Origin of the sequence: Mycobacterium sp., from assembly GCF_965230835.1 — a bacterium.
In the GTDB taxonomy this organism is placed as follows: domain Bacteria; phylum Actinomycetota; class Actinomycetes; order Mycobacteriales; family Mycobacteriaceae; genus Mycobacterium.
Genome location: NZ_CBDDLW010000002.1, coordinates 1,383,896 through 1,614,581 on the forward strand (window position 1 = coordinate 1,383,896; position 230,686 = coordinate 1,614,581).

191 protein-coding genes, 3 tRNA genes and 14 pseudogenes (2 of these 208 cut by a window edge) are annotated in these 230,686 nt (G+C 61.8%); 72 read left to right on the top strand and 136 right to left on the bottom strand.

Features of this window, described 5'->3' with window-relative positions:
- From tsaB to glmS, 8 genes are all read right to left on the bottom strand, one after another.
- Positions 1–314: the start of a tRNA (adenosine(37)-N6)-threonylcarbamoyltransferase complex dimerization subunit type 1 TsaB gene (gene tsaB / locus ACO07W_RS06870; protein ID WP_421841874.1), read on the bottom strand. 316 nt of this gene lie to the left of the window's left edge; 314 of the gene's 630 nt are visible here — the first part of the coding sequence; the start codon lies at positions 312–314; its stop codon lies beyond the left edge, outside the window.
- Entirely contained in the window at positions 311–766 is a 456-nt protein-coding gene (tsaE, locus tag ACO07W_RS06875) for a tRNA (adenosine(37)-N6)-threonylcarbamoyltransferase complex ATPase subunit type 1 TsaE (RefSeq protein WP_421845847.1), read from the bottom strand. The genes tsaB and tsaE overlap by 4 nt, the downstream gene beginning before the upstream one ends.
- Before the next feature lie 67 nt (positions 767–833).
- Complete coding sequence (locus tag ACO07W_RS06880; protein ID WP_421845848.1) at positions 834–1,886, bottom strand: alpha/beta fold hydrolase; 1,053 nt, start codon at positions 1,884–1,886, stop codon at positions 834–836.
- 49 nt (positions 1,887–1,935) lie between these two features.
- Positions 1,936–3,105, bottom strand: a complete 1,170-nt coding sequence (gene alr, locus ACO07W_RS06885) for an alanine racemase (protein WP_421841876.1) — start codon at positions 3,103–3,105, stop codon at positions 1,936–1,938.
- Between the two features lie 76 nt (positions 3,106–3,181).
- Positions 3,182–4,564, bottom strand: coding sequence for a glutamate decarboxylase (locus ACO07W_RS06890; RefSeq protein WP_421841878.1), 1,383 nt, complete (start codon positions 4,562–4,564; stop codon positions 3,182–3,184).
- A gap of 28 nt (positions 4,565–4,592) precedes the next feature.
- Positions 4,593–6,023 carry an NAD(P)H-hydrate dehydratase gene (locus ACO07W_RS06895; RefSeq protein WP_421841880.1) on the bottom strand — a complete coding sequence of 477 codons (1,431 nt, stop codon included), beginning with the start codon at positions 6,021–6,023 and terminating at the stop codon, positions 4,593–4,595.
- Between the two features lie 31 nt (positions 6,024–6,054).
- A complete protein-coding gene (locus ACO07W_RS06900; RefSeq protein WP_421845849.1) occupies positions 6,055–6,780 on the bottom strand; it encodes a rhomboid-like protein in 726 nt (241 codons plus the stop codon).
- Positions 6,781–6,827: 47 nt separating this feature from the next.
- Positions 6,828–8,699 carry a glutamine--fructose-6-phosphate transaminase (isomerizing) gene (gene glmS / locus ACO07W_RS06905; RefSeq protein WP_421841882.1) on the bottom strand — a complete coding sequence of 624 codons (1,872 nt, stop codon included), beginning with the start codon at positions 8,697–8,699 and terminating at the stop codon, positions 6,828–6,830.
- A gap of 168 nt (positions 8,700–8,867) precedes the next feature.
- On the opposite strand from glmS, the gene ACO07W_RS06910 reads away from it, so the two are divergent.
- A complete protein-coding gene (locus ACO07W_RS06910; RefSeq protein WP_421841884.1) occupies positions 8,868–9,719 on the top strand; it encodes a dienelactone hydrolase family protein in 852 nt (283 codons plus the stop codon).
- A gap of 147 nt (positions 9,720–9,866) precedes the next feature.
- Here ACO07W_RS06910 and ACO07W_RS06915 read toward each other — a convergent pair whose 3' ends face one another.
- From ACO07W_RS06915 to eccCa, 9 genes are all read right to left on the bottom strand, one after another.
- Positions 9,867–11,219, bottom strand: a complete 1,353-nt coding sequence (locus ACO07W_RS06915) for a hypothetical protein (protein WP_421841886.1) — start codon at positions 11,217–11,219, stop codon at positions 9,867–9,869.
- A 2-nt stretch (positions 11,220–11,221) separates the two neighbouring features.
- The gene (locus ACO07W_RS06920; protein ID WP_421841888.1) at positions 11,222–11,533 is read right to left on the bottom strand and encodes a type VII secretion target; all 312 of its coding nucleotides are present in this window, start codon (positions 11,531–11,533) and stop codon (positions 11,222–11,224) included.
- Between the two features lie 95 nt (positions 11,534–11,628).
- Positions 11,629–12,966 (bottom strand): phosphoglucosamine mutase, encoded by a 1,338-nt coding sequence (glmM, locus tag ACO07W_RS06925; RefSeq protein ID WP_421841890.1) that lies wholly within the window; start codon positions 12,964–12,966, stop codon positions 11,629–11,631.
- Between the two features lie 139 nt (positions 12,967–13,105).
- Entirely contained in the window at positions 13,106–13,588 is a 483-nt protein-coding gene (rpsI, locus tag ACO07W_RS06930) for a 30S ribosomal protein S9 (RefSeq protein WP_421841892.1), read from the bottom strand.
- Entirely contained in the window at positions 13,585–14,028 is a 444-nt protein-coding gene (rplM, locus tag ACO07W_RS06935; protein WP_421841894.1) for a 50S ribosomal protein L13, read from the bottom strand. Before rplM ends, rpsI begins: the two co-directional genes overlap by 4 nt.
- A 277-nt stretch (positions 14,029–14,305) precedes the next feature.
- Positions 14,306–14,602: a WXG100 family type VII secretion target gene (locus ACO07W_RS06940; protein WP_421841896.1), complete on the bottom strand. Its 297-nt coding sequence runs from the start codon at positions 14,600–14,602 to the stop codon at positions 14,306–14,308.
- Between the two features lie 15 nt (positions 14,603–14,617).
- Positions 14,618–14,944 carry a WXG100 family type VII secretion target gene (locus ACO07W_RS06945; protein ID WP_421841898.1) on the bottom strand — a complete coding sequence of 109 codons (327 nt, stop codon included), beginning with the start codon at positions 14,942–14,944 and terminating at the stop codon, positions 14,618–14,620.
- A gap of 88 nt (positions 14,945–15,032) precedes the next feature.
- Complete coding sequence (locus ACO07W_RS06950) at positions 15,033–16,280, bottom strand: type VII secretion-associated protein (protein WP_421841900.1); 1,248 nt, start codon at positions 16,278–16,280, stop codon at positions 15,033–15,035.
- 7 nt (positions 16,281–16,287) lie between these two features.
- Entirely contained in the window at positions 16,288–20,028 is a 3,741-nt protein-coding gene (gene eccCa, locus ACO07W_RS06955; RefSeq protein WP_421841902.1) for a type VII secretion protein EccCa, read from the bottom strand.
- Positions 20,029–20,223: 195 nt separating this feature from the next.
- Here eccCa and eccD point away from each other — a divergent pair.
- Together eccD and mycP are read left to right on the top strand one after the other, a co-directional pair.
- A pseudogene (eccD, locus tag ACO07W_RS06960) lies at positions 20,224–21,518 on the top strand (type VII secretion integral membrane protein EccD).
- Entirely contained in the window at positions 21,515–22,921 is a 1,407-nt protein-coding gene (mycP, locus tag ACO07W_RS06965; protein WP_421845850.1) for a type VII secretion-associated serine protease mycosin, read from the top strand. Before eccD ends, mycP begins: the two are co-directional and overlap by 4 nt.
- On the opposite strand, the gene eccB is transcribed toward mycP, so the two are convergent.
- Positions 22,871–24,304, bottom strand: a complete 1,434-nt coding sequence (gene eccB / locus ACO07W_RS06970) for a type VII secretion protein EccB (protein ID WP_421841904.1) — start codon at positions 24,302–24,304, stop codon at positions 22,871–22,873. The two genes, mycP and eccB, sit on opposite strands and share 51 nt — an antisense overlap.
- A gap of 287 nt (positions 24,305–24,591) precedes the next feature.
- On the opposite strand from eccB, the pseudogene ACO07W_RS06975 reads away from it, so the two are divergent.
- The 5 genes and pseudogenes from ACO07W_RS06975 to ACO07W_RS06995 all read left to right on the top strand — a co-directional run bounded on the left by ACO07W_RS06975 (position 24,592) and on the right by ACO07W_RS06995 (position 32,130).
- Positions 24,592–25,280: pseudogene (locus ACO07W_RS06975) on the top strand (cutinase family protein).
- 248 nt (positions 25,281–25,528) lie between these two features.
- Entirely contained in the window at positions 25,529–27,181 is a 1,653-nt protein-coding gene (locus ACO07W_RS06980; protein WP_421841906.1) for a purine-cytosine permease family protein, read from the top strand.
- A gap of 955 nt (positions 27,182–28,136) precedes the next feature.
- Positions 28,137–29,222, top strand: a complete 1,086-nt coding sequence (locus ACO07W_RS06985; RefSeq protein ID WP_421845851.1) for a PPE family protein — start codon at positions 28,137–28,139, stop codon at positions 29,220–29,222.
- Between the two features lie 194 nt (positions 29,223–29,416).
- A complete protein-coding gene (locus ACO07W_RS06990) occupies positions 29,417–30,571 on the top strand; it encodes a PPE family protein (RefSeq protein ID WP_421845852.1) in 1,155 nt (384 codons plus the stop codon).
- 92 nt (positions 30,572–30,663) lie between these two features.
- Positions 30,664–32,130 carry an amino acid permease gene (locus tag ACO07W_RS06995; protein WP_421841908.1) on the top strand — a complete coding sequence of 489 codons (1,467 nt, stop codon included), beginning with the start codon at positions 30,664–30,666 and terminating at the stop codon, positions 32,128–32,130.
- An 86-nt stretch (positions 32,131–32,216) separates the two neighbouring features.
- Here the strand turns inward: ACO07W_RS06995 and truA are convergent, their stop codons facing one another.
- The 9 genes from truA to ACO07W_RS07040 all read right to left on the bottom strand — a co-directional run bounded on the left by truA (position 32,217) and on the right by ACO07W_RS07040 (position 37,138).
- Positions 32,217–33,107, bottom strand: coding sequence for a tRNA pseudouridine(38-40) synthase TruA (gene truA / locus ACO07W_RS07000; RefSeq protein ID WP_421845853.1), 891 nt, complete (start codon positions 33,105–33,107; stop codon positions 32,217–32,219).
- Positions 33,061–33,552: a 50S ribosomal protein L17 gene (rplQ, locus tag ACO07W_RS07005; protein WP_421841910.1), complete on the bottom strand. Its 492-nt coding sequence runs from the start codon at positions 33,550–33,552 to the stop codon at positions 33,061–33,063. Before rplQ ends, truA begins: the two co-directional genes overlap by 47 nt.
- A gap of 92 nt (positions 33,553–33,644) precedes the next feature.
- Entirely contained in the window at positions 33,645–34,688 is a 1,044-nt protein-coding gene (locus ACO07W_RS07010; RefSeq protein WP_421841912.1) for a DNA-directed RNA polymerase subunit alpha, read from the bottom strand.
- A gap of 103 nt (positions 34,689–34,791) precedes the next feature.
- Positions 34,792–35,397 carry a 30S ribosomal protein S4 gene (rpsD, locus tag ACO07W_RS07015; RefSeq protein WP_421841914.1) on the bottom strand — a complete coding sequence of 202 codons (606 nt, stop codon included), beginning with the start codon at positions 35,395–35,397 and terminating at the stop codon, positions 34,792–34,794.
- A 25-nt stretch (positions 35,398–35,422) separates the two neighbouring features.
- On the bottom strand, positions 35,423–35,839 hold the full coding sequence (rpsK, locus tag ACO07W_RS07020) for a 30S ribosomal protein S11 (RefSeq protein WP_421841916.1): 417 nt from the start codon (positions 35,837–35,839) through the stop codon (positions 35,423–35,425).
- Between the two features lie 3 nt (positions 35,840–35,842).
- Positions 35,843–36,217 (bottom strand): 30S ribosomal protein S13, encoded by a 375-nt coding sequence (rpsM, locus tag ACO07W_RS07025; protein ID WP_421841918.1) that lies wholly within the window; start codon positions 36,215–36,217, stop codon positions 35,843–35,845.
- Between the two features lie 167 nt (positions 36,218–36,384).
- Complete coding sequence (rpmJ, locus tag ACO07W_RS07030) at positions 36,385–36,498, bottom strand: 50S ribosomal protein L36 (protein ID WP_003879483.1); 114 nt, start codon at positions 36,496–36,498, stop codon at positions 36,385–36,387.
- 32 nt (positions 36,499–36,530) lie between these two features.
- Entirely contained in the window at positions 36,531–36,752 is a 222-nt protein-coding gene (gene infA, locus ACO07W_RS07035) for a translation initiation factor IF-1 (RefSeq protein WP_003418601.1), read from the bottom strand.
- A gap of 167 nt (positions 36,753–36,919) precedes the next feature.
- Positions 36,920–37,138 carry a hypothetical protein gene (locus ACO07W_RS07040; RefSeq protein ID WP_421841925.1) on the bottom strand — a complete coding sequence of 73 codons (219 nt, stop codon included), beginning with the start codon at positions 37,136–37,138 and terminating at the stop codon, positions 36,920–36,922.
- Positions 37,139–37,283: 145 nt separating this feature from the next.
- On the opposite strand from ACO07W_RS07040, the pseudogene ACO07W_RS07045 reads away from it, so the two are divergent.
- Positions 37,284–37,730 (top strand): annotated as a pseudogene (locus tag ACO07W_RS07045) (LLM class flavin-dependent oxidoreductase); the annotation flags it as partial.
- Between the two features lie 57 nt (positions 37,731–37,787).
- Here ACO07W_RS07045 and ACO07W_RS07050 read toward each other — a convergent pair.
- Positions 37,788–39,062 (bottom strand): annotated as a pseudogene (locus ACO07W_RS07050) (IS256 family transposase).
- Positions 39,063–39,182: 120 nt separating this feature from the next.
- On the opposite strand from ACO07W_RS07050, the pseudogene ACO07W_RS07055 reads away from it, so the two are divergent.
- The 3 genes and pseudogenes from ACO07W_RS07055 to rfbC all read left to right on the top strand — a co-directional run.
- A pseudogene (locus tag ACO07W_RS07055) lies at positions 39,183–39,602 on the top strand (LLM class F420-dependent oxidoreductase); the annotation flags it as partial.
- 10 nt (positions 39,603–39,612) lie between these two features.
- Entirely contained in the window at positions 39,613–40,608 is a 996-nt protein-coding gene (rfbB, locus tag ACO07W_RS07060) for a dTDP-glucose 4,6-dehydratase (protein ID WP_421841927.1), read from the top strand.
- 1 nt (position 40,609) lies between these two features.
- Entirely contained in the window at positions 40,610–41,218 is a 609-nt protein-coding gene (gene rfbC, locus ACO07W_RS07065) for a dTDP-4-dehydrorhamnose 3,5-epimerase (protein WP_421841929.1), read from the top strand.
- A gap of 90 nt (positions 41,219–41,308) precedes the next feature.
- Here rfbC and ACO07W_RS07070 read toward each other — a convergent pair whose 3' ends face one another.
- Genes ACO07W_RS07070 through ACO07W_RS07080 form a run of 3 tightly spaced genes read right to left on the bottom strand, consistent with a single transcriptional unit; the run spans position 41,309 to position 44,252 of the window.
- A complete protein-coding gene (locus ACO07W_RS07070; RefSeq protein ID WP_421841931.1) occupies positions 41,309–43,174 on the bottom strand; it encodes a putative bifunctional diguanylate cyclase/phosphodiesterase in 1,866 nt (621 codons plus the stop codon).
- A gap of 8 nt (positions 43,175–43,182) precedes the next feature.
- Positions 43,183–43,500, bottom strand: coding sequence for a hypothetical protein (locus ACO07W_RS07075; protein ID WP_421841933.1), 318 nt, complete (start codon positions 43,498–43,500; stop codon positions 43,183–43,185).
- On the bottom strand, positions 43,497–44,252 hold the full coding sequence (locus ACO07W_RS07080; RefSeq protein WP_421841935.1) for a hypothetical protein: 756 nt from the start codon (positions 44,250–44,252) through the stop codon (positions 43,497–43,499). The genes ACO07W_RS07075 and ACO07W_RS07080 overlap by 4 nt, the downstream gene beginning before the upstream one ends.
- A gap of 870 nt (positions 44,253–45,122) precedes the next feature.
- Between ACO07W_RS07080 and ACO07W_RS07085 the strand changes: the two are divergent.
- Positions 45,123–45,605 (top strand): annotated as a pseudogene (locus tag ACO07W_RS07085) (GAP family protein); the annotation flags it as partial.
- Positions 45,606–45,659: 54 nt separating this feature from the next.
- Here the strand turns inward: ACO07W_RS07085 and ACO07W_RS07090 are convergent.
- Both ACO07W_RS07090 and ACO07W_RS07095 read right to left on the bottom strand, forming a co-directional pair.
- Entirely contained in the window at positions 45,660–46,934 is a 1,275-nt protein-coding gene (locus tag ACO07W_RS07090) for an IS256 family transposase (RefSeq protein WP_421840071.1), read from the bottom strand.
- Between the two features lie 388 nt (positions 46,935–47,322).
- Positions 47,323–48,249 carry a LysR family transcriptional regulator gene (locus ACO07W_RS07095; protein ID WP_421841937.1) on the bottom strand — a complete coding sequence of 309 codons (927 nt, stop codon included), beginning with the start codon at positions 48,247–48,249 and terminating at the stop codon, positions 47,323–47,325.
- Between the two features lie 90 nt (positions 48,250–48,339).
- Between ACO07W_RS07095 and ACO07W_RS07100 the strand changes: the two genes are divergently transcribed.
- The 3 genes from ACO07W_RS07100 (at position 48,340) to ACO07W_RS07110 (ending at position 50,878) form a co-directional block, all read left to right on the top strand.
- The gene (locus ACO07W_RS07100) at positions 48,340–48,996 is read left to right on the top strand and encodes an EamA family transporter (protein ID WP_421841939.1); all 657 of its coding nucleotides are present in this window, start codon (positions 48,340–48,342) and stop codon (positions 48,994–48,996) included.
- 324 nt (positions 48,997–49,320) lie between these two features.
- Positions 49,321–50,547: an IS110 family transposase gene (locus ACO07W_RS07105; protein WP_421845748.1), complete on the top strand. Its 1,227-nt coding sequence runs from the start codon at positions 49,321–49,323 to the stop codon at positions 50,545–50,547.
- A 16-nt stretch (positions 50,548–50,563) separates the two neighbouring features.
- Positions 50,564–50,878: an EamA family transporter gene (locus ACO07W_RS07110; protein ID WP_421841941.1), complete on the top strand. Its 315-nt coding sequence runs from the start codon at positions 50,564–50,566 to the stop codon at positions 50,876–50,878.
- Between the two features lie 128 nt (positions 50,879–51,006).
- On the opposite strand, the gene ACO07W_RS07115 is transcribed toward ACO07W_RS07110, so the two are convergent.
- The 3 genes from ACO07W_RS07115 to ACO07W_RS07125 all read right to left on the bottom strand — a co-directional run bounded on the left by ACO07W_RS07115 (position 51,007) and on the right by ACO07W_RS07125 (position 55,637).
- Positions 51,007–51,981, bottom strand: coding sequence for a LysR family transcriptional regulator (locus ACO07W_RS07115; protein ID WP_421841943.1), 975 nt, complete (start codon positions 51,979–51,981; stop codon positions 51,007–51,009).
- A gap of 129 nt (positions 51,982–52,110) precedes the next feature.
- Complete coding sequence (locus ACO07W_RS07120) at positions 52,111–54,408, bottom strand: penicillin acylase family protein (protein ID WP_421841945.1); 2,298 nt, start codon at positions 54,406–54,408, stop codon at positions 52,111–52,113.
- A gap of 84 nt (positions 54,409–54,492) precedes the next feature.
- Positions 54,493–55,637, bottom strand: a protein-coding gene (locus tag ACO07W_RS07125; RefSeq protein WP_421840069.1) for an IS3 family transposase whose coding sequence is annotated in 2 segments (ribosomal slippage) — positions 54,493–55,370 and positions 55,370–55,637 — 1,146 coding nt in all. Because the reading frame shifts where the segments join, the coding sequence is not laid out codon by codon here.
- Positions 55,638–56,584: 947 nt separating this feature from the next.
- Between ACO07W_RS07125 and ACO07W_RS07130 the strand changes: the two genes are divergently transcribed.
- The 3 genes and pseudogenes from ACO07W_RS07130 (at position 56,585) to ACO07W_RS07140 (ending at position 58,880) form a co-directional block, all read left to right on the top strand.
- A complete protein-coding gene (locus ACO07W_RS07130) occupies positions 56,585–56,887 on the top strand; it encodes a PPE domain-containing protein (protein ID WP_421841947.1) in 303 nt (100 codons plus the stop codon).
- Positions 56,888–57,607: 720 nt separating this feature from the next.
- Positions 57,608–57,775 (top strand): annotated as a pseudogene (locus ACO07W_RS07135) (IS701 family transposase); the annotation flags it as partial.
- A 571-nt stretch (positions 57,776–58,346) separates the two neighbouring features.
- A complete protein-coding gene (locus ACO07W_RS07140) occupies positions 58,347–58,880 on the top strand; it encodes a class I SAM-dependent methyltransferase (RefSeq protein ID WP_421841949.1) in 534 nt (177 codons plus the stop codon).
- Positions 58,881–59,281: 401 nt separating this feature from the next.
- Here the strand turns inward: ACO07W_RS07140 and ACO07W_RS07145 are convergent, their stop codons facing one another.
- Positions 59,282–59,746, bottom strand: a complete 465-nt coding sequence (locus ACO07W_RS07145) for a cupin domain-containing protein (RefSeq protein WP_421841951.1) — start codon at positions 59,744–59,746, stop codon at positions 59,282–59,284.
- 307 nt (positions 59,747–60,053) lie between these two features.
- Between ACO07W_RS07145 and ACO07W_RS07150 the strand changes: the two genes are divergently transcribed.
- The 7 genes and pseudogenes from ACO07W_RS07150 to ACO07W_RS07180 all read left to right on the top strand — a co-directional run bounded on the left by ACO07W_RS07150 (position 60,054) and on the right by ACO07W_RS07180 (position 66,353).
- On the top strand, positions 60,054–60,854 hold the full coding sequence (locus ACO07W_RS07150) for an SDR family NAD(P)-dependent oxidoreductase (RefSeq protein WP_421841953.1): 801 nt from the start codon (positions 60,054–60,056) through the stop codon (positions 60,852–60,854).
- A gap of 23 nt (positions 60,855–60,877) precedes the next feature.
- Positions 60,878–61,924, top strand: coding sequence for an LLM class flavin-dependent oxidoreductase (locus ACO07W_RS07155; RefSeq protein WP_421841955.1), 1,047 nt, complete (start codon positions 60,878–60,880; stop codon positions 61,922–61,924).
- Between the two features lie 118 nt (positions 61,925–62,042).
- Positions 62,043–62,714, top strand: coding sequence for a methyltransferase family protein (locus tag ACO07W_RS07160; protein WP_421841957.1), 672 nt, complete (start codon positions 62,043–62,045; stop codon positions 62,712–62,714).
- A gap of 181 nt (positions 62,715–62,895) precedes the next feature.
- A pseudogene (locus tag ACO07W_RS07165) lies at positions 62,896–63,537 on the top strand (transposase); the annotation flags it as partial.
- A gap of 59 nt (positions 63,538–63,596) precedes the next feature.
- Positions 63,597–64,832: an IS21 family transposase gene (istA, locus tag ACO07W_RS07170; protein ID WP_421839994.1), complete on the top strand. Its 1,236-nt coding sequence runs from the start codon at positions 63,597–63,599 to the stop codon at positions 64,830–64,832.
- Positions 64,832–65,623 (top strand): IS21-like element helper ATPase IstB, encoded by a 792-nt coding sequence (gene istB / locus ACO07W_RS07175; RefSeq protein ID WP_421839995.1) that lies wholly within the window; start codon positions 64,832–64,834, stop codon positions 65,621–65,623. Before istA ends, istB begins: the two co-directional genes overlap by 1 nt.
- A gap of 22 nt (positions 65,624–65,645) precedes the next feature.
- On the top strand, positions 65,646–66,353 hold the full coding sequence (locus tag ACO07W_RS07180) for a transposase (protein ID WP_421841959.1): 708 nt from the start codon (positions 65,646–65,648) through the stop codon (positions 66,351–66,353).
- 74 nt (positions 66,354–66,427) lie between these two features.
- On the opposite strand, the gene ACO07W_RS07185 is transcribed toward ACO07W_RS07180, so the two are convergent.
- From ACO07W_RS07185 to ACO07W_RS07210, 6 genes are all read right to left on the bottom strand, one after another.
- Positions 66,428–74,641 (bottom strand): amino acid adenylation domain-containing protein, encoded by an 8,214-nt coding sequence (locus ACO07W_RS07185; protein WP_421841961.1) that lies wholly within the window; start codon positions 74,639–74,641, stop codon positions 66,428–66,430.
- On the bottom strand, positions 74,638–88,134 hold the full coding sequence (locus ACO07W_RS07190; RefSeq protein ID WP_421841963.1) for an amino acid adenylation domain-containing protein: 13,497 nt from the start codon (positions 88,132–88,134) through the stop codon (positions 74,638–74,640). Before ACO07W_RS07190 ends, ACO07W_RS07185 begins: the two co-directional genes overlap by 4 nt.
- Before the next feature lie 16 nt (positions 88,135–88,150).
- A complete protein-coding gene (locus ACO07W_RS07195; RefSeq protein ID WP_421841965.1) occupies positions 88,151–88,372 on the bottom strand; it encodes an MbtH family protein in 222 nt (73 codons plus the stop codon).
- A gap of 491 nt (positions 88,373–88,863) precedes the next feature.
- Entirely contained in the window at positions 88,864–90,141 is a 1,278-nt protein-coding gene (locus tag ACO07W_RS07200; RefSeq protein WP_421841967.1) for a glycosyltransferase, read from the bottom strand.
- Between the two features lie 296 nt (positions 90,142–90,437).
- Complete coding sequence (locus tag ACO07W_RS07205; protein ID WP_421841969.1) at positions 90,438–91,718, bottom strand: glycosyltransferase; 1,281 nt, start codon at positions 91,716–91,718, stop codon at positions 90,438–90,440.
- A gap of 174 nt (positions 91,719–91,892) precedes the next feature.
- Positions 91,893–93,037, bottom strand: a protein-coding gene (locus ACO07W_RS07210) for an IS3 family transposase (RefSeq protein WP_421840069.1) whose coding sequence is annotated in 2 segments (ribosomal slippage) — positions 91,893–92,770 and positions 92,770–93,037 — 1,146 coding nt in all. Because the reading frame shifts where the segments join, the coding sequence is not laid out codon by codon here.
- 91 nt (positions 93,038–93,128) lie between these two features.
- Here ACO07W_RS07210 and ACO07W_RS07215 point away from each other — a divergent pair.
- Entirely contained in the window at positions 93,129–93,932 is an 804-nt protein-coding gene (locus tag ACO07W_RS07215) for a TylF/MycF/NovP-related O-methyltransferase (protein WP_421841971.1), read from the top strand.
- A 57-nt stretch (positions 93,933–93,989) separates the two neighbouring features.
- Here ACO07W_RS07215 and ACO07W_RS07220 read toward each other — a convergent pair whose 3' ends face one another.
- Positions 93,990–94,898, bottom strand: coding sequence for a class I SAM-dependent methyltransferase (locus tag ACO07W_RS07220; protein ID WP_421845854.1), 909 nt, complete (start codon positions 94,896–94,898; stop codon positions 93,990–93,992).
- A gap of 507 nt (positions 94,899–95,405) precedes the next feature.
- Here ACO07W_RS07220 and ACO07W_RS07225 point away from each other — a divergent pair.
- Positions 95,406–96,206 carry a GAP family protein gene (locus ACO07W_RS07225; protein ID WP_421841973.1) on the top strand — a complete coding sequence of 267 codons (801 nt, stop codon included), beginning with the start codon at positions 95,406–95,408 and terminating at the stop codon, positions 96,204–96,206.
- Positions 96,207–96,323: 117 nt separating this feature from the next.
- Here the strand turns inward: ACO07W_RS07225 and ACO07W_RS07230 are convergent, their stop codons facing one another.
- From ACO07W_RS07230 to ACO07W_RS07255, 6 genes are all read right to left on the bottom strand, one after another.
- Positions 96,324–96,857: a hypothetical protein gene (locus tag ACO07W_RS07230; protein WP_421841975.1), complete on the bottom strand. Its 534-nt coding sequence runs from the start codon at positions 96,855–96,857 to the stop codon at positions 96,324–96,326.
- A gap of 629 nt (positions 96,858–97,486) precedes the next feature.
- Positions 97,487–98,470, bottom strand: a complete 984-nt coding sequence (locus ACO07W_RS07235) for an NAD-dependent epimerase/dehydratase family protein (protein WP_421841977.1) — start codon at positions 98,468–98,470, stop codon at positions 97,487–97,489.
- Between the two features lie 37 nt (positions 98,471–98,507).
- Entirely contained in the window at positions 98,508–99,692 is a 1,185-nt protein-coding gene (locus ACO07W_RS07240; protein WP_421841979.1) for a nucleotide sugar dehydrogenase, read from the bottom strand.
- Between the two features lie 145 nt (positions 99,693–99,837).
- Positions 99,838–100,644, bottom strand: coding sequence for an SDR family NAD(P)-dependent oxidoreductase (locus tag ACO07W_RS07245; RefSeq protein ID WP_421839996.1), 807 nt, complete (start codon positions 100,642–100,644; stop codon positions 99,838–99,840).
- Between the two features lie 49 nt (positions 100,645–100,693).
- Positions 100,694–102,031 carry an IS256 family transposase gene (locus tag ACO07W_RS07250; RefSeq protein WP_421840121.1) on the bottom strand — a complete coding sequence of 446 codons (1,338 nt, stop codon included), beginning with the start codon at positions 102,029–102,031 and terminating at the stop codon, positions 100,694–100,696.
- A 60-nt stretch (positions 102,032–102,091) separates the two neighbouring features.
- Complete coding sequence (locus ACO07W_RS07255) at positions 102,092–102,322, bottom strand: 3-hydroxyacyl-CoA dehydrogenase NAD-binding domain-containing protein (protein ID WP_421841981.1); 231 nt, start codon at positions 102,320–102,322, stop codon at positions 102,092–102,094.
- Between the two features lie 421 nt (positions 102,323–102,743).
- Between ACO07W_RS07255 and ACO07W_RS07260 the strand changes: the two genes are divergently transcribed.
- From ACO07W_RS07260 to ACO07W_RS07280, 5 genes are all read left to right on the top strand, one after another.
- Entirely contained in the window at positions 102,744–104,018 is a 1,275-nt protein-coding gene (locus ACO07W_RS07260; protein WP_421840071.1) for an IS256 family transposase, read from the top strand.
- Positions 104,019–104,173: 155 nt separating this feature from the next.
- Positions 104,174–105,577: a hypothetical protein gene (locus ACO07W_RS07265; RefSeq protein WP_421841983.1), complete on the top strand. Its 1,404-nt coding sequence runs from the start codon at positions 104,174–104,176 to the stop codon at positions 105,575–105,577.
- Positions 105,578–105,866: 289 nt separating this feature from the next.
- Positions 105,867–106,334 carry an MmpS family protein gene (locus ACO07W_RS07270; protein WP_421841985.1) on the top strand — a complete coding sequence of 156 codons (468 nt, stop codon included), beginning with the start codon at positions 105,867–105,869 and terminating at the stop codon, positions 106,332–106,334.
- Between the two features lie 11 nt (positions 106,335–106,345).
- The gene (locus ACO07W_RS07275; protein ID WP_421845855.1) at positions 106,346–109,216 is read left to right on the top strand and encodes an RND family transporter; all 2,871 of its coding nucleotides are present in this window, start codon (positions 106,346–106,348) and stop codon (positions 109,214–109,216) included.
- A 165-nt stretch (positions 109,217–109,381) separates the two neighbouring features.
- Entirely contained in the window at positions 109,382–112,291 is a 2,910-nt protein-coding gene (locus tag ACO07W_RS07280; protein WP_421841987.1) for an RND family transporter, read from the top strand.
- 82 nt (positions 112,292–112,373) lie between these two features.
- On the opposite strand, the gene ACO07W_RS07285 is transcribed toward ACO07W_RS07280, so the two are convergent.
- Together ACO07W_RS07285 and ACO07W_RS07290 are read right to left on the bottom strand one after the other, a co-directional pair.
- Entirely contained in the window at positions 112,374–113,201 is an 828-nt protein-coding gene (locus ACO07W_RS07285) for a phthiotriol/phenolphthiotriol dimycocerosates methyltransferase (protein WP_421841989.1), read from the bottom strand.
- Positions 113,202–113,257: 56 nt separating this feature from the next.
- The gene (locus ACO07W_RS07290; RefSeq protein WP_421841991.1) at positions 113,258–114,685 is read right to left on the bottom strand and encodes a cytochrome P450; all 1,428 of its coding nucleotides are present in this window, start codon (positions 114,683–114,685) and stop codon (positions 113,258–113,260) included.
- A gap of 466 nt (positions 114,686–115,151) precedes the next feature.
- Here ACO07W_RS07290 and ACO07W_RS07295 point away from each other — a divergent pair, with 466 nt between their 5' ends.
- The 4 genes from ACO07W_RS07295 (at position 115,152) to ACO07W_RS07310 (ending at position 119,668) form a co-directional block, all read left to right on the top strand.
- Complete coding sequence (locus ACO07W_RS07295; protein WP_421841993.1) at positions 115,152–116,684, top strand: CoA-acylating methylmalonate-semialdehyde dehydrogenase; 1,533 nt, start codon at positions 115,152–115,154, stop codon at positions 116,682–116,684.
- Between the two features lie 13 nt (positions 116,685–116,697).
- Positions 116,698–117,882, top strand: a complete 1,185-nt coding sequence (locus ACO07W_RS07300) for an acyl-CoA dehydrogenase family protein (protein ID WP_421841995.1) — start codon at positions 116,698–116,700, stop codon at positions 117,880–117,882.
- Between the two features lie 15 nt (positions 117,883–117,897).
- On the top strand, positions 117,898–118,794 hold the full coding sequence (gene mmsB, locus ACO07W_RS07305) for a 3-hydroxyisobutyrate dehydrogenase (RefSeq protein WP_421841997.1): 897 nt from the start codon (positions 117,898–117,900) through the stop codon (positions 118,792–118,794).
- Between the two features lie 148 nt (positions 118,795–118,942).
- Positions 118,943–119,668 (top strand): protein-S-isoprenylcysteine O-methyltransferase, encoded by a 726-nt coding sequence (locus ACO07W_RS07310; RefSeq protein WP_421841999.1) that lies wholly within the window; start codon positions 118,943–118,945, stop codon positions 119,666–119,668.
- 157 nt (positions 119,669–119,825) lie between these two features.
- On the opposite strand, the gene ACO07W_RS07315 is transcribed toward ACO07W_RS07310, so the two are convergent.
- From ACO07W_RS07315 to secY, 5 genes are all read right to left on the bottom strand, one after another.
- On the bottom strand, positions 119,826–120,599 hold the full coding sequence (locus ACO07W_RS07315; protein WP_421842001.1) for an anti-sigma factor family protein: 774 nt from the start codon (positions 120,597–120,599) through the stop codon (positions 119,826–119,828).
- A 69-nt stretch (positions 120,600–120,668) separates the two neighbouring features.
- Positions 120,669–121,202: a sigma-70 family RNA polymerase sigma factor gene (locus ACO07W_RS07320; protein ID WP_421842003.1), complete on the bottom strand. Its 534-nt coding sequence runs from the start codon at positions 121,200–121,202 to the stop codon at positions 120,669–120,671.
- A gap of 64 nt (positions 121,203–121,266) precedes the next feature.
- Positions 121,267–122,067 carry a type I methionyl aminopeptidase gene (gene map, locus ACO07W_RS07325; RefSeq protein ID WP_421842005.1) on the bottom strand — a complete coding sequence of 267 codons (801 nt, stop codon included), beginning with the start codon at positions 122,065–122,067 and terminating at the stop codon, positions 121,267–121,269.
- Between the two features lie 2 nt (positions 122,068–122,069).
- Positions 122,070–122,615 (bottom strand): adenylate kinase, encoded by a 546-nt coding sequence (locus ACO07W_RS07330; RefSeq protein ID WP_421842007.1) that lies wholly within the window; start codon positions 122,613–122,615, stop codon positions 122,070–122,072.
- Positions 122,612–123,937, bottom strand: a complete 1,326-nt coding sequence (gene secY / locus ACO07W_RS07335) for a preprotein translocase subunit SecY (RefSeq protein ID WP_421842009.1) — start codon at positions 123,935–123,937, stop codon at positions 122,612–122,614. Before secY ends, ACO07W_RS07330 begins: the two co-directional genes overlap by 4 nt.
- 285 nt (positions 123,938–124,222) lie before the next feature.
- Between secY and ACO07W_RS07340 the strand changes: the two genes are divergently transcribed.
- Together ACO07W_RS07340 and ACO07W_RS07345 are read left to right on the top strand one after the other, a co-directional pair.
- The gene (locus tag ACO07W_RS07340; protein WP_421842011.1) at positions 124,223–125,227 is read left to right on the top strand and encodes a class I SAM-dependent methyltransferase; all 1,005 of its coding nucleotides are present in this window, start codon (positions 124,223–124,225) and stop codon (positions 125,225–125,227) included.
- A gap of 66 nt (positions 125,228–125,293) precedes the next feature.
- Positions 125,294–126,208 (top strand): class I SAM-dependent methyltransferase, encoded by a 915-nt coding sequence (locus ACO07W_RS07345; protein WP_421842013.1) that lies wholly within the window; start codon positions 125,294–125,296, stop codon positions 126,206–126,208.
- 31 nt (positions 126,209–126,239) lie between these two features.
- Here ACO07W_RS07345 and ACO07W_RS07350 read toward each other — a convergent pair whose 3' ends face one another.
- The 3 genes from ACO07W_RS07350 to ACO07W_RS07360 all read right to left on the bottom strand — a co-directional run bounded on the left by ACO07W_RS07350 (position 126,240) and on the right by ACO07W_RS07360 (position 129,278).
- Entirely contained in the window at positions 126,240–126,905 is a 666-nt protein-coding gene (locus tag ACO07W_RS07350; RefSeq protein ID WP_421842015.1) for a GNAT family N-acetyltransferase, read from the bottom strand.
- Positions 126,906–127,197: 292 nt separating this feature from the next.
- Positions 127,198–128,034, bottom strand: coding sequence for a phosphoenolpyruvate hydrolase family protein (locus ACO07W_RS07355; protein ID WP_421842017.1), 837 nt, complete (start codon positions 128,032–128,034; stop codon positions 127,198–127,200).
- Between the two features lie 2 nt (positions 128,035–128,036).
- Positions 128,037–129,278, bottom strand: a complete 1,242-nt coding sequence (locus tag ACO07W_RS07360; RefSeq protein ID WP_421842019.1) for a Tm-1-like ATP-binding domain-containing protein — start codon at positions 129,276–129,278, stop codon at positions 128,037–128,039.
- A gap of 244 nt (positions 129,279–129,522) precedes the next feature.
- Between ACO07W_RS07360 and ACO07W_RS07365 the strand changes: the two genes are divergently transcribed.
- On the top strand, positions 129,523–130,362 hold the full coding sequence (locus ACO07W_RS07365) for an enoyl-CoA hydratase/isomerase family protein (protein ID WP_421842021.1): 840 nt from the start codon (positions 129,523–129,525) through the stop codon (positions 130,360–130,362).
- A gap of 56 nt (positions 130,363–130,418) precedes the next feature.
- Here the strand turns inward: ACO07W_RS07365 and ACO07W_RS07370 are convergent, their stop codons facing one another.
- From ACO07W_RS07370 to ACO07W_RS07380, 3 genes are all read right to left on the bottom strand, one after another.
- Positions 130,419–131,363, bottom strand: a complete 945-nt coding sequence (locus ACO07W_RS07370; protein WP_421842023.1) for an antibiotic biosynthesis monooxygenase — start codon at positions 131,361–131,363, stop codon at positions 130,419–130,421.
- Positions 131,364–131,411: 48 nt separating this feature from the next.
- Positions 131,412–131,807: a RidA family protein gene (locus ACO07W_RS07375; RefSeq protein ID WP_421842025.1), complete on the bottom strand. Its 396-nt coding sequence runs from the start codon at positions 131,805–131,807 to the stop codon at positions 131,412–131,414.
- Between the two features lie 74 nt (positions 131,808–131,881).
- Entirely contained in the window at positions 131,882–132,067 is a 186-nt protein-coding gene (locus ACO07W_RS07380) for a hypothetical protein (RefSeq protein ID WP_421842027.1), read from the bottom strand.
- Between the two features lie 187 nt (positions 132,068–132,254).
- Here ACO07W_RS07380 and ACO07W_RS07385 point away from each other — a divergent pair, with 187 nt between their 5' ends.
- From ACO07W_RS07385 to ACO07W_RS07395, 3 genes are all read left to right on the top strand, one after another.
- Complete coding sequence (locus tag ACO07W_RS07385) at positions 132,255–133,865, top strand: PE family protein (RefSeq protein WP_421842029.1); 1,611 nt, start codon at positions 132,255–132,257, stop codon at positions 133,863–133,865.
- 251 nt (positions 133,866–134,116) lie between these two features.
- A complete protein-coding gene (locus tag ACO07W_RS07390; protein ID WP_421842031.1) occupies positions 134,117–135,088 on the top strand; it encodes a class I SAM-dependent methyltransferase in 972 nt (323 codons plus the stop codon).
- The gene (locus ACO07W_RS07395) at positions 135,085–135,999 is read left to right on the top strand and encodes a class I SAM-dependent methyltransferase (RefSeq protein ID WP_421842033.1); all 915 of its coding nucleotides are present in this window, start codon (positions 135,085–135,087) and stop codon (positions 135,997–135,999) included. Before ACO07W_RS07390 ends, ACO07W_RS07395 begins: the two co-directional genes overlap by 4 nt.
- Before the next feature lie 144 nt (positions 136,000–136,143).
- Here ACO07W_RS07395 and sppA read toward each other — a convergent pair whose 3' ends face one another.
- Positions 136,144–137,955: a signal peptide peptidase SppA gene (gene sppA, locus ACO07W_RS07400; RefSeq protein WP_421842035.1), complete on the bottom strand. Its 1,812-nt coding sequence runs from the start codon at positions 137,953–137,955 to the stop codon at positions 136,144–136,146.
- A 76-nt stretch (positions 137,956–138,031) separates the two neighbouring features.
- On the opposite strand from sppA, the gene ACO07W_RS07405 reads away from it, so the two are divergent.
- The gene (locus ACO07W_RS07405; protein WP_421842037.1) at positions 138,032–138,961 is read left to right on the top strand and encodes an LLM class flavin-dependent oxidoreductase; all 930 of its coding nucleotides are present in this window, start codon (positions 138,032–138,034) and stop codon (positions 138,959–138,961) included.
- 106 nt (positions 138,962–139,067) lie between these two features.
- On the opposite strand, the gene rplO is transcribed toward ACO07W_RS07405, so the two are convergent.
- The 23 genes from rplO to ACO07W_RS07520 all read right to left on the bottom strand — a co-directional run bounded on the left by rplO (position 139,068) and on the right by ACO07W_RS07520 (position 151,023).
- Positions 139,068–139,511: a 50S ribosomal protein L15 gene (rplO, locus tag ACO07W_RS07410; protein WP_421842039.1), complete on the bottom strand. Its 444-nt coding sequence runs from the start codon at positions 139,509–139,511 to the stop codon at positions 139,068–139,070.
- On the bottom strand, positions 139,508–139,738 hold the full coding sequence (rpmD, locus tag ACO07W_RS07415) for a 50S ribosomal protein L30 (RefSeq protein WP_421842041.1): 231 nt from the start codon (positions 139,736–139,738) through the stop codon (positions 139,508–139,510). Before rpmD ends, rplO begins: the two co-directional genes overlap by 4 nt.
- Positions 139,735–140,388, bottom strand: coding sequence for a 30S ribosomal protein S5 (gene rpsE, locus ACO07W_RS07420; RefSeq protein WP_421842043.1), 654 nt, complete (start codon positions 140,386–140,388; stop codon positions 139,735–139,737). The genes rpmD and rpsE overlap by 4 nt, the downstream gene beginning before the upstream one ends.
- 49 nt (positions 140,389–140,437) lie before the next feature.
- Positions 140,438–140,845: a 50S ribosomal protein L18 gene (gene rplR, locus ACO07W_RS07425; RefSeq protein ID WP_421842045.1), complete on the bottom strand. Its 408-nt coding sequence runs from the start codon at positions 140,843–140,845 to the stop codon at positions 140,438–140,440.
- 2 nt (positions 140,846–140,847) lie between these two features.
- A complete protein-coding gene (gene rplF, locus ACO07W_RS07430; protein ID WP_421842047.1) occupies positions 140,848–141,387 on the bottom strand; it encodes a 50S ribosomal protein L6 in 540 nt (179 codons plus the stop codon).
- Between the two features lie 31 nt (positions 141,388–141,418).
- Complete coding sequence (rpsH, locus tag ACO07W_RS07435; protein ID WP_421842049.1) at positions 141,419–141,817, bottom strand: 30S ribosomal protein S8; 399 nt, start codon at positions 141,815–141,817, stop codon at positions 141,419–141,421.
- 82 nt (positions 141,818–141,899) lie between these two features.
- Positions 141,900–142,085: a type Z 30S ribosomal protein S14 gene (locus tag ACO07W_RS07440; protein ID WP_421842051.1), complete on the bottom strand. Its 186-nt coding sequence runs from the start codon at positions 142,083–142,085 to the stop codon at positions 141,900–141,902.
- A gap of 4 nt (positions 142,086–142,089) precedes the next feature.
- Positions 142,090–142,671, bottom strand: coding sequence for a 50S ribosomal protein L5 (gene rplE / locus ACO07W_RS07445; protein ID WP_421842053.1), 582 nt, complete (start codon positions 142,669–142,671; stop codon positions 142,090–142,092).
- A gap of 4 nt (positions 142,672–142,675) precedes the next feature.
- Positions 142,676–142,993, bottom strand: coding sequence for a 50S ribosomal protein L24 (gene rplX, locus ACO07W_RS07450; protein WP_421842055.1), 318 nt, complete (start codon positions 142,991–142,993; stop codon positions 142,676–142,678).
- Positions 142,994–143,362, bottom strand: a complete 369-nt coding sequence (gene rplN, locus ACO07W_RS07455; protein WP_421842057.1) for a 50S ribosomal protein L14 — start codon at positions 143,360–143,362, stop codon at positions 142,994–142,996.
- A 365-nt stretch (positions 143,363–143,727) separates the two neighbouring features.
- Positions 143,728–144,636, bottom strand: a complete 909-nt coding sequence (locus ACO07W_RS07460) for a formylglycine-generating enzyme family protein (RefSeq protein WP_421842059.1) — start codon at positions 144,634–144,636, stop codon at positions 143,728–143,730.
- 266 nt (positions 144,637–144,902) lie between these two features.
- The gene (gene rpsQ, locus ACO07W_RS07465) at positions 144,903–145,304 is read right to left on the bottom strand and encodes a 30S ribosomal protein S17 (RefSeq protein ID WP_421842061.1); all 402 of its coding nucleotides are present in this window, start codon (positions 145,302–145,304) and stop codon (positions 144,903–144,905) included.
- Positions 145,301–145,543 (bottom strand): 50S ribosomal protein L29, encoded by a 243-nt coding sequence (rpmC, locus tag ACO07W_RS07470; protein WP_421842063.1) that lies wholly within the window; start codon positions 145,541–145,543, stop codon positions 145,301–145,303. Before rpmC ends, rpsQ begins: the two co-directional genes overlap by 4 nt.
- The gene (gene rplP / locus ACO07W_RS07475) at positions 145,543–145,959 is read right to left on the bottom strand and encodes a 50S ribosomal protein L16 (RefSeq protein ID WP_421842065.1); all 417 of its coding nucleotides are present in this window, start codon (positions 145,957–145,959) and stop codon (positions 145,543–145,545) included. Before rplP ends, rpmC begins: the two co-directional genes overlap by 1 nt.
- A 3-nt stretch (positions 145,960–145,962) precedes the next feature.
- Positions 145,963–146,796, bottom strand: coding sequence for a 30S ribosomal protein S3 (rpsC, locus tag ACO07W_RS07480; RefSeq protein ID WP_421842067.1), 834 nt, complete (start codon positions 146,794–146,796; stop codon positions 145,963–145,965).
- On the bottom strand, positions 146,796–147,359 hold the full coding sequence (gene rplV / locus ACO07W_RS07485) for a 50S ribosomal protein L22 (protein WP_421842069.1): 564 nt from the start codon (positions 147,357–147,359) through the stop codon (positions 146,796–146,798). The genes rpsC and rplV overlap by 1 nt, the downstream gene beginning before the upstream one ends.
- A gap of 28 nt (positions 147,360–147,387) precedes the next feature.
- Positions 147,388–147,669, bottom strand: a complete 282-nt coding sequence (gene rpsS, locus ACO07W_RS07490) for a 30S ribosomal protein S19 (protein WP_421842071.1) — start codon at positions 147,667–147,669, stop codon at positions 147,388–147,390.
- Positions 147,670–147,690: 21 nt separating this feature from the next.
- Positions 147,691–148,533 (bottom strand): 50S ribosomal protein L2, encoded by an 843-nt coding sequence (rplB, locus tag ACO07W_RS07495; protein WP_421842073.1) that lies wholly within the window; start codon positions 148,531–148,533, stop codon positions 147,691–147,693.
- A gap of 29 nt (positions 148,534–148,562) precedes the next feature.
- Entirely contained in the window at positions 148,563–148,865 is a 303-nt protein-coding gene (gene rplW, locus ACO07W_RS07500; RefSeq protein WP_421842075.1) for a 50S ribosomal protein L23, read from the bottom strand.
- Complete coding sequence (rplD, locus tag ACO07W_RS07505) at positions 148,865–149,575, bottom strand: 50S ribosomal protein L4 (protein ID WP_421842077.1); 711 nt, start codon at positions 149,573–149,575, stop codon at positions 148,865–148,867. Before rplD ends, rplW begins: the two co-directional genes overlap by 1 nt.
- Positions 149,575–150,228: a 50S ribosomal protein L3 gene (rplC, locus tag ACO07W_RS07510; protein ID WP_421842079.1), complete on the bottom strand. Its 654-nt coding sequence runs from the start codon at positions 150,226–150,228 to the stop codon at positions 149,575–149,577. The genes rplD and rplC overlap by 1 nt, the downstream gene beginning before the upstream one ends.
- A gap of 13 nt (positions 150,229–150,241) precedes the next feature.
- A complete protein-coding gene (rpsJ, locus tag ACO07W_RS07515; RefSeq protein ID WP_421842081.1) occupies positions 150,242–150,547 on the bottom strand; it encodes a 30S ribosomal protein S10 in 306 nt (101 codons plus the stop codon).
- Positions 150,548–150,846: 299 nt separating this feature from the next.
- Complete coding sequence (locus tag ACO07W_RS07520; protein WP_421842083.1) at positions 150,847–151,023, bottom strand: hypothetical protein; 177 nt, start codon at positions 151,021–151,023, stop codon at positions 150,847–150,849.
- A gap of 126 nt (positions 151,024–151,149) precedes the next feature.
- Here ACO07W_RS07520 and ACO07W_RS07525 point away from each other — a divergent pair, with 126 nt between their 5' ends.
- A complete protein-coding gene (locus tag ACO07W_RS07525; protein WP_421845856.1) occupies positions 151,150–152,400 on the top strand; it encodes an FAD-dependent oxidoreductase in 1,251 nt (416 codons plus the stop codon).
- Between the two features lie 101 nt (positions 152,401–152,501).
- On the opposite strand, the gene mftG is transcribed toward ACO07W_RS07525, so the two are convergent.
- From mftG to mftA, 7 genes are all read right to left on the bottom strand, one after another.
- Positions 152,502–153,941 carry a mycofactocin system GMC family oxidoreductase MftG gene (gene mftG, locus ACO07W_RS07530; protein ID WP_421842085.1) on the bottom strand — a complete coding sequence of 480 codons (1,440 nt, stop codon included), beginning with the start codon at positions 153,939–153,941 and terminating at the stop codon, positions 152,502–152,504.
- 8 nt (positions 153,942–153,949) lie between these two features.
- Positions 153,950–155,395, bottom strand: a complete 1,446-nt coding sequence (mftF, locus tag ACO07W_RS07535) for a mycofactocin biosynthesis glycosyltransferase MftF (RefSeq protein ID WP_421845857.1) — start codon at positions 155,393–155,395, stop codon at positions 153,950–153,952.
- Positions 155,396–155,409: 14 nt separating this feature from the next.
- On the bottom strand, positions 155,410–156,168 hold the full coding sequence (gene mftE / locus ACO07W_RS07540) for a mycofactocin biosynthesis peptidyl-dipeptidase MftE (RefSeq protein ID WP_421842087.1): 759 nt from the start codon (positions 156,166–156,168) through the stop codon (positions 155,410–155,412).
- A 229-nt stretch (positions 156,169–156,397) separates the two neighbouring features.
- Entirely contained in the window at positions 156,398–157,588 is a 1,191-nt protein-coding gene (mftD, locus tag ACO07W_RS07545; RefSeq protein ID WP_421842088.1) for a pre-mycofactocin synthase MftD, read from the bottom strand.
- A gap of 2 nt (positions 157,589–157,590) precedes the next feature.
- Positions 157,591–158,778, bottom strand: coding sequence for a mycofactocin radical SAM maturase (mftC, locus tag ACO07W_RS07550; RefSeq protein ID WP_421842090.1), 1,188 nt, complete (start codon positions 158,776–158,778; stop codon positions 157,591–157,593).
- The gene (gene mftB, locus ACO07W_RS07555; RefSeq protein ID WP_421842092.1) at positions 158,769–159,116 is read right to left on the bottom strand and encodes a mycofactocin biosynthesis chaperone MftB; all 348 of its coding nucleotides are present in this window, start codon (positions 159,114–159,116) and stop codon (positions 158,769–158,771) included. The genes mftC and mftB overlap by 10 nt, the downstream gene beginning before the upstream one ends.
- Complete coding sequence (gene mftA / locus ACO07W_RS07560; protein ID WP_421842094.1) at positions 159,101–159,190, bottom strand: mycofactocin precursor MftA; 90 nt, start codon at positions 159,188–159,190, stop codon at positions 159,101–159,103. Before mftA ends, mftB begins: the two co-directional genes overlap by 16 nt.
- Positions 159,191–159,290: 100 nt before the next feature.
- On the opposite strand from mftA, the gene mftR reads away from it, so the two are divergent.
- The 3 genes from mftR to ACO07W_RS07575 all read left to right on the top strand — a co-directional run bounded on the left by mftR (position 159,291) and on the right by ACO07W_RS07575 (position 161,633).
- On the top strand, positions 159,291–159,887 hold the full coding sequence (gene mftR / locus ACO07W_RS07565) for a mycofactocin system transcriptional regulator (RefSeq protein ID WP_421842096.1): 597 nt from the start codon (positions 159,291–159,293) through the stop codon (positions 159,885–159,887).
- Complete coding sequence (locus tag ACO07W_RS07570) at positions 159,884–160,933, top strand: DUF2332 domain-containing protein (protein WP_421842098.1); 1,050 nt, start codon at positions 159,884–159,886, stop codon at positions 160,931–160,933. Before mftR ends, ACO07W_RS07570 begins: the two co-directional genes overlap by 4 nt.
- A 226-nt stretch (positions 160,934–161,159) precedes the next feature.
- On the top strand, positions 161,160–161,633 hold the full coding sequence (locus ACO07W_RS07575) for a hypothetical protein (protein ID WP_421842100.1): 474 nt from the start codon (positions 161,160–161,162) through the stop codon (positions 161,631–161,633).
- A 151-nt stretch (positions 161,634–161,784) separates the two neighbouring features.
- Here ACO07W_RS07575 and ACO07W_RS07580 read toward each other — a convergent pair whose 3' ends face one another.
- From ACO07W_RS07580 to ACO07W_RS07590, 3 genes and pseudogenes are all read right to left on the bottom strand, one after another.
- On the bottom strand, positions 161,785–162,993 hold the full coding sequence (locus ACO07W_RS07580; RefSeq protein ID WP_421842102.1) for an NAD(P)/FAD-dependent oxidoreductase: 1,209 nt from the start codon (positions 162,991–162,993) through the stop codon (positions 161,785–161,787).
- Positions 162,994–163,006: 13 nt separating this feature from the next.
- On the bottom strand, positions 163,007–163,855 hold the full coding sequence (locus tag ACO07W_RS07585; RefSeq protein ID WP_421842104.1) for a mycofactocin-coupled SDR family oxidoreductase: 849 nt from the start codon (positions 163,853–163,855) through the stop codon (positions 163,007–163,009).
- Positions 163,856–163,934: 79 nt separating this feature from the next.
- Positions 163,935–164,372: pseudogene (locus ACO07W_RS07590) on the bottom strand (SHOCT domain-containing protein); the annotation flags it as partial.
- 20 nt (positions 164,373–164,392) lie between these two features.
- Here ACO07W_RS07590 and ACO07W_RS07595 point away from each other — a divergent pair.
- Complete coding sequence (locus ACO07W_RS07595; RefSeq protein WP_421842106.1) at positions 164,393–164,938, top strand: transposase; 546 nt, start codon at positions 164,393–164,395, stop codon at positions 164,936–164,938.
- On the opposite strand, the gene ACO07W_RS07600 is transcribed toward ACO07W_RS07595, so the two are convergent.
- A protein-coding gene (locus ACO07W_RS07600) for an IS3 family transposase (protein ID WP_421840069.1) occupies positions 164,855–165,999 on the bottom strand; the annotation gives its coding sequence in 2 pieces (ribosomal slippage) (positions 164,855–165,732 and positions 165,732–165,999; 1,146 coding nt in all). The genes ACO07W_RS07595 and ACO07W_RS07600 overlap by 84 nt on opposite strands.
- A gap of 76 nt (positions 166,000–166,075) precedes the next feature.
- On the opposite strand from ACO07W_RS07600, the pseudogene ACO07W_RS07605 reads away from it, so the two are divergent.
- Positions 166,076–167,056, top strand: a pseudogene (locus tag ACO07W_RS07605) (IS256 family transposase); the annotation flags it as partial.
- Between the two features lie 34 nt (positions 167,057–167,090).
- Here ACO07W_RS07605 and ACO07W_RS07610 read toward each other — a convergent pair.
- From ACO07W_RS07610 to ACO07W_RS07635, 6 genes and pseudogenes are all read right to left on the bottom strand, one after another.
- A pseudogene (locus ACO07W_RS07610) lies at positions 167,091–167,501 on the bottom strand (SHOCT domain-containing protein); the annotation flags it as partial.
- 132 nt (positions 167,502–167,633) lie between these two features.
- On the bottom strand, positions 167,634–168,824 hold the full coding sequence (gene tuf / locus ACO07W_RS07615) for an elongation factor Tu (RefSeq protein WP_421842108.1): 1,191 nt from the start codon (positions 168,822–168,824) through the stop codon (positions 167,634–167,636).
- Positions 168,825–169,005: 181 nt separating this feature from the next.
- Positions 169,006–171,111: an elongation factor G gene (gene fusA / locus ACO07W_RS07620; protein WP_421842110.1), complete on the bottom strand. Its 2,106-nt coding sequence runs from the start codon at positions 171,109–171,111 to the stop codon at positions 169,006–169,008.
- 82 nt (positions 171,112–171,193) lie between these two features.
- Positions 171,194–171,664 carry a 30S ribosomal protein S7 gene (gene rpsG, locus ACO07W_RS07625; RefSeq protein ID WP_421842112.1) on the bottom strand — a complete coding sequence of 157 codons (471 nt, stop codon included), beginning with the start codon at positions 171,662–171,664 and terminating at the stop codon, positions 171,194–171,196.
- Positions 171,664–172,038: a 30S ribosomal protein S12 gene (rpsL, locus tag ACO07W_RS07630; RefSeq protein WP_007167812.1), complete on the bottom strand. Its 375-nt coding sequence runs from the start codon at positions 172,036–172,038 to the stop codon at positions 171,664–171,666. Before rpsL ends, rpsG begins: the two co-directional genes overlap by 1 nt.
- A gap of 437 nt (positions 172,039–172,475) precedes the next feature.
- Entirely contained in the window at positions 172,476–173,123 is a 648-nt protein-coding gene (locus ACO07W_RS07635) for a TetR/AcrR family transcriptional regulator (RefSeq protein WP_421842116.1), read from the bottom strand.
- A gap of 273 nt (positions 173,124–173,396) precedes the next feature.
- Between ACO07W_RS07635 and ACO07W_RS07640 the strand changes: the two genes are divergently transcribed.
- Both ACO07W_RS07640 and ACO07W_RS07645 read left to right on the top strand, forming a co-directional pair.
- On the top strand, positions 173,397–173,774 hold the full coding sequence (locus tag ACO07W_RS07640; RefSeq protein ID WP_421842118.1) for a DUF3060 domain-containing protein: 378 nt from the start codon (positions 173,397–173,399) through the stop codon (positions 173,772–173,774).
- 32 nt (positions 173,775–173,806) lie between these two features.
- Complete coding sequence (locus tag ACO07W_RS07645; RefSeq protein ID WP_421842120.1) at positions 173,807–174,292, top strand: DUF3060 domain-containing protein; 486 nt, start codon at positions 173,807–173,809, stop codon at positions 174,290–174,292.
- 21 nt (positions 174,293–174,313) lie between these two features.
- Here ACO07W_RS07645 and ACO07W_RS07650 read toward each other — a convergent pair whose 3' ends face one another.
- The 7 genes from ACO07W_RS07650 to ACO07W_RS07680 all read right to left on the bottom strand — a co-directional run bounded on the left by ACO07W_RS07650 (position 174,314) and on the right by ACO07W_RS07680 (position 181,017).
- Positions 174,314–175,081 (bottom strand): crotonase/enoyl-CoA hydratase family protein, encoded by a 768-nt coding sequence (locus ACO07W_RS07650; protein ID WP_421842122.1) that lies wholly within the window; start codon positions 175,079–175,081, stop codon positions 174,314–174,316.
- Complete coding sequence (locus tag ACO07W_RS07655; RefSeq protein ID WP_421845858.1) at positions 175,078–175,809, bottom strand: PaaX family transcriptional regulator C-terminal domain-containing protein; 732 nt, start codon at positions 175,807–175,809, stop codon at positions 175,078–175,080. The genes ACO07W_RS07650 and ACO07W_RS07655 overlap by 4 nt, the downstream gene beginning before the upstream one ends.
- A 15-nt stretch (positions 175,810–175,824) precedes the next feature.
- A complete protein-coding gene (locus ACO07W_RS07660) occupies positions 175,825–176,763 on the bottom strand; it encodes a crotonase/enoyl-CoA hydratase family protein (RefSeq protein ID WP_421842124.1) in 939 nt (312 codons plus the stop codon).
- A 9-nt stretch (positions 176,764–176,772) separates the two neighbouring features.
- A complete protein-coding gene (locus ACO07W_RS07665; RefSeq protein WP_421842126.1) occupies positions 176,773–178,401 on the bottom strand; it encodes an acyl-CoA dehydrogenase family protein in 1,629 nt (542 codons plus the stop codon).
- Positions 178,402–178,461: 60 nt separating this feature from the next.
- Positions 178,462–179,301, bottom strand: a complete 840-nt coding sequence (locus ACO07W_RS07670; protein WP_421842128.1) for an alpha/beta hydrolase family esterase — start codon at positions 179,299–179,301, stop codon at positions 178,462–178,464.
- A gap of 47 nt (positions 179,302–179,348) precedes the next feature.
- Positions 179,349–180,107: a deoxyribonuclease IV gene (locus ACO07W_RS07675; RefSeq protein WP_421842130.1), complete on the bottom strand. Its 759-nt coding sequence runs from the start codon at positions 180,105–180,107 to the stop codon at positions 179,349–179,351.
- Positions 180,108–180,846: 739 nt separating this feature from the next.
- Positions 180,847–181,017, bottom strand: a complete 171-nt coding sequence (locus ACO07W_RS07680; protein ID WP_421842132.1) for a hypothetical protein — start codon at positions 181,015–181,017, stop codon at positions 180,847–180,849.
- 278 nt (positions 181,018–181,295) lie between these two features.
- Between ACO07W_RS07680 and ACO07W_RS07685 the strand changes: the two genes are divergently transcribed.
- Positions 181,296–181,706: a DUF4189 domain-containing protein gene (locus ACO07W_RS07685; RefSeq protein WP_421842134.1), complete on the top strand. Its 411-nt coding sequence runs from the start codon at positions 181,296–181,298 to the stop codon at positions 181,704–181,706.
- Positions 181,707–181,797: 91 nt separating this feature from the next.
- Here ACO07W_RS07685 and ACO07W_RS07690 read toward each other — a convergent pair whose 3' ends face one another.
- The 4 genes from ACO07W_RS07690 to ACO07W_RS07705 form a co-directional block, all read right to left on the bottom strand.
- Positions 181,798–185,748, bottom strand: coding sequence for a DNA-directed RNA polymerase subunit beta' (locus tag ACO07W_RS07690; RefSeq protein ID WP_421842136.1), 3,951 nt, complete (start codon positions 185,746–185,748; stop codon positions 181,798–181,800).
- A gap of 72 nt (positions 185,749–185,820) precedes the next feature.
- Positions 185,821–189,333, bottom strand: coding sequence for a DNA-directed RNA polymerase subunit beta (locus ACO07W_RS07695; RefSeq protein WP_421842138.1), 3,513 nt, complete (start codon positions 189,331–189,333; stop codon positions 185,821–185,823).
- Positions 189,334–189,822: 489 nt separating this feature from the next.
- On the bottom strand, positions 189,823–190,833 hold the full coding sequence (locus ACO07W_RS07700) for an ABC transporter ATP-binding protein (RefSeq protein WP_421842140.1): 1,011 nt from the start codon (positions 190,831–190,833) through the stop codon (positions 189,823–189,825).
- A gap of 166 nt (positions 190,834–190,999) precedes the next feature.
- On the bottom strand, positions 191,000–192,511 hold the full coding sequence (locus tag ACO07W_RS07705) for a carotenoid oxygenase family protein (RefSeq protein ID WP_421842142.1): 1,512 nt from the start codon (positions 192,509–192,511) through the stop codon (positions 191,000–191,002).
- A 69-nt stretch (positions 192,512–192,580) separates the two neighbouring features.
- Here ACO07W_RS07705 and ACO07W_RS07710 point away from each other — a divergent pair, with 69 nt between their 5' ends.
- Positions 192,581–193,282 (top strand): TetR/AcrR family transcriptional regulator, encoded by a 702-nt coding sequence (locus tag ACO07W_RS07710; protein ID WP_421845859.1) that lies wholly within the window; start codon positions 192,581–192,583, stop codon positions 193,280–193,282.
- 60 nt (positions 193,283–193,342) lie between these two features.
- Here the strand turns inward: ACO07W_RS07710 and rplL are convergent, their stop codons facing one another.
- The 3 genes from rplL to ACO07W_RS07725 form a co-directional block, all read right to left on the bottom strand.
- Positions 193,343–193,732, bottom strand: coding sequence for a 50S ribosomal protein L7/L12 (rplL, locus tag ACO07W_RS07715; protein WP_421842144.1), 390 nt, complete (start codon positions 193,730–193,732; stop codon positions 193,343–193,345).
- Between the two features lie 33 nt (positions 193,733–193,765).
- Complete coding sequence (gene rplJ / locus ACO07W_RS07720) at positions 193,766–194,362, bottom strand: 50S ribosomal protein L10 (RefSeq protein ID WP_421845860.1); 597 nt, start codon at positions 194,360–194,362, stop codon at positions 193,766–193,768.
- Positions 194,363–194,667: 305 nt separating this feature from the next.
- Complete coding sequence (locus ACO07W_RS07725; RefSeq protein ID WP_421842146.1) at positions 194,668–195,588, bottom strand: ROK family protein; 921 nt, start codon at positions 195,586–195,588, stop codon at positions 194,668–194,670.
- Between the two features lie 702 nt (positions 195,589–196,290).
- Between ACO07W_RS07725 and ACO07W_RS07730 the strand changes: the two genes are divergently transcribed.
- The 3 genes from ACO07W_RS07730 to ACO07W_RS07740 all read left to right on the top strand — a co-directional run bounded on the left by ACO07W_RS07730 (position 196,291) and on the right by ACO07W_RS07740 (position 199,528).
- Positions 196,291–197,637, top strand: coding sequence for an ABC1 kinase family protein (locus ACO07W_RS07730; protein WP_421842148.1), 1,347 nt, complete (start codon positions 196,291–196,293; stop codon positions 197,635–197,637).
- A 90-nt stretch (positions 197,638–197,727) separates the two neighbouring features.
- Positions 197,728–198,576, top strand: a complete 849-nt coding sequence (locus ACO07W_RS07735) for an alpha/beta fold hydrolase (RefSeq protein ID WP_421845862.1) — start codon at positions 197,728–197,730, stop codon at positions 198,574–198,576.
- Positions 198,577–198,667: 91 nt separating this feature from the next.
- Positions 198,668–199,528, top strand: a complete 861-nt coding sequence (locus ACO07W_RS07740) for a cyclopropane mycolic acid synthase family methyltransferase (RefSeq protein WP_421842150.1) — start codon at positions 198,668–198,670, stop codon at positions 199,526–199,528.
- 164 nt (positions 199,529–199,692) lie between these two features.
- Here ACO07W_RS07740 and ACO07W_RS07745 read toward each other — a convergent pair whose 3' ends face one another.
- Positions 199,693–200,919, bottom strand: coding sequence for an IS110 family transposase (locus tag ACO07W_RS07745; protein WP_421845748.1), 1,227 nt, complete (start codon positions 200,917–200,919; stop codon positions 199,693–199,695).
- A gap of 384 nt (positions 200,920–201,303) precedes the next feature.
- Here ACO07W_RS07745 and ACO07W_RS07750 point away from each other — a divergent pair, with 384 nt between their 5' ends.
- Positions 201,304–202,302 (top strand): Acg family FMN-binding oxidoreductase, encoded by a 999-nt coding sequence (locus ACO07W_RS07750; RefSeq protein WP_421842152.1) that lies wholly within the window; start codon positions 201,304–201,306, stop codon positions 202,300–202,302.
- A 25-nt stretch (positions 202,303–202,327) separates the two neighbouring features.
- Here the strand turns inward: ACO07W_RS07750 and ACO07W_RS07755 are convergent, their stop codons facing one another.
- Positions 202,328–203,554: an IS110 family transposase gene (locus tag ACO07W_RS07755; RefSeq protein ID WP_421845748.1), complete on the bottom strand. Its 1,227-nt coding sequence runs from the start codon at positions 203,552–203,554 to the stop codon at positions 202,328–202,330.
- Positions 203,555–203,935: 381 nt separating this feature from the next.
- Between ACO07W_RS07755 and mmaA2 the strand changes: the two genes are divergently transcribed.
- The 3 genes from mmaA2 to mmaA4 all read left to right on the top strand — a co-directional run bounded on the left by mmaA2 (position 203,936) and on the right by mmaA4 (position 206,861).
- Complete coding sequence (gene mmaA2, locus ACO07W_RS07760) at positions 203,936–204,802, top strand: cyclopropane mycolic acid synthase MmaA2 (RefSeq protein WP_421842154.1); 867 nt, start codon at positions 203,936–203,938, stop codon at positions 204,800–204,802.
- Between the two features lie 140 nt (positions 204,803–204,942).
- Positions 204,943–205,824, top strand: coding sequence for a cyclopropane mycolic acid synthase family methyltransferase (locus ACO07W_RS07765; RefSeq protein ID WP_421845863.1), 882 nt, complete (start codon positions 204,943–204,945; stop codon positions 205,822–205,824).
- A gap of 134 nt (positions 205,825–205,958) precedes the next feature.
- The gene (mmaA4, locus tag ACO07W_RS07770) at positions 205,959–206,861 is read left to right on the top strand and encodes a hydroxymycolate synthase MmaA4 (protein WP_421845864.1); all 903 of its coding nucleotides are present in this window, start codon (positions 205,959–205,961) and stop codon (positions 206,859–206,861) included.
- Positions 206,862–206,884: 23 nt separating this feature from the next.
- On the opposite strand, the gene rplA is transcribed toward mmaA4, so the two are convergent.
- The 12 genes from rplA to ACO07W_RS07830 all read right to left on the bottom strand — a co-directional run bounded on the left by rplA (position 206,885) and on the right by ACO07W_RS07830 (position 212,046).
- The gene (rplA, locus tag ACO07W_RS07775; protein ID WP_421842156.1) at positions 206,885–207,592 is read right to left on the bottom strand and encodes a 50S ribosomal protein L1; all 708 of its coding nucleotides are present in this window, start codon (positions 207,590–207,592) and stop codon (positions 206,885–206,887) included.
- 148 nt (positions 207,593–207,740) lie between these two features.
- Positions 207,741–208,169 (bottom strand): 50S ribosomal protein L11, encoded by a 429-nt coding sequence (gene rplK / locus ACO07W_RS07780; protein ID WP_421842158.1) that lies wholly within the window; start codon positions 208,167–208,169, stop codon positions 207,741–207,743.
- A 60-nt stretch (positions 208,170–208,229) separates the two neighbouring features.
- A complete protein-coding gene (gene nusG, locus ACO07W_RS07785; protein WP_421842160.1) occupies positions 208,230–208,961 on the bottom strand; it encodes a transcription termination/antitermination protein NusG in 732 nt (243 codons plus the stop codon).
- A 29-nt stretch (positions 208,962–208,990) separates the two neighbouring features.
- Entirely contained in the window at positions 208,991–209,467 is a 477-nt protein-coding gene (gene secE / locus ACO07W_RS07790; protein WP_421842162.1) for a preprotein translocase subunit SecE, read from the bottom strand.
- A gap of 94 nt (positions 209,468–209,561) precedes the next feature.
- Positions 209,562–209,634: transfer RNA gene (locus ACO07W_RS07795), tRNA-Trp, on the bottom strand.
- 213 nt (positions 209,635–209,847) lie between these two features.
- The gene (gene hadC / locus ACO07W_RS07800) at positions 209,848–210,348 is read right to left on the bottom strand and encodes a (3R)-hydroxyacyl-ACP dehydratase subunit HadC (protein WP_421842164.1); all 501 of its coding nucleotides are present in this window, start codon (positions 210,346–210,348) and stop codon (positions 209,848–209,850) included.
- A gap of 3 nt (positions 210,349–210,351) precedes the next feature.
- A complete protein-coding gene (gene hadB, locus ACO07W_RS07805; RefSeq protein ID WP_421842166.1) occupies positions 210,352–210,780 on the bottom strand; it encodes a (3R)-hydroxyacyl-ACP dehydratase subunit HadB in 429 nt (142 codons plus the stop codon).
- The gene (gene hadA, locus ACO07W_RS07810) at positions 210,767–211,246 is read right to left on the bottom strand and encodes a (3R)-hydroxyacyl-ACP dehydratase subunit HadA (protein ID WP_421842168.1); all 480 of its coding nucleotides are present in this window, start codon (positions 211,244–211,246) and stop codon (positions 210,767–210,769) included. The genes hadB and hadA overlap by 14 nt, the downstream gene beginning before the upstream one ends.
- A 49-nt stretch (positions 211,247–211,295) precedes the next feature.
- Complete coding sequence (gene rpmG, locus ACO07W_RS07815) at positions 211,296–211,463, bottom strand: 50S ribosomal protein L33 (protein ID WP_421842170.1); 168 nt, start codon at positions 211,461–211,463, stop codon at positions 211,296–211,298.
- A 38-nt stretch (positions 211,464–211,501) separates the two neighbouring features.
- A tRNA-Met gene (locus ACO07W_RS07820) sits at positions 211,502–211,575 on the bottom strand.
- 37 nt (positions 211,576–211,612) lie between these two features.
- Positions 211,613–211,685: transfer RNA gene (locus tag ACO07W_RS07825), tRNA-Thr, on the bottom strand.
- Positions 211,686–211,830: 145 nt separating this feature from the next.
- Positions 211,831–212,046, bottom strand: a complete 216-nt coding sequence (locus ACO07W_RS07830) for a type II toxin-antitoxin system VapB family antitoxin (protein ID WP_421842172.1) — start codon at positions 212,044–212,046, stop codon at positions 211,831–211,833.
- Between the two features lie 115 nt (positions 212,047–212,161).
- Here ACO07W_RS07830 and ACO07W_RS07835 point away from each other — a divergent pair, with 115 nt between their 5' ends.
- The 3 genes from ACO07W_RS07835 to ACO07W_RS07845 all read left to right on the top strand — a co-directional run bounded on the left by ACO07W_RS07835 (position 212,162) and on the right by ACO07W_RS07845 (position 214,677).
- Complete coding sequence (locus ACO07W_RS07835; RefSeq protein ID WP_421842174.1) at positions 212,162–212,878, top strand: MBL fold metallo-hydrolase; 717 nt, start codon at positions 212,162–212,164, stop codon at positions 212,876–212,878.
- 178 nt (positions 212,879–213,056) lie between these two features.
- The gene (locus tag ACO07W_RS07840; RefSeq protein WP_421842176.1) at positions 213,057–213,899 is read left to right on the top strand and encodes a hypothetical protein; all 843 of its coding nucleotides are present in this window, start codon (positions 213,057–213,059) and stop codon (positions 213,897–213,899) included.
- Positions 213,900–213,981: 82 nt separating this feature from the next.
- The gene (locus ACO07W_RS07845) at positions 213,982–214,677 is read left to right on the top strand and encodes a crotonase/enoyl-CoA hydratase family protein (RefSeq protein WP_421842178.1); all 696 of its coding nucleotides are present in this window, start codon (positions 213,982–213,984) and stop codon (positions 214,675–214,677) included.
- Positions 214,678–214,804: 127 nt separating this feature from the next.
- Here the strand turns inward: ACO07W_RS07845 and ACO07W_RS07850 are convergent.
- Both ACO07W_RS07850 and cynS read right to left on the bottom strand, forming a co-directional pair.
- Positions 214,805–215,844: pseudogene (locus ACO07W_RS07850) on the bottom strand (patatin-like phospholipase family protein).
- Between the two features lie 9 nt (positions 215,845–215,853).
- Complete coding sequence (cynS, locus tag ACO07W_RS07855) at positions 215,854–216,321, bottom strand: cyanase (RefSeq protein WP_421842180.1); 468 nt, start codon at positions 216,319–216,321, stop codon at positions 215,854–215,856.
- Between the two features lie 140 nt (positions 216,322–216,461).
- Between cynS and ACO07W_RS07860 the strand changes: the two genes are divergently transcribed.
- The 3 genes from ACO07W_RS07860 (at position 216,462) to ACO07W_RS07870 (ending at position 219,375) form a co-directional block, all read left to right on the top strand.
- Entirely contained in the window at positions 216,462–216,662 is a 201-nt protein-coding gene (locus ACO07W_RS07860) for a ferredoxin (RefSeq protein WP_421842182.1), read from the top strand.
- Positions 216,663–216,683: 21 nt separating this feature from the next.
- On the top strand, positions 216,684–218,063 hold the full coding sequence (locus tag ACO07W_RS07865; RefSeq protein WP_421842184.1) for an NAD(P)/FAD-dependent oxidoreductase: 1,380 nt from the start codon (positions 216,684–216,686) through the stop codon (positions 218,061–218,063).
- A 73-nt stretch (positions 218,064–218,136) separates the two neighbouring features.
- A complete protein-coding gene (locus tag ACO07W_RS07870; RefSeq protein ID WP_421842186.1) occupies positions 218,137–219,375 on the top strand; it encodes a cytochrome P450 in 1,239 nt (412 codons plus the stop codon).
- On the opposite strand, the gene ACO07W_RS07875 is transcribed toward ACO07W_RS07870, so the two are convergent.
- The gene (locus tag ACO07W_RS07875) at positions 219,372–219,962 is read right to left on the bottom strand and encodes a hypothetical protein (protein WP_421842188.1); all 591 of its coding nucleotides are present in this window, start codon (positions 219,960–219,962) and stop codon (positions 219,372–219,374) included. The genes ACO07W_RS07870 and ACO07W_RS07875 overlap by 4 nt on opposite strands.
- A 149-nt stretch (positions 219,963–220,111) precedes the next feature.
- Between ACO07W_RS07875 and ACO07W_RS07880 the strand changes: the two are divergent.
- The 5 genes and pseudogenes from ACO07W_RS07880 to recD all read left to right on the top strand — a co-directional run.
- Positions 220,112–220,345, top strand: a pseudogene (locus ACO07W_RS07880) (exodeoxyribonuclease V subunit gamma); the annotation flags it as partial.
- Positions 220,346–220,464: 119 nt separating this feature from the next.
- On the top strand, positions 220,465–221,739 hold the full coding sequence (locus ACO07W_RS07885) for an IS256 family transposase (protein WP_421840071.1): 1,275 nt from the start codon (positions 220,465–220,467) through the stop codon (positions 221,737–221,739).
- 58 nt (positions 221,740–221,797) lie between these two features.
- Positions 221,798–224,872, top strand: a pseudogene (gene recC, locus ACO07W_RS07890) (exodeoxyribonuclease V subunit gamma); the annotation flags it as partial.
- Positions 224,872–228,180 carry an exodeoxyribonuclease V subunit beta gene (recB, locus tag ACO07W_RS07895; protein WP_421842190.1) on the top strand — a complete coding sequence of 1,103 codons (3,309 nt, stop codon included), beginning with the start codon at positions 224,872–224,874 and terminating at the stop codon, positions 228,178–228,180. The pseudogene recC and the gene recB, both read left to right, overlap by 1 nt.
- Positions 228,181–228,200: 20 nt before the next feature.
- A complete protein-coding gene (gene recD, locus ACO07W_RS07900) occupies positions 228,201–229,934 on the top strand; it encodes an exodeoxyribonuclease V subunit alpha (protein WP_421842192.1) in 1,734 nt (577 codons plus the stop codon).
- A 14-nt stretch (positions 229,935–229,948) separates the two neighbouring features.
- Here the strand turns inward: recD and ACO07W_RS07905 are convergent, their stop codons facing one another.
- A protein-coding gene (locus ACO07W_RS07905; RefSeq protein ID WP_421842194.1) for an SDR family oxidoreductase crosses the window boundary here: on the bottom strand, positions 229,949–230,686 show its 3' portion. 105 nt of this gene lie beyond the right edge of the window; only the last 738 of its 843 coding nucleotides appear in the window; its start codon lies beyond the right edge, outside the window — the gene reads right to left on this strand; it ends in the stop codon at positions 229,949–229,951.

A 230,686-nucleotide genomic window follows, 5' to 3' on the forward strand; every position in this document is an offset into this window, starting at 1 on the left:
CCGATGGCGTCCAGGCTGCACACACCATGCACTCCGATGCCCAACGCATGCCCGTAGGCCGCGGCGGTAGCCATACCGGCCCGCAGACCGGTGAACGGACCAGGACCGCAGCCCACCACGACAGCGTCGAGGTCAGCCATCGCCAACGCAGCATCAGCCAGCGCGGCGAGCACGTTCGGAGTGATCCGTTCAGCGTGCGCGCGAGCGTCCACTGTGACCCGTTCGGCCAGCACGGCGCATTCGGATTCACGCAGTTGCACCACTCCTGCCGTCACGGCTGGGGTCGCGGTGTCAATAGTCAAAATCAGTGTCATGGGCTTGCCCCTGAATAGCCCCACTCCCAGGTCGCGATCCGCACATCGGAGTGGCTAAGTCGTTCAAGCCGGACAAGAAGATGCCGCGGTGAGAGACGCTCGGCGAGCCCCTCTCCCCACTCGACTACCACAACTGCGTCTTCGAGATCGGTATCGAGATCTAGGGAGTCGAGCTCTCCGAGTAGGTCGGCGCCACGGTGACCTAACAGCCGGTACACGTCGACGTGAATCATTGCTGGCATTCCCGGGTGCCGCGGCCGGTGGACACGTGCCAGCACGAAGGTCGGCGACGTGACCGGGCCGTCGACCTCCATAGCCGCGGCAATACCTTTGGCCAGGACCGTCTTTCCGGCACCGAGCGGACCCGAAAGCACCACTACGTCGCCCGCACGTAGCTGTCCGCCCAGCCGCGACCCCAATGCCATGGTGTCCTCGACGTGCGCCAGCGTCATCGTACCCCCACTCTGCGGCGAGGCCGGGGACCGCAGGTCGCCGCCTGTCCGATCCCGCGGGCTCTGCTCAGCCACGGCGCCGGAACCGTTCTCGAAACCGCCTGTACCACAACGTTATCCGGCCTGGAAGTGCCCCGTTGACGAGCCGTATCAGCCCATCGTTGATCGCGTCGGGCTTGTCCAGCAGCGCCAAGTGACCGGCCCCGGTGACAATGACCAGTTCAGACAGTGGCATCGATGCGGACATCTTCCGCGAGTACTCGTCCGGGGTCAGCAAGTCGTGATCACCACAGGCGATCAAAGTCGGGATCCGTAGCAGCGTCCACAGCCCCGCGGTTTCGTCGTGCACTTCCAGCGCCCGCAAGAAACCCATCAGAGTGGCGATTGGGGTGTCGTTCATCATCTGGCGGGAAAACGTGTCCAAGCTTCGGCTGACGTGCAGGTCGCTGTAGGACGCGGCCCGCAGAATCGGCCCAACCAGTGATCGCGAGACATTGCGTCCCCGGTGCACGAGCTTCGGCGCGGAACGGGCGGTGAACCGGACAGCTTCCAGCGCCGGATTCTTCAGCAGCTCACCCAGCGGTGAGCGCGACAATCCTTCCGCGGCTGACGAAATCAGCGCAGCACCAACGATTCGGCGACCGTACTGCTGCGGGAACTGTCGGGCATGCGACAACACCGTCATGCCACCCATCGAATGGCCAACCAACACAACCAACCCGCGCGGCACAGTCAACTGCAGAACAGTCTCCAAGTCCTGGCCGAGTTGGGTCAGCGTGTAAGACTCCGGGGTACCTTCGCCCGACTGGCCATGCCCACGCTGGTCGTAAAAAACCATCCGTACACGCCGACCCCAATGCTCGCCGAGCCGCATCCGCTGAAAATGAAAGACGCCCATGCGTAAACAAAACCCGTGCGCGAAGACGACGGTCAGCGGGGCATCGGCCGGGCCGGACTCGCGCACCGCCAACCGCACGCCGTCAGGTGTCGTCACCACCTGGCCGTGGTCGCTATCAAGACGCTCGAAATCCTCAGTGGCGTAAATATCATCGTCAACGATGTAGCGCTCGGCCATCGACCGTCGGGCCGAGGCTCCGACGATCGCGGCCACTGCCGTCAGTCCGGCGCTTCCCGCAAGCCAAGCACTGCCCCGCTGGCTCGTACGGGTTTTACTGGGAATCAACGGGGTCGGCCTCGCGGTAAGTCCTGGTGATACGCCCACGCGGGCTGGTCACCACTTCGTAGTGGATCGTGCCGACCAGATCAGCCCAGTCCTGTGCGGTGGGCTCACCATGAGCGCCCGGACCGAACAAAATCGCCTCGTCGCCTTCAGCCACATCGACGCGTCCCGGCCCGAGGTCGACGACGAACTGGTCCATACAGATCCGGCCCACACCAGGCCGCCGCCTGCCGTTGATCAGCACCTCCAGCCGCCCGCCTAGCGCCCGGAACACGCCGTCGGCGTAGCCGATCGGCATTAAAGCTACAGTGGTGTCGTGTGGCGCGGTCCACGTGTGCCCATATGACACTCCTTCCCCGGCGCGAATCGACTTCACTAGCGCAACAGCACATTTCACGGTCATCGCCGGAACCAAGCCCAGATCACCGAGCTTAGGGACGGGACTTAGCCCATACACCGCTATGCCAGGACGCACCAGGTCGAAGGTCAGGTCGGGACGAGCCATCGTCGCCGACGAGTTCGACAGGTGCGCCACCTCGAACCGCACCCCATGGTCCCGGGCCTGCCGCAGCATGTCGCTGAACCGTTGGGCCTGAACGTCATTGATCGAATGGTCCGGCGAATCGGGTGAGACCATATGCGACATCAGACCCCGCAGCCGGACAGCATCCTCGGCGACGGCCCGCCGCAGCGCGGTCAGCATCGCCGGGTACTGCGCCGGGGCGACACCGTTGCGGTTTAGCCCGGAATCAACTTTGACAGTCAGATTGGCGGTTTGGCCGGTGCGTCGCACCGCGTCCAGTAACTCGTCGAGCTGGCGCATCGAGGACACCGCGATCTGCACGTCACCGCACAGCGCAGGCCCGTAGTCAAAGCCGGGCGGATGCAACCAGGCCAACACCGGCGCGGTAATACCGTCGGCGCGCAATGCGAGTGCCTCGTCGACGCTTGCGACACCGAGTTCAGACGCACCCGCGGCCAATGCGGCCCTGGCCACCCGGCACGCGCCGTGGCCATAACCGTCGGCCTTGACGACAGCCATCACTTGTGCACTGCCCGCGTGCTCGCGCAGCACTCGAACGTTGTGCTCGATGGCACCCAGGTCCACCACGGCCTCGGCGAGGACACCTGGGGTCAAAGATAGCGATGTTACGGCCAACGAAGTCGTGCTCCCACTAAGCTGTGTTTCCGGTTCGTTGCCGCCATTCTCCCAGAGCCGGTTGGCCAGGCCCGCGTCAGTGCGCGAAGTGCTGGCCGTTGCTGCGCCCGCCCGGCTTGATTCTGTCCAGCGTGGCCAACGCGGTGCTGGCGTCGTCATGCAACGACCGAGCGAGATTTGCCGATAGGCCTTCACGCACGACAACGCGCAAAACAGAGACGTCGGTGGCATTGGCGGGCATGGTGTAGGCGGGCACCTGCCAACCGAAGGTCCGCAGCTCATGGGAGATATCGAACTCCGTGTAACCCGGGTCGCCGGTGAGTCTGAAGCTCACCACCGGGATGGCCGAACCGTCCGAGATCAGCTCGAACCGGCCTCGGGCGCGCAACTGCTCACCGAACCATCGCGCCGTCTGCGACAAGGTCTGCATAACCTTGGTGTAGCCGTCACGGCCCAGGCGCAGGAAGTTGTAATACTGACCGACAACCTGATTGCCGGGCCGGGAGAAGTTCAGCGTAAAGGTCGGCATGTCGCCACCGAGGTAGTTGACCCGGAAAACCAACTCCTCAGGCAGATGCTCGCGGCCACGCCACACGACAAACCCCACGCCCGGGTAGGTCAGACCGTACTTGTGGCCACTGACGTTGATCGATACGACACGAGGCAGCCGGAAGTCCCACATGAGGTTCGGGTGCAAAAACGGCACCACGAAGCCCCCGCTGGCGGCGTCGACATGCACTGGGACATCCACGCCGCCGCCGGCCGCCAGTTTGTCTAGCGCCGCGCAGATATCGGCGATGGGCTCGAGTTCACCGGTGTAAGTGGTGCCCAGTATTGCCACCACTCCAATGGTGTCCTCATCAACCGCGTCGATCACCTGCTCGGGGGTGATGACGTAGCGCCCCTTCTCCATCGGCAGGTAGCGGGGTTCGACGTCGAAGTAGCGGCAGAACTTCTCCCAGACCACCTGAACGTTGGATCCCATGACCAGATTGGGGGTGCGGCGCCGCCAGCTGTCACCGACTTTTTCGCGCCAGCGCCACTTCAAAGCCAAGCCGCCCAGCATGACCGCTTCGCTGGAGCCGATGGTGGACACGCCGGTGGCGCTGGTGGGGTCGTGGTCGCGTAGGCCGCCTGCGTGGAACAGGTCGGCCACCATGGAGACACAACGTGCCTCAATGGCCGCGGTGGCCGGGTACTCGTCTTTGTCGATCATGTTCTTGTCGAACGTCTCGGCCATCAACTTCTCGGCCTCCGGATCCATCCACGTAGTGACGAAGGTGGCCAGATTCAATCGTGAGCTGCCGTCGAGCATCAATTCGTCGTGAACGAAGCGGTAGGCGGCCTCCGGGTCCATCGACTCCTCAGGCAACCGCAGCGCGGGTACCGGGGAGGTGAACATCCGCCCGGTATAGGCGGGAGCGATCAAATGCGAGGGTACGGAAGGATGTTGGGACACAGCGAATCCTTTCATGTGACCGTTGCGGCTACAGCGCAGCCAGGGCCGCCCGGATATGCGGGACGATTCGTGAGGCCGACGTCGGCGCATCGCCAGGTCCTGGATCAGCAGCCGACAGCGCTGCGGCACGCGCGTGCGCGAATGCTCCGGCCGCGGCAGCTTCGGCGGCCGGCAAACCCGACGCCAACAACGCACCAACCATCCCGGCTAACACGTCACCGGAACCAGCCGTCGCCGCCCAGGACTGTCCGGCCGGATTCAGATAGACCGGGCCGCCAGGGTCGGCGACAACTGTGACGTGGCCCTTGAGCAGCACGGTGGCGCCGAAAGCATCGGCCAGCTTGCGGCAGGCCTCGACACGGTCGTGGCCAGGCGGCGCGCCCGCCAGCCGAGCGAACTCACCGGCGTGTGGGGTCAGCAGCGTCGGGGCGTTGCGGTTCACCACCAGCTCCGGGTGGGCCGCCAACATGGTCAGACCGTCGGCATCGACCAACACCGGCAGGTCGGTGTCCAACGCAAACCACAACATGGCGGCTCCGGTTTCGTCGGTGCCCAATCCGGGTCCGACCACCCATGCCTGCACCCGGCCGGCCGCTGCCGGGGTGAGTGCCGCAATGACCTCGGGCCAATGCGTCAGCACCTCGCTTTTCGCGCTACCCGCGTAACGGACCATGCCGGAGGTGGCCGCGACCGCGCCCCCGGTGCACAACACGGCCGCGCCGGGGTAAGTCGACGATCCTGCCAGCACCCCAGTCACGCCTTGGGTGTACTTGTCGTCACACGCACCGGGAACCGGCCAGCGCGCGGCTACATCGGCGGCTTCGAAACTCAGCAGATCAGTGTCGGGCAACTCAAGCCCAATATCGACCAAGGTGACGCGGCCGCAATCGGCCAAGGCGTGTACGGGCTTGAGCCCACCGAAAGTGACTGTTAGCTCGGCCTGCACGGCGGGACCGGCAATCGCCCCGGTCACCACGTCGATACCACTGGGAATGTCAACGGCGACTACCGGGATCTTGTGGCCAGCAGAGGTCTCTAGGGCGGCAAAAACTTCGGCAGCCGCCGGCCGCAGCGGCCCCGAGCCAGAGATGCCCACCACCCCGTCGATGACCAGATCGGTTGCTGCCGAGACATTCCGCACGACACGACCGCCGGCGTCGGTGAACGCTTTCAGCGCCTTACGGTGGGTGTGATCCGGGTTGAGCAATACCGCGTCGGCGGCCGCGCCGCGCCGCCGCAAGAATGCAGCTGCCCACAGCGCATCACCGCCATTATCGCCGGAACCGACAACCGCACACACCCGGCGGCCTACTACCCCACCAGTGCGGGAGTTGAGTTCGCGGATGATCGCGGTGGCCAACCCGAAAGCCGCGCGTTTCATCAGCGCACCGTCGGGGAGGCGGGCCAGCAGCGGCGCTTCGGCGTCGCGGATCGCTTCTACAGAGTAGTAATGGCGCATCAGGACCAGGTTTCCATGCTCACCGGGATCTTCACGTCGATGTTCTGGGGGCGCGGCGTCTTCGAAAGGCCGTCTTGAGTTTCGCGGGGTTCACTTGCGCGCCTTCAAGGTCTCGGGCCATCGGATAAAAAGCCAAGCCAAACAGGATAGACGTGAAGTGGCCGACCGCGCTGAAGTCCAGCTCAGTTTTGTCCATCGTGATCAGCGGGAAACCGAATATCACCAACAGCGCCGCAAGATAACCCCAACGCCATGGCTTAACGATGTGAAAGGTCAGCACCGCCATAACGCCGACCAGAAAGTAGCTGACCCCCATATCACGAGAGTGCACCAGCCGTTCGGACGCGTCGCGGTGCTGAATCGCAAAATAGAGCAGGCCTTCGCTGAAATACGTCGCACCGATGTGGGCGGTCAATCCCACAGTGAGCCAACGCAGGTGACCAAGCCAATGCTCAGCCGGCGCCAGGAACAGGGTGAACAACAGCAGGTACGGTTCCAAGTTCTTGCCGTCGATCCACAGCAGGCTGGAAAACAGAACTTCCAGCGGATCGGTTCCCAACTCGTAGATATTGGTGGAGCGGTGCAAGAGCACCGTGTGCAGCTTGTGTCCGGCGAGCTGGTTCTGGATAGCGGTGGTGATCGTCAGTACGACCAGCCAGGTGTAGGTGAGCGGCGCGCCACTGACGAAGTGCCACACCGTCAGCGCCAACGACCGAAGTCGCGCTAGCATCGTCGCTCTTGTCACGGCGTCCACCATCGCATGCCAGTTCTTCACCCACACAGCCTCAGCAGTAAGTCCGCAAACTATTCGACGGTGACAGACTTCGCCAGATTCCGCGGCTTGTCGACGTCGTAGCCGCGGGCTTGGGCCACTGAAGCAGCAAAAATCTGAAGCGGGATGGTTGACAGAAGTGGCTGTAAAAGCGTTGATACCGAGGGTATTTCGATGAGGTGATCGGCATAGGGCCGCACGGTATCGTCACCTTCCTCAGCGATTACGATGGTCACCGCGCCGCGGGTCTGGATTTCCCGGATATTCGACAACAGCTTCGCGTGCAGCGTCGCGGCCCCCTTGGGCGAGGGCATGATGACAATGACCGGCAGCTCGTCCTCGATCAACGCGATCGGGCCGTGCTTGAGCTCGCCAGCCGCGAAGCCCTCGGCATGCATGTAGGCCAGCTCCTTGAGTTTGAGGGCTCCTTCCAACGCCACCGGATAGCCGACATGACGCCCCAGGAACAACACGGTCGACGACTGGGCGAACCGGTGTGCCAAATCAGCGACCGGTTTGAGCGCCGCGATCACCTGGGCTACCAGATCTGGCATCGCTTCGAGCTGGCGGAATTCACGCTCGACCTCGTCGGGGTACTTGGTTCCGCGGGCTTGCGCCAGGGCCAGGCCGAGTAGATAGTTGGCGGCTATCTGCGCCAGGAAAGTTTTTGTTGATGCCACGCCGATCTCGGGGCCGGCGCGGGTGTAGAGCACCGCGTCGCTCTCGCGTGGAATCTGCGAACCGTTGGTGTTGCAGATCGCCAAAACCTTGGCTTTCTGTTCTTTTGCGTGCCGAACCGCTTCGAGGGTGTCGGCAGTTTCTCCGGACTGCGAGATGGCCACCACCAGGGTGCTGCGGTCCAGTACAGGGTCGCGGTAGCGAAATTCACTGGCCAGCTCCACTTCTACAGGCAGTCGCGTCCAGTGCTCAATCGCGTACTTTGCCAGCAGCCCGGAGTGGTAGGCAGTACCGCAGGCGACCACAAAAACCTTGTCAACCTCGCGCAACTCCTGGTCCGACATCCGCTGTTCGTCGAGCAGGATTCGGCCGTCCACAAAATGCCCGAGCAGTGTGTTGGTGACCGCGGTGGGCTGCTCAGCGATCTCTTTGAGCATGAAGTACTCGTACCCACCCTTTTCGGCGGCGGCCAGGTCCCAGTCGATGTAGAACTCCCGGAAGTCCTTCGCGGCATCAGCGTTGCCGTCGAAGTCGCTGATGCGGTAGCTGTTCGCGGTAATCACCACCGCCTGGTCCTGGCCGAGTTCGACTGCATGTCGGGTGTGCGGGATGAACGCGGCTACATCGGAGCCGACGAACATCTCCCCATCGCCGATCCCAAGCACCAACGGCGTCGAGCGGCGAGCCGCGACGATAGTGCCGGGCTCGCTGGCGTTGGCGAACACCAGGGTGAATTGGCCCTCCAACCGGCGCAGCACCGCCAGCACAGAGCCGACGAAATCACCGGCCGTGGCTCCGTGCTGATAGGCCTGCGCCACGAGGTGAACCGCAACCTCCGTGTCGGTGTCGCTGGCAAACTCCACACCAGCGTTCTCCAGCTCATGACGCAGCGTGGCAAAGTTCTCGATGATGCCGTTGTGGACGACTGCGATCTTGCCGGCAGCGTCACGGTGCGGGTGCGCGTTGCGGTCGGTGGGGCGACCATGGGTGGCCCAGCGAGTGTGACCGAGGCCGGTGCTGCCAGACAGCTCTGACTGCGTCATGTCGGCGACTGCGCCCTCAAGATTGACCAGCCGGCCGGCGCGGCGACGCACAGTGAGCTTTCCGCCGCCGTCGACGAGCGCGATACCCGACGAATCGTAGCCGCGGTACTCCATCCGGCGCAGCGCATCCATGACGACGTCATGGGCTGGGCGCTGGCCGACGTAGCCGACGATTCCGCACATAGCTGACCAGGATAATGCAGGTCGAACCGCCCCAGCACGGACCGACGGTATGCCGCACCGGCCCAGCTGCGCGAAAGTCCCATCCTGACTTCCCGGTCTCTGCACGCCGAGCACGCCGATCGCAGCGCCGCGTGGACGCGATGGACTCATCCCCGCTAACGTCGACGGGTGGCCCGCATCCGCAAGCTTGTCGCCGCCCTGCACCGCCGCGGCCCGCACCGCGTTCTCTGCGGCGACATGGCCTTTGCCGGCCTGCCGGGGGTCGTTTACACACCAGAGTCGGGCCTGAACCTGCCGGGCATCGTCTTTGGTCACGACTGGCTCACGAGCGCCGCCCGCTACAGCGGACTGCTGGAGCATCTGGCGTCATGGGGCATCGTGGCTGGTGCCCCCGACACGCAACGAGGACTGGCGCCGTCGGTGCTGAGCCTGGCCTTCGATCTCGGAATCGCCCTCGATATCGTGGCCGGTGTGCGCCTCGGACCAGGCAATATCAGCGTGCACCCCGCCAAGCTTGGCCTGGCTGGCCACGGTTTCGGCGGCTCGGCGGCGGTGTTCGCGGCCGCCGGCATGGCAGGCTCGACAGGTACACCGGTCGCGTCGGTGGCCGCGATCTTTCCGACGGTGACCACTCCCCCAACCGAGCAGCCGGCCGCAACACTGCGCGCTCCCGGCCTGATACTGAGCGCACCGGAAGATCCGAAAAGGTTGAATTCCAACGCCCTCGAACTATCGCGAGCATGGGAGTCGGCCACACTGCGCATTGTCAGCAAAGCCGAACCGGGTGGCCTCATTGAGGGCCGACGGCTAACCCAGATTGTTGGCCTGCCCGGCCCGCATCGCACGACGCAGCGCTCGGTGCGAGCGCTGTTGACTGGGTATCTGCTTTACATTCTCGGCGGCGACAAGACCTATCGCGCGTTCGCCGACCCGGACGCGCAGCTGCCCAAGACAGACCGGGTCGACCCCGACACTTCGCCGGTTCCCCCTGAAGAGAAGGTTGTCGCACTACTGAAGTAACTGTCGTCGCGGCGACTCGCGCCGTGGTGGCTGTAGTCACTGTGCGTCGGTATCGCCGGAACCTTATTTGTCTGGCCGAAGCAACGAAACGGCTAGTGCCACGCTGAATGACCTAACACGTTTCAGAGGTGCGGCTTCGCTGATCGGTCACCGCCCCGCCTGCGGAAGCTCGTCGGCGGCGATCTCGCAGGGCGTCGATCCCGTCGACTGCGAATCAGACAACGGGTCGGGCCGTGGTTCGTTCACCGGGTCCGCTACAGCCGACGGCGCACCATCCGCGGCGGCCGGCGGCTTGCCAGCCGGCGATGGCCGCACAGCTGGCGACGCCCCAGTGCCGGGTGACTTCGCCACCTCCTCGGTCCGCTCACCGGGGTTCGGCTCTTCAACCACTTCTGTGTCTTCTCCCGTCGACGAATCGAGAGCGGCGTCTTCTGCAGCGGCTTCGTCCATAGCGGGTTCGTCCGCCGGTTCCTCGACCACCAGCGGATCGGCGAACGCAGCCGGATCGGCGAGCGGTTCGGCCGCTGAACCCAGCAGGTCGCTGATCGCCTCGACGATCCGGCTTGCCAGCCCGCCAAGACCTGCGATGTCGCCAAGACTGCTCAAACCGGCTGGAACCGCAGAACCATCGGCTGGCGCGGCCCCGAAACCAGACAGCGTCTGCGGCGCAGGTATTGCAGGAGTCACCGGGGTCATCATGGTCGTAGCCGGCACCTGATCAGGCGGGCCCTCCGGATAAGCAGGTGCGGGTGCGACCGCCACGCTGTGTTCACGCCGCACCGGCAACTGGACAGATTGGTCACCGGACCCGAGATCGCCCGGAATCTCGAACTGCGGTACCGGTGCGCTCGCCAAACGGTCGGTGACCATCTCGTAGGACGCTGCAATCCTGGCCTGTGTTGAACGGATCGCCGTCAGCCAGTCCACGCGAATATCGCTGTCCACGTATGGCTCTATCTGCTGACTAACCAGATCGTCAGCCGCGGCTCGATCTGCGACCCCAGCCGTGACTGCGGCCGCAGCGGCCAGCCACGCGGGCCGCTGCGGCAGTGCGCGATCGTCGATAGCTATCGTTGTCATGACTTTCGCGTCGACGAGGTGCCATAGGTTATCGCGTAGCGATTCGCAAAGCTGAGCGGTCGCGCGAACTTCGGTGGCCACCATGGTGGCGGCCTCACAATGACGCTGCAGCAACCGAACCGCGGCGTTTCCGCCCTGCCCCGTCCACGCCCCTGCCAACACCGCGATCTGGCGATGCTGGATCCGCAGCGCTTCGGTAATCGCGGTGCCAGCATCACGCAGGTGCGCACAGTCGCTGTTGAGCGCGTAAAGGTCCAATCCGTCTTCGCTGTCGTACCAGTCGCGGATCTGGGCAGGATGCGCGGTCAGGTCTGGATGTTCGTAGCCACCTGCCTGACAGGCCCGCACGAAGATTTGCGTCCGTTCAACCGCGGGGTGGCCTTCCGACAGGCGGTGCCCCACCTCTAGCCAATCGGCCACAGTTACGCGATCCGCGCCGCGGCGTCAAGGTCGGCCTCAGCGTAGCGGTTGGCTGCGGCACGCAATGCCAATGCGATCTCCACAGCAGCCCGTGACCATTGTGACAAGTCAGCCATCAGCCGATTCAGCCCCGCGTGCACCGCATCACCGTGGACAATGTGGGCGCGACCGGCACCAACTCCGCCAAAAGCTAGCCTGGCCAGGTGGTCCGATACGGCGCCGTCGATCAACGCCGCGGCAGCGCCCATCTGCCCGGCGACCGCACACACCGCCTCAGCATCGACATGGGTGCTTGTGTCCGTTTTCCATCCCATACGTGTTCCGACGTCCTGCACTGCGTCGGGGTTCCGGCGAATTCCGGCCGGCCCGCAAAGCGATTCGGCTTCACCGATCGCCTTAGGTCACCGGCTCAGCCCGCGGCGCTGACAGCATCCGCGACGCTAGCCGCGAGCCGCCGGGCGACTTCCTCGTCAGCTGCCTCCACCATTACCCGAATCATCGGCTCAGTTCCGGAGGGGCGCAGAAGGATTCGACCGGTGTCACCAAGTTCGGCCGCCGCTCGGTCAACCGCGCTCTGAACTGACGGCGCCGCCGCGGCAGCCGACTTGTCAGCAACCTCAACGTTTATCAGCACCTGCGGCAACGTCTGCATCGCAGACGCCAAGACCGCCAGTGACGCGCCGGTCTGGACCATACGGGTCATCAGACGCAGGCCCGTGACAATGCCGTCGCCGGTAGAGCCCAGCGCCGGCAACACGATGTGACCGGACTGCTCACCACCGAGGCTGTATTGACCGGCCCGTAGCTCTTCTAGGACGTAGCGGTCGCCTACACCGGTCGTTCGCACGTTGACCCCAGCCGACCTCATCGCCAGATGCAGCCCCAGGTTGCTCATCACGGTGGTCACCAGTGTTGAGGAGGCTAGTTCGTCAGCCGCATGCATCGCCAGCGCGAGTACCACCATGATTGCGTCGCCGTCGACGAGTTCACCGTTGGCGTCAACGGCCAGGCACCGGTCCGCGTCCCCGTCGTGCGCCAAACCCAAGTCGGCACCATTGGCGATGACTGCTTCCCGCAGCGACCCCAAATTCGTCGATCCGCAGCCCTCATTGATGTTTAGCCCGTCGGGAGCGGCGTTGATCGCGATTACCCGCGCACCAGCCGCGGCGTAAGCACGCGGTGCCACCGACGACGCCGCACCGTGAGCACAGTCGACGACGACTGTGAGGCCGTCGAGCCGAACGGTGGCTGCCTTGCCTACCTGGCCGAGGTAGCGTTCTGCCGCGTCGTCGGCCTCGACGATGCGGCCAACTCCGGCACCGAACGGACGCAAGCCGGGTCCAGCAGCGACCAGATCCTCGATCTGATCCTCTGTTGCGTCATCCAATTTGTGGCCGCCTGGACCGAAGATCTTTATGCCGTTGTCAGCCATCGGGTTGTGCGACGCCGAGATCACCACGCCGAAGTCGGCGTCGTAGGCGCTGGTGAGATACGCCACTGCGGGGGTCGGAAGCACTCCGACCCGCAACGCATCAACACCCTCACTGGTAAGGCCAGCAATGACAGCGGCCTCCAGCATCTCGCCACTAGCCCGCGGATCGCGACCAACAACGGCAACCCGCCGACCCGGTGCAGCTGAACTCGCCAGATACCGCGCCGCTGCGGCACCAAGCGCCAGTGCCAGCTCAGCGGTCAACTCGCGATTGGCGACCCCGCGAACACCATCGGTGCCGAATAGTCGACCCATGCGAACAAACCTCTCACAATCGGTGGTGCTACACCCAATGTGCACTTTCCTTTCTGGCTGCAACCGCGCAAATTCAATCGACGACACGCCGACGACTGCGTACAAAGATGCACGGTCGCAGCCAGAAAGTGATCGCGGATCAGCGCTTGCTGTACTGCGGTGCTTTACGCGCCTTCTTCAGCCCGTACTTCTTGCGTTCTGTGGAGCGCGGGTCGCGGGTAAGGAAGCCGGCCTTCTTCAAGGCCGGACGATCCTCCGACGATGCCAGAATTAGCGCCCGGGCGATGGCCAGGCGCAGCGCACCGGCCTGACCTGATGGGCCGCCCCCATTCAGGAGACCATAAATGTCGAAGCTTTCCGCCCGGTCGACAGTAACCAACGGAGCCTTGATGAGCTGCTGGTGCACCTTGTTCGGGAAGTAGTCCTCCAAGCTACGACCGTTGAGGTCGAACTTGCCGGTGCCAGGCACCAGCCGCACTCGCACCACTGCCTCCTTGCGGCGGCCCACAGTCTGGATAGGACGCTCAAACACGAACGATTCGCCGGCTGCGGTCGCCGGGCTCTCAGCTACCGATGGTTCGAGGGGTTGGCCGGAGGCTTGGGTGGTTTCGGTCTCCGTCATTGCTTCACCTGCTTGATCTCGAACGGAACCGGCTGCTGAGCACTGTGTGGATGCTCGGGACCGGCATAGACACGGAGCTTGCGCTGAACCTGGCGGCTGAGTTTGTTCTTGGGCAACATTCCGATGATCGCTTTCTCCACAACTCGGTCGGGATGCTTTTGCATCAGCTCACCGATCGTGCGTTTGCGCAAACCGCCCGGATAGCCGGAATGGCTGTACGACAGTTTGTTGCGTAGTTTGTCGCCGCTCATGGCAACCTTGTCTGCATTGATCACGATAACGAAATCACCGCCATCAACATTGGGAGCGAACGTCGGCTTGTGCTTGCCGCGCAGCAGCGTGGCCGCTGCAACGGCAAGGCGGCCAAGCACGACGTCCGTGGCGTCGATGACATACCACGACCTCGTGGTGTCACCCGCCTTGGGCGCGTATGTAGGCACGGCGCTTACCACACTTTCTCTGCAAGCCCGTCTCGCGGGCACTGGATCCCGGAGCGACCCGGGTGCCGGTCAGGCGTCGCCGGTGGGGTGGTCTCGGCGACCGACATTGACCCGAGAACCCCGCGTATCCGCACGCCAAACGGGCAGCTTACCGATCCGCATTGGCGCAGGTCAAAATGCCGCCTGTCTAGCAAACTCGTCGCATGCACTGTGTGGTCCCGACGGCTCTCCCCCGTCGGAACCACACAGAGTCTGTTGGACCGCCTGCTAGGCGCCGCTAGCTTGCCCAGATACCGGCCGCCCTCCGGTCGGCGTTGGCCACGTCGTCGCTGCCATCGCGGACCGCGTTTCCCAGTTGGACCAGAATCTCGTTCAACGCAGTCGCCGCCCGGTGCCATTTGAGTTGCTCAACTTGATACGCAGCCGCCGCTTCTCGAGTCCAAAGCTGCCGCAACGGCGCGATTTGCGACCTCAACTCCTCGATAGCGGCATTAAATCGCGCCGAAATGCTCTGAATCTCCTGGAGAACGGAGTATTCGATTGCGTCGAAGTTATACGACATCGCCTGGTCCATGACAGATTGCCTCGATCACAGATCTCCGCCCACGGCGGCGATTCGGTGTTCATGGTTGATGCCTGCATCCCGCAATGTCGCCTCGTTGTGGCGAATCGTTTCGGCGATCGTGTGCAGGACGTGGTAGAGCCTCAGCGACTCAGTGTTCCATCGGTCCACCACGTTCTTGAACCGAGCAGCCGCGAGCCCGCCCCACACCGACGTCGGCACGCTGCTGATGCGACCGATGAACGCCTGCAGCATCGCCCGGATCTCCTCATTGCGGTTGTCTGTGGTGGCTGCGATTGAACGCATCAGGTCAAAATCGGTGCTCAGCGTGTTGACGCAGTTCGGTGTAGTCACCCTGACTCCTCTCATCGTGACTCTGCTGATACCAAGTAAGACCGCGGCCGCGTTCGTTCGGTTCCATCAGTTTTTTCCAGCCGCTACGTCATCGCACTACATGGGCGGATCGAACAGCTCGCTCACACACGTCGCGAACAATGTCGTCGATGCCGGCTCTGCTTTGGCACCCGATGCTGATCTGGATTGCGCCGTCCAAAAGCACCGTCCACCGGACCTGGTGCCCGGGACGCACTTCCCGGTAAGTCACCGCCGGCCGGCCGGCGCTGATTCCGGCGGGGTCAAAGTCAACGAAAACGCCCGGTGGTTGAGCCGCGATAGCTCGCTTCAACCGGCCAGCGGCGCGAGCCAAGGTTTCGTCGGCAACCAACGCTTGGGTGAGATGCAACGCAACCTCAGGGTCTGACGGCGAGGTGAGCTGCACCCGGGCCGAACCAGGTCCAGCGACTACACGCTGGGTGGACCAGTTCGACGGAACCGTCATCGCGATGCGGCCTTCTACCAGAAAGGTCGTCGGCGCCGGATCAGTGAATCGCTGGTGGTGATTACCAACCACGAGAATGGTCAGCGCTGCCAGCGCCACACCTGCGACCCCCAACGACGCGACGGCGCGAGCTCGGGATCGAACAACAGCGGTGCTCGCGGACGAGGACTCGCCCGAATCGGCTAGGCCGGACACCGCTACCCGGGCCAACTGCGCCAACCGAGCGCCGTCGATTTCAACCACGGTCGGGCAGCTACCGCTCTTTCGCACGGAATCGCCGATGAGCGTCGCGAGCGCCGGCGCGTCGGCGACGCCACACGGCACGTCAATCAACACCACGGCCGCAGTGCCCGCCACCATCTTCCCCACGATCAGCGCAACCTCGTCGGCAACGGGACGGTATTCCGTCGCGCGGGGCACAGCGACGACGTCAAGACCAGCGACCACCACTAGCCGCTCGGTGATCTCGACTACCACCGTCAATGCTGCTGGGGTTTGCGGAGTCGCCTGCGCCAGCAGCCAACTTCGCGGGCGTGCCACGACATCATGCGGGTCGTCGGACAAAGCTCGCGCTGCAGCAGTAACCACACCGACGCGAGAAGCCGGCCACCATGACGGATGCACGACCACAAGCGTTTTCAGACCATCTGGGGTCCCACAAAGTACTGACCGCAGCGCGGACGACCAGAGCGAATCTATGGCCACCGGCCGCTCGGCCACCAACGCCGCCGAATCGTCTATGGCGCCCAGCGCACCCTCAGAAACCTCAGCGTCAGCGACCGCCTCTGCGCGAGAACACAATCGACGGATGACACCCGGGCCAGCCTCGATCAGCACGTTGTGCGCACTCATCCGAGACTCACGGCGGCGCGCTCCAGGCCACTTGGACGAGCTGCTCATCACCGGTGTGGGTAACCAGGCGGCCACGACCCGGCGGCAGCGGAATCGGGGCGCCAGGACCGAATATTGTGACTTCATCTGGGCTTCCGCTCATCGCTAGCTCCATGCAACCGAAGTCACGCAAACCGGCAAGGAGTGGCTCGAAAAATGCCCGTGCAGCACCCCCACTGCGTCGAGCCACAATGAGGTGTAGACCGAGGTCTATTGCGTACGGCAAGTATTCGAGCAAGAACGACAACCGCTCGCCGGCAGACGCGGCGACCAGATCATAGTCATCAACCACGACGTAGATATCCGGCCCTGACCACCAGGACCTCTCTTTCAGCTGCGCCTGGCCCAGACCCCCGGGAGGCATTCGTTCCGGCAGCATGTCGAGCAGACCCTGCAGCAATACCCCCAGGGCACTCGGCGAACTGGCATAACCGCCAAGATGGTCTGACTCGACCACACCGAGCAATGCACGCCGGAAGTCGACGATGAGCAGTTGCGCCTGCGCGGCAGTCTTGGTCCGGACAATCTCGCGACACAGAGTCCGTAAAACCGCTGTCTTCCCGCATTGGTGATCCCCCAGAACCAACAAATGCGGGTGGCGCTCGAAATCGATGGCTAGCAGCTGCAGTCGGCGCTCCTCAAGGCCGAGCAGAATGCGCGCAGGACGTTCGTCTCCGGCTTGGCCGACGACCACCTCGTAGTCCACTCGCGCAGGCAACAGCGGTATCGGCGGCGCCACTGGTTCGCCATCGCGGCGGCGCAGCTCAAGCCTATCCAGCCCGGGCAGCGCGATCACCATGTGCAATCCGTCCGGAGACAAGCCGCGGCCAGGTGTGTCACGGGGCACCTGCTGTGCTTGCCTTCGGTCGAGCTCGGAATCAGCGGGATCCCCCAACCGCAACTCGATCCGAGTGCCGATCTGGTCCCGCAGCGACGGCCTGACCTCCGCCCAACGCGACGCCGATATCACCACGTGTACGCCAAACGAAAGCCCTTGCACCGCAAGCCTAGTGATCGACTCCTGCAGCCCTTCCAGCTCGTCGAGCAACCTTGCCCAGCCGTCAACAACCAGAAAGACATCACCGAACGGGTCAGTGCCCGAGCCTGCTCGCTGCCCACGGTACTGGGCGATTGAGCCGACCTGGTTGTCACGGAAATGCGCCTCCCGGGATCGCATTACCGACTCAAGTTCGGCGACGATGCGAGATGCCAGGCGATGCTCGGTTCGACCGGCAACCGCACCCACATGTGGGTACGCGCGCATCGACGCCAACCCGCCGCCACCGAAGTCCAGACAATAAAACTGCACCTGACTCGGATGGTGGCTGGCAGCCAACGCGGTGATCAGCGTGCGCAACGCGGTCGACTTACCGGATTGCGGCGCACCCACAACCGCGACATTCCCTGCGCTCCTCGACAAGTCGAGCGCCAAAGGCGTGCGGATCTGCTCGAACGGCCTGTCGACAATGCCGATAGGCACGGTCAACTCGCTTTTCGCCGATCCCATATCACCAAGCAGCGCATCCAGGGCTGGTGCCGCTTCCAGCGGAGGCAACCAGACCTCGTGCGCCTTCGGCCCCTGACCGGTGATTCGGTCCAGAACCGCATGCAGGACGGTTGACCCCGGCGCGCGAACGGCATCAACGACCACGGGACGAGTTGGGAGCCCCGCGGCCCGCGCGGTGAACGGCTGCGCGGCGAGGGATGCGATGCCACACGCGGCTGGGGTACCAACGTGCCGTGACGATTCCGTGTGCAAGGGTCCCGAAACAAATGCAGTCTGAAAACGAACAAGCTCCCCTGATGCCGAGTGCAGGAAACCGGCACCGGGTGCATTCGGCAACTGATAAGCGTCGACTGTCCCCAGCACCGTGCGCGACTCGGCGGCCGACAGTGTCTTCAAACAGATGCGATAGGACAGGTGCGCTTCCAGCCCACGCAATCGAGCCTCGTCGAGTCGCTGGCTTGCCAGCAACAGGTGCATCCCCAGCGACCGGCCGAGCCGGCCGATTCCCAGAAAGACATCGGCGAAGTCCGGATGCTGGCTGAGCAGTTCGGAAAACTCATCGACGATGATGAACAACGTCGGCAAAGCCGTCAACGATGCGCCGCCCTGGCGCGCCTGCTCGTACGCCGCGACACTGACGAAGTTGCCCGCCGCGCGTAGCAGCTGTTGCCGGCGATACATCTCGCCGGTCAGCGTGTCGCGCATACGACTAACCAGCGATGCTTCCTCGGAAAGGTTGGTAACTACCGCGCTGATGTGTGGCGCATTGGCGTAATCGAGAAAAGTTGCGCCACCCTTGAAGTCAACCAACAGCAGATTGAGCACCTCCGGTGAATTCCGCGCCATCATGCCCAGCGAGACGGTGCGGAGCAGCTCAGATTTCCCCGACCCGGTAGCACCGACGCACAAGCCGTGCGGGCCGATTCCCCGCTCCGCCGGTTCCTTGATATCCAGCTCCACGGGCGTCCCATCGAGTGCGACACCGATAGGGACGCGGAGTCGATCGCCATGGTTTCGGTTGCGCCAAAGCATGGCGGGGTCAAAGCTGGCGACCTCGCCAATACCCACCAGATGGGCCCAGCACGAGCCACCGCCGTCCCGACCAGAAGCCGTGGCTGGGCTGACGGCTCGATACGCCGCCAACAGGCGCGCACATGCCATGGTGTCCGCAGGATCCATATTGTCTGGCCGCGTAATCGATTCGATCTGGTCTGCGCGCCTAAGCACTAACGGCTCGCCGGCACAGCCAGCGTGCAGCTCAATGGTGGTTACGCCCGGCGCCGCCGCACCCGGGCACCCAGCCGGTTCGCCGGTGTCCACAATCAGCACCACATGCGACGATTTGGCTCCGGTCAGCGCCGCCCGCGCCCGCGCCACCGTCGGATACACCATCCGGGCCGAGCCCAGGGCATCACTTTCGGTTCGGTGTTGATTGTGCGGCAGCCATTTCAGCCAATCCCAGTGTTCACGATTCTGCCCAGCGACGACTCCGGCGATCTGCACCTGTTCAGGGGCGTGCAGCACGGCCAGTTGGCAGATCATCGCGCGCACTAATCCGCGCGCCCTGGCCAAATCGCCGTCGATAGTCACCGTTGCGACGTCGCGTAGCGAAATCACGCGGGGTACATCCGCAATCGTCGAGTGCGCTCGAACGAAGCGAAACAGCGCACCAGTGGTGACCGGATCCGAACGCTGCAATGGTGGAATCTCCGGGACCACCAAGCGAGTCGCGAGTGGCGCACATCCCACACCGACACGTACGCGACAGAAGTCGGCGTCCGTGCGACGTCGCTCCCACATCCTCGGGCAGCCCACCAACGTCCACAAAGTATCGGGGTCAGGATGGGACCGAAGCAGAGATTCGCGTTGCTCGGCTGCGGTTCGCGCGACAGCGCTTCGCAGACCGCTCAAATAACCAAGGTAGGCAATACGGTCGTCGTTAATCTCGGCGCCCCGCCGGCCACGCCCGGTCATCGCCGTCATGACTAGCGAGAACAGCATCATCGCCGGGAAGGCGAAAAACATGGGGTTTCGCGCAACGGCGGACCCCGAGACGAGGCCGGCCGCCATAGCGCCCAACGTCAAGACGGACATGACAGCCGGCAGGAGGCGCACCAGCAGGCTGGTCGACTCGGATCGCGGCACTTCGGGCGGCGCGGCCACCTCGACCTCTGCGGTCTCGAAGGCCGACCCCTCAGTCATGCCCGACGAAGTTAGGCAGCGGCGCATATCGCCGCAACTCACCTGTGGACAACCGGAAACCAGGAGATCCAAGAGCGGCTAGCGTGCCGGCAAGCCGAGTTCGAGAGGCCACTAATGTCTGCATCAGATCCAGAACTGCGCCGCGTCGCTGTTCATGCTGGTACCAAGGCTGCCGAACTGACGCTACCTGCCGCGGTGCCTGTCGCCACTTTGGTCCCTTCGATTTTTGATGTGCTTGGTACACGGAGCACAGATCCGGCAGCATCCCGGTACCAGCTGTCGCGCTTGGGTGCACCTGCTCTGCAGAGCTCAACAACCCTGGCGCAAAACGGCATCCGAGACGGGGCGGTCCTGGTTTTGACTCAATCGGCTACAGTGCCACCCGCCCCGCTTTGCGACGACGTGGCCGAGACGGTGTCGGCAGCGCTCGATGCTGCGGGCAGGGGCCGGCACCGACCGGTGACCCGGTTGATCGGTTCGATCGCTGCGTGCGCAGTAACCGCAGTGGGCACGCTAGAACTTGTTCGAAACGCACTGAGCGACAATGCCTCTCAATATCAGGGAATAACTGCAGCTATCGCAGCAGCGGCGTTTCTGATCGCGCTGCTTTTCGCCGGGGTTGCGCATCGCGTATATGGAGACGCGCTCGCCGGACTCACATTGAGCCTTGTCTCGACCGGATTCGCCGCGGTTGCAGGAGCGCTCGCCGTGCCAGGCACTCCGGCGCCCCCAGTACGCTGCTCGCCGCGATGGCGACAGCCTTCGCGGCGGTGCTGGCAATGCGAATAGCGGATTGCGGCACGGTCACATTGACTGCGGTAGCGTGTGGCGCGGTATTCACCGCCGTTGCCGCACTGGCAAGTGCGCTCACCGGGGCACCATTGAGTGCTATCAGCTCAATAGCAGCGCTGGTGTCCTTGTGCTTGCTGGAAATAGCTCCGTCGATCTCGATCAGATTGGCAGGATTGGCGCCGACACTGCCGCCCTCGGACGAGAAGGACGACACGGAAACCCTACCGACAGTGGACTCGATCGCCGCCAAAGCAATCCGCGCTGACCAATGGTTGACTAGCTTGCTCGGCACCTTTTCGTGGTCGGCCGCAATCGGCGGCAGCGTGGCCGCCCTCGCTACCCACAACGCCATCACCTTGACTGCGATCACCGGCGCCCTGTTGCTGTTGCGGGTGCGCTTACATCGCGACAGGGATAGGGCATTGGTGATAGCCGCTAGTGGAGTCTTCACTACGACAATCACATTCGCAGTGGCAGTGGCTGGAAAGCTGACGCACGGGCCGTGGATCGCCGCGCTGACGGCGATCCTCGCGACCGTGGCGATGTCCCTGGGCTTCGTTGCGCCAACAGTCTCGTTTTCACCCATCGCACGCCGAAGCATCCAGGCGTTGGAGTGTCTGGCTTTGATCTGCCTGGCACCCCTGACATGCGGGATATGCGGTGTCTTCAATGCCGTAAGCGGCTTCGGCTCGAGATGAATGCGGCTACGTCACGCGTCACTCGCCTGTTGGCGACTGCGACGCTAACCGTGCTCTTTGGGTTCACGGCGCCGTTGGCGCAAGCAGTCTCGCCGCCGCAGATCGACGAAAGATGGCTGCCCGAGCCGTCATCTCCGGCGCCACCCCAACCCACAGTTCAACGCGAGATATGCGCGGCGACGTCAACACATTCCCTTTCGACCTCAGATACGGCCGGTCCAGCTGCCCAACTCGCCGATTTCGACTTGCCGCAGATCTGGCAACTCACTCGAGGCGGTGGACAACGAGTTGCAGTCATCGACACCGGAGTCTCAAGACATCGGCGGCTGCCCACGTTGCTGGCCGGCGGTGACTACGTCTCCACCGGGGACGGTACCCAGGATTGCGATGCGCACGGCACGCTTGTAGCAGGAATCATCGCTGCCTCGCCGGATGCAGGAGCAGACAATTTCAGCGGCGTGGCCCCAGATGTCACGCTGATCAGTATCCGCCAGTCCAGCGCCAAATTCGCACCGATCAGCGACCCATCAAGCACCGGCGTGGGAGACGTCAACACCATGGCGAAAGCCGTTCGAACGGCTGCCGATATGGGTGCGTCAGTGATCAACATCTCCACTGTTGCGTGCGTTGCCGCGACCACCGGAATCGATGATCGCGCGCTCGGCGCTGCACTGGCCTACGCGGTCGACGTCAAGAACGCCGTCGTCGTAGCAGCGGCCGGTAACACAGGTGGTGTTGCACAGTGTCCACCTCAGCGGTCTGACGCAACCCGGGAGACCGTCGCGGTTGTGGTCAGTCCGGCTTGGTATGACGACTACGTGTTGACCGTCGGTTCGGTAACCGCCGACGGGAAACCATCAGCGTTCACCCTGGCCGGGCCTTGGGTGGATGTCGCCGCGCCCGGCGAACGGGTGGCCTCACTCGGCTCGGACAACGATGCGATCGTGAGCGGCCTTGATGAAAGGCATGGTTCGGCACCACTAGCCGGCACGAGCTATGCCGCGCCGGTGGTAAGCGGACTGGCCGCTCTGATCAGAGCCCGCTTCCCGGCAATGACCGCACGCCAGGTGATGGACCGCATCAAATCGACGGCGCACCACCCACCCGCCGGCTGGGATCCGATCGTCGGCAACGGCATCATCGATGCCATGGCCGCAGTCAGCACTGGCTCAATTTCGCCGGAAACCAGCGCCAAACCCGGCCCCGTGCAAGAGAACACGCGCGCTTTGCACAGCACATCGCAGCAACCCGGCTCCCCAGATCATCGGCCGCGCAACATTGCCTTTGGTGGGACGGCAATCTGTGTGGTTGCACTGCTGGCGGCGTTGGTTACCAACGCGGGCAGAGGCCGATCACGAGGCCAATCTACGCATGCCGGCCACGACGGTGTCACGAGCGACTAGCGCCTTCGCCCTGCTCAGTTCCGGTCCGGCCGGCAACTTTGCCAGCACCGGCCATGGCGCCGGGATCACCGTTGCCGGCAGACCGAGGTCATGTGCCGCGTCGTCGTGAATACCGAACCGCACCCCGGTGTCGGTGACGAGATAACGCGGGTCTGACCTAGTACCAGCACCGGACAGCCGCCGCGCAACCACGTAGGCGCTTCGGCCCGGCGGAAGATAGACCGCGTCTAGCGCAGGGCCATGGCCGTCAGCTTGCGCCAAGGTCACAGACATCTGCCCAACGGGCACCGGTGGAGTTTCACCCACCAAGAACCCGGTGTCGACCGAACCTGTTTGGGCAAGAAACCAGGTCACGCACATTGTCGTGTCCGGCTTTTCCGGTATCCGGTCCCACAGTTTTGGCGCCCGTTCCGGGTAGGTGGACACCGGCAATGTGTCCACAATAGGTACCGAGCCGACTACATCGGGAGCCACCGAGACGACGCTAGCGGCGCCGTGCGAATCGCTGAACCTCAACAAATCCGCGACTACCTGTCCTATTCTCTGGACCCCTGCGCCGAGTACCACGTAGTACTCATCCCCTTGGGCACGCGCAACACGCAACACGCTGCCGACCGGATATCCGGGTAGTGCGGCCGGTCCCCTCCCGCCCATCCCGCGAATCGAGGGAGTCGTGATCGGCGGCGCCTCCGGAACGGCGTCGAGCAGCAACTGCGATACGACGCGCGGGACCCGCCCTTCAAGCCGCAAAGCGCGTGAGATCACAGGGTCAGCAAGATCTACCATGGCCCGTCTGCCGTTGTAGAGCAGGTAGGCGGGCGAGCCAGATGTGGGCGCGACCAGAAGCGTCTGCTCACCGGCCAGGTGGCGCACCGGCGACCCGGTAACAGGGCCGATAACAACGGTCGTTGCCGCTCCTGAGTCGGTATCGCAGACCGTCCATATCGATTCGTCTCCAGCCAACGTTGGGGCAAGCACCGCCGGCGCACCCGGAATACCCAGTAGAGGACCACGTTTGGTACGTCTGATTTCGGACTCGCGCACCGGCTGCGGATTCGCGTCAGTCACCGCGATCAACCGCGCCGAGGCCAGGTTCAGCACCGGATGCCAGATATCACCTACTCTCACATAGAGCGCTCCGGATTCCTGGCCTATCACGATCCGTGCATGGCCGAGCCCTGCTTGCGGCCGTAAGAAGCAGACGAATGCGTATGCCGCCACGGCAATGGTCGCCAGTACACACCCGGCAGCTAGCGACGCCTTATGCATGCGTAAGGCGTCGTTGGCCGTGCGGATGTCGGTGTGCAACAGTGCGCATTCGATGCGACGCAACAGAAGTCGATAGCCGCTGACGTGCCGCCAGGTTGTCGCTTGGCCTGGCACTGCCCCCCCCCCGATCGCCTATTCGCGCCTCGTTCGCGTCGACTCACACTAAACCGCCAGCCAACTCGTCTTTACCGCTCATCCACAGGCACTTATCCACATCGTCAGCGGTGTTGCCTTGGCCACCAACAGCTTCGGCGATCTGCTATCCGCCGAGTAGCGGGCGCGGGCGCGGCAGTCACTGTCGTCGGCATCGCCTAGGCGACACATTGCAGTGCGGCCGGTTTGTAGCTGGTCTGCGATGATTGCGCAACTGACACAACCCAATCGGCCAATAAAGTCTTGGCATGGGGCTGTTCCGGGTCACACCACGCCCGCAGGCGCATTCAAGCTGCCGGCGAGCAGCTGCCGGACGCCACGTCGAATTGTTGGCTACGGCCACCGGAATCGCGGCGGCTGCACTGGCGGTCGCCCCCGCTGTGGCGGCACCAGCATCGGCGTCATACCCAGACGTCGAGGTGATGTTCGCCAGAGGAACAAACGAGCCACCTGGTATCGGACGGGTGGGCGGAGCCTTTGTCAAAGGGCTACGCCAGCAAACTCACAAGAGCGTCGGCGCGTACGCGGTCAGCTACCCGGCCAACGACGACTTCTTAGCTGTTACCCAAGGCGCGAACAACGCCAGTGTCGAAGTTCAGCAGCTGGCAAAATGTGCCCCACGACCAAAATCGTGCTCGGAGGGTACTCCCAAGGGGCCGCGGTAATGGATATTGTCACCGCTGCACCGACGCCCGCTCCCAAGCCCTTACCCAGGAAAGCAGCCGGCCACGTCGCCGCCGTCGCCCTCTTCGGGAACCCGTCCGGCCGAGCCGGCGGACTCATGACCGCACTGAGCCCGAAGTTCAAATCCAAGATCATCAATGTCTGCAATAGCGGCGACCCAATCTGCTCGGCGGGAGGCCGCTGCAGCGCCCACATGGGCTACGTGCCCCACTTGACCAACCAGGCAGCGAGTTTCGTCGCGCGCAGAATCTAGACCCGCTGTACATCCCGGTAGGTCGGCATCCGATTTCCCAAAGCCCCCTTCGACTGGCACGCATACCCGTGCGAGGTTACGATCACGCCTGATCCAGCACACGACGACCGCTGGTCAGCGCAGTTCAAACGGTAAATCGCCAGAACGCGTAGACGTGCGCTGATGCCCGCGCTTTGCGAGAAGGCACGTGTGCAGACCTACCCAGGGGATTTCTGCGCCCCTAGCGATTACTTGCACTTGGAGGGCTCATGCAGGACATCGATGCGCACGTCGCGGACTCAGCCCAAGCCGACGCCGCCAAGTCCTCCTCTAGGGAGACGGTTGAAGACTGCACGCTGCGCTTCGCCCCTCGCAGTTACCGGAGGTGGTCCCCGGCGGTGGTGGGAATCTCCGCGCTCGGCGGTATCGCCTACCTGGCGGATTTCGCGATCGGCGCCAACGTCGGGATCACCTGGGGTACCGCAAATGCTCTGTGCGGAATCGGAATCTTCGCTGTGGTGGTCTTCACCACCGGATTGCCGCTGGCCTACTACGCCGCCCGATACAACATCGACCTGGACCTGATCACCCGCGGCAGCGGGTTCGGTTACTACGGATCGGTGGTCACCAACGTGATCTTCGCCACGTTCACATTCATCTTCTTTGCCCTGGAGGGCTCGATCATGGCGCAAGGGCTCAAGCTGGGCTTAAACGTCCCGCTATGGGCGGGTTACGCATGCTCGACGCTGATCATCTTCCCGCTAGTGATCTACGGGATGAAAGTCTTGTCTCAGCTGCAACTTTGGACCACCCCGCTCTGGCTGATCCTGATGGTGGCCCCGTTTGGTTACCTGGTGGTGAGCCATCCAGACTCGATCGGGCAGTTCCTGGCGTTTACCGGCAGGGATGGCCGCGGTGGAGTTAGCCTCGGCTCGGCCCTTTTGGCGGCCGGGGTGTGTTTGGCTCTGATTGCTCAGATCGCCGAGCAGATCGACTACGTACGCTTTATGCCGCCGCGAACCCCAGACAACTCGCTCAGATGGTGGACCTGGATGCTGCTAGCCGGTCCCGGCTGGGTTGTGTTTGGAGCTATCAAACAGATAATCGGCCTGTTCCTGGCGGTCTATCTGATCTCCAACGTCGCCGGCGCTGCGCCCATCGCCAATATGCCCGTGCATCAGTTCATGGAGATCTACCGAAACTTCATGCCCGCCTGGCTGGCGCTTCCGCTCGCCGTGATTTTAGTGGTATTGAGCCAGATTAAGATCAACGTGACGAATGCCTATTCCGGCTCTTTAGCGTGGACCAACTCATTCACGCGTGTCACCAAGCATTATCCGGGACGGGTCGTCTTCCTCGGAGTGAACCTGCTAATTGCGCTAATCCTGATGGAAGCCAACATGTTTGATTTCCTCAACACGATCCTTGGCTGCTACGCCAACTGCGGCATGGCGTGGGTCGTTGTGGTGGCGTCAGACATCGTCTTCAACAAATACCTCCTTGGTCTATCGCCGAAGACGCCCGAGTTTCGCCGTGGCATGTTGTATGCCGTGAACCCTGTTGGTTTCGGTTCTATGCTATTGGCAGCGGGGCTATCAATCATCACTTTCTTCGGCGGCCTAGGAACCACCCTTCGACCGTATTCGCCGCTGGTCGCGATTGTTATAGCTTTGGTGACGCCGCCAATCCTGGCAATCACCACGAAAGGTAAGTACTATTTGCGGCGCACACACGACGGAATCGATCTACCCATGCATGACGATCACGGCAATCCCTCAGCCGTGCAGTTGACGTGCCATGTTTGCCGCGACGACTTCGAGCGCCCCGACATGTTGGCCTGCAACGCCCACGACGCGCACGTCTGTTCACTGTGCCTGTCCACCGACAGACAAGCTGAACACGTGCTTGCTGCGCACCCCTAAGACCGGACCGGTCGCCGTCCACGAGCAGTGCGCCCGAAGCCGTGCACACCATCTCGACAGTGTTTGCTAGCCATCAACGAAAGCGGCCCAGCATCCGCTGGGGGTCCGCCGGACGGATACACAACGAATGCTGCATAACAGGGCAGCGTTAGCCGTGAAATCGCTGTGAATTTACCTCGGCAGCATCAGACCGCTAGCGCCCAAGCCCCTCTACATGTTCAACTCCAACAGAAGCGCCGCGGATAGTCCGTCGCTCTTAGCCGAAATTGAGAAGGTAAGGCAATGCGGATCTTCAATGCGTCTGTGCGACCACGAATGTCACTGGTCATCCCCGTCGCAGCCATTATCGTTTGATTGTTCAGCTGGTGAACAGGACCGTGATGCGATCGGCCACCAAAGTGCGGGTTAATTACGGACGACACGAGCGATTACGCCAGGATTTCACCGCTCGCCGTAATTGCATGCAAAAGTCCGATTGGCACAACGGTAGGGCCGCACTACTCGAACCGAGCGTTCATCGACATACGGGCCGATGTCAGCCGCAATCCGGGGACACAGGCTGGAAAGTATGACGCATATGTAAATGTTGATTACTATTGCAATAATCGACTATATCTACTAGCTACTGTCGCAGTAGGCTATTTTCCTGTTGGCCGGTCACGTTTCCTGCCGCCCCAACGACGGCGATGTGGCCGCAAGCAGCCCTTTCCGCTTTCAGGAAGATTTTGATGAATGTTGAATTCGCTATCCACCCAGGACGCGTGCGTGCGAGTACGACGTCACATGGAACGGGGCCGCTCAACGCCTACTTGGGGTCGCCGCCGCTGGCGCTTCCCCCGGCGATCGGACTCTTAGCATGGCCGCCCCCGCAGGCGATCTCCTTGACGCAACAGCAAGTGCCACCGTTGTTGCCAGCCAAATCGCTCCGCACCTACTGTTCCAGGCGTGGATGGCGTTGGACTTCGGTTCATTGCCGCCCGAGATCAACTCCAATCGTATGTACGCCGGTCCCGGATCGGGCCCCCTGATGGCCGCCGCCACGGCCTGGGATGAGCTGGCGGCAGAACTTAGTTTCGTAGCACGCACATACAGTTCGGTGATCGCAGAGCTGACTAGCTTGTGGATAGGCCCGACCGCAGCTTCGATGATCGCAGCGGTCACACCCTATGTCTCCTGGCTAGGCGCGACAGCCGTACAAGCCGAGCAAGCGGGTGCTCAAGCCAGAGCCGCTGGTGCCGCCTATGAAGCCGCGTTCGCGATGACGGTGCCCCCGCAACTCGTCGAGGCCAACCGCGAATTGCTGATGGCGCTCATCGCAACCAACTTTTTCGGGCAGAATACGCCGGCGATCGCGACGACCGAGGCCCAATACGCAGAGATGTGGGCCCAAGACGCTGCCGCCATGTACGGCTACGCCGCCGCTTCGGCCGCCGCTAGCCAGTTGACGCCGTTCGGACTGCCCCCGAACACCACTAATCAGGCCGGGGTGGCCAAACAAACCGAAGCGAACATGAGGTCGGAAACCTCAAAGCGCGTGCTCACCTCAATCGCATCGTGGCTTGAGGCGCACATACCCAGCTTTACCCCCGCCGAGCTAAACGCAATGGTCAACCTCTATTCGACGTTCATGTACGACTTCGCCGGGCTAACCATGAACGCCGGCCAGGTAGCGCAGGCGTTTTTGCACGTCCCGGCGCAAACCGGCGCCGAAGGGGTTGGAATCGCCGCGGCGGAATCGGGCCTAGCCCGCCTGGGTCTCGCGGGACTTCCGGTGTCGGCAAGTATTGGTCAAGCCAGCAAGATCGGAGCGCTATCAACGCCTCCGACTTGGGCCACGTTGACCAGTGCGCAAAGCGCCGAGATGACCGTACCCGAGATTGCCAACGCGCCGCGCGCCGTCTTCCACGCCGCCCCCGGGGGTGAAACATCGGCTCTGCTCCGGGGTGTGCCAACGAGCGGCGGGCCGCGGACCGCGAACTTCAGCCAGCGCCGGTATGGCTTACGCCTCAACGTGACCACCCGTCCGCCGGCGGGCGGATAATGACATGAACCTGAGCACAAGACGGGATCTAACGCCCGCGCCCACCACAGACCCCCGCATACCAACTCCGAGCACCCGCCTCCCAACGAGTCACCAACAGCCGCAAACGTTGTCAGCGATGGCGACCCTCGTGCCGGACGTCGGCTCGGGTACTGAGCGCCCAACCACTAGATAAGGGGTTTACAGCGATGACCATCGATTTCGGAGCGTTGCCACCGGAAGTCAATTCCCAGCGAATGTATTCCGGTCCAGGGGCGGCGCCGATGTTGGCCGCCGCATCAGCATGGAGCGGACTAGCCGCCGAATTGCGCTCAACTGCCACCGACTTCCACAACGTGCTCATCACACTGCACAACGAGGAGTGGATAGGCCCTGCATCAACATTGATGGCCGATGCAGTAGCACCTTATGAGGCGTGGCTCGTCAGCACCACCGCGCAAGCTGAACACGCGGCCAGCCAAGCGCGCTCGGCAGCCGCGGCCTACCAGGCCGCCTTCGCGCAAACCGTGCCCCCACCGCTCATCGCGACCAACCGGAGCCAGCTGGCCTCGCTGGTTCAGACCAACATTCTCGGCCAAAACACCGCGGCAATCGCGGCCAAAGAAGCCGAGTACGGCCAAATGTGGGCACAGGACGCCGCGGCAATGTACACATACGCCGGCTCCTCGGCGACCGCCTCGGCCTTGACGCCATTCACCTCACCACCACAGATTGCCAACCCAGCTGCTACGCAAATCCAAGCTGCAGCGACTACCCAGGCCGCTGCCAGCACGGCAGGCAAAGCACAAAGCATGCTTTCACGGGTGATCTCCGAGGTGCCCAAGGCGCTAAGTAGCCTTTCATCACCAGTGCGCGCCGCCCTCGCCGCCGGCGGATCGACCCCATCGCCGATAGAGAAATTCTTTGCGTGGTTTACCCCATTTACCGGCGCCCTGTACTCCACCGTCGGTTTGCCGTACTTCGGACTCGGCATGATGAACAGCGTGGTGACCTCCGCGGCGGCGCTGGGCCTGGCCGCCCCAACGGCAAGCGCGGCGGTCGCCGCGGACGGCGCCCTAGGCGACCTGGGAGCACTGCTGGGCGGCGGGCCGGTATCGGCTGGTCTGGCCAATGCGGCATCCGCTGGAGGGTTGTCCGTGCCGCCCGCATGGACGGCCGCCAACCCCGTGCCAAGTGCGGCGAACGCGCTCACACGGGTGAGCGACGTAGTCGAGCCTCCCGACGTTGGGGGACCTGGAAACCTTTTGGGTGGCATGCCCCTGGCCGGTACCGGCTCCGGCGCCTCAGGTGCTGGTCCCCGATACGGGTTCCGCCCCACTGTGATGGCCCGCCCGCCGTTTGCCGGTTAGCACAACCGGCGACCATCACGCCGGCTTGACGCGTTGTCAATCGAGGCGCGTTGCGACAGGTCACGCAGCCCCATCTGATAAGGACGCCACTCATGTCAAGCGATGTCGCTGCCGCCGCTTCTGATTCTGATTCTGCTGCTGGGCAAGAGGTCCCGCATCTACATCGGGGCCTTGCTAACCGCCACATTCAGTTGATCGCAATCGGAGGCGCGATCGGCACCGGCTTATTCATGGGATCAGGACGAACGATCTCGCTAGCCGGCCCAGCAATCCTGCTGGTCTACGCGATCATCGGCTTCTTCATGTTCTTCGTACTACGCGCCATGGGCGAACTACTCCTGTCAAACCTCAACTACAAATCCTTCGTCGACTTCACCTCCGACCTCCTCGGCCCCGCCGCAGGCTTCTTCATCGGATGGTCCTACTGGTTCGCATGGGTAGTCACCGGCATCGCCGACATCGTCGCCATCACCGGATACTCCAAATTCTGGTGGCCCCACATACCAACCTGGCTACCCGCCCTGGTCACCGTCACCTTGATCCTGGCGTTCAACCTCTTCAACGTCCGAAACTTCGGCGAAATCGAATTCTGGTTCGCCCTAATCAAAATCGCCGCAATCCTATGCCTCATCCTGGTCGGCGCCGGCCTGGTAGCCACCCACTTCGTCTCCCCCCACGGCAACCAAGCCACCATCGAAAACCTCTGGAACGACGGCGGATTCTTCGCAACCGGATTCACCGGCATGGTCAGCGGCTTCCAAATCGCCTTCTTCGCATTCGTCGGCGTCGAACTCGTCGGCACCGCCGCAGCCGAAACCAAAAACCCACGACGCACCCTGCCCCGCGCCATCGACGCCATCCCCCTACGCGTGGTCATCTTCTACATCGGCGCCCTACTAGCCATCCTCACCGTCGTACCCTGGCGCCAAATCTCCAGCGACAAATCCCCCTTCGTGGCCATGTTCTCCCTCGCCGGACTCACCGTGGCAGCATCAGTGGTCAACTTCGTCGTCGTCACCTCAGCAACCTCCTCAGCCAACTCCGGAGTCTTCTCCACCGGACGAATGCTCTTCGGCCTCGCCGACGAAGGCAGCGCACTAGCAACATTTCGCCGACTCAACCGCGGCGGCGTACCCGCACCAGCACTCCTGTTCACCGCCGCCCTACTCCTCACCTCCATCCCCCTGCTCTACACCGGCGGCTCCATCATCGGCGCCTTCACCCTCATCACCACCTTGTCCTCACTACTATTCATGTTCGTCTGGACCCTAATCATCATCAGCTACCTCACCTACCGCCGCCGACACCCACACCGCCACACCACATCCACCTACAAAATGCCCGGCGGCCCCACCATGTGCTGGACCGTGCTCACCTTCTTCGCCTTCGTCATCTGGACACTGACCACCAAACCCCAAACCGCCATCGCCCTAGCCTGCTTCCCCCTCTGGTTCCTGCTCCTCACCACCGGCTGGCTCATCGTCAAACGCCGACCAGGCCGCGCCGAGCAATACCGCCTCTTCCAAGCCGAAATGAACCAACCCACCACCGACGACTAAACCAACACACCAAACCAAGAGCCGGTATGAAGAATCAGCCCAATGCAATTCATCTACCAGGCAGCGAGTTGCGTCGCGGACCGAAGTTAGTCAGTACGCGACCGCAGGTCCCGGGTGATCAAAGTCCGCGACGCAAGCTGATCGTCCGGCGGATAGTCCACGCCAACGAGCGTCAGCCCATGAGCCGGAGCAGCCGCGAAGTCGCTGGATCGGCCTGTCGCATTGAGCAGCTCACGGCACCAAGCCGCGTTACGCCGGTGCTCGCCAACTGCCAGTAACGCCCCGACCAGGGAGCGCACCATTGACCAGCAAAACGCGTCTGCGGTGACGCGCACGGTGATTAGATAGCCATCTTGCGACCAGTCCAGTCGCTGCAAGTCGCGGATCGTGGTGGCACCGTCGCGATGACGACAGAAACCAGCGAAATCGTGCAATCCCAACAGCTCCCGGGACACCGCGGCCATCGCGTCCACATCCAGCGCCCGCGGCCACGCAGTGGTAAACCGCGTCTGCTGTGGCTCCGCGCCGTAGGGCGCCACCGACAACCGATAAGCGTAATGCCGCCGAAGCGCCGAGAATCGAGCATCGAAACCCGCAGGTGCGCGGCATATTTCGCGGACCCGGACATCGGCTGGCAAGAACCGGCCTAACCGACGCACTAGCGGCTGGAATTCTGGATCGCCGGGGCGAGGTGAGCGCGAGTAGGCATTCCGCAGGGCAACCTCAGGCACGTCGAGGTGGGCCACCTGCCCGGTGGCGTGGACTCCCGCGTCTGTGCGGCCCGCCGCCCAAAGCCGCACCCGCGTGCGAAAGATGGTCGTCAGGGCCTCGTCAAGGACCCCAGCGACGGTACGCTGACCCGCTTGCGCCGCCCAGCCTGCGAAATCGGTTCCGTCGTAGGCAATGTCGAGCCGCAGACGGACTTCCTCACTAATTCTCAGCGGCCTCGCCAGGTTCGGCGGCTGCGGGCTCCTCAGCCGGCTCAGGGGCAGCTCCCTCGGCCGACGTCGCCTCCGCCTGCGCGCCGGCTACCCGGCGTGCGCGATCAGCTTCGGAGGACGCGGTTTTCTCCCGCACCAGCTCGATCACGGCCATGGGAGCGTTGTCGCCCTTGCGTGCCTCAACCTTGATGATGCGGGTATAGCCGCCGTCCCGGTCGGCGAAGAACGGCCCGATCTCAGCAAACAGAGTGTGCACCACATCCTTGTCGCGGAGCTTCTTGAGCACCTCGCGCCGATTGTGCAGAGAGCCCTTCTTAGCGTGCGTAATCAGCTTCTCCGCGTACGGCCGCAGCGCCCGGGCCTTTGGCTCGGTAGTCTTGATCCGGCCATGCTCAAACAGGGACGTGGCCAGGTTGGCCAATATCGCCTTCTGGTGTGAAGACGACCCGCCGAGGCGCGGGCCCTTGGTGGGCTTGGGCATTGCTGACGCTCCTGTCTAGATTCTCCAAGCCGGCCAAAGGCCAGCTCCCCACTGTGTCCCCGGTCCGTCGGACGGCCCGCGTCGTCGTGGAACTAAAGCTGTTCGGTTTCGGCGTAATCCTGGTCGTCGTAGACTCCTTCAGTCGACCAAGTGCCTGTAGCGACGTCGTAGCCGGCGACTTCCGACGGGTCGAAGCTCGGCGGGCTGTCCTTGAGCGACAGACCCAGCTGATGCAGCTTGACCTTCACCTCGTCGATTGACTTCTGGCCGAAGTTCCGGATGTCGAGCAGGTCAGACTCAGTGCGCGATACGAGTTCGCCGACGGTGTGCACACCTTCACGCTTGAGGCAGTTGTAGGACCGCACAGTAAGATCCAAGTCGTCGATCGGCAGCGCGAACGACGCGATGTGGTCGGCCTCGGCGGGCGACGGCCCGATCTCGATCGCCTCGGCTTCGACGTTGAGTTCGCGTGCGAGCCCAAACAACTCGACCAACGTTTTGCCCGCCGACGCCAACGCATCGCGTGGGGTGATCGAGGTCTTGGTCTCTACGTCGAGGATCAGCTTGTCGAAGTCGGTGCGTTGCTCGACTCGAGTGGCGTCCACTTTGTAGGTCACCTTGAGCACCGGCGAGTAGATCGAGTCCACTGGGATACGGCCGATTTCAGCGCCGGATGCCCTGTTCTGCACAGCCGGGACATAGCCTCGACCGCGCTCGACGACGAGTTCAACTTCCAGCTTGCCCTTGTCGTTCAACGTCGCGATACGCATCTCAGGGTTGTGCACGGTCACGCCGGCCGGCGGCACGATGTCACCGGCTGTGACCTCGCCAGGACCTTGTTTGCGCAGGTACATCGTTACCGGCTCGTCCTCCTCCGAGGACACGACCAAATTCTTGAGGTTCAAGATGATGTCGGTGACGTCTTCCTTGACTCCGGGCACCGTGGTGAACTCATGTAGCACGCCGTCGATGCGAATGCTGGTGACGGCAGCACCCGGAATCGACGACAGCAGCGTACGACGCAGCGAATTGCCCAAGGTGTAACCGAATCCAGGCTCCAACGGTTCGATGACGAACTGGGATCGGTTGTCGGTGAGCGTGTCCTCGGACAGTGCCGGTCGCTGAGAGATCAGCATGGCGTTAATTTCTCCTTCTCAGCACCCACAATTTGATGCCGCTCAGGTTGTCCGTCGCCGCGGCCGCGGCTCCGGGTTGCCCGCACCTTTTGATGCGGAGCGTCTACTTCGAGTAGTACTCGACTATCAGCTGCTCGGTAAGCGGGACGTCGATCTGAGCCCGCTCGGGCAGCTGATGAACCAGGATGCGCTGACGTTCACCCACAACCTGCAGCCAGCTTGGGACCGGACGGTCACCCGCTGTTTCCCGCGCGATCTGGAACGGCACCGTGTTCACCGACTTGTCCTGCACATCAATGATGTCGTACTGGGACACCCGGTAGCTGGGGACGTTGACGTGCACACCGTTAACCATGAAGTGGCCATGGCTGACGAGCTGGCGCGACATACGGCGAGTGCGCGCCAGCCCGGCGCGGTAGACCACGTTATCGAGTCTGCTTTCCAGGATCTGCAGCAAGTTCTCACCGGTCTTACCGGAATGGCGAACGGCCTCTTCGTAGTAGCGCCGGAACTGCTTTTCCATCACGCCGTAGGTGAAACGGGCCTTCTGCTTCTCCTGCAGCTGCTGGCGGTACTCACTGTCCTTGATCCGCGCCCTTCCGTGCTGACCGGGCGGGTAGGGCCGCTTCTCGAATGACTGGTCGCCGCCGATGAGATCGGTGCCAAGCCGACGTGATTTACGAGTGACGGGTCCGGTGTAACGAGCCATTGGTGTCTTTCCTCCTAGACTCCGACTAAACCCTGCGACGCTTGGGTGGGCGGACGCCATTGTGCGGCTGGGGGGTGACGTCGGAGATCGCACCGACCTCTAAGCCGGCGGCCTGCAGGGATCGGATGGCGGTCTCACGTCCCGAACCCGGGCCCTTAACGAACACATCAACTTTGCGCACACCGTGCTCTTGTGCTTTGCGAGCGGCGTTCTCGGCGGCCAACTGCGCGGCGAACGGAGTCGATTTCCGAGACCCCTTAAACCCGACATGACCCGACGACGCCCAGGCGATCACGTTGCCCTGCGGGTCGGTAATCGTCACGATCGTGTTGTTGAATGTGCTCTTGATGTGGGCAGCGCCGTGCGGGACATTCTTCTTTTCCCGGCGGCGGGTCTTGTGCCCCTTCTTCGACGATCCAGTCGACGCTTTCTTCGGTGGCATCGTTTACCTGGCCTTCTTCTTGCCTGCGATGGTGCGCTTGGGACCTTTGCGAGTCCGCGCGTTGGTCTTGGTTCGCTGGCCGCGCACCGGCAGGCCGCGGCGGTGCCGCAAACCCTGGTAGCAACCAATCTCGATCTTGCGGCGAACATCGGCCTGGATCTCGCGACGCAGGTCACCCTCGACCTTCAGGTTGGCTTCGATGTAGTCCCGCAGTCGGGTCAGTTGGTCATCGGTGAGATCCTTGGTGCGCATGTCGCGATCAATACCGGTGGCCGCCAGAATCTCATTCGCGCGCGTCCGGCCGACGCCAAAGATGTAGGTCAGGGCGATCTCCATCCGCTTATCGCGCGGCAGATCGACGCCGACTAGTCGAGCCATCGTGGCTTCCCTCTTCTCTAGCGGAGGTCTGATCCCAGCCCGTTCCCGCGGATTTGCGGGGCCCGGCCTCCGTCCGGGCGTAGATGAGCAGCGAATCCGCTCATTGATGCTGGGAGGTCTGCATTCAGTTGTGTTGGCGACCAGTCAGGTCCTGGCCGTAGAACCGGCTAGCCCTGACGCTGCTTATGACGCGGGTCAGAGCAGATCACCATGACCCGCCCATGCCGACGGATCACCCTGCACTTGTCACAGATCGGCTTGACGCTCGGGTTCACCTTCACGGCAGTATCGGTCCTGTTCTCTGGGTGTTTCGTTACTTGTACCGGTACACGATTCGGCCCCGGGACAAGTCGTAGGGTGACAACTCCACCACTACGCGGTCCTCAGGCAGGATGCGGATGTAGTGCTGCCGCATCTTGCCGCTGATGTGGGCGAGCACCTTGTGGCCGTTCTCCAGCTCAATGCGAAACATGGCATTGGGCAGGGGCTCAACCACGCGACCCTCGACCTCTATGGCACCGTCTTTCTTGGCCATTACCTTCTGGCGATCCTTCTCTTCCTCGTCGGCGCACCCGATTTCGGCGCAACAGTGCCCGGACTACAAAACGTGAGCCGGTGGTGGAAATTCCGCGAAGCGCTCCGAGAAATTTCAAAACTGGGCACGCCAGGAGCCGGCGCGGGACGCCGCACCGGCGGTTCACACTACCCGCATCGCCGCACTCCACGCAAAACGCCACAGGCTCTGCCCACCAGAGAGGCGAAAATGCCGCCGGCAATATAGCGAGTCTGAGCAGCCATGACCGAGTCCCAGGCCAGCGCTGACGCCGCCAAGCCCACCCTGAACCAGACCAGATCCACGTGGTCGCCGCGTTGGGTCCCCGCGGGTTGATCCATTCGGGACAGCGCGGCGCCGGAGTGCATCCGATGAGCACCGTGCCACCGGCGCCAACCACGTCGCTGTCCAGACCCCCACTCGAAGTGAGACTCTGGTCCCGGCGCTGGCCGACCTGGCCGGACCGCTCGGGCTTAGCCGCCGCTAAGCACTACTTGGCATCTAAGGACGTCTATGACCGCCACAGAGTCACCCAAACCCAATCTGGGCCGATTCGGCGTATGGCTGGGGACCCGTTCCATCACCCCCGGATTGGCCGCCGAAATCGAGGCACTCGGCTACGGCGCCGTTTGGATCGGCGCATCACCGGACGCCGATCTGGCCTGGGTCGAGCCGGGCCTAGCGCAGACGACCTCGCTGCAGCTGGCCACCGGGATCGTGAATATCTGGTCAGCACCGGCCACGGCCATCGCAGAGTCGTTTCAGCGCATCGAAAGCACATATCCGGGAAGATTCTTGCTGGGTGTCGGGGTGGGTCACTCCGAGCACACTCAGGAGTACCGCAAGCCGTACGACGCGCTGGTCACCTACCTTGATGAGCTCGACGCGGCAGCGGTTCCAGCCAGCCGGCGCGTGCTGGCAGCGCTCGGCCCCAGAGTGTTGCGGTTATCGGCAGACCGCAGGGTGGCGTCTTAGGACTGGTGTAAAAACGCTGGGCGCATGTTCCTGGTGGTCATGTTACGCGGCGGTGGTGTCGGTCGTGGTTGTTGTGGTGGGGGGATGCAGTGGGCGGGGTGGCTCGAGCAGTTGGTGGCGTAGTTCTTGGAGGTGGCGGCTGGTCGCTGATGTTTGGGTGACTCCGCGCCAGCCGCGGCTGGCGCGGTCGAGGACGGCCCATACCAGCGACAGACAGCTGGTTTCGCCGGGTAGGCGGCCGATGACCTTGACCCGGCGACGGGATTCTCCGAAGGTGCGTTCGATGAGGTTGGAATGGCGGATGCGTGTCCAGTGTTGGCGGGGGAAGCGCAAATGCACGCTCAGCGAGGCGAAGTCGTTGGCCAGGCAAGCGACCGCGGCTGGGTAGAGCCCGCGGTATGTGGTGGTGAACTCCTCGGCGCGGCGGGTGGCTTCATCCACGGCCTGCTGGCCGGGTGGCTGGTCAATGTCATCGAAGATCGACCAGAACGCGGCTTTGATCTCGTCCTGGACCGCGACAGGTGTCTTGGCGATGACGTTACGGCAGCGATGGATCAGACACCGCTGACGCAGGCTTGCCGGAAACGTGGTCTCCCATGCGGCGATCAGGCCCGGCGCCCCGTCGGAGATGCCCAGTAGCGGCGGGCGTAGTCCCCGGTTCCTCAGGTCAGCCAAGAAGCCGGCCCACGCATCAGCCGACTCCGCTGCGGCTGGGGCCAGCCCAATAAACAGGGGCTTGCCGTCGGTGCAGATGCCCCAGGCGGCCAGCACCGGCTCGGCCGGGGCGTTGGGATGCATCCGAAAGTTCGAGGCATCCAAGAACAGGTAGTCCAACACCAGCTCATCAAGGCGTCGAGACGACCACGCAGCGAACTCGTCTTTGATGGCCGCACAAATCCGGCTCACCGTCGAGCGCGACAACGCCGCCTACGAGCCCAGCACCTCGGCCAACGCGGCCTCGATGTCGCGATCCGACAAACCGCGCACCCATCCCGAAATCACCAACGCCTCCAGAGCGTGGGTGCGCGTCACCCCGGCACCGAATAGCCGCGAACAGAACCGCTCGTCGGTGTCGCGTAGTTTCGGGCGGCATAATTCGACCGAGCCCATCGTGGTCTTCACCGTCGCCGGCGGTTGATACCCATTGCGGTACCCGCCCGGGCCGTCCTGAACCCGACGCTGGTGACGGGCTCGGCCCAACACTGCTTCTACCTCGGCCTCCACGGCGACCTGAAACACCAGACGCACCGATAACCGCCCGACCTCCTCCAAAATCTCGGTCAACGGCCGCTCGGTCGCGGCGAACAACTGATCCATCTCAACACGCACACGCTCAATCGGCGATACTCGCTTGGTCACGGGCGTAGCCCCTCCTTCATAGCTTTCGTCGGTTGCGACGGAACCTACGCCCGTGACCATTTACACCAGCGATGAGACGCGACCGACCGCAGCGCAGGTGCCCATCCGTATCTGACCACACCAGAACACACAGCCAAGGCACGCGAAACGATGGGCGACTCGGCGTTCCTAGCCCCCGAGCACAAAGTGGTGCTCACCACCGACCCCGTCGAAGCCCGCACGATCGGTCGCCAATATGCCGGGTTCTACCTAGGCCTGAGTAACTATGTAAACAACTGGCTCCGTCTGGGGTTCACCGAGGATGACGTAAGGAAGCCCGGCAGCGACCGACTGATCGACGCTCTGGTGGCCTACGGTAGCCCCGAAAGCATCGCGCAACGCCTAGGCGAACACGTCGAGGCCGGCGCCGACCATGTGGCCGTGCAGGTGCTGGGCGCTCAGCCTGAAGATGGACTACTTGCCGCACTAAGCACCCTGGCCCGGCCACTGCTCGGTTAGGGTTTGGACCATGCGGCTGCTAGTCACCGGTGGCGCGGGTTTCATCGGCGCGAATTTCGTGCACAGCACCGTGCGGGAGCGTCCTGAAGATCAGATCACCGTCCTCGATGCCATGACGTACGCGGGCAGGCGCGACTCACTTACCGATATCGAGAATGCAATCAGGCTGGTTCAGGGCGACATCATCGACTCCGAGCTGGTTTCGCGGCTGGTGGCCGAGTCCGATGCCGTCGTGCATTTCGCGGCGGAAACGCACGTCGATAACGCACTGGACAACCCGGAGCCCTTCTTACACAGCAATGTGATCGGGACTTACGCCATTTTGGAGGCGGTGCGATGCCACGGGGTGCGGCTACACCACATCTCGACCGACGAGGTGTACGGCGACCTGGAGCTCAATGACCCGCAACGGTTCACCGAATTCACGCCGTACAACCCGTCAAGTCCGTACGCAGCATCCAAAGCGGCCGGCGACATGTTGGTTCGGGCCTGGGTGCGCTCATACGGCGTGCGCGCAACGATCTCTAACTGCTCCAACAACTACGGGCCTTACCAACACGTCGAGAAGTTCATCCCGCGCCAGATCACCAACGTGCTGACTGGACGCCGGCCCAAGCTATATGGCAGCGGCGCCAACGTCCGCGACTGGATCCACGTCGACGACCACAACAGTGCGGTGTGGCGGATCCTGGAAAGAGGCCAGATCGGAAAGACTTACCTCATTAGCGCCGAGGGCGAGCGAGACAACCTGACCGTGTTGCAGACGGTGCTTCAGATGATGGGCCGTGACCCCAACGACTTCGACCACGTCACCGATCGCGTCGGCCATGACCTTAGGTACGCCATCGACCCGTCCTCGCTGTACAACGAATTGCACTGGACCCCAAAGCACACCGACTTTGATGACGGGCTGCGCGCCACCATAGACTGGTACCGCGACAACGAATCGTGGTGGCGTCCGCTCAAGGACGCCGCCGAGGCCCGTTACGAGGAACGCGGTCAGTGAGATGGAAGTACGCGAACTCGATATCCCGGGAGCCTTCGAGATCACCCCTGCCGTCCACCGCGATTCCCGCGGGTTCTTCTTCGAATGGCTTACCGACCACGGGTTCCAGGCGTTCGCCGGCCACCGCTTAAATGTGCGGCAAGCGAACTGCTCGGTGTCGTCGGCCGGCGTATTGCGAGGCCTGCACTTCGCCCAACTACCGCCGAGTCAAGCCAAGTATGTGACGTGCGTCTCCGGATCGCTGTTCGACGTTGTCGTCGACATCCGCTTGGGATCACCCACATTCGGCTGCTGGACTTCAGTCCTCCTCGACGAACGAAACCGCAAATCGGTATACATTTCCGAGGGACTTGCACACGGTTTCCTTGCTTTGCAAGATAATTCGACCGTCATGTATCTGTGCTCCGCGGAATACGATCCGCACCGCGAACACACTATCTGTGCCACTGATCCGGTCCTGGCGATCGACTGGCCGCTGGTCGACGGTGCCGCCGCCAGCTTATCCGAACGCGATGCTGCAGCGCCCAGTCTCGAAGAAGTGCGCGCCCGCGGCCTGCTGCCGACCTGGGAGGAAACACAGAGCTTTCGTCGCGGTTTGGCTGGAAACTAGCAAGGAACCGGGCAGCGCGCCCATCCGTTGCGGCAATCGGCGCTCAGTGCGCTCGAAAACCACACTCAGATCCTGGGATACCGCGCAGATTCATTGCACTGGCAATGGCGGCATACATGCCGGCAGCAGTTGTTTCGTCGAAAGCATACGTCGCATGGTTTCTCCTGCGACTGGCCGAGAAAACAAAAACCCTTGCGCGCGATAGCACCGGTTAGCCAGTAACGTCTTGGCGGCGGCCTCGGTATCGACGCCTTCGGCAACCACGTCGAGATGGAAACCTTGAGCAAGCAGCATAATGCTGCGCACAATAACGAGGTCGCTGGTGTTGGTCCCGAGTTCACGCACGAAGGCCTTGTCGATCTTAATCGTATCGATGGGGAGCGTCTGTAAGAGCGACATGGCACTGTAGCCCGTGCCAAAGTCATCGACGGCGATCCCAACACCGACGTCCTTAAGCCCAGCAAAGGTAGTCCGGACTGTATGTAGGTCTTGCACGACAACATTTTCGGTGATTTCCAAACAGATGGCCCTGGTGTCGAGACTGCGTTCGCTGATCGTGTCTGCCACGAAGTCAACGAAACCTCCAGTAACCAGGTGCGCCGGTGAGACATTGACACGAAGCAACGTGCCGTGACCCAAACCGGCTGTCTGCCACGCGGAGAATTCGCTGCAGGCCGTTCGGAGCACCCATCTGTCTAATTCACCTGCGAGATTGATGGATTCGGCTACGGGGATGAAGTACTCCGGTGGCAGCAGTCCACGAGTAGGGTGCTGCCAACGCACCAACGCCTCGACTCCAATAATGTCGCCGGTCCGCAAGTCAACTTCGGGAAGGTAGACCAAACGAAGCGCATCCGATTCGATGCCACGTCGAAGATGCAGTTCAATATCGTTGCGCAGTTCGCTCCGGAGGGACATGTCCGCAGCGAACACCTCTACGCTATCTCCACCGGCATGTTTGGCGGCCAGAACAGCTTCGTCGGCTTGGCGGAGGAGATCCGAGGGCGTGTCTAGTCCGGGCGTTCCCGTGGCGATACCAATGCTGACGGTGCGGGTTAGCACCTCGCCGTCGATGGCGACGTGTTCCTTGAACTGATCGCGCAAGCGCTCGGCGAGTAGTGCAGCAGCATGGGTGCTCATGGGCGACGCGGGTATGACAACGAATTCGTCGCCGCCGAGCCGGACGATCAAGCTCTCATCGGTGAAGGCTTCACGGATTCGGCGGGCAAACACAGAAATGAACTGATCACCAGCGGCGTGGCCCAGGTAGTCATTGACGGCTTTGAGGCGATCAAGGTCGAGAAACAGTGCCGCAACCGGACCTGGTTGTTCCGGGGCCAGTCTTTGGTCAAGGTGTTGTAGCAGCATTCGACGGTTCTGCAATCCGGTGAGATCGTCGTGGTCGGCCAGATAGCGAAGCTGAGCTTCGGCAGCAACGCGAGCTTGTACCTGGGCAAACAGGGTGGCGATGGTCGTCAGCGCGTTGAGTTCCGCCTTACTCCAGCCGCGGTCCCCGTATTTGACGAACCCCAGCACTCCGGTAGTGATCTCCGCGGCGACCAGCGGGACAGCGGCCATTGACGTTGCGGGAACCTGGCGGCTTTCCTTGATGCGGCGTTGATAGTCTTCGGTGCCCACCTCGGGGCGGAACACATGGGGCTCTTTTGCGTGTTCGCATAGCGCGAATACCGGATCGGCGTCGGCAAAGTAAATCAGCTCGAGCGGATCGGGAACCGGTACGTTGGCACGTGGTGGCCATTCGGCCACCAGCCTGGTCGCGCGAATGTCGTGATCGTTGTGGCGCAAGAAGCCGGTGTCTACGCCCAGCTGTTCCACGAGATAGGCCAGTACACGCTGACTGACCTCGCTCGACGTGGCGACGTCGGCAGTCATTAGTTGGCTAGCAGCCGTAGCAACCAACTGATCAAGTCGGTGCACTGTGGCGTCATTTTGCATCTCGGCAGCTAGCTCCGAGGTTCTGGCGTTGCACTAAGCCCGCGGCGTTGGCGCCGCTTGAGCGGTGGCGCACCGTGGAACAGCCTGAATATCAAGACTGCGCGCTCGCGCATGCCCGGCTGCACCGAGGCCCGTACGTCGCGTTGCAGGCGATGCAACTGTTCAGCAAAGTGTGTTGACCACTGGTTAAGCTCGCGGCGGCGATGTTGGGCCGACGTCCACACCGCCTGCATAGCTGACCCGCGCCGGAAAAAATCGGCGAGCGTGGCTCCGTCGTCACGAAGAACCAGCACGTCGCCGGTATCACTGTCGTGCGGGTTGGTCACTGCACCGCTCCTACGCTCGCTATGGTGACATCGTCGAACGCGTCTTTATGGTGCACCAGATTTTGCGTCTCGACCAGCATTCTTGACAATTGTTTCGGTTCAGCATGGTTTGCCAGGGTAGTTCGATCCCACCACATCATCTTGGTCTGATAGCGATCATCCGGGTAAGCCGCCGCCGGGATCCTCGCTGCCACTACTCCCCCTGAAGAACGCCAACGGTCCAGCACATGAGCTGCCGCGGTTGCCATAACGAATTGAACGTCCAACAGAGCCATGATTGGCAGTGCGATGCGCGCCAAGGCCGTGGTAATCGCGCCACTGTGATGAGTGCCGCTGTCAGCCCATGCGGTCTTCACCTCCACTACCCCGAATGGCAACCGGTCAGTAATCATCTCGCGGACCGCGCGCAATCCGTGACTACCTTCCCACTCGACCACAGCATGTGATTCATCCGCCGACTGCAGCGGCCCGATTACTCGAGCACCCCCCACGACATCACCGCTTGAATCCGTGGCGGCAAAAAATATCTGCGTATCACGACCGTCGCGGATATCATCGAGATCCAATACCGCTTCGACTCCGTGTTTCCGATACGTGCGAAGCGCACCGTCAAGATATTCATTCCACAACATCTGATCGAGTTCTGGCTGCGATGCCACAAGCCGGCACTGCGCATCGGGAAGCCACACGCTCAGGTTTTGACGAAGGCGCAACTTCTGCGGTGCGATGGAACTGAACTGATTCATCACCATGATTGCTCCAAATCTGTTGAGTGTTATGCGTCTACTTGACTTGATGAGTTGCTGACGTTGCGTTGAACGGCGCGACTAAGCGGGGCCTCCTAACTTGGTTCCTATGTAGTGATCCGGTGGTTGTCGGAGCCCTCTACCCGGCGATCCGCGGCGAAGAGAACTCAAACGATGGCGATACAGCGCGTACCTAGCCCCGGGCAAGTCATTCGCTAGCTGGGCATGGGCAAGCGACTGCCGAACCAGGGCCAGGACGTCGTACAGATATGCAAGCATCTGAAAGTTCCCGAGCAAACCCGGCGCATCTACCGACGGAGAGTCAACACGTTCGTCGAGGCAGTCAGAGCCCCCGCGGCGGGCCCGTCGGGCAAGCAGCCGACATCGCTACGCCCAGCCGGAGGTCGGACGAGCACGAGTCGCGACAGCGGCCACGGCTGCCTCAAGTCCCGAAGAAAACATCACCGATAGGTGCGGCGCGAAGCGCGTTGCCTGCCGCGCCCCGGGGACCTGGTGGTGAACCAAGAAAAACACCCGCCGACTGAGGCGCAGAAGACCTCACACGACCACCTGGGTGGTCAACCAGCGGTGCGGTCGAGTCGGCCGACGCGCTGCGAGCAAGTGCAGTCAGCTGTTGGCTGCGCCGGCGCTGGGTACACGCGGGGCATTCACCTATCACTCACTGCCGCCACGAGCTTGACCACATCTTTCACTCACCCCTCTTGGGAATGTCATAGTGTCGAGTAGGTGATAGAAACCTTGATCAACGCCACGCCGCGTCGAAGCGGCCCTTCGTTGGCGCTCGTTGCGGCCGCTGTGCATTGCTGCCCGATCGAAACTGTCGGGCGAACCGGCGACGTCCAGTAGACGCCACCTATGGGGGCTGTGGTGTTGGCACTTGCCGGGCTGGCATTTCTCGACTCCCTCAATGTTCTCAATGTGGGCGTGGTTTCGGCGGTCATTTGCGACGGTCAGTTAAGTCGGCGGTCACCGGTGCCTGGCTCGTTAAGCTTCATGGCCGGCGTCTTCACGGTTATGACCACCTTCGGCCTGCTGACCGTGCTCGGGCTCCACTTCTTGACCGATCTCGCCAACTTCAGAATCACACCGGCAACTCGGTATTGGCTCGAGCTGCTTGGCGGAGGCGTACTCGTAGGTGTGGCCCATTTCCCTTTGACCGCCCAATCCTCAGCACCTGGGTGGGCGATGGCAGCAACGCGGCAACGTCCATGGCTGCTCGGCTGCGTTGGACTGGCGGTCGGTCTCGGGCAAGCGACAACGGCGGTGCCGTACCTAACTGGCTTGGCACTGCTTTCTGCGCTGCATCCACGACCGGCGATATGGCCGTTGCTCGTCGTGGTGGCGTCTTAGGACTGGTGTAAAAACGCTGGGCGCATGTTCCTGGTGGTCATGTTACGCGGCGGTGGTGTCGGTCGTGGTTGTTGTGGTGGGGGGATGCAGTGGGCGGGGTGGCTCGAGCAGTTGGTGGCGTAGTTCTTGGAGGTGGCGGCTGGTCGCTGATGTTTGGGTGACTCCGCGCCAGCCGCGGCTGGCGCGGTCGAGGACGGCCCATACCAGCGACAGACAGCTGGTTTCGCCGGGTAGGCGGCCGATGACCTTGACCCGGCGACGGGATTCTCCGAAGGTGCGTTCGATGAGGTTGGAATGGCGGATGCGTGTCCAGTGTTGGCGGGGGAAGCGCAAATGCACGCTCAGCGAGGCGAAGTCGTTGGCCAGGCAAGCGACCGCGGCTGGGTAGAGCCCGCGGTATGTGGTGGTGAACTCCTCGGCGCGGCGGGTGGCTTCATCCACGGCCTGCTGGCCGGGTGGCTGGTCAATGTCATCGAAGATCGACCAGAACGCGGCTTTGATCTCGTCCTGGACCGCGACAGGTGTCTTGGCGATGACGTTACGGCAGCGATGGATCAGACACCGCTGACGCAGGCTTGCCGGAAACGTGGTCTCCCATGCGGCGATCAGGCCCGGCGCCCCGTCGGAGATGCCCAGTAGCGGCGGGCGTAGTCCCCGGTTCCTCAGGTCAGCCAAGAAGTCGGCCCACGCATCAGCCGACTCCGCTGCGGCTGGGGCCAGCCCAATAAACAGGGGCTTGCCGTCGGTGCAGATGCCCCAGGCGGCCAGCACCGGCTCGGCCGGGGCGTTGGGATGCATCCGAAAGTTCGAGGCATCCAAGAACAGGTAGTCCAACACCAGCTCATCAAGGCGTCGAGACGACCACGCAGCGAACTCGTCTTTGATGGCCGCACAAATCCGGCTCACCGTCGAGCGCGACAACGCCGCCTGCGAGCCCAGCACCTCGGCCAACGCGGCCTCGATGTCGCGATCCGACAAACCGCGCACCCATCCCGAAATCACCAACGCCTCCAGAGCGTGGGTGCGCGTCACCCCGGCACCGAATAGCCGCGAACAGAACCGCTCGTCGGTGTCGCGTAGTTTCGGGCGGCATAATTCGACCGAGCCCATCGTGGTCTTCACCGTCGCCGGCGGTTGATACCCATTGCGGTACCCGCCCGGGCCGTCCTGAACCCGACGCTGGTGACGGGCTCGGCCCAACACTGCTTCTACCTCGGCCTCCACGGCGACCTGAAACACCAGACGCACCGATAACCGCCCGACCTCCTCCAAAATCTCGGTCAACGGCCGCTCGGTCGCGGCGAACAACTGATCCATCTCAACACGCACACGCTCAATCGGCGATACTCGCTTGGTCACGGGCGTAGCCCCTCCTTCATAGCTTTCGTCGGTTGCGACGGAACCTACGCCCGTGACCATTTACACCAGCGATGAGACGCGACCCTCGTCGTCAGCTATTGCGCGATCACACTTTGGCTATTGCTGGTAATTCTTGGTTTGTCGACTCGGCGAACCGCTCGCGCCAGACGTCTCCAGCGCAGGATCGTCCGCGTTCTCGCACGATACGGTGCGATGACGGTGCGGATCATTTTCCTCGTTGTCGGAGTTGGACTAATCGCAGACGCGATAATCCACTACAACGCGCTGATCCCCGGCTCTTGGACGATTGCGTCTCAGTAGCGGTGTCGAGATCCGGTAGCAGTGGTCAGCACGGATTGTCGCGCTTCCCCACGCGTTGCGACTGTGCGTCGAAGCCCTCCGACAGCGCGGCGCGGAATGCCACCACCGCGGGGTGCGTAACGCGTGATGTGCGGGTCAGCGTAAACAACTGCCGGCTTGGCGAACCAGGCAGCGAAGCGAGCCGCACCCCGCGCATCCGATCCTCACCGAGCAGGGCAGGCAAGATAGAAACCGCCAGCCCTGCCTGCACCATCTGAAGATGCACCAGCAGATCGACCCCCTCGAATCGCACATCCGGCTCGAAACCAGCGCCGCGACACAAACTCCGAGCCCAACGACCGGGTGCAGTGGGCTCCGGGTCTAGCGCCCAAGACGCGTTTGCGAGGTCAGATAGGGTCGGTGCGCCGCTCCATGGACCGGTCGTCGGCATCACGAGAAACATCTCATCGCATCTCAGGTCAACGCGATCCAGACTTGGGTTCGGCAGCAGACGTCCACCGGGATACTCCTCGCCCAACACCACATCGAAGGTGCCGGCCAGCAGACCCGATGTCGCTTCCTCCGCTTCGCGCTGCGCGACTTCGATTCGCAGATCAGGGTAATTGCGCGCCAGCGCATCGAGCACTGCGGGCAGCAAGGACAGCAGCAGCGTCTGAAATGCGGCTACCCGCAGCCGACCAGCTACTCGCCCGCGGGTAGCCGCCAACAAGGCCTCCGCGCGCTCAAGGGTAGCGATCGCCGGCTTGGTGTGCTCGACCAGCGCCTCGCCCGCATCGGTCAGCCGCACACCGCGGCCGACCGGTTCGATCAGAGCCATCCCGCATTCACGTTCGAGCTGCGACAGCTGTTGTGAGACCGCCGATGGACTGTATGAAAGCGCCTTTGCTACGGCAGCCAAAGTGCCACGTCGTTGCAGCTCATGCAGGACAACCACCCGCTGCAAATTTAACAAGCACCAACCCCATATTCGTCAAATTTTCTTACTATTATAAATCAGAATCATTCGCTGGATTGCTTAATCAAGACCTGACACCCTCATTGCATGGCGCCGTCCCGCACACCGTTGGCCGTTCTCATGATCCTCGGATCGTGCACCTCACTGCAGATGGGCGCGGCTGTCGCGACGCCGCTGTTAGCGCACTTCGGCGTGGGGCTCACCACCAGCCTGCGGCTACTGTTTGCGGCGGCCATACTCATGGCCATCCACCGGCCCCGCGCGTTTACGTGGGACGCGAAACACTGGCGATCAACCGTGCTGTTCGCAGCGACATTCGCCGGAATGAACGGTTTCTTCTTCGCCGCGATTGCCCGCATCCCACTCGGCGTCGCTGTCACCATCGAGTTCGCCGGTCCGCTGCTGCTCGCTGCAACGCTGTCCCGCCGACGGCGCGATCTGTGCTGTGTCGCCGCAGCCGCGGCAGCCATTGTGGTTCTCAGTTGGGACGGCCCACAATCCGTAGACCTACTCGGAGTTGCCTTCGCGCTCATCGCAGGATGTTTCTGGGCATTTTATGTCTTGGTCGGCAAGCACATCACCGGCCAGCTCTCGGGTCAGGGCGCCCTTCCCGTCAGCATGTTGATCGGCGCCGTTGCGATACTCCCATTCGGACTACCCGCGTTGCCCGCACTAACCGGGCAACCAGCAAAGCTGCTCCCTAATCGTTTAGTAGGGATTGGTTACCGGTCCGGGTGTTGGTGACCGGGGCCTGTTTCTTGCGGGATCTGCCGTCAGGTGACGTCTGGTGTTCCCGTCGTTCGACGACTTGAGAAAGAGCGGCGCGTCTGGCGGCAGGTCTTGTCGGGTTGGTGGTGAGATTCCGTTGCCCGAGCCCGTCGCAGGGGTGACTTCCTGATGGTTGTTCTCGAGCCTTGAGCTCTTCGACAGAACGAAGTCCTGCGATGTGCTGGAGTCACGGACGGCTAGTGAGATGACGGACCTTGGAGTCCCGCGATTAGGGCGCCGCGTGAGTCCACCGGTAACGGCGCAACCATCCACCGACGAAAAAGTGAGGACGTCTTGGGCTTGTTTTGTGGAATCGACTGGGCTACTGAGCATCACGATGTTGCTGTGGTTGATGACGACGGGAGGGTGGTAGCCCGTGCACGGCTGGGCAATGATGCGGCCGGGTTCGCGCAGCTGTTGACGTTGCTGGCTGAGGCCGGTGACAGTGCCGCTGATCCGATACCAGTGGGGATGGAAACTGATCGTGGCCTGTGGGTGGCGGCGCTGCGAGAAACTGGCCGGGTGATTTATCCGATCAACCCGTTGGCGGCTTCGCGGTATCGGGCACGGTATGCGGTGTCGGGGGCCAAATCCGATGGTGCCGACGCGGTGCTGCTGGCCAATATTGTGCGCACCGACCCCGGCGCGCACCGCCCATTGCCCGCCGACACCGAGTTGGCCCAGGCGATCCGGGTGCTGGCCCGCGCTCAGCAAGACGCGGTATGGGCACGTCAACACATCGGCAACCAGATTCGCGATGTGCTCAAAGATTTCTACCCGGCGGCCATCACCGCGTTCGCCGACCTGCCCGAGGGCGGGCTGGCTCGTCGAGATGCGCGCACCATCTTGGCTGCTGCACCAACCCCCACCCAGGCGACCAAGCTGACCCCGGCCCGACTGCGCCGACTGCTGGCCAAGGCCGGCCGCCGCCGCCATCTCGACCGTGACATCGAACGGTTGCGGGAGGTGTTCACCGACACCTACCTGCACCAACCACCGGTCGTGGAGAACGCGATGGGTATCCAATTGGCAGGGCTGCTGGGTCAGTTCGAGGCTGCCTGCACCACTGCTGCTGATCTCGCCGAGGCGGCAACCGCCCATTTTGAGCAGCACCCGGACTCCACGATCATCACCAGCTTCCCCGGACTGGGGAACCTGGCCGGTGCCCGGGTACTCGCCGAGATCGGTGATGACCGCGCCCGCTTCACCGACGCCCGCGGACTGAAAGCATTCGCCGGAGCCGCGCCGATCACCCGCGCCAGCGGCAAGAAAACCCTCGTGTTGCACCGCCATATCAAGAACCGGCGCCTGGCCGCCGTGGGTCCCATCTGGGCTTTGGCATCGCTGCGCGCCTCGCCGGGCGCCCGTCGCCACTACGACACCCGCCGCGCCGCAGGAGACTGGAACCACCAAGCCCAACGACATCTGTTCAACAAATTCCTCGGCCAACTCCACCACTGCCTGCAAACCGGCCAGCACTACACCGAACATCTAGCCTTTCCACCTCCTCCCTCGCTCGTGGCTTGACTTTTAACTTCGTGAGATGTCTTTCTTGGGGGTCGCGGTGCTGTCGTCGATGCTTCCGTACTCGTTGGAATTCGCCGCGATGCGCCACCTTCACGCCCACACATTCGGCGTCCTCCTCAGCCTCGAACCCGTAGTCGCCGGTCTCGCGGGATGGATCCTGTTGGGCCAGGCGCTCAGCTGGCCGCGTGGGCTGGCCATGGTTGTTGTCGTCGTCGCATCGGTCATCTCCACGGTGACCCAGCCATCGCCCGCGTCTGCACCACTGCCAACTACGCAACATCCCGAACCACAGGGAAGCGACCAAACCGACAGTGTCCCCGCACTGGCATAGCCGAGATCGCCATCACAGCAATTCCCTACAACCCCAAGGCTTTCGTGATCGCAGGCTGATCGAGGAACACAAGCTCCCTACGTCCGACAAAGGAGTCGACCAGACGAGCCGGACAAGAGATCGCAGAGTCAACCTGGTAGCCCAGGCTTGCCCAGTACCGCGGAATGAAGGCCAACGACTCCAAACGGTTCGGCGAGCACGCGTGCGCCTGAGTCTTTGAGGAATGTGATGAAGCTTTTCGTCGCTGGGGGTACCTGTCGGTCTTTGATCCATACTGCTCCCACCTCGCGATGGGCGTCCGGGCTGCTGATGGGGATCTCGGCGATTCCGGGCTCGGGATGAAGGCTGCGGGGTAGCAGCCCAACTCCGAGGCCGGCGCGGATGAGGCCACGCAAGGTGGCGATCTCTTGTCCCTGGAATGCCAGAGTCGGCCGAAAACCTGCGTGGTCGCATAGGCGGTCGAACACGTGTCGTAGGCCGTGCGGTGCTGTGAACACGATGAATGACTCGCCGGCGGCCTCGCGTAGCGTGACGCTGTGGCGCCCGGCGAGCCGGTGTCTGATGTCGACAACCAAGTACAGGCGCTCGTCGCCGAGGGTGACCGATTCCAGTCGCGGGTCGGCTGGAACGGGTGCCACGATTGCCACATCAATGGCGCAGTTGTGCATGTGGTCGATGAGTTCATCTCTCGGACTTGCGTGGAGTTCGAACGTGATGTCGGGGTGTGCGGCCAAGAACGCGTCGATGAGCATGGGAACATCACGCGACCCCCGGCCGTGGGCAAAGCCGAGCGCCACGCGACCATGGTCGGGGTCGACGACGTCGCCGACTTCTTGGCGGGCAACGGCTAAGCTGCGCAACGCATTCTGGGCGGCGGGTAGAAACGCACGTCCAGCCGCGGTCCGCACCACCCTGCGGCCCGATCGCTGCACCAGCGGCGCGCCGATCGACGCGCCGATACGGCGCATGACCGAGGTCACGGTGGGCTGCGGAACTCCCAGCCGGTGGGCCGCCCGCGTGATGTGTTGTTCCTCCAAGACCGCCACCGCGATACGGAGTTGCGGCGCAAGCACCTCAAACCAATCAGAATCTGAATCGATCACATCAAAAATCCGCTGCAACAAGGCCGTTCGACGAAGATGTTGCCCATCAGCCAGCGCCGCTATTCCAGCCAGCACCTTTGATGGGACGTCGTCGACTGCCTAGACGCCGTTAGCTGACAATCGCTCCGACTAGACATTAGGAGGTGCGAGCTGAGTAACCGTCTCGGTCACTTCCCGGACCGCACCTTCGGTGTAAGAAAGAGGGAAATACCCGTCCACTAGCCACAGATCGTAGAGGTCGCGGTAGTGATTGCTACGTGGGTCCCCGACCTGGCCGGGGGTATTGATAGCCACCGTCTTGTCCCAGTCACCGACATCGACAACCATTCGAAATGATGCGCCCGCTGTTTGGGTACCAGATATCGGATCGAAGGCAGCGAAACCGACCGTCTCAGCGCTTCCAGATTTCGGCGACGGGCCAATTGTCATCCATGGAGCCGTCTCGGTCACGAACCCATAGACCGGGTGTACCAGCTCAGAGCGATGCAAATCACCCCAGGACCATGTGTTCACCGGCCCAAACTCATCCAAGAGCCGCTGCATCGTCGCCGTGAGTGTATCCCGCAGGAGACGATCCAGCTTCATGCGATCAGCGGCTGCCATGACCTCGATTAGCCGTAGGTCCGGACTAAGGTCCTCCACGAGGGTCTGGTCGAAAATTATCCAGCGGAGCGCTGCCAGGGTGTCGGACTCTGAAAGATATTTCGCCAGCGCGTCTTCGAACAAGGTACGCCTTAGCTCTACTCGAGCCCATTGGTCGAATAGCAGCGCTGGCGCCGAATCCGCGGTCATCCGCTTGTCCCAGGCGTTGAGCATCGCGATGGCTTCGTGATCCTCACCGCCGAATTCTGTGAGCATCGCGCATAACCGTCTTGCCGGTATGTTGAGGTAATCGTTCTGGAGATCGGCCATCGATCCAAGCGAAGCTCTCTCGGTATTTTCAAGCACCTCTGTCAACCGCTGCATTCGATAAGGCGGGCTCCACTCGTATCCCACCGGAACCGGTTCCCAGTCCGGGAACTCAGTCAGGTTCATCTCATTTGCCGAAGCCACGAATCCAATCGGTGGATTGACTTTCACTGGCAATTCAGCCGTCCGACGGAAGCCGTCCCACTCGTATCGGCCGTCGCCCGGCACAGGCATAAGTCCGTCCCAGTTTCTGCGAATCGGTATCAAGGCGCGCGGGGCCAAGCCGATATTGCCGTCCGCGTCTGCGAAGCCGTGGTTGGCGGAGGGACATCCCCAACGATCAAGGGCAGCTTCGAAGTCGGTCGCGTTTTTCGCCCGCAGGTATTGCAGGCTAGCCAGATACGGCGCCATTCCCGGCTCGAGCCATGCGGCTCGAACTGCGAATGCCGAACCCGTGGACGGATCATGGCGGATGACCGGTCCATGACGGGTGAAGAGCATCGTGACGGGAGCTGGGGTTCCGTCAACAGTTGGAACGTCTTCCTCGACCACAGTGAAACGCTCCCAGCTCTCGCCATATTTGTAGAACAAGCTGTCCTCGGGGTGCAGTTCGTAGACGTAAAGATCTTCCTGATCCGAGGGCCAGATGGTTAGGCCGAACGCGACATGCCCGTTGTGTCCCATGGTGACTCCGGGCAGAAAAGGCTCACTGGCGCCGATGACGTCGAACTCAGGGCAGGTTAGATGAACGAGGTACCGAAGCGACGGGCCGGTCGTGGCTCGGTGTGGGTCGCTTGCCAGTATGGGACGGCCTGTACTTGTCCGGTCACCGCTGAGAACCCAGTTGTTCGACCCTTCTGCCATCATCATTGGCGCGGGAAAGGCGGCGACAGGCCCCACAGCGAGACGGTAGGTGTCAAGTACCCAATGGTGAAGAACCGATAAGTCAAGCCCTTCAGGTACGACGGTCTGAATCGGCGGGTCGAGAGGACGACGGATGCCGTCGGCCTCGTGGCCAAAGTCTCGTACGGTCAGTGCGCGGGCAAGTTCTTTCTCTACGTTCGCATAGAGGCTGTGTGATCGGACCCGCATAAGATCGTGCGGTACCCAGTACGCAGGCTCATACTCAAGAGCCTCAAACTCCGGTCCAAGCAAATTGGGATTCGCACGGGTCAGGCTCACCCAGGAATTGATACCGGACACGAAGGCCTTCACCGCCTCGATACTTTCTTGCGGGTACTCGAGCCACTCCTCTCTAATCGAACCTCGATAAAGAAACAGTCTGGCCGCCCGGTCGCGCTCCACGTATCGAGGGCCGAGGACCGCGGACACGAGCCCGAGGTATCGGCGTCTCCACCAGTCGAGCTGGAACATGCGGTCGCGCGCGGCCACGAACCCTTGCGCCATGAACACATCACGCGCCGATGAAGCGCGAATGTGCGCCACTCCCCAGCGGTCGGTCGAGATAGTCACTTCGTCCAGAAGTCCAGTCAGTGAAAGCTCTTCCAGGTTAGGCATTCTCTGCATCGCTTTATTCATCCTGGCTGGTCCCCGATATCGGGTCCACCTGGAATTAGAGCCAGGTTGTTGTTGATCTGGATTTTAGTTGATGTCGCAGGCTATGGGGTGATGGGTGTGGCTGCATTGGGCAGCGTATTCGGCCGGAGTGCGATAACCCAGCGATGAGTGGCGGTGGCGGTGGTTGTGCTCGTGTTTGAAATCGCTGATCACCACCTTGGCTTCGAGCAGGTCAGTCCAGTAGTTGCGGTTCAGACACTCCTTTCGTAAGCGGCTGTTAAAGGATTCAATGTAGGGGTTTTTCCAGGGCTGACCTGGGGGGATATAGGTCAGCCCGACTTTTCCGTCGCAAAACTGCTGCAACGCTTGAGAAATCAGCTCCGGCCCGTTGTCCATGCGCAGCACCGTGGGCGGACCCCCGGCAGTGGTGAACACTCGCTCGAGCTCGTCGACCAGCGCCTCGGCGGTGATGGAGCGTGCGGTCATGTCCAGCAGCGACTCGCGAGTGTGCTCATCGAGCATCGAGGCGATCTTGACCGACCTGCCGTCGATAGTGGAGTCAAACTGAAAATCCAGCGCCCACACCACCTTGGGGGCATCGGCGATGATCGGCGGCACTGAGGGCACACCACCACGTTTGCGTGGGGAGCGGACGGCGACTTGCAGTCCCTCTTGGCGCCACAGCCGGTGGATCTTCTTCTTGTTGACCTGGTGATGCTCGTCGTAGCGCAACGCCGACCACGCACGGCGAAACCCGTGACAGGGGTGTTTGCGGGCGTAGGAACGCAGCCAGGCCCGCAGATCGGCATCCGGGTCCGCCGGGGTCTGGTCGATACGGACACGTCGGTAGGTTGAGCGGGCCAGCCCAACCGCTTGGCACGCCAACCGTTCTGAGATGCCCTTGACTTCTGTGAGCATGTCCACGGCGCGGCGTTTGGCGGCTGGGCTCAAAATTTTCCCTTGGCCACCTCACGTAGGGCGTCTTTGACGAGCTCGGCCTCGGCCAACAGCCGTTTGAGCCGCCCGTTTTGCTCGCGCAGTTCCTTGAGCTCGCGGGCCGCATCGAGATCCATTCCCCCGTAGGCTCGGCGCCAGTTGTACAGGGTGGCCGCCGATACCCCCAGCTCGGCAGCGATCTGCTCACCGGAGCTGCCGCCGGCGGCCAGCTCATCAGCTCGGCGCAGCTTGCGCACAATGTCTTCGGCGGCATACCTCTTACGACCAGCCATTTCCTTGTCCCTTCCAGCCCACGTTTAGGGCCACGAGACTCTAAAACAAGCTGGACTCATTCACGGGGAACACGCCAATCCTTTTCGACGCTTTGCGCCGGCATCAAAGTGAGATACTCGGCACCTGAAGCTGGTCACAGCGACAATTGGTTGTCGACTTACTGTCACTGAAAGACATTCGGAAGCCACCAGGGTCGAAGACACGGCCAGTCGGAAGGCTGATTCCCATCTCGCCCGGATCCGCATAGGACGTGCCCCTCGATGATATTCGCTGTCGACGGCTTCGAATTCCCCAGCTGCGGCAAGTCTCTCCTCTTCAGGCTGCCCAGGCTTAAATACACAGCACCGCACGACATTGATGGCCATCCCCGTCACTGTTCGCGATTAGAAGGCGGCTAGCCGCAAGAGCACTATTAGTCGAACCGCGAAAATGAGTCCGCCTAGGTTAAGAGCCAGGACGTTGCGTTGAGATCGAATTGAAACCCTCATATCACCGACTCCCGACTCGGCAGTCCACGATCTTCCCACACTCTCTAGGCTAAACGGCAGACATGACGAATTGCAGTCATGAAGTATCGAAAAATTGCCAGACCAGCGGCGTACCCAACGAGCTAAATGCCCTGAGCTTGATGAAGACTCGGGTTACTGGATTGCAACAAGTAGCAGGCCGGTCCGGACACCCCCGTGGAACGCGGCCTCGAACTGTGCGAGCAGGATGCCACCGAGGTAAACGCGAGGGCGACTGGTGTTGCACCAGTACCCCCGCGAAGGCGACTGTCTCGATGTTGTCGATCCTCAACGCCAACGCTGTAGGTTCAGGCCGCGCAGCGGCCGGCTCATCAGCGTGGCGTAACCTGGGCACAATACCCTCGGCGACGCACCTCGATACAATGTGAAGTCAGTTTTCAGGTACACCAGCCACCCCGCGAGGACAGTACATGGTTTACATGCCACCGGAAGTAATAGCTCAACAATTAACGTCCGGGTGGGGACCTGAACAAATGCAAGCCGCCGCTGTTTCTTTCGGAAATTTAGCGAAAGCCTACCAGGACTTGAGCAGTTGGATGGAAGCACATTCACAAAAAGTATTGTCAAGCTGGTCCAGTTCGACAAGTTTACCGTTGCAGGAAAAAATCAGCCAGTTTGTCGCTCAATTACAAAATTACGCAACAATACTAGCGGATTCCAGTGCCCGGGCAGATGCTCAGGCCCCCGCCCGACTCTGCTACGGCGCGAACTCCCGGTCTTGACCCCTCTGTCGCTGAACCCAACGTATCGCCAGTGGCGGCAGGAATGAGGGCACCCGCGTCCCTAGCCAGTGATAGATCCAAATCCGTAGGGAAGACCGGGAGCAATCCCGGTCACACCCGAAAGTCGGTGAAAAAACCGGAGTCTCCGGCGGAAGTGCAAAGAGCTCTTAACAGAACGGCACGAACGATCGCACGGATCATGGCACAAACGCCGGGAACACCGACCGCCCCCGGCAGTCCTGAATTCCGGCTATCATCGAGGAGTCCCTTAGACACTCAGAGCCTAGAGGGAACCCCGGTCCCGGTAAAATTCAGTTCGAAGCGTGCCGATGATGGTGGCTATCGAAAGACGCCGGATCAGGGCGGCAAGTCGGCGAAGTAATTCGATGCTGCGAGGTCGGGACAGAAATTCACTGCCCTCAAAACACAGCGAGCGGCGGCACCAGCATTGCTTCGAGGCCTTGCACGTCGCTGTTTTGCACCGTTGCGATTATCTAATACTGCAGCCGTAGATCGGGATTGCTGATGTTGGCGTGTCTGCGCTGGTAGAAGCGGTGGCCGCGGCATTGTTCGGAGTTTGTGAAAACATCTGAATCGGCCGCGGTCGCCGCGGTTAATAGCGTAGACCCTGATCGGTGGCAGACGGAGTTCTCGGCGGTTGTAGATCGCATCGCGCCGCGTTTTGCCCGTTACGAACCGCTGCGCCATTCCGGTGAGTTGATGGCTGGACTGGTCTCGGGCCTGGACAAAAAGAATTGCTGGACGATCGCCGAGCACCGCGGTGCATGCACACCTGATGGATTGCAGCATCTTCTTGCCCGAGCCAGCTGGGACGCCGATGATGTTCGCGACGATCTATGCGACTACGTCGTTGATGCCTTCGGGGATTCGACGGGTTGCTGCTGGTCACCCACCACACCGTCTCCACCTTGCTGGCCTGGTCACGATGGCGACGACGACACCAATATCGAGCACGTCTTTCCCACTACCGACGCCGCCAGTATCAATGATCTCGATCTACGGCTGCAGTACTAGTTAAGGGTGTTCAGCGCAGTCCGAGCCGCTGCGAGAGTGTAAGCTGCGGAGATACCTATCATGGCGCTGAAGGCGGGTGCCGAGACATCGTGAGCGGTGATTACGATCCATTTGCAGGCTCTGACAGGCACTTTTGCAATCTCAATCCAAGAACGTAGATGGAGAACGCTCCTGTGAAATGTTCTACTAGGATTGCTACATTTCGATGATACGATATACGGGATTTTGCCCGATCTGCGAAAGCCGGACTATTTTTCAAGCCGACGATGATTGGTTTAGAGACAGCCTATCATGTCAGACTTGCAGAAATGGATCGGTTCCTCGGGAGAGAGCACTCGCTCTTATTCTGGAAGAGATCGTCCCCAACTGGAAAAACTTGAGCATTCATGAATCTTCTCCTACCGAGAGAGGAGTATCGTTAAAATTGCGAGAGACTGGGAAAAACTATACTGCGTCTCACTATTTTCCAGGGGAAAAACTAGGTGCAATTCTTGGCATTTTCAGAAATGAAGATCTGCAAAACTTGACGTTCAACGACGAGACTCACGACGTTTTCATCTCTCTTGATGTGTTCGAGCATATTCCATATCCTGATCGAGCTCTGCGAGAAATATACCGGACACTGAAGTTCGGAGGCGTGATGCTCAGCACGTTTCCCGTCCGCAATTATCAGGTGGAGCCTGTGCGGCGCCGAGTGGATTACAGCCCAGACGGATCGGAGGTTCATCTTGTGGAACCCGAGATCCATGGAAATGGAATCAGCGGGGAAGGCTCGATTGTTACCGTCGACTACGGGTACGATCTTCATAAATTGTTTTCCCGTTGGGCGCCTTTTGACGTCCGCGTATATCGATTTGCGGATACACTTCATGGCATTCTTGGTGATTACACAGAAGTTGTTGTATGCCGAAAGGAAAAATTGGAAGAGGATGATCCTCGTTTATCGAAAATGATTTGATTATTATTTACGGTATCACATTAGCACCACGGCTAGACTAAAGCACACGTCACGGCGTTTTTGAGGCGTCTTTGACGTCGCCATAGAGATAGCGCGTGCAACACCACCCACGTTATGGGATCAGCTCAGCGGACTCAGCGTTAGTTTTGCGATCGTAGCCCAGCGATGTTGAGCATCGTGAGTGCTGCTGATCGCGCTGACCCAACTCTGGCAAAGGTGAATCTACAGCTGGGTACAGAACACCCGGTTCAAAGACCACGTTGTTGATCCGCGTTCAGCCGACTCCACAGTTCATAAGGTGATGCGCGTACCGGCATGGCACTGTGCACTCGGACGGGCGTGGCACCCAAACAATGAACGGTGTTCACCGTCTTCGCGTTCGTGTTTGGTATCGCCAATCACTATGTCCGATTTGAGTAGTCGGGCGAGGACTCCGCAAGCGTGAAGTCGGCGAAGTCAAACCCAGGCGATACGATGCAACTCACCAGGCAGGGCTGCTCATCGCGCGGACGTGCCCGCTGCCAGTGGCCAGGTGGCACCACAATCTGTGGTTGCTCGCCGGCAACGATGTCGTTTCCGAGTAATTGGGGCTGTGCGCTGTCTTGGTCGCGACCAATCTCCAAGATGAGTGGGCCGCCGCGGTGGTAGAACCACACTTCGGCGCTGCGTACGGTATGCCAAGCCGATTGTTCGCCAGGCATCAACAGGAAAAGTATCGCTGTGCACGCACTGCGCGGTCCACCGTATTCGAGCGGCAGCGCCGACTGGCCTATGGTCAGTTCGCTGCGCCAAGTCTCGCGGAACCAGCCACCTTCTGGATGCGGCGCTAGATCCAGTCGCCTGGCCCAGTCTGGGAACTCACTCATCTGTTGCCTCCGTGATCGATGCCGAGATCAGCTTAGTTGCGCCAGCCACCAGTCAGGGCGCCAGGCTTTTGTTGGTCCGATTCAGTCAACTTCACAAGCTGCGGAGTGTCGCGGGCGTCCGTCGACGGCGACGCTAGGCGCTGGCCTGCTGCACAACCACCGCGCTTGTCGCGTAGACAGGACAACTAGAACGGAATGCAGATCGCGGCGTGCCCGAGCGTCGTCAGGGCCCCCCAACGTACTGTCAGCCCCGCCGACCGGCGCCATCGGCAGGCTTGAGAACGCCGCTGCCACCACGGAGGAAATGATGTCCAAACTCACTACGGCAGTTGTGACGGGTGGCGGGCGCGGGATAGGCCGAGAAATCGCCAGACAGCTTGCCGCGGCCGGGCACCAGGTACTGATCACCGATATCGACGCGGATGCCGCAACTCATGCTGCAGCCGACATAGGCGGCGGGGCGTGGGGCGCTCAGCAGGATGTTCGGGATACGGCCGGCCATAGTGAGATCGCCGAGCTGGCGTCTTCCAAAGGGCGGCTGGCTGTTTGGGTGAATAATGCTGGGATCCTGGTGGCCGGCGACAGCTGGACCCACACCGATCAAGAACTCGCCAACATCCTGAACATCAACGTCGCGGGCGTGATATCCGGCTCGCACGCGGCGATACGAACGATGGGCAATGCTGGCGGCGCGATCCTCAACATCGCGTCACTCTCAGCGCTGGCACCGGTGCCGGGACTCGCCCTCTACGCAGCGACGAAGGCGGCCGTGTTGTCATACACGACGTCGCTGCAAGGCGACCTCAACCACGCCCGACTGCCGATCCGGGTTCGAGCGCTATGTCCGGACGTGGTGGGCACTGAGATGGTCGCCTCACATGCGACCGACCCGAATGCGGCACTGCTGTTCTCTGGACCCGAACTGTTGTCCGCCGAGAATGTCGCCCGGGCTGGGCTGCAGCTCCTAGGGAGCCGCCAGATCTTCCGGGTCGTGCCTCGATGGCGTGGCCTGATAGCCCGCACCGGCGACATGGCCCCTTCGCTGGGACTGAAAACGTTGGAACTACTGCGCAAAACCGGCGAACGCCGCCAACGAAAAATAGGTTGACGGGCGAGGAGAGGAATCTGGACATGGACTTGAACCTGTTTATCAACCCTGAACACCCAGCGGGCGACGACCTCGGCGCCCGGCTTGCCGAGCACGTCGAGCAGGTGTCGATCGCGCGCGCCGCGGGCTACGACGGGGTGGCGATAGGAACCCACCTTTCTTACAGTTCGTCGGCGTGGCTGCCGCCGTTTCAGACGCTGGTCCACTTGGCGCCAGCCGCGTCAGGCATGTCGCTGTCGACCTGCATGGTCGTATTGCCCTACTACCATCCGCTGCAGATCGCGATCGACGCCGCATTCGCCGACATCGTGTCCGGCGGCCGTTTCACGCTTGGAGTGTCTGCGGGCTGGGCCAGAGACGAGTTCGACATCCTCGGGTTGGACCTTCGTGAACGCGTCGGGAGATTTACGGAATCGGTCGAACTGATTACGCAGCTGTGGTCACAGGACCGCGTCACCGCCGCAGGCCGCTTCTTTCACGTCGACGATGCCAGTCTGGCATTGCGGCCGTTGCAACGGCCCAGGCCACCGTTGTGGCTGGGTGGCAGCGTAATTCAGTCTGTACAACGCGCTGCCGAGCTGGCTGACACCGCGCTTGGCGATACCTGGGTAGCGTCTTCACACCTCAGTGAGTCGGTAATCGTCGATCAAGCACGCGCCTTCGGCGATCGCCTAGACACGCTGGGCAAGCCAAGGCCCAAGGATTTCCCGCTGTTGCGAAACATCGTCGTCGCTGAAGACCGCGCGACCGCCGTGCGCGAGGCCGGGCCGTATTTGGCCGCCAGCTACCGGGTTTTCGGCCAATGGGGGCTCTTTAGCGACGTCGTCGGCGATCCGAAAGCGACCGGCGAGCTACCCGACCTGCTGGCAGGTCGGGTCATCATGGGGTCCCCAGAAGAGTGCGCCGAAAGTCTGGTTCGCCTGGCCCAGGCCACCGGGTTTACCCGGCTCATCGCCAGGGTGCAGTGGATGGGAATGGAACAACGCATCGTAACGCGGACTATCGAATTGCTGGCGAACGAAGTCATGCCGCTGGTTGGCAACGAACTCGGGCGCTCGTCAACAACGTGAGGAGCCCCGAAACGCGTAAGGCACTACGTGTATACCGCCTGGTGAAACTCACACGGCTTTCCAACCCCGCGATTTGCACTGCAAGCGTACGGTATCGGACGGACGGCAAGGAGGGTCCGTGAAAATCACTACGAAGACACTGATATTCACGCTTGTTGAGTTCTTCGTCTTCGGTTCGATCCTGTTTTTGTCAGCTGGCACCCTCAACTACTGGCAGGCATGGGTTTTTCTGGTCGTGGCCCTTTCCACATGGATCCCCGGCATCTACTTGCTGCTTACGAATCCCGTTGCGCTTCAGCGACGAATGCGTGGAGGACCGACAGCAGAGGCTCGAATGGTGCAAAAAATCATCATGGGCGGTGTCTGGTTGTCGGCAGCCGCAATGGTCGTGGTCAGCGCGCTTGACCACCGCTTTGGCTGGTCGCCGGTTTCGATGCCGATCTGCTTGGTCGGTGATTTTCTGGTCGTCGTTGGACTGGGTGTGGCGATGCTGGTGGTCACTCAGAACAGCTATGCAGCCGCAACCGTCCAGGTCGAGGTTGGCCAGCAGGTCGCCTCCACCGGCTTGTACGGGCTGGTGCGGCACCCCATGTACGCGGGCAACCTGATCTTGATGATCGGCGTACCTTTGGCGCTCGGTTCCTACTGGGGACTCGTTTTCGTCGTACCGGTCTTGATCGTCCTCATCTTGCGCATCCGCGACGAAGAAAACCTCCTCGGGGCCGAGCTGGACGGCTACCTCGATTACACGCGGAAGGTTCGCTATCGCCTGGTGCCGCTTCTCTGGTAACACCAGAAGTCAAGACGGCAAGGGAACCGTTGCTGGAACCTCGGCCCAGGCGATGGGTCGCGTCTCATCGCTGGTGTAAATGGTCACGGGCGTAGGTTCCGTCGCAACCGACGAAAGCTATGAAGGAGGGGCTACGCCCGTGACCAAGCGAGTATCGCCGATTGAGCGTGTGCGTGTTGAGATGGATCAGTTGTTCGCCGCGACCGAGCGGCCGTTGACCGAGATTTTGGAGGAGGTCGGGCGGTTATCGGTGCGTCTGGTGTTTCAGGTCGCCGTGGAGGCCGAGGTAGAAGCAGTGTTGGGCCGAGCCCGTCACCAGCGTCGGGTTCAGGACGGCCCGGGCGGGTACCGCAATGGGTATCAACCGCCGGCGACGGTGAAGACCACGATGGGCTCGGTCGAATTATGCCGCCCGAAACTACGCGACACCGACGAGCGGTTCTGTTCGCGGCTATTCGGTGCCGGGGTGACGCGCACCCACGCTCTGGAGGCGTTGGTGATTTCGGGATGGGTGCGCGGTTTGTCGGATCGCGACATCGAGGCCGCGTTGGCCGAGGTGCTGGGCTCGCAGGCGGCGTTGTCGCGCTCGACGGTGAGCCGGATTTGTGCGGCCATCAAAGACGAGTTCGCTGCGTGGTCGTCTCGACGCCTTGATGAGCTGGTGTTGGACTACCTGTTCTTGGATGCCTCGAACTTTCGGATGCATCCCAACGCCCCGGCCGAGCCGGTGCTGGCCGCCTGGGGCATCTGCACCGACGGCAAGCCCCTGTTTATTGGGCTGGCCCCAGCCTGTCGGCGGCAACTGAATACTGACCAGTGGGCGGCAATTGAAAATTGACCAGCTTCCTAGAGTGCCTTGGCTATGTGTCAAGGAGGAGGCAGGTGTTGAACGTGGAGGATTGGGCTGAGATTCGCCGGTTGCGCCGGTCGGAGCAGTTGCCGATTGCCGAGATTGCGCGGGTGATGGGTATTTCGCGGAATACGGTGAAGTCGGCGTTGGCTTCTGATGGGCCGCCGAAGTATCGGCGTGCGGTGAGGGGTTCTGTTGCTGATGAGGCCGAGCCGCGGATTCGGGAGTTGTTGGCGGCCTATCCGCGGATGCCGGCGACGGTGATTGCTGAGCGGATCGGTTGGTCGTATTCGATCCGCACACTGAGTGGGCGGGTGCGTGAGTTACGGCCACTGTATTTGGCGCCGGATCCGGTGTCACGGACGACGTATGTGGCCGGTGAGGTCGGGCAGTGTGACTTCTGGTTTCCCGATGTTGTGGTGCCGGTGGGGTATGGCCAGGTTCGTAGGGCGGCGACGTTACCGGTGTTGACCATGGTGTGTGGGTATTCACGGTGGGCTTCGGCGCTGTTGATTCCGACACGCGCTGCCGAAGACTTGTATGCCGGTTGGTGGCAGCATCTTTCGACGTTGGGTGCGGTTCCACGGGTGTTGGTGTGGGATGGTGAGGGCGCGGTCGGGCGGTGGCGGGCACGCCGACCAGAGTTGACCCCGGCATGTCAGGCTTTCCGCGGGACCTTGGCCACCACGGTAGGGATCTGTAAACCCGCTGATCCTGAGGCCAAGGGTCTGGTTGAACGGTTCCATGACTATTTGGAGCGGGCGTTTTTGCCGGGGCGGGTGTTTGGCTCCCCAGCCGATTTCAACATCCAGTTGCAGGCCTGGCTGGTGGGGGCCAACCACCGCCAGCATCGGGTGCTGGGATGCCGGCCAGCAGATCGCATCGCCGCCGATACCGCAGCGATGCTGGCATTGCCGCCGGTTGGGCCCAGCATCGGATGGCGACGCTCAACGCGGTTGCCTCGCGATCATTACGTGCGCCTCGACAGCAACGATTACTCGGTGCATCCGGCCGCGATCGGCCGCCGTATCGAGATCATCGCAGATCTAAACCGGGTGCGGGTCTGGTGTGACGGCACGCTGGTCGCCGACCACGACCGGATCTGGGCCAAACATCAAACGATCAGCGATCCCGAACATGTCCAGGCCGCGAAACTGCTGCGGCGCAAACGGCTCGAGGTTGTTGGTCCACCGCATCACGTGGAGGTCGAACAACGCCGTCTCGCTGATTACGACGCCTTGTTGGGCCTTGACGGGCCGGTGGCGTGATGGCTGCCAAGACCGCGACCAGCAGCCGTGATGTCACCGCCGAGCTGGCGTATCTGACCCGGGTGTTGAAAGCCCCGACGCTGCGTGAGGCCATCGAACGTCTCGCTGAGCGCGCCCGAACCGAAGCGTGGAGCTATGAAGAATTCCTCGCGGCGTGTCTGCAGCGTGAGGTGTCGGCTCGGGAATCTCACGGCGGCGAAGGGCGCATCCGCGCTGCCCGCTTCCCATCACGTAAATCGTTGGAAGAGTTCGACTTCGATCATGCCCGCGGTCTCAAACGCGACATCATCGCCCATCTGGGCACCCTGGACTTCGTCACCGCTAAAGACAACGTGGTGTTCCTCGGCCCACCAGGGACCGGCAAGACCCACCTGGCGATCGGGATTGCGATGCGCGCTTGTCAAGCAGGTCACCGCGTTGCGTTCGCGACCGCTTCGCAATGGGTTGATCGTCTTGCTCGCGCCCATCACAACAGCACCCTGCAAGCCGAATTGGCGCGGCTGGCCCGCTACCCCCTGCTGGTTGTCGATGAAGTCGGCTACATCCCGTTTGAACCCGAAGCCGCCAATCTGTTCTTCCAACTCGTGTCGTCGCGTTACGAACGGGCCAGTCTCATCGTCACCTCGAATAAGCCCTTCGGGCGGTGGGGCGAAGTGTTCGGCGACGACGTAGTCGCCGCCGCCATGATCGACCGACTCGTCCATCACGCCGAAGTCATCGCCCTCAAAGGAGACAGCTACCGCATCAAAGACCGAGACCTCGGCCACACCACCACAGCCGAGGACCAATGAAACCAAGCTGGTCAATTTTCGATTGCCGAAACCTGATCAGTTTTCACTTGCCGTTGACACAGCCGCAGCGGAGTCGGCTGATGCGTGGGCCGACTTCTTGGCTGACCTGAGGAACCGGGGACTACGCCCGCCGCTACTGGGCATCTCCGACGGGGCGCCGGGCCTGATCGCCGCATGGGAGACCACGTTTCCGGCAAGCCTGCGTCAGCGGTGTCTGATCCATCGCTGCCGTAACGTCATCGCCAAGACACCTGTCGCGGTCCAGGACGAGATCAAAGCCGCGTTCTGGTCGATCTTCGATGACATTGACCAGCCACCCGGCCAGCAGGCCGTGGATGAAGCCACCCGCCGCGCCGAGGAGTTCACCACCACATACCGCGGGCTCTACCCAGCCGCGGTCGCTTGCCTGGCCAACGACTTCGCCTCGCTGAGCGTGCATTTGCGCTTCCCCCGCCAACACTGGACACGCATCCGCCATTCCAACCTCATCGAACGCACCTTCGGAGAATCCCGTCGCCGGGTCAAGGTCATCGGCCGCCTACCCGGCGAAACCAGCTGTCTGTCGCTGGTATGGGCCGTCCTCGACCGCGCCAGCCGCGGCTGGCGCGGAGTCACCCAAACATCAGCGACCAGCCGCCACCTCCAAGAACTACGCCACCAACTGCTCGAGCCACCCCGCCCACTGCATCCCCCCACCACAACAACCACGACCGACACCACCGCCGCGTAACATGACCACCAGGAACATGCGCCCAGCGTTTTTACACCAGTCCTAAGACGCCACCAGGCGATGTTGGGTCGAGCTTACATATCGCTGGCCGGGGGAACGACACGTGCCTGCTTCGCTGAGCTGGCATGTCTTCCTAAGCGATGGCTCAAACTTCTAACGGACGGCGCATCGAATAAGGCAGACACCTCAAGATGGGTATCAAGAGCTGTGTTGATCGCGCCGATCACCCGCATCGCGGAAAGCGAATCTCCACCCAGGTCGAAGAACGACTCGTCCACCCCGACCCGCTCCACACCTAGCACCCGCGCGTAGATGTCTGTCAGAATTTCCTCCGCGGGGGTGATCCTGGCGCGATGGCCACCACCGGTGTCGTAGCGTTCCGGGGCCAGCACTGCCTTGGTCGCGGTCCTGATCACAACCTCATCCGGTCTGGTCAGCGCAGCCTCATCGAGCACATTCGTCGACGACAGCCGCCGGCCCGGATGGGAAGCCATCGTCGCTAGGATTCGCTCGAACCGCATTATTAGTGTTTGGATGCGTTCGGCGTCGAATACATCGGTGTCGAACTGGATGCGAAGGCCCAGTTCCCGCCCCGGCCCGCCCTGCACAGTCAGCGGGTAGTGGTAGTAGTCGCGGCTGCTGAACTCGGTGATGGCCAACTCGTGGTCACCCGACAACCCCGCAGGATCGACCGGATAATTTTCGAAAACGAAAACAGTGTCGAATAGGTATCTTTGGCCGGTAAGACGGTGGATCTCGCTTAGCCCCAGATGCTGATGCTCCAGAGTGTCGTTGTGAGCGCGTTGGAGCTGATCAAGCAGGCCGGCGATAGTGGTCGCCGGCGTGATAGTGGCTCGGACCGGCACCGTATTAATCAACAGACCCACCATCGATTCCACACCGGCCACCTCAGCTGGCCGACCCGAAACCGCCACACCGAAAGCCACATCATGCTGACCGGTCAACCACATCAACAACTGCGCCCACCCAGCCTGCAACACAACATTGACCGTGGTACGGCAACGACGAGCCAACTCACCGATCCCCGACGTGACAGCCGCAGACAACTGAAGCGACTCGACAGCTCGTCGACCCTGCCCCACCCAACCCGGTGGACCAACCAGGGTCGGGATATCAAAACCAGCCAGCAGCTGACCCCAGGCCGCACGAGCAGCATCACGATCCCGATCAGCCAACCACGTCACAAACCTGCGATACGGCACAGCCGCTGGCAGCCGCTGCCCGTGATACGCAGCGAATATTTCCCCCAGCAGGATCGGCAACGACCAACCATCAAGAACAATATGATGATTCGTCAACACAAACCGGTGCAGATCCTGCGTGATACGAATCAACGCCACCCGAAAAGCCGACTGGTCGGCCACCTCACACACCGCCGCACGTTCAGCCACACACACCCGCGCAACCTGCTCATCAACATCAGCAACGCCATCCAGATCCACATACCGCCACGGCGCCACCGGGTCAGCAGCGATGACCTGAACCGGCTCATCGAACCGTCCACAAAACCGGGCCACCAAGTTGGGATGACGAACAACCACCGCATGCACCGCATCATGGAGCCGACGCTGATCAAGCGGACCGCGCAGCGTGATATCCAGCTGCACCGCATACACGTCGTCACCGCAACCCCGCGCAATGCTGGCGTGGAACAACAGGCCCTGCTGCAAAGGAGTCAACGGCAAAATATCGGCAATCGGATACCGATCGCTTAACTCGTCGATCTGTCCTTGGGTAAGCCGAGCAGGAACAATATCCGAGGGCGTCAATCCGCCCCCACCAGCACGCACATGCGCGCACATCCCAGCCAACGCATCGAACCACAACCGACCCAACCGAGCCACCGACCCGCGATCCAACACCGACGGCGCCCACGTCCACGCCGCATGCAGCTGCAGACCAGCCTCACCATCAACCGTGACAGCATTGAGCTCCACCGCATGACTCAACGGCATCGGTATCGCCGCCGCGACACCAGCCAACGACAAACCATCCGGACTCAAACGCCACACATCACCAGAGGCATAAGCCGCCGCAGAACCCAACCGCCCCAAATAGTTAAACCCGATAACCGGGTCAATCCCAGCCAACTCAACATCAGGATTGAGATAACGCAACAGACCATAGGTCAGCCCATCAGGCACAGCCCGAAGCTGCTCCTTGACATCCTTAACAACCGAGCCCAACCCCGCCACCCCGGCCACCACCTGCGCCCACGACAACCCCCCAACAGGCCCGCCAACGCTCAACGCCACCGGATACTTGGTGGTAAACCACCCCACCGTGCGCGACAAATCCACATCAGCGCCCAACTCCTCCTGGCGCCCATGACCTTCAACATCGATACCGACAAGCCCACCAGGATTACCCAAAAACTGCGCCCACGCCAACGCGAACGCGATCAACAAAATGTCGTGCACCCCAGCATGAAACGCCGCCGGCACCTCACCAAGCAGCATCCGAGTCGTCTCAGCATCCAGCGACACCGACAACTGCCCGGAACGAGCAAACGTATCCACAGCCGGCCGCACCGCCGGCAACGCCGGCGGTGTTGCCAACACACGCCGCCACACATCAGCCTGGCCAACAACGTCTGGATGACACGCATACTCAGCCAACAACTCCGCCCACCGGGCAAACGACGTCCCCACCACCGGCAAAACAACAGGCTGCCCAGCACAACGCTGGGCCCACGCGATATTGATGTCCTCCAACACAATCCGCCACGACACCCCATCAACAGCCAGGTGATGAATCATCACCACCAGCTGACCCGTCGAGGCCACCCACAAAGCGCTCAACATCATCCCAGCGGCCGGATTCAACCACGACCGCGCCTCCACCAACGCCTGCTCAGAAAACACCTCGACCGACCGCACACAACGATGCGCCTCAACCGAACCCGCCTCCGGCACCCGCAGCGACCACCGCCCCACACCACCGTCGTCAACACACAACCGCAACATCGCATGCCGATCCAGCAAGGCCTGCAACACAACCACCACATCGGCTTCAGTCACACCCACCGGAGCCTGCACCACCACCGCCTGATTGAACTGATCAACCGGGCCCTGCACACCCTGCAACCAACACATAATCGGAGTCGCCAACACCGACCCCACACCCTCATCAACCGGACCACCCGAATCACCGGCGGTCCCAACTACCCGAGCCAACCGCGCCACCGTCTGCTCAACGAAAACATCACGCGGCCGACACAACACACCAGCCGCACGAGCCCACGCAACCACGGCTATGGCCAGAATGCTGTCTCCGCCTAGCTCGAAGAACGAGTCATCAACACCGACCCGCTCCAGCCCGAGGACTTGGGCGTAAATGTCGGCCAGGATCTGCTCGGACGGAGTCACCGGGGCGCGGAAATGATCCCCATCGCGATACTCCGGAACCGGCAAAGCACGCGTATCAAGCTTGCCGTTAGCCGTCAACGGCAACACATCAACCACCATCACCGCAGCCGGCACCATATACCCCGGCAACCGCTCACCCAACGCCGCACGCACAGCAACCGAATCAACACTGCCCGTCACCAACTCAGTGACATAACCAACCAAACGCTTATCGCCAGGACGATCCTCACGAGCAACCACCACCGCCTGCTCAACCCCACCCACCCCAGCCAGAGCCGCACGCACCTCACCCAACTCAATCCGATACCCACGAATCTTGACCTGCTCATCAACACGCCCCCGATAATCCAACTGCCCATCAGCACGCCAACACACCAAATCCCCCGTGCGATACATCCGTTGGCCCAACACCCCCACACCAACAAACGGACACGCCACAAACCGCGACCCCGTCAACCCCGCCCGACCCACATACCCCACACCCACCCCACGACCAGCCACATACAACTCCCCCACCACCCCAACCGGCACCGGCCGCAACCACCCATCAAGCACAAAAAAACCAAGATGACCCAACGGCACCCCAATAGGACTAGCGACGCTGGCAACATCACCAACGACAATCTCCCGCAACGACGCATGCACCGTCGTCTCAGTGATGCCATACATATTGATCAAACGCGGCAAACCCGGATGGTTACCCAGCCACGCCCCAAGACGCTGCGGCTCCAACGCTTCACCGCCGAACACCACCAACTCAAGCTTGAGCTGACGCCCCAACTCAGGCTGCAGCTCATCAGCGCTTTGCAACGCATAAAACGCCGACGGCGTCTGGCTTAAAACATTGACCTGCTCAGCAACCAACAAGGCATGGAAATCCTGCGGCGAACGCACCACCTGCTCAGACACCACCACCAACCGCGCCCCGCTCAGCAGCGCCCCCCAGACCTCCCACACCGAAAAATCGAAAGCCAACGAATGACACTGCGTCCAAACCTGCCCCGACGACAGTTCCAGACCAGCACCCACAGCCTCCAACAACCAAGCCACATTGTGGTGGGTGACCGCAACGCCTTTGGGCACACCGGTAGTGCCCGAGGTGTAGATGATGTAAGCCACCTCATCAGCGGCCGGAGCAGCCAAACCCGTGCCCGGGTAACTATCAATACCGGGGTCACCGATATCGACAACGCCCAGATCAAACCCATCCAACCGATCAGCCAACCCCGCCATGGTGATCGCAACAATCGGCGCAGCATCAGCGAGCATGAACTCAATCCGCGCATCAGGCACCACCGGGTCGATCGGCACATAAGCCGCCCCCGTCTTAAGCACCGCCAACATCGCCACAACCGCCTCCGCGGAGCGCTCCAACAACAACGCCACCCGCTCACCAGCACCCACACCCCGACCAACCAACAAATGCGCCAACCGGTTAGCCGCCTCATCAAGCTCGCGATACGTCACCGACGCACCCTCAAAACTCACCGCCACCGCCTCCGGCGCACGCCCCACCTGCGCAGCAAACAACACCGGAACCGACACCGCCGACGTCACCGGCCGAGCCAACACCGCCCGATTACCGATCTCATCAAGACGGACACGCTCAACCTCATCAAGCACATCAATCGACGACACACGCCGGCCCGGATCGACCGTCATCGCCACCAACACCCGCTGCAGCCGAGCGATCAATGTTTGGATGCTGGCCGAGTCGAACACATCGGTACGAAACTCCACCGTTCCGCCGATGCCAGCGGGCCCACCATCCTCGGTAAAACGTTGCGACAGCGAAAACGTCAGATCCATCCGGGCGGTGTGGGTATCCACCGGCAACTGACTAACCTGCAAATCACCCAACACCAACCCAGCCCCAGCAGCACCGGTGTCATGGCCAGGAAGGTTCTGCCACGCCAACGCCACCTGCACCAGCGGATGATGCGCCAGACTCCGAGTCGGGTTAAGCCGCTCCACAAGCACCTCAAAAGGCACATCCTGATGCTCATAGGCAGCCAAGCTGCGCCGCCGCACCTGAGCCAACAACTCCCCAACAGTGGGATCACCACCCAGATCGACCCGCAGCACCAAGGTGTTAACGAAAAACCCAACCAACTCATCAAGAGCAGGGTCACCACGCCCAGCAATCGGGAACCCCACCGCCACATCAGAACTCGCACTCAGCTTGCCCAACAGCACCGCAAGACCCGCCTGGATCACCATGAAACTGGTCGCGTTGCACTCCCGAGCAACATCACCCACCGCCTGCTGCAACGCAGCAGGCCAATCCAGTTCCACCGTGGCACCACACTGATCAGCCACCGGTGGATACGGCCGATCGGTAGGAAGCACCAACCGTTCAGGCATCCCCGCCAACGCATCCTGCCAATACCCCAACTGCGCAGCTATCGGACCATCGACGTCGTCAAGATCACCGAACTGAGCACGCTGCCACAACGTGTAATCGACATACTGCACCGGCAATTCAGCCCAACCCGGAGCCCGCCCCACACACCGGCTGGCATACGCCACACCCAAATCACGCACCAACGGAGTAACCGACCAACCATCAGCAGCAATATGATGAGCCACACCCACAAACACATGCTCATCCTCACCAACCCGGAAAAGCCGCGCCCGCAAAGGAATCTCAGCCGCAAGATCAAACGCGTAATGCGCCGCACTTTCGATCTCTTCGTCTAAGCGACCCGCCGACCAGCCCGTGGCATCAACCACATCCCAACCGAAATCAGCCCGCTCCACCGGCACCACCAACTGCCGAGGTATCCCCTCAACCGCCGGCAACAACGTGCGTAGGCTCTCATGACGACCCACCACATCAGCCAGCGCAGCCCTCAACGCCTCAGCATCCAGACGCCCACACAACCGCAACGCCACCGCCATGTTGTAAACCGGCGAAGGCCCCTGCAACTGATCCAAAAACCACAACCGGTTTTGAGCAAACGACAACGGAACCACCGCCGGACGCTCACCAACCACCAACGGCACACGCACACCAGACTCAGCCCCAATACACACCGCCAACTGAGCAACCGTGGGCGCCTCAAACACAGCACGCACCGAAAGACCAGCATCCAAACCACTATTGACCGCCGCGACCAAACGCATCGCCAACAGCGAATCCCCACCCAAATCGAAGAACGAGTCATCAACACCGACCCGCTCCACACCGAGGACATAGGCATAAATACCGGCCAGGATCTCCTCAACCGCATCCGCCGGAGCACGATAACGATCCCCATCGCGATACTCCGGAACCGGCAAAGCACGCGTATCAAGCTTGCCGTTAGCCGTCAACGGCAACACATCAACCACCATCACCGCAGCCGGCACCATATACCCCGGCAACCGCTCACCCAACGCCGCACGCACAGCAACCGAATCAACACTGCCCGTCACCAACTCAGTGACATAACCAACCAAACGCTTATCGCCAGGACGATCCTCACGAGCAACCACCACCGCCTGCTCAACCCCACCCACCCCAGCCAGAGCCGCACGCACCTCACCCAACTCAATCCGATACCCACGAATCTTGACCTGCTCATCAACACGCCCCCGATAATCCAACTGCCCATCAGCACGCCAACACACCAAATCCCCCGTGCGATACATCCGTTGGCCCAACACCCCCACACCAACAAACGGACACGCCACAAACCGCGACCCCGTCAACCCCGCCCGACCCACATACCCCACACCCACCCCACGACCAGCCACATACAACTCCCCCACCACCCCAACCGGCACCGGCCGCAACCACCCATCAAGCACAAAAAAACCAAGATGACCCAACGGCACCCCAATAGGACTAGCGACGCTGGCAACATCACCAACGACAATCTCCCGCAACGACGCATGCACCGTCGTCTCAGTGATGCCATACATATTGATCAAACGCGGCAAACCCGGATGGTTACCCAGCCACGCCCCAAGACGCTGCGGCTCCAACGCTTCACCGCCGAACACCACCAACTCAAGCTTGAGCTGACGCCCCAACTCAGGCTGCAGCTCATCAGCGCTTTGCAACGCATAAAACGCCGACGGCGTCTGGCTTAAAACATTGACCTGCTCAGCAACCAACAAGGCATGGAAATCCTGCGGCGAACGCACCACCTGCTCAGACACCACCACCAACCGCGCCCCGCTCAGCAGCGCCCCCCAGACCTCCCACACCGAAAAATCGAAAGCCAACGAATGACACTGCGTCCAAACCTGCCCCGACGACAGTTCCAGACCAGCACCCACAGCCTCCAACAACCAAGCCACATTGTGATGCGGAACCGCCACGCCTTTGGGCACACCGGTAGTGCCCGAGGTGTAGATGATGTAAGCCACCTCATCAGCGGCCGGAGCAGCCAAACCCGTGCCCGGGTAACTATCAATACCGGGGTCACCGATATCGACAACGCCCAGATCAAACCCATCCAACCGATCAGCCAACCCCGCCATGGTGATCGCAACAATCGGCGCAGCATCAGCGAGCATGAACTCAATCCGCGCATCAGGCACCACCGGGTCGATCGGCACATAAGCCGCCCCCGTCTTAAGCACCGCCAACATCGCCACAACCGCCTCCGCGGAGCGCTCCAACAACAACGCCACCCGCTCACCAGCACCCACACCCCGACCAACCAACAAATGCGCCAACCGGTTAGCCGCCTCATCAAGCTCGCGATACGTCACCGACGCACCCTCAAAACTCACCGCCACCGCCTCCGGCGCACGCCCCACCTGCGCAGCAAACAACACCGGAACCGACACCGCCGACGTCACCGGCCGAGCCAACACCGCCCGATTACCCCACTGGTCCAACTGCGCGTGCTCAACCTCATCAAGCACATCCAACGACAACAATCGCCGGGTCGGATCAACACTCATGACTGCTTCACCGAGTCGCCAACCATTGACGCCAGCACTCGCTTGAACCGCTCAATCAGTCTTGCGATACTTTCGGCGTCGAATACATCGGTGTCGAACTCGACACGAAGACCCAATTCATGGCCGGGCAAGGCCTGCAGGGTCAACGGATAATGGTTGTATTCGTGCCCGCTGGACTCGGTGATGGCCAAGCCGTTGGTGCTCAACAAACCGCTCGTGTCCACTGGATAGTTTTGATAAACGAAGAGAGTGTCGAACAGTTGATCGTGGCCGGTAAGACGGTGGATCTCGCTTAACGCCAGATGCTGATGCTCCAGAGTGTCGTTGTGAGCGCGTTGGAGCTGATCAAGCAGGCCGGCGATAGTGGTCGCCGGCGTGATAGTGGCTCGGACCGGCACCGTATTAATCAACAGACCCACCATCGATTCCACACCGGCCACCTCAGCTGGCCGACCCGAAACCGCCACACCGAAAGCCACATCATGCTGACCGGTCAACCACATCAACAACTGCGCCCACCCAGCCTGCAACACAACATTGACCGTGGTACGGCAACGACGAGCCAACTCACCGATCCCCGACGTGACAGCCGCAGACAACTGAAGCGACTCCATGCCCCGCCTCCCGGGACCCGACCGCCCACCAGAAGCCACCAAAGTGGGCGTGTCAAAACCAGCCAGCAGCTGACCCCAGGCCGCACGAGCAGCATCACGATCCCGATCAGCCAACCACGTCACAAACCTGCGATACGACCCAACAGCTGGCAGCCGCTGCCCGTGATACGCAGCGAATATTTCCCCCAGCAGGATCGGCAACGACCAACCATCAAGAACAATATGATGATTCGTCAACACAAACCGGTGCAGATCCTGCGTGATACGAATCAACGCCACCCGAAAAGCCGACTGGTCGGCCACCTCACACACCGCCGCACGTTCAGCCACACACACCCGCGCAACCTGCTCATCAACATCAGCAACGCCATCCAGATCCACATACCGCCACGGCGCCACCGGGTCAGCAGCGATGACCTGAACCGGCTCATCGAACCGTCCACAAAACCGGGCCACCAAGTTGGGATGACGAACAACCACCGCATGCACCGCATCATGGAGCCGACGCTGATCAAGCGGACCCGCGACGCCAATATCGAGCTGCATCGCATACACGTCATCACCGGTGCCGCCGGTGGTATTGGCGTGGAACAACAGGCCCTGCTGCAAAGGAGTCAACGGCAAAATATCGGCAATCGGATACCGATCGCTTAACTCGTCGATCTGTCCTTGGGTAAGCCGAGCAGGAACAATATCCGAGGGCGTCAATCCGCCCCCACCAGCACGCACATGCGCGCACATCCCAGCCAACGCATCGAACCACAACCGACCCAACCGAGCCACCGACCCGCGATCCAACACCGACGGCGCCCACGTCCACGCCGCATGCAGCTGCAGACCAGCCTCACCATCAACCGTGACAGCATTGAGCTCCACCGCATGACTCAACGGCATCGGTATCGCCGCCGCGACACCAGCCAACGACAAACCATCCGGACTCAAACGCCACACATCACCAGAGGCATAAGCCGCCGCAGAACCCAACCGCCCCAAATAGTTAAACCCGATAACCGGGTCAATCCCAGCCAACTCAACATCAGGATTGAGATAACGCAACAGACCATAGGTCAGCCCATCAGGCACAGCCCGAAGCTGCTCCTTGACATCCTTAACAACCGAGCCCAACCCCGCCACCCCGGCCACCACCTGCGCCCACGACAACCCCCCAACAGGCCCGCCAACGCTCAACGCCACCGGATACTTGGTGGTAAACCACCCCACCGTGCGCGACAAATCCACATCAGCGCCCAACTCCTCCTGGCGCCCATGACCTTCAACATCGATACCGACAAGCCCACCAGGATTACCCAAAAACTGCGCCCACGCCAACGCGAACGCGATCAACAAAATGTCGTGCACCCCAGCATGAAACGCCGCCGGCACCTCACCAAGCAGCATCCGAGTCGTCTCAGCATCCAGCAACGTCGTCAGCCGCCCCGCGGTAACATAGGTATCCTGTTCGGGACACACTGCCGACAACACCGGCGGGGTCGCCAACACACGCCGCCACACATCAGCCTGGCCAACAACGTCTGGATGACACGCATACTCAGCCAACAACTCCGCCCACCGGGCAAACGACGTCCCCACCACCGGCAAAACAACAGGCTGCCCAGCACAACGCTGGGCCCACGCGATATTGATGTCCTCCAACACAATCCGCCACGACACCCCATCAACAGCCAGGTGATGAATCATCACCACCAGCTGACCCGTCGAGGCCACCCACAAAGCGCTCAACATCATCCCAGCGGCCGGATTCAACCACGACCGCGCCTCCACCAACGCCTGCTCAGAAAACACCTCGACCGACCGCACACAACGATGCGCCTCAACCGAACCCGCCTCCGGCACCCGCAGCGACCACCGCCCCACACCACCGTCGTCAACACACAACCGCAACATCGCATGCCGATCCAGCAAGGCCTGCAACACAACCACCACATCGGCTTCAGTCACACCCACCGGAGCCTGCACCACCACCGCCTGATTGAACTGATCAACCGGGCCCTGCACACCCTGCAACCAACACATAATCGGAGTCGCCAACACCGACCCCACACCCTCATCAACCGGACCACCCGAATCACCGGCGGTCCCAACTACCCGAGCCAACCGCGCCACCGTCTGCTCAACGAAAACATCACGCGGCCGACACAACACACCAGCCGCACGAGCCCGCGCCACCACCTGCATCGACAAAATGCTGTCCCCACCCAAATCGAAAAACGAGTCATCAACACCGACCCGCTCCACACCGAGGACATAGGCATAAATACCGGCCAGGATCTCCTCAACCGCATCCGCCGGAGCACGATAACGATCCCCATCGCGATACTCCGGAACCGGCAAAGCACGCGTATCAAGCTTGCCGTTAGCCGTCAACGGCAACACATCAACCACCATCACCGCAGCCGGCACCATATACCCCGGCAACCGCTCACCCAACGCCGCACGCACAGCAACCGAATCAACACTGCCCGTCACCAACTCAGTGACATAACCAACCAAACGCTTATCGCCAGGACGATCCTCACGAGCAACCACCACCGCCTGCTCAACCCCACCCACCCCAGCCAGAGCCGCACGCACCTCACCCAACTCAATCCGATACCCACGAATCTTGACCTGCTCATCAACACGCCCCCGATAATCCAACTGCCCATCAGCACGCCAACACACCAAATCCCCCGTGCGATACATCCGTTGGCCCAACACCCCCACACCAACAAACGGACACGCCACAAACCGCGACCCCGTCAACCCCGCCCGACCCACATACCCCACACCCACCCCACGACCAGCCACATACAACTCCCCCACCACCCCAACCGGCACCGGCCGCAACCACCCATCAAGCACAAACAACGCCGCCCCCGCCACCGGCGCACCAATCGGCACCGCACCCGACCCCGCCGTTAAAGGCGCACTGATTGCCACACACATCGTGGTCTCGGTGGGGCCATACGCGTTGACCATCACCCGCCCCGGCGCCCACCGATCCACCACCTCACCCGGACACGCCTCACCTACCACCACCAACGCCACCGACTCCAAACCCTCCGACGAAAAAACCCTTACCGCCGAAGGAGTCTGGGTAAGCACATTGACCTGCTCATCTATCAGCAGAGCACGGAAATCGTCTGGCGAGCCGGCTACTTCCTCCGGCACCACCACCAACCGCCCACCGCGCAAAAGGGCACCGAACGTCTCCCACACCGAGACGTCGAAGGCTAACGAATGACAGTGCGGCCACACACCCGGGCGCGGGAGCCCAGCATCTAGCGACTGCAGCAGCTGGGTGACGTTGTGGTGGGTGACCGCCACGCCTTTGGGCACACCGGTAGTGCCCGAGGTGTAGATGATGTAAGCCACCTCATCAGCGGCCGGAGCAGCCAAACCCGTGCCCGGGTAACTATCAATACCGGGGTCACCGATATCGACAACGCCCAGATCAAACCCATCCAACCGATCAGCCAACCCCGCCATGGTGATCGCAACAATCGGCGCAGCATCAGCGAGCATGAACTCAATCCGCGCATCAGGCACCACCGGGTCGATCGGCACATAAGCCGCCCCCGTCTTAAGCACCGCCAACATCGCCACAACCGCCTCCGCGGAGCGCTCCAACAACAACGCCACCCGCTCACCAGCACCCACACCCCGACCAACCAACAAATGCGCCAACCGGTTAGCCGCCTCATCAAGCTCGCGATACGTCACCGACGCACCCTCAAAACTCACCGCCACCGCCTCCGGCGCACGCCCCACCTGCGCAGCAAACAACACCGGAACCGACACCGCCGACGTCACCGGCCGAGCCAACACCGCCCGATTACCGATCTCATCAAGACGGACACGCTCAACCTCATCAAGCACATCAATCGACGACACACGCCGGCCCGGATCGACCGTCATCGCCACCAACACCCGCTGCAGCCGAGCGATCAATGTTTGGATGCTGGCCGAGTCGAACACATCGGTACGAAACTCCACCGTTCCGCCGATGCCAGCGGGCCCACCATCCTCGGTAAAACGTTGCGACAGCGAAAACGTCAGATCCATCCGGGCGGTGTGGGTATCCACCGGCAACTGACTAACCTGCAAATCACCCAACACCAACCCAGCCCCAGCAGCACCGGTGTCATGGCCAGGAAGGTTCTGCCACGCCAACGCCACCTGCACCAGCGGATGATGCGCCAGACTCCGAGTCGGGTTAAGCCGCTCCACAAGCACCTCAAAAGGCACATCCTGATGCTCATAGGCAGCCAAGCTGCGCCGCCGCACCTGAGCCAACAACTCCCCAACAGTGGGATCACCACCCAGATCGACCCGCAGCACCAAGGTGTTAACGAAAAACCCAACCAACTCATCAAGAGCAGGGTCACCACGCCCAGCAATCGGGAACCCCACCGCCACATCAGAACTCGCACTCAGCTTGCCCAACAGCACCGCAAGACCCGCCTGGATCACCATGAAACTGGTCGCGTTGCACTCCCGAGCAACATCACCCACCGCCTGCTGCAACGCAGCAGGCCAATCCAGTTCCACCGTGGCACCACACTGATCAGCCACCGGCGGATACGGCCGATCGGTAGGAAGCACCAACCGTTCAGGCATCCCCGCCAACGCATCCTGCCAATACCCCAACTGCGCAGCTATCGGACCATCGACGTCGTCAAGATCACCGAACTGAGCACGCTGCCACAACGTGTAATCGACATACTGCACCGGCAATTCAGCCCAACCCGGAGCCCGCCCCACACACCGGCTGGCATACGCCACACCCAAATCACGCACCAACGGAGTAACCGACCAACCATCAGCAGCAATATGATGAGCCACACCCACAAACACATGCTCATCCTCACCAACCCGGAAAAGCCGCGCCCGCAAAGGAATCTCAGCCGCAAGATCAAACGCGTAATGCGCCGCACTTTCGATCTCTTCGTCTAAGCGACCCGCCGACCAGCCCGTGGCATCAACCACATCCCAACCGAAATCAGCCCGCTCCACCGGCACCACCAACTGCCGAGGTATCCCCTCAACCGCCGGCAACAACGTGCGTAGGCTCTCATGACGACCCACCACATCAGCCAGCGCAGCCCTCAACGCCTCAGCATCCAGACGCCCACACAACCGCAACGCCACCGCCATGTTGTAAACCGGCGAAGGCCCCTGCAACTGATCCAAAAACCACAACCGGTTTTGAGCAAACGACAACGGAACCACCGCCGGACGCTCACCAACCACCAACGGCACACGCACACCAGACTCAGCCCCAATACACACCGCCAACTGAGCAACCGTGGGCGCCTCAAACACAGCACGCACCGAAAGACCAGCATCCAAACCACTATTGACCGCCGCGACCAAACGCATCGCCAACAGCGAATCCCCACCCAAATCGAAGAACGAGTCATCAACACCGACCCGCTCCACACCGAGGACATAGGCATAAATACCGGCCAGGATCTCCTCAACCGCATCCGCCGGAGCACGATAACGATCCCCATCGCGATACTCCGGAACCGGCAAAGCACGCGTATCAAGCTTGCCGTTAGCCGTCAACGGCAACACATCAACCACCATCACCGCAGCCGGCACCATATACCCCGGCAACCGCTCACCCAACGCCGCACGCACAGCAACCGAATCAACACTGCCCGTCACCAACTCAGTGACATAACCAACCAAACGCTTATCGCCAGGACGATCCTCACGAGCAACCACCACCGCCTGCTCAACCCCACCCACCCCAGCCAGAGCCGCACGCACCTCACCCAACTCAATCCGATACCCACGAATCTTGACCTGCTCATCAACACGCCCCCGATAATCCAACTGCCCATCAGCACGCCAACACACCAAATCCCCCGTGCGATACATCCGTTGGCCCAACACCCCCACACCAACAAACGGACACGCCACAAACCGCGACCCCGTCAACCCCGCCCGACCCACATACCCCACACCCACCCCACGACCAGCCACATACAACTCCCCCACCACCCCAACCGGCACCGGCCGCAACCACCCATCAAGCACAAACAACGCCGCCCCCGGCACCGGCGCACCAATCGGCACCGCACCCGACCCCGCCGTTAAAGGCGCACTCACCGACGCAAACACCGTCGTCTCGGTGGGACCGTAAGCGTTGATCATCACCCGCCCCGGCGCCCACCGATCCACCAGCTCGACCGGACACGCCTCACCGGCCACCACCAGCGCCGCCGACTCCAAACCTTGCCGAGACAGAGCGCTCAACGCCGACGGGGTCTGGCCCAATACGCTGACCTGCTCAGCAACCAACAAGGCATGGAAATCCTGCGGCGAACGCACCACCTGCTCCGGCACCACCACCAACCGCCCGCCATGCAGCAGAGCCCCCCACATCTCCCACACCGAGACATCGAAGCTGTAGGAGTGCCATTGCGAGCCCACCCGCCGAGGTCTCGTTAGCGGTCCGGCTCGCAGGGACTCCACCAGTTGAGTGACGTTGTGGTGGGTGACCGCAACGCCTTTGGGCACACCGGTAGTGCCCGAGGTGTAGATGATGTAAGCCACCTCATCAGCGGCCGGAGCAGCCAAACCCGTGCCCGGGTAACTATCAATACCGGGGTCACCGATATCGACAACGCCCAGATCAAACCCATCCAACCGATCAGCCAACCCCGCCATGGTGATCGCAACAATCGGCGCAGCATCAGCGAGCATGAACTCAATCCGCGCATCAGGCACCACCGGGTCGATCGGCACATAAGCCGCCCCCGTCTTAAGCACCGCCAACATCGCCACAACCGCCTCCGCGGAGCGCTCCAACAACAACGCCACCCGCTCACCAGCACCCACACCCCGACCAACCAACAAATGCGCCAACCGGTTAGCCGCCTCATCAAGCTCGCGATACGTCACCGACGCACCCTCAAAACTCACCGCCACCGCCTCCGGCGCACGCCCCACCTGCGCAGCAAACAACACCGGAACCGACACCGCCGACGTCACCGGCCGAGCCAACACCGCCCGATTACCCCACTGGTCCAACTGCGCGTGCTCAACCTCATCAAGCACATCCAACGACAACAGTGACCGGCCCGGATCAGCCGTCATCACCACCAACACCCGTCGCAACCACTCGATCAATGTTTGGATGCGTTCGGCGTCGAATACATCGGTGTCGAACTCGACACGAAGACCCAATTCATGGCCGGGCAAGGCCTGCAGGGTCAACGGATAATGGTTGTATTCGCGGCTGCTGAACTCAGTGATGGCCAACTCGTGGTCACCCGACAACCCCGCAGGATCGACCGGATAATTTTCGAACACAAACAAGGTGTCGAACAAATGATCCTGGCCGGTAAGACGGTGGATCTCGCTTAGCCCCAGATGCTGATGCTCCAGAGTGTCGTTGTGAGCGCGTTGGAGCTGATCAAGCAGGCCGGCGATAGTGGTCGCCGGCGTGATAGTGGCTCGGACCGGCACCGTATTAATCAACAGACCCACCATCGATTCCACACCGGCCACCTCAGCTGGCCGACCCGAAACCGCCACACCGAAAGCCACATCATGCTGACCGGTCAACCACATCAACAACTGCGCCCACCCAGCCTGCAACACAACATTGACCGTGGTACGGCAACGACGAGCCAACTCACCGATCCCCGACGTGACAGCCGCAGACAACTGAAGCGACTCGACAGCTCGTCGACCCTGCCCCACCCAACCCGGTGGACCAACCAGGGTCGGGATATCAAAACCAGCCAGCAGCTGACCCCAGGCCGCACGAGCAGCATCACGATCCCGATCAGCCAACCACGTCACAAACCTGCGATACGACCCAACAGCTGGCAGCCGCTGCCCGTGATACGCAGCGAATATTTCCCCCAGCAGGATCGGCAACGACCAACCATCAAGAACAATATGATGATTCGTCAACACAAACCGGTGCAGATCCTGCGTGATACGAATCAACGCCACCCGAAAAGCCGACTGGTCGGCCACCTCACACACCGCCGCACGTTCAGCCACACACACCCGCGCAACCTGCTCATCAACATCAGCAACGCCATCCAGATCCACATACCGCCACGGCGCCACCGGGTCAGCAGCGATGACCTGAACCGGCTCATCGAACCGTCCACAAAACCGGGCCACCAAGTTGGGATGACGAACAACCACCGCATGCACCGCATCATGGAGCCGACGCTGATCAAGCGGACCCGCGACGCCAATATCGAGCTGCATCGCATACACGTCATCACCGGTGCCGCCGGTGGTATTGGCGTGGAACAACAGGCCCTGCTGCAAAGGAGTCAACGGCAAAATATCGGCAATCGGATACCGATCGCTTAACTCGTCGATCTGTCCTTGGGTAAGCCGAGCAGGAACAATATCCGAGGGCGTCAATCCGCCCCCACCAGCACGCACATGCGCGCACATCCCAGCCAACGCATCGAACCACAACCGACCCAACCGAGCCACCGACCCGCGATCCAACACCGACGGCGCCCACGTCCACGCCGCATGCAGCTGCAGACCAGCCTCACCATCAACCGTGACAGCATTGAGCTCCACCGCATGACTCAACGGCATCGGTATCGCCGCCGCGACACCAGCCAACGACAAACCATCCGGACTCAAACGCCACACATCACCAGAGGCATAAGCCGCCGCAGAACCCAACCGCCCCAAATAGTTAAACCCGATAACCGGGTCAATCCCAGCCAACTCAACATCAGGATTGAGATAACGCAACAGACCATAGGTCAGCCCATCAGGCACAGCCCGAAGCTGCTCCTTGACATCCTTAACAACCGAGCCCAACCCCGCCACCCCGGCCACCACCTGCGCCCACGACAACCCCCCAACAGGCCCGCCAACGCTCAACGCCACCGGATACTTGGTGGTAAACCACCCCACCGTGCGCGACAAATCCACATCAGCGCCCAACTCCTCCTGGCGCCCATGACCTTCAACATCGATACCGACAAGCCCACCAGGATTACCCAAAAACTGCGCCCACGCCAACGCGAACGCGATCAACAAAATGTCGTGCACCCCAGCATGAAACGCCGCCGGCACCTCACCAAGCAGCATCCGAGTCGTCTCAGCATCCAGCAACGTCGTCAGCCGCCCCGCGGTAACATAGGTATCCTGTTCGGGACACACTGCCGACAACACCGGCGGGGTCGCCAACACACGCCGCCACACATCAGCCTGACCCACCACCGCTGCAGCCTGAGCTTGTTCACCGAGCACCGATGCCCACCGGGCAAACGACGTCCCCACCACCGGCAAAACAACAGGCTGCCCAGCACAACGCTGGGCCCACGCGATATTGATGTCCTCCAACACAATCCGCCACGACACCCCATCAACAGCCAGGTGATGAATCATCACCACCAGCTGACCCGTCGAGGCCACCCACAAAGCGCTCAACATCATCCCAGCGGCCGGATTCAACCACGACCGCGCCTCCACCAACGCCTGCTCAGAAAACACCTCGACCGACCGCACACAACGATGCGCCTCAACCGAACCCGCCTCCGGCACCCGCAGCGACCACCGCCCCACACCACCGTCGTCAACACACAACCGCAACATCGCATGCCGATCCAGCAAGGCCTGCAACACAACCACCACATCGGCTTCAGTCACACCCACCGGAGCCTGCACCACCACCGCCTGATTGAACTGATCAACCGGGCCCTGCACACCCTGCAACCAACACATAATCGGAGTCGCCAACACCGACCCCACACCCTCATCAACCGGACCACCCGAATCACCGGCGGTCCCAACTACCCGAGCCAACCGCGCCACCGTCTGCTCAACGAAAACATCACGCGGCCGACACAACACACCAGCCGCACGAGCCCGCGCCACCACCTGCATCGACAAAATGCTGTCCCCACCCAAATCGAAAAACGAGTCATCAACACCGACCCGCTCCACACCGAGGACATAGGCATAAATACCGGCCAGGATCTCCTCAACCGCATCCGCCGGAGCACGATAACGATCCCCATCGCGATACTCCGGAACCGGCAAAGCACGCGTATCAAGCTTGCCGTTAGCCGTCAACGGCAACACATCAACCACCATCACCGCAGCCGGCACCATATACCCCGGCAACCGCTCACCCAACGCCGCACGCACAGCAACCGAATCAACACTGCCCGTCACCAACTCAGTGACATAACCAACCAAACGCTTATCGCCAGGACGATCCTCACGAGCAACCACCACCGCCTGCTCAACCCCACCCACCCCAGCCAGAGCCGCACGCACCTCACCCAACTCAATCCGATACCCACGAATCTTGACCTGCTCATCAACACGCCCCCGATAATCCAACTGCCCATCAGCACGCCAACACACCAAATCCCCCGTGCGATACATCCGTTGGCCCAACACCCCCACACCAACAAACGGACACGCCACAAACCGCGACCCCGTCAACCCCGCCCGACCCACATACCCCACACCCACCCCACGACCAGCCACATACAACTCCCCCACCACCCCAACCGGCACCGGCCGCAACCACCCATCAAGCACAAACAACGCCGCCCCCGCCACCGGCGCACCAATCGGCACCGCACCCGACCCCGCCGTTAAAGGCGCAGTCAAGGCCACATCCACGGTGGTCTCGGTGGGGCCATACGCGTTGACCATCACCCGCCCCGGCGCCCACCGATCCACCAGTTCGACCGGACACGCCTCACCGCCCAGCACCAACGCCACCGACTCCAAACCCTCCGACGACAACATCCCCACCGCGGACGGGGTCTGAATCAAAACGCTGACTTGCTCGCGAACCAGCAGCGCGTGGAAATCGTCTGGCGAGCCGGCTACTTCCTCCGGCACCACCACCAACCGTCCATCACCCAACAACGCCCCCCAGATCTCGTGCACTGAGCCGTCGAAGGCATACGAATGCCATTGCGACCACACCTGTCCCGGCCCCAACTGCAGCTTTGCCTCCAGCGATGCCAATAACTGGGTGACGTTATGGTGGGTGACCGCAACGCCTTTGGGCACACCGGTAGTGCCCGAGGTGTAGATGATGTAAGCCACCTCATCAGCGGCCGGAGCAGCCAAACCCGTGCCCGGGTAACTATCAATACCGGGGTCACCGATATCGACAACGCCCAGATCAAACCCATCCAACCGATCAGCCAACCCCGCCATGGTGATCGCAACAATCGGCGCAGCATCAGCGAGCATGAACTCAATCCGCGCATCAGGCACCACCGGGTCGATCGGCACATAAGCCGCCCCCGTCTTAAGCACCGCCAACATCGCCACAACCGCCTCCGCGGAGCGCTCCATCAACAACGCCACCCGCTCACCAGCACCCACACCCCGACCAACCAACAAATGCGCCAACCGGTTAGCCGCCTCATCAAGCTCGCGATACGTCACCGACGCACCCTCAAAACTCACCGCCACCGCCTCCGGCGCACGCCCCACCTGCGCAGCAAACAACACCGGAACCGACACCGCCGACGTCACCGGCCGAGCCAACACCGCCCGATTACCGATCTCATCAAGACGGACACGCTCAACCTCATCAAGCACATCAATCGACCACAGTGACCGGCCCGGATCGGCCGTCATCGCCACCAAAACCCGCTCTAACCGCTTGACTAAATCACGAACATCGCCATCAAAAAATAACCGCCTCGGACCGGCAGTATTGAGAAAGATCTTCTCATCGGCTCTAATAAACCAAAGCTCCAGTTGGTCCTCGAAGCCAGAATGGGTCACGGCCCCTGACCCCGAAGCACCAGCAAGATCCGCTAAACGTGTCGTGGGGATATAATTTATAACTACTCGATTCGGGGCCTGCATGACGCCGTCGAGGCGTGATTTGTTCTCAATTGTGCGCACTGGGAACCGCTGATGCTGCAGCGCTTCTCGTATTCGCGTGTCCACATGTTCACAAAAAGCGGAGACCTCGGAGTCCGGCGAGACTTTCAACACCAGCGGTACCACCCCGGAGAGCATTCCGGGCACCGTCTGCGCCTCCGGACGGACGCGTCTGCTTACCGGGAAATCGAGCACCACTTCCGACCCCGCGGCCTGACAACCGCGCACCAGGAGCGCACACGCCGCGGTAAGCACCGACGCACGGCGCACACCCAGTGCATCAGCCAACTGACGGATCTCGGCAACAACGCAGGGGTCCAATTCGACTGGCACGGAATACTCATCCTGACCGCGCAAGCCCTCGGCATCCGGAAGTCGATGCCACAATTCGCTTTCCGACCCGCGGTTTTTCGCCCAATACTCCTGGTCATCGAGATAGTCGGCAGACGCTTCGTATTCCGACTCGCAATCAATCAGATCACTCAGTGACCCAAAAAAAGCAGGCGGAATGTCCGCTCCCGATGCAATTGCAGAATATATGGCCGCGATCCGATGACAAATAAGCGCAAGACCAATTCCGTCCATCACAATGTGATGGCAACACACGAAGAAGTATAATTCATCGACCCGTGTCTGAAACAATGCAAATTTGAACAACGGGCCCGTCAGCGGCATCAACGTGCGTTGAATTGATGCCGCGAGCCCATAAGCGTCCCGTTCAGGCTCCCGCGAACCCATGAGGTTATAGCGAGCAACCTCGATGTTGGGGTAATCAATCGCTTTTTGGAAAATCTGTCCATTCACTTGAAAGAATGCAGCTCGCAGCGGCTCGGCCTCGCGAACTACTTGACGGATCGCCCGTTCGAGAAGATCTGGATCTACCGCGCCATCGATTCGGGCGAGCAAGCCAATCTGCCACTTCGCCCCGAAGCGACCCGTTTCTTCCCCAATCCATATATCCAGCTGTCCGCGCGTCAGCGGAAGCGCCCGATCGTCAAGTTCCATCGAACTCTCCCACTGTTTACTTATTGCCTTCTGTCAGCCTCTCGCGCAGACTCTTTGGCCGTATATCGGGCCAGTTTTGTTCGATATAGTCCAGACATGCGGCGCGCCCGGCTTCGCCGTAAACCACCCGCCAGCCGGCTGGAACATCGGCGAAGGCCGGCCACAAGCTGTGTTGCTCCTCGTCGTTGACGAGGACAAAAAAGCTGCCGCTTTCGTCGTCAAAGGGATTGATACTCACCAGTCCTCCAGACCATCTCGTCGACATGAGTGGAAGCCCCGCCGAGAAACCACATTGGTGGCCAACGACGTCGGTGCGCGATTCCGACCAACTTCCTGGGTGTGACCCATCACGGTGCTCAGTAGGTGATGCAATTCGCGGGGGCCACGGGGTTTCGATGCTGGCGACATCCAGTGCTGCGCGCTACACCGATAGATGCGCCGGTGCGACGTTCCGCAACCGCACAAGCACCGCCCGATCGAGGACGATGTCGCATTTGGCGCTCGTTGGCGGCGCAAACAAGCACCGTATCGATGCCGCCGCTAATCCAGCGGCACTTCGACAGCCTTATCGGAGCATTCATAGCCGGGGATGTTACCCGAGCGGGTGTGACGGCAGTCTCTCTCATGGCCGTCCGACCGATTTAGTCACTACAACGGCGCAGATCGCTCTGTCAGCTCCTGCCATACGCGCGCACCGGAGCCCGTCGAGAAGCCTATTGACGGGATCGACTATCGAGGACCAACGCGGGCGAAATCCTCTACAAGATCAGCTGCGGACGCAACACTTTCGGCGGGTTTAGTCATCCGGGCGCCGATCTCGCGTGCCCGGGCGACACATCGCGGGGCGAGGACAGTGCGAAGGTCCGCGACCAGCGATTCCGCCGTGGTGCTCGACAAGCGCCGGGCGGTACCTACCTGCAGTCGCTTCACCCGGGCTCCCCAAAGCATGTGTTCGAGGTCCGTTGAAAGAATCAACGTGGGCACTCCGGCGCGCAGACCCGCAGCCGTGGTACCCACGCCACCGTGATGCACAACCGCGCGGCAGGCCGGAAAGATGGCCGCGAAGTTGACTGCGCCCACTACCTTGACATGCTCGAAATGCGGGACCCGGCTGAAGTCACTCCAGCCGGCGCATACCAACGCCCGCTCGCCCAATTGCGCGCAAGCCGCGCTGATCATGGCAAGCGTGTCGGCCGGAGAACCGACCGGTATGCTGCCAAACCCAAAGAAGATCGGTGGCGTGCCCGCGGAAATCCACGAAGCAACCTCGCTATCGGGAGCTGCCGGCAACGCCATCGTTAGCGCACCGACAAAGGGCCTTAGCGGGCCATTGGGCCCATTCCATTTCGCCCATTCGGCTGCCAGCCCGGGAAAACACACCGCATCGTAGGCCTGGATTTCCAGAGATCCACGTTCGGCGATCCGTCGCGGCGATGGCTTTGTGGCCTTCGACAGGCCCAGCTCACGGCGCTGCGTATCTTCGAGCTTCTTCGCCGCGCGCCAAGCCACCCACTCATACGCCGTCATTACCGAGCGGCCTAATGGCGCCGGCAGCATCGAAACAAGCTGGCCGTTAGCACGCATCGGCGATATGTGCAGCGTCGCCAACGGAATGTCGTAGTACTCTGCCACGTTGGCGGCGGGCTGTTCAAAATTCACGCTGGTGACGAGCAGATCGGCCCCGTTCGCTAGCGACCTCAGCGTCGTGTTGATCTCCTCCCAGCGCTGGATGACGGGCGACGCGACCTCACGCCGCAACCTGGCCAGCTCCTGGATGTGCCAGAAGTTGCGGAAAAGTAGCGTCCAGAAGTTGGTGTGAGCGTCCACAATGGGCCCGACTTCTGGCCCGTAAGGGACCGCCGCGGGCCCAGCCGCCTCGGCGAAGCCAATAAGGTCGGGCGGAACAGCCATGTGCACGTCGTGCCCGCGACGCAAAAGCTCACGGCCGACAGCGACAGACGGCTCGACATCGCCACGACTTCCATAGCATGCCAGCACAAATTTCATCGCTGATCTTGGCCTTTCACTTCCCTTGCGTGTGCTACGACATGAAAGCGGCAGCCTCACGTCCTTTGCATAGCCGGTGGCAGGGGATGCACTCGATGGCCGAGCACATCGGTAAGAGAACTCCGATTTGCCCAGCAGAGCCTACCGCCTCGAATGCCCGTTTGGCTGCGGGCCGCAGCGTTGCAAAAATGCCGAAAGGCTGCGACCAGCGGTCCGGCGGACATCCCATTAACCGCCACCGATGGAATCCTCCGGACGTGGCTGACGCCGACCATCTCGACAACCGCCGAAGCATGTCACTCAACACGCCCGCGGCGGGCGAAATCTTCCAGGAGATCGGCGGCGGTCGCCACGCTGGCGCCGGGTTCGGTCATGTGGACGGCAATCTCGCGGGCCCGGGCCACGTACTGCGGGCCCAGGACTGTGCGAAGGTCCGCTATCAGCGATTCCCGGGTAGTGCTCGACAAACGGCGATAGGTTCCCACTTCGAGTCGTTTGACCCGGGCTCCCCAGAGCGTCTGATCACCCAACGTCGAAAGGATCAATTGGGGGACTCCGGCGCGCATGCCCGCAGCTGTGGTGCCGGCGCCCCCGTGGTGCACGATCGCGCGGCAGGCGGGGAAGGCGGCCGCGTAATTCAGCGTGCCCACCACCTTGACGCGCTCCACATGGGGGACGCCGCTGAAGTCTGTCGCGGCGGAGCAAACCAACGCACGCTCGCCTAATTGCGCACACGCCGCGCCGATCATGGCGATCGTGTCGGCGGGAGATAGCACTAAAGTGCTGCCAAAACCGAAGAAGATCGGTGGTGTTCCCGCGGCGATCCACGAGGCGACCTCCTCATCAGCATCCGACGCCAACTCCATCGTCAGGGCGCCGACAAAGGGCCTTAAAGGGCCATCGGGCCCATTCCATTTCACCCATTCGGCTGCCAGCCCGGGAAAGCACACCGCGTCGTAGGCCTGGATTTCCAGAGATCCTCGTTCGGCGATCTGCCGTGAGGCAGGGGCCGATGCCTTCGGCAGGCCCAGTTCACGGCGCTGCGCGTCCTCGAGCTTCTTTGTCATGGGCCAACCCAGCCACTCGGACGCTGTCATCGCGAAGCGACCCAACGACGCTGGCAGGATCGGAACGAGCTTGCCGTTAGCCCGCATGGGGAAGGTATGGAGCGTGGCCAAAGGAATGTCGTAATGCTCTGCAACGTTGGCAGCGACCTGCTCGGCGATCACGATGGTGAGTAGCAGATCGGCCTCATTTGCCAATGACGTGAGGGTCGTGCTGGCCTCTTCCCAACACTGAGTGAACAGCTCCCAATCCGCGCGCCGCAATCTGATTAGATCGCGGATCTTCCAGAACTTGCGGAATAGGTGAGTCAACAAGTCGCGGTGCAGGTCCTGCCACGCCCGCGCATTCGGTCCGTAAGCGACGGTGGCAAGCCCAACCGAGTCGGCAAAGTCAACGAGGTCGGGCGCGACTGCCATACACACGTCGTGTCCTCTGCGCAGCAGTTCACGCCCGATCGCCGCGCAAGGCTCGACATCACCGCGAGTTCCATAACTCGCCAGCACAAATTTCATCGCGCGTTTTAGCCTTCCACTTTCTCGTGCATGTCCTGCGGAATGAAAGCGAGAGCGTCGCGTCACTGGAAGTCTAGGCTCAGCGCTAGGAACACCGGAATACAAGATGGGAGTGGCTGGTCCCCGATATCGGGTCCACCTGGAATTAGAGCCAGGTTGTTGTTGATCTGGATTTTAGTTGATGTCGCAGGCTATGGGGTGATGGGTGTGGCTGCATTGGGCAGCGTATTCGGCCGGAGTGCGATAACCCAGCGATGAGTGGCGGTGGCGGTGGTTGTGCTCGTGTTTGAAATCGCTGATCACCACCTTGGCTTCGAGCAGGTCAGTCCAGTAGTTGCGGTTCAGACACTCCTTTCGTAAGCGGCTGTTAAAGGATTCAATGTAGGGGTTTTTCCAGGGCTGACCTGGGGGGATATAGGTCAGCCCGACTTTTCCGTCGCAAAACTGCTGCAACGCTTGAGAAATCAGCTCCGGCCCGTTGTCCATGCGCAGCACCGTGGGCGGACCCCCGGCAGTGGTGAACACTCGCTCGAGCTCGTCGACCAGCGCCTCGGCGGTGATGGAGCGTGCGGTCATGTCCAGCAGCGACTCGCGAGTGTGCTCATCGAGCATCGAGGCGATCTTGACCGACCTGCCGTCGATAGTGGAGTCAAACTGAAAATCCAGCGCCCACACCACCTTGGGGGCATCGGCGATGATCGGCGGCACTGAGGGCACACCACCACGTTTGCGTGGGGAGCGGACGGCGACTTGCAGTCCCTCTTGGCGCCACAGCCGGTGGATCTTCTTCTTGTTGACCTGGTGATGCTCGTCGTAGCGCAACGCCGACCACGCACGGCGAAACCCGTGACAGGGGTGTTTGCGGGCGTAGGAACGCAGCCAGGCCCGCAGATCGGCATCCGGGTCCGCCGGGGTCTGGTCGATACGGACACGTCGGTAGGTTGAGCGGGCCAGCCCAACCGCTTGGCACGCCAACCGTTCTGAGATGCCCTTGACTTCTGTGAGCATGTCCACGGCGCGGCGTTTGGCGGCTGGGCTCAAAATTTTCCCTTGGCCACCTCACGTAGGGCGTCTTTGACGAGCTCGGCCTCGGCCAACAGCCGTTTGAGCCGCCCGTTTTGCTCGCGCAGTTCCTTGAGCTCGCGGGCCGCATCGAGATCCATTCCCCCGTAGGCTCGGCGCCAGTTGTACAGGGTGGCCGCCGATACCCCCAGCTCGGCAGCGATCTGCTCACCGGAGCTGCCGCCGGCGGCCAGCTCATCAGCTCGGCGCAGCTTGCGCACAATGTCTTCGGCGGCATACCTCTTACGACCAGCCATTTCCTTGTCCCTTCCAGCCCACGTTTAGGGCCACGAGACTCTAAAACAAGCTGGACTCATTCACGGGGAACACGCCAGGAGTAGTTGGACCGTGACCGATGGCGATGCCCCGTCTGTGTACCTCGAACAGGTCCGGCGCGACCTCACCCGATACGGGATGGACGAGCGGACGCCCGCGCAATGGCCACTGCGGCGACGCCTACTCCTCAAAGCCTTCAACACCCTTCACCCGATGCTGATGCGCACAAGCCCGTTCGGTCAACGCAAGCGCGACCTCGGTCTCGTCTGGCCCCCAAATGCCGAGACGATGATCGGAATGCAGAGACTCACCAGTTTGCAGCGTTGCGTCGAAACCGTGCTAACCGACGATATCCCCGGCGATCTGATCGAGTGCGGAGTGTGGCGAGGGGGGGCTTGCATCCTGATGCGCGCGGTCCTGGCCGCCTATGCGGACGAGACCAGATGCGTGTGGCTGGCTGATTCGTTCGAAGGCCTGCCGCGCCCGGACACCGCGAACTACACAGCAGACAAATGGATGAGAGGAGATCTCCTTTCGGGCATACTCGCGGTGTCCGAAACGGAGGTCCGGGCAAATTTCCAGCGGTACGGGCTGCTCGATGATCAGGTCCGCTTTCTTCCCGGCTGGTTCAAAGATACGCTCCACGATGCGCCGATCGATCGCATCGCCTTATTAAGACTTGACGGCGACCTATACGAATCCACCATCCAAGCACTCGACGCGCTCTACCCGCGGCTGTCTCCCGGAGGGTTCTGCATCATTGATGACTACCAAATTCTCGCGTGCCGTAAAGCCGTAACGGACTACCGCGCGAAACACGAAGTAACTGCCGAGATCGTCGACATAGATGGGTCTGCTGTGTTGTGGCGTAAGTAGCGAAGACCACCAGGGCGCCGCCGGGAGGGCGCAGCGGCAGAAGAGTCCCGCTCCCCCTCACTTGACCCGCAAGACAAAACCGGCCTGGTCACCACGGCCCTGCCGATTGAGTTTTTTCGCGCGTTTTTCCCACTCCCAGATTTGCTTGAGTCCAAACATCCGTAAAATTTTGGGATCAGTTACTGCAACATCGCGCCGATAGGCTTCGCTACCCATAAACTGACCTAACGTCGAATCGTCGAATGTTTCCTCCACTCGAAAACCGGCGCGTTCAGCTGCAAGCGCCATTCCCTGCCGTGAAGGTACTACGATATGCCGAGGCGCATCGATTTGTACCCAATCCGCGCCATACGTCGCCCACGCTTCGGATGAAGTCGTCGGCAGACGCACTAAGCAAATTCCTCCCGAAGCGAGTTTCTCGTGCGTCAGCTTAAGCGCCGAGACAAACTCGGGAAGATGTTCGAGCGAATGATTGAACATAATGAAATCGAATTCGCCAGTTACTTCACTTAAGCCTTGCTTCATGAGCGGCACACCACCAGGCGTCTCGCCGTTGGCCGCGATGAACGGGTCCGCGCCAGACAAGTTGTTGAATCCAACTTTGGCCAACCGGTCAAGCAGCGCACCGTCGCCACAGCCCACGTCCAGAATTCGCGCGCCGCGCTCCACCCCGAGACCAGCAAGCATTCTGACGACATCGCCGCCGAGGAGAACCCGGATGACGCCGTCTGGCACGGGCAACTTCATGAAAGTACCGACCAGCCGACCTCCACTGCGCAACTTAGCGCGATCCTGCTGCGAAATCAGCCACCGAAGAACGCTCGGCTGAGCCGTAGCGTTGTATGAGTAATAATTGTGAGGGTAGTGTCGCATAAGGTCTTCACCCTCGAGCGCGTTAACAATCTGCAGAGTCTCGCATGCGGAACAGCTATAATATTCAAACTGTTCCTGAGTTCCGAACATCATCTCGCGAACTACAGTAGTTTGATGGGGACCAGTCGATTCGCATAGCCGGCATTCTTTGACAACCTCGTTCACTTGACCCTCCTCGACCAGGAACTCTACGTCACAGGAAAGCACATCAGGTCCTCGGTCGCCAGCCGATGACTATGCGACCTGGCGGGACGGCGCCGAATTCGATTAGCCGTCGAGCCGGCAGAACGGCTGTAGGCGCCAAGTAACGATAGCAGTGACGCTCGAGTTCCTTTGTTTGTTGCGTAGTTTCAATTCCAGCGGCACGCTAACGCGTAGGAACGTGCTTAACGGCGCCATCGAAATGCCCCATCCTCAGGCAGGTACGAGGTTCACTCGGACGAATGCCATCGAAAAGCATGCTGAAGCCGTATGGAAGGTCCCGCCGGTTGCACGGCTCAGCCCCAACACCGGCAATCAAAATCGGCGCCAACTAAGCGCAGAAAAGCCCAAAGAAGATTCACAGGCCAGCAGATAGCGCCACAGTGTAGTGTTCCGGCCGTGTGGACCTCAGTCCTGGGGCTGGCGCTTCTGTTAGCGCTCGACCCGGTACGCCTTGGCATCACCCTTCTCATGACCTCCCGGCCACGTCCTGTGCCAAACCTGGCCTCCTACTGGGTCGGCAGCCTGACAGCGTGTGTTCTCACCCTGTTGATTCCGCTAATGGTGCTGCACTGGACGCCGATATTTTCCTCAATTGAACATTGGACCGCGCCAGCTGCCAACTCCACCGTCCGGCACGTCCTCATCGGCATGGGCGTGCTCACGTTAGCGATCGCCGCACTAATGGCACTGCACTCGCTGGCCCGCCGGCACCAGCGCGCCTACCTGCCGACAGCGCCCGGCAACACATCAACCCTGGAGCCACACTCCCATACACCGCCCGCAATCTCGCGGCTGTTGAGGCGCGCGCAGGATGCGGCGACAGATGGTAGCTCCAGAGTCCGGCGACTACTCGGCCGTGGCCACAATGCCTGGGAGAATGGGTCCCTGTGGGTCGCTTGGGTAATCGGTTTTACATTTGCCGGGGCGCCCCCCTTGCCGGTGCTATTCATACTCGCAACCGTCGTGGGCTCTGGAGCCGCGATCGGCACGCAGTTCAGCGCCGTCGTCGCGTTCGTCGTCGCAATGCTCGCGGTTGTCGAGGTTATCCTCGCTAGCTACTTGGTCACGCCGACGAAGACCCAGGCGGTGCTACAACTGCTGCACGACTGGGCATTGGCTCACCGCCGACAGATCCTGGTGGCCATCTTGGCGGTAGTCGGGGTGTCGCTACTGGCCAGCGGCATGGCCAGCGGCTGAGCTGGCTCCTTTTGCGCAGCCGCTCCAAACCAAAATTCGGCATGACGGTCATCTTGCGACACCGGTTACTTGGGTTCCGCGGCTAACCGTGCAAGCCGAAATCAGTGGATAGGCTCCTTAACCGCCAACTTTCTCGGGCCCCTCCGGCTCCGCGGTAGGACGCTGGGAACGGCGCAGACGAACAAGAAAAGGCCAGCGAGAAGGCCAGGAAAGCGCCGTCGACGGCGCAGCCGCGGGGTCGGCAGGGGACTCAGCATGAGCGCCACCGCGTGGGGCCTCTAGGGCGAGGATCATCTTCGACTGAATCGCAATGATCCGCTCGCGCTCGGCGGCCCGGGCCTCGGCGATCTCAGCGCGGCGACGCCAGTCTTCCACCTGGGCGGCGGCGGTCTCCAGCTCAACGGTGACCTCATCCGCATCAGGCTCCTCCGCGGCAAGACCACGCCAGCCTCCCGCCGGGGCGGCGGCGGTCCCCAGCTCAAGGCCGATCTCCTTAGCGTGGGACTCGCATTCGGTGACACGGCGCCAGTCGTGCACCACAGTGGCCTCAAGGGTAACCTTGGCCTGCTCACCGTGGGACTCGCATTCGGTGACGCGGCGCCAGTCGTGCATCTGTGCGGCCAGGCTGCCGTCATCGGTTACAACGCCCATGCTGCCAAGGTGTCTGCCCAGACTCTGCCCCTCAACACGGGTATCCACAGATGGCGGCCGACCGGCCTCGAACCCGATTTCACGCATCGTCTCTACGGAAATGCGCCATTGGCCGCTAGCGTCCCGCTTGCGTAGTTCCAGGCTCCGTTTGCCGTGAGTTCGCCGGCGCGGCGTTGAATCGTGCGCTTGCTGACGCCATCGAGTTTCATCGCCTGATTCGTAGTCTGGGTTGTACATGACCATGGTCTCCGATAATGGGAGCGGGAGCATGAAAATCCCTGCTGCGACACGCAACCGAGCCCATCCAACGCTTCGATTGCTGTGGCTCTTTTCTCGAGATTCGGGATTGATCGGTTCGCGCCTCGCAACCGACTAAGTGATAATGCCAATCCCTAGTGTGACCGCAGGCCGACACCCTAACGTCGGCATATCGGTTCGAGGTTACGTGTGACCGCCATGATGTTGAACCGAAAGCACTTGGCCGTGCGACCGCAAAGAGTCGATCGATCTGCGATGGCAGCGAATCAATACCTGTCGCGCGCCATGCCCCGGCCGGCCGCCGCTGTGTTGTCGCACCACCTGGCCTAAGACCTGTCAGCCGTCTCTCGATCTATTGGAGATACCACGAGCTATTGGAGATACCACGAGTTGGCCCGCATCCAATCGACGGTGCGGCCGATCCCTTCTTCGATATCAACACGGAGGCGCCATCCCAACTCCCGCTGGGCCTTGGTCGTGTCGGGGATACGACGAGGAATGTCCTCGTAGTGAGCACCATAGTGCGCAGCGGCATCAACAAATTCGGCGCTAGTCACCGAATCGACATTTGCAATCTTGATCGCCAAGCCAACGACATCCCGAATAGTCGTCTCGGTCATGCTCCCAATGTTGTAGGCCTCACCGATTGCCACGTTGCTGTCGGCAGCGAGCAACGTGCCGGCGATGGCGTCGTCGACGTAGGTAAAACACCGTGTCTGCTCTCCCGTGTCGTAGAGCAACGGTGGGTGACCGTTGAGGATCCGATGAATGCTCTGCGAGATCACGAAAATCGGATTCTGCCGCGGTCCGTAGACGTTGAAATAGCGCACGACCGTTACCGGTAGTGCGTAGGTCGTGTACATCGCAAAAGCGAGGTGCTCGGCCATGGCTTTGCTGGTGCTGTAGCTCCAGCGCGAAACCCGCGTCGAACCGAGGACTCGATCGTCGTCCTCAGCGAACGGTGGACTCGGGTTCTTCCCAAACACCTCAGAGGTGCTGGCCAACACCATGTGCGCCCCGTACCGATGGCAAAGGTCGAGGACGTTGCGAGTACCAGCCACGTTGACATCGACAACTCTGAGCGGATTTTCGACGTAGTTCTTGACACCAACCACCGCGGCCAGGTGGAAGACCGTGTCGACACTAGACGTCACCGCTTTTTCCAGAGCCGACAAATCGGTGATATCGCCCGGCACGAACCGGAAGTTGGTGTGCCCGTCGAAGTCGATACCGCGGTCGCGAGTGTCCCCCTTTGCGACGTCGAAAACCGTGACCGAGTCTCCCCTGCCCAGTAACGCCGAGACCAGGTGCGACCCGATGAAACCGTAGCCGCCTGTCACTACGACGTTGGACATCTTTGCTCTTTCATGCCACGTGTCGGCTTACGTTCACCTATCGGCCGATGCCCTTGTATACGAGGCCAGCGGCGCGCACTGCTGCCGGGTCGAAGCTGTTGCGCCCATCCAGGAAAACGCATCTGGTCGACACCAGGTCCGCGAGCCGGACCAGCGGGATCTGATGAAACTGCCGGTGGCCCGTTAGAAGCACCAACGCATCGGCGCCCTCGACCGCCGTCTCGATGTCTGCGGTCAGGGGCATCTTCGTGACTGTGAGAGCCTCAGCGTCGGTCACCCATGGGTCATGGATCGAAAGCTCGCAGCCGGTCTCCTCAAGCAAAGCAACGACATGTTTGGTGGGCGTCAGCCGACAATCGCCGGTGTTGTTTTTGAACGCTATGCCCAGCACCGCAATCTTGCTTTTCTTGATTTGTTTTCCTTGTTCGGCGAGGAGCTGCTCAAGTAGCTCGTAGGTGTGAGCAGGCATCGCGTCATTGACGGTTCTCGACGTACGAGGGATTGCCAGGTCTAGCCCTAGGGACTTTCCCAGGTGGTCGACGAACCACGGATCCTTCGTCAGGCAGTAGCCGCCGACCCCCATGCTCGGCATCAAAATATTCACATCGTGGCTGCCTTTGGGCATCGTGTTCGCCGCTCCGATGACTTGAAGAACGTCCATCCCGAGCCGGTCGCATAGCTTGGCCAGCTCGTTCGCCAGCGCGACATTGAGATCGATCCAGAGGTTGTCGGCAAGCTTGACCATCTCGGCGGTGCGCGGGTCGTTGACGACAATGGAATGCACTCCCAAGGCATGCCGCCACAGCGCGGAGCAGGCCCGGGCGCTGCGCTCATCGATAGCACCGACCACGATGGGGATCGACGTCAGCTCGTGGATGGCTTGGCCTTCGGCCAGTCGCTCGGGGCAGAACGCCAACCCGAAATCGACCCCTGCCCGCAGTCCAGACGCCTCTTCAAGGATCGGCCTAAAGACACGTTCGGTGGTGTCGGGTGGCACTGTGCTCTTGAGGATCACGAGGTGGCCGGCATGCAAATGCTCTCCTACCGAACGCGCTGCCGCCGTAATGTCGTCGACGATGGGCTCGAAGTCTGGGCCAAGCGGCGTGCCAACGTTCACAATGACGAAATCATTTTCCGAAAGAATGCCGAAGTCGGTCGTGGCACAAAGCCGCCCGACTCGTACGCTGTTGGAAACAAGTTCGTTGAGCCCTGGCTCCGGCACGGTGGCTGCGTCCAGATGCCGGTGTAAAAGGCAGGGCCAGTTTCGCTCCGCTGTTAGCATACGGGCGTCTGGTTCGGCGGCAGGTCGATTCGCGGGTTGGGGGTTGTACGGGCCGGTCGTGGTTCGTGCGCCGGCGATGTTTGGGCTATGAGGGCGCTGGTGGTTGTTTCTGCGTGGTCGAGGTGGCGACCGCAGGCGATTCGGGACGCTGACCAGTGGCGCGACGCGATGCCGCGGTGATGAGGGTGCGCTGCCAGTCGGGTGGGACCGCAGCGAAGATTCCGCGGTCGATAGTGGCCAGCGCCTGTGCAGCGACCTCGGCGGGGTCGATGCCGTCGGTGGACATGCCTGTCGAGACCAGGGCGGGGCAGATCATGCTCACGCCGATCGGCGTGTCGGCCAGTGCCAGCGCGGTGTGTTCGGCCACGGCCACGACGGCGTGCTTGGAGGGTCCGTAAGCGCCGCCGCTGGGAAAGGTCAGCACCCCAGCCAATGAGCCGGTGATCAGGATGTGCGCGGGCTGGTTCGCGGCCAGCAGTCTGGGTACGAACGCACGCAAGCCGTTGACAACGCCACCGACGTTGACCGCGAACACCCTGTTCCAGTCAGGAGCGGCCACTTCCCACGGAGCACCAAAGCTCCTACCGGTGATTCCGGCGTTCAGGCACACGACCCGGGCGTCGCCGGCGGCTTCAGCGAGCGATTCGACCGCATCCGGCATGGCAACGTCAGTGGGAACCGCTTGTGCCCCCAGTGACTGCGAAACTTCGCTCAATGTGACGGTGTCGATGTCGGCGAGCACGAGGTTGGCTCCACGGTCGGCCAGTGCATGCGCCAACGCGCGCCCGATGCCACTAGCTGCGCCGGTCACCACCGCTGTCATCCCATTCAGATCCACATTGTGCAGGCTATCGACCACGGCCACGCCGCCGTGGCAAACGGTTTCCCTCACCTCCCCTTACTGGGACCGGGTGGGCGTCGTCACGCGTGCGTGCGCCTCGCTACGCCGTGGCGGAGACGGGATCTGCCTGGCCGGTAGGTGCTTGACTTTGAGGCGGTCGCAGTTGGCGGGGTGAGTCGAGCAGGGATCGGCGTAGGTCTTGCAGCAGTCGGGTGCCGACCGGTGTCATGGTGAGGCCGCGCCAACCGGCCGAGGCGCGGTCGAGCACGGCCCACACCAGGCTGATGGCGCTGGTCTCGCCGGGGAATCGGCCAATGACCTTGGTCCGTCGCTTAGTTTCTCCAAAGGAGCGCTCAATGAAATTTGAGTGCCGAACGCGGCCATGGTGTTCAACCGGAAACCGCAGATAGGCGGTCAGCCCTGCTTTGTCGGTGAGCAGGATCCGCATAGCCGCCGGGTAGAGGTCGGAGTATTTAGCGGCGAACGCCTCGATCCGCTTGTCGACGATCTCAACCAGCTGCGGTCCCGGCTCGATACCCAGGCCGGTGGTATCAAAAATCGCCCAGTATCCGTCACGGACCTCGACTTGCATCCCGGTGGGGATCTTCGCAAGCACGTTGCGAAGGCGATGAATAAGACATCTCTGGCGCAACGCTTTTGGGTAGATTTGTTCGATGGCTGCGATCAGTCCCTTGGCGCCGTCAGAGACGATCAGCAGCGGAGTGGCAAGACCGCGTTCGCGCAGGTCGGTCAGGAAGTCGGACCACGCGTCGGTGGACTCTCCGGTCCCGGGTGACAATCCGACGAACACGGGTTTGCCCTCGGTGGTGACGCCCCAGGCGGCGAGCACAGGCTCGGCCGGCGACCCGGGATGCATCCGAAAGAAACTGGCGTCCAAAAACAGGTAGTCCAGAGCGATCTCACCGAGTGGGCGACGAGCCCACGCCTGGTATTCGGCCCGGATCGCCTTACAGACTTCCGAAACCGCGGACTTGGAGATCGCCGCCTGATCGCCGAGCGCTTCAGCGAGGGTGGCCTTGACATCCCGGACGGACAGGCCGCGGATGAACGAGGCGATCACCAGCGTTTCCAGGGCGTTGGTTTTCGTCACATGCTTACCGAACAGCCGAGAGGCGAACGCTTGCATGGTGCCACGCAGTTTCGGCCGCTCCAAGGTGACCGCACCTGTGGTGGTCTTGATGGTCACCGGCCGATATCCGTTGCGCGAACCGCCGTTAGCGTCGGCACAGGCGGCGGTACGTTGGTAGCGTTCACGACCGAGGAACTCGGTGACCTCAGCCTCCAGGGCCGCCTGCATCAGTAGCTGGGCGCCGAGGCGGGCGATTTCTTCAAGGATTTCAGGCAGTTCCCGATCCTCGGCGAACAGGGCGTCGATTTTGGTGCGGATACGGTCGGTCGCTGATACGCGGACAGGCACGGGCGTGACTCCTTCTTCGCAGACTTGCAGGTCGTGAAGCGGAACCTACGCGCGTGCTCCCTATTTACACCGGATCCCGGACACGACCGGCACGGTTGTCTTACCCAGGTTGATCTCGTCGACAACGTCTCGTCTGACGTCAATCCCCGTGACCGGCCAACCTCGGTCAGCCAACACCGCACCAATTACCGTGCCGATGTAGCCGAAGCCCACGACCGCGATCCCCGACTGCTTGCCGCGCACCAAGAGATCAATCTCAGCGTCACTACGTCCGAACACGCCTAAAGGCATCGCGGATCCTAGCCTTTCGCTTCCCGCACGCGTTCTGCGAAATGAAAGCAGGGCCTCGCGTTTCCGGCTCAGCCGCCTGTCAATATAACCCATTAGCTGTACTGTCGCCTACCTGCGCCATCGAACCTGAATCCAGGTATTTCGGACAAATCCGATCAAGCTACGCGCACAGCGAATCACCCTGGTCAGGTATCAAGCCCAAGGCAACAACTCCAACGCAGTGTTGGTCGGCTAGCCGCGCACTGGCTGGACGAGTTTTACTCTCATGTGATGAATCGATTCGCATTCCCCAAACGGTCGCGTCTCATCGCTGGTGTAAATGGTCACGGGCGTAGGTTCCGTCGCAACCGACGAAAGCTATGAAGGAGGGGCTACGCCCGTGACCAAGCGAGTATCGCCGATTGAGCGTGTGCGTGTTGAGATGGATCAGTTGTTCGCCGCGACCGAGCGGCCGTTGACCGAGATTTTGGAGGAGGTCGGGCGGTTATCGGTGCGTCTGGTGTTTCAGGTCGCCGTGGAGGCCGAGGTAGAAGCAGTGTTGGGCCGAGCCCGTCACCAGCGTCGGGTTCAGGACGGCCCGGGCGGGTACCGCAATGGGTATCAACCGCCGGCGACGGTGAAGACCACGATGGGCTCGGTCGAATTATGCCGCCCGAAACTACGCGACACCGACGAGCGGTTCTGTTCGCGGCTATTCGGTGCCGGGGTGACGCGCACCCACGCTCTGGAGGCGTTGGTGATTTCGGGATGGGTGCGCGGTTTGTCGGATCGCGACATCGAGGCCGCGTTGGCCGAGGTGCTGGGCTCGCAGGCGGCGTTGTCGCGCTCGACGGTGAGCCGGATTTGTGCGGCCATCAAAGACGAGTTCGCTGCGTGGTCGTCTCGACGCCTTGATGAGCTGGTGTTGGACTACCTGTTCTTGGATGCCTCGAACTTTCGGATGCATCCCAACGCCCCGGCCGAGCCGGTGCTGGCCGCCTGGGGCATCTGCACCGACGGCAAGCCCCTGTTTATTGGGCTGGCCCCAGCCGCAGCGGAGTCGGCTGATGCGTGGGCCGACTTCTTGGCTGACCTGAGGAACCGGGGACTACGCCCGCCGCTACTGGGCATCTCCGACGGGGCGCCGGGCCTGATCGCCGCATGGGAGACCACGTTTCCGGCAAGCCTGCGTCAGCGGTGTCTGATCCATCGCTGCCGTAACGTCATCGCCAAGACACCTGTCGCGGTCCAGGACGAGATCAAAGCCGCGTTCTGGTCGATCTTCGATGACATTGACCAGCCACCCGGCCAGCAGGCCGTGGATGAAGCCACCCGCCGCGCCGAGGAGTTCACCACCACATACCGCGGGCTCTACCCAGCCGCGGTCGCTTGCCTGGCCAACGACTTCGCCTCGCTGAGCGTGCATTTGCGCTTCCCCCGCCAACACTGGACACGCATCCGCCATTCCAACCTCATCGAACGCACCTTCGGAGAATCCCGTCGCCGGGTCAAGGTCATCGGCCGCCTACCCGGCGAAACCAGCTGTCTGTCGCTGGTATGGGCCGTCCTCGACCGCGCCAGCCGCGGCTGGCGCGGAGTCACCCAAACATCAGCGACCAGCCGCCACCTCCAAGAACTACGCCACCAACTGCTCGAGCCACCCCGCCCACTGCATCCCCCCACCACAACAACCACGACCGACACCACCGCCGCGTAACATGACCACCAGGAACATGCGCCCAGCGTTTTTACACCAGTCCTAAGACGCCACCCCCCAAACCTCCCGCCACCCCGCACAGCCTGGCTCTTTGCGACCAGAAGATCACGACGCAGAGCGACACGGGCGCATCTTTGGCCATCGGAGGCTGATCAATGCCAGTCCGGATACGTCGCGCACGTGCGTCCTTTCTCGGCCGCACATCCACCGGTGACGCGCGGCTGGATAATCGACTCGCGTTAGTAGACGAGGGCTTATTCGCAGGGCATCGGGCCGCTGGCCTGAATTTGGTCATCCAGTGCGTGTGGATTTATGAGCACGCAGTCGACTTCGATGGACTAAAGCGTTTTCACCAGCAGCTCAGCCATGGGTTCCTAGGACGGCGCATCGAGCGATCACCACTTCCGTTCTCCCGTCCTCGATGGGTTCTGGATCGGGAGCGGCTAGAAATCGAAATCGCAGACGCTCGTCCACGCACCCAGCTCAGCGACTGGGCCGATGAACGCTCACAACTGTCTATTGATCCGGAATGGGGGCCGGGTTGGCATATTGGTGTCCTTCCGCTGACTGATGGTACGACCGCGGTAAGCCTGGTGCTTTCCCACTATCTGCTGGACGGTCTCGGGCTTGCCTTGGCGGTAGTAGATGCGGCACTGGGCAACACGCGTAATCTCGGCTACCCACCGCCACGCTCCCGCACTCGGACACGCGCGGTAGCCCAAGACGCCCGCCTTACAGCAAAAGATATTCCCGAGGTTTTCCGGGCGATTGGCACGGCGACGAAATTGGCCCGCCGCGCTCGGGCCGATGCCGGCCGAGCAGCGGCGCCGAGACGCGTCACCCTCGGTGCAACTGACGGCGATGACGCTGTCGTTGTGCCGGCCGTCTGGGTCCAGATCGATCGCGGTGATTGGGACGCGCGCGCACAGGCGCTCGGCGCAACGACCAACACGTTGGTCGCGGGTCTGGCCGCAAAACTCGGAGAGCGCACCGGGCGGCGACGGACCAGTGACGGCGCGGTCACCCTGCAACTCCCCATCAACGATCGCACTGAAGGTGATACGCGCGCGAACGCGATGTCGATTGCAAGCGTCAGCCTCGATCCGACCCGGGTCATGCTGGATTTGCGCGACGTGCGCACCACCGTCAAGCAGACGCTGCAGGCTTTGCGGGAGACGCCAGATGAATCCCTGCGGCTGCGCTCACTGATCCCGTTCACGCCGAAGCGAGCGCTGAAACGGATGGTCGATGCGGGGCTCACCGACCCCGATCTACCGCTGCTTTGCTCCAATCTCGGCGACTTCAACCCGTTGGTGCGCCGACTCGATGGCACTGACGGCGAGCTAGTCATGACGCGGGTAACGGGACAACACGTGACGCGACAATGGCTCGAGCAAACGGGCGGCCAGATGACGATACAGTCGTGGCGCACCGGCGGGCCAACAATTTACATCACCGTCAACTCCTATCGGCCGGGCGCTGACAACACGAAACGCGCATTGCGCGAACTGGTTGCGAGTGTGTTGGCTGAATTCAATCTGAACGGCAAGATCGACTAATGAAACGCGCCTGCCAATCCAGTCTTAGGACCTGGTCGGGCGACGATTAGTGCTGGCATTCGGGGTAGTTTTGCCCAGTAGGATTCGGGAGGAAACTATCCCAAATTAGGGACAGGAACCGACGTGAACATCACTCAGATGGTTTACTCATCAAGATCGGTCGCGCGCCCTCACGGCGCCGGTCGCTCGAGATGGCAGCCGCACTTCTCTTCCGCGACGCCATCGAGTTCGATGCGTCACCGTCTGGCGTGTCGCGGCCGATGTGTAGTTGCATGCTCATGCGGATGACATGCGCAGCGTGAAAGCAGGGCGAGAGAGTTTGCGACTTTTCAGAGTTTTGAGGCGGTTGTGGATCCCGTTGGTCATACTCGTGGTCATCGCGAGCGGAGGATTCACAGTGGCACGGCTCCACCGTGTATTCGGCTCCGAGAAACGCGTCTCATACGCCGACACCAGAATCGACGACAACGCACCTTTCGATCCCAAGCATCTGACCTATGAGGTCTTCGGACCGCCCGGAACCGTGGCACAGATCAGCTATTTTGACGGCAATGGGGACCCGCAGCACGTCAATGGGGCGAAATTGCCATGGTCGCTGGAGTTCCCGGTCACGCGCTTGACGACCGCTGGAAGTCTGGTTGCGCAGGGCAATAACGACAGCATTGGCTGCCGAATCTCATTGGACGGCGTGGTCAAAGCCGAAAAGACAACACATCAAGTCGAGGCCTTCACCTTCTGCCTGCTGAAGTCCTCATGATCGACAAAAACATGGGCACCAACGGCACCAAGCCACCATTCGCAGCGCGGACGATCCATCGGTTTTCGGGGCTCATCATCTTGGCATGGTTGGCGATCGCCGTCGTCGTAGCTATCAGCGTTCCCCCGCTGGAACAGGTCGAGAAAGAGCATTCGGTAACGCTGAGTCCCGACGATGCGCCGTCATTCAAGGCGATGAAGCGCATGAATGCGGCCTTCAAGGAGACTAGCTCCGATAGCGTCGCCATGATCGTCTTCGAAGGCCAACAGCCTCTCGGCGACGGTGCTCACAGGTTTTACAATCATCTGATTCGTCAGTTGAAAGACGATTCGCAGCATGTGCGGCACATCCAGGATTTCTGGGGTGACCCGCTCACCGCGGGCGCCGCCCAGAGCCCCGACGGCAAAGCCACGTATGTGCAATTGAACCTCGCCGGCAGGCCGGCTTCGACCGAGGCGAATAAATCGGTCGAAGCCGTCCGGGACATCGTATCGAGAACGCCCGCACCACCAGGTGTCAAAGCCTATGTCACCGGCCCCGCCGCAATCGTTTCGGATATGAGCGGCAGCGGGAACAAGACGGTCATGCGAATGATGTTGGTGAGTCTCGCGGTGATCTTCGGCATGCTCCTGCTTGTCTACCGTTCGGTGGCCACCGTAATCATTTTGCTGCTCTTGGTCGGTATCGAGTTGCAGATCGCCCGGGGACTTGTCGCGTTCCTCGGCGATCACGAGGTGATCGGCCTGACCACCTACGCAATTAATCTTTTGGTCGCCATTGGGATCGCGGCCGGAACGGACTACGGGATATTCTTCGTCGGACGGTATCAAGAGGCACGGCAAGCCGGCGAGGACCAAGAGAAAGCCTTCTTTAGCACATATCACGGAGTAGCCAAGGTCGTCTTAGCTTCCGGCACAACCATCGCCGGTGCACTCTTCTGCCTTAGCTTTGCCCGACTACCAATCTTCCAACCAGTAGGAATCCCCTGCGCCGTAGGCATATTCGTTGCGGTCGCCGTCGCGCTGACGCTGGTTCCCGCGGTACTTGCCACCGGAAGCCGTTTCGGCTTATTCGAACCCAAGCGCAAGGTCAAATCCTACGGATGGCGGCGCATAGGAACGGCAATTGTTCGCTGGCCCGCGCCGATCCTCATCGCAACATTGGCAATCGCCCTTATCGGTTTGTTGACACTGCCCGGATACAAACCTAGCTACAACGATATAAAGTATCTACCGAAAGGATTTCCCGCCGAGCAAGGTTACAAAGCTGCGCTGCGGCATTTTCCCGAGTCGCGAATGATGACGCCAGAAATACTCATGATAGAAACGGATCACGATTTACGAAATCCGGCAGATTTTCTGGTATTGAATAAGTTAGCGAAGGGCGTTCTAGCGGTACCCGGTATTTCTAGAGTGCAGGCCGCAACAAGGCCCGAAGGAACCCCGATTCTACATACCTCGATACCGTTTATGCTTAGCATGGCACAGGCTAGCCAGGTCCAAAATCTGGAGTTCCAGCAAGCACGTATGGACGACATGCTAAAGCAAGCCAACGAGCTAACAAAAACGATCGGCATAATGCAGCGCATGTATGGCCTGTTGCAACAACTAGTCGGCACTACCCACGACATGGCCGGGAAAGCCCATGAAATACAAGACATCACTGAAGAGTTACGTGATCACATTGCAGATTTCGAAGACTTCCTTAGACCAATCCGCAACTACTTCTACTGGGAAAGACACTGCTACGATATTCCAGTCTGCTTCTCGCTGAGATCCATATTTGATGCAGCCGACAGTGCCGACCAAATTGATGTAAAGCTGAGCGAATTAGTAGTCGATCTCGATCACCTAGACCTGCTCATGCCACAGCTGCTCCCCCAGTTCCCAGAGATGATCGAGACCATGCAAAGCATGCGGACCATGCTGTTGGCTATGCATAGCACTATGGCCGGAACCTTTGGCCAGCTTGATGAGAGTAGCGGTAACACAACAGCCATGGGCAAGGCTTTCGACGCAGCCAGAGACGACGAGTCTTTTTACATCCCACCGGAAGCCTTTGAGAACAAGGACTTCCAGAGGGTCATGGACGTGTTCCTGTCACCAGACGGGAAAGCCGCGCGGATGTATGTCTCGCTAAGAGACGATCCCGGGTCGCCCGAGGGCATTTCACGCGTCGACGATATCCAGATTGCAGCCGAGGAGGCTCTCAAAGGAACTCCGCTAGAAGATTCCAAGATATACCTCACCGGTACTGCAGCGATCACGAAAGATCTCGTCGAAGGATCAAAATACGATCTATTGATCGCGGGAATCGCTGCACTGTGCCTCATTTTCATCATCATGCTGACGATGACACGCAGTTTTGTTGCCGCTCTGGTAATTGTGGGTACGGTGCTGCTTTCCTTGGGCGCATCTTTTGGGCTGTCCGTACTGGTCTGGCAGTATTTGCTTGGCATACAAATACACTGGGTAGTTCTGGCGATGGCTGTGGTCGTACTTTTGGCGGTAGGATCTGACTACAATCTGCTTCTGGTATCCCGAATCAAAGAAGAAATAGGCGCCGGAATAAACACAGGCATCATCCGCGCCATGGGCGGCACCGGCAAGGTGGTGACAAACGCGGGCCTCGTGTTCGCGTTTACCATGGCGGCGATGTTGGTCAGCGACCTACGCATCATTGGCCAACTGGGCTCAACGATCGGCCTGGGTCTGCTGTTCGACACACTGGTCGTGCGCGCGTTCATGACGCCGTCCGCCGCCGCGCTGCTGGGTCGCTGGTTCTGGTGGCCGCAAAACATACGTCCCCGCCCGGCGAGTGCACTGCTCCGGCCGACCGGTCCCCGTCCATTGGTGCGCGCCTTGTTGAGACAGCCGCGGTGAGCGGCAGATTCCTCGCGCGAGACGGGTGCGGGCAACGATGGAAGTCACCGTGACGCGGGGCGACAGGCACGGTTTGGGCGGCCACGTCGTAGGTGTTGGCCTGCCCCAAACCAAGACGACTTCGCACGAACCAAACGCCGCGACCTGCTGCGCGCTGAAGGCCATATGAGCACGCACTCCCGGCCGCCCTTCATTGCGCATCTGATCCGGAAGTTCTCGCTGCCCATCATCCTGGCGTGGGTAGCACTGACTCTGATTTTGACGCTGGCAGTTCCATCACTGGAGCAAGTCGGAGAAGAGCATTCCGTACCGCTGAGCCCGCAGGACGCACCATCGGTGCAAGCGATGAAGCGCATGGGCGCCAACTTCAAGGAATCCGAGTCGGACAGCTACGCGATGATCGTGCTCGAAGGGCAGCAGCCGCTCGCCGATGACGCGCATACCTACTATTCCAGCTTGATCCGCGAGCTAAGGGACGATCCCAAGCACGTCGAGCATGTCCAGGATTTGTGGGGAGATCGAGTCACAGCCGCCGGCGCCCAAAGCGCCGACGGTAAGGCCGCGTACGCACAATTGAGTCTGGCCGGCAACCAAGGGACGACCTTGGGGCAGCAATCGGTGGCAGCAGTCCGAAATATCGTAGCTCACACGCCGGCGCCCCCCGGTGTCAAAGTCTATGTCACCGGCCCGGCGGCGCTCGTTACGGATATGCAGCACAGTGGCAATGCGTCCCTTCTGAAAATCACGGCAATAACCGTCGCGATGATCTTGGCGATGCTGCTCTTGGTCTACCGTTCAATCATCACCGCGGTTTTGCTCCTGATCGCCGTTGGTATCGAACTGGGTGCGGCCCGAGGAATCGTCGCGTTTCTCGGCAATGCCAACCTGCTGACATTCTCGACGTTCTCAATTAACCTGCTGGTATCGCTTGGGCTCGCCGTCGGAACCGATTACGGAATTTTCTTCTTCGGTCGGTATCACGAAGCGCGCCAGGCCGGCGAGAACACGGAAACCGCCTACTACACCACTTACCGCGGGGTCGCTCCCGTCGTCCTTGCATCTGGCCTGACGATCGCCGGGGCAATTCTTTGTCTGAGCTTCACCCGCATGCCCATCTTCCAAACCATTGGCGTCCCGTGCGCATTGGGCATGGCCGTCGCGGTCGCAGTCGCACTCACGCTGGTTCCGGCAGTAATCACCGTCGGAAGCGGATTCGGGCTACTCGACCCCAAACGCAGAATCGCCTTCCGCCGATGGCGCCGATTCGGCACGGCAATTGTCCGCTGGCCCGCGCCCATTCTCGTCGCGACACTGGCAGTCGCGCTGATCGGCTTGCTTACGCTGCCGGGCTACCAAACAAGCTACAACGATCGACTCTATGTCCCCAAAGATATTCCAGCCAACGTTGGGTATGTAGCCGCTGATCGTCATTTTTCCCAATCGCGCATGATGCCCGAAATCCTGATGATCGAATCACATCACGATATGCGCAACCCAGCAGACTTTCTCGTTCTAAACAGATTGGCCAAGAGAATATTCCGGGTACGGGGAATTTCCAGGGTACAGGCTATCACCCGACCGGAGGGAACCCCGATTGAACATACTTCTATACCGTTCCTGATCAGCATTCAAAATGCAGCACAGAAGCAAAACATGAAGTACATGAAAGATCGCATAAACGACTTGCTCAAGCAGGCCGACTTGATGGATAGGCAAATCGCTTCGACAAAGCGCATGTATGAATTGCAGGAGCAGCTCAGCGGCACCACCCATCGCTCAATCGGTGCGACCAAAGACCTGGCCGCTATTGCGGATGAATTGAACTCGCGCTTCGCGGACTTCGAAGATTTCTGGCGGCCACTTCGGAATTACGTGTACTGGGAGAAGCATTGCTACGATATCCCACTATGCTGGTCTATTAGGTCAATATTTGACGCTGTCGACGGCGTTTACGAGCAACGTGAGAAGATGCACGAGCTCGTACCGCATTTGGACAAGATAGACACACTGCTGCCTCAGTTAAATGAGCAGTTTCCACTGATCATCGCGGCCATGGAGTCGGTACGAACCATGGTGCTGGCGGCGCACAGCACCATGTCTGGAATCTTCAGCGAGTTAGACGAAACAAACCAGAATGCTACCGCAATGGGCCAGGCGTTCGACGCGGCACGAAGCGACGATTCCTTCTATCTGCCGCCAGAGGTTTTCCAGAACCCAGACTTCCAGCGAGCGATGAACTCCTTCCTTTCTCCGGACGGCAAGTCGGCACGATTCATTATTTCGCATAAAGGCAACCCCACGACGCCGGAGGCAATAGCACGCGTCGATCAGATACAGACGGCAGCCGAGGAAGCACTCAAAACGACGCCTTTGGAGGATGCCAAGATCTATATCGCCGGGACCGCATCGACGTTCAAAGACTTCCGCGACGGCGCCAAGTACGATCTATTGATCGCCGGTGTTAGCGCGCTTTGGCTTATTTTTATCATCATGCTGATTATCACGCGGAGCTTCATTGCCGCACTGGTTATCGTCGGAACAGTGGGGCTGTCGTTGGGCGCTTCGTTTGGGCTGTCCGTGCTGATTTGGCAGCACGTTCTGGGAATTAACCTGCACTGGATGGTGCTTCCGATGTCTGTGATCATCCTTTTGGCGGTGGGCTCGGACTATAATTTGCTGCTGGTCTCGCGCATGAAAGAGGAGATAGCCGCCGGGATAAACACCGGAATCATCCGCGCAATGGGCAGCACTGGCAAGGTCGTAACAAACGCGGGCCTGGTATTCGCGTTCACCATGATGTCCATGGTGTTTAGCGACCTGCGCATTATCGCCCAAGTAGGTACCACAATCGGGCTCGGCCTGTTGTTCGACACCTTGATCGTGCGCTCGTTCATGACGCCGTCTATCGCCGCACTGCTCGGACGTTGGTTCTGGTGGCCACAGCTCGTGCGCCCGCGCCCGGCCAGTGAGATGCTTCGACCATACGGATCGCGTCGGTTGGTTCGGTCCTTGCTGCTTAGCGAAGAGTACGGCGGCGACACCGCCAAAACCGAACCCGTGAGACCGTCCCGCTAGACCCGCACCACCGTGCACCCACCGGAGGCGGCAGCAATAGTGCTATTCACAAAGAACTAGCGGACAGCCGGCGCGAACCGAGTTAGTCCTTTGCGAGACAGTACATTTGGTATGTTATTTCGCCGCACCGCAGTTTTCTGTATAGCTGCGAGCCGGGCACACCAGCGAATTCACGGCCATACGGGCGCAGGAACCATGGCATATGGTGATCAATCAAGTCCAATGACCGCTGTGACCGTTCCTCCATCCCGCGTACGACCTCTGCGTTGATGACAGCCTGCGAGAGCAACCGCAACGGAGTAGCGGCCAGCTCCGCCTCCCATTCGGCAACCCGATCGCTAAGCCGGATATCCGCGTACAGGAAGTGGCCGCCTGGGCGCAGCACACGAACCACTTCGTCGAGGAAGCGCGGAAACCTCGGGTAGCAGTGTGAAGCTTCGACGTTAAGCACAACGTCGAAGGACTGGTCGGCGAAGGGCAGATTCTCCGCATCGCCCTGTACGAAATCCAATCCGGGCAGATTGTGCCTTTCTCGACACAACGCGATGCCAGCCGGGTTCAAATCCAGGCCGGTAAAGGAGGCCGGATGCAACGTTCGAGATAGGTATGAGGCGCCGCCGCCGTGACCGCAACTGACCTCCAGCACCTCCTTGCCGGCAATATCCGCCTGGGTCGCAATGCGATGGTAGAGCTGGATGTGGAGTCGGTCAGCTTCATCGGACGCCGCCAGCGGCAGGGCCATCGGCGGGTCCTCCTCGTAAGCCCAGTTGATGAACAAGACCTCGTCGTCACTGAGAGCGCGTGTCACGCGCCGATACCAGTATTTCCAACAAACTTTCCTGAAGTCGCGGAGCGAATCTCTGCGGCGGCGAAGACGGTGAATCAGACGAACTCGAGTACTAGCGGCCATGGGCGGACTATAGCGTTCCCATAGGGGCGCGCCCTTGCGCATCGATTAGCGACGGTTCAGCAGACACGATCAGCCGATCCATCCGCTAGCCGGCTAGAGAATTTTAATCGCAGACCGTCTGGTCTCAACGCCAGTCGTTCACTTACCCGAAGGTTGTACCTGGGGTCAGATTCCAGATCAAACCGTTCCAGTATGACCGCTAATGTCGTCAACATTTCTTGGTATGCGAGTTGCCTGCCGATGCAGGATCTCGCACCTGTGCCGAACGGCCTGAATATCCGGTCCGGGCTCTGCCCGTTATTTTTCAAGGAAAATCGTTCAGGACAGAACTTCGCAGCGTCTCGACCCCACGTCTCTTCGTCACGGTGGGCGGCAAGGACGAGCACGAGACCCCAATCGTTTTCGCAGAACTTGAAGCGCCCGTTTCCTATTGCCATGTCGTGCTTCGCTTGACGTAGATACACCGGAAGAGGCGGCCACAACCGTAATGACTCATCAATTATGCAGCGAAGGTAGCGAAGTTTCCCCAATTCGGAAAACTGAGGCCAGCGCCCCGGTTCCCCGCCAGCTTTTAGTGTCGCTATTTCTTGCTGCGCCTTCTCGAGTATCTTCGGATTTTGGGAAAGATAGTGAAAGCAGAATGCCAGAGCGCTGGCCGATGTTTGAGAGCCAGCGATGAGGAAGGTCAACATTTGGTCTTTGATATCCTCGTCGCTTAAGGATGTTTCTTGTCGGCCGTCGCCGCTCCAAAGCAGAGCGCTAAGCAGGTCCCCTCCGGCGCCGCGGCCCTGTTCCTCTTCCTTCGACCGACGATCGTCAATTATTTCTTGAGCAGTATCGCGTAGATAGTCGATATTAGCTTTGTGCTGAGCCACCCTCCTGGGCGTAAACGCGTTTTCGAACCACGGGAAGCCACTGGTCATCCGGCTAGAATATTTCAGTTCTGCTAGCAATACTGAAATGAACTTCACGTCATCCGTCAGCCGGCCGAAGCTGCACCCGAAACCAACGCGGCCAATAATTTCAATCGTGAGCCTGCGCAGTAACTGCGAGATATCTACCCATTCCTCCGCAGCAGCCGCCCGGCCAAGAATTCCGGCAAGCTCCTGCACAGCCGCTAGGATAGCCGCATGATACTTGATGAGGGCATCTTTATGAAAGGCGGGCGACAGGACATCATGCGCCCGCCTCCATTTAGGGTCTTTATGGTCCACGGTAAATAGGCCGTCACCACCGAGTGGTCGTAAGTTATTCGAGAACTGACCAACATGTTTCTCAAAATGCGCTTCGTCGTTGATTTCTTTGATCAATTGCGCATTTGAGAAGATTACTGTCCGATAGCCAAAACTGTCGACCGCACATACTCCACCAAGCTCCGTGACGACTTTTGATAGAGTCTGCACTGTCTGCTTTGGGTTTATCGGGAGCATGTCGCCGGCTAAAGGAATCCGCCAACCGGCGTGAGGTAGTGGACCAGTGATCATTCGACTCCGCTCAGAGAACAAACGTCTATTTGTATTTTCCCTACCGCTGTAGCCTTTACATTAAATCACGCTGGGTTGCGTAGCGGCTCATGACCTTGGAAACAAACGTGAAGCTATGCCCAATGAGTTGTCGAGAGAAGGCAGGCTACATCGAGTCCGGTGCGCCCGGGGAGTTGGACAGAGCCATAAAGTGCGAGCAAGGGGTAGAAGAGCGACGCAGATCAACAAGATCACCGGGGTTTCTAGCGTCTTCGTTAGCCGCGGCTTAGGCCCACTGCGTGGTTGATTGGCCACGCTGGCGCCATAGGGCTAGCCCCGGAATCGGCAGCTTCGACCTCACAACGAGATGCTCCCGTCAGGGACATCCCGATGCGTCACGGCTCCACATCTTGGTCGAGACCAGACCGCATTTACTATGGTTATGCACCTATTGTCACATCCTCATACCCGCCTCAAGGGGACACCAATGACCACACAGATTCCACACTTCATCGATGGGAAACGCGTCTCGGGCCAATCCAGCCGCACCTCCGATGTCTTCGATCCAAACACCGGTCGGGTGCAGGCACAGGTGCCGATGGCCTCGGCGGCTGACATTGACAGTGCGGTGGCCTCTGCCGTTGAAGCTCAGAAAGGCTGGGCCGCGTGGAATCCGCAACGCCGCGCCCGGGTGCTAATGCGCTTCGTCGACCTAGTCAACGCCAACATCGACGAGCTCGCGAAGCTGTTGTCAGCAGAGCACGGCAAGACGCTGCCGGATGCGCGAGGCGACGTCCAGCGCGGTATCGAGGTCATCGAATTTTGCATCGGGATACCCCACCTGATCAAGGGCGAATACAACGAGAACGCGGGTCCCGGCATCGACGTCTACTCGCTGCGCCAACCCCTCGGAGTGGTCGCCGGCATCACCCCGTTCAACTTCCCGGCAATGATTCCATTGTGGAAGGCGGGACCGGCCCTGGCGTGCGGAAACGCGTTCGTACTAAAACCAAGTGAGCGTGATCCGTCTGTTCCGGTGCGGTTGGCCGAGCTGTTCGCCGAGGCCGGCCTACCTCCGGGTGTGTTCCAGGTCGTGCACGGGGACAAGGAAGCGGTCGACGCGCTCCTGCATCACCCCGACATCGAGGCGGTTGGCTTTGTCGGTAGCTCCGACATCGCACAGTACATCTATGCGACAGCTGCAGCGAACGGCAAGCGGTCACACTGCTTCGGCGGCGCCAAGAACCACATGATCGTGATGCCCGACGCGGACCTCGACCAGGCCGTAGATGCATTGATCGGCGCTGGATACGGCAGCGCCGGCGAACGCTGCATGGCGATCAGCGTCGCGGTTCCGGTCGGCGACCAAACCGCGGAGCGGCTGCGCGCCAAGCTGGTCGATAGGATCAACAACTTGCGGGTGGGACACAGTCTGGATCCCAAAGCCGACTACGGACCCCTGGTCACCAATGCGGCGTTGCGCCGGGTTCGCGGCTACATCGACCAGGGAGCGGCCGCCGGCGCCGAGATAGTCATCGACGGCCGCGAGCGTTCCAGCAACGACATGACTTTCGGTTTGGCTGACGGCACGGCAAACATGGAGGGCGGCTTTTTCATCGGGCCCACCCTGTTCGATCATGTGACCACAGAAATGTCGATCTATAAAGACGAAATCTTCGGGCCCGTGCTCTGCATGGTGCGTGCCCGGGATTACGAGGAAGCATTGCGGCTGCCATCCGAGCACGAGTATGGCAACGGCGTGGCCATATTCACCCGCGACGGTGACACCGCGCGTGACTTCACCTCACGAGTGCAGGTCGGAATGGTCGGCGTCAACGTTCCAATTCCAGTCCCGGTCGCTTACCACACCTTCGGCGGCTGGAAACGATCCGGCTTCGGTGACCTCAATCAGCACGGCCCGGCGTCCATCCAGTTCTACACGAAAGTCAAGACCGTAACATCGCGGTGGCCATCCGGGACCAAAGACGGCGCCGAATTCGCCATCCCCACAATGGATTAAGGCTGATAGCGGCATGTTTACCCTCAACGACGACGAACGGGTGATCGCCGAGACGGCAGCCGCTTTCGCCGATAAGCGCCTCGCCGCGCACGCCCTGGAATGGGATGCCAGCAAGCATTTTCCCGTAGAGATATTGCGCGAAGCGGCCAAACTGGGAATGGCGGCGATTTACTGCCGCGACGACGTGGGCGGTAGTGGGCTGCGCAGGCTCGACGGAGTGCGTATTTTCGAGCAGCTGGCTATCGCCGACCCGACCACCGCAGCATTTCTGTCGATCCACAACATGTGTGCCTGGATGATCGATAGCTTCGGCACCGACAAACAGCGGAATATCTGGGTGCCGAGGTTGGCCGCGATGGACGCCATCGCCAGCTACTGCTTGACCGAGCCCGACGCCGGATCCGACGCCGGCGCGCTGAGCACCCGCGCCGTCAAGCAGGGCTCACACCAAGGCGCAGACTATGTGCTCGACGGCGTCAAGCAGTTCATCTCCGGTGCAGGAGCATCGGATGTCTACGTGGTCATGGCGCGCACCGGAAACCCAGGAACAGAGGCAGGCCCGCGCGGCATCTCGGCCTTCATCGTCGAAAAAGGCACACCAGGAATGAGTTTCGGTGCTCCCGAAGAGAAGATGGGCTGGCATGCCCAACCGACCGCGCAAGTGGTGCTGGAGGGGGTTCGGGTACCCGCCGAGGCAATGTTGGGCGGCGCGGAAGGCGAGGGCTCCGGTTTCAGCATCGCGATGAACGGTCTCAACGGCGGTCGGCTCAATATCGCGGCATGCTCGCTCGGCGGCGCCCAAGCTGCGTTCGACAAAGCGGGGGCCTATTTGCGCGAGCGGGAGGCGTTCGGCACCACCCTGCTCGACGAGCCCACCATCCGGTTCACCCTGGCTGACATGGCCACCGGTCTTGAAGCATCGCGAATGTTGTTGTGGCGAGCAGCCAGTGCCCTCGACGACAACGACCCGGACAAAGTTGAATTGTGCGCGATGGCCAAACGCTATGTCACTGACACATGCTTCGACGTCGCCGACAAGGCGCTACAGCTGCACGGCGGTTACGGCTATCTGCGCGAGTATGGTCTGGAGAAGATCGTCCGCGATCTGCGGGTGCATCGCATCCTGGAAGGAACCAACGAAATCATGCGAGTGGTCATCGGTCGAGCCGAGGCCGCACGGCTGCGTACCGGCGTCTAGGAGGGCTCGAACCTCATGACCTCAGCGACCACAACGCCCCAAAAGATCGCGTTCTTGGGGCTGGGCCACATGGGCGCGCCGATGGCCGCGAATCTCGTTGATGCAGGACATACCGTACGCGGGTTCGACCCGGCGCCGGCTGCGGCGGCCGCAGCGGCCGGCAACGGCGCCGAGGTGTTCGATAGCGCCGCCCATGCGGTGGCAGATGCCGATGTAGTCATCACGATGCTGCCTAACGGCGACGCGGTGCGGAGCTGCTATGCCCAAGTCTTACCAGCGACACGACCAGGTGCATTGTTCATCGACAGCTCAACCATCTCGGTCAGCGACGCCCGCGATGTCCACGCCCTTGCCAGCTCACATGGTTTCGCCCAACTCGACGCGCCAGTTTCCGGCGGCGAGAAGGGCGCCGTCGCCGGGACCCTCGCTTTCATGGTCGGCGGCGAACAGGTCGCGCTGGCACGAGCCCAGCCGGTGCTGAAGCCGATGGCAGGAAAGGTCATTCACTGCGGTCCTGCGGGCGCTGGTCAAGCCGCCAAGGTTTGCAACAACATGGTGCTTGCGGTGCATCAGATCGCGATCGGCGAGGCGTTTGTACTGGCCGAGAAGCTCGGGCTGTCGGCGCAGTCCTTATTCGATGTCATTACGAACTCGACCGGTAACTGCTGGGCGGTGCACACCAACTGCCCGGTACCTGGTCCGGTGCCTACATCGCCGGCCAACAACGACTTCAAGCCAGGCTTCGCTACCGCGTTGATGAACAAAGACCTGGGATTGGCGATGGACGCGGTGGCCTCGACCGGGGCCGTGGCGCCGTTAGGCAGCCACGCCGCCGAGATCTACGCCCAGCTCGCCGCTGACCACGCCGCCGAGGACTTCAGTGCGGTGATCGGGACACTGCGCCGAAGCTGATGGGGCCCGGCGCACCGTTTGCCGGGCCGCGCAGGCGCCACCGAGCGCGGCTCGCAGGGCCGCCTTAGCACCACGTGAGAAACAACAATGCGGCAAGAGGTGCCGGACTGGCCGATACCCGCAAATTAGGGTAGCCTAATGTTCGTGGATGACGTCGCTGCGAAACGACGACTCCGTGAATGGTCGTGAGCCGCCTGCCCGGGGGGTGCTAGGCGGCAGCACGCACGGCCACTGGATGCAGTTGGGCGCTGGTGCACTGGCAGTCGGGCTGTATGTGTGGCGCACCGCCGGCGACGTGCGCTGGCCGGTGCTGGCTGGCACGGCGGCACTGTGCGGGCAGGCGATAATCAGGGCACCACATGCCCGTCGGGCCGCCACCACCAGTGCCAATGACAGCCATATCAGTGGAATGGAGCGCGCGCTACTGGCGACGGTGTTTGTCACCATGGCGGTACTGCCGCTGGTCTATCTCACCACTCCGCTGTTCGACAACCTCGACTACCACCTACCGACGTGGGCGGGGCTGGTTGGCGTAGTCGTGTCTGTCGCGGGTTTGTTGATGTTTGGCTGGTCCCACCGTGACCTGGGTCAGCAATGGTCGGCAAGCCTGCAGATCGGTGCGCGCCATCAGCTAATTACGAGGGGCATCTACGAGCGGGTGCGCCATCCGATGTATGCCGCGATCTGGCTGCTGACGATCGCCCAACCCCTACTCTTTCAGAACTGGATCGCCGGTCCGCTGGTCATCGCCGGCTTTGGACTGCTCTATGTGCTGCGGGTCCCACGCGAAGAAGACATGATGCGTGAAAAGTTCGGCGAGGCATATGACAATTACTGTGCCCGCACCGGACGCATACTCCCCAAACTGCGGTGATGATCGACTAGCGAACTATCGACCTCCCAAAGGACTGGTCTGAGCCTTGGAAGACATGACAGGGCCCACCGACGATTGGGTTCAGCGCCACAGGGATCTGAACTCGCTGCCGCGACTCCCAGCGCAGCGCGTCGCGGCGGGACCCCTCGAAGAGGATTTAGAGCGAACGCTCCAGCAAGACGTCTCCGTTGTCGGCGGAAACAACTTGCACGGCGGCGATCTGGCTCGCCGGTGTTGAAATGCTGCCGGCGGGCGTCGCGGTGTGCCCGGGTTCGGCGACCCAGGTCGCAAGCCGCGTTTGGCTGCCGTCGCGACCCACCACAACCATCGCCAACGTGTCATGGTGGGCATCCGGCGGAGCCAGGCAGACACACTTCAGGTTGATGAACGTCCCCCAGTTGTAGCTACTCAGCGACACCGTAGACGCCAGCAAGCTCGTCCCAACCTGCGACATCGGCTGCGCCGACACGGCGGTCTGCTGCCCAGGCGCGGAATGACCCGAAACACCGACCAATACCCCGATTCCCAGAACCACAGCCGCCGCAGCCGAGACCGCCCAAGTGGTCAAGCGGGTACGGCGACGACGCCAGCGCACCGTTGCCAGCAACGAGGGCAACAACTCCGGCGACACCGCCGGCGGTGTCGCCGACAGCTCCGCCCCAGGGCCGGGGTCATCGATCGCGGCAACGTCCTCTCGGCTGAGCTGCGATAGCAGGGCCGGCACGCCACAGAGCTGGACAACGGCCTCCCGGCACGCCGGGCAGCCAGCCATGTGCGACTCGAACTCACGACGGTCACCAGCAGACAACGACCCCAGCACGTAGGCGCCATCCCACATCGCATAGGGGTGATCGTCACCCATCGGCCAGTCGCCGGCGTCGTTGTCGCCGGGTGGACCGAGTCCACTTAGCGGCGTCGCCATCTCACCCATCTCCTGTCGTGCTCAAAAACTCGACACCGATACCCACGCGAAAGGTCTCCCGTCTGAGCCGCTGCGCTGTCATCGTGTAACTCCCAATTCTTGCAGCGTAAGGCGCAATGCCCGGACGGCATAGTGTAAACGTGACTTTACTGTTCCTTCGGCAATCTCGAGGTCTCTGGCGACCTGGGCGGTGGTCCATCCGCGGTAGTAGGACCGCTCGATCACAGCCCGATGCTCGACCGACAGCTGCGCTATCGCGTCAGCGATCAGCAGTCGGTCCAACGCCGCGTTTACCTCGTCCGGGGTCGACTGCTCCGGTGCGCGCGAGTCGTCGATCGAACCGACAACATTGCGGTACCGCGCGCTGCGCCGGTCGTCAATGATCATGTTGCGTGCAACGGTGAACAACCAGGCCCGAGCCGACCGCTGGGTGTCGCCGGTGACTTCCGGATGTTGCCAAGCCTTCAGCAGGGTCTCCTGGACGATATCTTCGGCTTGGCTGGCGTCGCCCGTCAACCGGAGCGCGTAGCGCCACAAAACCGCCGCGTGCTCGTCGTAAATCGCCTTCATCAGGTCCGCTTCTGCAGCAGCGCCCCCGGCCGTACCAGGCATTCGATCACCTCCTGCCTACTGACACGAGCTGGGCTGGCGTTCGGTTCAAGCCTGACACAAAACACTAGGACACGGTCAAAATGCGGGGACCGTCGTCGGTCACCGCCACGGTGTGTTCCCAGTGCGCCGCGCGTGATCCGTCGGCGGTCCTAACCGTCCACTTGTCGTCGAGCACCACTGTCTTGCCCGTTCCCAGAGTCAACATCGGTTCGATGGCCAGCACCGAACCCGCAGCCAGCAGCGGACCGCGTCCCGGGGCGCCTTCATTCGGCAGGAAAGGATCCATGTGCATCTGCCGGCCGATGCCGTGGCCGCCGTAACCCTCCACAATCCCAAACGTACGCCCGAAGCGGGCCTCGGCGGCGTGCGTACCTGTTTCTATGGCATGCGCGACATCGGTCAACCGATTGCCGACCACCATCGCGGCGATCCCGGCTTCCAAGGATTCCTTGGTCGCCTGCGAAACGGCGTCCTCGGCCGGAGTAATGGCCCCGATTCCGAAGGTGATCGCGGAATCGCCGTGCCATCCGTCCAAGACCGCCCCGCAATCGATGGACACCAGGTCACCAGCCGCCAGGATCTCGGCGGCCGACGGGATCCCATGCACCACCCGATCGTTGACCGACGCACAGATGGTCGCCGGGAAACCGTAATATCCCAGGAATGAGGGCGTGGCTCCGGCGTCACGAATCACCGACTCCGCGATTTCGTCGAGCCTCAGAGTCGACACTCCGGCGACCGCTGCCGCGCGGACGGCTTGCAGCGCGGCAGCCACGACTGCCCCCGCAGCCGCCATAGCGTCGAGTTCACCAGCGCTACGCTGCGCTACGACCCGGCGACCCCGCAACCGTGCCAGGGCACCCACCACTACCTTCCCAGCGCCGTCAGCGCACGGGCGAACACTTCGTCGATCGTGCCTACCGCATCGACAGTCTTCAGCTCGCCGCGGTAGTACTGCAGTAGCGGCGCAGTCTCGTCCCGGTAGACCTTCATTCTGTTGAGAATGACGTCGTCGGTGTCGTCAGCGCGTCCTCGGCCCCTTAGCCGTTCCAGCAGGACATCCTGCGACACGCGGAACTCGACCGCGGCGTCAATGTCGGTTCCCCGGCGTCCGAGCATGTCGTGCAGCGCCTTGGCCTGCTCGAGCGAGCGCGGATAACCGTCCAGGATGAAGCCGTTGGCCGTGTCCGCACTGTTCAAGCGATCGTCAACCAGTTCGTTGGTCAAATCCGACGGCACCAAGTCACCGGCGTCCAGGTAGCGCTTAGCCTCCACACCAAGCTTGGTGCCACTCTCGATATTGCGCCGGAATAGTTCGCCAGTCGAGATCTGCGGAATCCCCAGTTTTTCGGCCAGCTTCTGAGCCTGCGTCCCCTTACCCGCTCCCGGCGGGCCCAGCAAAACAACTCTCACTTGAGGAACCCTTCATAGTTGCGCTGCATGAGCTGACTCTCGATCTGTTTGACCGTATCCAAACCGACACCGATCATGATCAGGACCGCGGTACCCCCGAAGGGTAAGTTCTGCACCCCTCCACCATTACCGATCTGCAGGAACAGGTTTGGGAGCACCGCGATGACGCCGAGGTAGATCGAGCCGGGCAGGGTAATCCGGCTCAGCACATAGCGCAGATAATCCGCGGTCGGCCGTCCCGGCCGAATACCCGGAATGAAACCGCCGAACTTCTTCATTTCGTCGGCGCGCTCGTCGGGGTTGAAAGTGATCGACACATAGAAGTACGTGAAGAAGATGATGAGCCCGAAATAGATTCCGACGTAGACCGGACTGCTCGGGTTCGACAAGTAGCTGCCGACGAATTTATCCCACCAGCTATTGCCCACACCGCCACTACCGCTGCGGACCAGCTGGGTGATCAGATGTGGAATGTAGATCAGCGAGGACGCGAAAATGACCGGGATAACACCGGCCTGGTTGACCTTGAGGGGCAGGTACGTCGAGGTCCCACCATACATGCGCCGTCCCACCATACGCTTGGCGTATTGAACCGGTATTCGGCGCTGCCCCTGCTCCACGAATACCACGCCGACGATGATGATTAACGCGGCCAAGCAGACAGCGGCGAAGACGACCCCACCGCGGCTCTCCAGAATCGAATTCCCCTCGGAAGGAATGCGGGCCGCGATGCCAACGAATATCAACAGCGACATGCCGTTGCCGATACCCCGTTCGGTGATCAACTCCCCCAACCACATCACCAGTGCAGCACCGCTGGTCATCACAACCACGATGACAACCAGGCCGAAGATGCTCTGGTCAGCAATGATGTCAAGCGAACAGCCTTGTAGCAGTCCCCCGTTGGCCGCCAATGCCACGATGCTGGTGGCTTGCAAGATGGCCAGCGCGATCGCCAGATAGCGGGTGTACTGCGTCATCTTGGCCTGGCCGGACTGGCCTTCCTTGCGCAGTTCTTCGAATCTCGGGATAACCACGGTGAGCAGCTGCACGATGATGCTCGCGGTGATGTAGGGCATGACCCCCACCGCGAACACCGTGAGCTTCAGCAGCGCACCGCCAGAGAACAGGTTGATCAGCGAGTAGATCTGTCCAGCCTCGCCTGCGGTGGCCTGCTTGATGCACTGCTGCACATTCGGAAAGTTGACACCGGGAGACGGCAACGCAGCGCCGACTCGATAAAGAACCACCATGCCCAGCGTGAAGAGAATCTTCCGTCTCAGGTCGGCCGTCCGCAGCGATGAGATGAAAGCCGAAAGCACTCTTCCTCCTGCGCAGCAGAACTCTGGTCGCGGCATGCCAACCGGGGTTGGCCGACTGGGTCATTCCGGGTTCGCCCTACGCCCCCGCACCCCAACACCCGCAGGCCAGGACGTGCGACGTCGCGCGTCAAACCGTGTACGAGACTAACAGCTGGTCACGGCAGGCCCTTTCAGGGTCGCCATCATAGGCGGCACGACGCGCACAGTTTGCTAGCTCACGACATCTGCTAAATGTCGAGGGGACATGGAACCACAGGTAAAGCAACGGTGTCGAGGAGACGGCGGATGATGCAAGCCGGCAACGCGCGGTTCGAAGACGACTCATGGGATCTGACTTCCAGCGTCGGCTTGACCGCCACCATGGTGGCAGCGGTACGGGCGGCAGCTAGCCGGACTCCCTGGGCAGCACCGGCCCTGATCAACGACCAGTTCGCCGAACCACTGGTTCGCGCCGTCGGGGTGGACTTCTTTGCCCGCATAGCCAGCGGCGACCTCAAACCGGGTGATCTCGATACCGAGGCCGCCCAAGCCATGCGGAGATTCGTCGATGCAATGGCCATCCGCACCAATTACTTCGACCATTTCTTGCTCGACGCCGCACGAGCGGGCATCCGACAAGTCGTCATCCTAGCGTCCGGACTGGACTCCCGCGCCTACCGCCTACCCTGGCCAGCCGGCACAACCGTATTCGAAGTCGATCTGTCACAGGTGATCGACTTCAAAACCAAAACGCTGGCCGCATTGGGCGCCCAACCGACCGCAGACCTGCGTACCGTGACGGTGGACTTGCGCGACGACTGGCCTACTGCATTGGAAGAAGCCGGCTTCGACCGGTCGCGACGGACCGCGTGGATCGCCGAAGGGCTGTTGCGCTATCTGTCGGCGGAGGCCCAGGATCGACTACTCGATCACGTCACCGCACAGAGTTCGTCGGGCAGCCGGTTCGCCACCGAGTGCCTCCCCGAACTCAACGGGCTCAACGAAGAAGAACTGAGGCAACGCATGGGGCGTCAGTCTGAGCGATGGAGCCACCACGGCTTCGACCTAGACATGACGGGCCTGGTGTATTTCGACGACCGCGCGAACGTAGGAACCTATCTCGCCCACAGCGGCTGGCACATCAGTAGTGCAAGCACTGCAGACCTGCTAGCTGAGCACGGACTGCCACCAATCGACAGCGGGGACGCTCCGTTCGGCGAGGTGAACTACCTCAGCGGCGAGCGAAGAGTCCCCGTTGAGTCAGAACAAACGCCAAGCGCTGACCGGTTAACGCGCACAGAGTGTGGGTAAGCGCCATCGCCCGAACCACGTGGACGGTGAACCGCACTGTATGCATACTGCGCAAGGGAGGAACGCATGCCACGCAGCGACAAGGACAGCTGGGACCTCGCATCGAGCGTCGGAACGACGGCAACGATGGTCGCTACCGCGCGGGCATTGGCCAGCAAACAACCCGATCCACTAATAGACGATCCGTTCGCCGACCCACTTGTTCGCGCGGTCGGCATTGACTTCTTCGTCCGCGTACTCGACGGAGACGTCGAGATTGCCGCGGCGGATACCGACCCAAACTACAACCTGCAGAGACTCATCAATGTGATGGCCGTGCGCACTCGGTTTTTCGACAACTTCTTCATGGATGCGAGTGCGGCGGGCCTTCGGCAGGCGGTCATTCTGGCCGCTGGCTTGGACTCGCGCCCGTACCGGCTGCCCTGGCCGGTGGGCACCGTGGTTTACGAGATCGACCAACCCGCAGTGGTCGAGTTCAAGTCCACGACGTTGTCTGCGCTAGGCGCCCAACCTACCGCAACGCGCCGAGTTATCCCGACAGATCTGCGTGACGATTGGGTAAGCGCACTGCGCCACAACGGTTTCGACGACGAAAAGCCCACCGCGTGGAGCGCCGAAGGTCTCTTGCTGTACCTTCCGCCAAAAGCTCAGGACAGCTTGTTCGACGCCATCGGTTTGCTCAGCGCCCCAGGTAGCCGACTGGCAACCGAGTACCATCCCGACGGCCTGCCGATGCTCAATGACCGCGCCAAGGCGATGACAGACCGATGGGCACAATTCGGCCTCGACATGGACTTGTCCAGCCTCGTCTACGGCGGCGAACGCAGCCCGGTAACCGACTACCTGACTGAACGCGGTTGGCACGTGTCGACGCGCAGCCGCACTGAGCTATTCACCGAAGCCGGGCTCTCCGTCTTGCCGACCGACGCATCACAACCGTTGCAGAACACCGTCGCCGTCACCGCCATCCTGCCGAGCTAGGCGTGTTCGGACGGCGCGGTCTGCGGCTGCGTCAGCCAGGGTTCGCCGCAGGTGCACGCACCACCATCGGCACAGCCGGGAAACACCCCGCCATCTCCGAACGCGACTTGCGCAGCGCTGCGGTGCCGTAACCCCTCTTTCGATGGTCGGGGTGAATCCAGATGCGAACACTCACCTCGCCGTGCAAGAGCTCGCCGAACACCATGCCGACTCTCTCCCCCGCAGCTATCGCAACGAACCATGCCGCCTCTTCCTCGTGGACCCGCTGCAACGCCGCCTTGATCTCCTGGTCGACACTGCCAGCGGGTCCACCAGATCCGTCGCCGGCCGCCCCCATTTCCTCGGTGCGGGTAGCGAAAATGTCCCGATCCTCGGCGGCGGAAAAGGGCCGGAGTTCTAAGCTCTCACCCGAGCTTGCCGGGCGATCTTTAACGGTGAAGCTGAGCTGCTTGTTCAGGTCGTCCAGCTCGGCGATGATCTTCTTGCGTTCGTGCAGAGTGAGCTGTTCAAAAGACATGCTCATCACTGCTTCCGCGGCTTGATGGGACGTGCCGAGCAGCGTCACGATCGCCTCGACCGCGGCGGCCTTATTCTCAGCCTCCACCATGGCGTCGGCTACTTCATGCCGGCGCTCCAGTGCGGCGAGCAGAGTATCTGCGATCTCTCGACGGGCTGCGGTCTGGTCGTGGTCTGTCATTGCACAAGCCTAGAACGAAACAGCAGGCGTAGCGTCACCTCCCGCTGCTGTCCTCGGGCATGACCCCACGCTGACTGCTGTCCGCAGACGCAGCTGCCCTGATTTAAGCCTGATTTCCAACCACCTTGCCGATCCGCAGCTTGCGACGAGGCCAACTTCGCCCCCGCTGCCAATGGCACCGGTGACATCCCGAGCCGGGTCTACCCTGCCAAAACAAACCTTGACGGTGAGCTTGAGGCAGGACCCGACGTCGCGGTCCAAGGCCGATACAACGAGAACCGAGGGAAGCCCGTTAGGAGGTCGGTCGGATGGACTTGAACTCCATGCACTGTTCGGTCAGCGCACTTTCAGTAGGCAGTCGTTCCACCGAACTCGCCCCGTAGAAGCCGTGACAGCTTTTCGTACTGTCCAGAATGACCTGGACATCTGCCGGCATGGCAATCGGGCCGCCATGGACCAACACGATGACGTCCTCTTTTTCCCTAAGCGCCGCCGTAGCCCATTCATCGACAAGATCCGAGCAGTCTTCCAGTGTTCGGGCTGTCGCCGCGCCGATGGTGCCACCGGTCGTAAGACCCATGTGGCAGACAATGATGTCTGCCCCAGCCCGCGCCATCGAGATCGCGTCTTCACTGCTGAACACGTAGGGAGTTGTCAGCATGCCTTTTTGACTCGCCAGCCGGATAACTTCAACCTCTTGAGAATAGGAAATGCCCGTTTCTTCCAGATTTTGCCGAAATACACCGTCGATGAGACCCACCGTTGGAAAGTTCTGTATCCCCGAAAAACCCAGCCGGCTTAGTTCATCCAGATAGACGTCAAAGATACAGAACGGATCCGTCCCGTTAACACCCGCCAACACGGGCGTCCGTTGCACTACCGGAAGAACCTCTTTTGCCATGTCTATGACGATTTCATTGGCATTACCATAAGCCATCAGCCCGGATAAAGATCCCCGCCCGGCCATGCGATATCGGCCAGAGTTGTAGACGATAATCAAATCCAGTCCACCCAATTCTTCGCATTTTGCAGAAAGCCCCGTACCGGCCCCGCCGCCAACGATCGGAATGCCTTTGGCGATCATTTTTCGAAATCGTCGCAGAATATCATCGCGCGGAATTCTAGACATGATTAAGCCCGCGCCGTCTCAAGGAGACAGCTAGCCAACGCGTCAGCGAACTCCGGATCATTGATGGCATGCGGCAAGCGTATGAGTTTTCTCCTCGCGGTCGTAATAATGTTGTCCTCCAACGCCGCGAACAACGCCTCATCAGCTTCTGGGTCCCAAAAAGGACCACCATCAACATCGATGATCGATACGCCTTTCTCCGGAATCAGAAAGCGCACTTCGCCTTTCATCTGGTTCAGCTTGGCGGCAATCCATGCGCCTATACGATGGTTTTCATCGGGCGTCGTACGCATAAGGGTGACTTGCGGGTTATGCACTAGCAGCTTTCGATCCCTGTACCTCTCCGGGACGCTTTCAATATTACCGAAGTTCACCATATCCACGGCGCCGCACGAACCGACATAAGGTAAACCCGTTCGAATCGGAGCACCCATTCGATCCGAACCAGCACTCATCACGCCCCCCATTAGGAAGTCAGCAACCTCGGTGGTCGTGCTATCGACAATACCAACAAGAAACCGCTCATCAGCGAGTTTCTCCATCGTCTGCCCACCCGTCCCGGTAGCGTGGAAAACAAAGCACTCGAATTCGTCTTTCAGTTTGGACACAACGCGGTCAACACAGGGGGTGGTCACGCCGAACATACTCAGACCAATACCGGGCCTCTCTCTATGCCCAGCCGGCGGAAAAGCCCGATTAGCGGCGCCAGCAATCATGTGCGCCGCATTTCCTAAGACCGTCCTAGAGATCGCGTTGAGGCCCGCGATATCTACTACCGAGTACATCATCGCGATGTCGTTTGTACCGACGTAGGGCGCCACGTTCCCCGAAGCAACGGTTGAGACCATGATCTTAGGAGTCCCGATCGGAAGGACTCCCATTGCCGGCGTAATAAGCGCCGTGTTACCGGAGCCGCCCAACCCGATCATGCCGCATATTCGGTCGCGGTTCCGTTGCACCCAGGCCGAAAGGACGGCCGCCATCTGCGTAATCGCCGTTCCTCGATCGGATGTGCTGAGTATATTCTCGCCAGCAACGGCGGCCTCCACCTTGAGTTGCTTGGACGAGACATCCACCTCGACATTGGACCCTTTTGGCGTGACGTCGACCAATTTCACGTTCACACCGGCGGCATCGATCAAGTCTCTGACGTACTCCAAGGCTTGCCGCTTGGTGTCGCACGTGCCGACGACCACCACGAACGAGTCTTGGTCGCCACCGCGCGTCGGTGCTTTGTTCTCCACGTCGTATCTCCTTGCGCGCCCCGACCCTAACGCGACGTCCCACGGGTGTCATGTTCATCGGCTATGGCGTGAAATGTGCAGGTGTGCTGATTCTTGTTGGCTGCGGAGCCTACCGCTGTCGTTGACTCGTTGCGGGCAACCAGAGGTACGGTGCGCAGAGCACACGGTGATCCCACGTGGGGTCTCTCCCGTCGCTGGAAGCCGCCGATCTCATCGGCCACCGCACAGGAAGGGCGGTTCAACGGTGAGCAAGGTTCTGCTCGTCGATATCACCGAGGGCGTTGCGGTGCTGACCCTCAACCGACCCGAGCACCGCAACGCCTACACAGCCGACATGGGCCGCCTGCTCAGCGAGGCCTACCGCAGGTGTGACGACGACGATGCAGTGCGCGCCATCGTGCTCACCGGAGCCGGGGAAACGTTCTGTGCGGGCGCAGATTTCTCTGAGGACGCCGATCCCTTCCGAACTCGCGGCAATTCCAGCGCTTTTTCGGCCTCGCCTATCGATCCGGCGGCCTTCGAGCTACGCACACCGGTCATCGCCGCAGTCAATGGCCACGCGATTGGCATCGGTCTGACAATCGCGTTGCAGGCCGATATTCGCATTGTCGCGGAGAACGCCAAATACGCTGTCGCACAGGTACGCCGAGGTGTGATTCCAGACTGCATGGCGCATTGGACGTTGCCGCATACGGCCGGTCTCTCCGCCGCGGCCGAAGTGTTGCTGACCGGCCGGACGTTTGACGGCGCCGAAGCGAAAGCACTCGGGATGGCGACTAGGGTCGCACCGGCAGCTGAAGTACTCAATGAGGCCTTGGGTTTGGCACGCGACATCGCAGTCAGTGTCGCGCCGATGTCGGCGGCCTTGTGTAAGCGGCTGCTGTGGGACACGGTAATCCACCGATACTCGCCCAAGCAGGTCGCCGATCTCGAAACGGTGCTACACCACCGAGTGATGGGCACCGCCGACGCTCGCGAGGGCGTGGCGGCCTTCCGAGAGCGGCGCCGGCCGCAGTGGTCGGCGGCAGTGTCGCGCGACTGGATCGATATCCCGCGCTTGGGGCAGCCTCCTTCTGCTCATTAAGTCCACCATGGGGGTGCTTAAGCGACCAGCGAGGTCCAATGGGTTGAGACGAGGGCTCAGATCGTGGCGAGCGCCCAGACCCCGAGCAGCACGCCATACAGGGCAATGACCACGAGCGCGCCGCGAATGCTGGTCTGCGTTGAGCAACCAGGGTTCAGCCAGAAACTCAACGCCCGTGTCGCTAGCGGCATCAAAACGAACCCAAGGGCGATCGTGCTCAAGACGTTGGAAGCAAATGTTCGCAAGAACAAGGGAATGCCGACACCCCGCAGGTAGGAGGTGAGGTAGTTCAGACACATGATCGTGGGATAGAGCATCAACAGCACGGTCATCGACTGTTTCCAGTTCGGCGTACTCGCGCCGTCCGCCTCGTCGAAACTGAACCAACTGCCGAACGCACTCGGCACCTTGCGCACGGCAGTGTGCGCCACCTCTACACGCAGAGCCTCTAGGAGTTGGGCGCGCGTTTTGGACCTCAGCCATTCATCGGCGTCGTGCGAGCTTTCGAAGCGATAAAGGCTGGTCCACGCGCCTCCGACCTGCTGGATCGGTTTGAGCAGCTCGTAGCCGGCAAAGCCGTTGAAGGATCGCGCCGCAGCTTCTAACGCCTTCTCCGCGGCAAGGAACTCCCCTTCGCGGCCCCGAATGGGAGTCGCACTGGCAACAACGGTGACCGAGTGCGACGCCGGCTGGCCGCCGACCATAGTGTGTTCGTCTGCCGGAGTCTCGAGAAGATCATCGCCGCGCTCAAGTAATTCCCGGCGCTTCTCCGACTGCATCCACAGCGACAAATGTTCCTTCGTGTCGAACCGAAAGACGATCACCCAGTCGTCGTGGACCCCCGGAACGGGGCGAATCGTCTCTGTTCCGATAAACCCTGGACTTCTACTGGTCGCGTCGTCTATCTCCGCCTGCCACGCCTGATAAGCCTCCACACACTCCGGGCGTACCTTGCGTGCCACCACAGCGGTCGCAACGACATCATCGCCGGAAGTGTTCATTCGTCACCCGACAACGATGCCGTAGCGGCTGAACCGGACACGGCAGCCCTAGGGTCTGCGAGCGACGTAGTCGACCTCGACCAAGGCGTCCAGCGCAAGCGCCGTCACACCAATACACGTCCGAGCGGGCAACTGCCCGGGTTCGAAGTAGGACTCGTAGACGCGGTTGAAACTCGCGTAGTCACGCGTGAAGTCGGTGAGAAAGGCTCGCGATTGGACAACATTGCCTATTTCGATCCCGAGCTGCGCGATAACGATATTCAGATTGTCCATCACATTGCGGGTTTGCGCCTCAATGCCATCTGGGAGGGGCCTGGAGGCGTCATCAGGATAGTTGGGCATCTGCCCGGTGATCCACAACCACCGATCGATCTCGACTGCGTGACTATAAGGCGCACATGCTTTGGGAGCCGCATCGAACATCATGAATTTCGGCGTAGCCATTCTCGTTTACCTCCGCTGAACTTCGGCTGCCTCGCTGAACTTCCACCAGGTATGAGATTCTTGACCGCTTCACCCTACCGCCCACCCCGCATGGTGTGCCCTACTTGCTGGAATTGCGGAGAATCGGCTGAAAAAGCGGCCAGACGCACGCCGACACAGCCTGGCACCGCATCAAGCAATTTGGTATCGAAACCACCGCGGTAACGCGCACTGCGCCCGAAAAGCGTGATCTGGCCAATAGATCTCGGATCGCACGTCATCGTTTCCTCGCCGGAAGCGATCACTCGTTATCCGCATCCGCGCAGCGCCACAGCTGTCGGCATTACATTGCGCGGCAGCGTCGCGCAATAACCCAAAATAGCGGCGCACACAACGATACGATCGACTCTGGCTACGTCCATGATGACGGGCGATAACCAAGCTGCATTTGCCGATTAGAGGTGCTCGATGTCGTTTGTCGTTGCAAGCCCAGGCCAGATCCTGGCTACCGCCGCCGACCTGGCGGGAATCGGCTCAATCCTGGCCGAGGCCAACGCCGCCGCGGCCGCCCAAACGACGACTCTGCCGGCGGCTGCCGCCGACGAGGTCTCAGCTGCGGTCGCCGCCCTGTTCGGATCGCATGCCCAGACGTATCAAACCGTCAGCGCCGAGATGGCCGCGTTTCATGCCCAGTTCGTGCAAGCGCTGAGCGCCGGTAGCTCCTCGTACGCGAGGGCCGAGGCCGCCAGCGCCGAGGCAATCCTGCTGGACGTGATCAACGCACCGACTCAGCTGCTACTAGGCCGCCCGCTGATCGGCGACGGCGCCGATGGCGTCAGCGGCGCGGTTGGGGCCGACGGCGGCGCAGGCGGTATCTTGTTCGGCAACGGTGGTGCCGGCGGAGACAGTGTGAGCCCTGGAGTACCCGGCGGCAAGGGCGGGGACGCCGGCCTGTTCGGCAACGGCGGCGCGGGCGGAAACGGCGGCGACGGCGTCGATGGAATCTGGGGGCTTGGCGGGAACGGCGGCGCCGGCGGTCACGGCGGACTGTTGTTCGGTCACGGCGGGGCTGGCGGCACTGGTGGTGCGGGCGGCAGTTCTTCCGGTGACGTCGGTGGCACTGGCGGAGCCGGCGGCAATGCGTGGTTGTTCGGCAGCGCTGGGGCCGGCGGTGCGGGCGGGGACTCCAACGGCGTCTTCAACGGCGACGGCGGCGCCGGCGGACATGCCGGTTTGATCGGCCACGCGGGCGCAGGCGGTAGCGGCGGTAGCGGCGGAGACGGTGGCTTCGGAGGTGCCGGCGGCCGTGGCGCGTTGATAGCCGGCGACGGCGGTGTTGGCGGGTCCGGCGGCGACGGCGGAATCGGCGGCGACGGCGGCTTCGCCGGGCTGCTGTTTGGCAACGGTGGCGACGGGGGCTACGGCGACGCGATTGGCGGCAGCGGCGGGTTCGCGTTGTTCGGTGAAGGCGGCGACGGGGGCGCCGGCGGAGTTATCGGCGGCGGCGGCGGGTTCGCGTTGTTCGGCGTCGGCGGCGACGGGGGTGCCGGCGGTGCCGGTACCTTGGCAGGCGACGCCCGCGGCGGCACGGGAGGCGGTGCGCTGTTCGGCTTCGGCGGCCACGGCGGTGCAGGCGGGGCCGGCGACGCCAGCAATGAACAAGGCGGCGCGGGCGGGGCCGGCGGCCGGTCGTTCGTCATCGGCAGCGGCGGTAACGGGGGCGTCGGCGGGTCAGGCTTCGACGCTGCCGCCGGTGGTGCGGGCGGGACCGGCGGCTCCGGCGGAGTACTGCTGGGCAACGGCGGTAGCGGCGGTACCGGTGGAGCGGCCGACTCGGGCACGGGTGGTGCCGGCGGCGCCGGTGGTACCGCCGGAACACTGCTCGGCTTCGGCGGCAGCGGGGGCAGCGGCGGCGACTCCAACTCGGGAACCGGCGGAAATGGCGGCGGCGGCGGGAACGCACAGTTCATCGGTAACGGCGGTGACGGCGGTGACGGCGGCTCCGGTGCTGTCAACGGTGACGGCGGCTCCGGCGGGGCTGGCGGGTTGATCGGGTTCGCGGGCACCGATGGCACCTAGAGCGACCAGCCAGCTGGTGAATCTCGGCGATCACATCGCGGTCGGCGTCTCGAGGAGTAGCCGCAGTTGCGCGGTGACGCGTTTGTCGGGATAGCCGCGGCCTGTTGGCCGCAGAGGATGCTGCTCGTCCTGTTAACCAGTGTTCGTCGACCCACATCAGCACAGTTGCCTTCAGAATGACTTCGAAGGCGTACAGTGGTGGACACTTGTTATATTGGCTAAATATCAATGGCACTATCTGGGGGCAACACATGACGTCCACGGGCTCCGCCCGCCACGAAGGCGACACCTGGGATCTAGCATCTAGCGTCGGCGCGACCGCGACCCTCGTCGCGACCGCTCGAGCGATCGCGACGCGCGCCAACAACCCGCTGATCAACGATCAGTTCGCGGAGCCTCTCGTCAAGGCGGTCGGTGTCGACCTGCTCGCCAAGCTGGCAAGCGGCGAAACTGCCGCCGCCGAAATCGACGACCCAGAACGCCCGTTTGCCTCGATGACATTGATGACCGAGAGTATGGCGGTCCGCACCAAATTCTTCGACGAATTCTTCCTGGACGCAGTCAAAGCGGGGATCCGTCAGACCGTGATTTTGGCCTCGGGATTGGATTCGCGCGCCTACCGGCTGCCGTGGCCGCCCGCGACCGTGGTTTACGAAATCGACCAGCCTCAAGTAATCGAGTTCAAGTCGCGCGCCCTGGCCGATTTAGACGCCGCCCCTACCGCTGACCGGCGTGCGGTGGCCATCGATCTACGCGAGGACTGGCCAACCGCATTATGCGAGGCGGGATTCGATCCAGGTCAACCTAGCGCGTGGATCGCTGAAGGGCTCCTAGGCTATCTACCTCCGGAAGCGCAGGATCGCTTGCTCGACAGCGTCACCGAACTCGGCGCGCCCGGCAGCCGGTTCGCCGCCGAAAGTATGGCCACCGTAGAGCGACCCGGCGACGAGGAAATGCTGAAACAGCGCATGCAGGACATCTCCGAGCTTTGGCGCACAAACGGTTTCGACCTCGACATGACCGGGCTGGTGTACTTCGGCGACCGCAACGAGGCCGCACCCTACCTATCCGACCGAGGCTGGCTCGTGACGAGCACGACACTCCCAGACCTCCGCGCCAACTACGGACTTCCGCCGATGGACGATGGAGACCCCCTCGGGGCTGAAATGCTCTACCTAAGTGGCACTTTGTACCGGCCTCCCCGGGGAAAGGCAGCCGAATGACGCGCGGTCATTCGGTCCGATCTGAGGGCGACAGCTGGGATCCAGCTTCTAGCGTAGGTGCGACGGCGACCATGATTGCGGCTTCACGAGCGTTGGCCTCGCAGGGGCCAGATGCGCTGCTCGACGACCCGCTGGCCGATCCGCTCGTACGGGCGGTCGGCCTAGACTCGTTCGTTCGCATAATCGACGGAGAGATGGCCAACAGCGATGACCCGCTGTTGGGACGCGAACCGCTGAACGAGCAGATCGCGGTGCGCACCAGGTTCTTTGACAACTTCTTCACCGCAGCCGGCGAAGCCGGAATCCACCAAGCTGTAATCCTGGCTTCCGGCCTGGACACCCGTGCCTACCGGCTCGCTTGGCCGACGGGCACAGTGGTTTACGAGATCGACCAACCGCGCGTGATCGACTTCAAGACACGGACGCTGGCCGAGTTCGGTGCTGCGCCAACCACCGAACGTCGACCAATCGGGATCGACCTACGAGACGACTGGCCGAGTGCATTGCAACAGAATGGTTTTGAATCTGCCCAGCCAACGGCGTGGATCGCCGAGGGCCTACTGGTGTATCTTCCGCCGGACGCCCAGGACCGATTGCTCAACAACATATCCGCCCTCAGCGCGGCGGGCAGCCGGCTTGCCACTGAGGATTTCCTGGACCCACTGGGCTTCGGCGAACGTGCGCAGCGACTCTCGGAGCACTGGAACCGCTTTGGCGTCGATCTCAACATGTCCGCGCTGATCTACGACGGCGAGCGGAGTCCCGCCAGCAGCTACCTGACCGGTCACGGCTGGCAAGTGACTACCCGAACCCTCAAAGAAGCCTACGCACACAACGGTTTCGCGCCTCCGAGCGACGAATTGCTAACCGTCTTTGGCGATCTCAGCTATGTCAGCGCGACTCTGGGGTAGTCGGATATGCATGCCCACCGATTGCCGTGGTCGCCTGGGCCGCAGGGCAGCTGATCTTTAACTACTACCGAAAGGAGTTTCGACCCGATCAGCAAACCCAGCGCTCCGTAGCGCGCCGCCGGTCGCCGAGGCGGAGCTGACACACTACAGGCGCGACTCCCCCAACCACAACACGCTGGCACCGCTAAGCGTCTGACCCACGTGTTCGATGATTCCGGCGAACGAGCGAGCGAGTAGACCACCGACCGCATCCGGCAGCGACGCCGCGGCTGGTTGCGACGAACTCCGCGGCCGCACCAGGTCGAGCAACGACGAACTCGGATAGCTGACGATCCGAACCTCGGCGGCCTCGTCCAGCCCGGCTAGTATCTTCGCGCGGCGCAACGCAGTCCGAAAACCGCCAAGTTCATCGACGAGACCACGCTCGACAGCATCGGCTCCGGTCCAGACCCGCCCCCGCGCGACGACATCCACAGCCTCGGCGGTGAGATTGCGCCCCTCGGCAACACGTTCGATGAAGTCGTTGTAGAACAAGTCCGCCTCCGCCTCGCGGCGGGCTTGCTGCTCGGGCGTGAACGGCGCATCTACCGACCAGGCATCAGCATTGGCATTGGTGCGCACCGTATCTGAACCGACTCCCAGCCGGTCCTTCAGATCTCGAACCACCAGCTTGCCGGTGATCACACCGATGGATCCGGTAATCGTTCCTGGATTGGCCACAATCGCATCGGTAGCCGTCGAAACGTAGTAGCCGCCCGAGGCCGCGATCGCCCCCATAGACGCCACCACCGGCTTTCCACCGTCACGGGCCCGCTTCACCTCACGCCAGATAGTCTCCGATGCGGTGACCGAACCCCCTGGGCTATCCACCCGCAGCACGATCGCAGAAACCGCGTCGTCGGCAGCCGCTTCACGCAGCGCCGCCGCGATGGTGTCACCCCCAACGCTGGACGGACCGAGCGGCATTAACTGTGGCCCGCCGCGTCCGCTGACAATCGTGCCTTCGAGTGTGACCACGGCGATAGCCGGCTTGGACCGGCGGCCAGGAATCGATGACACCGGCGGGGTCAGGCGGGGCCGGGCCGAAGCCGCGTAGCGCGCCAGGTATATCCGCGGCGGTGTCTTTTCTTCAGCGTTCTTGTCGGCTACAGATTCAGCCGACTCTGATGGACTATCTCTGGTGTCAATCAATTCCGCTATGCGCGCATAGGCTTCGTCGCGGAATCCGATCCGGTCGATCAAACCGGAGGCCACCGCATCATTACGCAACAGCGGAGCCCGGTCGGCCAGCTCATCAATCAAGCCAGAATCCACGTTGCGCGACTCGGCGACCGCCTGCCAGACCTGTCCCTGCAAGCTTTCCAGCATTCGGGTAACGGCTTCGCGGTGGGCGTCGGTGAATCCATCCTCGGTGAACAGGTTGGCCGCCGACTTGTACTCCCCACGCGCAACGATCTGGGCCTCGATCCCCGCTTTACCGAGGGCGTCGCGCAAGAACGTGGCGTTGCTCGCGAAACCGATCAATCCGACACTTCCCGAAGGCTGCATCCAGACTTCGCCGAACGCCGAAGCCAAGTAGTAGGACAGCGTGCCCGGATAGGTTTCGGCCCAAGCCACCGACGGCTTGACGACGCTGAAAGCGGCGATGGCCTCACGCAACTCTTGAACCGCCCCCACCGGCGAGGCCGGAAGCTGCACGCGGGCAATCAGGCCAGCGACCCGCGGGTCCTCGGCTCCACGGTGGATCGCAGAGACAGCGTCGCGCAGCGTCATCGGGCGGCCGTGCCCAGTGAGAATCGCAAGCGGGTCGAAACTCGTCACCTCTGGCGGAATGGACCAGAGATCGAATTCGAGCACGCAGCGGTTGGGTATGCCGTGGTGGCGAGCGGTATCAACCCGAGTGACCAGGGCGCGCACGTCGTCGGCACCAGGCAGGGAAGGCAGAAAGGCGAACATGACTGCAGCGTACAGACACCAACCCCGCCCGTTCCCGAGCCGTCAGCGCCACGGTCGCGGGTCGTACCGTGGTGACGTGAGGTTCTCGATCGCTATACCTCAATTCGGCACTGACGACTTCAACCCAGCCGAGTTGCGCTCGTATCTTGCCCGCGCCGAGGAACTCGGGTTCGAGGGCGGGTGGGTACTGGAACAGATCGTCGGCGAGGCCCCGCTTTTGGCACCGCTCGAGCTGCTTGCGTATTCGGCGGCCTGCACTCAGCGGCTACGGCTGGGGGTGGCCGTTCTGGTGACGTCGTTGCATGACCCGCTTCAGTTGGCCTCGGCCGCCACCGCCGTCGACTGGCTCAGCCAAGGTCGACTCGACCTCGGCGTCGCAACCGGCGGCGGCTCACGTAATTTCGCAGCTTTCGGCGTGGCGCAGACAACCCATGTGCGCTACTTCACGGAGGGTTTGGAATTGATGAAGGCAGCCTGGTCCGAGCGCACCGAGGTGACGTTCCACGGCAGGTTCCGTGACTTCGAAGACCTTCCCATCCAACCCAAGCCGGTTCAGCGACCGCACCCACCGATCTGGTTCGGAGGCCGCGCACCCAAGGCTCTGGCCAGGGCGGTACGCCACGGTGACGCATTTCTTGGCGCCGGCTCGTCGACGACTCCGGCTTTTGCCGAAGCTGTCGCCATACTGCGCAGCGAGCTCGCCGCACAGCACAAAGACCCTACTCAATTCACCATCGGCAAGCGTGTCTATCTGATGATTGACGATGATGTCGAACTGGCCCGCGAGCGTGCGCTCGCGGGGGTACGTCGCATCTACGGCAAGAAGATGCCTGGAGCCGAGTCGATTGCCGTCTGTGGAACACCTGACGACGTTGTCCGCGGCCTCGAAGAAGTAATCGACGCCGGCGCCGAGCTACTGTTGCTCAATCCAGTCGGAGCCAACGTCACGCAAGACCACGAGCAAATGGAGCGTCTTGCCGCCGAGGTGATACCACGGATTGGTTGACCGCCAGCACGGGTCGTGGTGAACATCAACCAGACGATTTGCTCACCAGCTCAGCTATTCGTCATCGACCGAATAGCGGGGCGGTCGGCGCATCAACTCTCAGGAATTAAGACAGCGCGGTGGCCGAGCCGCCGGCAGCGGTGATCTTCTCCCGCGCACTAGCGCTGAACTTGTGCGCGGACAGCTCGACCTTGACGGTCAATTTGCCGTCACCGAGCACTTTGACCAGTGAGTTCTTCCGGACAGCGCCCTTAGCAACGAGTTCGTCGACACCGACCGCGCCCCCCTCGGGGAACAACCGGTTGATGTCTCCAACGTTGACGACCTCGTATTCGGTGCGGAACCGGTTACGGAAACCTTTGAGTTTGGGCAGCCGCATGTGAATCGGCATCTGTCCGCCCTCAAAAGTCGCCGGCACCTGTTTGCGGGCTTTGGTGCCCTTGGTGCCTCGACCCGCCGTCTTGCCTTTCGACCCGTCACCACGACCGACACGAGTCCGCGGGGTTTTCGACCCACGCGCAGGGTGCAGGTCATGCAGCTTGATCGTCACTTCCTCTTACCTCCCCGGGCAGCGGCTTCTGTCGCGGCCGGCTCCACCTCGACGAGATGGCGCACCACCTCGATCAGCCCACGGTTCTGCGAGTTGTCGTCCCGGATCACCGAGTCACGAATCCGCCGCAGACCCAAAGTGCGCAGGCTTTCGCGCTGCTTCCAGCGCGCACCGATTGTGCTGCGCACCTGGGTGATCTTCAGCTGGGTAGGTGCTGTTTTGCTCATGATTGCGCCGCCTTTTCGCGCGCTACCGCAGCCAGCGCTTCACTCTCGCGCCGAGCCTTAAGCATGCCGGCCGGCGCGACGTCCTCGATCGGCAAGCCGCGCCGAGCGGCCACCTCTTCGGGGCGCTGCAGAAGTTTGAGTGCGGCGACGGTGGCGTGCACCACGTTGATTGCGTTGTCGCTGCCCAGCGATTTCGACAGGATGTCTCGGACCCCGGCGCATTCCAGCACAGCACGCGCCGCGCCACCGGCGATCACACCGGTACCCGGGCTAGCTGGACGCAACAGCACCACGCCCGCGGCAGCCTCACCCTGCACCGGGTGAGTAATGGTCCCAGCGATCATCGGCACCCGGAAAAAGCTCTTGCGGGCCTCCTCCACGCCCTTGGCGATCGCGGCCGGCACCTCCTTGGCCTTGCCGTAGCCGACACCGACCATGCCGTTACCGTCACCAACGATGACCAGGGCAGTGAAGCTGAATCGCCGACCACCCTTGACCACCTTGGAGACACGGTTGATCGCGACGACCCGCTCCAGGTAGTTGCTCTTCTCACCGTCTCGGTCTCGGCCGCGGCCGCCCTCACGCCGGCCGCGGCCGTCGCGCCCGTCACCGGCACCGTGCGACTGCCCGCCGGCCCGCTGCTCCGCCATCATGCGGTCCTTCCAGTGTTGAGGAAAAAGTCGATCCGAAAGCCGGTCATCAGAAACTCAATCCGTTCTCCCGGGCAGCATCGGCCAGCGCCGCGATCCTTCCACCGTAGGTGTATCCGCCGCGATCAAAGACCGCGGTGTCGATTCCGACGGCTTTTGCCCGTTCGGCGATGAGCTGTCCGACCCGGACACTACGGGCTTTCTTGTCGCCCTCAAGGCCTCGGACATCGGCCTCGATCGACGACGCGGCAGCCAGGGTGGTGCCGTCCAAGTCGTTCACCAGTTGCACGTGAATATGCCGCGCGGACCGATGCACCACCAGCCGGGGACGCTGGCCGGTGCCTGAGATCTTCTTACGCAGCCGCGCGTGCCTACGCTGCCGCGACAGTCGTCGGGTCGCGGACACACTCTGTCCGACCGTGATCCGCGCGGCCGTTTCAGCCTGTGATTGCGCCATGACTATTTACCTGTCTTTCCGACCTTGCGGCGGATCTGCTCACCCTGATAGCGCACGCCCTTACCTTTGTACGGGTCGGGACGGCGCAAACGGCGGATATTCGCCGAGATCTGGCCGACTTTTTGCTTGTCGATCCCAGAGACCGAGAACTTGGTCGGCGCCTGGACCGCGAACGTAATGCCGTCCGGCGCCTCGATCACCACGGGATGGCTATACCCCAGTGCGAACTCCAAACTGGATCCCTTGAGCTGCACCCGGTAGCCGACACCGAAGATCTCCATATTGGTGGTGTAACCCTGCGTCACGCCGGTAACCAAGTTGGACACCAGGGTGCGAGACAGCCCGTGCAATGCGCGGCTGCGCCGCTCATCATCTGGACGTGACACTACGATCGCACCGTCGTCGTTGCGCGACAACGTGATCGGCTCGACGACCGTCCAATCGAGGGTACCCTTGGGGCCTTTTACCGAAACGTTCTGGCCATCAATCGTTACATCGACTCCGGCGGGGACCGGGATCGGCTGCTTCCCAATGCGCGACATGGCTATTTCCTTCTGGTCCTTCTGATCCTCGTCACCACACGTACGCGAGGACTTCGCCGCCCACGCCCTGCCTGGCTGCCTGCCGGTCGGTAAGCAAACCCGACGAGGTGGAGATAATCGCCACCCCGAGGCCACCCAGCACACGCGGCAGCCCGGTGGACTTCGCGTAAACACGCAACCCTGGCTTGGAGACCCGCCGCAAACCCGCGATACTGCGCTCGCGGCTCGGCCCGTACTTGAGCTGGACGACCAGAGACTTGCCGACGCGAGCGTCCTCGGTGTGGAAGTCGGTGATGTATCCCTCGCTCTTGAGGATCTGGGCGATATTGGCCTTGAGTTTGGAGTGCGGCAAACTCACCTCGTCGTGGTACGCCGAATTGGCGTTGCGCAGACGTGTTAAGAAGTCTGCGATCGGGTCCGTCATGGTCATGACAGCTTCTATAACCTTCCTCGCAGTGGTTCCCCGGCGGGCCTACCGCGCACCTGTTCTGGGTTGGCGGATGTCCTCTGTGCTACCAGCTGCTCTTCTGCACACCGGGCAACTCACCCGCGTGCGCCATCTCGCGGAGGCAAACTCTGCACAGCCCAAACTTGCGGTACACCGCGCGTGGGCGACCGCACTTGCTGCAGCGGGTGTAGGCGCGCACCGCAAACTTCGGTTTCCGTGCCGCCTTGTTGACCAGTGCCTTCTTCGCCATCTACTCAGTTCTCCTTGAACGGAAAGCCGAGGGCCCGCAACAGCGCTCGTCCTTCGTCGTCGGTCGTCGCCGAGGTGACGACGTTGATGTCCATACCGCGGACCCGATCAACCTTGTCCACGTCGATCTCGTGAAATACCGACTGCTCGGCCAGGCCGAAGGTGTAGTTTCCGACACCGTCGAACTGTTTAGGCGACAGACCGCGGAAGTCACGAATACGCGGCAACGCGATCGATGTGAGCCGGTCGAGGAACTCCCACATCCGGTCCCCGCGCAAGGTCACCCGGACTCCGATCGGCATTCCCTCGCGCAGCTTGAACTGCGCGATGGACTTCCGCGCTTTGCGAATTTCGGGCCGCTGCCCGGTGATCAATGCCAAATCATTGACCGCGCCGTTGATCAACTTGGCGTCCCGGGCTGCATCCCCCACCCCCATGTTGACCACAACCTTCACCACGGTCGGGATCTGCATGACATTGCCGTAGCCGAACTGTTTGTGCAGCGAATCGCGGATCTCGCTGCGGTATCGCTCCTTGAGGCGCGGCTGAATCTTTACGGAGCTTGCGGTGTCTGCTGCGGTTGTCATGCCCTCAGATGTCCTTGCCGTTGCGCTTGGAGACCCGGACCCGCTTGCCAGTCTCTTCGTCTGCCCGGTACCGGATCCGGGTGGGCTTGCCGTCGGAATCGACCACCATCACGTTGGAGACGTGGATTGGCGCTTCCTGCGTGACGATGCCGCCTGAGCGGGCTCCGCGCTGATTGGTCGAAATCGCGGTGTGCTTCTTGATTCGGTTGACTCCCTCAACCAAAACTCGGTTGCGTCCCGGGTAGGCCTGCAGGACTTTGCCCTTAGCCCCTTTGTCCTTACCCGAAATAACAAGCACGGTGTCGCCCTTGTGAACCTTCATCTACAACACCTCCGGGGCCAACGAGATGATCTTCATGAACTTCTTCTCCCGCAGTTCGCGGCCCACCGGCCCAAAGATACGAGTACCGCGTGGATCGTTGTCGGGCTTGATGATCACTGCGGCGTTCTCGTCAAACTTGATGTAGCTGCCGTCCGGGCGCCTGCGCTCCTTGACAGTGCGCACCACAACTGCTTTGACGATCTCCCCTCTTTTCACGTTGCCCCCGGGAATGGCGTCTTTAACGGTGGCCACGATGATGTCGCCGATACCGGCGTACCGCCGCGACGAACCGCCAAGAACACGGATGCACAAGATCTCCTTGGCGCCGGTGTTGTCGGCGACCTTCAGCCGCGACTCCTGCTGAATCACTAGATCTCCTGACCTGGTTCACGTGTGCACGGCAGGAGCAAACAAGCCTGGTAAGCCTCGGCAAACAAGGCTCACCACAAACCCTGACGTACGCGGTCTTGAAAAGCATGTGTCGCCGCAAGGCACGCGGGGCCGGCAGTGTTTCCACGTTCCAGCCGAGGTCTGCCCAAGGCAACCCCTAGATTCTAGGGGACGACCAGCTCGGAGCCAAATTGCTTATTCGCGCCCTTCCCCAAGTCGATGGGCTTGATGCCGATTCCCGGTACCACGCGAGGATGCGCCGCAGAAATCCCACACGGCACGTTCTGTCGGCGCTGTTGACCGGCTGGCCTCGACAATTTGCGCAGACTGGCCACAGTTCCGGTTTAACGAACGTCGCCAGCACGATCAGTGACGCAGCGGAACCCGATATGGGTGGTCGCAGTGTCCTGCGATTGCGGCGATCGCGCGGCCGGTCGGTAACGGTGACAGTATTCCGGCGCGCAAAGATGGGAGCCGCCTTTGAGGGTTTGGCTAATCGCCGGGTCGGCGGGCCCGACCGGTGCGCAACAGGCCGTCGAATGACGATCAGCGCGGTGGCGCCCGGAGAACTTCGTCGTGGTCCACTCCCAGACATTGCCTGTCATGTCGACGAGGCCGAATCCATTAGTGGCAAAAGTCCCCACCGGGGAAGTGCCGACCCAGCCAAGCGCCCCATCGTTCCGGTAAGGAAACTTGCCCTGCCAGGTGTTGGCCATCAGTTGGCCCCCCGGCTTCTCCTCGTCGCCCCACGAGTACGTGCACGAAGACTCCCCACCGGATTCACCGCGGGCCGCGTACTCCCACTCAGCCTCGGTCGGCAGTCGCCGTCCGGCCCACCGCGCATAGGCCGCCGCGTCCGGATAGGCAACTTGCACGACCGGGTGCTGGTCTTTTTCAGCGATGTCGCTCTCCGGGCCGAACGGATGACGCCAACTCGCCCCCGGCGCCCAGTCCCACCATTGACGCCAATCACGTAAGTCGACTGGCCCCGCCGTCGCGCGGAAAACCATAGATCCCGGAGTCAGGTCGTCAGGGTCCACACCCGGGTACAGCGCGGCGTCGAGAGGTTGTTCTGCCACCGTTACGTAGCCCGTCTCAGCGACGAACTCAGCGAACTGCGCGTTGGTGACGGGGTGCCGCTCAACCGCGAAGGCGCGCACGGTCACGATATGAACCGGCGCCTCCTCTGGGTAAAAGCTGGTCGACCCCATACGGAACGATCCCCCAGGTAGGTCAACCAGGTCGGTCAGCACGACTTCAGCGTATGACGACCGTAACGCCGGCCGCAGCCTTCCCGCGCGAAGCGCGGTATCCCCCTGGAGGCAGTCGCGTTCTGGCGGCCAGCGCTCACGGGCACGCCACACGAGCGGGCTCATCAATGCCGCCGACCTCGGTGCCACTTCAGATGAGAGACACCGATCAACCCCGCACGCAGCGTTTCAGTGTCTAGACCAGCAGACGCAAAACGCCCCGCGACACAAGTGTCGCGGGGCGTTCTTTGCGTCTGCTAGCCGAACGGCTACTTGGCTTTCTCGAGAATCTCGACAAGCCGCCAGCGTTTCGTCGCCGACATCGGACGTGTCTCCATCAGGGAGACCCGGTCGCCAATGCCAGCGACGCTGTTCTCGTCGTGCACTTTTACCTTCTTGGTCGTCCGGATGATCTTGCCGTACAGCGGATGCCGCACCCGATCTTCGAGCTCAACCACGATGGTCTTCTGCATCTTGTCGCTCACCACATAGCCGATACGCGTCTTGCGCCGGCCGCGCGGGGTCGGGGTCCGCGGAGTGTTTTTGGGCCCCTTCACACTGCCGCTCTTCGGTGCAGCGTCCTTCGGCTCCGCCTTTTTCTGGGCTGCCTTCTTCGTGGCTGTAGCCGCCGATTGCCCTGAGTTTGCGCCAGTCTTAGCTTCTGCCATCACGATTCCTTACCATCCGAACCATCCGGCCCAGATGCTAGACCTAATTCGCGTTCACGCAGCACGGTGTGAACACGCGCGATTTCCCTTCGCACCGTGCGGAGCCGACGGTTGTTGGTGAGCTGGCCCGTCGCGCTTTGAAAACGCAGATTGAACAACTCTTCCTTGGACTCACGCAACCGCTCGGTTAGCTCTTCCTCGGTGAGCTCACGCAGTTCGCCAGGGGATGTTCCCACTGCCATCAGAACTGCTCCTCTCGGGTAACGATGCGCGCCTTGATCGGTAGCTTGTGGATCGCCCGGGTCAGCGCGGCCCGCGCGACACCGTCATTCGGGTAGCTAAGCTCGAACAGCACCCGGCCCGGCTTGACGTTGACCACCCACCATTCCGGGGAGCCCTTGCCCGAACCCATCCGGGTCTCTGCCGGCTTCTTGGTCAACGGGCGGTCCGGGAAGATGTTGATCCATACCTTGCCGCCACGCTTGATGTGCCGGTTAATCGCGATACGCGCCGACTCGATCTGCCGGTTGGTGACGTAAGCGTGTTCAAGGGCTTGAATACCGTAGTCGCCGAAGTTTACGGTCGTGCCGCCACTAGAAATTCCGCGCTGGCGCGGATGATGTTGCTTACGGTGCTTGACCTTGCGGGGAATCAACATGATTCAGCTCTCCGTGCTCTGCGTTTCGGGGGTCGAAGCACCATCAGCAGCCGACGCGGCACTGTCTTCGCCGCCCGCTGCCCGTCCCGCGTCGGTACCGGTTGCCGTCGTCCCAGATGCGCCGCTACGACGCGGACGGCTGCCCGACGGACGCTCCCGGCGCGGACGCTCTGCACCGGCGGGTGCTGCAGCGGCCATTTCCCGTTTGCCACCCACGATGTCGCCCTTGTAAATCCACACTTTCACACCGATTCGGCCGAAGGTGGTCTTGGCCTCGTAGAGGCCATAGTCGATATCTGCGCGCAAGGTATGCAGCGGAACGCGGCCCTCGCGGTAGAACTCCGACCGGCTCATCTCAGCGCCGCCGAGGCGACCCGAGCACTGCACCCGGATACCCTTCACCGTGGGCTGACGCATAGCCGACTGGATAGCCTTGCGCATCGCCCGGCGGAACGCCACCCGGTTGCTCAGCTGCTCGGCGACGCCTTGTGCCACCAGTTGCGCCTGCGACTCTGGGTTTTTGACTTCCAAGATGTTCAGTTGGACTTGCTTTCCGGTCAGCTTTTCCAAGTCGGCCCGGATCCGGTCCGCCTCGGTGCCACGACGACCGATGACGATGCCAGGACGCGCGGTATGTATATCGACTCGGACCCGGTCACGGGTCCGCTCGATTTCGACGTCGGCGATTCCCGCGCGTTCGAGACCAGTGGAGAGCAGCCGACGTATCGCGACATCCTCCTTGACGTAATCGGCGTACTGCTTATCGGCATACCAGCGCGACTTCCAGTCCGTCGTGATGCCCAGCCGGAAGCCATGCGGATTGATCTTCTGGCCCATTAGTCTGAGCCTCCCTTCGCTTCAGAAGGTTTGGCTTCGGATGTAGCTTCTACCTTTTTGGCTGCTGCCTTCTTGGCCGGCGACTTTTTAGCAGGCGCCTTCTTGGCCGCCGCTTTGTTAGGCGGCGCCTTTTTTGCCGGGTCCTTCGCCGCTGCCTTGCTGCCCTCAGCGCGACGCGCCCTCGAAGACTTCGCCGAACGTTGATCTTTGACCGGTCGGCTTTCCACGATCACCGTGATGTGGCTGGTTCGCCTGCGGATCCGGAACGCACGGCCCTGGGCACGCGGGCGAATTCGCTTGGCGGTCGGGCCTTCGTCGGCAAAGACGGTGGCCACCACCAGGGTCGCCGGGTCGAGCCCACTGTTGTTTTGCGCGTTGGCCGCCGCACTCGCAATCACCTTGGCCACCGGCTCACTAGCGGCCTGCGGCGCCCACCGCAGGATGTCCAGCGCGTCAGACACTGACTTGCCACGCACGAGGTCGATCACGCGGCGCGCCTTTCTCGGCGACACCCGCACAAACCGGGCTTTAGCGACCGCCGACGGAAATTCAGTGGTGGTCATCTCGATCCTTCGCTACTCGCACGAGTCCTCATCGCCGCTTGGCCTTCCGGTCGTCCTTGATGTGCCCTTTGAAGGTGCGCGTCGGCGCGAACTCACCAAGTTTGTGGCCCACCATCGTCTCGGTGACGAACACCGGAACGTGCTTGCGTCCGTCGTGAACGGCGAAGGTGTGGCCGATGAAGTCGGGAATAATTGTCGATCGTCTCGACCAGGTCTTGATAACCTGCTTGCTCTTCTTCTCGTTCTGAATGTCGACCTTCTTCAGCAGATGGCCGTCGACGAACGGGCCCTTCTTCAAACTGCGTGGCATGGTTGACTACCCCTCGACTTCTTACCGCGAGTGCTTCTTGCCGGTACGACGGCGTCGGACAATGAGCTTGTTGCTCGACTTGTTCGGCTTGCGGGTGCGACCCTCGGGTTTGCCCCACGGGCTCACCGGGTGTCGACCACCGGAGGTCTTGCCCTCGCCACCGCCGTGCGGGTGGTCTACCGGGTTCATCACGACACCTCGGACTGAGGGGCGCTTTCCCTTCCACCTCATCCGACCAGCCTTGCCCCAGTTGATGTTTGCTTGCTCGGCATTGCCGACCTCACCGACCGTGGCGCGACAGCGAACGTCGACCCGGCGGATCTCACCGCTGGGCATGCGCAGCGACGCGTAGCTGGCCTCCTTACCAAGCAACTGAATGCTCGACCCCGCCGAACGTGCCAGCTTGGCACCGCCTCCGGGCCGAAGTTCGACGGCGTGAACCAACGTGCCGGCAGGTATGTTTCGCAGCGGCAAGTTGTTACCCGGCTTGATATCGGCATTGGCGCCGGACTCCACAACATCACCCTGCGCAAGTCCCTGCGGAGCGATGATGTAGCGCTTCTCGCCGTCAAGATAGTGCAGCAACGCAATCCTTGCCGTGCGGTTTGGGTCGTACTCAATATGAGCGACCTTGGCGTTGACACCGTCCTTGTCGTTGCGGCGAAAGTCGATCACTCGGAAGGCGCGCTTGTGACCACCGCCTTTGTGCCGGGTGGTAATACGGCCGTGCGCGTTGCGCCCACCACGGCCATGTAAAGGCTTTACCAGCGACTTCTCCGGGGTAGAGCGGGTTACCTCGGAGAAATCGGACACGCTGGCGCCACGACGGCCGGGCGTCGTCGGCTTGTACTTGCGAATTGCCATGTCTAATCAGGTCTCTTCCTCGGGCTCGGCTACGCCGGTGCTCCGAACAGGTCGATCGGCTTGCTGCCAGGCGCCAAGGTGACAATGGCGCGTTTAGTGTCCTTACGCTTGCCGTAGCCGGCCCGGGTGCGCTTCCGCTTGCCCTGCCGGTTCGCAGTGTTGACCGATGCGACCTTGACCGAAAAGATCTTCTCGATCGCGATCTTGATCTGAGTCTTGTTCGAATCGGGGTGGACCACGAACGTGTACACGTTGTCGTCCAACAGGCTGTACGACTTCTCCGAGATGACCGGAGCCAGGATGATGTCACGTGGATCAGCGAGGGTCGCCATTAGGCCGAAACCTCCACATCGTTCTCTTCGCCGCTTCTTCTGGCCGCGGCGATGTAGGTGTTCAGCGCCTCGACACTGAACACCACGTCATCGGCGCGCAGCACGTCATAGGTGTTGAGCTGGTCCGGCGCCAGGATGTGCACACCGGGGAGATTACGCACGCTCTTTACGCCGGTCTCGTCAGCGCGACCGATGACCACCAATACTTGCTTGCGGTCAGTCAGAGTGCCCAAAAATTCCTTAGCGCTCTTTGTCGACGGTGTCTGTCCGGACACCAGTTCGGTGATCGCGTGAATACGCCCGTTGCGAGCACGGTCGGATAGCGCACCGCGCAACGCGGCCGCGATCATCTTCTTGGGTGTGCGCTGGCTGTAGTCGCGCGGCTGTGGACCGTGCACTACGCCACCGCCGGTGAACTGCGGGGCTCGCGTCGAGCCCTGCCGGGCGCGACCGGTCCCCTTCTGCCGGTACGGCTTGCGGCCACCGCCACGCACATTCCCACGTGTCTTCGTCGAATGTGTGCCCTGACGGGCCGCTGCCCGCTGCGCAGTGACCACTTGATGCATCAGCGCGATGTTCGCCGGAGCGTCGAACAACTCCGCTGGCAGCTCGATGGAGCCGTCGACTTTGCCGGCCGGCGTCTTGACCTCAATCTCGACGATCTTCTTGGTCTGCTGTGTCTTGCGGCGCTGCTCATCCTGGGCGGCCATCACTTCTCACCTCGCTTGATCGCGCTACGGACCATGACGAGTCCACCGGTACGACCGGGAACCGCGCCCTTGATCAACAGCACGCCGTTCTCGGTGTCCACCTTGTGCACCAACAAGTTCTGAACGGTCACCCGGTCATTGCCCATGCGGCCGGCCATCCGAGTTCCCTTAAACACTCTCGCAGGAGTGGCGCAGCCGCCGATGGAACCCGGGCGGCGATGCACGGCCTGGGCCCCGTGGCTTGCGCCTTGCCCACCGAAACCGTGCCGCTTCATCGTGCCGGCAAAACCTTTGCCCTTGGATGTACCCGTCACATCAACGTAGCTGCCGTCAGCGAAGATCTCGGCCGTCAGCTCTTGGCCGACCTCGTACTCGGCCGCTGCGTTCGGATTGTCCAAGCGCAGCTCGGCCAGATGCCGGCGCGGGTTCGCCCCAGCGGCGGTGTACTGACCAGTCAGCGGCTTGTTCACCTTGCGTGGGCTGATCTCGCCATAGGCCAATTGCACGGCGCTGTAACCGTCGCGCTCCGGCGTGCGAACCCGCGTCACTACGTTGGGCCCCGCCTTGATCACGGTCACCGGCACGACCTTGTTGTTCTCGTCGAACACCTGTGTCATACCCAGCTTGGTACCCAGAATGCCTCTTCTTGCCATTGCTCTGGATCTCCTACTGGATGTTGACGTCGACGCTGGCCGGAAGATCGATGCGCATCAGAGCGTCAACAGTCTTCGGCGTTGGATCGATGATGTCGATCAGCCGCTTGTGGGTACGCATTTCGAAATGCTCCCGCGAGTCCTTGTACTTATGCGGAGACCGGATGACGCAATAGATGTTCTTCTCGGTCGGCAGGGGCACCGGACCCACAACGCTGGCACCGGTGCGAACAACCGTCTCAACGATCTTGCGCGCCGAAGAGTCAATTGCCTCATGGTCGTAGGCCTTAAGCCTGATGCGGATCTTCTGTCCCGCCACGCCTCTTCTACCTCACTCCACTTGAGGCCCGTGTCCGGACCTGGTGCCTCCCAGCGCGCAACTCAACCCGGCCCGCCAAGGCCGATCAAGCATTGCGCCGGATACTGCGCCGCTGTTTACCTGTCGTAGGTTCACCGGCCCTCTGCTCTCGGGCATGACACCCACACGAAGCCTTGCCGCGCCTATTTCAAGGCCGACATTCGTCGTGCTCACAGAGGGGACCGGACGCATCCTTGTGGACGCTGGTCGTATGCCCGGTCAGGCGCAAACCTGGCGCAAGGCAACCTGAACAGTATGCCCTAGATCATGGTCGCGGCCAAATTTCTGCCCTCATCAGCGGCATGTCCAGAGTAGCCGGCAGCCACGCTGGTCGCCGTCTTGGTAACCGCCCCCGCCGACGGGTCCGCGCGTTGGGCCAGTGCCCGCTCTGGGGTACCGGCAAAAACCCAGCGCGACCTCCCCGAAAACCCGGGCATTGGGCACCGCCAGCGATGACGATCACCACATTCGCCACCAAAATTCGCCAGCAATGCGCGCCCAAGACCACTGATGCTTGCGCCGCTACAGTCACAATGGGCGAAGATCGAATCGAGAGGCCGGTGATGCAACCCGAGCTCAGCGCACGCTGCTGTATTGCCGGCGGCGGACCCGCCGGGATGATGCTCGGCTATCTGCTGGCTCGGGCCGGCATCGATGTCGTCGTGCTGGAAAAGCACGACGACTTCCTCCGGGACTTCCGGGGCGACACCATCCACCCCTCAACCCTTGAAGTGATGGACAAGCTCGGACTGTACGACCGGTTGCTGCAACGACCGCATCAGCGGACTCCGACGGCGAGTGCCCGCTTTGGCACCCTCAGCGCGGTCGTCGCTGATTTCCGCCACTTGCCGGTGCGAGGGAAGTTCATTGCCATGATGCCGCAGTGGGACTTCCTGGATTTCATCGCCACCGAGGCCAAACGCTATCCCTCTTTTCGACTGATGATGCGGACCGAGGTCACAGATCTGATCAAGGAAAACGACCGCATCGTCGGCGTCATCGCCCAAACCCCCGACGGCGAGACGCAGATCCGCAGCGACGTGGTGGTCGGCTGCGACGGACGAACATCCACAGTACGCGCCCTAGCCGGCTTGCAAGTCATCCCTATTGGCGCACCGATGGATGTGATCTGGTTCCGGATGAGTCGCGCCTCCGGCGATCCAACGGAATCGATGGGCAGCTTCGGGCGGGGCGCCATCCTGGTGATGATCAACCGCGGCGAGTACTGGCAATGCGGCTATGTGATCGCCAAGGGCTCGGTGGAACAGGCGCGCACCCGCGGAATCGAGGCATTCCACCAGGAGATAGTGAAAATAGCACCCTTCATGACGGACCGAATCGAGAAAATCACCGACTTCGACGATCTTAGGCTGTTGACGGTCAACGTCGATCGCCTCAAACGCTGGCACCGACCGGGGCTCCTGTGTATCGGCGATGCCGCCCATGCCATGTCGCCGATCGGCGGAGTCGGGATCAACCTCGCGATTCAGGACGCCGTGGCCACGGCCAATCTGCTGGCCGTGCCGCTGCGTCGCAACCACGTGACTGACAACGACCTGCACCACGTGCAGCGGCGCCGCCAATCCCCAACTCGCAAGACACAGACGATGCAGGTGTTCTTTCAAAAAAACGTCATCACGCCCGTACTGGGGAGCCTCGAAGAGTTCAAGCCGCCGCTGCCAGTGCGGTTGATCGCGCGGTGGCCTTGGCTCGCGCGTTTCCCCGCGCGCATCGCCGGCATCGGTTTTCGGCCTGAGTACCCCGACCTCGCGGTAGTCGACTGCACTGAACCGTCTGAACGCGACACCAGATAGCGTTGGAAAATTGCGCCCGCCAAATCTTGGCAGCGTTCAGACCCAATCACCAATCCGGCCCACGACCGCGATGGCCGTCAACCACTTTCCGATTAACCCGCTCACCGCACGAACTCAGCGGCACGGTGACCGAGCATCACAGTCGTTGCGTGCGGACCGCGGCTGGTGATCCCCGGCAGAACGGATCCGTCGATTACCCAAAGCTGATCAACGCCACGCACCCGGCAACGATGGTCAACTACCGCTCGCGTGTCACTATCGGCGCCCATCGGGGCACTACCGCACAGGTGCTGCGAAGTCGACCACACCGGCGACCCTAAATCCGTTGCTGCACCGACTAATTCGCGCGCCAGCTCAGCACCCCGACGCAGAGCTTCGACATCTTCGGGTTCACTGTCGTAGCGGTGCTCGATGCGGGTCGAAACCGTGGGATCAGACGAAAGTAACGTGATGCGCCCGCGCGCTCGGGGCTGCATCAGTGCGACACCGATGTGCGGCCAGTCAGGATGCCCGGCGGTGCCATCGCCAGTCATTGCAATGAAACCACCAGTATAGGGCCGTATCTCGATACCATGGGCGGTGCTGAGCACGACCTCGAGCACCGGACGACCGGAAACCACACTCCATGTGGTCGGCAACACCCATTCCGGATGGTCGCTGCAACTTTGCCCAACCGGCAACGGCGTCAGCACCGGAACTCCGGCGGCACGCAGCATCTCACTATCACCGATACCGGAAAGCATGAGCAGATGCGCCGACTGAATAGCCCCAGCGCACAAAACAATTCGATCAGCGGTAAGAGTAATAGGCCCTGCCGGGCCGACGGCGTCAACACCCACCGCAGTGGTCCCGGAGAAGCGCAGCCGCAGCGCCCGAGTCCACGACAACAGCGTCAGGTTGGACCGAGTCAGCGCGGGAATCAAATAGCCAGCCCCGGAGCCGGTCCGGATACCGTCGACGATGTTGAGCGGGACAGCGCCTACACCCGAAACTAGGTTATCTCCAACGTCATTGAGATCTTCGATCCAGGGAAATCCAGCCCGCTGCGCGGCAACGATGAAACTCTCAGTGACACCCGCCATTTCGCGTGTTCTGCGAACCGCTATCGGACCGCTATGGCCGTGGGCCGGGGTGTCAAAATCTAGGTCAGTCTCGATGGCCCGGAAGTGTTCGAGAACGTCGGACCACGCCCAGCCCGGGATAGAGTAGCTCTCGAAATCGCGTGGCAATGCCCGACAGAAATACCCCCCGTTCACCGCACCGGAGCCGCCAATAGCCGCACCTCGCACGATCGGCAGACGACGAACAGGACGATCAGTGAGCTGACTCTGGTAGCGGTGGACTAGCCGGCTGCCGGCACCTATCGGCAGTTGCGACCCGTTGGCCGTCCGCGCCAGAAGCGCCTGATCAGCGAGACCAGGGCCTGCCTCGACGACTGTGACCGCACAACTATCGTCGGCCGAAAGACGCTCGGCAACGACCGATCCAGCACTCCCAGCACCGACGATGAGTACATCGCTGTGCCCAGCGGCGGCAGCCAAGGCGGCCGTTACGTCCGAATCTGAGGTTTCAGCGCGCCCACATTGCGCTCGTGCGCCACCCCGTACCACAAGCCAATACCGTAGGCGAGGTCGTCGACGCGCTTGAGCAGCAGATAGGTCAGCAGTCCAATCGACTCGGTGTCGTCGTCGCTTGCGCCCCTGCGGCGAAGCCAGTCCACCACACCGTCCATGATCGCCGCGATCAGCACAACCCGCCGGCAGCGCCGGGACAGTATGGCTGCCACCAAAGCGACCGGCCAGTAGTGCCGGCAAATCGCCGATGCCAGCTGCAGCGCCGCCGACCATAGACCATAGGTGGCGACCACAAACACATCTCCGAACGATGTCTGGGCGCTACGCATGGCTTTGGCGATCCGACGCCCCGTCAACACGGCTATGAGCAACGACGCTAGCTGACCAAACCGGCTGCCGAACGACAGCAGGATCCACGCAATCAAGGCCCATCCGGAAATGATCAACGGCGCAGTCTTATCTGGGTGCCGCGTGGACAATGGAGCCGCCGAGCCACCATAGAAAGCTTTGCGCGCGAACCAGTCCCGCAATTCTGTGCGATGGTCGTGAGCGACCAACGCAATTGGCTCGTAGCGCAGCCGGTCGCCGGCCTCGATCAGTCGCCAGCACAAATCGACGTCTTCTCCGGAGTGCAGAGTCTCGTCGAACCCCCCCACCTTGCGAATGGCGGAGCTGCGGCAGATGATCGCCGCACTGGGGACATACGACACCGTGCTGTGCGGTAACACCGGGGCTTCCCGCTGTCCCAAGTCCAACGACGAGCGCACCGCCTCATAACGCGCCACCCGGTTTTCAGTTTGCGCCAGACCAACAATGCGAGGTGCGACCAGCGCCACGGTGGGATCGCAGAAGTGTCCGAGCAGGGCCTCCAGCCAACCACGACGCGGTGCCACGTCGGAATCCAGAAAGGCCACGAAGTCGGTGGTACAGGCGTTAAGCCCGGTGTTGCGGGCCGCCGCTGGCCCCCTGCTTCGGCTATGGTGCAGTACTTCGATATCGCGGTGCGTACCAGCAAAGTCTTCCCGCTCAATCGGGCACGACGAACCGTCGTCTACTACGATGACGCGCAGTCCGCGCAGCGAGGCCACCAAACGCCGCAGACCAGATGAGTTGTCCCGGACAGGTATAACAACGGTGACGTCACGATGTGATGGACCACTCGCCGGACGAGGATGCGCAACCGTGGCATCCAGCAGGGTGCGCGCGACCTGGGCGCTAAGTTCATCCTGAACCTTGAGCCGGCCGCCGGCGAGCATGCCTTGTGCGGCGGGAGCCAGCCGCAACAGCCGGGTCGGCGAACCGCCGAGCAGGGCTGAGCCGTCGCCGAGAACTCGCACACGGCGGTCAACCTGCACTGCGAACCCATCAGGCAGTCTGTTGCTGTCATCGACGCCGCTGCTCCTGGGCGCCCCGTTCTGCATCGTCGCCGGCTCGGTCATGTCAGCATCCCATCGATCCCCGGCGTCCAACGGGCAACTCGACATACACAATCACCCACCATCTCCGCAAAGATCCTGCTTCCCTCAGCTGCGGTCGCTGTGGTCGGGTCCCCGAGCACCCCTGTCTGGCTGACAGCCGCAACTCCGCCGCGACGCATCGACGGCAGTAGTTCGGGCAGCGGAGCACCATTACCTGCAAGCCACCGGTCGGTGCGCACATCGGCCGGCGAAATATGCAGCAATACTGATGTTTCGGTATGGCCAGCGTGGGCATCTCCGCCAGCAACCGCACACGGGCACCATCCCACGTCACGACCTTCGGATCGCAGCGTGCTGACCGCACGATGCAAAGCATTGACGTTACCGCCGTGACCATTGACGAAGACGAGACGCCGGGCCCAGCCGGCGGCCGACCTACCGTACTCGACGAGCAGCAACCTCAACGCATCCGTGCCGATTGATACGGTGCCGGCGAAGCTCTGATGCTCGCCGCTGGCACCATAGGCGATAGGCGGCGCCACCAGCCATTCTTGCTGTGAACCTGGCGCGCTTTCTTCGCCTAAGCGAGCAACCACCCCCCGAGCGACAGCCGTCGCGATCCGGGTGTCGGTATCAAGAGGCAGATGAGGACCGTGCTGTTCAGTGGCCCCTAGCGGGACAATTATTGACGGCGTGGCGGATATTAACAGCTGCCCTGACGTCACATTCCCCAGTTCGCCGAGTACGGGCACTCGCCGATGGTAAGACGAATTCACCTGGCGTGCACCAATTGTTATCTATTTCCGCAAAGATTTTTTTCCGGACTGGCGGCTAAACGGTCTAAATTCAGCTCGTTCGCCGCGCCCGTCACGCCCGTCACAGAATTTCCAAAATCGTCACTCCGTAGCGACCAACTCTGTGGTATTAGGGACCCACCAACGCACGGGGAGTCCACTCGCCTCGGAAACCGAAATCGCGAATCAGCGAGAATGCTCATCCTGATGACTAAGAGTCCCGAGCGGAGGACCCACTCATCCCCCTGGCAAATCCCGGTGGAATGAGGACGTCGCCCGGGCCCAGATCGTGGACGCTGGCATGCCCGAGTCCCATCAGAGCCGAGTCGATACCGCCGCGCAGGATGTCCAGGACATTCTCGACGCCAAGTTGGCCTGCCGCGGCCAAGCCCCATAGGTAGGCGCGGCCGATCATCACCGCACGCGCTCCCAGCGCTACCGCCTTGACGACGTCGCCTCCCCGCCGGACCCCGCCGTCCAGCAGCACCTCGACCTGGTCACCAACGGCTGCTGCAATCGCGGGCAGAGCCCGAATAGCCGCCGGTGTGCCGTCCAGGTTGTTACCGCCGTGATTGGAGACCGAAATCGCTGAAACACCAGCATCCACAGCTCTTTTAGCGTCATCAACGCGCATTACACCCTTGAGCATGAACGGTCCGCCCCACAGTTCACGCAACCATGCGATATCGTCCCAGCTCGGCGGTGGGGTACCCATCCACTCCCCGTACGCAGCGAAGAACGGCGGCCCGGGCTCCCCGCGTTTACCCTGGTTAGGCACTCTCAGGTTCGGCGGCCGCAGCGTCTTGCCGAATTTCCACAACCATCGCGGCCGGACCACCGCCTCCGGGGACAGCCTCACGAGCGTCCGCAGGTTCATCTGCTCGGGAATCTTAGGGCTGCCCCAGTCGCGCCCATGTGAAAACGTCCAGTCGGTGGTCGCGATCAAACCCACCGCGCCGGCTTGGCGCGCCCGTTCGACGCGCTCAGCTATCGCGTCGCGGCCACCCAGCCAGTAGATCTGGAAGAAGATCTTCGGATTGGCAGCAATCACCTCTTCGATCGGCTTGCTGGCGAACGAAGACAAACCCATCGCCGTACCCCGAGCGGCTGCCGCGCGGGCAACGGCAACCTCACCATCCGGATCGACCGCCTGAACGCCGGTCGGCGAGATGATTACCGGCAACGAAATATCTTGCCCCATAACGGTGGTCGACAAATCACGTTCTTCTGTCGCGCCAACAACATGGGGCGCAAAACCAAGTTCGCTAAAGGCCGAAACATTGTCAGCGACCGTAATTCCCTTATCACTGGCCGAAATTAATGAAGAATAGACAGATTTTGGCAACCGTCGCTTCGCGCGCTCCTGAGCGATAGCAATTGTCTCAAACCATTTTTCAGCCATAGCTATAACGGGCTTTCGCTGCACATGCGCGCTGGCGGCACCGCCGGCGGTCGCATAGACAAGGATAGAGGTACTGGTTGGCGAACCGGCTTGCCGCGGGAGTGATCACCCCGGGGCCGCGGTGACTGGCGTTCGCGAGCCAATGCCGGCTCGCTGTGCCCCTGCACACACTCGGGATCCGGTCCATCCAACGGCAGGCCGGTGAAAAATTTCGCCGCCATGCAACCGCCGCGGCAACTGTCGTAGTGTCCGCAGCTGCCGCAGGCGCCTTTAGACTGAGGCGCGCGGAGTTCCCGGAACAGCGGAGCGTTTTTCCAAACGTTGTCAAAACCGTTGTCGGTCAACACGTTTCCTGCCAAGAAACGATCGTGGATGGCGAACGGACACGCGTAGACGTCGCCCACTGGGTCAATGAGGCACACCACTCGGCCGGCTCCGCACATATTGAGGCCAGCAAGCGCACCGGACTGGCCAAGCGGTGAAAGATGAAAGAAGGAGTCGCCGGTGAGCACTCGTTCACCCTTGGCAACCAACCAGTCATAGAGCTCAACTTGCTGGTCCGCGGTGGGGTGAAGATCTTCCCAGACATCTGCGCCCCGCCCCGAGGGCCGCAGCCGGGTAATCCGCAGGGTGGCACCGTACCGGCTTGCCAGAGCCGCGAATTCGTCGAGCTGGCTTACGTTGTGCCGAGTGACAACCACGGAAATCTTGGCGTCAGAGAAGCCGGCAGCGGCCAAGTTCTCCAACGCCTGAACCGCCGTCGCGAATGAGCCGACACCGCGGACGGCGTCGTTGACAACGGCGGTCGCGCCATCCAAAGAAATCTGAACGTCGACGTAGTCGCTGGCCGCCAACCGGGCGGCGACTTCGGAGGTGATTCGGACCCCGTTGGTGGAGAACTTCACGCCCACATGGTGCGCTGTCGCATAGTCGACCAATTCCCAAAAGTCTGGGCGAACAGTCGGTTCTCCGCCACCGATGTTCACGTAGAACACCTGCATGCGTTCCAACTCGTCGATGATGTCCTTACATTGGCGAGTGGACAACTCACGCGGATCACGCTTGCCCGAAGACGACAAGCAGTGCACACACGCCAGGTTGCAGGCGTAGGTCAACTCCCACGTTAGGCAGATCGGCGCATCGAGCCCATGCTCGAACTGCTCGATGAGCCGCGGCACGGCTACTGACATCTAACCTCCTCGATGCACTCCTGCGGCAACAGCATGTCCGAACTCGCCAGTACTCCCAGCGCGTGGAGGTAAGGCTCCTGACTGCATTCATCCACGCCCGCAGCGCGACAGGCCGACCGCACGTCGGAATGGTCGGGCAGCGACCGCAGCACTTCCAGGATGGTGCGATTCTTCAGAAATGACAGCTTGCGGGTGCCGAAGTGATATAGCAGGGCGCCGAACGGCTCAGGACGAACCGCCACCTGCGGATTCAACCGCCAACCACGATCGGGGTCGAACCCGCCTGAATCAGTTTGACGCGCCTCGGCGGGCGCAGGCACCGTCAGTAGACCCCACACATTCCGTCGATCGACACCTCTTCGATCAGGGTCTCGGTGACGAGCTCCACTTCGGTCTCGGTCTCGTGGTCCATGCGAATTTGCCTCTCGTCAGGGCTCGACAACCAAACGTCGATATGGTCACAATCGTCGCCAGGATATGGCATCGAGTGCCGGAATGGAAGGGCTGGGCTGATGACGCCTGAGTCGCGAGTGGGCCGGCGCCGTTCGACGACACCACACCACATCACCGATGTGGCCATCGAGTTGTTCACCGCCCGGGGGTTCAGCGAGGTCAGTGTCGAAGATGTCGCGCAAGCAGCCGGAATTGCGCGCCGAACGCTCTTTCGCTACTACACATCCAAGAACGCCATTCCGTGGGGTGACTTCAATACCCACCTAGCGCAGCTACGACGCCTGCTCGACAACATCGATCCTCAGGTTCCGCTAGGCCGGGCACTGCGCGCTGCATTGTTGGCCTTCAACACCTTCGACGAATCCGAGACCGCCCGACACCGCCAGCGCATGCGGGTCATCCTGCAAACCCCTGAACTGCAAGCCTATTCAATGACCATGTACGCGGGGTGGCGAGAGGTCATCGCTGGGTTCGTCGCCGGCAGGTCGGGGGTGAGAGCGACCGACCTGCTTCCCCAAACTGTCGCCTGGACGATGCTCGGGGTCGCGCTCTCAGCCTACGAACACTGGCTAACCTATGAATCCATTCCCTTGCCGCAGGCGCTAGGAAAAGCGTTCGACGTCGTCGGTAGCGGGCTGGATAAGCTCGCCATATGAGCGACGCCGAGCACCTGGTGCAGACTCTGCGATCGCAGGGAAGGTTATGCGCCGCATCCGGTTCCCCGATGTACGCCGAGCTGCTTGACAGGGTGGCTACCGACGTCCAAGCCAGTGGTGTCTTCGCAACCATCCTGTCCGGCCACATAGATACGCCCGCGCAGCACGCTATTCCGCTTCGCCTGCTCGGCGGCCTGCACCGGCTGGTTCTCGACGATCGCATCCAGACCTTGCGGCGCTGGTATCCCAGCGCTGGTGGCAACTGGCACGCTGAGACCGCCTGGCCCGACATCGTCGACGCCGCCGCAAGCCAAGCCAATGTACTGCGCGCGGCTCTGGACCAACCACCGCAAACCAACGAGGTCGGCCGATCTGCGGCGTTGCTTGGCGGACTACTGCACATCAGCCGCCAATTCGGCTTGCCGGTAAGGCTTTTCGAAATCGGATGCAGCGCCGGCCTAAACCTGCGAGCAGACCAATACAGCTACGGCTTTGCTGGCGGCCGGTGGGGCCCGGCCGACTCGCCCGTCGCCATTGAAAACGCGTGGCTCGGTGAACTTCCCCCTGCGGCTACGGTACAAATTATCGAACGGCATGGCTACGACACCGCGCCCATCGACATCACCACCGCTGACGGAGAACTGACTCTGCTGAGCTATGTCTGGCCAGATCAGACAGCTCGGCTAGACCGGCTACGAGGTGCCCTGGATGTCGCCCGCGATGTTCCCGCGCACGTGCACCGCCGGACGGCGCACGACGCGGTCCGCGGTCTGACTTTGGCTGAAGGCACCGTGACCGTGCTGTGGCATTCGATCACCTGGCAGTATCTGTCCGCCAGCGAACAAACTGCCGTCCGCGGCGGGATCGAGGCCCTAGCGGCGCACGCCCGAGCCCACCGCCCGTTCGCGCACCTTACCTTGGAGCCCACGATCGAAGCGCGTGACACCGGAACCAAATTCCTCGTGCGTGTCTGTAGCTGGCCGGGAAGCGAAGACCGGGTTTTGGCCGAATGCCAGCCACACGGCCCACCGGTTCGCTGGCAATAAGGAGAACGAGTCAGCGGCAGTCCGTCTGCCGCCACAGGAAAGGCGAGTACACGTCACGGGCCGATGAATCGGCCGCACCGCGCGATTGCCACGACGGTTGCTGGTCTGGGTTCTACCAAGCAGCCAAAGGGCCAATTCGTTCCCGCCTACGCCACTATCGCGGCATAGTGAAGCCCGCGGAGCCTTTGCCGAGGCAACCCTGTTGATGGAGTGAGGAGTAACAGCTATGGATGACGCGATCCAACTCTTGATCAGCACAGCCCCAGTCTTGGGTGGTCTGGTGCTAGGCGTGCTTGCTGTGAATTTCTTCAAGGGCCCGGATATTCGAGGATCGGTCAAGGAAGACCTCGACTTGCTGGACCGACTCCCGGCCGAGCAAACCCAGCGGCGCGCAGAACTGCAACGCTCTATCGACCTGCGCGTCGACGAACTCATCGGCAACGTCGAGCGCAGCCACGCGATGCGTGATGCGGCGACTTCCCATCGTCGCAATTGGCGCGCTGCGGCACTTTTCGTCTTCGCTGTGATGTTCACCTACATTTGGTGGGGCGTAGACCACACCAGATCTGACTGGGCCTCGATGTTCGCCATTTTGATCTTGTTGTCCGTCTCGGCGTTCCTGTACGCGGCACTCGGCGCGCTCCGAGCCATAGGCAGCTACCGACGTGACCGCCGTCACCCACCCCACTCCGCCGCATGACCGGCGCGACCCCCGCACCTGTCCGGCTGCCGCCAACTCAGCAACCTGCCTGTGCCCATTGACGATAGCCACCGCGTCGCACGCCGAAGATCTGCACGCCGCGCTCTCGACCTAGGCCTAGGCGGCAATTGGCCGACCCTTTGATGGTCGGTTATTCCAGCACTTCAGAAATAGGCATACCGGCAGCAATTTTGGCGCGCATCTTCATAACCTTGCCCGGCACACCGCCGCCGACCACTCCGACCAGCACGCCATCGCGTTCGTAGTACGCCAGAAACTTACGGCCGTCATCTTCAATCAGATGGACGACATCTGTAGCGTGCGGCTCCCCCAGGCACTGAATTTTCAGGTCATACTGGTCGCTCCAGAAATAGGGCACAACCACGCTGGACGGCACATCATTGCCTAACATCGCCGGCACGATAACCCGGGCCTGTTCGGCGACGTTGCTCCAATGTTCGACGCGAACTTGGTGCCCCATCGGATCACGCCAAGAGGCGACATCGCCGAGCGCCCACACCTTGGCAGCGCTGGTGCGCCCAGCTTCGTCGCAGACCACGCCGTTGTCGACTTCGATGCCGCTGCCCTCCAGCCATTCGGTGGCCGGCCGTGACCCGATACCGACGACCACCAGGTCTGCCGCCAGTTCCGCGCCGTCTGTCAGCGAGACACTGTCGACGTTGCCCTCGCCACGGACCTCGGCCACCCCGACACCGGTGCGAACGTCGACGCCCTCAGCTCGATGCAGCCGCGTCACCAGTGCGCCGATCTGCTCACCGAGCACTGAGGCCAGCGGCGCCGGCTGCGGCTCAACCAGAACAACGTCCACGCCAATGCCACGCAGGCTCGCCGCAACTTCGCATCCGATAAAACCGGCACCGACAACGACTGCGCGCTTGGCGGCCGACGCATGTTTACGTAGCGCCATGCTCTCGTCGAACGAACGCAAAACCCGGATCCCGTCGAGATCGGGAAACGTCGGAATACGCCGTGGTACCAAGCCGGTCGCGATGACGAGTTCGTCGTAGCCGAGGACTGTTCCATCTGCGAGAGTCACCGTCTGCGCGCCGGGGTCGAGACTGGTAGCTGCCGAACCCAGCCGAAGGGTGATGCCATTCTCGTCGTAGAACTCGCGCGGTTTGAGGGCCACATCATCGACCTCGCTGCGCAGCACCTCTTTGGACAGGGGCGGTCGATCGTAGGGCAGATGCGCCTCGTCGCTGACGATCGTGAGGCGGCCCGAATAGTCTGCCCGACGCAGTTGCTCAGCGGTCCGAGCAGCCGCAAGGCCGCCGCCGACAATCAGGATTCCGTCATCAAAGTCATTGACGTCTTCGGTACTGGTCACGGTGAGTTTCATACCCGATCCGGCGCTAGTACTTCAAGGCACCCTTGTCCACGGGGATCTGTGTGCCCGACAACGAGCTAGAACCGTCACCGGCCAACCAGACGACAACATCAGACACCGCATCTGCGGACATGAATCCTTTGCGCTGCAAAGGCATTGGCGGAAAGCTGTGCACGTAGCCGCGATGCTTTGCGAATATCTGGGCCATCGCTTCAGGCTCGATCATCGGGGTATCGATGGAATAGGGGTGGATGGAATTGACTCGGATGCCGAATTCACCGAGTTCGAGCGCCAAAGAGTTGGTCAGCCCAACGAGCCCGTACTTGGTAGCCGAGTAGTGGCCGTTGCCCGGCGTGGCCTTGAGGCCCGCTGACGAACTGACAACCACGATTGACCCCCCGTTGCCGGCCTCGATCATCACGGGCACCGTGGCTCGCAGGGTGCGCCAGGTGCCCGTCAGGTTGACACCGACGACCGTGTCCCACTCCTCATCGGTGAGTTCCCAGAGCCGACCCCAGCTCAGCACCCCGGCGTTAGCAACCACGATGTCCAGGCGGCCGAACTGTTCGAATCCGTCGGCCACCAGTTGTCGCAGCGCCGCGTCATCACGAATGTCCACCTCTCGCGCCAGCACTTTGCCGCCCTCGGCTTCCACTGCGCGGACAGTCTCGCTGAGATCCTTCGGCGTCGCCGCCGGGTACGTCACGCACTCAGACGCCGGTGCGCAGATGTCTAGCGCGACGATATGAGCCCCCGCACGTGCCAGCCGGATCGCATGCGAACGCCCCTGACCACGTGCGGCGCCGGTGATAAAAGCCACCCGTCCCGCTAGTGATCCAGCCTGTTCAGCCACTCCACGCGTTGTGGGTCCCATCTGAGCCCCTTTCGCCGAGTGCCAGGCTAGCAGCGAAACTGAAACGTGTTCTAACTCGGCAACCCGTTGGGCTCGAGACTCAGATTTCGGAGATGATCTGCGCTCGCTTGCTGGCGTATTCCTCTGCGTTCACCGAGCCGCTGGCCCGCAGCGCCTCCAATTCTTCAAGCCGCTCTGCGATCGACCGCTGGCGAGCTGCCGACGCCGACGGGGCAGCCGTCTGCAATCGGGACTGGTTTTCGGCAGCTCGTCGGATGACAGCGTGGATCTGCTGGCGCAGTGCCGGATTCGACCGTATGTCAACCATGCGGCTTAGCGGAACATTGTGCGTTTTGAGAATCTGCAAGATTTCCATCAACGGACCTGCTTGTCCGCTTAGGTCGTGGGTTCTGTTGTCTTCGGCTACCGTGAATTGCGCGGGAACCAAACCGTTGACTAAGGCGCTCCGCTCCCAGTCAATTTGGTATTCGTGGGTGACGGGACTGACCAAGACCACAAGCTTGCGCGCGGTGAGGTCGCGTCTCATCGCTGGTGTAAATGGTCACGGGCGTAGGTTCCGTCGCAACCGACGAAAGCTATGAAGGAGGGGCTACGCCCGTGACCAAGCGAGTATCGCCGATTGAGCGTGTGCGTGTTGAGATGGATCAGTTGTTCGCCGCGACCGAGCGGCCGTTGACCGAGATTTTGGAGGAGGTCGGGCGGTTATCGGTGCGTCTGGTGTTTCAGGTCGCCGTGGAGGCCGAGGTAGAAGCAGTGTTGGGCCGAGCCCGTCACCAGCGTCGGGTTCAGGACGGCCCGGGCGGGTACCGCAATGGGTATCAACCGCCGGCGACGGTGAAGACCACGATGGGCTCGGTCGAATTATGCCGCCCGAAACTACGCGACACCGACGAGCGGTTCTGTTCGCGGCTATTCGGTGCCGGGGTGACGCGCACCCATGGCTGGTCCCCGATATCGGGTCCACCTGGAATTAGAGCCAGGTTGTTGTTGATCTGGATTTTAGTTGATGTCGCAGGCTATGGGGTGATGGGTGTGGCTGCATTGGGCAGCGTATTCGGCCGGAGTGCGATAACCCAGCGATGAGTGGCGGTGGCGGTGGTTGTGCTCGTGTTTGAAATCGCTGATCACCACCTTGGCTTCGAGCAGGTCAGTCCAGTAGTTGCGGTTCAGACACTCCTTTCGTAAGCGGCTGTTAAAGGATTCAATGTAGGGGTTTTTCCAGGGCTGACCTGGGGGGATATAGGTCAGCCCGACTTTTCCGTCGCAAAACTGCTGCAACGCTTGAGAAATCAGCTCCGGCCCGTTGTCCATGCGCAGCACCGTGGGCGGACCCCCGGCAGTGGTGAACACTCGCTCGAGCTCGTCGACCAGCGCCTCGGCGGTGATGGAGCGTGCGGTCATGTCCAGCAGCGACTCGCGAGTGTGCTCATCGAGCATCGAGGCGATCTTGACCGACCTGCCGTCGATAGTGGAGTCAAACTGAAAATCCAGCGCCCACACCACCTTGGGGGCATCGGCGATGATCGGCGGCACTGAGGGCACACCACCACGTTTGCGTGGGGAGCGGACGGCGACTTGCAGTCCCTCTTGGCGCCACAGCCGGTGGATCTTCTTCTTGTTGACCTGGTGATGCTCGTCGTAGCGCAACGCCGACCACGCACGGCGAAACCCGTGACAGGGGTGTTTGCGGGCGTAGGAACGCAGCCAGGCCCGCAGATCGGCATCCGGGTCCGCCGGGGTCTGGTCGATACGGACACGTCGGTAGGTTGAGCGGGCCAGCCCAACCGCTTGGCACGCCAACCGTTCTGAGATGCCCTTGACTTCTGTGAGCATGTCCACGGCGCGGCGTTTGGCGGCTGGGCTCAAAATTTTCCCTTGGCCACCTCACGTAGGGCGTCTTTGACGAGCTCGGCCTCGGCCAACAGCCGTTTGAGCCGCCCGTTTTGCTCGCGCAGTTCCTTGAGCTCGCGGGCCGCATCGAGATCCATTCCCCCGTAGGCTCGGCGCCAGTTGTACAGGGTGGCCGCCGATACCCCCAGCTCGGCAGCGATCTGCTCACCGGAGCTGCCGCCGGCGGCCAGCTCATCAGCTCGGCGCAGCTTGCGCACAATGTCTTCGGCGGCATACCTCTTACGACCAGCCATTTCCTTGTCCCTTCCAGCCCACGTTTAGGGCCACGAGACTCTAAAACAAGCTGGACTCATTCACGGGGAACACGCCACCCACGCTCTGGAGGCGTTGGTGATTTCGGGATGGGTGCGCGGTTTGTCGGATCGCGACATCGAGGCCGCGTTGGCCGAGGTGCTGGGCTCGCAGGCGGCGTTGTCGCGCTCGACGGTGAGCCGGATTTGTGCGGCCATCAAAGACGAGTTCGCTGCGTGGTCGTCTCGACGCCTTGATGAGCTGGTGTTGGACTACCTGTTCTTGGATGCCTCGAACTTTCGGATGCATCCCAACGCCCCGGCCGAGCCGGTGCTGGCCGCCTGGGGCATCTGCACCGACGGCAAGCCCCTGTTTATTGGGCTGGCCCCAGCCGCAGCGGAGTCGGCTGATGCGTGGGCCGACTTCTTGGCTGACCTGAGGAACCGGGGACTACGCCCGCCGCTACTGGGCATCTCCGACGGGGCGCCGGGCCTGATCGCCGCATGGGAGACCACGTTTCCGGCAAGCCTGCGTCAGCGGTGTCTGATCCATCGCTGCCGTAACGTCATCGCCAAGACACCTGTCGCGGTCCAGGACGAGATCAAAGCCGCGTTCTGGTCGATCTTCGATGACATTGACCAGCCACCCGGCCAGCAGGCCGTGGATGAAGCCACCCGCCGCGCCGAGGAGTTCACCACCACATACCGCGGGCTCTACCCAGCCGCGGTCGCTTGCCTGGCCAACGACTTCGCCTCGCTGAGCGTGCATTTGCGCTTCCCCCGCCAACACTGGACACGCATCCGCCATTCCAACCTCATCGAACGCACCTTCGGAGAATCCCGTCGCCGGGTCAAGGTCATCGGCCGCCTACCCGGCGAAACCAGCTGTCTGTCGCTGGTATGGGCCGTCCTCGACCGCGCCAGCCGCGGCTGGCGCGGAGTCACCCAAACATCAGCGACCAGCCGCCACCTCCAAGAACTACGCCACCAACTGCTCGAGCCACCCCGCCCACTGCATCCCCCCACCACAACAACCACGACCGACACCACCGCCGCGTAACATGACCACCAGGAACATGCGCCCAGCGTTTTTACACCAGTCCTAAGACGCCACCCGCGGTGAGGTTACCGAGTCGAGTCACGCTGGCAATAACCCGGTCTTCGGTATCGAACGGCGCGATACCTGTTCCAGAGATGTGCAGTTGGACCTGCACAAGCGGTCTGTTGTTGATGCGAGTACCGGTTTCGGTGAGCCCGGTGATTTGCGCCAGCGCCAGCACTCCGATTCGTTCGAGTTCGGCTTTCTTCGCCGCGGCCTTCGCACCGTAGTTGGTCAGTCCGAGGGCAATCAGCACGCCAGACACAGTGATGACCAGGCCGACATAAAGCATCCACTGCAGCATGCTGCTCCCGCCGAGCACGAAGTAGACCACCAAGAAGATGGGCCCGACGAGACCGCCGCAGACCAGAACCAACAGCTGCATCTTGATATAGCGCGCCAACAACTGCCTGCTCCTCGCGTGGCCTGCACGTTGATTCAGACTAACGCGCGAGCACGCCCGGAAAACGCAAAAGTACTGGGCTCGGATGCCGATATCGGCAATCCGAGCCCAGTACTGAAGTTCGGCGAGGCCGACCTACTTGATGATCTTGATAACCCGGCCGGCGCCGACAGTACGACCACCCTCACGGATCGCGAAGCGCAGGCCCTCGTCCATAGCAACGGGCTGGATCAGCTTCACCGAGATGTTGGTGTTGTCGCCAGGCATCACCATCTCAGTGCCCTCCGGCAGCGTCACCACGCCAGTCACGTCGGTGGTGCGGAAGTAGAACTGCGGCCGGTAATTGTTGAAGAACGGCGTGTGCCGACCACCCTCATCCTTTGACAAGATGTAGACGCTGCCCTCGAAATCCGTGTGTGGCGTGGTCGTCCCGGGCTTGGTGACAACCTGGCCGCGCTCGACATCCTCGCGCTTCACACCACGCAGCAACAACCCGACATTGTCGCCGGCCTGTCCCTGGTCGAGCAGCTTGCGGAACATCTCCACACCGGTCACGGTGGTCTTGGTGGTGTCCGGCCGAATGCCGACGATCTCGACTTCCTCGTTCACGTTGATGATGCCGCGCTCAACACGACCAGTCACGACGGTGCCGCGACCGGTGATGGTGAAGACGTCCTCAACAGGCATCAGGAACGGCTTGTCCGTCTCGCGGACTGGATCTGGAATCGAGTCGTCGACCGCGGTCATCAGCTCCTCGACCGACTCGACCCACTTGGCGTCGCCCTCAAGAGCCTTCAGCGCCGAAACCCGCACGACCGGGGCTTCCTCATCAAACTCTTGAGCGGCCAGCAGCTCGCGGACCTCCATCTCAACAAGTTCGAGCAGCTCCTCGTCGTCGACCGCGTCGGCCTTGTTCAGTGCGACCAGGATGTACGGTACGCCGACCTGACGAGCCAGCAGCACGTGCTCACGGGTCTGCGGCATCGGGCCATCAGTGGCGGCGACCACCAGAATGGCACCGTCCATCTGGGCGGCGCCGGTGATCATGTTCTTGATGTAGTCGGCGTGGCCAGGCGCATCGACGTGTGCGTAGTGACGCTTGTCCGTCTGGTACTCCACGTGCGCAATGTTGATCGTGATGCCGCGCTGACGCTCCTCAGGCGCATTGTCGATCTGATCGAATGCCTTGGACTCGTTCAGCTCGGGATACTTATCGTGCAGCACCTTGGTGATAGCCGCGGTCAGGGTGGTCTTGCCGTGGTCAACGTGACCGATGGTCCCGATGTTGACGTGGGGCTTGGTCCGCTGGAACTTCGCCTTCGCCACTTCTATGTCCTCCTGGACTTGTTGGTGCTTAAAAAAAGCAGTTTCGATGTTTTCAGTTGTGCCGCGGTGCTAACCGGGCCAGGGTACTCCCTGTCGCGCTGACCGATTGCTCGGCTCCCCAATCTGACTGTTCGGATCCTTGCTCGTGAGCTTGCGCCCACTCGCGGTCACCTCGCAACCACTACTCGCCCGTAGCCTTGGCGATGATCTCTTTAGACACATTCGCCGGCACTTCGGCGTATGAGTCGAACACCATGGAGTAGTTCGCGCGGCCTTGGGTCTTAGACCGTAGGTCACCTACGTAGCCGAACATCTCCGACAGCGGCACGTGCGCCTGAACGACGCGCGCACCGGCCCGCTCTTCCATGGCCTGAATCTGACCACGGCGCGAGTTCAGGTCGCCGATCACGTCGCCCATGTAGTCCTCGGGCGTGGTGACCTCGACAGCCATGATGGGTTCCAGGATTACCGGCTGCGCTTTCGCCGCAGCCTTCTTCAGCACCTGTGAACCGGCGATCTTGAACGCCATCTCCGATGAGTCAACCTCGTGGAAAGCACCGTCGAGCAAGGTGACCTTCAGGTTCACCAGCGGGTAACCGGCCAGAACCCCGTACTGCATCGCGTCTTGTGCACCGGCATCCACCGAAGGGATGTATTCGCGCGGGATCCGACCGCCGGTGACCTTGTTCTCGAACTCGTAGGTTGCTCCGTCCTCGCCCGAGAACGGCTCGAGGTTGATCAGCACCTTTGCGAACTGGCCAGAACCGCCGGTCTGCTTCTTGTGAGTGAACTCCACTTTCTCGACGAGCCGTTTGATGGTCTCTTTGTAAGCGACCTGGGGCTTACCCACATTGGCTTCGACCTTGAATTCACGGCGCATCCGGTCCACCAAGATGTCGAGGTGCAACTCACCCATTCCGCCAATGACGGTCTGACCAGTTTCGGCGTCCTGATGAACCTTGAAGGTCGGGTCCTCCTCGGCAAGCTTCTGGATCGACAGGCTCAGCTTCTCCTGGTCACTCTTGGTCTTGGGCTCGATTGCCACCTCGATGACCGGATCGGGGAAGGTCATCGACTCCAGAACGACCTGGTTGTTCGGGTCGCTCAAAGTGTCACCGGTGGTGGTGTCCTTGAGACCGATGACGGCATAGATATGGCCGGCGCTGGCGACATCAACCGGGTTTTCTTTGTTGGAGTGCATCTGGAACAACTTGCCCAGACGTTCTTTCTTGCCTTTGGTGGCATTGATGACCTGGCTGCCGGAGTCGACCTTGCCCGAGTACACCCGCACATAGGTGAGCTTGCCGAAGAACGGGTGCGTGGCAACCTTGAATGCCAGCGCCGAGAATGGCTCGTCGGTGGACGGCTTGCGTAGAGCCTCCTCGTCCTCTTTGCCGGGCGGGCGCCCCACAGCCGGCGGCACGTCCAGCGGCGAAGGCAGGTAGTCGATGACCGCGTCCAGCATCGGCTGCACGCCCTTGTTCTTGAAGGCGCTGCCGCACAACACCGGGTATGCCTCAGAGCCGATAGTCAACTTACGAATAGCACCCTTGATCTCGGCGATGCTGAGTTCCTCACCGCCGAGGTATTTTTCCAACAACTCCTCGTCGGTTTCGGCGACGGCCTCAAGCAACTTGGTTCGGTACTCCGCAGCCCTCTCCTGCAAATCGGCCGGAATATCGACAACGTCATACTTTTCGCCAAGCTTGGCTTCAGCGCTCCACACCTTCGCCTTCATCTCGACGAGGTCGACGATGCCCTGGAATTCCCCCTCCGAGCCGACTGGCAGCTGGATCGGAATGACGTTGGCGCCGAGGCGCTCTTCCATCGTGCGCACTGAGAAGTAGAAATCCGCGCCGATCTTGTCCATCTTGTTGACGAAGCAGATCCGTGGGACGTCGTATTTGTCGGCTTGCCGCCACACTTGCTCGGACTGCGGTTCGACACCTTCCTTGCCGTCGAAGACCGCGACGGCACCGTCAAGAACGCGCAGCGAGCGCTCAACTTCCACGGTGAAGTCGACGTGACCCGGCGTGTCGATGATGTTGATCTGATTGTCATTCCAAAAGCAGGTGGTTGCCGCGGAAGTAATGGTGATGCCGCGTTCCTGCTCCTGCTCCATCCAGTCCATGGTGGCGGCGCCGTCATGGACCTCACCGATCTTGTAACTGATGCCGGTGTAGTAGAGGATGCGCTCAGTCGTCGTGGTCTTGCCGGCGTCAATGTGCGCCATGATGCCGATATTGCGGACCTTTGTAAGATCGGTCAGCACGTCCTTCTGTGCCACAGAAGTCTTCCCACTCTTTCAGTTGCCTAGTTAGCTTTCCGTTGCTGTCGGTTTCGAGTCCCTGCTAGCTCGCCGACAACTCTCACCATCGATAATGCGCAAAAGCGCGGTTCGCCTCAGCCATCTTGTGGGTGTCCTCGCGTCGCTTGACCGAGGCTCCCAGACCATTGCTGGCATCTAAGATCTCGTTTGCCAAACGCTCGATCATCGTCTTCTCCCTGCGTTGCCGAGAGAAGCCCACCAGCCAGCGCAGCGCGAGCGTGGTGGAGCGCTCAGGGCGCACCTCGACCGGCACCTGGTAAGTTGCACCACCCACACGCCGGCTCCGGACCTCCAAGGCTGGCTTGACATTGTCGAGGGCACGCTTAAGCGTTATAACGGGATCTGTGCCGGTCTTGTCGCGAGCATTTTCCAGGGCGCCGTAAACGATGCGCTCCGCCAACGATTTCTTTCCCTGCAACAGCACCTTGTTCACCAACTGCGTGACCAGCTGCGATCCATAAACAGGGTCATTGACCAACGGACGCTTGGGCGCGGGTCCCTTGCGCGGCATCAGCTCTTCTCCTTCTTGGCGCCGTAACGGCTACGAGCCTGCTTCCGGTTCTTCACACCCTGAGTATCGAGCGAGCCGCGGATGATCTTGTACCGCACACCCGGCAGGTCCTTGACTCGACCACCACGTACCAGAACCATCGAGTGCTCCTGCAGGTTGTGGCCTTCACCCGGGATGTACGCGGTGACCTCAACTTGGCTAGTCAGCTTCACGCGCGCAACCTTCCGAAGCGCCGAGTTCGGCTTCTTCGGAGTTGTGGTGTACACGCGGGTGCAAACACCACGACGCTGCGGGCTGCCCTTCAGAGCCGCGGTCTTGACCTTGGCGATCTTGTCCCGACGACCCTTGCGGACCAGCTGCTGAATGGTTGGCATCTACCGGCTTTCTGTGTTTCTTCTCGCGTTCCGTTTGGGGACGTGCTACATATCCCCTGCTCAAAAGTCCTCGTACTACAGTTGTGCCCCGCCGCAGCAACCCGCGACCGGGTGTGTGGCTTACGCCCGCCCCGATTTCATCCGTCTGATCCACGGCATCATGGACATGCGAATTGGCCCGGGATCCACGCCATTAGCTCAGGCGCGATGGGCCGCCAGGCACGAGCTACCACGATACCCGCCGGCGGTCTGGCAGGTCAAAGCGGCCTTCTCACCCAACACTGCCACAACTCCCAGCATGCACGAAACGCCGCAACAAGCATCCTGACATACGGTGACGACAACACCCCGGCGGTTGGCGGCCGTTGGTTCCTATCGCGCTTGCCGACTTCCTTAGAACCGACGGGCCCATCCCGGTCAGCGATCTCAACTCGGCGTCACGTCGAGTTGGAGACACCGTGCGCGGTACGCCGCTCCATACCCGCTGCCAAGCGCAGCACCATGTCGGAGAAAACCGCATCAGTATCGATTTCGTCCATGACACCGGTCATTTCCAGCAATACGAACCCATGCAGCGCCGACCAGAATTCAAGCGCTGCGTAGAACGCCTCCTCTGCGTCGAGGCCATACGACAACAAAACCGCGATGACCGGTCCGGCCGCGCCTCGGGTCGCAGCGGTGTATTCCGGGTCATCACCACCAAAGGGCATTCGGGTGAACGCCGAGTACCGGCCTGGATGGTGGTGCGCATAGCTGCGGTAGGCACCGGCCATGACCAGCACCGCGTCATCTCGAGCGCGTCCTTCACCGACCCTGGTCAGCATGTGAATGATGTCGTCGATGACCCGAATCCGCACCGCGCGGCGCAGGTCTTCCAAGCTGTCGACGTGGTTGTACAGTGAAGGCCCCTTGGTCCCCAACTGCGTCGCCAGCGCGTTAATGGTCAGCGAGTCCCAGCCCTCTCGGTCCAGAAACGTCAAAGCACCCTCGACGATGCTGTCACGACTGAGTTTGGCCGGGCGGGCCGCGGACCTACCGCTGCGCGGACGTCCAGCCGCTAACGGCGCTTCCCGCGGAACTGGCATGGCGATTCACCCTTCGGTTGGGATGATCGGTTTCGAGAAACCACCGCTACCGGTGGAAGCCGAGTCAACTAACGACTCTAGTTGACTGAATCACAAAACAGCTGAGCCAGACGCGGGTGGCGGCGCGAAAGGCACGCCGGGGCCATCTAAGAAAGTACCGTCGCAAAATGCGTTCACGCCTGTCGTCGAGCAGGCACATGCACGTACTCTGAATAAAGGTCCGAATCCAAGTCACGATCGAGCAGACCACCCGCCAACCGAAGGGGCCCCACAATGAGGTGGACAACCGCGGCCGGTTCGCTGGCTACCTGCGTCGTCGCTGTTGCTGCCGCTGCAGCCGCACCACCGCCGGTCGCACACGCAAAGAACGGCGACACCCACATCACTGGAATGGGTGTCGAGCAGACAATCGATTGCAACGATTCGACCGTGCTCGTCAACGGCACCAACAACACCGTTACTGCGCTGGGAACTTGCTGGGCGGTAACAGTAATGGGCTCGTCCAACACCGTCGTCGCCGACACGATCACCAACGACATCACCGTCTACGGCTGGGACGAAACTGTGCTTTTCCGCAACGGTGATCCATTCATCTGGGACCGTGGCCGCGAACTTGGCATGGTGAATCGACTACAGCGAGTAGGCGGCTGAGGATCCAGCCTTCGACAACGAACCGAGGAACCATGCGTGTCCTTGTCACTGCCGACCTATCTCGCCTGGTCGGACTCCCCCTGGCAATAGCTATGGCCGCGGCAGCTTTCGGACTGGCCGGTTGTAGTTCGACCGCCAATCCTCCAGGAGCCACCAGCCCCGCCCCCACCACCGGTATGCCGGCAAGCAGCGCAACGGCGACGCCGACAGCTACCAGCGGCGGAACTACCACCGCTGCAATCGAGATTGGCGACACGCTGAATTACGGATTGATCGGGACCACCGCTGGCCTTGACTGCGCCGACAACAAGTCGCTGAACGTGGGCGGATCCGCCAACACACTGACTGTTACCGGTACCTGCGCGACAGTGACAATCGGCGGAGCGAACAACGAGATTACTTTTGAGACAATCAAGCAGCGACTCAGCGTGGTTGGGCTCAACAACACCATCACATACCGCAGCGGCGACCCGGTAGTCGACAACATCGGTGCGGGCAACACCATCAAGAAGGGCTAACCTGGTCGCCCCGATCCCCACCTAGCCCGCAGGAGCACCATGCCGACCGGCACCGGCGGCGAACCGCCCAGCGCCCTCCCGGGCCTCGGCAGCCGAGTGGGAAATGCTGGCGAACTCGGCATCGAGCGCCGCGGGTTCGGGCAACCCCCACTGGTGCAACGCCGACAACCGATCCGCTCGCAGGCACTGCTGCGGCAACGCGGCCAGTTCAGCTGCCAGCTTCTCGGCAGCCCCTCGAGCCTCCCCTTTGGGCACAACCCGATTGGCCAGCCCCATCGTTAGCGCCTCGGACGCGGGCACACCGCGCCCGGTGAGAATCATGTCCATGGCCTGGCTGTGCCCAATCAGCCGCGGCAGCCGCACGGTTCCGCCGTCGACCAGCGGCACGCCCCATCGGCGGCAGAAGACGCCGAACACGGCATCCTCCTCAGCCACCCGCAGATCGCACCAGATCGCCAATTCCAGTCCGCCGGCGACGGCGTAGCCACTGACCGCGGCAATCACCGGCTTGGACAAGATCATTCGAGATGGCCCCAGCGGCCCGGGACCAGTGCGGTGCACTGGATTGGCCTCTGGCGTACCGAATGCCTTCAAATCAGCTCCCGCGCAGAAGGTTCCGCCGGCGCCCCACAACACGGCCACCGAGGCAGAGTCGTCGCGGTCGAATTGCTGAAAAGCCGCGAACAGCCCGGCAGCCGTCGGGCCGTTAACGGCGTTGCGTGCCTGCGGCCGGTCAATAATCACCGTTGTTACTGGACCATTGCGCTCCACACGCACCGGATCACTCATGTCGCCTCCAAGGGGTTGGGTTCGTCGCGTCGTTTCACTAGTTCACTGGCGAATTCGTGGTAGGCCACCCGCAGCTGAGTGCCCGGCCATCCGGCTGGGAGCAGTTCGGCTGGCAGCATCGGATCGGTGAGCAGGTGACGCACCATTGCTGCGGCCACCATGAACTGACCGGGAATGTCGAAGGCTGCGGCCATCGCCGCCATCTCGTCGAGTAACTGATGCCCCGCACTAGCCCAACCCGACAGATCCCACAGTTTCCCAGCCAACGCGTCGGGCGCATCGTCGCGCGCCGACAATACCCGCACTCGAGCGCGAACCTCTGGTTCCAGCTCTAGGTCGAGATTGTCCGGACGCATCCACACGCCCTCACGCAGTTCACCGAAACGCTTATGGTGCAAGTTGTTTCGCAACGTAGCCCGCGCGCGTGCGTCGGCGCCGACGCTGGTGACGACCAACAGGTGCCAACCTCCGCGCCAAACACCTACCCGCGGGCACATGGCTTGGTCCTGCCGCCTCTGACGAGCCAGCAAGCGATCCGAGAGCCGGTAGCCGTCGTCGGACCGGATAAGGTCGCCGACACCTACCATGCGGGTAAGCGCAACCCGCAAAGCCGTCTCCTTGATACCGAAATCCGCAGTCAGCCTTACCAGTTCGCCGGCACTGGCCCACGCGGGATGAGCACCAAGCAACACGCTGAGCACCACCGAACGGGCGGTCATGCGTGCCAGCGTGTTCGGCATGATTTAAAACTGTGAAGCTTGGCGACCGTAGTCGCCGAACGGCTCGTCGCGGTTTCGCACCGCATTCCGGAACCCGTGCTCGACCGCATCGGCGACGAAAGCGTGCCCCTCGGGCGTGTGCCGTGCTGCGCCGTCCAAAACGGTGCTAACCATCCGGCTCGTGGCCACACCCTGCTGCAACAACGCAGAATTTAGAGCGAGCTTGACCATCATCAGCTGATTGACTGGCAACGCGGCGATCCGCTGCACAAGCCGTTCGGTACGCTCGTCGAGGTCTTCGGGATCCGGCGCTTCAATCGCCAAACCCCATTCGGCAGCCTGTGAACCGGTGATGCAATCGCCAGTGAGCAACATACGTTTGGCACGCTGGTCGCCAAGCCGATGCGCCCACATGCCTGCGGCTGGAACACCCCACACCCGGGTCGGCGGATAGCCGATTTTGGCGTCGGCGGCAACGATCACCTGGTCGGCGTGCAGGGCGATGTCGGTCCCACCGGCAATACAGTAGCCATGGATCTTGACCACCGTGGGCTTGTCGGCGTGCATCAGGCTAGAGAAGCCGCGCACGAACCTGCTCATCATCTGGTAGTCGATCATGGGGTCCCACGGTTGATTGGGCAAGTGATTGACACCCTGCGTCTTGCCGTCCAGAACAGTGCCCCGATATGGATCGCTGCCACCCCAGGAAGTCGACCGCTCGGCGTACGCGGACAAGTCGAAACCAGCGCAGAAACCCTGCCCCCGCCCGGACACCAGAATGACGTGGACGTTGGGGTCAAGATCAGCACGCTCCACCAATGCCGCCAGTTCCAACGGCGTATCGGCGACGATCGCGTTGCCGTGCTCGGGTCGATTGAAGGTAATTCGCGCGATCCGATCGCTGACCTCGTAGGTCATGGTTTTCAGATTGTCCAAGTCGACCGCCCCAATTTCGTGCGTCATGTCGCCGGCTCAGCCCTTGACCAGGGCACGCTCAAGGATGGGCCCAAGATCCAAGCCGGCCGGCATGGTTCCGAACGCACCTCCCCATTGCCCGCCGAGCCGAGTGGCCAGAAACGCTTCGGCGACAGCGGGATGTCCATGGCGCACCAGCAGTGATCCCTGCAAGGCCAGGCAGATATCCTCCGCGATCTTTCGAGCACGGTAGGCGATGGCGTCAAGATCGCTCAGCTGCTGCCGCAACTGTCTGACGCGGTCATCCAGCCGCGTGTCCTGCCCCGCGCTGTGCTCAAGTTCGTCAAACAGCACCTCAACACATTCGGGTCGAGTTGCCATGGCACGCAGCGTATCAAGCGCGCTGACATTTCCTGAGCCTTCCCAGATTCCCATGAGCGGCGCCTCACGGTACAGCCGTGGCATCCCGGAATCCTCCACGTAGCCGTTGCCGCCGAGACACTCCAGGGCCTCCGCCGCGTGTGGAGTGGAACGCTTGCATACCCAGTACTTGCTTGCCGCAAGGCCGATTCGGCGCAGCAGGGCTTCGGTTCGGTCTCCGCGTACCGCACTGTCGGTAGCTCCGGCCATCCGCATCGCAACGATGGTCGCGGCCTCCGCCTCCACCGCGAGATCAGCCAGCACGTTACGCATCAGCGGTTGCTCGATCAGATAGGCGCCAAACGCTTTTCGGTGCTGAGCATGGTGGATGGCCCGGGTCAGCCCGGTGCGCATGCTGGTTGCGCTACCCAGGGTGCAATCCAGCCGGGTGAGATTGACCATCTCGATGACGGTCGGGACTCCACGCCCCTCCTCACCGACCAGCCACGCGGTGGCACCGTCGTACTCGACCTCGCTGGAGGCATTGGCGTGATTGCCGAGTTTGTCCTTGAGGCGCTGCAGGAACATCCGGTTGCGGGTGCCGTCGGGTAGCACCCTCGGCAGCATGAAACAGGACAGCCCGCCCGGCGCTTGTGCGAGCACCAAGAATATGTCGCACATCGGCGCCGAAGTGAACCACTTGTGGCCAGTCAGACTGTAAGTCCCGTTGGCGTTCGGGCTCGCCGCTGTGGTGCCGGCGCGCACGTCGGAGCCGCCCTGCTTCTCGGTCATCGACATACCTGCGGTGATGCCAGGTTTCGCCAACGCCTGCTTCAGCTGTGGCGCGTACTCACAACTGACCAGCAGCGGCTCGTACGCCGCTGCCAACTCTGGGTTGTACCGCAACGCTGGAACAGCGGCATAGGTCATCGAGATCGGGCACACGTGGCCTGGCTCGACGTTCCAAACCGACATCTTCGCAGCCCGCACCACGTGAGCACCGGGCCGTGCGTCGGCCCACGGTGCCGCATGCAGGCCGTAGCTGATCGCCGAGCGCATCAGCTCGTGGTACGCCGGGTCATACTCCACCTCGTCAATGCGATGGCCCCAACGGTCATGGGTATGCAGGACAGGCCGGTTGCGATTAGCCAGCTCACCCCACCGCAACGCCTGAGCGGATCCGGCCAGCGCACCAACCTCGTTCACCTCATCCAGGCCCCACTGGCCGCCCTCCCGAATCAGGGCTTCGACCAGAACTTCCGATGATGCGGGGTTGTAGTTCTCCAGGGGCGGAACCTGGTTGGCAACGACATGGGTGTCCGGCATAGAACCAATGTTACATTTGACCAACAATCGCACATAACGTGTAACGACGTGAGGATGTGCTCAGCGCCGATGAGCGGCAAAGAACTCCCAGAGAATCTCAGGAGCCGATGACGGCCACCGGTGGCCGCCTTCGTTGAAGGTCACCAGCACCACACTGCGATTGTCGGCGCATCCGGCCGTTGACGTGGCAATTGACCCGCTTGTCGTGATCGCCGGGGGTGCGCACTGGTCCACATTGCGCCAGAATGCGTTTAGCGCGAGTACCGGCGGTCCGTCGATACGGCCGATGCCGGAACCCGGACCGCCCGAATAGCGCACAAGCGGGTCCCCGGTTCCGTGAATATGCATGACCGACACCGGACTCGGGTTTGGGCAAGGATCCAGTTGGGTCCCGGACACCGGGCCGATCGCCGCGAATATCCCACTATTGCAGGCAAGCGTGTACGACATGATGGCGCCGTTGCTCATGCCGGTGGCGTAGACCCGGCCAGGGTTGATGCTGACATGCCTGGCCATGTCAGCGACGGCCGCGTCAATAAAACCGACGTCGTCAACACCTTCTCGGGCAGATCGGCCGCAGCAGCCCCCACCATTGACGTTCCAGGCCCGATTGCGGCCATCGGGGTAGGCAACGACGAACTTCTCCGATTCGGCCAATTCGTCCCAATAGTATGACCTTTCGGCCTGCGCGGCGCTGCCGAAACCGCCGTGCAGCATCACCACCAGCGGCGCTGACGGCGCCAATCCTGCAGGCTTGTAGAGCCGATAGGCACGGTCCAGTCCACCGAAGCTGATGGTGTGGAAGCTCGTGCCGTTCCCGAAACCCGGCGGCGGTGTTCCCCACGAGCAGCCCGCGAGCGCAAGTACCGCAGCCAGCAGGGTGGCAACGCGGTGGATCATGAGGTGAACAGTAGGCGACGCCTGCTGTTCGTGAACAGACTTCGCCGTCAGCCGCTCGTTTTGTCGCGCAGAAACGCGATGTCGTCCTTGCGCCCCTCGCTGGCGGTCTCGCAAACAACCGGCGCACCCGCGGCCTTTACCGCTGTTACCAGGAGCTCGGTGTCAATCTGACCACTACCTAGGTTGGCGTGGCGGTCACGCCCCGAACCCGGCTCATCCCTGGAATCGTTGCAGTGAACCAGGTCAATGCGGCCGGTAATGGCCTTGATCCGTTCCACGGCGCCTACCAAGGCCTCACCAGCGGCCCATGTGTGACACGTGTCTAGACAAAACCCGATGCCGGTGTCACCGATGACGTCCCAGAGGCGGGCGATGGTGTCGAAGCGGCGAGCCATAGCGTGGTCACCGCCCGCGGTGTTTTCGAGGTACACCGGAACCTCTGTTTCGAGCTGGTCAAGCGCCTTGCGCCAGCGCTGAAAACCCTCATCGATCTCGTTGCCATCGGCGACGTGCCCGCCGTGCACGATGACCGCGACCGCGCCGATGGCGGCCGCCGCATCACATGTCTGCTGCAGCATTTTGCGCGACGGGATCCGTACCCGATTGTTCGCCGACGCGACATTGATCAAGTAAGGCGCATGCACGTATATCGGAAGAACCGCCGCTTTCAACACTTGTGCGTCTTCGCGCGGTTTAGGCGGCTTCCAACTCTGCGGGTTGCCGAGGAAAATCTGCACCAGGTCAGCGCATTCGGCCTCCGCTGCGGCGAGCGGATCCTGCGAGCTGACGTGCGAACCGATGAGCACGCGGACAGTCTAGTGAGTGGCTCGTTGCCTGCGGGCAGCGTGTGCGGGGTTACTACTGCTACTGGCTACGGCCGTAGCGGGCCATGCACCTACTCACCCGTGCAGGCGGCGCCGGCGCGCCGATTCATAACGCCATTTCCGGGCTTCCTCGGCGAGCAAGCGGCTTCACGGGCGAAGTGGGGTCGGAATCAGAGACCTGGGCCAAATTTGGCCTGGCCCCATCGGGCCAGGTCCGGTCATACCGCCCTTGCCGTGCTCTCCTCCCGGCCCCATGTGCTCGGAGTGGTCGCCACTATTACCGCCGTAGCAGCCGTGATTGGCGTAGCCGACGATGAATCCGGAAAAGAAAATTAGGACGACGATGAACAACACCCCAGCGATGATCCCAACCCAAACTAGGATTTGGTTAAGCCGTTTTGGCTGTTCATCTGGCCGCGGGTCAGGCTGCAGCGGCTCCGAACCTTGCCGTTCGGCGCTCGAATCAGCCGGTTGCTTCGGGGAGTCAGGCAATTCAGTCATGGTTTGATTCCTGGGTGCGACGGATTAGTGGATAAGTTCGTTCCGCTGCTTCCGATTCCGATATAGGTCTCCGAACTGCGCCCACTTCGGCTGGCTGGCGAGGGCGGTTGGTTCAGGCAGCCTAGGCGACGTGATCGATTGTCTCAAATAAACGCAACAATCGCCGGGCACAATTGTGGTTACCGGGCTCCAAAGATATCTCGCTGGGTGCACACGGGCCCTACCCGGCAATGGACTGCTCGATCATGGTGCCGTGCCCCTGAGTCGCGGTTGTCTTCGAGGTTGCCCGATGACTATCCTCGTTCTTAGGGCCGTTGGGCCCCATCTGGTCGCCTAAGAGTGCCCTGCGTGGCAGTTGGCCACGCTGACGGTGGGCGTTGGTGATGATCATGGCGTACGGGCTGTTTCGGCCAATCCGCGCTGATACGTCTGGCTGGGCTGAGCCTGGTGATGTGCGTGATCTTTGTAGGAAAGACCGGGAAACAAAGGTCCCTATCAGGTCGTTTCCGGCTGGCCCTAGCCCCGCTTCGGGGACAGCACGCGACGACATCGGCCAACGACGTGGCTTTGCTGCCCGCCCTCTGCTAGGGCGTCACGTTGGCCACCCTCAGCACTTCGTCTCATCTCGTTGATGCCACTCGATTGCAGCCTTCGGAAAGGGGTCAGGAAATGACGGCAAAGCTTGTACGGCGAACGGCATTTGCGGTCATCGGCCTCGCTGCGGCGCTCCTGATGACCATCGCGTTGATTCGACCAGCAGGCGCGTATCTCAACGACGACTTGATCACGGGTCGCATTCTCCCACCGCCAACTACCTACTACGGTGCGATCGCGTATGCGCCCAACGGCGCGTGGGGCAAATCGTGGAGCCATCGAACTCGCGCCCAAGCCGAGGCCAGCGCATTGCAACAGTGCGGCATCGGCAGTTGCAAAGTGCTCAGCAGCTTTACCCGCTGCGGCGCCGTCGCCTACGACGGCACAAGCCGCCACGGAGGGCACGGCCCCAACCGCCGGATGGCAGAAGAAGACGCCATAATCCGGCTTGGCGGCGGTTGGATCGACAACTGGGCATGCAACTAAGCGTCGTCGACCAGCTCGAAAGAACGCCTAGGGTGCGGGGCCGCGCGCCCCGCACCCCGGCGAGGAGTTCGCAAAAACTACCTGTTGACCCTTATCGGTAATCCGAGTAGCCGTAGTCGTCCAGCGGCACCGCAGCTCCAGTCGCCTGGCCGAAGTCCGGGCTGTAGTACTGGTCCTCGTACGACGGGATCGTATAGGCAGCGGCGCGCGCCTCCTCCGTAGGCTGCACCTGGATGTTGCGGTACCGGTTGATACCGGTACCGGCCGGGATCAGCTTTCCGATGATCACGTTCTCCTTCAGACCGTTAAGCCTGTCGCTACGGCAGTTGATCGCCGCGTCGGTCAGCACACGCGTGGTCTCTTGGAACGAGGCCGCACTCAGCCATGAGTCGGTGGCCAACGACGCCTTCGTAATACCCATCAGCACCGGGCGGCCGGCAGCGGGGTCGCCGCCCTCGGCGACCACGCGGCGATTCTCGGCCTCGAATTCCGCACGGTCGATAAGAGACCCAGGCAGAAACTCCGTCGCGCCCGAGTCAATAATGGTGACTCGGCGCAGCATCTGCCGCACGATCACCTCGATGTGCTTGTCGTGGATTGACACACCCTGGGCACGGTAGACCTCCTGGACCTCCCGCACGAGGTGAATCTGCACCTCGCGGGGGCCCTGCACCCTCAACACCTCGTGCGGGTCGGCAGAGCCTTCCATCAGCTGCTGCCCCACCTCGACATGGTCTCCATCGGAGAGCACCCGTTCGGAACCGTCATCGTGCTTGAACACTCGGAGCCGCTGCCGCTTCGAGAGCTTGTCGTACACCACTTCCTCGCCACCGTCGTCAGGAACGACGGTGATCTTGTAGAAACGCTCGCCCTCTTCAAGACGGACACGTCCGGTGACATCCGCGATCGGCGCCTTGCCGCGTGGCACCCGGGCCTCAAACAACTCCTGTACACGCGGCAGACCACCGGTGATGTCCTCGCCAACACCACCCTGGTGGAAGGTGCGCATGGTCAGCTGTGTGCCGGGCTCGCCGATGGACTGGGCTGCCACGATGCCGACCGCTTCGCCGATGTCGACAAGTTTGCCAGTTGCCATCGAACGCCCGTAGCAGGTCGCGCACACACCAGTGCCGGTGGTACAGGTCAGCACAGACCGCACTTTGACCTGCGTGATGCCCGCCGCCAGCAAAGCGTCGATCGACGGGTCACCAAGGTCTTCACCACGCGCGACGACGACGGTACCCGACTCGTCGACCGCGTCGGTGCCCAAAGTACGCGCGTACGCCGATGTTTCGATGTGCGGGTCGCGGATCAGCGTGCCGTCGGGCTGCCGCTCGGCCAGCTCGACGACAATGCCGCGCTCCGTCTGGCAATCGTGTTCGCGGACGATGACGTCTTGGCTCACATCCACCAGACGACGGGTCAGATAGCCCGAGTCGGCGGTACGCAACGCCGTGTCCGCCAACCCCTTTCGAGCGCCGTGGGTATTGATGAAGTACTCCAGCACGGTCAGGCCCTCGCGGAACGACGACTTGACTGGACGCGGGATGAACTCACCCTTTGGGTTGGTCACCAAACCCTTCATGCCGGCCAGGGTTCGGGTCTGGGTGAAGTTACCGGTGGCTCCGGAGTCGACGATCGTGATGATCGGATTGTCGACCGGGTAGTGGTCCCGCAACGCCTCACCGACCTCGTCTGTGGCCTCTTTCCAGATCTCGACCAGCGCTTCGTTGCGCTCGTCGCGGTTCAAAGCGCCACGCTGGAACTGCTTTTCGACCTTGTCTGCCCGCTCCTCGTAGAGGTCGAGGATCTCCTTTTTGCGCGGCGGCACCAGCACGTCAGCCATCGAGACGGTGACGCCGCTTCGAGTTGCCCAGTAGAAGCCAGCATCTTTGAGCTTGTCCACGGTCTGCGCGACCACGATCATCGGGTAGCGCTCGGCCAAGTCGTTGATGATGGCAGCTTGCACCTTCTTGTGCATCTGCTTGTTGACGAACGCATAACCCAGCGGCAATAGCTCGTTGAACAGCACGCGACCCAGCGTCGTCTGAGCTGTCCACCCGGCGCCCGGCTGCCACCCGTTCGGCCCGAACAACTCTGTCTCGATGTCTGCGGGCGGACGCAACTGTGTCAGCCGCACCTTGATATTGGCCCGTACCGAAAGCAGCCCGCGGTCGGCGGCCATGGTCGCCTCCGCCGGCGAGGAGTACACCCCCGACTCCGGCGCGTCCTTGGCCGCCGGCTGGTACTCGCCGGTGTCGCCGTCGACCGCCGTGGTCAGGTAGTACAGCCCGGTCACCATGTCCAGTCGCGGCATGGCCAATGGGCGGCCGGAGGCGGGCGACAGGATGTTGTTCGACGACAGCATCAAAATACGGGCTTCGGCTTGCGCCTCAGCGCTCAACGGTAGATGCACGGCCATCTGGTCACCGTCGAAGTCGGCGTTGAACGCCTCACAGACCAACGGATGCAGCTGAATAGCCTTGCCTTCCACGAGCATTGGCTCGAAAGCCTGGATGCCCAGCCGGTGCAGGGTCGGCGCCCGGTTAAGCAAGACAGGGTGCTCGGCAATGACCTCTTCGAGCACATCCCACACCTGCGGACGCTGGCGTTCCACCATTCGCTTGGCACTCTTGATGTTTTGCGCATGGTTGAGATCAACGAGCCGCTTCATCACGAAAGGCTTGAATAGCTCAAGCGCCATCAGCTTCGGTAGACCACATTGATGCAGCTTGAGCTGCGGACCGACCACGATGACACTGCGGCCAGAATAGTCGACGCGCTTACCCAGCAGGTTTTGCCGGAACCGGCCCTGTTTACCTTTGAGCAGATCCGATAGCGATTTCAGCGGTCGGTTACCCGGCCCAGTCACTGGCCTGCCGCGGCGGCCGTTGTCGAACAGCGCGTCCACAGACTCCTGCAGCATCCGCTTCTCGTTGTTGACGATGATCTCGGGGGCACCGAGGTCGATCAGTCGCTTCAACCGGTTGTTCCGGTTGATCACGCGGCGGTAGAGGTCGTTGAGGTCGCTGGTGGCGAATCGGCCACCGTCGAGCTGCACCATGGGGCGCAATTCCGGGGGGATGACCGGTACGGCATCGAGCACCATGCCCATCGGCGAGTTGCCAGATTGCTGGAAGGCCGCAACCACCTTGAGTCGCTTGAGCGCGCGAAGCTTCTTCTGTCCCTTCCCGTTCCGGATGACATCGCGCAATATTTCGGCCTCGGCATCGATGTCAAAGTTCTGCATCAACTTCTGGATCGACTCTGCGCCCATGGCCCCGGTGAAGTATTCGCCGTAGCGGTCCACGAGCTCGCGATAGAGGTTCTCGTCGACGATCAGCTGCTTGGGAGCCAGTTTGGTGAAGGTGTTCCAAATGTCCTCGAGCCGGTCCAGCTCGCGCTGCGCGCGGTCGCGGAGCTGCCGCATCTCCCGCTCGCCACCGTCGCGAACCTTGCGCCTGGCGTCCGCCTTCGCCCCCTCGGACTCCAGCTCCGCCAGGTCGGCCTCCAGCTTCTGCGCGCGCGCTTCAAGATCTGCATCACGCTGATCTTCAACGGCCTTACGCTCCACCATCATTTCGGCCTCGAGCGTCGACAGTTCGTTGTGGCGCATCTCGTCATCCACCCCGGTGATCACATACGCCGCGAAGTAGATGATCTTCTCGAGGTCCTTTGGAGCTAAGTCCAACAAATAGCCGAGACGGCTCGGCACGCCTTTGAAGTACCAGATGTGCGTGACCGGCGCGGCCAGTTCGATGTGCCCCATCCGCTCACGCCGCACCTTGGCGCGAGTCACCTCGACGCCGCAGCGCTCGCAGATGATGCCCTTGAAGCGAACACGCTTGTACTTACCGCAGTAGCATTCCCAGTCGCGAGTCGGTCCGAAGATCTTCTCGCAGAATAGGCCGTCCTTCTCCGGCTTCAGCGTGCGATAGTTGATCGTCTCCGGCTTCTTGACCTCGCCATAGGACCATTGCCTGATTCCCTCCGCGGTGGCCAGACCAATACGGAGCTCATCGAAGAAGTTGACGTCGAGCACGTAACTCCCTTTCCCCTTGCGGGTTTAGTAACTAGAAGGACGCCGGACCGTTGCAAGTCGCGCGAGCGCGCATCAAGCCAAGTCCTCAACAGACGCGGATTCGTTGCGGGACAGGTTGATGCCCAGGTTCGCCGCAGCCCGCTCAAGGTCTTCGTCCTCGCCCTCGCGCAGCTCGATGGCTGCGCCATCCGACGACAGCACCTCGACGTTGAGACACAGCGACTGCAGCTCCTTGAGCAGCACCTTGAACGACTCCGGGATACCCGGCTCGGGGATGTTCTCGCCCTTGACGATCGCTTCATAGACCTTGACGCGCCCCACCGTGTCGTCGGACTTGATGGTCAAGAGTTCCTGCAGCGTGTAAGCCGCCCCGTAGGCCTGCATGGCCCAGCACTCCATCTCGCCGAACCGCTGTCCACCGAACTGTGCTTTACCACCCAGCGGCTGCTGGGTGATCATCGAGTACGGGCCGGTGGAACGGGCGTGGATCTTGTCGTCCACCAGGTGGTGCAGCTTCATGATGTACATGTAGCCGACCGTTACCGGGTACGGGAACGGTTCGCCGCTGCGTCCGTCGAACAGCACGGCCTTGCCGTCACCGTCCACCATCACGTGGTCGTCCCGATTGGGTAGCGTGCACGACAGTAGGCCCTGCAGCTCAGCCTCTTGGGCACCATCGAAGACCGGAGTCGACACGATGGCGTCCGGAGCGGCCGAGAACAAGTCTTCGGGCAGCTTGGCCGCCCAGTCTGGAACTCCGTTAGCGGTGTCGATGTTCCACCCTGACTTGGCTACCCAACCAAGATGGGTCTCCAAGATCTGACCGATATTCATCCGCCGCGGCACACCGTGGGTGTTGAGGATGATGTCGACCGGAGTGCCGTCCGGAAGGAAGGGCATGTCCTCGGCTGCGAGGATCTTGCCGATCACACCTTTGTTGCCGTGCCGGCCGGCCAGTTTGTCCCCGTCGGAGATCTTGCGTTTCTGGGCAACGTAAACACGCACCAGCTCGTTGACGCCAGCGGGCAGTTCGTCATCGTCCTCGCGGGAGAACACTCGAATACCGATCACCTTGCCGGATTCGCCGTGGGGCACCTTCAGCGAGGTGTCACGCACCTCGCGGGCCTTTTCGCCGAAGATCGCCCGCAGTAGCCGCTCCTCCGGCGTCAGCTCGGTCTCACCTTTCGGAGTAACCTTGCCGACCAGAATGTCGCCATCACGGACCTCGGCGCCGATGCGGACGATGCCGCGCTCGTCCAAGTCCGCGAGAACTTCGTCCGAGACGTTCGGAATGTCCCGAGTGATCTCCTCGGCGCCCAGTTTGGTGTCGCGGGCGTCAATCTCATGCTCCTCGATGTGGATCGAGGTCAGGACATCCTCCTCGACGAGGCGGTTGGACAGAATGATCGCGTCCTCGTAGTTGTGGCCCTCCCACGGCATGATCGCCACCAACAGGTTCTTGCCCAGGGCCATCTCACCGTTGTCGGTACAAGGACCATCGGCGATCACCTGGCCGGTTTCGACACGCTGACCGGCGTCCACGATGGGGTACTGGTTTGCACACGTGCCGTGGTTGGAGCGGGCGAACTTGCGCATCCGGTAGGTCCGCCGAGTGCCGTCGTCGTGCATCACCGTGATGTAGTCGGCTGACACCTCCTCGATGACACCACTGTCCTCGGCAACAACGACGTCGCCTGCGTCGATAGCCGCACGCAACTCCATGCCAGTACCCACCAGCGGCGCCTCGCTGCGTACCAGCGGAACGGCCTGGCGCTGCATGTTGGCACCCATCAGGGCACGGTTGGCGTCGTCGTGCTCGAGGAAGGGGATCATCGCCGTAGCCACCGACACCATCTGGCGCGGCGAGACGTCCATGTAGTCCACTTCGGACGAGGAAACGTACTCCACCTCCCCCGCCTTGCGGCGGACCAGCACGCGCGCCTCGCTGAACCGGCCTTCATCGTCGATCGGCGAATTGGCCTGCGCCACGACGTGGCGGTCCTCTTCATCGGCGGTCAGGTATTCGATCTCGTCGGAAACCACACCATCGATGACCTTGCGGTACGGCGTCTCAATAAAGCCGAAGGGATTGACCCGCGCGTACACCGACAACGATCCGATCAGCCCGATGTTGGGCCCCTCCGGTGTCTCGATCGGGCACATCCGGCCGTAGTGGGACGGGTGCACGTCACGGACTTCCAACCCGGCGCGCTCCCGTGACAGCCCCCCGGGGCCCAGCGCCGACAACCGGCGCTTGTGGGTGAGCCCGGACAGCGGGTTGTTCTGATCCATGAACTGCGACAGCTGGCTGGTGCCGAAGAACTCTTTGATCGCGGCAACCACCGGACGAATGTTGATCAGCGTCTGCGGCGTGATCGCCTCGACGTCCTGTGTGGTCATCCGCTCGCGGACCACCCGCTCCATCCGCGACATGCCGACCCGGATCTGGTTCTGGATCAACTCCCCCACGGTACGCAACCGACGGTTGCCGAAGTGGTCGATGTCGTCGGTTTCCACCGGCACCTCAACACCGCCCGGAGCGGTCATCACCGACTGCCCCTCGTGCAGGCGAACCAGGTATTCGATCGTGGCGACGACGTCTTCCTCAGTCAGCGTGGACGAGGTGATCGGCTCACCGACGTGCAGCCCGAGTTTCTTGTTGACCTTGTAGCGACCAACGCGGGCCAGGTCGTACCGCTTCTCCTTGAAGAACAGATTCTCCAGCAGAGTCTGTGCGGACTCCTTCGTCGGCGGCTCACCGGGCCGCAGCTTGCGGTAGATGTCCAGCAGCGCCTCATCGGTGCCGACGGTGTTGTCTTTCTCCAGGGTCGACATCATGATCTCGGAAAAACCGAACCGTTCGGCGATCTGTTCGGCCGTCCAGCCTAACGCCTTGAGCAGGACGGTAACCGGCTGCCGACGCTTACGATCGATACGCACGCCCACCGTGTCGCGCTTGTCGACGTCAAACTCCAGCCAGGCACCCCGGCTCGGGATCACCTTGACGCTGTGCAGCATCTTTTCGGTGGACTTGTCGATGGTCTCGTCGAAGTACACGCCCGGAGACCGCACCAACTGGCTGACCACCACACGCTCGGTGCCGTTAATGATGAACGTGCCCTTCTCCGTCATCATTGGAAAGTCGCCCATGAACACCGTTTGGCTCTTGATCTCGCCGGTGTTGTTGTTGATGAACTCCGCGGTGACGAACAGCGGAGCCGCGTAGGTCATGTCTTTGTCTTTGCATTCATCGACGGGCGCCTTGACTTCGTCAAAGCGCGGATCAGAGAAAGACAGCGACATCGACCCAGAGAAGTCTTCGATCGGCGAAAGCTCGCAGAGCACCTCTTCGAGGCCCCCCATCGGCTTGACGTTCGCCCGTCCGGCGACGGAGTCACGCCAACGTTGCGAACCGATCAGCCACTCGAACGAATCGTTCTGGACATCCAGCAGCCCAGGAACCTCCAGCGGTTCGCGAAGCTTGGCGAAGGAAACCCGGTTGGGAGCTCCGGGTACCGAACTGTTGGAAGAACTTTGCGGGCGACCTTGGTGGGGACTAGCGTCTGACTGGCGGAAATCTGCCAAGATGCATCCTTCCAGCACCTCGTGCGACTAACGAGCGCCGGCAGCCACCGGGCCTGTTCGCCGCGATAATTTTGTCGGTTCGGCCGGCGAACGATCTGCCCTTACCTCACGCACACAACCAAACGGCTGAGCCACAAACTGGGCTCAGGCTATGTCCACGGTGTCAAGTGGCGGGTGAGGTGGGCAGGAAGTAGCCAGCGCAACGTCCAACAATAGCGCAGGTCTGCGCATTCCTCAAATAACGGTCCAGGGAAGGTCCGCGCTGGCTGGCATCTCAGGTTTCCTTGGACGCATTCGACACATGCTGCTCATCAGATTGGCCCGTTTGGGCCCTGCCGTCAAGAGGACGGGCGGCGCAAGTTCGGCCGAACGGCCGCGAAAATCGCACATGGCCGCCTTACCTGCGGTCACATCGGGCTGCCAGCTGCGAAAAAGCCTCGTAAACCGGTACAACAGAAACGATTCGCGCCCGTTGCTTCGAGCGACTGACTAATCGGGTAGCGAGTGTGCGTCGAACTTGTGGGTGCCCTCAAGATCGTCGAGGATCGCCGCCTGGGCGTTCTTCGGAAGCGAGGGCAACATTTCGCGCACCCGGGCGCGTCGCCGGGCAACCGCTTTGCGTTCCGGCATTCCCGGCGTGGTAGTCAGCTGCGGCGGCACGCCCTCGATCTCCTCGACACCGCCGTGATGCTGACCAGCCTCCATCATGGCTTCTTCCTCAGCCATGGTCGCCTCGTCCTTCTCCTCGGACATGCCGATCGGCCCAAGGCGACGACCGTTGAGGAACTGCTTGACAACCGGCTCGTCGCTGGTCAACAAAACCTCGCGCGGGCCGAACATCACGAGATGCTTGCGGAACAGCATGCCCATGTTGTCCGGGACGGTGCGGGCGATGTTGATGTTGTGCGTCACGATGAGGATGGTCGCATCGATCTGAGCGTTGATGTCGACCAGCAACTGGCTGAGGTAGGCGGTGCGGACGGGATCCAGGCCCGAGTCAGGTTCGTCGCACAAGATGATCTTCGGGTCGAGCACCAGGGCGCGCGCCAAGCCGGCGCGCTTGCGCATACCACCGGAGATCTCGCCGGGAAACTTCTTCTCGTCGCCGCCCAAGCCCACCAGGGTCAGCTTCTCCATGACGATGTCACGGATTTCACTTTCCTTTTTCTTGGTGTGCTCGCGCAGCGGGAACGCGGTGTTGTCATAAAGATTCATCGAACCGAACAACGCGCCGTCCTGGAACAGCACACCAAACAATGTGCGGATCTCGTAGAGCTCCTTGGCCGAGCATTCGATGATGTCGGTTCCGTCGATAAGGATCGAGCCACGTTCCGGGCGCAGCAGACCGATAAGGGACTTCAAGAACACCGATTTACCGGTACCCGACGGCCCCAGCAACACGCTGACCTCCCCGGCGGGGATGTCCAACGTGACGTCTTCCCAAATCCTCGAGGCGCCAAAAGACTTCGTTAGTCCAGTTACCTCGATAGCGACGCCCATGGGGAATCCTTCCGTTGACGCGCGTGCCCGCCACCTGCCACTTTTATGTGGCTTGAGTCACTGTATCGCACGCACGTGGGAGGACATTGCGGTTGCCAGATAACAATCTCAGATAGCAATCTGGGCCGCGCCGCGGCCCACCAGGCACCGCGTGTTGCGCCGTCTGCTATGCAGCGGCCCAGTTTCCGTGAAAGCCCATCGGCACGCGCTGCGGCAGATGCACCGTAGCCACCGACTCAAGACTCTGGGCATCTAGCAAAATCAGTTGCCCCTCGTCCCGGCTACGGTGATAGCCGTAACCCATCAGGATGCCGTCATCTTCGGCGCTGTGCCCGACGCTCGGCAGGGGGTTCGGCACGAAAGACATCTCACCGATCAGCAGTTCAGGGTCAAGCGGCGCAACGGTCGCCGAGCCCGTCTGATAGTCGTGCTTGTAGAGCGAAGTCGACATCTCGGCTCCACTGCCGCCGACAAACCCGCCTTCGATGCCGACGGTGTAACCGAACCGATGTGGACTACCCAACAGAGTCTCGTTGATACGGGGAAACTCTTGTGGTCGCTCATCGCGGCATTCGGTGGTGACGGCACCGGTAGCCAGGTTTACTGTCCACTGGTCGAGCCACGGCCGGCTATCGCCTGGACCACGCTGGTCGCGCTGGAACATCCGCGCGTGACGCACCACGTCGAGCACCAGGACCTCAGATCCATTCCGAACCTCTGAGTAAGCGTTGAGCGGGTGGAAAACGTAACAGGGCTCAATGTCGAACCACCGCACGTCATGGTTGCCGCCCTCGCGCGGCAGCACACCGATGCGCGCTGGATAATCGGGGTTCCAGGCGTATGGAATGGTGGCGGCGGACCGCTTGGTGCGCCTGGCCATTGCCGCAATCGGGCTGGGAACCCGGACGCGTCCAATGATCGACTGGACCACCAACCGGGCGGGCCGTTGCAACCAATGCGGCACAGTCGCCGGTACTACCTGCACTGGGTCGAATGTCACCGGCAGGTCATAGACGACGACGTATTTGTCGGTCAGCGAGAAGTCGTGCATCATCGGCGAGCCGGTCACATCGATATCGACCGTTCGGCGGACGCGTCCATCGATGTCGATCACCGTGTACTGCACACTCCGCCCGCGCGCGAAAGAGTAGGACACCGCGTGCAGTTCGCCGGTTCGGGGATCACGATGCGGATGGGCTGTATAGCCACCGGCCAAGGTCGCGTCGAAATCGCACGGACCCACGGTGTCAAGCTCGTCGGTGAGCTCGTAGTTGACAACACCAGCTTCGACGAGCGCGAGGGTGCGCCCAGCGTGGGTCAGCACATTGGTATTTGGGCCGCCGGCAAGTATTCCGGCGCGCGGACTCCCTGAGGCAGGCGCGGGCTCGCCGAGAGCGGCGCACACGCTCGGGGTCCGGACCCAACGATTGCGATACCAGCAAGCCTTGCCGTCACGTAGTGCTACTCCATGCACCATGGCGTCGCCGGTGAACCAGTGATAGGTGGCCGGGTCTACCTCGGCGGCCGGGTTGGGCCCGTTGCGCAGATAACGTCCATCGAGGTGGTCAGGGATGCGGCCGGTGATCGGCAGATCCTGCGCGGTCAACTCGGCGGCGACCGGCGCCAGGAAACCTTCGAGATACGGGTTGGAGGTTTTGGTAATGCGTGCTGAGGTCACAACGGCTCCTATAACATTGATATTTCACTGTTATAGGGAACCTACGCCCCCAGTGCGAAAATGACAACCATGACGCAAGGATTGACTCCTCCAAACGGGCGCAGCGTCCGCAACGACCTGCTGCACGCGGCCGTGGGCCTACTCGACGACCACGGGCCAGATGCACTGCAGACCCGCAAGGTGGCCGCCGCCGCCGGCACCTCGACAATGGCGGTCTACACACACTTCGGCGGGATGCGAGAGTTGATCACCGCAGTTGCCGAGGAGGGCTTGCGCCAGTTTGATGCCGCGCTTGCGGTGCCGCAAACCCCCGATCCCGTCGCCGACCTGCTGGCCACCGGAGTCGCCTACCGGCGCTACGCGATCGAAAGGCCACACATGTATCGACTAATGTTCGGCAGCACCAGCGCACACGGCATCAACGCGCCAGCTCACAATGTTCTGACCCTGACAGTCGCCCAAATCTATGAGAGTTATCCCAGCTTCGGGCATGTCGTGCGCGCGGTGCACCATTCGATGCTGGCGGGCCGGATCACTGTGGGATCAACGCTTGACGACGCATCCGCCGAAGGAGCAGTCGTGGCTACCGCGGCCCAGTTCTGGGCATTGATACACGGTTTCGTGATGCTTGAGCTGGCCGGATACTACGGACAAGACGGTTCAGCCGTTGGACAGGTGCTCGGCTCGATGACAACGAACCTGCTTGTCGCCATCGGCGATTCACCGGAGCGAGTCGAGCAGTCGCTGCAGTTGGCCTACGGCGCCGACTGAACGCGCAAAATCCCCGGGACCTGTCAGCGGCAGGCGTCCCGGGGATCTTGGCGAACAGAACTACTTGACGCTGACGGTGGCGCCAGCGGCCTCGAGCTTGGTCTTGGCCTCGTCAGCAGCCTCCTTGGCGACCTTCTCCAGCAGCGGCTTGGGCGCACCGTCGACCAGATCCTTGGCCTCCTTCAGCCCCAGGCCGGAGACGATTTCACGGACGACCTTGATGACGCCGATCTTCTTGTCACCGGCAGCCTCGAGAACGACGTCGAACTCGGACTGCTCCTCGGCAGCTTCAGCGGCAGCGGCTGGCGCCCCGCCAGCGGCCGCGACCGCGACCGGCGCGGCCGCTGTGACCTCGAAGGTCTCCTCGAACTTCTTGACGAAGTCGGAGAGCTCCAACAGGGTCATTTCCTTGAATGCATCTAGCAGATCGTCAGTAGAGAGCTTTGACATGGTGGGAGGTCCTTCCTGGGTTTCCGGTGCTGATTACTCGGCTTCGGCCGGCGTCTCTGTAGGCGTTTCTGCCGGCACTTGCGCTGAAGTTTCAGTGGGTGTTTCTGCGCCTGGCTCTGCCGCCTTCTTTTCCTGCAATGCGGCCGCCAGCCGGGCTACCTGCGAAGCGGGCGCACTGAACAGCCCAGCCGCCTTGGCAAGATTGCCCTTCATCGCGCCGGCCAGCTTGGCCAACAACACCTCGCGGGACTCCAGGTCGGCGATGCGCTCAACTTCTGCGACGCTGAGGGGGTGGCCGTCCATGTAGCCGCCCTTGATAACCAGCGCCTTGTGCTCCTTGGCGAAGGTCTTGAGTGCCTTGGCCGCGTCCACGGGCTCACCCGTGACGAACGCAATCGCCGTGGGACCGGAGAACAGCTCGTCCAACCCGTCGACACCGGCTTCCGATGCCGCACGCTTGATGAGTGTGTTTTTGGCTACTGAATAGGTAGCCGACTCCCCCAGCGACCGACGCAGCTCAGCCAGGTTGGCCACCGACAAGCCCCGGTATTCAGTGATGACGGTCGCGGTCGAGGCCTTGAAATGCTCTGCGATGTCTGCAACCGCGGTGGCCTTGTCAGCCCTGGCCATGCCTACCCCCTTGGTGTAAGTCGGGTCGACGTCGTTGTGCGACGTGTTGTCTGTGCCCACCCCGGAAACGACGAACGCCCCGGCGCAGGAAGCGGTCGGGGCGTTGAACGCGGACGGCGCACAGGCCAGCCGCAATAACCTCGTCCTCCTGCGTGGGCCGTCCGAGACACTTCCCGGACCTTCAACCGATTTCTCGGTGACCGACGGTCTTCGGTGGATCGGCAACCACAATAGCGCGCCGTGTTCAATCAGCCAAAACGATGCGTCGTGCGTCCACGCCGGCACACCCTCACCCGGCGCAACGTCTAGCTGAGCCCAACCAGCCTGGCCGCACCGACAAGGCCCGCCCGTTCGCCGAGTTCGGCCGGAACCACACGTAGACCGACCAGAAAATCGAGTCGCGCGTAACCTGCCAGCGCCGTGCGCAGAGGATCAAACAGCAAGCTACCGGACTTGGCCACTCCCCCACCAACGACGACAAGATCAAGATCGCACACCGCCGCTACCGAAGCGATCACCGCCGCAAGCGCGGTGGCGCCCTTGGCGAAAGCCGCCAGCGCCACCTCGTCTCCAGCCGCAGCTGAATTAGCAAGCTCGCTAGCGCCAGCGTGGGAAGCCGCGGACCAACCGTTGGCCCGGGCCCATTTCGCCATCGACGGGCCGGCGGCGATCGTCTCGACACAGCCGCGGCCACCGCACGTACACAGCTGGCCATCCGGTTCGACAACTACGTGGCCCACATGACCGGCATTGCCGGTGCGGCCGACGTATGGGGACCCGTTAAGCACCAGTCCACCGCCGACACCAGTGGACACCACCATGCCCAACAAGAAGCGCCTGCTCGGCCCGGTGCTTCGTCCCGCCCCGAGCCAGTGCTCACCCAGCGCCATGCATATCCCGTCGCCGCCGAGTAACACCGGCACGCCAGGTACTGCCGCAGCGACCCTGTCCCGCAGCGGAAAACCACGCCAGCACGCGATGTTCGTTGGGCTGACTGTTCCGCTGGCCACATCAATGGGGCCCGCCGAAGCAATGCCTACACCGCCGACCACACCTCCGGCCGCCTGCAGCGCGTCGGCGATCATCGCGGCGAGTACCGCCCAAAGTTGGTCCGCTCCGCAGTCGACCGGGGTAGGTCGGGTGGCGGCGTACACCAGCACCCCTGCGCGATCAGCTAACCCTGCGGCGATCTTGGTGCCGCCAATATCCAGGCAGAGCGTGAGCATGGGCCGATCAGCGCCATTCGACTTTTTCAGGTTGGCCAAGCTGGCTGCGAAACGTGCGGCAGCCCACCGGCTGAACGGGGGCCGCCCGGCACGCGTACTGCAACATTCCGAACGTAGAGCGTCGCGCGCGACCCAGCCGATGCTCGGTGACCGCCAGCCTCACCTGCGCCGGCAGCACGTCCCGCGGCCCGACGAATGGCTGCGTCGATTCCGCCGAATCCACCTGCATGCCCGCACCCTACGGCCACGCAGCAACTCGACAAAAGACCGGCGAGGCGCCAATCAATGTGCTGATCCGCCCGGCACCCTGGGCCAACTCGACACAGTATTGGACGCCGGTAGACCACTCACCTACGACAACGCGATTACCGCACCAACAGTGGTGCCACCCGGTTCTGTGGAGTGGATCCGATGGCGCGACCGCGCAACGGGCGCGCGGCCGGCGCCGCCATTCCGAGCGTGCTTCGTCGTGATCGACGAATTAGGTCACGATGTTCCCGAACGGGTGCGGCGTCCCAGCACAGCAACCCGCAAGAGAACTACCCCACGACGAGGAGTTTGTGCTGCGCCGCCGACCGTGTGGCCGGCAACCAATTCCGAGTGCGAATTTCGCTGGGCCTGCGCATTCGGTGACCATTGCGCCTTGCGTGCGCCGCTCACGCAAATTGGGACTTCGCTGCCCCCGTTTGGCACACTGCTCAAATGAGTTCCACCAAACGCCGCGAGGTGGTCAAACTTGACCGGGTGCCGTTGCCGGTCGAAGCGGTCCGGGTGGCTGCCACTGGTTGGCAGATTACCCGTGCCGCCGCTCGCATCGTCACCAAGCTGTCAAGCAAGGGCTCATTGCAGCTAAAGGTCATCAAGCAACTTCCACAGACTTTCGCCGATCTAGGACCGACGTACGTCAAGTTCGGACAGATAATCGCGTCCAGCCCCGGCGCATTCGGCGAGTCGCTGTCCCGCGAATTCCGAGGCCTACTCGATCGGGTACCGCCCGCCGAGACCGGCGACGTACATAAGCTCCTCGTCGAGGAACTCGGTGGCGAGCCCTCCGAATTGTTCGCCACTTTCGAAGAAGAACCTTTCGCGTCCGCGTCCATCGCGCAGGTGCACTACGCGACCCTGCACAGCGGCGAGGACGTCGTAGTCAAAATCCAGCGACCAGGCATCCGCCGGCGCGTCGCCGCGGATTTGCAGATACTGCGGCGCTTCGCCCAAACCGTCGAACTCGCCAAACTAGGTCGCCGGCTCTCGGCACAAGATGTGGTTGCCGACTTCTCCGACAACCTGGCCGAGGAGCTGGACTTCCGACTCGAAGCACAGTCGATGGAAGCGTGGGTCTCGCACTTACATGCATCGCCGCTGGGCACGAACATCAGAGTGCCGCACGTACACTGGGAATTCACCGGTGAGCGGGTGCTGACGATGGAACGGATACACGGCATCCGCATCGACGATGCTGGTGCCATCCGCAAGGCCGGATTCGACGGCGTCGAATTGGTGAAGGCACTACTGTTCTCGGTGTTCGAGGGCGGACTGCGGCACGGCCTGTTCCACGGTGACCTGCACGCGGGCAACTTGTATGTCGACGACGCGGGCCGCATCGTATTCTTCGACTTCGGAATCATGGGTCGCATCGATCCGCGCACCCGCTGGCTGCTACGCGAGCTCGTCTACGCGCTCTTGGTGAAAAAGGACCACGCCGCTGCGGGCAAAATCGTGGTGCTCATGGGCGCCGTGGGGACGATGAAGCCCGAGGCGCAAGCCGCCAAGGATCTCGAGAAGTTTGCCACCCCGCTAACCATGCAATCGCTGGGCGATATGTCATATGCCGACATCGGCAGGCAGTTGTCGGCGCTTGCCGACGCCTACGACGTCAAGTTACCTCGCGAGCTTGTGCTGATCGGCAAGCAGTTCCTGTATGTAGAGCGGTATATGAAACTACTGGCACCCAAGTGGCAGATGATGTCCGATCCGCAACTCACCGGATACTTCGCCAACTTTATGGTCGAAGTCAGCCGCGACCATCAATCCGACATCGAAGTCTAAAAGCGGCGACAGTCGCTGATCATTGGAGGAGTAGTGGAGGTCCGAACCGGCGTCGCCGCATCCGGTGATGTGAAGCTGTACTACGAGGACATGGGTGAGCCCGGCAACCCAGCCGTACTGCTGATCATGGGCCTCGGGGCTCAAATGCTGCTATGGCGCACCGATTTCTGCAAGCAGCTGGTTGCCGACGGCCTGCGCGTCATCCGCTATGACAACCGCGATGTTGGTCTGTCAAGCAAGACTGAACGGCGCAGCGCCGGACCACCACTGGCCACCCGATTGCTGCGGTCCTGGCTCGGCCTGCCCAGCAAAGCTGCCTACAAGCTAGAAGACATGGCCGACGATGCCGCGGCCCTGTTGGATCACCTCGACATCGAACACGCCCATATCGTTGGGGCTTCGATGGGCGGCATGATTGCCCAGATCTTCGCCGCACGGTTTCCCGAGCGCGCAAAGACGCTGGGAGTTATTTTCTCCAGCAACAACCACGCGTTCCTACCGCCGCCGGCCCCACGCGCATTGCTGGCGCTCATCAAGGGCCCACCACCAAATTCACCGCGTGACGTGATCATTGACAACGCGATCCGCGTCAACAAGATCATCGGCAGTCCCGGCTATCCGATGCCCGAAGAGCATGTGCGCGCCGACGCCGCCGAGAGCTACGACCGCAACTATCACCCGTGGGGCATCGCCAAGCAGTTCAGCGCGATCCTGGGCAGCGGCAGCCTACTGCGCTACGACCGTCGCATTGTCGCGCCGACCGTGGTGATTCACGGGCGCGCCGACAAACTCATCCGACCATCCGGCGGTCGTGCGATCGCCCGGGCAGTCAACGGCGCCCGACTCGTCCTCGTCGACGGCATGGGTCACGATCTTCCCAGACAGCTTTGGGGTCAGGTGATCGGTGAACTAAAGAGCAATTTCGCCGTGGCCAGCTAAGCCCCGCACCGAATTCGGCGAGGTTGCGCCAATCCGTTCCGGTCTAGCGTGCCGTTGGTTGTACCGTTAACTCGGGAGGTTGTTGTCTGACATGGCCGAGCTGAAGCCCTACTACAAAGAGTCGCAAGCTACCTACGACATCTCTGACGAATTCTTTGCCCTATTCCTGGACCCAAACATGGTCTACACCTGCGCATACTTCGAGAACGACGACATGACTCTCGAACAGGCGCAAACCGCGAAACTGGATCTTGCGCTAGAAAAACTGAATCTCGAACCCGGGATGCTGTTGCTCGATGTCGGATGCGGATGGGGAGCGGCCGTGGTCCGAGCAGTCGAGAAGTACGATGTCAACGTCGTGGGTATCACCCTGAGCCGAAGTCACTATGAGCTCAGTAAGAAACGGCTGGCTAAGCTACCGACTACTCGGCGGGCCGAAGCGCGGCTACAGGGCTGGGAAGAGTTCGACGAGAAGGTCGACCGGATCGTCACCTTCGAGGCTTTCGACGCATTCAAGAAGGAGCGTTGGCCGGTATTCTTCGAACGCGCCTACGACATGCTCCCCGGCGACGGCCGGATGCTGTTGCACAGCATCTTCACCCATCCTCAGACGTACTGGCGCGAGCATGGCATCACGGTCACCATGAGCGATCTGCGATTCTTCCACTTCCTCGGAACGGAGATCTTCCCCGGCGGCGGGATGTGCGGAGAAGCCGATATCGTCGACAATTCGCAAACCAGCGGGTTCTCGATCGATCACATCCAATACATGCAAGAACACTACGTACAGACCCTGGACATGTGGGCGGCTAACCTGCAGGCCAACCGCGAACGCGCGATCGCCATCCAATCCGAAGAGGTGTACGACCGCTACATGCGCTACCTAACCGGCTGCGCAAACCTCTTCCGCAAGGGTATCTCCAACGTCGCGCAATTCACCCTGACAAAGTAGTGCCCGCCCTACCAGTCCCATAACTGCGAAAAAATCGTCAGGGTTTAGCGGAGCCGCCTGAATCGGGATAGCATGCCCCAAGCATGCGCAAGGGTGTTTAAGGGCGGTTGGCATGCAAGGGTGGAATCTACGGGGTCAAGAAAGACATCTCACGAAGTTAAAAGTCAAGCCACGAGCGAGGGAGGAGGTGGAAAGGCTAGATGTTCGGTGTAGTGCTGGCCGGTTTGCAGGCAGTGGTGGAGTTGGCCGAGGAATTTGTTGAACAGATGTCGTTGGGCTTGGTGGTTCCAGTCTCCTGCGGCGCGGCGGGTGTCGTAGTGGCGACGGGCGCCCGGCGAGGCGCGCAGCGATGCCAAAGCCCAGATGGGACCCACGGCGGCCAGGCGCCGGTTCTTGATATGGCGGTGCAACACGAGGGTTTTCTTGCCGCTGGCGCGGGTGATCGGCGCGGCTCCGGCGAATGCTTTCAGTCCGCGGGCGTCGGTGAAGCGGGCGCGGTCATCACCGATCTCGGCGAGTACCCGGGCACCGGCCAGGTTCCCCAGTCCGGGGAAGCTGGTGATGATCGTGGAGTCCGGGTGCTGCTCAAAATGGGCGGTTGCCGCCTCGGCGAGATCAGCAGCAGTGGTGCAGGCAGCCTCGAACTGACCCAGCAGCCCTGCCAATTGGATACCCATCGCGTTCTCCACGACCGGTGGTTGGTGCAGGTAGGTGTCGGTGAACACCTCCCGCAACCGTTCGATGTCACGGTCGAGATGGCGGCGGCGGCCGGCCTTGGCCAGCAGTCGGCGCAGTCGGGCCGGGGTCAGCTTGGTCGCCTGGGTGGGGGTTGGTGCAGCAGCCAAGATGGTGCGCGCATCTCGACGAGCCAGCCCGCCCTCGGGCAGGTCGGCGAACGCGGTGATGGCCGCCGGGTAGAAATCTTTGAGCACATCGCGAATCTGGTTGCCGATGTGTTGACGTGCCCATACCGCGTCTTGCTGAGCGCGGGCCAGCACCCGGATCGCCTGGGCCAACTCGGTGTCGGCGGGCAATGGGCGGTGCGCGCCGGGGTCGGTGCGCACAATATTGGCCAGCAGCACCGCGTCGGCACCATCGGATTTGGCCCCCGACACCGCATACCGTGCCCGATACCGCGAAGCCGCCAACGGGTTGATCGGATAAATCACCCGGCCAGTTTCTCGCAGCGCCGCCACCCACAGGCCACGATCAGTTTCCATCCCCACTGGTATCGGATCAGCGGCACTGTCACCGGCCTCAGCCAGCAACGTCAACAGCTGCGCGAACCCGGCCGCATCATTGCCCAGCCGTGCACGGGCTACCACCCTCCCGTCGTCATCAACCACAGCAACATCGTGATGCTCAGTAGCCCAGTCGATTCCACAAAACAAGCCCAAGACGTCCTCACTTTTTCGTCGGTGGATGGTTGCGCCGTTACCGGTGGACTCACGCGGCGCCCTAATCGCGGGACTCCAAGGTCCGTCATCTCACTAGCCGTCCGTGACTCCAGCACATCGCAGGACTTCGTTCTGTCGAAGAGCTCAAGGCTCGAGAACAACCATCAGGAAGTCACCCCTGCGACGGGCTCGGGCAACGGAATCTCACCACCAACCCGACAAGACCTGCCGCCAGACGCGCCGCTCTTTCTCAAGTCGTCGAACGACGGGAACACCAGACGTCACCTGACGGCAGATCCCGCAAGAAACAGGCCCCGGTCACCAACACCCGGACCGGTAACCAATCCCTACTAAACGATTAGGAACTGGAGGTTGATCATGCCGGATACGTTGGTGAATGCCGGCACACTCAAGGCTGCGGTGCAGTTGGCGTGCCGGGCCCCTTCTTTGCACAACAGCCAACCCTGGAATTGGGCCACTGACGGCGCAAAGCTGCATCTGTACCTCGATCGCAGCCGGGTTTTGCACTCCACCGACACATTGGGGCGCGAGGCCTACATCAGCTGCGGGGCGGTGCTCGACCATCTAAAGGTTGCGATGGCAGCAGCCGGTTGGGTTTCCGACATCAACAGGTTTCCCACCCCAAGTAGCGTTGATCACCTCGCATCAATCGATTTCCGCCCCATACGCGACGTCACCGATCGGCTTCGCGACCGCGCTGAGGCGATCGAACATCGGCGCACGAATCGGCTTCCCTTCACCCCACCTAAGAACTGGGAATCCCTTGAGACTGCAATACGCAACACGACCGATGACATGGCCGTCCACCTCGATGTAGTGGCCACCGACCTGCGCCCCGAGTTCGCTAGAGTGTCAGAACTTGCCGAATCGCTACGACTGTATGATTCCACCTATCACAACGAATTAGACTGGTGGACTGGTCATTTCGAGAATTATGATGGAATTCCACGCAGTTCATTGGTGTCCGCGGCTGAAAATGACCTCGTTGACATAGGACGCACTTTTCCGGTTACCGCGCACAACACCTGCCGAACCAGCAGTGGAGAAGATCGCTCCACAGTGCTGGTTTTGTCCACCGACCACAACACCCGTAACGACGCCTTGCGGTGCGGCGAGGCATTGTCGGCAGTGCTGCTGGAGTGCACGTTAGCTCGGCTGGCAACATGTACGGTGACCCATCTGACAGAACTGCAATCAAGCCGTAGCGTCATCGGCTCCCTAACCGGGCGGGAAGCGATGCCGCAACTTCTGATCCGCGTCGGCGAGACCCCAGATGTCGGTGCAGCGGTACCGCCCATGACGCCGCGACGCCCGTTACAAGATGTCCTGGCCGTGCACACCGATACGCATGGTTGAGCAAGACATCTCACGAAGTTAAAAGTCAAGCCACGAGCGAGGGAGGAGGTGGAAAGGCTAGATGTTCGGTGTAGTGCTGGCCGGTTTGCAGGCAGTGGTGGAGTTGGCCGAGGAATTTGTTGAACAGATGTCGTTGGGCTTGGTGGTTCCAGTCTCCTGCGGCGCGGCGGGTGTCGTAGTGGCGACGGGCGCCCGGCGAGGCGCGCAGCGATGCCAAAGCCCAGATGGGACCCACGGCGGCCAGGCGCCGGTTCTTGATATGGCGGTGCAACACGAGGGTTTTCTTGCCGCTGGCGCGGGTGATCGGCGCGGCTCCGGCGAATGCTTTCAGTCCGCGGGCGTCGGTGAAGCGGGCGCGGTCATCACCGATCTCGGCGAGTACCCGGGCACCGGCCAGGTTCCCCAGTCCGGGGAAGCTGGTGATGATCGTGGAGTCCGGGTGCTGCTCAAAATGGGCGGTTGCCGCCTCGGCGAGATCAGCAGCAGTGGTGCAGGCAGCCTCGAACTGACCCAGCAGCCCTGCCAATTGGATACCCATCGCGTTCTCCACGACCGGTGGTTGGTGCAGGTAGGTGTCGGTGAACACCTCCCGCAACCGTTCGATGTCACGGTCGAGATGGCGGCGGCGGCCGGCCTTGGCCAGCAGTCGGCGCAGTCGGGCCGGGGTCAGCTTGGTCGCCTGGGTGGGGGTTGGTGCAGCAGCCAAGATGGTGCGCGCATCTCGACGAGCCAGCCCGCCCTCGGGCAGGTCGGCGAACGCGGTGATGGCCGCCGGGTAGAAATCTTTGAGCACATCGCGAATCTGGTTGCCGATGTGTTGACGTGCCCATACCGCGTCTTGCTGAGCGCGGGCCAGCACCCGGATCGCCTGGGCCAACTCGGTGTCGGCGGGCAATGGGCGGTGCGCGCCGGGGTCGGTGCGCACAATATTGGCCAGCAGCACCGCGTCGGCACCATCGGATTTGGCCCCCGACACCGCATACCGTGCCCGATACCGCGAAGCCGCCAACGGGTTGATCGGATAAATCACCCGGCCAGTTTCTCGCAGCGCCGCCACCCACAGGCCACGATCAGTTTCCATCCCCACTGGTATCGGATCAGCGGCACTGTCACCGGCCTCAGCCAGCAACGTCAACAGCTGCGCGAACCCGGCCGCATCATTGCCCAGCCGTGCACGGGCTACCACCCTCCCGTCGTCATCAACCACAGCAACATCGTGATGCTCAGTAGCCCAGTCGATTCCACAAAACAAGCCCAAGACGTCCTCACTTTTTCGTCGGTGGATGGTTGCGCCGTTACCGGTGGACTCACGCGGCGCCCTAATCGCGGGACTCCAAGGTCCGTCATCTCACTAGCCGTCCGTGACTCCAGCACATCGCAGGACTTCGTTCTGTCGAAGAGCTCAAGGCTCGAGAACAACCATCAGGAAGTCACCCCTGCGACGGGCTCGGGCAACGGAATCTCACCACCAACCCGACAAGACCTGCCGCCAGACGCGCCGCTCTTTCTCAAGTCGTCGAACGACGGGAACACCAGACGTCACCTGACGGCAGATCCCGCAAGAAACAGGCCCCGGTCACCAACACCCGGACCGGTAACCAATCCCTACTAAACGATTAGACACACAAAACCCATGGCACAGAAGCTAAAACCGCACTTCGATGATGTACAGGCACACTACGACTTGTCCGATGACTTCTTCCGCCTGTTTCTCGATCCCACCCAGACCTACAGCTGCGCATATTTCGAGCGCGATGACATGACTCTGGAAGAAGCCCAGATCGCGAAAATCGATTTGGCACTGGGCAAACTGGGCCTGCAACCCGGGATGACCCTGCTCGACGTGGGATGCGGATGGGGCGCCACCATGCGCCGGGCCATCGAGAAGCACGACGTCAACGTCATCGGGCTGACACTGTCCAAGAACCAGGCTGCCCACGTGCAGAAATCGCTTGACGAAATGGATAGCCCCCGCAGCCGCCGAGTGGCGCTAGACGGCTGGGAACAGTTCAACGAACCCGTCGACCGGATTGTGTCAATCGGCGCGTTCGAACACTTCGGCCATGACCGCTACGACGACTTCTTCGCCATGGCCCACAACGTCCTGCCGGATGACGGCGTGATGCTGCTACACACGATCACCGGGCTGACGCCAGCGCAGATGAGCGAGCGCGGTCTGCCGCTGACATTCGAGATCGCACGGTTCATCAAGTTCATCGTGACCGAGATCTTCCCGGGTGGCCGTTTGCCCGCGATCGAGATGGTCGAAAAGCATTCAGCTAAAGCAGGTTTCACCCTGACCCGCCGGCAGTCACTGCAGCAACACTACGCGCGGACCCTGGATCTGTGGGCTGAGGGGCTCGAGGCTCGCCGAAGCGAAGCCATTGAGATCCAGTCCGAAGAGGTCTATGAGCGGTACATGAAGTACCTAACCGGCTGCGCCGACGCATTCCGCTCCGGTTACATCGACGTCAACCAGTTCACGTTGGTGAAGTCGTGACTGACGCAGATCCGCCTGATTTCTGACCTTGCGCCATCGCGCGGTCCGCTAATCGGCAAAATGCAGGAGATATGCCGGGCCCGGTGTAGGGTTCGGGAGAAGGCAACCGGGTGGGGCTGCCCCTCACACCGGGAGGACAATTGCCTTACAAGTCAACGGGTGCCGCCGACGCGCGCTCCAACCTTCGGGACGTTCAGGCCCATTACGACATATCTAACGATTTTTTCGCGTTATTCCAGGATCCGACGTGCACCTACAGTTGCGCCTACTTCGAGCGCGACGATATGACTCTGCATGAAGCGCAGGTCGCCAAGCTCGATCTGACGCTGGGAAAGCTGGGTCTAGAGCCGGGAATGACCCTGCTCGATATCGGATGCGGCTGGGGTTCGACGATGAAACGGGCCATCGAGAAGTACGACGTCAACGTCGTGGGACTCACCCTTTCCCGGAACCAGCACGCCTACGCCCAACGAGTGCTCGGTGGCGTCGACACGCGCCGCTCACACAAGGTACTGCTGAGCGACTGGGGCGAGTTCAGCGAGCCAGTGGACCGGATCGTCACTATTGAGGCGTTGGAGCATTTCGGCTTCGAGCGTTACAACGATTTCTTCCGGTTCGCTTACAACACCTTGCCCAACGACGGCGTGATGCTGCTGCACTCGATCACCGGGGTGACCCCAAAGGAGGCGGCCGCCAAGGCTTTACCACTATCGTTTGAGATGGCCCGCTTCATCAAGTTCATCCTGACCGAAATTTTCCCGGGTGGTCGGCTTCCGTCGATCGAAAAGGTTAACGAGCATGCGACGAAAGCGGGCTTCAAAGTGACCAATGCCCAGTCGCTGCAGTCAGACTTCGCCAGAACCCTCGATTTTTGGAAAGCAGCCCTGGAGGCGCGCAAGGACGAAGCCATCGAGATTCAGTCCGAAGAGGTCTACGAGCGCTATATCAAGTATTTGACGGGCTGCGCTAAGGGATTCCGGGTCGGCTATATCGACTGCAATCAGTTCACGCTGACTAAGTAGGCTTTCGGCCCACCGATGGGCCGGGAGCGCGTGGCATCGCGGCAATAATCAGGTTATTCCTCGATAATGAGTAGGGTTACACCGCACCGGCCAACGGTGCGCATGTTCAAGTAGTGAGCATCGTCCAGGAGAGCATGAAGACAATGGCTGAGCAACTAACGAGCCCGACGACCACGCGGACGCGCTCGGAGGACATCCAGGCACATTACGACGTCTCCGACGATTTCTTCGCCCTATTCCAGGACCCGACCCGAACCTACAGCTGCGCTTACTTCGAACGACCGGAGCTGACGCTCGAAGAGGCCCAGTACGCCAAGATCGACCTCAATTTGGACCAGCTGGACCTCAAGCCCGGAATGACGCTGCTGGACATCGGCTGCGGCTGGGGCACCACCTTGAAACGGGCTGTCGAGCGGTTCGACGTCAACGTCGTCGGCCTTACTCTGTCGAAGAATCAGCAAGCTCGGAGCCAGCAGGTGCTGTCCGCGATCGACACCGATCGATCGTGCCGCGCCGTCCTAAAGGGCTGGGAGGATTTCGGCGACCAAGTCGACCGGATCGTGTCGATTGAAGCCTTCGAGCACTTCGGGCACGAGAACTACGACGACTTCTTCAAGCGCTGTTTCGCGATCATGCCCGACGACGGACGCATGACTGTTCAAAGCAGCGTTAGCTATCACCCCTACAACATCGCCGCCCGAGGCAAGAAACTGACCTTCGAGACGATGCGTTTCATCAAATTCATCGTCACCGAGATCTTCCCCGGCGGGCGGCTGCCGACCACCGAAATGATGGTCGAACACGGTGAAAACGCCGGTTTCACCGTCCCGGAACCGATTTCGCTGCAGCCGCACTACATAAAGACCCTCAATGCCTGGGGCGACGCACTGGAATCCAATCGGGACAAAGCCATCGGCATCACCTCCGAAGAGGTCTACAACCGCTACATGAAGTACCTGCGGGGTTGCCAGCACTACTTCACTGACGAGCTGCTCGACTGCAGCCTGGTGACCTACCTGAAGCCTGGCGTCGGCTAGGCCCCCGGAAGACCCCGGAAGACCTAAGCCTCGACGAAGTTGCGGGTGATAGACGGGTCCACTGGGATGCCCGGGCCCGTCGTTGTCGACACGGTGATCTTCTTCAGGTAGCGCCCCTTTGACGAGGAGGGCTTGAGCCGCAGCACCTCGTCAATCGCGGCGCCGTAGTTTTCGGCCAGCACGTTCACGTCGAACGATGCTTTGCCGATGACAAAGTGCAGATTGGCTTGCTTATCCACCCGGAAGTTGATCTTGCCACCTTTGATATCGGCGACGGCTTTGGTGACGTCCGGGGTGACCGTACCGGTTTTGGGGTTCGGCATCAGGCCGCGCGGGCCCAGCACCCTGGCGATACGACCGACCTTGGCCATCTGATCCGGCGTCGCGATCGCCGCGTCAAATTCCAACCAGCCACCCTGAATCTTCTCGATCAGATCGTCGCTCCCCACAACATCAGCGCCGGCTGCGACGGCCGCGTCAGCCTTCTCCCCGACAGCGAACACTGCGACCCGGGCGGTCTTGCCAGTGCCATGCGGCAGGTTGACCGTGCCACGGACCATCTGATCGGCCTTACGCGGGTCCACGCCGAGCCGGATCGCTACTTCGACGGTTGCGTCCTGTTTGGCCGACGAGGTTTCTTTTGCCAGCTTGGCCGCTTGAAGCGGGGTGTACAGGTTGTTGCGGTCCACCTTCTCCGCGGCGGCCCGATATGCCTTGCTGTTCTTGCTCATTGCTTGTCCAATCTGATGTTGGGGTGTGGTTACCAATCGGGCCGTAGCTAGCCCTCCCACGTCTGTTCTATTGTCGAACTCGTCTCAGGGGTGTCACGCGGTGATCGATGCCGTATCGGTGACCGGTAGGGCTGGCCACCGCACACGGCTACTCGACGGTGATACCCATCGATCGAGCGGTTCCAGCGATGATCTTGGCCGCCGCGTCAATGTCATTGGCATTGAGATCGGTCTTCTTGGTCTCAGCGATCTCGCGAACTTGATCCCAGCTGACCTTAGCGACCTTGGTTTTGTGCGGCTCCGCCGAACCCTTCGCCACACCGGCCGCCTTGAGTAGCAGCTTGGCCGCAGGGGGCGTCTTGAGGGCGAAAGTGAAGCTGCGATCTTCGTAGACCGTGATCTCCACCGGGATGACGTTGCCGCGCTGGTTCTCCGTCGCCGCGTTGTACGCCTTGCAGAACTCCATGATGTTGACGCCGTGTTGGCCGAGCGCGGGGCCGACGGGCGGGGCCGGGTTGGCCTGGCCTGCCACGATCTGCAGCTTGATCAGCCCGGTAACCTTCTTCTTCGGGGCCATGGGGTCTCGATGTTCCTTCCTGATTAATGCGTCCAGCTGTTCCGTAGCCGGGTCAGCTGGTCAGATCTTTGAGACCTGGTTAAAGGTCAGTTCCACTGGTGTCTCACGACCAAAGATGGACACCAGCACCTTGAGCTTCTGTTGTTCGGCGTTGATCTCGCTAATTGTGGCCGGCAACGTGGCGAAGGGACCGTCCATAACCGTGACCGACTCGCCCACTTCATAGTCAACCTCAACAGCTGGACGTTCCAGACCGCTCGCCTCGGTCGCGGCAGCAGTGCTAGTCGTGCCTTTCGCGGGCTTCTTCGCCGAACCTGGTGGGAGGAGAAACTTCACTACGTCGTCCAGTGCCAGCGACGACGGCCGCGACGTCGCGCCCACGAAGCCCGTGACTCCCGGGGTATTGCGCACCGCAGCCCACGAATCGTCGGTCAAATCCATGCGTACCAGGATGTAGCCCGGCAGCACCTTACGGTTGACCTGCTTGCGTTGACCGTTCTTGATCTCGGTGACCTCTTCGGTGGGCACTTCCACCTGGAAGATGTAGTCGCCGACGTCAAGGTTCTGCACGCGGGTTTCGAGGTTGGCTTTCACCTTGTTCTCGTATCCCGCATAAGAGTGCACGACATACCAGTCGCCTGGCTTGCCGCGCAGCTCAGCTTTGAGCGCGGCGGCCGGGTTGACCTCTTCAGCCGGCTCCGCAGGGGCTTCAGCCTCACCGACCTGTTCGAGGTCGGCTTCCTGCGCGTCGACCGCCTCACCGGCAGACGTTTCACCGTCGAAGGTAGTCACGGTTCACAGTCCTCTCTGTCTTTCGAACCTCAGCCGAACACCAATAAGACCAGCTTGGTCAGGCCCAGGTCGGCGAGGGCGACCAGCGCCACCATGAAGGCCAGAAACACCAGCACCACCGTGGTGTAGCTGATCATTTGTTTGCGGTTCGGCCAGATCACCTTCCGCATCTCGTTAACGACCTGTTTCAGGTAGTTATAGACAAACGCGATCGGGTTGGTGGATCCGCCGCCCGATTTTTTCGATTTCTGAACCTTCCCGGACTTCGCTGCCCTCTTGCCCTTTTTGGCGCCAGAGGCCTCCGCGGAGGCCTCAGTCGACGACTCGTCGCCGTCGAGGTCGTCATCGGTGTCCACCGCACGTTGCCTGGACCGCTTACCCGAAGGGCGTTGCGGCCGCGCAGCCGACTCGGTCACCAGGGCTGTCCGACCTCCACTACCGTGGCCGTCCTCATTGTCGCCACCGTCGCCCGCGACGTCGTCGGCAGCGTCGCCCTCGTCGCTCACCGCATGCTCCTTCGTTCGCTTGCTATCCCGCGAGCCGTCTCGCGGTGCTCGGACATCCTCTCAGTGTCCACCATAGGCACGTATTCGCCTTCAGCAGGGGCGACAGGACTTGAACCTGCAACCTGCGGTTTTGGAGACCGCTGCTCTGCCAGTTGAGCTACGCCCCTTCGCGGTTGGCAAGACATGCCCAGACCAACCCAGTGTGCCGAGGCTCACATGACACGCGCGCCCCCGATTCGGTGATCGCGGAGATCGGCGGAAGGCGGTCAACTCGCCTCCGGCTCGCCGTTTGGCCCCGTTCGTTCGACTCACGGAAAGCGCGCTTGTAATGGGAAAACCCCAAGGGACGAGTGTACATCGGCGCAGGTGCCGGTTACTAATCACCCAGTTCTGACGACCTGACCAGATTCCTTGTCCCACTTGAGCTCGATCGAGCTGTCACCCTCGTGCCCCATCATGGTGGTGTAACCGACCAGGACCACCTCGCCGTCGGTGTCGGTACAGACGTTCCTGGTAACCACGATATCGGCACCGAAGCGCTCGTCCACCGACACGACCTCCATGCGGGCGTACAGTGTGTCGCCCGCATATACCGGTCTGCTGTAGACGAATTTCTGATCGACCTGGACGATCTGCAAGGTCTCCATGCCGACGTCGACATTGCGGAAGAAGTCCCGCTGAACCAGGCTGGCTAAAATTGACACGTAGGTCAGTGGAGCAACAATGTTGCCGTGGCCAAGCTCGGCGGCAGCGTCCTCATCGAAGCTGGCCGCATCTTCGCACTTGATCGCGCCGGCGAACGCGCGGATCTGCTCGCGGCCCACGACGAAATGGTCCGCGTACTGCCAAACCATCCCCCGGATGTCGGTCTTGAGAGCCACGCGCTACGCCAGCTTCGCTGACGCGATAGCCCGGCCGAAGATCTTCTTGCCGCCAGTGGTGGCCGTAAGCGCGACAGTCACCGATTTGCTGTCCGGATCGACCGACTTCACCCGGCCACTGAACACGATCTCGGCGCCCTTGCCGTCGTTGGGCACTGGGACCACCGAAGTGAACCGCACGTTGTACTCGGTGACCGCACCCGGGTCGCCAACCCACGACGTGACGTAGCCGCCACCCAGGCCCATCGTCAGCATGCCGTGTGCGATAGCGGTGTCCAGGCCGACGACCTTGGCGATCTCGTCGTCCCAGTGGATCGGGTTCAAGTCACCCGATACCCCGGCATAGTTGACCAGATCCTGGCGAGTCAACGGATACACCTTCTCCGGAAGCTGGTCGCCCACCTGCACCGAACTGAACTCACGCAGAGCCATCAGCAAATCCCTCTTCCCCATCCCCGCCGGCACGCCCCGCCAGGGTTGTGTAGGTCTCCTGGACGATGTCACCTTTGTCGTTGGTGATGACATTCTTGGTCACGATGATCTGAGCACTGTGCGCGCTGCGCATCGAGTCGACCCATACATCGCAGTAGAGCTTGTCGCCCGCTTGGATCGGCGCGTGAAACTTCAGCACCTGATCCACCTGAACGATCTGCGCCTCCTCGATCGCGATGTTGGCATTCTGAAAAAAAGACAACTGCGCCTTATATCCGAAGACACAAATGAATGTCAGCGGAGCCAACAGCGACTGGTAGCCCAGTTCTTCGGCAGCACTCTCGGCGAAGAACGCCGCGTCGTCATTCTGCACGGCTTCGGCGTATTCGCGGATCTTCTCGCGTTCCACCTCGTAGTGGTCCGGGTAGCGATAATGCATCCCGACGATGTCTGCCGTCAACGCCACGGTGATAAAACCTACCTAGTCAATCTGAGTAATTATCGGCGGGGCGGCGCTACCGGGTCTCGCGGTGCGATTCATGCTTGCCGCAGTTTGGGCAGAACTTCTTGAGCTCCAGCCGGTCGGGGTCGTTACGCCGGTTCTTCTTCGTGATGTAGTTGCGGTGCTTGCACACCTCGCATGCCAAAGTGACCTTCGGCCGCACATCGGTACTGGAAGCCATATCCGTTTCTCTCTCACAAGATCTCGTTGTTGGGGTTGTAGCGATGGCCGGACTCGAACCGGCGACCTAACGATTATGAGTCGTTCGCTCTAACCGACTGAGCTACATCGCCTCTGGTTGGCGCCGCCAGCCTGCTCGGCGTCCCGCCGAGCCCCCTAACGGAATCGAACCGTTGACCTTTTCCTTACCATGGAAACGCTCTACCGACTGAGCTAAGGGGGCCGCTCACCCGTAGCGACCAGTCGTGCCTCGGGCCAGAAAAGAGGGTACAACCTGGCCAGCAGCAGCACCAAACCAAGGGGTGGCTACCGAGACCCTGCGGCATTGGGTGCTAGAGCTCGGTAGCGGAGCTGGAACCGTCGGGTAATTACCCGCTTGCGCCGCGCCCCTCGGGGATCCACGCGCTCAGATCACTGAACTCGTCAAACTCGTCATTCGTATGCTCCGGTGCTGCAGCATTGTCCTTCCTTAGCAGGGTCCGCAGTGCGAGATTGACGGCTTCCCGAGTGCCGAGCAGGCGGTGCCGACGTATCACCTCTTGGACCAGATCGTCATCAACCTCGATCTCGACCTTCTTCAGCATGTGCCAACAATACCCACAGCCGTCCGATACCTACAGCAATCAATGTAAGAACTAAGGAAACATACGCGATCGTAAGATAGTTTGACGGGTTTCGGCGGAGCCTTAGTCTGGTGACGTGTCAGATTCTGAACGGCTCTACTTTCGTCAACTGCTTTCCGGTCGCGATTTCGCCGTCGGCGACATGTTCGCGACTCAGATGCGCAATTTCGCTTACGTTATCGGGGACCGCCAGACCAGGGATTGCGTGCTCGTCGATCCGGCATACGCCGCCGGAGACTTGGTTGACGCGCTGGAGTCGGACGGCATGCGTCTGGCCGGGGTCCTGGTCACCCACCATCATCCTGACCATGTCGGCGGCTCGATGATGGGTTTCAACATGCCGGGCCTAACCGAGCTCCTCGAGCGCGCGACGGTGCCCGTGCATGTTCATGCCGATGAGGCGCTGTGGGTTTCCCGGGTGACAGGGATCCCTATCGGTGACTTAACCACTCACCAAAACCACGACAAGGTCAGCATTGGCGATATCGAAATAGAGTTGTTGCATACTCCAGGCCACACCCCGGGCAGCCAGTGCTTCCTCCTTGACGGCCGACTGGTCGCCGGTGACACATTGTTCCTGGAAGGCTGTGGGCGCACCGATTTTCCAGGTGGCGATTCCGACGAGATGTACCGAAGTCTGCAGCAGCTTGCCAAGCTTCCCGGCAACCCGACGGTATTTCCCGGACACTGGTATTCGGCCGATCCGAGCGCGTCACTTTCAGAAGTCACGCGTTCCAACTACGTCTACCGCGCCACCGACCTCGACCAGTGGCGAGTAATGATGGGCAACTGACGAATTCGATAATTTGTTTGAGTACCGGATCGCGCTTGCGCGCATCCCGCCTCCAATAGCACAACATCGGTGTCCACTACGAACGCAATCAGTTGCCTTCCAGCAACATTCGTCCGCGCGTCCCAGCGATCAAGTCAGCAGAAAGTGGGGCTAGCAAGCACTGTGGTATAAGCGGAAGATGGGTTCGGAGGGGTGGTTCCAGGCCAGCTTGCGGGGGGTCACCAAAATCGACTCCGGCACCTGGGTCGCATGGGCGGTGTGGGCGGCGCTTACGATCGGCGTGATCGCGCTGATCTTGACCAACCGGCAGATTCAACGTAACCGTCAACTCACCGCGGAACAAGCCAGGCCCTACGTGGCCATGCTCATGGAACCCCACGTCGCGGATTGGCATGTCATCGAACTCGTTGTCAGAAATTTTGGCCGCACCGCCGCATACGACATCGGCTTCTCATTTCCCAACCCGCCAACCGTGGCCGAGTATGAGAATGCCTCGGAGGGCTACGCCGACGTCGTAGAACTGCAACTCCCCCGCGAACTGCCGACGTTGGCACCCGGCCAGGAGTGGAGGATGGTCTGGGACTCAGCGATCGACCGCGCTGAAATCGGGCGCGGGGTCGAGTCACGCTTCCCCGGCACCGTGACCTACTACGACCGCCCCCAGCAGCCCCGCAGGTGGCGCTTCTGGCATCGCGGCCGGCGACGGTTGGAAACCAAAGTGGTGCTGGACTGGGACACTCTGCCGCCCGTACAGCGTATCGAGCTGATGACTACGCACGACCGGGCCAAGAGGGAAAAGCAGAAATTGGAGCTGCTGCGCGCCGTGCTGACCTATTTCCACTACGTGAGCAAGGAAACCCGCCCCGACGTGATCCGCAGCGAGATCGAGCGAATCAACCGCGCCGTGGCCGAAACCCAGGAGAGATGGCGCAGGAGACAACTCGACGTGCCCACCGAAGTCAACGTGCGCTGGGGTGACGCCGAAAACGAGCTCAGGGACCAGCGCGGCCCGGTGGCCTGATTGAAGACAAACCACGGGCCTGCCGAAATCCCGGATGCGGATCTGATTCAATCGACGAGCTGGCTATACCGAAGGAGTAATCATGGGCGGCCCGGCTACCTATAGCCTCAAGGATTCCATCGCGGTGATCCAGATGGACGACGGCAAAGTCAACGCGCTGGGTCCAGCGATGCAACAGGCACTAAGCGACGCCATCGACAACGCCGACCGTGACGGTGCCGGCGCGCTGGTGATTACCGGAAATGCGCGCGTCTTCAGCGGCGGCTTCGACCTGAAAATCCTGACCTCTGGAGAGACACAGCCAGCGATCGACATGCTCCGGGGCGGTTTCGATCTGTCGCATCGACTCTTGTCCTACCCCAAGCCGGTGGTGATGGCTTGCACTGGCCACGCCATCGCGATGGGCGCGTTTCTGCTGTCGTCCGGCGACCACCGAGTCGCCGCCCACACGTACAACATCCAAGCCAACGAGGTTGCAATCGGCATGACCATTCCCTACGCGGCTTTGGAGATAATGAAACTGCGGCTAACACCGTCTACCTACCAGCAAGCCACCGGGTTGGCCAAGACGTACTCCGGTGACGCCGCGCTTGCCGCGGGCTATATCGACGAGATCGCGTTGCCGGAGTTGGTGGTCAGCCGCGCAGAGGAAGCAGCGCGAGAATTCGCTGCTCTCAACCAGCAAGCCCATGCTGCGACCAAGTTACGCGCCCGCGCTGACGGGCTCGCAGCGATCCGCGCCGGGATCGACGGAATAGCAGCCGAATTCGGACTCTGAGGGTAAGTGACGCGGTTGCCCACCAATACCGGGCAACCGCCTCACACCACCGCCTCCTCCGCCCAGAAGTGTGACACGTCCGCCCCGGGTCGTCATGTCGAGCAGGACGTCCGGATCAAGGGCGAGCTTATTGGAAGTGCCGGAAGCGTTCGAGATACTTGACCCAGCTCCACGTCGACAGGAATGCCTTGGCCGCTTCATAGCCCTTCTCGTACAGCGCTTCAGCGTCTTTTCGGGAGATGCCGAAGTCAAGAAAATTGACGGCCGTCGAATCGACTCGAATCGCGCGGGCACTGACCCACGGCTGGTTCAGATACGTTTGGTCGTGGCCCACAAACATGGTCGTGATGAGTTGTTCCAGCAACGACGGCGGGCCCAGCAACGGAAGCGAACGCAAAGCACCTAGTCCGGGGATCACATCGTCATTGCCCTCCGGCAGGTTCGGTACCACCGTGATACCGAAAGTAGGCCAGCGCGGCGGCTTGCCGTCCCACCTGTCGAACGAGTCGATTGGGAAGTTCGACAGCACGCCACCATCCACCAACGTGGAGTCCATCCCTTCCGCGCTGGTCAGGCCGACCGGCCGAAAATAGAAGGGTATCGACTCGAGGCACGCACTGCGTCGGCCACCGATTGCTCATCAGGGTCGAGCCCATAGATCCGCTGGTAATCCCATGGCAGCCGTACCAGCTGCCCGATCGTTACATCGGTGACGGTAACCGCCAGCCGGTAACGGCGCTCCTTCGGCAGTTGCTTGTCGTCGAGCGCCAGATCGCCGAACGTGGTCACACCTAGATTTCGCAGCTCGCTGCGAACCCATTCGTGGGCGAAGTCGCCTCGGTACATTCCGTTGTCGCGCAACAGACCCCACACTTGACCGACCACCGGCACATGGCCGACGGGGCCAGCATCTCGGAATTTCTGGTACGGCAGGGTCAACGCAAGTTCCTTGATTTCATGACTGGTCAGCTGGTCGCCGTTGGACGCGGCCGCCAGGATCGATCCGACCAGGGAACCAGCCGAGACCCCAGACACACGCTTGACCGAGTATCCGGCGTCCATGACGGCCACGACAGCGCCCACCAAGCCGACGCCCTTGACACCACCACCGGAAAGAACGAGATCCACAGGTTTGGATCGCCGGACTTTGGAAAGCTGGTTTGCCATAGCCGCTGCTCAGCCCTGAGCCGAGACCCACTGGTAGGGAAGGAATTTTCCGTCGAACGTGACCACCACGCGGTCGCCCGACGGGTGAGGTCGCCGCTTCAGGTCGACGCTGAAGTTGATCGCGCTCATGATGCCGTCGCCGAATTGCTCGTGGATCACTTCCTTGATGGCACCGCCGTACACCTGAAGTGCCTCGTAGAGTCGATAGACAGTCGGATCGGTTGGTACCGGCGTAGGTAACCCACCTCGCGTGGGTGGCGCCGCCAGCACCGGAATCGCGGACTCGTCAAGACCCAGCATCTCAACCAGCACCTTGCCCAGCTCGGCGGGAATCGGATGCTGACCGAGCAATGCGGACGTGGTCCACACCACCGGCCTGCCGATTGCGTCAGCCAGCTCCTGCCAAGTCAGGCCTTTGGCCAGGCGAGCAAAGACGATCCGTTCGGTGATCTCATTTCTGGTCATGCTCACCAGCATGCACCCGTCGCAGAGCTGGCGCCTCCGCTGCTGCGCCCTTTCTCAACGCCGAAAAGGTTCGCAAACCGCGTCATTGACGTGGTCACTCGATGTACGCTGCGCAACATCAGTTTTTCAGCTAGCGAGAAACCGGGGTCGCGATGCGCATCGTTGTCGACCTGAACCGCTGCCTCGGGTACGCCCAATGCGTACCGCTGGCACCGGAGGTGCTCAAGCTCAGCGGAGAAGAAGCCCTCACCTATGACCCCAACCCGGACGATAGCCAGCGTTTGCGGGTATTGCGAGCCGCGGCATCATGCCCCGTCCAGGCGATCGTCGTCGAACGACTCAACAGCGAGTAGCAAATCCTCGGTGAGCCCACCGTGAATCGGAATTACAACAAGTCCAACGGCCGCATCGTCATCGTCGGCGCTTCGCTAGCCGGCCTTCGTGCCGCCGAACGGCTACGCGAAGAGGGTTTTCAGGGGCAGCTGACCATCATCGGCGACGAGCCGGGCGAACCATATGACCGACCCCCACTGTCCAAACAGGTCCTCAAAGGGTGGGTGCCCGCTGATCACACGAAGCTGCCACGGCTACGTGCGGTGGATGCGCAGTGGCATCTGGGCGTGCCGGCGACCGCCCTGGACCGCGCCAACCAATTAGTACGGCTGGCTGACGGCACCGAGGTAGCAGGTGATCGCCTGCTGATTGCCACGGGTGTCCGGTCACGACGATGGCCCAACCCAGAAGAGGCCGCGCTTCGCGGCGTTCACACCTTGCGCACCAGCACCGATGCGGCTCGACTGCAAGCCGCATTCGCCGACCGCCCGTCGCGGGTGCTCGTCATAGGTTCGGGGTTTATCGGTTCTGAAGTGGCCTCGGTATGTCGTGAGCTTGGGCTGCAGGTCACCGTCACCGAGCGGGGCCCAGCACCGCTAGCGGGTGCGCTCGGCGGGGTGATCGGCGCTATTGCCGCAGATATGCAGCGTGCCGCCGGGGTGGACCTTCGCACCGGCGTCTCGGTGCTGGCGTTGGAAGGCGACGTTCATCGAAACGTGCGACGAGCACAACTGTCCGACGGGACCACACTCGACGTCGACGTGGTGGTCACCTCGTTGGGGTCGATCCGCAATGTTGAGTGGCTCGACGGAGCCGGGCTTGCGGCCGGAGTCTGGGGGGTGGGCTGCGACGCAGGATGCCGAGCGTTCGACATCAACGGGGTGGTCACAGACCACATCTTCGTAGCTGGGGATATCGCCCGGGCCCCCCATGTGCTCTATGACTACCAGTTCCTGGCGATGGAGCACTGGGACAACGCAGTGCTGGGTGCCCAGGTGGCCGCTCACAATATGGTGTGCGACGAAGTCGATCGTCGTGCCCACCTGCTGATCCCGCAGTTTTGGTCGGGCCAGTTCGGCGTCAACATCAAATCCGTCGGTGTGCCTTCCTTCGGCAACGAAATCGTCTTTACGCAGGGCTCGGTGCAGCAGCGCTGCTTTGCCGCCGCCTACGGTCAAGCCGGACGAATCGTGGGCGCGGTCACGTTCGACCACGGCAAATGGATCAACTACTACCACGACCTGATCGCGCGATCGGCACCGTTTCCGCCACCTCCAGCAGGTTTTGACGCTCCGGACGATACCCGCGTCCTGCCCGCTGACTTCCCGGTACGGGGCGCTCCGACTGACGCCGCGGATGTGGTGTTGACGGGGCATGATCCCAGCGAACGGCGTGCCGAGTTCCGACCCCGTCAGCGGTGAAACGGCTCGCAGCGGCACATATGACACGCGCTGGAAACGATGCAAAGCGAAGCGATAAGAAGGAGCGGCGCACATGAACCCCGAAGAAATCTTCGCCGCGGCGATGCGGCAGGAAAACCGTGCCAATCCATATCCATTCTTCGACGAGCTACGCAAGACGCCGGTAGCTCACGTCGGTGAGGGCGTCTATGCCGTTACCGGCTACCACGAGCTGATCGCCCTGGCCCACGACACACGAGTGAGTTCCGACCTCCGCAAAGGTTCCCAGCCCTCCGGTGAAGCCGCCGGTAGCCATCCCAGCTTTATCGCCCAGGATCCACCTGACCATGACCGAGCGCGCCGCCGGTGCATGCGCTTTTTCGGGCCGCCCCATTCGCCAGACCTGATCCCCGACCAGGAGCCGCTGTGCAGGCAGATCGTCAATGAACTGCTGGACAATGCGGCGAACAAGACTCGTATGGACGTCGTTGACGACTTCGCTTACCCGCTGCCGGTAAACGTTATCTGCCGGATCATGGGTGTGCCGGTTGAAGACGAGCCCCAGTTCCACGGGTGGATCGCCGATATCATGGCCGGGCGCTTCGATCTGGGCCCGGAGATCGAGACCGAGGAAGGTCAGGCTCGCCAGGCGAAAGGCGACGCGAGCAGCGCGGCCTTGTACGCCTACATCTTGGGCTTGGTTGAAGACGCGAAAAAATCGCCGAGACCGGGCATGATTTCACAGTTGGTCCACGACGACGGACCAGACGGACGGATGCCGGCGGGCGAGATCGTCAACAACGCTATCCTGCTCTTTGTCGCCGGCCATGACTCGACGGTCAATCTGATCTCGCACTGTGTGCTCACCGTGCTGCGCACCCCTGGATCGCTCAACATGTTGCGCAATCAGCCGGAGTTGATTCCTGGTGCGATCGAGGAAACCCTGCGACTGCAGTCGTCAGTCCAGTTCTTCCCAACTCGATTGGCGCTGGCCGACATCGAAATCGCGGGCACCACGATCCCCAAGGGCTCGCCAATCTATCTGATGTACGGTGCGGCCAACCGAGATCCACAACGCTTCGACGACCCCAACACGTTCGAACCGCAGCGCCCCGACAACGAGCACGTCGGCTGGGGACGCGGTATTCATGTCTGTTTCGGCGGTCCGCTGGCCCGACTGGAGGTCAACACCGCATTCACGGCATTCATTAGCCGGGTGGCGAACCCGCGGTTGGCCGAGGACCCGCCGCCCTATCGCGTCAGCCAGGTCTTCCGCGGCCCACAGCACTTGGTCATCGAGTACGACGAAATCCGGCCGCGGAATGATCTTTAGCCAACGAGCCCCAGGCAGTAAGTCCGCTGCGGAGCTGGATAGATCCGCGCGGGCAGCTGGCTGCGCGACGAGCAGGCTCTCGCGTCGTCGGTATCGAGTCGCTTTTCCACCTTGATCACGGCAGGCACCGCGGAAACGCAGTCACTTACGTTCCAGATGCCTACCGCCACACCAAACCGGTAGCAATGACCCGCAACGAGGTTCGGCACCAGACACAGCTCTCCGGTGACATCGTCGGCGAGGGGCGACCGGAACCGGTCATATCCTTGCGGCGAACACGTACCTGCGTGATCGGCAAACCCAGCAACAGTGAAACTGGGGTCAGTTCGGCATCCGGTGGCTCTTGTGTGTAGCTCACCGCCAGCAGTCGGCTCCACCACCACGCAATCGCCAGCCTGGTAGCCACGCGCGTGCTCGGCCAGCACGCGGACCATAGGGATCGTCACTGCGAAAGCGATACCAAGGATCACCCCCAGCCCCAAAGCAACCGGCCACCACCGGAAGCGTGGTGCCGGAAGACAGCGGGCCTGCACACCGATTGCCGGCAGCTGTGCGCTCGGCACAGGTTGCGGTCCGCCGAAGGTCATCAGGTGAGACTAGCCCGTTTTTTGCCCTCACCGACTGGGAATTTGCTATCAGCCGGACGATTGTCACGTGTTCCATGTTGACGGCGAAGCCTCAGTTCTCCGGTCCAGCTGCGGATAACGATCACCGTCCGGGTCTAGGGTGACGCTCAATGGCGCTTCATCTTCACCGTGCCGAACGCACCGACGTTCTTGCCGATGCGCTCGGCACGCTATTGGGCACCGCGTTGCCAGACCCGTTCGCTGCGGAACTGGTGCTCGTACCGACCAAAGGCGTGGAACGCTGGCTGAGTCAACGGCTCTCGCACGTCCTGGGCTCTAGCAGCGGCAGGGCCGACGGTGTGTGCGCCGGGGTACTCTTCCGCAGCCCGGGCTCACTGGTCGCGTCTCATCGCTGGTGTAAATGGTCACGGGCGTAGGTTCCGTCGCAACCGACGAAAGCTATGAAGGAGGGGCTACGCCCGTGACCAAGCGAGTATCGCCGATTGAGCGTGTGCGTGTTGAGATGGATCAGTTGTTCGCCGCGACCGAGCGGCCGTTGACCGAGATTTTGGAGGAGGTCGGGCGGTTATCGGTGCGTCTGGTGTTTCAGGTCGCCGTGGAGGCCGAGGTAGAAGCAGTGTTGGGCCGAGCCCGTCACCAGCGTCGGGTTCAGGACGGCCCGGGCGGGTACCGCAATGGGTATCAACCGCCGGCGACGGTGAAGACCACGATGGGCTCGGTCGAATTATGCCGCCCGAAACTACGCGACACCGACGAGCGGTTCTGTTCGCGGCTATTCGGTGCCGGGGTGACGCGCACCCACGCTCTGGAGGCGTTGGTGATTTCGGGATGGGTGCGCGGTTTGTCGGATCGCGACATCGAGGCCGCGTTGGCCGAGGTGCTGGGCTCGCAGGCGGCGTTGTCGCGCTCGACGGTGAGCCGGATTTGTGCGGCCATCAAAGACGAGTTCGCTGCGTGGTCGTCTCGACGCCTTGATGAGCTGGTGTTGGACTACCTGTTCTTGGATGCCTCGAACTTTCGGATGCATCCCAACGCCCCGGCCGAGCCGGTGCTGGCCGCCTGGGGCATCTGCACCGACGGCAAGCCCCTGTTTATTGGGCTGGCCCCAGCCGCAGCGGAGTCGGCTGATGCGTGGGCCGACTTCTTGGCTGACCTGAGGAACCGGGGACTACGCCCGCCGCTACTGGGCATCTCCGACGGGGCGCCGGGCCTGATCGCCGCATGGGAGACCACGTTTCCGGCAAGCCTGCGTCAGCGGTGTCTGATCCATCGCTGCCGTAACGTCATCGCCAAGACACCTGTCGCGGTCCAGGACGAGATCAAAGCCGCGTTCTGGTCGATCTTCGATGACATTGACCAGCCACCCGGCCAGCAGGCCGTGGATGAAGCCACCCGCCGCGCCGAGGAGTTCACCACCACATACCGCGGGCTCTACCCAGCCGCGGTCGCTTGCCTGGCCAACGACTTCGCCTCGCTGAGCGTGCATTTGCGCTTCCCCCGCCAACACTGGACACGCATCCGCCATTCCAACCTCATCGAACGCACCTTCGGAGAATCCCGTCGCCGGGTCAAGGTCATCGGCCGCCTACCCGGCGAAACCAGCTGTCTGTCGCTGGTATGGGCCGTCCTCGACCGCGCCAGCCGCGGCTGGCGCGGAGTCACCCAAACATCAGCGACCAGCCGCCACCTCCAAGAACTACGCCACCAACTGCTCGAGCCACCCCGCCCACTGCATCCCCCCACCACAACAACCACGACCGACACCACCGCCGCGTAACATGACCACCAGGAACATGCGCCCAGCGTTTTTACACCAGTCCTAAGACGCCACCGGCTCACTGATCGCAGAGATCACCGGCACCATCGACAACGACCCATGGTCCCCCGAGGCCATGACGTGGCCGCTTCTGCAGGTCATTGACGGATCGTTGGACGAGCCGTGGTGTGCCACGCTGGCTAGACATTTAGGTCACTTCGACATCGGCGCAGAGGCCGAGTACCGGCGGGGGCGGCGGTACTCGGTGGCGCGCAGGCTTGCCGGCCTTTTCGCCTCCTATGCGCGACAGCGGCCGAAGTTACTCGCCGACTGGCTAGTCGGCGACTGCAGTCACCTGGATGCCGACCTTGGCTGGCAGCCGCAGTTGTGGCGGGCACTGGTGGCGCTGGTACCCGCCGATCCCCCACACGTTTTGCACGCCAAGACTCTGGTCCAACTCCGACAACGACCAAGCAACCTGCCACCACGGCTATCGCTGTTCGGGCATACGCGGCTAGCGCGCACCGACATCGAACTTCTGGAAGCGTTGGCGACCCACCACGAGCTGCATCTGTGGATGCCGCATCCCAGCGATGAGCTGTGGCAAGCGCTCGCTGGCATGCGCGGCGTCGTTCCTCGCGTGGCCGACACCGGCCACCGCAAGGTCAGGAATCCACTGCTGGCAGCCCTCGGTCGAGACTTGCGCGAGCTGCAACGCTGCCTACCCGATAGTGCAGCCACTGACGAATTCCTCTGCGGCACAGATAAGCCCAGTTCCCTGTTGGGCTGGCTGCAGTCCGACGTCGCCGCCAACGCCGTGCGACCGGCAGGCCGCAGCCTCGCCGACGGTGACCGGTCTGTGCAGGTGCACAGCTGTCACGGCCCAGCCCGGCAGGTCGACGTGCTCCGTGAGGTGCTGCTCGGCCTGCTTGCCGACGACCCGACGCTACAACCGCGCGACATCCTGGTGATGTGCCCGGATATGGAGGCCTACGTGCCGTTGATCGTCGCGGACTTCGGGCTCGGCGACGTCGTGCGCGGGGCACACCCCGCACATCGACTTCGAGTGCGGCTCGCCGACCGCTCGTTGCTGCAAACAAACCCATTGCTGGCTCTCGCTTCGCAACTGCTGAAGCTGGCAGGGGGCAGAGCCACCGCAACCGAGGTGCTCAACGTTGCTCACGCGGCGCCGGTGCGCGCACGGTTCAACTTCAGCGACGACGATTTAGAGGGCATAACCGACTGGATCCGACAATCGAACATCCGGTGGGGATTCGACCAGGAGCACCGGATGCCCTTCGGGGTCGACTTCGTGCACAACACCTGGCGATTCGGCATCGATCGTGTATTGGCCGGCGTTGCGACCTCTAGCGACTCACACGTCTGGATCGACTCCACGCTGCCGCTCGACGACGTCAGCAGCGATCGGGTCGAGTTGGCCGGCCAATTCGCTGAATTCATCGACCGTCTCCAGCGTGTCGTTGACACTCTCACCGGGGCCCAACCACTGCGAGATTGGTTGACCGCACTTACCGATGGCATCACCCTGCTCACACACACGCACGACAACGACACCTGGCAAACCAGCCAAATGCGGAGCGAGTTCGCCGAAGTTCTTCGTATGGCCGGATCGTGGGACAACACCGTCATGCGCATGCCCGACCTGCGCGCGCTGTTGCAATCGCGCCTTGCCGATCAGCCCACCCGGGCCAATTTTCGCACCGGTGCGCTGACGGTCTGCAGCATGGTGCCGATGCGATCGGTCCCGCATCGAGTGGTGTGCCTGGTCGGCCTCGACGACGGCGTGTTCCCGCGGATCAGTGCCGTCGATGGTGACGACGCGCTGGCCCGGCAGCCGCTGACCGGTGAGCGCGACCTTCGTTCCGAAGATCGCCAACTGCTGCTCGACGCCATCGGGGCGGCCACCGACCACCTCGTCATCACCTATACCGGCGCCAACGAATACTCGGGTCAGCGCAGACCGCCTGCGGTACCGCTGGCCGAGCTTCTCGAAACTTTGGATGCAACCACCACCGGGAGAATCTATTCTCGCGTCGTCGTTGAGCATCCCCTGCAGCCGTTCGACATTCGCAACGTCGAGCGCGGAAAGCTAGTGCCCAAAGTACCGTTCAGCTTCGATCCGACTGTCTTGAACGCGGCTCGCATTGCCGTCGGCGAACGCACCGAACAACCGCGATTCATCGACAAACCGCTCCCGCCGCCGGCCGACGCCCCACCGACGAACATTGCCCTCGCCGATTTGGTGACCTTCTTCGAGGGGCCCGTGGAGGGCTTCTTTCGAGCCCTCGACTACACGCTGCCGTGGGACGTCGACGGTGTCGATGACGCCATACCGGTCGACATCGGCGCCCGCACCGAGTGGATTGTCGGCAATCGGATGTTGACCGACATCCTGGACGGAATGACCCCGGATGAAGCGCGACAAGCAGAGTGGCGCCGCGGCACGTTGCCGCCCGGGCAGCTCGGATGGCGCAAAGCAACCCTGATCCGTGACCAGGCGGCGGCGCTGGCGACCGCAGCGCGCCGGCACCGTCGCCACAGCGCGGCTGCCTACGACGTCGACATCGATCTCGGTTCCGCACGGCTCACCGGCACAGTGACACAGGTGTTCGGTGACCGGCTCGTGTCCGCGACCTACTCCAAACTGGACGGGAAGCACGTGCTCGAGTCGTGGATTCCGTTGTTGGCGTTGCTCGCGCAGGCCCCGGACCGTGACTGGTTCGCTGTCTGCATCGGCCGGCAGAAAAGAGGCTCCTTCCCGCGCGAGGAGGAGCTGGGCCCGCCACACACTGAACCCGCGTACGTCCTCGAAGACCTGGTGGCGATCTATAACGCTGGGCGGCGCGAACCAATTCCATTGCCCATAAAGACATCTTACGCATGGGCACTGGCCCGGCACTGCGGTGACGACCCGGTGAGTGCGGCGCTGGGCCGGTGGAAATCCAGCGACTGGTCTCCTGGCGAGGACCAGACGCCAGCGCACGTTCGGACGTGGGGGCGCAACGCGCGCCTTGCCGATCTGATGCAACCCCTGCGGCCAGGCGAAGAGTGCGAAGGAGAGGACAATCGGTTAGGCGCATTCGCCGCGCGACTCTGGCTGCCGATGCTTCGCGCCGAGAGGAACATATCGTAATGGACCAGTTCGATCTGCTCGGTCCACTACCCGCGCGGGGCTCGACCACCGTGCTCGAGGCCAGCGCGGGTACCGGCAAGACGTTCGTGTTAGCCGGTCTGGTAGTCCGCTATGTCGCCGACGGCTACGCAACGCTCGACCAAATGCTGCTCATCACGTTCGGGCGGGCCGCCAGTCAGGAACTTCGCGAGCGAGTCCGTTCCCAAATTGTGCTAGCACTAAGCGCTTTCAGCGATCCGTCGATGGCCGGCGACAACCAACTAGCGACACATTTGATCGACGGCACCACCGCCGAATGCGAGCTACGACAGCAACGCCTGCGCGATGCCCTGGCCGGATTCGACGCAGCGACAATCGCGACGACGCATCAGTTCTGCCGGCTCGTGTTGAGATCGCTGGGTGTCGCCGGCGACACGGACACGGACGTCACACTCGTCGAAGACCTCGGCAAGCTGATCACTGAAGTTGTCGACGATCTCTACCTCGTTCACTTCGGACGCGCCGCCAGCGATCCGGTACTGAGCTACCGCGAGGCGTCGCGGATCGCGCGCGAGGTGGTCGAAAACCCGGCGACGCAGTTGCGACCAGCTAACCCGCAACCCGGTTCGCCGGCTGCCGTTCGCGTCGCCTTCGCTAAAGACGTCCTTGCCGAATTGGAGATACGCAAGCGCCAACAGGCAATCCTCGGGTACGACGATCTACTCACCCGCCTGGCCGCGGCCCTGGAACCAGACGACTCGCCCGCCCGGGACCGGATGCGCCAACGCTGGCCCATTGTGATGGTAGATGAGTTTCAAGATACCGATCTCGTGCAATGGCAAGTCATCGACCGCGCATTCAGTGGGCAATCCACACTGATCCTCATTGGCGATCCGAAACAAGCGATCTATGCGTTCCGTGGGGGCGACATCGCCACCTATCTCAATGCGGCCGCGACGGCGGGAGACAAGCGGACGCTGAGCACGAACTGGCGCAGCGACTCCGCGCTCGTGCGCCGGTTACACGCTGTGTTGCGGGGCGCCGAGCTCGGCGACTCACAGATTGTGGTTCACGACATCAATGCCCACCACCAGGGCCACCGCCTCGCGGGCGCGCCGCACAACGATCCGTTTCGGCTGCGCGTGGTCCGCCGGGAGACGCTGGGGCGGAGCGGCATTCAGAATCTTCCAATCGGCGTTCTGCGCGAACACATCGGGCGCGACCTGGCCGCCGATATCGGTTGTCTGTTGTCTTCCGACGCGACATTCAACGACAGGCCCCTGCAGGCGCGTGACATCGCGGTGATCGTCGAGAAGCACACCGACGCGCGAGCCTGCCACACCGCGCTGGTCGGCGCAGGTATTCCCGCCGTATACACCGGCGGCTCGGACGTATTCGGTTCGGAGGCCGCTGACGACTGGCTTTCTCTCTTGGAAGCGTTCGACCAGCCGCATCGTTCCGGTGTAGTGCGGGCCGCAGCGTCGACAGTGTTCTTCGGCGAAACTGCGGCAAGCCTCGCGGCCGGCGGTGATGCGCTCACCGATCGCATCACAGAGACATTGCGTGAGTGGGCAGACTACGCCCGCGAACACGGAGTGGCCGCAATCTTCGAAGCTGCGCAATTGAGCGGCATGAGCGATCGCGTGCTTTCGTGTCGGGGCGGCGATCGGCGCATGACCGACCTAGCGCACCTGGCGCAGCTGTTGGCCGAGACCGCGCACCGTGAGCAACACACTTTGCCGGCGCTGCGGGACTGGCTGCGCGGTCAGCGCGAAGAGCACAGCGGCGCAACGGAACACAATCGCCGGATAGACAGCGATGCGGCCGCCGTACAGATCATGACCGTGTTCGCCAGCAAGGGGCTGCAATTCCCCATCGTGTATCTACCGTTCGCGTTCAACCGAAACACCGTGACGCGCGATCTGGTGCTGTTCCACGACGAGGGCGCACGCTGCCTGCACATCGGCGGCAAAGACAGCCCAGACTTCGGCGCGGTCGAGAAACTGGGCCGCGGCGAGGCCGCCAGCGACAACAGTCGGCTGACATACGTCGCGCTGACGAGGGCCCAGTCGCAGGTGGTCGCCTGGTGGTCACCTGCCTTCAACGAACCTAACGGCGGGCTGTCACGGCTGTTGCGGGGGCGTCGGCCTGGCCAAGCCGAAGTGCCGGAACGTTGTGTGCCGGCACGGATCGCGGACAAGGATGCTTGGGCTCGGTTTCGGGAATGGGAGGCCGTGGGCGGGCCGATGCTGGAAGAAGCGACGATATCCCCGCCCTCGCGCCTCGCCACCCAGACACCACCGTCGGATCTGGGTATTCGTCACTTCCATCGCACCATTGACAGCGCGTGGCGACGCACCTCGTACTCGAGGCTGATCAGCGACATTTATACGACGGAAACGGTGGGCGTCGCCAGCGAGCCGGAGCTTGTGCAGTCCGACGACGAAATCGGCCCCATTGCGCTCAGTAAAGTGCCGTCCAGGCGGGAAATCTTGTCTCCGATGGCTGAGCTGCCAGCAGGCAAGAAGTTCGGGACGCTGGTGCACGCCGTGCTTGAGACCGTCGATCCGTCCGCGCCCGATCTCGTCACCGAGCTTGAGGACCAGATCCGGGTGCATTTGCCACGGTGGCCGATCGACGCGCCCGCTGGCGAACTGGCTGCCGCGATGGTGCCGATGCATGACACCGGATTAGGTCCGCTGACCCACGGATTGACGCTACGCCAAATCGGACAACGGGACCGATTAACGGAGTTGAACTTCGAGTTTCCACTCGCCGGTGGCGACCTACCGGAAGTAGCTAGCGATCTTCGGTTGGCTGACGTCGGGATGCTGCTGCGGTCGCACCTACCGGCAGCAGACCCACTGGCGCCCTACGCCGACCGGTTGGTGGGCGATGCTCTAGGCCGCCAGCCGTTGCGTGGATATCTGTCCGGCTCGATCGACGTGATACTACGGGTCCCGAAGGGGCCCGGGTACCGGTATCTGGTTGTCGATTACAAGACCAATCGGCTCGGTGATCCGGATCGGCCATTGACCGCTGCGGACTACAGCCGAGATTGCCTGGTCGAGGTCATGCTGCACTCGGATTATCCGCTACAGGCACTTCTGTACAGCGTCGTGCTGCACCGGTTCTTGCGATGGAGACAGCCCGGGTACGAACCGTCGAAGCATCTTGGTGGCGTGCTGTACCTGTTCGTGCGGGGGATGTGCGGGGCGAGCAGTCCGATGGTCGAGGGCCATCCGGCCGGGGTGTTCAGCTGGCAACCACCAACTGCTCTGGTGACAGCACTCTCGGATGTTCTCGACGGCCAGGGCATCCCGGTGTGACGGGCAACAATGTCGACCCGATGAGCTGGCGGCGAACTGTGGGCGCCGCCGGGCTGCTGCGTGTGTTCAACGATGCCGACGTGATCGGCGCAGCCGATGTTCATGTTGCGCAGCGTGTTACCACCATGGCCGGCGAGTCTGACCCGCACGTCATGCTTGCCCTCGCGTTGCTGGTGCGCGCGCTGCGCGGCGGTTCGGTCTGCCTGGACTTACAGGCAATCAAAGAGCAGATAGGCGGCGCTGACCTACCGTGGCCAGCGCCGGAATCTTGGTTGGCGGCGGTGCGGGCCAGCCCATTGGTGCGATCGCCAACAGTACTGCGGATCGATGCCAACAACCTGCTGTACCTGGACAGGTACTGGCGCGAGGAGCAGCAAGCCGCGGACGATCTCTTGGCCCTGCTGCCGGCGCCAGGGCCAGTCAACACACCGAGAATGACTGCTGCCACCAACCGGTTGTTTCCGCCCGGATATGAGGAACAAGGCGAAGCCGCAAGCGTTGCTCTATCGCAGGGACTGACAGTGCTGACCGGCGGACCAGGCACCGGAAAGACAACAACGGTGGCGCGGTTGTTGGCGTTGTTCGCCGAGCAGGCGCAGGTGGCGGGCCTGCCGCGGCTACGCATGGCACTAGCCGCACCAACCGGGAAGGCCGCCGCAAGCCTGCAAGAGGCTGTCCGAGTAGCAGTCGACCAGCTGGATTCAGCTGATCGGCAACGACTCTCGGGGCTACAGGCAACCACGTTGCATCGGTTGCTAGGTCGCCGGCCAGATACGTCGTCGCGGTTCCGCCATCACCGCGGCAATCGACTGCCGCACGACGTAATCGTCGTCGACGAGACATCAATGGTGTCGCTGACAATGATGGCCCGGCTTTTAGAGGCAGTGCGCCCGACGACACGCCTGCTGCTAGCCGGTGATCCCAACCAGTTGTCGTCGGTGGAAGCGGGCGCGGTGTTGGCCGACCTGGTCGACGGATTCAAAGCGCGCGGCAGCACACCGGTAGTGACGCTGAAGACCGCGCATCGGTTCGGCGAATCGATCGGTGAGCTTGCGGAGTCGATCCGCGCCGGCGATGTCGACCGTGTTATTGATGTGCTAAGTGCCGGTGGTGATCACGTTGAGTGGATTCACGACGGCAACCCTGCCGATTCGCTACGCAATGTGCTTGTACCGCAGGCTCTTCAGCTGCGCCAGGCGGCAATTCTCGGTGACGCCTCAACAGCGATTTCAGCGCTCGACGAACACCGGCTACTATGCGCGCACCGCCACGGGCCCTATGGCGTAGCGCACTGGAATCAACAGATAGAGCGGTGGCTGACCGACGCCACTGGCGAGCCGATTTGGTCATCGTGGTATGCCGGGCGCCCGGTGCTGGTGACAACCACCAATTACGGCCTAGGAATCTACAATGGCGACAACGCGGTGACAGTCGCTCGCGATGGCCGACTTCGGGTTGCGTTCGCCGCCGCCGGCGATCCGCTCGAGATCGCACCGAGCAGACTCTCCGACGTAGACACCATGTATGCGATGACGATCCACAAGAGCCAAGGTAGCCAGGCCGATGACGTCACCGTCCTACTGCCTTCCGCAAATTCGCGCTTGCTGACGCGGGAGTTGTTCTACACGGCGGTGACCCGGGCCAAGCGCAAGGTTCGCGTAGTGGGGTCAATGGCATCGGTACGGGCCGCAATCGAACGGCGCGCCCTGCGCGCGACCGGGCTTCGGCTACGACTGCGTGCTGCGCCCAGATAGGAAACGGCGCCTGGCTATTCGGGCATCAGCATCTTAGGCATGAGCGCGGGTCTGCCTTTGATGAGTCGACTGCGTACCAGTTCGGGGCTAAGGCCCTTGAGACGGTCGATCCAGCGAATGCTGTTCGGAACATACCAATGCAGCCGCGTCGGGTGCTGGTAAGCACGCCACGCCGCCTCGGCCACACTGGCGGCCGGGACCAGGCGGAACATGCCTGTCTTGGGAACACGAGCGCGAATCTCCTCGGCGGATCGGGTCAGCTCGCCATGGTCGAGGTGGCCAGGCGCCGAGGTGATCATCGCCGTGTCGATCAGACCGGGTAGCACGTCAGCGACCCGGACACCATGTCGTTGCCATTCCACGCTGAGCGCCTCGGTCAATCCTTTAACCGCATGTTTGGTTGCGGAGTACACCGCGATACCCGGCATGCCATAGGTGCCTGACGACGACGACGTCGAGAACATCAAGCTGCCCGGGGCTTTCTTCAGATAGGGCAATGCACCATAGGCGCCCGCTAGCACCGCCTCGAAGTTCACCTCCACGGTACGTATTGCCGTTTGATAGGGCACGTCCTCGAACCAGCCAGACGCACTTATGCCAGCGTTGTTCCACATCATGTCCAGTGCGCCGCCAGCAGCGCCGGCGCAGAAATCAGCGAGAGCGCAATCAAGATCCGCTTTGTCCGTTACGTCCACAACGCGGGTCCACAGTCGTTCGGTACCGAGCTGACTACTCAGTGACGTCAGCCCATC

Bases quoted from the DNA above. Each gene is read 5' to 3' on its own strand.
- ACO07W_RS07315 (WP_421842001.1), bottom strand. From the start codon at position 120,599: ATGGGTGAGATGGCGACGCCGCTAAGTGGACTCGGTCCACCCGGCGAC.
- ACO07W_RS07635 (WP_421842116.1), bottom strand. From the start codon at position 173,123: ATGCCAGTTCCGCGGGAAGCGCCGTTAGCGGCTGGACGTCCGCGCAGC.
- rplR (WP_421842045.1), bottom strand. From the start codon at position 140,845: ATGGCGCAATCACAGGCTGAAACGGCCGCGCGGATCACGGTCGGACAG.
- infA (WP_003418601.1), bottom strand. From the start codon at position 36,752: ATGGCCAAGAAAGACGGTGCCATAGAGGTCGAGGGTCGCGTGGTTGAG.
- ACO07W_RS07875 (WP_421842188.1), bottom strand. From the start codon at position 219,962: ATGACCTTCGGCGGACCGCAACCTGTGCCGAGCGCACAGCTGCCGGCA.
- ACO07W_RS07440 (WP_421842051.1), bottom strand. From the start codon at position 142,085: ATGGCGAAGAAGGCACTGGTCAACAAGGCGGCACGGAAACCGAAGTTT.
- ACO07W_RS07270 (WP_421841985.1), top strand. From the start codon at position 105,867: ATGCGCAGCGTGAAAGCAGGGCGAGAGAGTTTGCGACTTTTCAGAGTT.
- ACO07W_RS07735 (WP_421845862.1), top strand. From the start codon at position 197,728: ATGGGTGAGCCCGGCAACCCAGCCGTACTGCTGATCATGGGCCTCGGG.
- ACO07W_RS07345 (WP_421842013.1), top strand. From the start codon at position 125,294: ATGCCACGCAGCGACAAGGACAGCTGGGACCTCGCATCGAGCGTCGGA.
- rpsK (WP_421841916.1), bottom strand. From the start codon at position 35,839: ATGCCACCGAAGAAAGCGTCGACTGGATCGTCGAAGAAGGGGCACAAG.
- rplB (WP_421842073.1), bottom strand. From the start codon at position 148,533: ATGGCAATTCGCAAGTACAAGCCGACGACGCCCGGCCGTCGTGGCGCC.
- rplX (WP_421842055.1), bottom strand. From the start codon at position 142,993: ATGAAGGTTCACAAGGGCGACACCGTGCTTGTTATTTCGGGTAAGGAC.
- ACO07W_RS07150 (WP_421841953.1), top strand. From the start codon at position 60,054: ATGTCCAAACTCACTACGGCAGTTGTGACGGGTGGCGGGCGCGGGATA.
- mftR (WP_421842096.1), top strand. From the start codon at position 159,291: ATGACGCCTGAGTCGCGAGTGGGCCGGCGCCGTTCGACGACACCACAC.
- ACO07W_RS07280 (WP_421841987.1), top strand. From the start codon at position 109,382: ATGAGCACGCACTCCCGGCCGCCCTTCATTGCGCATCTGATCCGGAAG.
- rpsM (WP_421841918.1), bottom strand. From the start codon at position 36,217: ATGGCTCGACTAGTCGGCGTCGATCTGCCGCGCGATAAGCGGATGGAG.
- ACO07W_RS07145 (WP_421841951.1), bottom strand. From the start codon at position 59,746: ATGAGTGAGTTCCCAGACTGGGCCAGGCGACTGGATCTAGCGCCGCAT.
- ACO07W_RS07640 (WP_421842118.1), top strand. From the start codon at position 173,397: ATGAGGTGGACAACCGCGGCCGGTTCGCTGGCTACCTGCGTCGTCGCT.
- rplD (WP_421842077.1), bottom strand. From the start codon at position 149,575: ATGGCCGCCCAGGATGAGCAGCGCCGCAAGACACAGCAGACCAAGAAG.
- rplF (WP_421842047.1), bottom strand. From the start codon at position 141,387: ATGTCGCGCATTGGGAAGCAGCCGATCCCGGTCCCCGCCGGAGTCGAT.
- rpsE (WP_421842043.1), bottom strand. From the start codon at position 140,388: ATGGCGGAGCAGCGGGCCGGCGGGCAGTCGCACGGTGCCGGTGACGGG.
- ACO07W_RS07110 (WP_421841941.1), top strand. From the start codon at position 50,564: ATGTCTTTCTTGGGGGTCGCGGTGCTGTCGTCGATGCTTCCGTACTCG.
- ACO07W_RS07260 (WP_421840071.1), top strand. From the start codon at position 102,744: ATGGATCAGTTGTTCGCCGCGACCGAGCGGCCGTTGACCGAGATTTTG.
- rplQ (WP_421841910.1), bottom strand. From the start codon at position 33,552: ATGCCCAAGCCCACCAAGGGCCCGCGCCTCGGCGGGTCGTCTTCACAC.
- ACO07W_RS07740 (WP_421842150.1), top strand. From the start codon at position 198,668: ATGGCCGAGCTGAAGCCCTACTACAAAGAGTCGCAAGCTACCTACGAC.
- rplE (WP_421842053.1), bottom strand. From the start codon at position 142,671: ATGACAACCGCAGCAGACACCGCAAGCTCCGTAAAGATTCAGCCGCGC.
- ACO07W_RS07355 (WP_421842017.1), bottom strand. From the start codon at position 128,034: ATGTCTAGAATTCCGCGCGATGATATTCTGCGACGATTTCGAAAAATG.
- mmaA2 (WP_421842154.1), top strand. From the start codon at position 203,936: ATGGCACAGAAGCTAAAACCGCACTTCGATGATGTACAGGCACACTAC.
- ACO07W_RS07370 (WP_421842023.1), bottom strand. From the start codon at position 131,363: ATGAACACTTCCGGCGATGATGTCGTTGCGACCGCTGTGGTGGCACGC.
- ACO07W_RS07580 (WP_421842102.1), bottom strand. From the start codon at position 162,993: ATGAAACTCACCGTGACCAGTACCGAAGACGTCAATGACTTTGATGAC.
- ACO07W_RS07650 (WP_421842122.1), bottom strand. From the start codon at position 175,081: ATGAGTGATCCGGTGCGTGTGGAGCGCAATGGTCCAGTAACAACGGTG.
- ACO07W_RS07235 (WP_421841977.1), bottom strand. From the start codon at position 98,470: ATGTCCAACGTCGTAGTGACAGGCGGCTACGGTTTCATCGGGTCGCAC.
- ACO07W_RS07575 (WP_421842100.1), top strand. From the start codon at position 161,160: ATGGATGACGCGATCCAACTCTTGATCAGCACAGCCCCAGTCTTGGGT.
- ACO07W_RS07010 (WP_421841912.1), bottom strand. From the start codon at position 34,688: ATGCTGATCTCTCAGCGACCGGCACTGTCCGAGGACACGCTCACCGAC.
- mmaA4 (WP_421845864.1), top strand. From the start codon at position 205,959: ATGAAGACAATGGCTGAGCAACTAACGAGCCCGACGACCACGCGGACG.
- ACO07W_RS06920 (WP_421841888.1), bottom strand. From the start codon at position 11,533: ATGGGATGGAAAACGGACACAAGCACCCATGTCGATGCTGAGGCGGTG.
- cynS (WP_421842180.1), bottom strand. From the start codon at position 216,321: ATGCTGGTGAGCATGACCAGAAATGAGATCACCGAACGGATCGTCTTT.
- ACO07W_RS07190 (WP_421841963.1), bottom strand. From the start codon at position 88,134: ATGGAACTTGACGATCGGGCGCTTCCGCTGACGCGCGGACAGCTGGAT.
- rpsG (WP_421842112.1), bottom strand. From the start codon at position 171,664: ATGCCGCGCAAGGGACCCGCGCCCAAGCGTCCGTTGGTCAATGACCCT.
- tsaE (WP_421845847.1), bottom strand. From the start codon at position 766: ATGACGCTGGCGCACGTCGAGGACACCATGGCATTGGGGTCGCGGCTG.
- ACO07W_RS07840 (WP_421842176.1), top strand. From the start codon at position 213,057: ATGGGTTCGGAGGGGTGGTTCCAGGCCAGCTTGCGGGGGGTCACCAAA.
- rpmG (WP_421842170.1), bottom strand. From the start codon at position 211,463: ATGGCTTCCAGTACCGATGTGCGGCCGAAGGTCACTTTGGCATGCGAG.
- rplV (WP_421842069.1), bottom strand. From the start codon at position 147,359: ATGACCACCACTGAATTTCCGTCGGCGGTCGCTAAAGCCCGGTTTGTG.
- ACO07W_RS07275 (WP_421845855.1), top strand. From the start codon at position 106,346: ATGGGCACCAACGGCACCAAGCCACCATTCGCAGCGCGGACGATCCAT.
- rplL (WP_421842144.1), bottom strand. From the start codon at position 193,732: ATGTCAAAGCTCTCTACTGACGATCTGCTAGATGCATTCAAGGAAATG.
- ACO07W_RS06895 (WP_421841880.1), bottom strand. From the start codon at position 6,023: ATGCGCCATTACTACTCTGTAGAAGCGATCCGCGACGCCGAAGCGCCG.
- ACO07W_RS07395 (WP_421842033.1), top strand. From the start codon at position 135,085: ATGACGCGCGGTCATTCGGTCCGATCTGAGGGCGACAGCTGGGATCCA.
- ACO07W_RS07310 (WP_421841999.1), top strand. From the start codon at position 118,943: ATGACGTCGCTGCGAAACGACGACTCCGTGAATGGTCGTGAGCCGCCT.
- mftA (WP_421842094.1), bottom strand. From the start codon at position 159,190: ATGGACCACGAGACCGAGACCGAAGTGGAGCTCGTCACCGAGACCCTG.
- rplC (WP_421842079.1), bottom strand. From the start codon at position 150,228: ATGGCAAGAAGAGGCATTCTGGGTACCAAGCTGGGTATGACACAGGTG.
- ACO07W_RS07585 (WP_421842104.1), bottom strand. From the start codon at position 163,855: ATGGGACCCACAACGCGTGGAGTGGCTGAACAGGCTGGATCACTAGCG.
- ACO07W_RS07375 (WP_421842025.1), bottom strand. From the start codon at position 131,807: ATGGCTACGCCGAAATTCATGATGTTCGATGCGGCTCCCAAAGCATGT.
- ACO07W_RS07205 (WP_421841969.1), bottom strand. From the start codon at position 91,718: ATGAAATTTGTGCTGGCGAGTTATGGAACTCGCGGTGATGTCGAGCCT.
- ACO07W_RS07645 (WP_421842120.1), top strand. From the start codon at position 173,807: ATGCGTGTCCTTGTCACTGCCGACCTATCTCGCCTGGTCGGACTCCCC.
- rpmC (WP_421842063.1), bottom strand. From the start codon at position 145,543: ATGGCAGTGGGAACATCCCCTGGCGAACTGCGTGAGCTCACCGAGGAA.
- ACO07W_RS07295 (WP_421841993.1), top strand. From the start codon at position 115,152: ATGACCACACAGATTCCACACTTCATCGATGGGAAACGCGTCTCGGGC.
- ACO07W_RS07040 (WP_421841925.1), bottom strand. From the start codon at position 37,138: ATGCACTCCGGCGCCGCGCTGTCCCGAATGGATCAACCCGCGGGGACC.
- ACO07W_RS07730 (WP_421842148.1), top strand. From the start codon at position 196,291: ATGAGTTCCACCAAACGCCGCGAGGTGGTCAAACTTGACCGGGTGCCG.
- hadB (WP_421842166.1), bottom strand. From the start codon at position 210,780: ATGGCTCTGCGTGAGTTCAGTTCGGTGCAGGTGGGCGACCAGCTTCCG.
- mftF (WP_421845857.1), bottom strand. From the start codon at position 155,395: ATGCAGAACGGGGCGCCCAGGAGCAGCGGCGTCGATGACAGCAACAGA.
- ACO07W_RS07100 (WP_421841939.1), top strand. From the start codon at position 48,340: ATGGCGCCGTCCCGCACACCGTTGGCCGTTCTCATGATCCTCGGATCG.
- ACO07W_RS07665 (WP_421842126.1), bottom strand. From the start codon at position 178,401: ATGCCGGACACCCATGTCGTTGCCAACCAGGTTCCGCCCCTGGAGAAC.
- mycP (WP_421845850.1), top strand. From the start codon at position 21,515: ATGAATGCGGCTACGTCACGCGTCACTCGCCTGTTGGCGACTGCGACG.
- ACO07W_RS07595 (WP_421842106.1), top strand. From the start codon at position 164,393: ATGGTCACGGGCGTAGGTTCCGTCGCAACCGACGAAAGCTATGAAGGA.
- ACO07W_RS07265 (WP_421841983.1), top strand. From the start codon at position 104,174: ATGCCAGTCCGGATACGTCGCGCACGTGCGTCCTTTCTCGGCCGCACA.
- ACO07W_RS07090 (WP_421840071.1), bottom strand. From the start codon at position 46,934: ATGGATCAGTTGTTCGCCGCGACCGAGCGGCCGTTGACCGAGATTTTG.
- recD (WP_421842192.1), top strand. From the start codon at position 228,201: ATGAGCTGGCGGCGAACTGTGGGCGCCGCCGGGCTGCTGCGTGTGTTC.
- ACO07W_RS06995 (WP_421841908.1), top strand. From the start codon at position 30,664: ATGTCAAGCGATGTCGCTGCCGCCGCTTCTGATTCTGATTCTGCTGCT.
- ACO07W_RS07380 (WP_421842027.1), bottom strand. From the start codon at position 132,067: ATGACGTGCGATCCGAGATCTATTGGCCAGATCACGCTTTTCGGGCGC.
- ACO07W_RS07725 (WP_421842146.1), bottom strand. From the start codon at position 195,588: ATGCTCACGCTCTGCCTGGATATTGGCGGCACCAAGATCGCCGCAGGG.
- ACO07W_RS06900 (WP_421845849.1), bottom strand. From the start codon at position 6,780: ATGGTGGACGCCGTGACAAGAGCGACGATGCTAGCGCGACTTCGGTCG.
- sppA (WP_421842035.1), bottom strand. From the start codon at position 137,955: ATGTTCGCCTTTCTGCCTTCCCTGCCTGGTGCCGACGACGTGCGCGCC.
- rpsD (WP_421841914.1), bottom strand. From the start codon at position 35,397: ATGGCTCGTTACACCGGACCCGTCACTCGTAAATCACGTCGGCTTGGC.
- ACO07W_RS07185 (WP_421841961.1), bottom strand. From the start codon at position 74,641: ATGAGTGTTGATCCGACCCGGCGATTGTTGTCGTTGGATGTGCTTGAT.
- ACO07W_RS07285 (WP_421841989.1), bottom strand. From the start codon at position 113,201: ATGGCCGCTAGTACTCGAGTTCGTCTGATTCACCGTCTTCGCCGCCGC.
- rfbB (WP_421841927.1), top strand. From the start codon at position 39,613: ATGCGGCTGCTAGTCACCGGTGGCGCGGGTTTCATCGGCGCGAATTTC.
- ACO07W_RS07220 (WP_421845854.1), bottom strand. From the start codon at position 94,898: ATGATGTTCGGAACTCAGGAACAGTTTGAATATTATAGCTGTTCCGCA.
- ACO07W_RS07710 (WP_421845859.1), top strand. From the start codon at position 192,581: ATGACGCAAGGATTGACTCCTCCAAACGGGCGCAGCGTCCGCAACGAC.
- rfbC (WP_421841929.1), top strand. From the start codon at position 40,610: ATGGAAGTACGCGAACTCGATATCCCGGGAGCCTTCGAGATCACCCCT.
- ACO07W_RS07520 (WP_421842083.1), bottom strand. From the start codon at position 151,023: ATGCCCGGGTTTTCGGGGAGGTCGCGCTGGGTTTTTGCCGGTACCCCA.
- ACO07W_RS07340 (WP_421842011.1), top strand. From the start codon at position 124,223: ATGATGCAAGCCGGCAACGCGCGGTTCGAAGACGACTCATGGGATCTG.
- glmS (WP_421841882.1), bottom strand. From the start codon at position 8,699: ATGTGCGGAATCGTCGGCTACGTCGGCCAGCGCCCAGCCCATGACGTC.
- mftC (WP_421842090.1), bottom strand. From the start codon at position 158,778: ATGTCAGTAGCCGTGCCGCGGCTCATCGAGCAGTTCGAGCATGGGCTC.
- ACO07W_RS07670 (WP_421842128.1), bottom strand. From the start codon at position 179,301: ATGATCCACCGCGTTGCCACCCTGCTGGCTGCGGTACTTGCGCTCGCG.
- ACO07W_RS07120 (WP_421841945.1), bottom strand. From the start codon at position 54,408: ATGCCTAACCTGGAAGAGCTTTCACTGACTGGACTTCTGGACGAAGTG.
- ACO07W_RS07320 (WP_421842003.1), bottom strand. From the start codon at position 121,202: ATGCCTGGTACGGCCGGGGGCGCTGCTGCAGAAGCGGACCTGATGAAG.
- ACO07W_RS07750 (WP_421842152.1), top strand. From the start codon at position 201,304: ATGCCGGATACGTTGGTGAATGCCGGCACACTCAAGGCTGCGGTGCAG.
- ACO07W_RS07870 (WP_421842186.1), top strand. From the start codon at position 218,137: ATGAACCCCGAAGAAATCTTCGCCGCGGCGATGCGGCAGGAAAACCGT.
- recB (WP_421842190.1), top strand. From the start codon at position 224,872: ATGGACCAGTTCGATCTGCTCGGTCCACTACCCGCGCGGGGCTCGACC.
- ACO07W_RS07290 (WP_421841991.1), bottom strand. From the start codon at position 114,685: ATGATCACTGGTCCACTACCTCACGCCGGTTGGCGGATTCCTTTAGCC.
- ACO07W_RS07255 (WP_421841981.1), bottom strand. From the start codon at position 102,322: ATGCCTTTAGGCGTGTTCGGACGTAGTGACGCTGAGATTGATCTCTTG.
- ACO07W_RS07130 (WP_421841947.1), top strand. From the start codon at position 56,585: ATGCCACCGGAAGTAATAGCTCAACAATTAACGTCCGGGTGGGGACCT.
- eccCa (WP_421841902.1), bottom strand. From the start codon at position 20,028: ATGACTGAGGGGTCGGCCTTCGAGACCGCAGAGGTCGAGGTGGCCGCG.
- ACO07W_RS07300 (WP_421841995.1), top strand. From the start codon at position 116,698: ATGTTTACCCTCAACGACGACGAACGGGTGATCGCCGAGACGGCAGCC.
- ACO07W_RS07390 (WP_421842031.1), top strand. From the start codon at position 134,117: ATGACGTCCACGGGCTCCGCCCGCCACGAAGGCGACACCTGGGATCTA.
- ACO07W_RS07685 (WP_421842134.1), top strand. From the start codon at position 181,296: ATGACGGCAAAGCTTGTACGGCGAACGGCATTTGCGGTCATCGGCCTC.
- istB (WP_421839995.1), top strand. From the start codon at position 64,832: ATGGCTGCCAAGACCGCGACCAGCAGCCGTGATGTCACCGCCGAGCTG.
- mftD (WP_421842088.1), bottom strand. From the start codon at position 157,588: ATGGCTGAAAAATGGTTTGAGACAATTGCTATCGCTCAGGAGCGCGCG.
- ACO07W_RS07350 (WP_421842015.1), bottom strand. From the start codon at position 126,905: ATGACAGACCACGACCAGACCGCAGCCCGTCGAGAGATCGCAGATACT.
- ACO07W_RS07885 (WP_421840071.1), top strand. From the start codon at position 220,465: ATGGATCAGTTGTTCGCCGCGACCGAGCGGCCGTTGACCGAGATTTTG.
- glmM (WP_421841890.1), bottom strand. From the start codon at position 12,966: ATGGGTCGACTATTCGGCACCGATGGTGTTCGCGGGGTCGCCAATCGC.
- ACO07W_RS07080 (WP_421841935.1), bottom strand. From the start codon at position 44,252: ATGGTGATGAATCAGTTCAGTTCCATCGCACCGCAGAAGTTGCGCCTT.
- ACO07W_RS07385 (WP_421842029.1), top strand. From the start codon at position 132,255: ATGTCGTTTGTCGTTGCAAGCCCAGGCCAGATCCTGGCTACCGCCGCC.
- rpsI (WP_421841892.1), bottom strand. From the start codon at position 13,588: ATGACGGAGACCGAAACCACCCAAGCCTCCGGCCAACCCCTCGAACCA.
- ACO07W_RS07660 (WP_421842124.1), bottom strand. From the start codon at position 176,763: ATGACGCACGAAATTGGGGCGGTCGACTTGGACAATCTGAAAACCATG.
- rpsL (WP_007167812.1), bottom strand. From the start codon at position 172,038: ATGCCAACCATTCAGCAGCTGGTCCGCAAGGGTCGTCGGGACAAGATC.
- rplA (WP_421842156.1), bottom strand. From the start codon at position 207,592: ATGAGCAAGAACAGCAAGGCATATCGGGCCGCCGCGGAGAAGGTGGAC.
- rpsS (WP_421842071.1), bottom strand. From the start codon at position 147,669: ATGCCACGCAGTTTGAAGAAGGGCCCGTTCGTCGACGGCCATCTGCTG.
- mmsB (WP_421841997.1), top strand. From the start codon at position 117,898: ATGACCTCAGCGACCACAACGCCCCAAAAGATCGCGTTCTTGGGGCTG.
- ACO07W_RS07155 (WP_421841955.1), top strand. From the start codon at position 60,878: ATGGACTTGAACCTGTTTATCAACCCTGAACACCCAGCGGGCGACGAC.
- ACO07W_RS07525 (WP_421845856.1), top strand. From the start codon at position 151,150: ATGCAACCCGAGCTCAGCGCACGCTGCTGTATTGCCGGCGGCGGACCC.
- ACO07W_RS07830 (WP_421842172.1), bottom strand. From the start codon at position 212,046: ATGCTGAAGAAGGTCGAGATCGAGGTTGATGACGATCTGGTCCAAGAG.
- ACO07W_RS07680 (WP_421842132.1), bottom strand. From the start codon at position 181,017: ATGATCATCACCAACGCCCACCGTCAGCGTGGCCAACTGCCACGCAGG.
- ACO07W_RS06950 (WP_421841900.1), bottom strand. From the start codon at position 16,280: ATGAGTGCGCACAACGTGCTGATCGAGGCTGGCCCGGGTGTCATCCGT.
- rpsH (WP_421842049.1), bottom strand. From the start codon at position 141,817: ATGACCATGACGGACCCGATCGCAGACTTCTTAACACGTCTGCGCAAC.
- rplJ (WP_421845860.1), bottom strand. From the start codon at position 194,362: ATGGCCAGGGCTGACAAGGCCACCGCGGTTGCAGACATCGCAGAGCAT.
- ACO07W_RS07700 (WP_421842140.1), bottom strand. From the start codon at position 190,833: ATGGGCGTCGCTATCGAGGTAACTGGACTAACGAAGTCTTTTGGCGCC.
- ACO07W_RS07200 (WP_421841967.1), bottom strand. From the start codon at position 90,141: ATGAAATTTGTGCTGGCATGCTATGGAAGTCGTGGCGATGTCGAGCCG.
- rpmD (WP_421842041.1), bottom strand. From the start codon at position 139,738: ATGAGCAAAACAGCACCTACCCAGCTGAAGATCACCCAGGTGCGCAGC.
- ACO07W_RS07845 (WP_421842178.1), top strand. From the start codon at position 213,982: ATGGGCGGCCCGGCTACCTATAGCCTCAAGGATTCCATCGCGGTGATC.
- ACO07W_RS06980 (WP_421841906.1), top strand. From the start codon at position 25,529: ATGCAGGACATCGATGCGCACGTCGCGGACTCAGCCCAAGCCGACGCC.
- rplK (WP_421842158.1), bottom strand. From the start codon at position 208,169: ATGGCCCCGAAGAAGAAGGTTACCGGGCTGATCAAGCTGCAGATCGTG.
- rpsC (WP_421842067.1), bottom strand. From the start codon at position 146,796: ATGGGCCAGAAGATCAATCCGCATGGCTTCCGGCTGGGCATCACGACG.
- ACO07W_RS07570 (WP_421842098.1), top strand. From the start codon at position 159,884: ATGAGCGACGCCGAGCACCTGGTGCAGACTCTGCGATCGCAGGGAAGG.
- ACO07W_RS07070 (WP_421841931.1), bottom strand. From the start codon at position 43,174: ATGCAAAATGACGCCACAGTGCACCGACTTGATCAGTTGGTTGCTACG.
- rplP (WP_421842065.1), bottom strand. From the start codon at position 145,959: ATGTTGATTCCCCGCAAGGTCAAGCACCGTAAGCAACATCATCCGCGC.
- ACO07W_RS07860 (WP_421842182.1), top strand. From the start codon at position 216,462: ATGCGCATCGTTGTCGACCTGAACCGCTGCCTCGGGTACGCCCAATGC.
- ACO07W_RS07230 (WP_421841975.1), bottom strand. From the start codon at position 96,857: ATGGGCGTTGTAACCGATGACGGCAGCCTGGCCGCACAGATGCACGAC.
- rplW (WP_421842075.1), bottom strand. From the start codon at position 148,865: ATGGCGACCCTCGCTGATCCACGTGACATCATCCTGGCTCCGGTCATC.
- ACO07W_RS06940 (WP_421841896.1), bottom strand. From the start codon at position 14,602: ATGGACCAGGCGATGTCGTATAACTTCGACGCAATCGAATACTCCGTT.